Annotated in this window: 205 protein-coding genes, 16 pseudogenes, 2 CRISPR repeat arrays and 2 riboswitches (1 of these 225 running past the window's edge); of the genes and pseudogenes, 165 read left to right on the top strand and 56 right to left on the bottom strand. The window is 39.1% G+C overall.

Annotation, left to right across the window (positions count from 1 at the left end):
- Positions 1–40 precede the first annotated feature (40 nt).
- Positions 41–265 carry a hypothetical protein gene (locus NSQ61_RS08735; RefSeq protein ID WP_063389379.1) on the top strand — a complete coding sequence of 75 codons (225 nt, stop codon included), beginning with the start codon at positions 41–43 and terminating at the stop codon, positions 263–265.
- 45 nt (positions 266–310) lie between these two features.
- Here the strand turns inward: NSQ61_RS08735 and NSQ61_RS08730 are convergent, their stop codons facing one another.
- Positions 311–1,009 (bottom strand): DUF1836 domain-containing protein, encoded by a 699-nt coding sequence (locus NSQ61_RS08730; protein WP_340806757.1) that lies wholly within the window; start codon positions 1,007–1,009, stop codon positions 311–313.
- A gap of 234 nt (positions 1,010–1,243) precedes the next feature.
- On the opposite strand from NSQ61_RS08730, the gene NSQ61_RS08725 reads away from it, so the two are divergent.
- The 4 genes from NSQ61_RS08725 to NSQ61_RS08710 all read left to right on the top strand — a co-directional run bounded on the left by NSQ61_RS08725 (position 1,244) and on the right by NSQ61_RS08710 (position 5,319).
- Positions 1,244–2,599, top strand: coding sequence for a TrkH family potassium uptake protein (locus NSQ61_RS08725; protein ID WP_066250816.1), 1,356 nt, complete (start codon positions 1,244–1,246; stop codon positions 2,597–2,599).
- Positions 2,600–2,641: 42 nt separating this feature from the next.
- A complete protein-coding gene (locus tag NSQ61_RS08720; protein ID WP_445659449.1) occupies positions 2,642–4,633 on the top strand; it encodes a penicillin-binding transpeptidase domain-containing protein in 1,992 nt (663 codons plus the stop codon).
- 391 nt (positions 4,634–5,024) lie between these two features.
- The gene (locus NSQ61_RS08715) at positions 5,025–5,180 is read left to right on the top strand and encodes a hypothetical protein (RefSeq protein WP_162877044.1); all 156 of its coding nucleotides are present in this window, start codon (positions 5,025–5,027) and stop codon (positions 5,178–5,180) included.
- On the top strand, positions 5,170–5,319 hold the full coding sequence (locus NSQ61_RS08710) for a hypothetical protein (RefSeq protein ID WP_186439327.1): 150 nt from the start codon (positions 5,170–5,172) through the stop codon (positions 5,317–5,319). Before NSQ61_RS08715 ends, NSQ61_RS08710 begins: the two co-directional genes overlap by 11 nt.
- Here NSQ61_RS08710 and NSQ61_RS08705 read toward each other — a convergent pair.
- On the bottom strand, positions 5,316–7,085 hold the full coding sequence (locus tag NSQ61_RS08705; protein ID WP_340806753.1) for a B12-binding domain-containing radical SAM protein: 1,770 nt from the start codon (positions 7,083–7,085) through the stop codon (positions 5,316–5,318). The two genes, NSQ61_RS08710 and NSQ61_RS08705, sit on opposite strands and share 4 nt — an antisense overlap.
- A 489-nt stretch (positions 7,086–7,574) precedes the next feature.
- On the opposite strand from NSQ61_RS08705, the gene NSQ61_RS08700 reads away from it, so the two are divergent.
- The gene (locus NSQ61_RS08700; RefSeq protein WP_063389375.1) at positions 7,575–8,321 is read left to right on the top strand and encodes a FadR/GntR family transcriptional regulator; all 747 of its coding nucleotides are present in this window, start codon (positions 7,575–7,577) and stop codon (positions 8,319–8,321) included.
- A 109-nt stretch (positions 8,322–8,430) separates the two neighbouring features.
- A pseudogene (locus tag NSQ61_RS20270) lies at positions 8,431–9,080 on the top strand (hypothetical protein); the annotation flags it as partial.
- Between the two features lie 96 nt (positions 9,081–9,176).
- On the opposite strand, the gene NSQ61_RS08690 reads toward NSQ61_RS20270, so the two are convergent.
- The gene (locus NSQ61_RS08690) at positions 9,177–9,413 is read right to left on the bottom strand and encodes a hypothetical protein (protein ID WP_130157746.1); all 237 of its coding nucleotides are present in this window, start codon (positions 9,411–9,413) and stop codon (positions 9,177–9,179) included.
- 213 nt (positions 9,414–9,626) lie between these two features.
- Here NSQ61_RS08690 and NSQ61_RS20265 point away from each other — a divergent pair.
- From NSQ61_RS20265 to NSQ61_RS08675, 4 genes and pseudogenes are all read left to right on the top strand, one after another.
- A pseudogene (locus NSQ61_RS20265) lies at positions 9,627–10,063 on the top strand (IS1634 family transposase); the annotation flags it as partial.
- A 141-nt stretch (positions 10,064–10,204) separates the two neighbouring features.
- A complete protein-coding gene (locus NSQ61_RS08685; RefSeq protein WP_063389374.1) occupies positions 10,205–10,924 on the top strand; it encodes a (Fe-S)-binding protein in 720 nt (239 codons plus the stop codon).
- Between the two features lie 18 nt (positions 10,925–10,942).
- Complete coding sequence (locus NSQ61_RS08680) at positions 10,943–12,376, top strand: LutB/LldF family L-lactate oxidation iron-sulfur protein (protein ID WP_063389373.1); 1,434 nt, start codon at positions 10,943–10,945, stop codon at positions 12,374–12,376.
- On the top strand, positions 12,373–13,092 hold the full coding sequence (locus NSQ61_RS08675) for a LutC/YkgG family protein (RefSeq protein WP_066247924.1): 720 nt from the start codon (positions 12,373–12,375) through the stop codon (positions 13,090–13,092). Before NSQ61_RS08680 ends, NSQ61_RS08675 begins: the two co-directional genes overlap by 4 nt.
- A gap of 284 nt (positions 13,093–13,376) precedes the next feature.
- On the opposite strand, the gene NSQ61_RS08670 is transcribed toward NSQ61_RS08675, so the two are convergent.
- Entirely contained in the window at positions 13,377–14,378 is a 1,002-nt protein-coding gene (locus tag NSQ61_RS08670) for an acyltransferase family protein (protein WP_066247926.1), read from the bottom strand.
- Positions 14,379–14,552: 174 nt separating this feature from the next.
- Between NSQ61_RS08670 and NSQ61_RS08665 the strand changes: the two genes are divergently transcribed.
- Positions 14,553–16,709 (top strand): PAS domain-containing sensor histidine kinase, encoded by a 2,157-nt coding sequence (locus NSQ61_RS08665; RefSeq protein WP_340806750.1) that lies wholly within the window; start codon positions 14,553–14,555, stop codon positions 16,707–16,709.
- Position 16,710: 1 nt separating this feature from the next.
- Positions 16,711–17,205: a methylated-DNA--[protein]-cysteine S-methyltransferase gene (locus tag NSQ61_RS08660; protein ID WP_063389369.1), complete on the top strand. Its 495-nt coding sequence runs from the start codon at positions 16,711–16,713 to the stop codon at positions 17,203–17,205.
- A 181-nt stretch (positions 17,206–17,386) separates the two neighbouring features.
- Here NSQ61_RS08660 and NSQ61_RS08655 read toward each other — a convergent pair whose 3' ends face one another.
- Entirely contained in the window at positions 17,387–18,547 is a 1,161-nt protein-coding gene (locus NSQ61_RS08655) for a toxic anion resistance protein (RefSeq protein WP_340806748.1), read from the bottom strand.
- 5 nt (positions 18,548–18,552) lie between these two features.
- Entirely contained in the window at positions 18,553–19,179 is a 627-nt protein-coding gene (locus NSQ61_RS08650) for a 5-bromo-4-chloroindolyl phosphate hydrolysis family protein (RefSeq protein ID WP_063389368.1), read from the bottom strand.
- A gap of 179 nt (positions 19,180–19,358) precedes the next feature.
- On the opposite strand from NSQ61_RS08650, the gene NSQ61_RS08645 reads away from it, so the two are divergent.
- Both NSQ61_RS08645 and NSQ61_RS08640 read left to right on the top strand, forming a co-directional pair.
- Positions 19,359–19,673 carry a YbjQ family protein gene (locus tag NSQ61_RS08645; RefSeq protein WP_340806745.1) on the top strand — a complete coding sequence of 105 codons (315 nt, stop codon included), beginning with the start codon at positions 19,359–19,361 and terminating at the stop codon, positions 19,671–19,673.
- A gap of 419 nt (positions 19,674–20,092) precedes the next feature.
- A complete protein-coding gene (locus NSQ61_RS08640) occupies positions 20,093–20,341 on the top strand; it encodes an aspartyl-phosphate phosphatase Spo0E family protein (protein WP_066247934.1) in 249 nt (82 codons plus the stop codon).
- 22 nt (positions 20,342–20,363) lie between these two features.
- On the opposite strand, the gene NSQ61_RS08635 is transcribed toward NSQ61_RS08640, so the two are convergent.
- Positions 20,364–21,095: a ZIP family metal transporter gene (locus NSQ61_RS08635; protein WP_063389365.1), complete on the bottom strand. Its 732-nt coding sequence runs from the start codon at positions 21,093–21,095 to the stop codon at positions 20,364–20,366.
- Between the two features lie 88 nt (positions 21,096–21,183).
- Here NSQ61_RS08635 and NSQ61_RS08630 point away from each other — a divergent pair, with 88 nt between their 5' ends.
- Positions 21,184–21,636, top strand: a complete 453-nt coding sequence (locus NSQ61_RS08630; protein ID WP_340806743.1) for a hypothetical protein — start codon at positions 21,184–21,186, stop codon at positions 21,634–21,636.
- Between the two features lie 205 nt (positions 21,637–21,841).
- Here NSQ61_RS08630 and NSQ61_RS08625 read toward each other — a convergent pair whose 3' ends face one another.
- Complete coding sequence (locus NSQ61_RS08625) at positions 21,842–23,329, bottom strand: ATP-binding protein (protein WP_063389363.1); 1,488 nt, start codon at positions 23,327–23,329, stop codon at positions 21,842–21,844.
- A gap of 173 nt (positions 23,330–23,502) precedes the next feature.
- Between NSQ61_RS08625 and NSQ61_RS08620 the strand changes: the two genes are divergently transcribed.
- Positions 23,503–23,949 (top strand): MarR family winged helix-turn-helix transcriptional regulator, encoded by a 447-nt coding sequence (locus tag NSQ61_RS08620; RefSeq protein WP_063389362.1) that lies wholly within the window; start codon positions 23,503–23,505, stop codon positions 23,947–23,949.
- A gap of 13 nt (positions 23,950–23,962) precedes the next feature.
- Here the strand turns inward: NSQ61_RS08620 and motB are convergent, their stop codons facing one another.
- The 3 genes from motB to NSQ61_RS08605 form a co-directional block, all read right to left on the bottom strand.
- Positions 23,963–24,742: a flagellar motor protein MotB gene (gene motB, locus NSQ61_RS08615; protein ID WP_340806741.1), complete on the bottom strand. Its 780-nt coding sequence runs from the start codon at positions 24,740–24,742 to the stop codon at positions 23,963–23,965.
- Complete coding sequence (motA, locus tag NSQ61_RS08610; protein WP_063389457.1) at positions 24,735–25,529, bottom strand: flagellar motor stator protein MotA; 795 nt, start codon at positions 25,527–25,529, stop codon at positions 24,735–24,737. The genes motB and motA overlap by 8 nt, the downstream gene beginning before the upstream one ends.
- A 164-nt stretch (positions 25,530–25,693) precedes the next feature.
- On the bottom strand, positions 25,694–27,814 hold the full coding sequence (locus NSQ61_RS08605) for an ATP-dependent Clp protease ATP-binding subunit (protein ID WP_327847896.1): 2,121 nt from the start codon (positions 27,812–27,814) through the stop codon (positions 25,694–25,696).
- 243 nt (positions 27,815–28,057) lie between these two features.
- On the opposite strand from NSQ61_RS08605, the gene NSQ61_RS08600 reads away from it, so the two are divergent.
- The 7 genes and pseudogenes from NSQ61_RS08600 to queF all read left to right on the top strand — a co-directional run.
- Positions 28,058–29,092, top strand: a complete 1,035-nt coding sequence (locus NSQ61_RS08600) for a YkvI family membrane protein (protein WP_327848614.1) — start codon at positions 28,058–28,060, stop codon at positions 29,090–29,092.
- A gap of 32 nt (positions 29,093–29,124) precedes the next feature.
- Complete coding sequence (locus NSQ61_RS08595; RefSeq protein ID WP_063389358.1) at positions 29,125–29,862, top strand: metallophosphoesterase family protein; 738 nt, start codon at positions 29,125–29,127, stop codon at positions 29,860–29,862.
- A 376-nt stretch (positions 29,863–30,238) separates the two neighbouring features.
- Positions 30,239–30,282: riboswitch (PreQ1 riboswitch) on the top strand.
- Between the two features lie 146 nt (positions 30,283–30,428).
- Positions 30,429–31,127 (top strand): annotated as a pseudogene (gene queC, locus NSQ61_RS08590) (7-cyano-7-deazaguanine synthase QueC); the annotation flags it as partial.
- Positions 31,127–31,564, top strand: coding sequence for a 6-carboxytetrahydropterin synthase QueD (gene queD / locus NSQ61_RS08585; RefSeq protein WP_063389356.1), 438 nt, complete (start codon positions 31,127–31,129; stop codon positions 31,562–31,564). The pseudogene queC and the gene queD, both read left to right, overlap by 1 nt.
- Positions 31,564–32,292 carry a 7-carboxy-7-deazaguanine synthase QueE gene (gene queE, locus NSQ61_RS08580; RefSeq protein ID WP_066247946.1) on the top strand — a complete coding sequence of 243 codons (729 nt, stop codon included), beginning with the start codon at positions 31,564–31,566 and terminating at the stop codon, positions 32,290–32,292. The genes queD and queE overlap by 1 nt, the downstream gene beginning before the upstream one ends.
- 24 nt (positions 32,293–32,316) lie before the next feature.
- Positions 32,317–32,490, top strand: a complete 174-nt coding sequence (locus tag NSQ61_RS08575) for a hypothetical protein (protein WP_375338788.1) — start codon at positions 32,317–32,319, stop codon at positions 32,488–32,490.
- Between the two features lie 371 nt (positions 32,491–32,861).
- Positions 32,862–33,191 (top strand): annotated as a pseudogene (gene queF / locus NSQ61_RS08570) (preQ(1) synthase); the annotation flags it as partial.
- Positions 33,192–33,321: 130 nt separating this feature from the next.
- Here queF and NSQ61_RS08565 read toward each other — a convergent pair.
- A complete protein-coding gene (locus NSQ61_RS08565) occupies positions 33,322–33,501 on the bottom strand; it encodes a YkvS family protein (RefSeq protein WP_063389354.1) in 180 nt (59 codons plus the stop codon).
- Between the two features lie 144 nt (positions 33,502–33,645).
- Here NSQ61_RS08565 and NSQ61_RS08560 point away from each other — a divergent pair, with 144 nt between their 5' ends.
- Positions 33,646–33,840, top strand: coding sequence for a hypothetical protein (locus tag NSQ61_RS08560; protein ID WP_082829432.1), 195 nt, complete (start codon positions 33,646–33,648; stop codon positions 33,838–33,840).
- Positions 33,841–33,901: 61 nt separating this feature from the next.
- Here NSQ61_RS08560 and NSQ61_RS08555 read toward each other — a convergent pair whose 3' ends face one another.
- Positions 33,902–34,411 carry a sigma-70 family RNA polymerase sigma factor gene (locus NSQ61_RS08555; RefSeq protein ID WP_340806737.1) on the bottom strand — a complete coding sequence of 170 codons (510 nt, stop codon included), beginning with the start codon at positions 34,409–34,411 and terminating at the stop codon, positions 33,902–33,904.
- Positions 34,412–34,674: 263 nt separating this feature from the next.
- Between NSQ61_RS08555 and NSQ61_RS08550 the strand changes: the two genes are divergently transcribed.
- From NSQ61_RS08550 to NSQ61_RS08525, 6 genes are all read left to right on the top strand, one after another.
- A complete protein-coding gene (locus NSQ61_RS08550) occupies positions 34,675–36,159 on the top strand; it encodes a spore germination protein (protein WP_082829433.1) in 1,485 nt (494 codons plus the stop codon).
- A 23-nt stretch (positions 36,160–36,182) separates the two neighbouring features.
- The gene (locus NSQ61_RS08545; protein WP_158640195.1) at positions 36,183–37,277 is read left to right on the top strand and encodes a GerAB/ArcD/ProY family transporter; all 1,095 of its coding nucleotides are present in this window, start codon (positions 36,183–36,185) and stop codon (positions 37,275–37,277) included.
- 2 nt (positions 37,278–37,279) lie between these two features.
- A complete protein-coding gene (locus tag NSQ61_RS08540; RefSeq protein ID WP_066247951.1) occupies positions 37,280–38,347 on the top strand; it encodes a Ger(x)C family spore germination protein in 1,068 nt (355 codons plus the stop codon).
- A 147-nt stretch (positions 38,348–38,494) separates the two neighbouring features.
- Positions 38,495–39,820, top strand: coding sequence for an oligosaccharide flippase family protein (locus tag NSQ61_RS08535; RefSeq protein WP_066247952.1), 1,326 nt, complete (start codon positions 38,495–38,497; stop codon positions 39,818–39,820).
- A gap of 119 nt (positions 39,821–39,939) precedes the next feature.
- On the top strand, positions 39,940–40,488 hold the full coding sequence (locus tag NSQ61_RS08530; RefSeq protein ID WP_066247954.1) for a TlpA disulfide reductase family protein: 549 nt from the start codon (positions 39,940–39,942) through the stop codon (positions 40,486–40,488).
- Positions 40,489–40,801: 313 nt separating this feature from the next.
- Positions 40,802–42,700, top strand: a complete 1,899-nt coding sequence (locus NSQ61_RS08525) for a heavy metal translocating P-type ATPase (RefSeq protein WP_063389348.1) — start codon at positions 40,802–40,804, stop codon at positions 42,698–42,700.
- A 27-nt stretch (positions 42,701–42,727) separates the two neighbouring features.
- Here the strand turns inward: NSQ61_RS08525 and NSQ61_RS08520 are convergent, their stop codons facing one another.
- A complete protein-coding gene (locus NSQ61_RS08520; protein ID WP_082829436.1) occupies positions 42,728–42,949 on the bottom strand; it encodes a hypothetical protein in 222 nt (73 codons plus the stop codon).
- 208 nt (positions 42,950–43,157) lie between these two features.
- Here NSQ61_RS08520 and NSQ61_RS08515 point away from each other — a divergent pair, with 208 nt between their 5' ends.
- The 13 genes from NSQ61_RS08515 to NSQ61_RS08455 all read left to right on the top strand — a co-directional run bounded on the left by NSQ61_RS08515 (position 43,158) and on the right by NSQ61_RS08455 (position 57,276).
- Positions 43,158–43,853, top strand: a complete 696-nt coding sequence (locus NSQ61_RS08515) for a thermonuclease family protein (protein ID WP_063389346.1) — start codon at positions 43,158–43,160, stop codon at positions 43,851–43,853.
- A gap of 96 nt (positions 43,854–43,949) precedes the next feature.
- Entirely contained in the window at positions 43,950–44,909 is a 960-nt protein-coding gene (pfkA, locus tag NSQ61_RS08510) for a 6-phosphofructokinase (protein ID WP_066247956.1), read from the top strand.
- Between the two features lie 361 nt (positions 44,910–45,270).
- Positions 45,271–45,489 (top strand): DUF1659 domain-containing protein, encoded by a 219-nt coding sequence (locus tag NSQ61_RS08505; RefSeq protein ID WP_063389344.1) that lies wholly within the window; start codon positions 45,271–45,273, stop codon positions 45,487–45,489.
- 19 nt (positions 45,490–45,508) lie between these two features.
- Positions 45,509–45,727, top strand: a complete 219-nt coding sequence (locus NSQ61_RS08500; protein ID WP_063389343.1) for a DUF2922 domain-containing protein — start codon at positions 45,509–45,511, stop codon at positions 45,725–45,727.
- A gap of 66 nt (positions 45,728–45,793) precedes the next feature.
- A complete protein-coding gene (locus NSQ61_RS08495) occupies positions 45,794–45,940 on the top strand; it encodes a YvrJ family protein (RefSeq protein WP_063389342.1) in 147 nt (48 codons plus the stop codon).
- 252 nt (positions 45,941–46,192) lie between these two features.
- A complete protein-coding gene (locus NSQ61_RS08490) occupies positions 46,193–47,068 on the top strand; it encodes a cation diffusion facilitator family transporter (protein ID WP_063389341.1) in 876 nt (291 codons plus the stop codon).
- A 216-nt stretch (positions 47,069–47,284) separates the two neighbouring features.
- Positions 47,285–48,124: a glucose PTS transporter transcription antiterminator GlcT gene (gene glcT, locus NSQ61_RS08485; protein WP_063389340.1), complete on the top strand. Its 840-nt coding sequence runs from the start codon at positions 47,285–47,287 to the stop codon at positions 48,122–48,124.
- A gap of 171 nt (positions 48,125–48,295) precedes the next feature.
- Positions 48,296–50,365 carry a glucose-specific PTS transporter subunit IIBC gene (ptsG, locus tag NSQ61_RS08480; RefSeq protein ID WP_144598122.1) on the top strand — a complete coding sequence of 690 codons (2,070 nt, stop codon included), beginning with the start codon at positions 48,296–48,298 and terminating at the stop codon, positions 50,363–50,365.
- 127 nt (positions 50,366–50,492) lie between these two features.
- Positions 50,493–50,759: a phosphocarrier protein HPr gene (locus NSQ61_RS08475; protein ID WP_063389338.1), complete on the top strand. Its 267-nt coding sequence runs from the start codon at positions 50,493–50,495 to the stop codon at positions 50,757–50,759.
- Positions 50,759–52,474: a phosphoenolpyruvate--protein phosphotransferase gene (ptsP, locus tag NSQ61_RS08470; RefSeq protein ID WP_144598123.1), complete on the top strand. Its 1,716-nt coding sequence runs from the start codon at positions 50,759–50,761 to the stop codon at positions 52,472–52,474. Before NSQ61_RS08475 ends, ptsP begins: the two co-directional genes overlap by 1 nt.
- A 635-nt stretch (positions 52,475–53,109) precedes the next feature.
- Positions 53,110–55,092, top strand: a complete 1,983-nt coding sequence (locus NSQ61_RS08465) for a methyl-accepting chemotaxis protein (RefSeq protein WP_340806732.1) — start codon at positions 53,110–53,112, stop codon at positions 55,090–55,092.
- Positions 55,093–55,524: 432 nt separating this feature from the next.
- Positions 55,525–56,310: an SDR family oxidoreductase gene (locus tag NSQ61_RS08460; RefSeq protein WP_340806729.1), complete on the top strand. Its 786-nt coding sequence runs from the start codon at positions 55,525–55,527 to the stop codon at positions 56,308–56,310.
- A 96-nt stretch (positions 56,311–56,406) separates the two neighbouring features.
- Positions 56,407–57,276 carry an NAD(P)-dependent oxidoreductase gene (locus tag NSQ61_RS08455; protein ID WP_063389334.1) on the top strand — a complete coding sequence of 290 codons (870 nt, stop codon included), beginning with the start codon at positions 56,407–56,409 and terminating at the stop codon, positions 57,274–57,276.
- Between the two features lie 135 nt (positions 57,277–57,411).
- Here NSQ61_RS08455 and NSQ61_RS08450 read toward each other — a convergent pair whose 3' ends face one another.
- On the bottom strand, positions 57,412–58,197 hold the full coding sequence (locus tag NSQ61_RS08450) for a CAP domain-containing protein (RefSeq protein ID WP_066247968.1): 786 nt from the start codon (positions 58,195–58,197) through the stop codon (positions 57,412–57,414).
- Between the two features lie 345 nt (positions 58,198–58,542).
- Here NSQ61_RS08450 and NSQ61_RS08445 point away from each other — a divergent pair, with 345 nt between their 5' ends.
- The 4 genes from NSQ61_RS08445 to ltrA all read left to right on the top strand — a co-directional run bounded on the left by NSQ61_RS08445 (position 58,543) and on the right by ltrA (position 66,820).
- Positions 58,543–60,618 carry a peptidoglycan D,D-transpeptidase FtsI family protein gene (locus NSQ61_RS08445; protein ID WP_066247970.1) on the top strand — a complete coding sequence of 692 codons (2,076 nt, stop codon included), beginning with the start codon at positions 58,543–58,545 and terminating at the stop codon, positions 60,616–60,618.
- A 272-nt stretch (positions 60,619–60,890) separates the two neighbouring features.
- Positions 60,891–62,267, top strand: a complete 1,377-nt coding sequence (locus NSQ61_RS08440; RefSeq protein ID WP_340806573.1) for an ISLre2 family transposase — start codon at positions 60,891–60,893, stop codon at positions 62,265–62,267.
- Between the two features lie 644 nt (positions 62,268–62,911).
- Entirely contained in the window at positions 62,912–64,738 is a 1,827-nt protein-coding gene (locus NSQ61_RS08435; RefSeq protein ID WP_340806727.1) for a PAS domain S-box protein, read from the top strand.
- An 822-nt stretch (positions 64,739–65,560) separates the two neighbouring features.
- Positions 65,561–66,820 carry a group II intron reverse transcriptase/maturase gene (ltrA, locus tag NSQ61_RS08430; RefSeq protein WP_340808025.1) on the top strand — a complete coding sequence of 420 codons (1,260 nt, stop codon included), beginning with the start codon at positions 65,561–65,563 and terminating at the stop codon, positions 66,818–66,820.
- Positions 66,821–66,871: 51 nt separating this feature from the next.
- On the opposite strand, the gene NSQ61_RS08425 is transcribed toward ltrA, so the two are convergent.
- The 3 genes from NSQ61_RS08425 to NSQ61_RS08415 all read right to left on the bottom strand — a co-directional run bounded on the left by NSQ61_RS08425 (position 66,872) and on the right by NSQ61_RS08415 (position 71,397).
- Positions 66,872–68,551, bottom strand: coding sequence for an IS1182 family transposase (locus tag NSQ61_RS08425; RefSeq protein ID WP_340806725.1), 1,680 nt, complete (start codon positions 68,549–68,551; stop codon positions 66,872–66,874).
- A 222-nt stretch (positions 68,552–68,773) separates the two neighbouring features.
- Positions 68,774–69,994 (bottom strand): IS110 family transposase, encoded by a 1,221-nt coding sequence (locus NSQ61_RS08420; protein ID WP_063388609.1) that lies wholly within the window; start codon positions 69,992–69,994, stop codon positions 68,774–68,776.
- Positions 69,995–70,242: 248 nt separating this feature from the next.
- Complete coding sequence (locus NSQ61_RS08415; protein ID WP_144598127.1) at positions 70,243–71,397, bottom strand: aminotransferase A; 1,155 nt, start codon at positions 71,395–71,397, stop codon at positions 70,243–70,245.
- 109 nt (positions 71,398–71,506) lie between these two features.
- Between NSQ61_RS08415 and corA the strand changes: the two genes are divergently transcribed.
- Positions 71,507–72,475 (top strand): magnesium/cobalt transporter CorA, encoded by a 969-nt coding sequence (corA, locus tag NSQ61_RS08410; RefSeq protein WP_186439280.1) that lies wholly within the window; start codon positions 71,507–71,509, stop codon positions 72,473–72,475.
- A 351-nt stretch (positions 72,476–72,826) separates the two neighbouring features.
- Positions 72,827–73,381, top strand: a complete 555-nt coding sequence (locus NSQ61_RS08405) for a TIGR00725 family protein (protein ID WP_066247977.1) — start codon at positions 72,827–72,829, stop codon at positions 73,379–73,381.
- Between the two features lie 114 nt (positions 73,382–73,495).
- Here the strand turns inward: NSQ61_RS08405 and NSQ61_RS08400 are convergent, their stop codons facing one another.
- On the bottom strand, positions 73,496–73,867 hold the full coding sequence (locus NSQ61_RS08400; protein WP_063389454.1) for a hypothetical protein: 372 nt from the start codon (positions 73,865–73,867) through the stop codon (positions 73,496–73,498).
- A 342-nt stretch (positions 73,868–74,209) separates the two neighbouring features.
- On the opposite strand from NSQ61_RS08400, the gene NSQ61_RS08395 reads away from it, so the two are divergent.
- Entirely contained in the window at positions 74,210–75,151 is a 942-nt protein-coding gene (locus tag NSQ61_RS08395) for a chemotaxis protein (RefSeq protein ID WP_063389327.1), read from the top strand.
- Between the two features lie 14 nt (positions 75,152–75,165).
- Here the strand turns inward: NSQ61_RS08395 and NSQ61_RS08390 are convergent, their stop codons facing one another.
- Positions 75,166–75,642: a YkyB family protein gene (locus tag NSQ61_RS08390; protein WP_117016841.1), complete on the bottom strand. Its 477-nt coding sequence runs from the start codon at positions 75,640–75,642 to the stop codon at positions 75,166–75,168.
- 140 nt (positions 75,643–75,782) lie between these two features.
- On the opposite strand from NSQ61_RS08390, the gene NSQ61_RS08385 reads away from it, so the two are divergent.
- Positions 75,783–76,097 carry an ArsR/SmtB family transcription factor gene (locus tag NSQ61_RS08385; protein ID WP_063389325.1) on the top strand — a complete coding sequence of 105 codons (315 nt, stop codon included), beginning with the start codon at positions 75,783–75,785 and terminating at the stop codon, positions 76,095–76,097.
- A gap of 486 nt (positions 76,098–76,583) precedes the next feature.
- On the opposite strand, the gene NSQ61_RS08380 is transcribed toward NSQ61_RS08385, so the two are convergent.
- Together NSQ61_RS08380 and NSQ61_RS08375 are read right to left on the bottom strand one after the other, a co-directional pair.
- Positions 76,584–77,855, bottom strand: coding sequence for an MFS transporter (locus tag NSQ61_RS08380; RefSeq protein WP_117016840.1), 1,272 nt, complete (start codon positions 77,853–77,855; stop codon positions 76,584–76,586).
- 128 nt (positions 77,856–77,983) lie between these two features.
- Positions 77,984–78,841, bottom strand: a complete 858-nt coding sequence (locus tag NSQ61_RS08375) for a metallophosphoesterase (protein ID WP_066247982.1) — start codon at positions 78,839–78,841, stop codon at positions 77,984–77,986.
- A gap of 1,247 nt (positions 78,842–80,088) precedes the next feature.
- On the opposite strand from NSQ61_RS08375, the gene NSQ61_RS08370 reads away from it, so the two are divergent.
- Both NSQ61_RS08370 and NSQ61_RS08365 read left to right on the top strand, forming a co-directional pair.
- The gene (locus NSQ61_RS08370) at positions 80,089–81,306 is read left to right on the top strand and encodes an EAL domain-containing protein (RefSeq protein WP_094245556.1); all 1,218 of its coding nucleotides are present in this window, start codon (positions 80,089–80,091) and stop codon (positions 81,304–81,306) included.
- Between the two features lie 47 nt (positions 81,307–81,353).
- Entirely contained in the window at positions 81,354–81,593 is a 240-nt protein-coding gene (locus NSQ61_RS08365) for a hypothetical protein (RefSeq protein ID WP_063389320.1), read from the top strand.
- A 189-nt stretch (positions 81,594–81,782) separates the two neighbouring features.
- On the opposite strand, the gene NSQ61_RS20260 is transcribed toward NSQ61_RS08365, so the two are convergent.
- Positions 81,783–82,031 (bottom strand): transposase, encoded by a 249-nt coding sequence (locus NSQ61_RS20260; RefSeq protein ID WP_445206421.1) that lies wholly within the window; start codon positions 82,029–82,031, stop codon positions 81,783–81,785.
- 1,560 nt (positions 82,032–83,591) lie between these two features.
- Here NSQ61_RS20260 and NSQ61_RS08360 point away from each other — a divergent pair.
- The 3 genes and pseudogenes from NSQ61_RS08360 to NSQ61_RS08350 all read left to right on the top strand — a co-directional run.
- Complete coding sequence (locus tag NSQ61_RS08360) at positions 83,592–84,569, top strand: S8 family serine peptidase (protein ID WP_311067158.1); 978 nt, start codon at positions 83,592–83,594, stop codon at positions 84,567–84,569.
- 71 nt (positions 84,570–84,640) lie between these two features.
- A complete protein-coding gene (locus tag NSQ61_RS08355) occupies positions 84,641–85,450 on the top strand; it encodes a hypothetical protein (RefSeq protein WP_340806717.1) in 810 nt (269 codons plus the stop codon).
- A 125-nt stretch (positions 85,451–85,575) separates the two neighbouring features.
- A pseudogene (locus NSQ61_RS08350) lies at positions 85,576–86,307 on the top strand (IS110 family transposase); the annotation flags it as partial.
- A 536-nt stretch (positions 86,308–86,843) separates the two neighbouring features.
- Here the strand turns inward: NSQ61_RS08350 and NSQ61_RS08345 are convergent.
- Complete coding sequence (locus NSQ61_RS08345) at positions 86,844–87,272, bottom strand: hypothetical protein (protein ID WP_188392300.1); 429 nt, start codon at positions 87,270–87,272, stop codon at positions 86,844–86,846.
- Between the two features lie 180 nt (positions 87,273–87,452).
- Positions 87,453–87,563: pseudogene (locus NSQ61_RS20255) on the bottom strand (ISNCY family transposase); the annotation flags it as partial.
- Positions 87,564–87,980: 417 nt separating this feature from the next.
- Between NSQ61_RS20255 and NSQ61_RS08340 the strand changes: the two are divergent.
- The 12 genes and pseudogenes from NSQ61_RS08340 (at position 87,981) to NSQ61_RS08285 (ending at position 100,393) form a co-directional block, all read left to right on the top strand.
- On the top strand, positions 87,981–88,310 hold the full coding sequence (locus NSQ61_RS08340; RefSeq protein WP_340806713.1) for a hypothetical protein: 330 nt from the start codon (positions 87,981–87,983) through the stop codon (positions 88,308–88,310).
- A 197-nt stretch (positions 88,311–88,507) separates the two neighbouring features.
- A pseudogene (locus tag NSQ61_RS08335) lies at positions 88,508–89,552 on the top strand (IS30 family transposase).
- A gap of 515 nt (positions 89,553–90,067) precedes the next feature.
- Complete coding sequence (locus NSQ61_RS08330; protein ID WP_066247988.1) at positions 90,068–90,913, top strand: ABC transporter ATP-binding protein; 846 nt, start codon at positions 90,068–90,070, stop codon at positions 90,911–90,913.
- Positions 90,864–91,781, top strand: a complete 918-nt coding sequence (locus NSQ61_RS08325) for an iron-hydroxamate ABC transporter substrate-binding protein (RefSeq protein ID WP_066247990.1) — start codon at positions 90,864–90,866, stop codon at positions 91,779–91,781. The genes NSQ61_RS08330 and NSQ61_RS08325 overlap by 50 nt, the downstream gene beginning before the upstream one ends.
- A gap of 83 nt (positions 91,782–91,864) precedes the next feature.
- The gene (locus tag NSQ61_RS08320; RefSeq protein ID WP_066247992.1) at positions 91,865–92,869 is read left to right on the top strand and encodes a FecCD family ABC transporter permease; all 1,005 of its coding nucleotides are present in this window, start codon (positions 91,865–91,867) and stop codon (positions 92,867–92,869) included.
- Complete coding sequence (locus NSQ61_RS08315; protein ID WP_445659448.1) at positions 92,866–93,882, top strand: FecCD family ABC transporter permease; 1,017 nt, start codon at positions 92,866–92,868, stop codon at positions 93,880–93,882. Before NSQ61_RS08320 ends, NSQ61_RS08315 begins: the two co-directional genes overlap by 4 nt.
- 1,031 nt (positions 93,883–94,913) lie before the next feature.
- Positions 94,914–95,105, top strand: coding sequence for an antirepressor AbbA (abbA, locus tag NSQ61_RS08310; protein ID WP_066247994.1), 192 nt, complete (start codon positions 94,914–94,916; stop codon positions 95,103–95,105).
- A gap of 218 nt (positions 95,106–95,323) precedes the next feature.
- Positions 95,324–95,779, top strand: a complete 456-nt coding sequence (cbpB, locus tag NSQ61_RS08305) for a cyclic-di-AMP-binding protein CbpB (RefSeq protein ID WP_063386842.1) — start codon at positions 95,324–95,326, stop codon at positions 95,777–95,779.
- Between the two features lie 183 nt (positions 95,780–95,962).
- Positions 95,963–97,468 carry an MDR family MFS transporter gene (locus NSQ61_RS08300; protein ID WP_340806709.1) on the top strand — a complete coding sequence of 502 codons (1,506 nt, stop codon included), beginning with the start codon at positions 95,963–95,965 and terminating at the stop codon, positions 97,466–97,468.
- Between the two features lie 90 nt (positions 97,469–97,558).
- Positions 97,559–98,431, top strand: a complete 873-nt coding sequence (locus tag NSQ61_RS08295) for a LysR family transcriptional regulator (RefSeq protein WP_063386844.1) — start codon at positions 97,559–97,561, stop codon at positions 98,429–98,431.
- 74 nt (positions 98,432–98,505) lie between these two features.
- A complete protein-coding gene (gene dapD / locus NSQ61_RS08290; protein WP_063386845.1) occupies positions 98,506–99,216 on the top strand; it encodes a 2,3,4,5-tetrahydropyridine-2,6-dicarboxylate N-acetyltransferase in 711 nt (236 codons plus the stop codon).
- 49 nt (positions 99,217–99,265) lie between these two features.
- On the top strand, positions 99,266–100,393 hold the full coding sequence (locus NSQ61_RS08285) for an N-acetyldiaminopimelate deacetylase (RefSeq protein ID WP_117016835.1): 1,128 nt from the start codon (positions 99,266–99,268) through the stop codon (positions 100,391–100,393).
- 98 nt (positions 100,394–100,491) lie between these two features.
- On the opposite strand, the gene NSQ61_RS08280 is transcribed toward NSQ61_RS08285, so the two are convergent.
- Positions 100,492–101,349 carry a mechanosensitive ion channel family protein gene (locus tag NSQ61_RS08280; protein WP_066248002.1) on the bottom strand — a complete coding sequence of 286 codons (858 nt, stop codon included), beginning with the start codon at positions 101,347–101,349 and terminating at the stop codon, positions 100,492–100,494.
- Positions 101,350–101,699: 350 nt separating this feature from the next.
- Between NSQ61_RS08280 and NSQ61_RS08275 the strand changes: the two genes are divergently transcribed.
- Together NSQ61_RS08275 and NSQ61_RS08270 are read left to right on the top strand one after the other, a co-directional pair.
- A complete protein-coding gene (locus NSQ61_RS08275) occupies positions 101,700–102,248 on the top strand; it encodes a peroxiredoxin (protein ID WP_063386848.1) in 549 nt (182 codons plus the stop codon).
- A 92-nt stretch (positions 102,249–102,340) separates the two neighbouring features.
- Complete coding sequence (locus NSQ61_RS08270) at positions 102,341–102,796, top strand: TlpA family protein disulfide reductase (protein WP_063386849.1); 456 nt, start codon at positions 102,341–102,343, stop codon at positions 102,794–102,796.
- A gap of 305 nt (positions 102,797–103,101) precedes the next feature.
- Here the strand turns inward: NSQ61_RS08270 and NSQ61_RS08265 are convergent.
- The 9 genes and pseudogenes from NSQ61_RS08265 to NSQ61_RS08225 form a co-directional block, all read right to left on the bottom strand.
- Positions 103,102–103,233: pseudogene (locus tag NSQ61_RS08265) on the bottom strand (replication protein); the annotation flags it as partial.
- A 578-nt stretch (positions 103,234–103,811) separates the two neighbouring features.
- Entirely contained in the window at positions 103,812–103,988 is a 177-nt protein-coding gene (locus tag NSQ61_RS08260) for a hypothetical protein (protein ID WP_162877010.1), read from the bottom strand.
- A 702-nt stretch (positions 103,989–104,690) separates the two neighbouring features.
- Complete coding sequence (locus tag NSQ61_RS08255) at positions 104,691–104,843, bottom strand: aureocin A53 family class IId bacteriocin (RefSeq protein WP_340806707.1); 153 nt, start codon at positions 104,841–104,843, stop codon at positions 104,691–104,693.
- Positions 104,844–105,506: 663 nt separating this feature from the next.
- Positions 105,507–106,260: pseudogene (istB, locus tag NSQ61_RS08250) on the bottom strand (IS21-like element helper ATPase IstB).
- Positions 106,257–107,763 (bottom strand): annotated as a pseudogene (gene istA, locus NSQ61_RS08245) (IS21 family transposase). The pseudogenes istB and istA overlap by 4 nt, the downstream one beginning before the upstream one ends.
- Before the next feature lie 352 nt (positions 107,764–108,115).
- Positions 108,116–109,612, bottom strand: coding sequence for a PH domain-containing protein (locus tag NSQ61_RS08240; RefSeq protein WP_066251999.1), 1,497 nt, complete (start codon positions 109,610–109,612; stop codon positions 108,116–108,118).
- Positions 109,602–110,123: a PH domain-containing protein gene (locus NSQ61_RS08235; RefSeq protein WP_314736884.1), complete on the bottom strand. Its 522-nt coding sequence runs from the start codon at positions 110,121–110,123 to the stop codon at positions 109,602–109,604. The genes NSQ61_RS08240 and NSQ61_RS08235 overlap by 11 nt, the downstream gene beginning before the upstream one ends.
- A gap of 259 nt (positions 110,124–110,382) precedes the next feature.
- Complete coding sequence (locus tag NSQ61_RS08230) at positions 110,383–110,667, bottom strand: hypothetical protein (protein WP_066252005.1); 285 nt, start codon at positions 110,665–110,667, stop codon at positions 110,383–110,385.
- Positions 110,667–110,966 carry a DUF2089 family protein gene (locus tag NSQ61_RS08225; RefSeq protein WP_066252008.1) on the bottom strand — a complete coding sequence of 100 codons (300 nt, stop codon included), beginning with the start codon at positions 110,964–110,966 and terminating at the stop codon, positions 110,667–110,669. Before NSQ61_RS08225 ends, NSQ61_RS08230 begins: the two co-directional genes overlap by 1 nt.
- A gap of 204 nt (positions 110,967–111,170) precedes the next feature.
- On the opposite strand from NSQ61_RS08225, the gene NSQ61_RS08220 reads away from it, so the two are divergent.
- The 41 genes from NSQ61_RS08220 (at position 111,171) to NSQ61_RS08020 (ending at position 153,313) form a co-directional block, all read left to right on the top strand.
- Positions 111,171–111,860, top strand: coding sequence for an ABC transporter permease (locus NSQ61_RS08220; RefSeq protein ID WP_066252011.1), 690 nt, complete (start codon positions 111,171–111,173; stop codon positions 111,858–111,860).
- Positions 111,861–112,763 (top strand): ABC transporter ATP-binding protein, encoded by a 903-nt coding sequence (locus NSQ61_RS08215; RefSeq protein WP_066252014.1) that lies wholly within the window; start codon positions 111,861–111,863, stop codon positions 112,761–112,763.
- A 1,124-nt stretch (positions 112,764–113,887) separates the two neighbouring features.
- Positions 113,888–114,547, top strand: a complete 660-nt coding sequence (locus tag NSQ61_RS08210; RefSeq protein WP_066248760.1) for a hypothetical protein — start codon at positions 113,888–113,890, stop codon at positions 114,545–114,547.
- A 66-nt stretch (positions 114,548–114,613) separates the two neighbouring features.
- A riboswitch (TPP riboswitch) is annotated at positions 114,614–114,714 on the top strand.
- A gap of 124 nt (positions 114,715–114,838) precedes the next feature.
- Positions 114,839–116,104 carry an acetylornithine deacetylase gene (locus tag NSQ61_RS08205; protein WP_340806698.1) on the top strand — a complete coding sequence of 422 codons (1,266 nt, stop codon included), beginning with the start codon at positions 114,839–114,841 and terminating at the stop codon, positions 116,102–116,104.
- Positions 116,105–116,136: 32 nt separating this feature from the next.
- Entirely contained in the window at positions 116,137–116,814 is a 678-nt protein-coding gene (gene tenA / locus NSQ61_RS08200) for a thiaminase II (RefSeq protein WP_063386916.1), read from the top strand.
- Between the two features lie 17 nt (positions 116,815–116,831).
- A complete protein-coding gene (tenA, locus tag NSQ61_RS08195) occupies positions 116,832–117,512 on the top strand; it encodes a thiaminase II (RefSeq protein ID WP_117016834.1) in 681 nt (226 codons plus the stop codon).
- A gap of 15 nt (positions 117,513–117,527) precedes the next feature.
- Complete coding sequence (locus tag NSQ61_RS08190; RefSeq protein ID WP_063386853.1) at positions 117,528–118,103, top strand: ECF transporter S component; 576 nt, start codon at positions 117,528–117,530, stop codon at positions 118,101–118,103.
- Between the two features lie 11 nt (positions 118,104–118,114).
- Positions 118,115–119,572 (top strand): ABC transporter ATP-binding protein, encoded by a 1,458-nt coding sequence (locus NSQ61_RS08185; RefSeq protein WP_117016832.1) that lies wholly within the window; start codon positions 118,115–118,117, stop codon positions 119,570–119,572.
- A gap of 11 nt (positions 119,573–119,583) precedes the next feature.
- Entirely contained in the window at positions 119,584–120,381 is a 798-nt protein-coding gene (locus NSQ61_RS08180) for an energy-coupling factor transporter transmembrane component T family protein (protein WP_094245563.1), read from the top strand.
- Between the two features lie 336 nt (positions 120,382–120,717).
- Entirely contained in the window at positions 120,718–121,965 is a 1,248-nt protein-coding gene (gene urtA, locus NSQ61_RS08175) for an urea ABC transporter substrate-binding protein (RefSeq protein WP_117016831.1), read from the top strand.
- Positions 121,966–121,989: 24 nt separating this feature from the next.
- Positions 121,990–122,892 carry an urea ABC transporter permease subunit UrtB gene (gene urtB / locus NSQ61_RS08170; RefSeq protein ID WP_094245564.1) on the top strand — a complete coding sequence of 301 codons (903 nt, stop codon included), beginning with the start codon at positions 121,990–121,992 and terminating at the stop codon, positions 122,890–122,892.
- A gap of 11 nt (positions 122,893–122,903) precedes the next feature.
- On the top strand, positions 122,904–123,968 hold the full coding sequence (gene urtC / locus NSQ61_RS08165; protein ID WP_063386858.1) for an urea ABC transporter permease subunit UrtC: 1,065 nt from the start codon (positions 122,904–122,906) through the stop codon (positions 123,966–123,968).
- On the top strand, positions 123,943–124,692 hold the full coding sequence (urtD, locus tag NSQ61_RS08160; RefSeq protein WP_063386859.1) for an urea ABC transporter ATP-binding protein UrtD: 750 nt from the start codon (positions 123,943–123,945) through the stop codon (positions 124,690–124,692). Before urtC ends, urtD begins: the two co-directional genes overlap by 26 nt.
- Positions 124,686–125,387 carry an urea ABC transporter ATP-binding subunit UrtE gene (urtE, locus tag NSQ61_RS08155; protein WP_340806692.1) on the top strand — a complete coding sequence of 234 codons (702 nt, stop codon included), beginning with the start codon at positions 124,686–124,688 and terminating at the stop codon, positions 125,385–125,387. Before urtD ends, urtE begins: the two co-directional genes overlap by 7 nt.
- A 206-nt stretch (positions 125,388–125,593) precedes the next feature.
- Positions 125,594–125,896, top strand: a complete 303-nt coding sequence (locus NSQ61_RS08150) for an urease subunit gamma (RefSeq protein WP_063386861.1) — start codon at positions 125,594–125,596, stop codon at positions 125,894–125,896.
- A 13-nt stretch (positions 125,897–125,909) separates the two neighbouring features.
- Positions 125,910–126,233, top strand: a complete 324-nt coding sequence (locus tag NSQ61_RS08145) for an urease subunit beta (protein WP_340806690.1) — start codon at positions 125,910–125,912, stop codon at positions 126,231–126,233.
- A complete protein-coding gene (ureC, locus tag NSQ61_RS08140) occupies positions 126,230–127,939 on the top strand; it encodes an urease subunit alpha (protein WP_340806688.1) in 1,710 nt (569 codons plus the stop codon). The genes NSQ61_RS08145 and ureC overlap by 4 nt, the downstream gene beginning before the upstream one ends.
- An 11-nt stretch (positions 127,940–127,950) precedes the next feature.
- Entirely contained in the window at positions 127,951–128,400 is a 450-nt protein-coding gene (gene ureE / locus NSQ61_RS08135; RefSeq protein ID WP_340806685.1) for an urease accessory protein UreE, read from the top strand.
- Complete coding sequence (locus NSQ61_RS08130) at positions 128,393–129,076, top strand: urease accessory protein UreF (RefSeq protein WP_327848515.1); 684 nt, start codon at positions 128,393–128,395, stop codon at positions 129,074–129,076. The genes ureE and NSQ61_RS08130 overlap by 8 nt, the downstream gene beginning before the upstream one ends.
- A gap of 166 nt (positions 129,077–129,242) precedes the next feature.
- Positions 129,243–129,851: an urease accessory protein UreG gene (gene ureG / locus NSQ61_RS08125; protein ID WP_063386865.1), complete on the top strand. Its 609-nt coding sequence runs from the start codon at positions 129,243–129,245 to the stop codon at positions 129,849–129,851.
- 2 nt (positions 129,852–129,853) lie between these two features.
- Entirely contained in the window at positions 129,854–130,663 is an 810-nt protein-coding gene (locus NSQ61_RS08120) for an urease accessory protein UreD (protein WP_340806682.1), read from the top strand.
- Between the two features lie 26 nt (positions 130,664–130,689).
- Positions 130,690–131,322, top strand: coding sequence for a HoxN/HupN/NixA family nickel/cobalt transporter (locus tag NSQ61_RS08115; protein ID WP_340806680.1), 633 nt, complete (start codon positions 130,690–130,692; stop codon positions 131,320–131,322).
- 215 nt (positions 131,323–131,537) lie between these two features.
- A complete protein-coding gene (locus NSQ61_RS08110; RefSeq protein ID WP_063386867.1) occupies positions 131,538–133,214 on the top strand; it encodes a sigma-54 interaction domain-containing protein in 1,677 nt (558 codons plus the stop codon).
- A gap of 284 nt (positions 133,215–133,498) precedes the next feature.
- A complete protein-coding gene (locus NSQ61_RS08105; RefSeq protein ID WP_144598329.1) occupies positions 133,499–134,647 on the top strand; it encodes an acyl-CoA dehydrogenase family protein in 1,149 nt (382 codons plus the stop codon).
- 20 nt (positions 134,648–134,667) lie between these two features.
- Positions 134,668–135,438, top strand: a complete 771-nt coding sequence (locus tag NSQ61_RS08100) for an SDR family oxidoreductase (RefSeq protein WP_130158575.1) — start codon at positions 134,668–134,670, stop codon at positions 135,436–135,438.
- A 220-nt stretch (positions 135,439–135,658) separates the two neighbouring features.
- Positions 135,659–137,278: a long-chain-fatty-acid--CoA ligase gene (locus NSQ61_RS08095; protein ID WP_066248718.1), complete on the top strand. Its 1,620-nt coding sequence runs from the start codon at positions 135,659–135,661 to the stop codon at positions 137,276–137,278.
- A gap of 79 nt (positions 137,279–137,357) precedes the next feature.
- Complete coding sequence (locus NSQ61_RS08090) at positions 137,358–138,131, top strand: electron transfer flavoprotein subunit beta/FixA family protein (RefSeq protein WP_311067171.1); 774 nt, start codon at positions 137,358–137,360, stop codon at positions 138,129–138,131.
- A 22-nt stretch (positions 138,132–138,153) separates the two neighbouring features.
- Entirely contained in the window at positions 138,154–139,134 is a 981-nt protein-coding gene (locus NSQ61_RS08085; protein WP_327855959.1) for an electron transfer flavoprotein subunit alpha/FixB family protein, read from the top strand.
- Positions 139,135–139,531: 397 nt separating this feature from the next.
- Entirely contained in the window at positions 139,532–140,683 is a 1,152-nt protein-coding gene (locus NSQ61_RS08080) for an acyl-CoA dehydrogenase family protein (protein ID WP_340806676.1), read from the top strand.
- 108 nt (positions 140,684–140,791) lie between these two features.
- Positions 140,792–141,979, top strand: a complete 1,188-nt coding sequence (locus tag NSQ61_RS08075; RefSeq protein ID WP_066248708.1) for a thiolase family protein — start codon at positions 140,792–140,794, stop codon at positions 141,977–141,979.
- A 116-nt stretch (positions 141,980–142,095) separates the two neighbouring features.
- A complete protein-coding gene (locus NSQ61_RS08070; RefSeq protein ID WP_144598324.1) occupies positions 142,096–143,274 on the top strand; it encodes an acyl-CoA dehydrogenase family protein in 1,179 nt (392 codons plus the stop codon).
- 80 nt (positions 143,275–143,354) lie between these two features.
- The gene (locus tag NSQ61_RS08065) at positions 143,355–144,119 is read left to right on the top strand and encodes a beta-ketoacyl-ACP reductase (RefSeq protein WP_130158406.1); all 765 of its coding nucleotides are present in this window, start codon (positions 143,355–143,357) and stop codon (positions 144,117–144,119) included.
- A 22-nt stretch (positions 144,120–144,141) separates the two neighbouring features.
- A complete protein-coding gene (locus NSQ61_RS08060) occupies positions 144,142–144,591 on the top strand; it encodes a MaoC family dehydratase N-terminal domain-containing protein (RefSeq protein ID WP_066248701.1) in 450 nt (149 codons plus the stop codon).
- Entirely contained in the window at positions 144,588–144,989 is a 402-nt protein-coding gene (locus NSQ61_RS08055) for a MaoC/PaaZ C-terminal domain-containing protein (protein ID WP_130158402.1), read from the top strand. Before NSQ61_RS08060 ends, NSQ61_RS08055 begins: the two co-directional genes overlap by 4 nt.
- A gap of 244 nt (positions 144,990–145,233) precedes the next feature.
- The gene (locus NSQ61_RS08050; protein WP_063386879.1) at positions 145,234–146,403 is read left to right on the top strand and encodes a thiolase family protein; all 1,170 of its coding nucleotides are present in this window, start codon (positions 145,234–145,236) and stop codon (positions 146,401–146,403) included.
- 592 nt (positions 146,404–146,995) lie between these two features.
- Entirely contained in the window at positions 146,996–148,666 is a 1,671-nt protein-coding gene (locus NSQ61_RS08045) for a long-chain fatty acid--CoA ligase (protein WP_340806671.1), read from the top strand.
- Positions 148,667–148,719: 53 nt separating this feature from the next.
- Positions 148,720–149,586, top strand: a complete 867-nt coding sequence (locus tag NSQ61_RS08040; protein ID WP_340806670.1) for a branched-chain amino acid ABC transporter permease — start codon at positions 148,720–148,722, stop codon at positions 149,584–149,586.
- Positions 149,583–150,587, top strand: coding sequence for a branched-chain amino acid ABC transporter permease (locus NSQ61_RS08035; RefSeq protein WP_340806668.1), 1,005 nt, complete (start codon positions 149,583–149,585; stop codon positions 150,585–150,587). The genes NSQ61_RS08040 and NSQ61_RS08035 overlap by 4 nt, the downstream gene beginning before the upstream one ends.
- A 2-nt stretch (positions 150,588–150,589) precedes the next feature.
- Positions 150,590–151,354, top strand: a complete 765-nt coding sequence (locus NSQ61_RS08030) for an ABC transporter ATP-binding protein (RefSeq protein WP_063386883.1) — start codon at positions 150,590–150,592, stop codon at positions 151,352–151,354.
- Positions 151,347–152,054 (top strand): ABC transporter ATP-binding protein, encoded by a 708-nt coding sequence (locus NSQ61_RS08025; protein ID WP_066248684.1) that lies wholly within the window; start codon positions 151,347–151,349, stop codon positions 152,052–152,054. The genes NSQ61_RS08030 and NSQ61_RS08025 overlap by 8 nt, the downstream gene beginning before the upstream one ends.
- A 53-nt stretch (positions 152,055–152,107) precedes the next feature.
- A complete protein-coding gene (locus NSQ61_RS08020) occupies positions 152,108–153,313 on the top strand; it encodes an ABC transporter substrate-binding protein (RefSeq protein ID WP_340806663.1) in 1,206 nt (401 codons plus the stop codon).
- A 180-nt stretch (positions 153,314–153,493) separates the two neighbouring features.
- Here the strand turns inward: NSQ61_RS08020 and NSQ61_RS08015 are convergent, their stop codons facing one another.
- On the bottom strand, positions 153,494–154,237 hold the full coding sequence (locus tag NSQ61_RS08015; RefSeq protein WP_242009367.1) for a DUF3784 domain-containing protein: 744 nt from the start codon (positions 154,235–154,237) through the stop codon (positions 153,494–153,496).
- 220 nt (positions 154,238–154,457) lie between these two features.
- Here NSQ61_RS08015 and NSQ61_RS08010 point away from each other — a divergent pair, with 220 nt between their 5' ends.
- A complete protein-coding gene (locus NSQ61_RS08010) occupies positions 154,458–155,255 on the top strand; it encodes an ABC transporter ATP-binding protein (protein WP_144598553.1) in 798 nt (265 codons plus the stop codon).
- A 141-nt stretch (positions 155,256–155,396) separates the two neighbouring features.
- Here NSQ61_RS08010 and NSQ61_RS08005 read toward each other — a convergent pair whose 3' ends face one another.
- Positions 155,397–156,734 carry a 5'-deoxyadenosine deaminase gene (locus tag NSQ61_RS08005; RefSeq protein ID WP_327855952.1) on the bottom strand — a complete coding sequence of 446 codons (1,338 nt, stop codon included), beginning with the start codon at positions 156,732–156,734 and terminating at the stop codon, positions 155,397–155,399.
- A 176-nt stretch (positions 156,735–156,910) separates the two neighbouring features.
- Between NSQ61_RS08005 and NSQ61_RS08000 the strand changes: the two genes are divergently transcribed.
- The 13 genes and pseudogenes from NSQ61_RS08000 to NSQ61_RS20250 form a co-directional block, all read left to right on the top strand.
- Positions 156,911–157,279 (top strand): Na-translocating system protein MpsC family protein, encoded by a 369-nt coding sequence (locus NSQ61_RS08000; protein ID WP_063386888.1) that lies wholly within the window; start codon positions 156,911–156,913, stop codon positions 157,277–157,279.
- 164 nt (positions 157,280–157,443) lie between these two features.
- The gene (locus NSQ61_RS07995) at positions 157,444–158,283 is read left to right on the top strand and encodes a creatininase family protein (protein ID WP_063386889.1); all 840 of its coding nucleotides are present in this window, start codon (positions 157,444–157,446) and stop codon (positions 158,281–158,283) included.
- Between the two features lie 52 nt (positions 158,284–158,335).
- A complete protein-coding gene (locus NSQ61_RS07990) occupies positions 158,336–159,676 on the top strand; it encodes an FAD-binding oxidoreductase (RefSeq protein WP_340806658.1) in 1,341 nt (446 codons plus the stop codon).
- A 116-nt stretch (positions 159,677–159,792) separates the two neighbouring features.
- Entirely contained in the window at positions 159,793–160,803 is a 1,011-nt protein-coding gene (locus tag NSQ61_RS07985; protein ID WP_340806656.1) for an ABC transporter substrate-binding protein, read from the top strand.
- 42 nt (positions 160,804–160,845) lie between these two features.
- A complete protein-coding gene (locus NSQ61_RS07980; RefSeq protein ID WP_340806654.1) occupies positions 160,846–162,204 on the top strand; it encodes an amidohydrolase family protein in 1,359 nt (452 codons plus the stop codon).
- Positions 162,197–163,432: an amidohydrolase family protein gene (locus tag NSQ61_RS07975; protein ID WP_339195117.1), complete on the top strand. Its 1,236-nt coding sequence runs from the start codon at positions 162,197–162,199 to the stop codon at positions 163,430–163,432. The genes NSQ61_RS07980 and NSQ61_RS07975 overlap by 8 nt, the downstream gene beginning before the upstream one ends.
- Before the next feature lie 93 nt (positions 163,433–163,525).
- Positions 163,526–164,224, top strand: a complete 699-nt coding sequence (gene wrbA, locus NSQ61_RS07970; RefSeq protein ID WP_063386893.1) for an NAD(P)H:quinone oxidoreductase — start codon at positions 163,526–163,528, stop codon at positions 164,222–164,224.
- 62 nt (positions 164,225–164,286) lie between these two features.
- Positions 164,287–165,312, top strand: a complete 1,026-nt coding sequence (locus NSQ61_RS07965; RefSeq protein ID WP_340806651.1) for an XdhC family protein — start codon at positions 164,287–164,289, stop codon at positions 165,310–165,312.
- Between the two features lie 444 nt (positions 165,313–165,756).
- A complete protein-coding gene (locus tag NSQ61_RS07960) occupies positions 165,757–166,626 on the top strand; it encodes an FAD binding domain-containing protein (RefSeq protein WP_340808077.1) in 870 nt (289 codons plus the stop codon).
- Positions 166,627–166,676: 50 nt separating this feature from the next.
- On the top strand, positions 166,677–168,932 hold the full coding sequence (gene pucD / locus NSQ61_RS07955) for a xanthine dehydrogenase subunit D (RefSeq protein WP_340806649.1): 2,256 nt from the start codon (positions 166,677–166,679) through the stop codon (positions 168,930–168,932).
- On the top strand, positions 168,914–169,444 hold the full coding sequence (locus tag NSQ61_RS07950) for a (2Fe-2S)-binding protein (protein ID WP_082829479.1): 531 nt from the start codon (positions 168,914–168,916) through the stop codon (positions 169,442–169,444). Before pucD ends, NSQ61_RS07950 begins: the two co-directional genes overlap by 19 nt.
- Positions 169,445–169,615: 171 nt before the next feature.
- Entirely contained in the window at positions 169,616–169,984 is a 369-nt protein-coding gene (locus NSQ61_RS07945; RefSeq protein WP_340808175.1) for a hypothetical protein, read from the top strand.
- 198 nt (positions 169,985–170,182) lie between these two features.
- Positions 170,183–170,254: pseudogene (locus NSQ61_RS20250) on the top strand (IS3 family transposase); the annotation flags it as partial.
- Positions 170,255–170,599: 345 nt separating this feature from the next.
- Here the strand turns inward: NSQ61_RS20250 and NSQ61_RS07940 are convergent.
- From NSQ61_RS07940 to NSQ61_RS07920, 5 genes are all read right to left on the bottom strand, one after another.
- Positions 170,600–171,040 carry a hypothetical protein gene (locus NSQ61_RS07940; protein WP_339212491.1) on the bottom strand — a complete coding sequence of 147 codons (441 nt, stop codon included), beginning with the start codon at positions 171,038–171,040 and terminating at the stop codon, positions 170,600–170,602.
- 1,030 nt (positions 171,041–172,070) lie between these two features.
- A complete protein-coding gene (uraH, locus tag NSQ61_RS07935; RefSeq protein ID WP_327873173.1) occupies positions 172,071–172,433 on the bottom strand; it encodes a hydroxyisourate hydrolase in 363 nt (120 codons plus the stop codon).
- Positions 172,434–172,704: 271 nt separating this feature from the next.
- Complete coding sequence (gene uraD / locus NSQ61_RS07930) at positions 172,705–173,214, bottom strand: 2-oxo-4-hydroxy-4-carboxy-5-ureidoimidazoline decarboxylase (RefSeq protein WP_327873174.1); 510 nt, start codon at positions 173,212–173,214, stop codon at positions 172,705–172,707.
- Between the two features lie 20 nt (positions 173,215–173,234).
- Positions 173,235–174,557 (bottom strand): nucleobase:cation symporter-2 family protein, encoded by a 1,323-nt coding sequence (locus NSQ61_RS07925; protein WP_327873175.1) that lies wholly within the window; start codon positions 174,555–174,557, stop codon positions 173,235–173,237.
- Positions 174,558–174,743: 186 nt separating this feature from the next.
- Positions 174,744–176,360: a PucR family transcriptional regulator gene (locus NSQ61_RS07920; RefSeq protein ID WP_327873176.1), complete on the bottom strand. Its 1,617-nt coding sequence runs from the start codon at positions 176,358–176,360 to the stop codon at positions 174,744–174,746.
- A 178-nt stretch (positions 176,361–176,538) separates the two neighbouring features.
- Between NSQ61_RS07920 and allC the strand changes: the two genes are divergently transcribed.
- The 3 genes from allC (at position 176,539) to NSQ61_RS07905 (ending at position 180,586) form a co-directional block, all read left to right on the top strand.
- Positions 176,539–177,786, top strand: coding sequence for an allantoate deiminase (allC, locus tag NSQ61_RS07915; protein ID WP_340806644.1), 1,248 nt, complete (start codon positions 176,539–176,541; stop codon positions 177,784–177,786).
- Positions 177,787–177,806: 20 nt separating this feature from the next.
- Positions 177,807–179,072 carry a pyridoxal-phosphate-dependent aminotransferase family protein gene (locus NSQ61_RS07910; protein ID WP_130158017.1) on the top strand — a complete coding sequence of 422 codons (1,266 nt, stop codon included), beginning with the start codon at positions 177,807–177,809 and terminating at the stop codon, positions 179,070–179,072.
- Positions 179,073–179,236: 164 nt separating this feature from the next.
- Complete coding sequence (locus NSQ61_RS07905; RefSeq protein ID WP_130158015.1) at positions 179,237–180,586, top strand: allantoinase; 1,350 nt, start codon at positions 179,237–179,239, stop codon at positions 180,584–180,586.
- Between the two features lie 407 nt (positions 180,587–180,993).
- Here the strand turns inward: NSQ61_RS07905 and NSQ61_RS07900 are convergent.
- Positions 180,994–182,234 (bottom strand): annotated as a pseudogene (locus NSQ61_RS07900) (MFS transporter).
- A gap of 399 nt (positions 182,235–182,633) precedes the next feature.
- Between NSQ61_RS07900 and NSQ61_RS07895 the strand changes: the two are divergent.
- On the top strand, positions 182,634–182,810 hold the full coding sequence (locus NSQ61_RS07895) for a hypothetical protein (RefSeq protein WP_165381953.1): 177 nt from the start codon (positions 182,634–182,636) through the stop codon (positions 182,808–182,810).
- On the opposite strand, the gene NSQ61_RS20245 is transcribed toward NSQ61_RS07895, so the two are convergent.
- A complete protein-coding gene (locus tag NSQ61_RS20245) occupies positions 182,799–182,906 on the bottom strand; it encodes an HAD hydrolase family protein (RefSeq protein ID WP_431520665.1) in 108 nt (35 codons plus the stop codon). The two genes, NSQ61_RS07895 and NSQ61_RS20245, sit on opposite strands and share 12 nt — an antisense overlap.
- 46 nt (positions 182,907–182,952) lie before the next feature.
- Positions 182,953–183,894, bottom strand: coding sequence for a Gfo/Idh/MocA family protein (locus NSQ61_RS07890; RefSeq protein WP_063386903.1), 942 nt, complete (start codon positions 183,892–183,894; stop codon positions 182,953–182,955).
- 247 nt (positions 183,895–184,141) lie between these two features.
- Here NSQ61_RS07890 and NSQ61_RS07885 point away from each other — a divergent pair, with 247 nt between their 5' ends.
- From NSQ61_RS07885 to NSQ61_RS07855, 7 genes are all read left to right on the top strand, one after another.
- On the top strand, positions 184,142–184,270 hold the full coding sequence (locus NSQ61_RS07885; protein WP_277986838.1) for a hypothetical protein: 129 nt from the start codon (positions 184,142–184,144) through the stop codon (positions 184,268–184,270).
- Positions 184,271–185,245: 975 nt separating this feature from the next.
- Positions 185,246–185,965 (top strand): ABC transporter ATP-binding protein, encoded by a 720-nt coding sequence (locus NSQ61_RS07880; protein ID WP_130158203.1) that lies wholly within the window; start codon positions 185,246–185,248, stop codon positions 185,963–185,965.
- Positions 185,934–188,396, top strand: a complete 2,463-nt coding sequence (locus NSQ61_RS07875; protein WP_340806638.1) for an FtsX-like permease family protein — start codon at positions 185,934–185,936, stop codon at positions 188,394–188,396. Before NSQ61_RS07880 ends, NSQ61_RS07875 begins: the two co-directional genes overlap by 32 nt.
- 4 nt (positions 188,397–188,400) lie before the next feature.
- Positions 188,401–188,904 carry a PadR family transcriptional regulator gene (locus NSQ61_RS07870; RefSeq protein WP_063386906.1) on the top strand — a complete coding sequence of 168 codons (504 nt, stop codon included), beginning with the start codon at positions 188,401–188,403 and terminating at the stop codon, positions 188,902–188,904.
- Between the two features lie 54 nt (positions 188,905–188,958).
- On the top strand, positions 188,959–189,255 hold the full coding sequence (locus NSQ61_RS07865; RefSeq protein ID WP_130158199.1) for a hypothetical protein: 297 nt from the start codon (positions 188,959–188,961) through the stop codon (positions 189,253–189,255).
- Complete coding sequence (locus NSQ61_RS07860; RefSeq protein ID WP_130158197.1) at positions 189,242–189,451, top strand: hypothetical protein; 210 nt, start codon at positions 189,242–189,244, stop codon at positions 189,449–189,451. Before NSQ61_RS07865 ends, NSQ61_RS07860 begins: the two co-directional genes overlap by 14 nt.
- Before the next feature lie 6 nt (positions 189,452–189,457).
- Positions 189,458–189,793, top strand: coding sequence for a hypothetical protein (locus NSQ61_RS07855; RefSeq protein WP_130158195.1), 336 nt, complete (start codon positions 189,458–189,460; stop codon positions 189,791–189,793).
- A 480-nt stretch (positions 189,794–190,273) separates the two neighbouring features.
- Here the strand turns inward: NSQ61_RS07855 and NSQ61_RS07850 are convergent, their stop codons facing one another.
- Together NSQ61_RS07850 and NSQ61_RS07845 are read right to left on the bottom strand one after the other, a co-directional pair.
- Positions 190,274–190,738, bottom strand: a complete 465-nt coding sequence (locus NSQ61_RS07850; RefSeq protein ID WP_130158193.1) for a DUF2269 family protein — start codon at positions 190,736–190,738, stop codon at positions 190,274–190,276.
- Between the two features lie 10 nt (positions 190,739–190,748).
- Positions 190,749–191,348: a TetR/AcrR family transcriptional regulator gene (locus NSQ61_RS07845; protein ID WP_066249000.1), complete on the bottom strand. Its 600-nt coding sequence runs from the start codon at positions 191,346–191,348 to the stop codon at positions 190,749–190,751.
- A gap of 582 nt (positions 191,349–191,930) precedes the next feature.
- Between NSQ61_RS07845 and NSQ61_RS07840 the strand changes: the two genes are divergently transcribed.
- The 7 genes from NSQ61_RS07840 (at position 191,931) to cas6 (ending at position 198,855) form a co-directional block, all read left to right on the top strand.
- Positions 191,931–192,212 (top strand): hypothetical protein, encoded by a 282-nt coding sequence (locus tag NSQ61_RS07840; protein ID WP_130158191.1) that lies wholly within the window; start codon positions 191,931–191,933, stop codon positions 192,210–192,212.
- A gap of 162 nt (positions 192,213–192,374) precedes the next feature.
- Positions 192,375–194,609: a type III-A CRISPR-associated protein Cas10/Csm1 gene (gene cas10, locus NSQ61_RS07835; protein ID WP_130158189.1), complete on the top strand. Its 2,235-nt coding sequence runs from the start codon at positions 192,375–192,377 to the stop codon at positions 194,607–194,609.
- Complete coding sequence (csm2, locus tag NSQ61_RS07830; protein WP_130158187.1) at positions 194,587–195,000, top strand: type III-A CRISPR-associated protein Csm2; 414 nt, start codon at positions 194,587–194,589, stop codon at positions 194,998–195,000. Before cas10 ends, csm2 begins: the two co-directional genes overlap by 23 nt.
- Before the next feature lie 3 nt (positions 195,001–195,003).
- On the top strand, positions 195,004–195,705 hold the full coding sequence (gene csm3, locus NSQ61_RS07825; RefSeq protein ID WP_130158185.1) for a type III-A CRISPR-associated RAMP protein Csm3: 702 nt from the start codon (positions 195,004–195,006) through the stop codon (positions 195,703–195,705).
- Between the two features lie 13 nt (positions 195,706–195,718).
- A complete protein-coding gene (gene csm4 / locus NSQ61_RS07820; protein ID WP_130158183.1) occupies positions 195,719–196,687 on the top strand; it encodes a type III-A CRISPR-associated RAMP protein Csm4 in 969 nt (322 codons plus the stop codon).
- Positions 196,684–198,057, top strand: a complete 1,374-nt coding sequence (locus tag NSQ61_RS07815) for an RNA repair transcriptional activator RtcR family protein (protein WP_130158181.1) — start codon at positions 196,684–196,686, stop codon at positions 198,055–198,057. Before csm4 ends, NSQ61_RS07815 begins: the two co-directional genes overlap by 4 nt.
- Positions 198,058–198,111: 54 nt before the next feature.
- Positions 198,112–198,855, top strand: a complete 744-nt coding sequence (cas6, locus tag NSQ61_RS07810; protein ID WP_130158179.1) for a CRISPR-associated endoribonuclease Cas6 — start codon at positions 198,112–198,114, stop codon at positions 198,853–198,855.
- A gap of 575 nt (positions 198,856–199,430) precedes the next feature.
- Here the strand turns inward: cas6 and NSQ61_RS07805 are convergent.
- Both NSQ61_RS07805 and NSQ61_RS07800 read right to left on the bottom strand, forming a co-directional pair.
- Positions 199,431–199,991: an imm11 family protein gene (locus NSQ61_RS07805; RefSeq protein ID WP_130158177.1), complete on the bottom strand. Its 561-nt coding sequence runs from the start codon at positions 199,989–199,991 to the stop codon at positions 199,431–199,433.
- Positions 199,991–200,320 carry an AHH domain-containing protein gene (locus tag NSQ61_RS07800; RefSeq protein WP_207225800.1) on the bottom strand — a complete coding sequence of 110 codons (330 nt, stop codon included), beginning with the start codon at positions 200,318–200,320 and terminating at the stop codon, positions 199,991–199,993. The genes NSQ61_RS07805 and NSQ61_RS07800 overlap by 1 nt, the downstream gene beginning before the upstream one ends.
- Positions 200,321–201,197: 877 nt before the next feature.
- Positions 201,198–201,691: a CRISPR direct-repeat array (repeat unit 30 nt; unit sequence GTTTTTATCTTAACTATGAGGAATTGAAAC).
- A 301-nt stretch (positions 201,692–201,992) separates the two neighbouring features.
- Between NSQ61_RS07800 and NSQ61_RS07795 the strand changes: the two genes are divergently transcribed.
- The 4 genes and pseudogenes from NSQ61_RS07795 to NSQ61_RS07780 all read left to right on the top strand — a co-directional run.
- Positions 201,993–202,742: a DeoR/GlpR family DNA-binding transcription regulator gene (locus tag NSQ61_RS07795; RefSeq protein WP_066249044.1), complete on the top strand. Its 750-nt coding sequence runs from the start codon at positions 201,993–201,995 to the stop codon at positions 202,740–202,742.
- Between the two features lie 2 nt (positions 202,743–202,744).
- Positions 202,745–203,659 carry a 1-phosphofructokinase gene (gene pfkB / locus NSQ61_RS07790; RefSeq protein WP_130158789.1) on the top strand — a complete coding sequence of 305 codons (915 nt, stop codon included), beginning with the start codon at positions 202,745–202,747 and terminating at the stop codon, positions 203,657–203,659.
- A gap of 13 nt (positions 203,660–203,672) precedes the next feature.
- A complete protein-coding gene (locus tag NSQ61_RS07785) occupies positions 203,673–205,538 on the top strand; it encodes a PTS fructose transporter subunit IIABC (RefSeq protein ID WP_311067195.1) in 1,866 nt (621 codons plus the stop codon).
- A 618-nt stretch (positions 205,539–206,156) separates the two neighbouring features.
- Positions 206,157–206,720, top strand: a pseudogene (locus NSQ61_RS07780) (reverse transcriptase domain-containing protein); the annotation flags it as partial.
- A gap of 272 nt (positions 206,721–206,992) precedes the next feature.
- Here NSQ61_RS07780 and NSQ61_RS07775 read toward each other — a convergent pair.
- The 5 genes from NSQ61_RS07775 to NSQ61_RS07755 form a co-directional block, all read right to left on the bottom strand.
- Positions 206,993–207,460: an SMI1/KNR4 family protein gene (locus NSQ61_RS07775; protein ID WP_144597891.1), complete on the bottom strand. Its 468-nt coding sequence runs from the start codon at positions 207,458–207,460 to the stop codon at positions 206,993–206,995.
- 40 nt (positions 207,461–207,500) lie between these two features.
- Entirely contained in the window at positions 207,501–207,764 is a 264-nt protein-coding gene (locus NSQ61_RS07770) for an HNH/ENDO VII family nuclease (protein WP_199757337.1), read from the bottom strand.
- A 319-nt stretch (positions 207,765–208,083) separates the two neighbouring features.
- A complete protein-coding gene (locus NSQ61_RS07765; protein WP_340806632.1) occupies positions 208,084–208,752 on the bottom strand; it encodes an IS3 family transposase in 669 nt (222 codons plus the stop codon).
- A 116-nt stretch (positions 208,753–208,868) separates the two neighbouring features.
- The gene (locus tag NSQ61_RS07760) at positions 208,869–209,120 is read right to left on the bottom strand and encodes a hypothetical protein (protein ID WP_066249310.1); all 252 of its coding nucleotides are present in this window, start codon (positions 209,118–209,120) and stop codon (positions 208,869–208,871) included.
- 2 nt (positions 209,121–209,122) lie between these two features.
- Complete coding sequence (locus NSQ61_RS07755) at positions 209,123–209,782, bottom strand: hypothetical protein (RefSeq protein ID WP_340806631.1); 660 nt, start codon at positions 209,780–209,782, stop codon at positions 209,123–209,125.
- A gap of 880 nt (positions 209,783–210,662) precedes the next feature.
- Between NSQ61_RS07755 and NSQ61_RS07750 the strand changes: the two genes are divergently transcribed.
- The 3 genes and pseudogenes from NSQ61_RS07750 to NSQ61_RS20235 all read left to right on the top strand — a co-directional run.
- On the top strand, positions 210,663–211,088 hold the full coding sequence (locus NSQ61_RS07750; protein WP_340806630.1) for a helix-turn-helix domain-containing protein: 426 nt from the start codon (positions 210,663–210,665) through the stop codon (positions 211,086–211,088).
- A pseudogene (locus tag NSQ61_RS20240) lies at positions 211,055–211,132 on the top strand (helix-turn-helix domain-containing protein); the annotation flags it as partial. The gene NSQ61_RS07750 and the pseudogene NSQ61_RS20240, both read left to right, overlap by 34 nt.
- A gap of 24 nt (positions 211,133–211,156) precedes the next feature.
- Positions 211,157–211,580 (top strand): annotated as a pseudogene (locus tag NSQ61_RS20235) (transposase); the annotation flags it as partial.
- Between the two features lie 183 nt (positions 211,581–211,763).
- On the opposite strand, the gene NSQ61_RS07735 reads toward NSQ61_RS20235, so the two are convergent.
- Both NSQ61_RS07735 and NSQ61_RS07730 read right to left on the bottom strand, forming a co-directional pair.
- Positions 211,764–212,039, bottom strand: a complete 276-nt coding sequence (locus NSQ61_RS07735) for a hypothetical protein (protein WP_130158926.1) — start codon at positions 212,037–212,039, stop codon at positions 211,764–211,766.
- A gap of 543 nt (positions 212,040–212,582) precedes the next feature.
- A complete protein-coding gene (locus NSQ61_RS07730) occupies positions 212,583–212,900 on the bottom strand; it encodes a hypothetical protein (protein ID WP_066248435.1) in 318 nt (105 codons plus the stop codon).
- Positions 212,901–213,101: 201 nt separating this feature from the next.
- Here NSQ61_RS07730 and NSQ61_RS07720 point away from each other — a divergent pair.
- The 14 genes and pseudogenes from NSQ61_RS07720 to NSQ61_RS07655 all read left to right on the top strand — a co-directional run.
- Positions 213,102–214,249 (top strand): annotated as a pseudogene (locus tag NSQ61_RS07720) (IS3 family transposase).
- Between the two features lie 561 nt (positions 214,250–214,810).
- A CRISPR array of direct repeats spans positions 214,811–215,108; the repeat unit is 30 nt; unit sequence GTTCTTATCTTAACTATAAGGAATTGAAAC.
- 82 nt (positions 215,109–215,190) lie between these two features.
- Positions 215,191–215,391 (top strand): hypothetical protein, encoded by a 201-nt coding sequence (locus tag NSQ61_RS07715; protein WP_130157852.1) that lies wholly within the window; start codon positions 215,191–215,193, stop codon positions 215,389–215,391.
- A gap of 608 nt (positions 215,392–215,999) precedes the next feature.
- Complete coding sequence (locus NSQ61_RS07710) at positions 216,000–217,682, top strand: AraC family transcriptional regulator (RefSeq protein WP_340806623.1); 1,683 nt, start codon at positions 216,000–216,002, stop codon at positions 217,680–217,682.
- 63 nt (positions 217,683–217,745) lie between these two features.
- A complete protein-coding gene (locus NSQ61_RS07705) occupies positions 217,746–218,738 on the top strand; it encodes an ABC transporter substrate-binding protein (RefSeq protein ID WP_445659460.1) in 993 nt (330 codons plus the stop codon).
- 20 nt (positions 218,739–218,758) lie between these two features.
- Positions 218,759–219,766, top strand: coding sequence for a FecCD family ABC transporter permease (locus tag NSQ61_RS07700; RefSeq protein ID WP_063388262.1), 1,008 nt, complete (start codon positions 218,759–218,761; stop codon positions 219,764–219,766).
- On the top strand, positions 219,759–220,784 hold the full coding sequence (locus tag NSQ61_RS07695) for a FecCD family ABC transporter permease (protein ID WP_063388261.1): 1,026 nt from the start codon (positions 219,759–219,761) through the stop codon (positions 220,782–220,784). The genes NSQ61_RS07700 and NSQ61_RS07695 overlap by 8 nt, the downstream gene beginning before the upstream one ends.
- Positions 220,785–221,133: 349 nt before the next feature.
- Positions 221,134–222,000 (top strand): alpha/beta hydrolase, encoded by an 867-nt coding sequence (locus tag NSQ61_RS07690; protein ID WP_340806618.1) that lies wholly within the window; start codon positions 221,134–221,136, stop codon positions 221,998–222,000.
- 344 nt (positions 222,001–222,344) lie between these two features.
- On the top strand, positions 222,345–223,868 hold the full coding sequence (gene nikA, locus NSQ61_RS07685; protein ID WP_063388259.1) for a nickel ABC transporter substrate-binding protein: 1,524 nt from the start codon (positions 222,345–222,347) through the stop codon (positions 223,866–223,868).
- A complete protein-coding gene (gene nikB / locus NSQ61_RS07680) occupies positions 223,869–224,810 on the top strand; it encodes a nickel ABC transporter permease (protein ID WP_066248451.1) in 942 nt (313 codons plus the stop codon).
- Positions 224,811–224,812: 2 nt separating this feature from the next.
- Positions 224,813–225,625, top strand: a complete 813-nt coding sequence (gene nikC / locus NSQ61_RS07675) for a nickel transporter permease (protein ID WP_340808073.1) — start codon at positions 224,813–224,815, stop codon at positions 225,623–225,625.
- Between the two features lie 12 nt (positions 225,626–225,637).
- A complete protein-coding gene (locus tag NSQ61_RS07670; protein ID WP_340806617.1) occupies positions 225,638–226,432 on the top strand; it encodes an ABC transporter ATP-binding protein in 795 nt (264 codons plus the stop codon).
- A gap of 91 nt (positions 226,433–226,523) precedes the next feature.
- Positions 226,524–227,297 (top strand): ABC transporter ATP-binding protein, encoded by a 774-nt coding sequence (locus NSQ61_RS07665; protein ID WP_063388255.1) that lies wholly within the window; start codon positions 226,524–226,526, stop codon positions 227,295–227,297.
- Positions 227,298–227,308: 11 nt separating this feature from the next.
- Positions 227,309–228,613 (top strand): MATE family efflux transporter, encoded by a 1,305-nt coding sequence (locus NSQ61_RS07660; protein ID WP_340806613.1) that lies wholly within the window; start codon positions 227,309–227,311, stop codon positions 228,611–228,613.
- 606 nt (positions 228,614–229,219) lie between these two features.
- Positions 229,220–230,686: the 5' portion of a cobyric acid synthase gene (locus NSQ61_RS07655; RefSeq protein WP_340806611.1), read on the top strand. Its footprint extends 48 nt past the window's final position; the window shows 1,467 of its 1,515 coding nt (coding positions 1–1,467); it begins with the start codon at positions 229,220–229,222; its stop codon lies off the right edge, out of view.

Raw genomic sequence — 230,686 nt, 5'->3', positions numbered from 1 at the left:
TTATTATATAGGTATTGGCTGCTATAAGGAGGGGACTTATTTGAATCATCAAAAAAATGATGTTTATCTTAACATGATGGAAAATAGCTTACAAAGAATTTCAAACCATTTTCATGAAATGGTCAAGATGATGGAAGAAAAAATGGATTTTACATACGAACGTTATACAGCTTTTGAACGAATGAAAAAGGAATTGCTTGAAGACATGAGGGCTCTCGAATTTTACATAAAAGGTTCGGCTAAAAGTAGTCAAGCCCGAAAATAACTTCGGGAATTGCACAACCGCAATTCCCGATCTAAAAGTTAGTTATTATCTATTTTTTGTCGATTCGCTTTCTTTATCGATGAACGCTTTTGCCCTTGTTTGAAAATGATACGTTAAAACAGCCAATACCGCAGCAACCGTCACATGGCAAATGCTGTCGCTTTGAGCTTCCGATAAAGAAGTTTGTTTTTGAAGAAGCCTTTTTGTTTGTACGAAAAGTTTTTTTTCAAACTGCCGGTTGTTGTCGATCTCGACATTTTTTACTTGTTCCAACACATCTGTATATAATTTATAAAACATTAACGGACTGATTAAATCATCATTCCGGTCGGAAATCGTATTAAAAACTTTCATCAATAAGGAACGGACAGTTTCAAAGTCGAATATGGTTTTTAAATCTTTTACAATTAACAATAAAGCAGCTTGTTCGACCGAGTATTTTTTTCCAAGTTCAGGAGGACCGATGATTTCTTTTATATCACGCTTGACCCAATTTTGAACGGAAGTTGATTTCAAGGAAGTTAGTTCGCAAAAATTTCCTAAGATGACGATTTCATTCGTTGACAGTCCAAGCTCTCCTTTGTCTCTTTGTTTGCTCAATTTTTTGATGAAGCCAGGTATTTGGTTTGTTTGATCAGAGGGCAATTGTTGTTTCATCACTTCTTCAGGGGATAATTCGTGTATTCCTTTTAAAGATAGTAATAATTGAACCATAACGGAACGACGCAATTGAATTTTTCCCATAACATCCCCCTTTATTAAACAGCCTACCCTTATTTTTAATAAAAAGATATAAAAAAACAAGCATTTTATATGGAATTAATAAGTTCAGATAAATTTTTCTTGAGTATGAATTTGTAGAAATTGGCACAATAACAAATTTTTTAGTTTCGATGATCAAAATTGGAAAAACCTCTTTAAAAAAACTTGTACTTTCTTTATGATAGTATGAGCAGTAAAAAAAAGGATTGAACAAGGATGCTAGTAAATATTCGTAATCGATTAGTTTCACTATCACCAGCTCAGATGCTTGCTATTTTTTATTTTTTAGCTATCACAGTTGCGGTCATTTTGCTCAGTTTGCCGTTTGTTCACAAACCGGATGCCGAATGGACGTTTTTGGATGCATTGTTTACTGCTGTTAGTGCAGTAAGTGTAACAGGGCTGACAACTGTTTCAATCATTGATACGTTTACCGTTCCGGGGATTTTTATTTTAATGATTGTTCTCCAAATTGGCGGCATCGGCATCATGACGTTGGGCACATTGTTTTGGTTCGTTTTAGGCAAAAAAATAGGCTTAAGGGAACGTCAGTTGATCATGGTTGATCAAAATCAATTGAATTTGTCCGGCATTGTAAATTTAATGAGGCAAATTATGTTGATGATTTTGATTATTGAACTGATCGGCACCATCATATTAGGCACATATTATTTAAAATATTTTCCGGAATGGAAGGAAGCTTATTTGCATGGCATGTTTTCTGCCATCAGCGCCACAACGAATGCCGGCTTTGATATAAGCGGTTCGTCGCTTGTACCTTTTGCACATGATTATTTTGTCCAAATGGTTCATATTATTTTAATGACGCTGGGAGCTATCGGATTTCCAGTTTTGATTGAGACAAAAAACTTTATTTTGACAATTGGAACAAAAAGGACATACCGGTTTTCCTTGTACACAAAATTGACAACTGTGACATTTTTCGCATTGGTCGTTATTGGAACAATCCTGATCTATCTAATAGAATCAAGCAATTATTTATCTGATAAAAGTTTTCTTGAATCTTTCTTCTATGCTCTGTTTCAATCAGCTACCACAAGGAGCACAGGGCTTTATACAATGGATGTCAGCATGTTCAGCGAGACGACTTTGCTGATTATGTCCATATTTATGTTTATAGGTGCTTCGCCAAGCTCTGTGGGTGGCGGTGTTCGAACGACTACCGTTGCAGTCATTTTGCTAGTTGCCTTTCATTTTGCGAAAGGCTCCAGCACGGTGAAAGTATTTAAACGGGAAATACACCCAGATGATATAAAAAAATCAATTGCCGTTATGACAGTTTCTGTTATTTTGTGCTTAACTTCGATTGTCATATTATCTGCAACAGAACGGTTTACGTTAATGGAAATTATCTTTGAAGTTTGTTCAGCCTTTGGAACAACAGGGCTTTCGCTTGGCATTACATCTGAACTTAGTCCGATCGGAAAAATCATAATCATGATCATGATGTTTATTGGTCGGATCGGCATTTTATCGTTTATTTTTTTAATTGGAAAACAGAGGAAGGAAGCCAATTATCATTATCCGAAAGAACGGGTAATTATTGGATAAAAAAGAATTGTCATAAAATCATAGGGGAGAGGGGGAATTTTTGTGCGGATTCGAAAGCTTTTTTTTAGTGTTTTTGTCGTGCTGGTGCTTTTTTCGGGATGTTCTAAAGATCCAGAGCCGGAGGATCGTTTTGCAGACTTTGTTGCCAATTGGAGAGACCAAAATTTTTCGGAAATGTATGACCAATTGACTGCCAATGTGAAAAAAAATATCAAAAAAGACGAATTTGTTTCCCGCTATGAGAAAATTTATCAAGATTCAGGTGTGAAACAGCTGAAAATCGACTTTAAGAAACCGAAAGAAGAAATAAAGCCTGATAAAAACGGAAATATTACATTCCCATTTGCTGTTTCAATGGAAACATTAGCGGGGAAAATAAGCTTTGAAAACAAAGCCGTTTTAAAAAAAGAAGAAACAGATAATGGAAACGATTGGCGAATTGAATGGAATCCTTCCTTTATTTTTCCTCAGCTTGATGAGGGAGAAGAAATTTCCATCCAGCCTATCGCGCCGGAAAGAGGGGAGATTTTTGACCGAAATGGAAAAGGACTTGCCATCAATGGCCTGTTGTTTGAAATCGGTGTAGTACCGGGAGAAATGAAAGAGCAAAAAGAAACCATTTTGGAACAAACAGCGAAGCTTCTTGAAGTTTCCAAGGAGGAAATTGAGAGAAAATTATCCCAAGGCTGGGTGAAGGAGGACTCATTCGTCCCGCTGAAAATCGTAAATCCGGCTGATACAGAGCTTGTCAACAAACTTTTAGCCATTCCTTCCGTTAAGAAAAAAAATGTAACGGGAAGAATGTATCCTTTTGGCGAGAGCGCTGCCCACTTGACTGGCTATTTGCGGTCAATGTATAAAGAAGAGCTTGAGAAATATGAGGAAAAAGGGTACAGCTCTTCTGAGCAAATTGGCGCAGCTGGATTGGAGCAAGTTTTTGAAGAGGAGCTGCACGGAACGACAGGCTGGATCATCAAAGTAAAAGGAACAGATGAAGTGATCGCCAAAAAAGAAGCTGAGAACGGAAACGATATTTACCTTACAATTGATGCTGATCTTCAGCAAAATATTTACAAAGAATTATCAACTGATTCAGGTGCAAGTGTCGCAATCAATCCAAAAACCGGAGAAACTCTGGCTATGGTCAGTGCGCCGTCCTATGATCCGAACGATTTTCTGACGGAATACAAGAAGAAAAAAGATGATCCGAATAAACCGTTTATGGCTAAGTTCAAAAATTTGTATACACCTGGTTCTGTTTTAAAGCCGCTCACAGCAGCGATTGGGCTCAATACCGGAACGATTGATCCGAATAAAAAGATTTCCATTCCAAAAGATACTTGGCAAAAAGACGGGAGCTGGGGCAATTATTATATTAAGCGGGTTCCATCCCCTGCAACACAAGTTGATTTGCGCGCTGCTCTTGCCTATTCAGATAATATTTACTTCGCCCAGGCTGCTTTAAATATTGGAGCCGAAAAATTTATAAAAGGACTAGAGTCCTTTGCATTTCATGAAAAAATTGATTTTCCGTTTCCTGTTGAAACATCGAAAATTGCAAATAACGGTATGGATAATGAAGTGCTTTTAGCCGATTCTGGATATGGACAGGGACAAATTCAAATCACTCCTCTGCATTTAGCATACACCTTTACAGTATTTATTAATGGCGGAAACATGATTAAGCCCGTATTAATAAAAGAAGAAGAGAAGACACCATCCAATTGGAAAAGCCATGTTGTTTCAAAGGAACATGCGAATTTGATTTTTCAAGATTTGATTCAAGTGGTGGAGGATCCGAACGGAACGGCATATAAACCTCGAACTCCAGGATTGAAGCTGGCTGGAAAAACAGGAACGGCAGAGCTGAAAGCGGCAAAAGGAGAAAAAGGTCAGGAAAACGGTTGGTTTGTTGCTGTTGATGCGGATAAAAAAGATCTTTTAATAACGATGATGATTGAACGTGTTGAAGATCGCGGAGGAAGCCATTACGTGGTTTCAAAAGTAAAAAATATTTTCAAAGCTAGAAAGTAAAAAAGGTCAACCATCCATTGCGAAGATGAATAGAATAAACGAATTTCAGTGTTGTCATGAATCGCTTCTTTCATTGTTTGGCAGTTTTACGAAATTACGCCAAATAAGAGCGGTTCTTTTTTTATGCAAACAAAGTGCTAAATCATCACTTTTTTTAGCTGCAAAACAGAAAACGGTCCAAAATTGCCGAATAGCTTGAAGTATAAAGCATCAAAATTGCCGCTTAACCCGTTATAAAAGAAGCACAAAATACCCTTGCGGAGCAAGAAAAAACTTAAGCATTGACGATCGGGCATCCATATGGAAGCACATCCCTTTTTCCATCTTTTATAGAAACAGCTGAATAAATGGTTTGTTTCTGAAAAAGATAAAAAAGAAAGGAGGATGCAGATTGAAGAGGAAACAAGCATATAATCAAGCAGAAAAAACGAGCAAAACACCGACAGAAAGCCTTCCTGAAAAAGAATTTTCAGCATCCTATACAGATGAAGACCCGATGAAAGGGGCTAACCGAAATTCAAAAAAGGGGAAAGCACATGGAACATAATAAAAACGTAAAGAACAAAAAAGATGTGAAACAAGATTTGGAATTTGGCAATGAACTGGGAGATTTTAATGCTGCGAAAATTTACGATATTTTAGAAGAAAACAAAAGAAAAACAAAAACAAAAGGTGAGGGATGTTAAGCTTCCCTCACCTTTTTCAGCGCAGTATACGGAAAAGAAAACATATGCGGCTGGTGATCGCTATAGTTGTAATAAACTAACAAAATTGCCGGCTCTTTTACTAATATCTTTTTTTGCAAATACAGCTCAGGATTAAATGGAAGAATTTCTAAAACCGTATGCTTATATAAATCTTTTTCCGAAAGAGACAGATTTAAAAAGGTTTTTCCAAGCATTTCAGGGTTGGACAGGACAAATTGATAGATTGCTGATTGCTCCTGTTTTTTAAGCTTTTCATCCCACCATGGCTTTCGCGGCTTTTGCTTCTGATTGCGCAAATAATCGTATTTCAGAAACCCTTCAACAATTGGCAAATGTTCTCGTTTGCGTTCTTGAATAAACGAAAATAATCTTCGAAACAAATCTTCGAGCTGATGACCAATTCTTGCCCATCCGCGTTCATCCCAGTAGGCGCCAAATTCTTGAAAGAAATCAAAAGGCGTCTCAAACACTTCTTCTACTAAATATTCTACTGTCGCGTCCATTCGATGGTCGTTCCAAAATTTCTCAAGAACATCTTCCACCTGTTTAATTTTGAGAATATCTTCAAAAGAGAGAACGTTGTTGCTTAAAATTTCGTATGGCGGTTCATCCATATACACGTAGCCAAAATGTTTAGCTCCAATTCGAAGACCAGTCCCTCTGAGCATTTTTAAAAAACCAAGCTGCAGTTCTTCAGGTCTTAATGCAAACACATCGTTAAAAGTTTTTCGAAAAGAGTTGTAGTCTTCTTCAGGAAGTCCGGCAATTAAATCAAGGTGCTGATCTATTTTTCCGCCTTGTTTGATCATCGTCACCGTTCTGGACAGTTTTGCGAAGTTTTGCTTCCGTTTCACTAATTCGTTTGTGAAATCGTTTGTTGATTGAACGCCGATCTCGAATCGGAAAAGTCCTTTCGGTGCGTTGTCATTTAAAAACTGAATCACTTCCGGGCGCATAATGTCGCCAGTTATTTCGAACTGGAACACGACGCCCGGAACATGTTCATCAATTAAAAATTGAAACATGTCCATCGCATATTTCCGGCTGATGTTAAACGTTCGGTCGACAAATTTAATTGTTTTCGCACCGTTTTTCATTAAATAGCGAATATCTTCCTTGATTTTCTCCCGATCAAAATAACGAACCCCAACCTCAATGGAAGATAAGCAAAATTGGCAGTTGAAGGGACAGCCGCGGCTCGTTTCAATATAAACAATCCGTTTGCTAAGATGTGGCACATCTTCTTCAAATCGAAAAGGCGACGGCATCATTCGCAGATCAATTTTGTTTCTCTGCGGATTTACAATGACTGCTCCGTCTTTTCGAAAAGCTAAACCGCTCACGTTTTCCCATTCTTGGTTTCCATGTGCTTCCCGCAAAAACTGCTTAAACGTTTCTTCCCCTTCTCCTACGATAATAAAATCAATCTCTGGGATTTTTTCAAGCCATTCTTTCGTATCATAGGATACTTCAGGCCCACCAAAGACAATGATGGTTTCCGGCTTTATTTTTTTCAGTATTTTCGCCACTTTGATTGTTTCTGCAATGTTCCATATGTAACAGCTAAAACCGATTATGTCCGGTTTTTTTCGAAACAAATCTGTTACAATGTTCATCGCGGGATCTTTTATCGTATATTCTGCCATTTGAACTTGAAATTCTGGCTCGGCATATGCTTTTAAATAACGTATAGCCAAGTTCATATGAATGTATTTGGCATTTAATGAACTGACAATGATGTTCATATTTCCACACCTTTTTCATAATGGATATTGAGAAGTAGCGATTTTCTACATTATTGTAACATATTCTTTTCAAATAAGAAGAAGCAGGGATTCACCCATTTGATAAGTTTTTCGTTCGCGTTCTTTTCCGTTTCTATCAATCACCTTAACAAGTCTACGGCTATAAAGCATATTCGTCGATTGTTTTGTCATTTTAACTGGTACAGTAAAAGTGAGTTACGTATTAGACGTTCGTAACGATGAAGCATTGTTTAAGAGTTTAGACAAATTTCTCTTTTTTTATGATGAAGTTTCATTCAGTCATTTGCGCGATTTCGTAGACACAGGTCTATGATTCCTTCCAAAAAAGTTGTCAAAAAAGAAAAAGTTTATGGTGAGACGCTGTTATTTTTTCGCCAACACTTTGATTTTTATAAGTCTTTTCCAGTAAAATAAATGTACCGATATTTTGGACTTCATTTTGTTTAGTTGAACTTTGGGGTGAAGCAAATGGAATATAAACAAATCAAACCGAGAAAGCTTTATGAAGAAGTGGCGGAAGCCCTTTTAGATATGATTAAAAAAGGAGAAATAAAACCTGGAGAAAAATTGGAATCCGTTCATCAGCTTGCTGAAAATTTTCAAGTCGGCCGTGCAGCGATTCGTGAAGCATTAAGCGCATTACGAGCAATGGGGATTGTTGAAATGAAACAAGGGGAAGGAACGTTTGTAAAAGAGTTTGATCCCATGTCATTCACGTTTTCTCTTTCGACAGCGGCGTTAATGAATATGAAAGATATTGAACATTTATTAGAGGTTAGAAAAATATTAGAAGTCGGTGCTGCATTTACTGCTGCAGCAAAGCGGACGGAGCAAAATCTTCATGATATGAAAGCTGCGCTTGACGAAATGCTTATCCATATAAACGATGAAGAATTAGGAGAAAAAGCGGATTGGAAGTTTCATAAAGCGATCGCAGCCGCTACGCAAAACCCCATTTTATTAAGCTTAATGAACAATGTAGCCGACATGATTGTTGAAACGATGCGGGAAACACGAAAAATTTGGCTTTATTCAGAACAAGTAACCGCAGAACGAATTTTTCAAGAGCATAAAGCCATCTTTACAGCAATTGAACAACAAAACGCGGAAGAAGCACAGCATTTAATGCTCGCACACCTGACAAATGTTGAAAAAGTTTTGAAAAAACATCATAAAGCCCATATAAAAACAGGGGCTAAAACAGAGTCTTTTTAACTAGGAATTGACATATGATGCAAGCGTTTTTACACATGCCGTCTCTGACTTGAACTGACAAAAGAACTGTTGTTTTTTGCGGCAATAAAAAATTTTTCGGGAGAAACCCGTTTGGGCAGCACTGAAAACCAACCGCATCCTGTATCCACAAGGAATTCGTCAATCCGCCAAAGAATTTGCCCGTTACATCGATGTTTCCGATACCCACCTCGTGACCGTGGGAGGGGAAACGTATCGAGTGTATCGCTACGAAGGGGCATTGAACGACATTCCAAATGCGGTGGTATTGTTTTGTTGGAAAACCGATCAACCGATGACGAGCGAGCATTTGCGTTGTTTTTTAAGTACAGACACAAAAACTGAGTGATCAGGCTATTCTTGAATACTATGCGAAACGCTGGTCGATCGAAAGCTACTTTCGGCAAACGAAAGAAACATTAGGGGCTGTCCAGAAAGTCAAAATCCATTGAAAACGGAACATCATAAGCATTGATATATCAACATTTCTAAAACATTAAAGGGCGTCTATAAGCCGGAAAATCGATTATTAGACAGCCCCGACATGAGCGAGCCATTAAACGATATTGGGTCATCGTACAATTTACGTATATCTATTGCATGACAGAACATTCAAGTGATTTTTCAACCGGTCTTGCGAGTGTAAGATCGAGAAAAATTCACAATCTCACTGAGTTTATTTATTACGAAGCCCAACGAGGAGTGCCACTAGATTCCATTAAACACCAGTTACGAGTGGCATTAGGGTATTTTTGTTTTCTTTTTAAAGATGGTAATAAATGTAATGGAATTTACTCATCTACAGTTTAAGTTTAAAAGAAAAAATCTACATAAAGATTATGTAGATTTATTTTTTTGTTCTTCTCTTATTTGCAAAAGTTTAGGTATTTTCTCACTAAAAATTGTTTCAATGTCATTGATTATATTTTCTTTTGTAATGTCTTCTGTAGAATATTTAAAATTTCCAAGCTTCCCATAAATTATTTTTAGAAATGATTTTGCATCTTCTTCAGGAAGTTTTTCAATTATAGCTAAAATATCATCTAAATCCAATCTTTCATTAGGGTTCTCCATAATATTACCTCCTTTAATCATTACACTTATATTCTATCGAAAATAACACAATATATAATATGGGAAAATGGTATAATTTGTTATATAAAAATAGAGACTAGGAAATTTAATTACTAATTTCGGGTCTTTTGGGGGGAAGCGGAATTTGACAAGAGGATACTTTGGAGTTTTCAATGCCATTTTCAAAAAAATACATGCCAAATAAACCCACATATGTATATTCGAATTAATAAGCAAAAAATAAAAATGGTTCTGTTCGTCAATATCTACAAATATGTCGTACATTTCGTGTAGACAATAAAGTTCGGCAACAAACGCTTTATAATCTAGGGAGGTTAGAGCATTTATTAGAGAATGGCTCTGTCGATAAATAAATCGAGGGATTAATCAAATTTTCAGAGCGTTACTTTGACCGAATTCACGGGCAAGGCTCTTCCTCTTCTGTCTCCGTGCTTTGGACAAAAGAGTTTGGGCCGGTTTATCTGTTCCGAAAGGTATGGGAAAAGTTAGGGCTTGGTCGGCTATTATGTAAAATCATGGATGATTCCGAGGCTGCTTCTCAGTATGACGAAGCCGTTTTTGCCATGGTGTTAAACCGTCTCATGGATCCCAATAGTAAGCATGATATCTTCAAACAATGGATCGACACGGCGGCTTTTTTTATGAATAAAGCAAGCATATTCCTTTCTAGTCATCAGATGACCTGTTGACTAAAGATAAAAAAAGCGATAAAGTGAAAAGAAAAGGGTTACATCTTAGTTGAAACTGTTTCACAAGGCGGGGGGAGCAAATTGAAAGTTTCATTATTTGTCACATGTTTAGTGGATGTATTTAACGGTTCAGTAGGCAAAGCAACAGTTGAGCTTTTAGAAAGACTTGGATGCGAAGTAGAATTTCCGGAAAGCCAAATTTGCTGCGGACAGCCTGCCTATAACAGCGGATATGTTCAAGCGGCAAAAGAAGCGATGAAAAATATGATTCTCACCTTTGAACATGCCGATTATGTTGTCACACCTTCCGGATCATGTGCCACGATGTTTAAGGAATATCCGCACATTTTTGATGAAGATCCGGTTTGGAAAGAAAAGGCGCAAAAGCTTGCAAATAAGACGTATGAATTAACACAGTTTATTGTAGATGTTTTAAATTTGGAAGATGTGGGCGCAACATTAAAAGGAAAAGCAACCTATCATACATCATGTCATATGACCCGTCTTCTTGGAGTTCAGGAGGCACCATTTAAATTGCTGGCAAACGTGAAGGGGCTTGAATTGGTTCCGCTTCCAAATGCATATGATTGCTGCGGCTTTGGCGGAACGTTTTCCGTCAAAATGGAACAAATATCTGAACAAATGGTTGATGAAAAAGTTCGGCATATTGAGGAAACCGATGCCGACTATTTAATCGGGGCAGACTGCGGCTGCTTAATGAATATCGGGGGGAGAATAAGCAGGAAAAATAAACAAGTCAAGGTCATGCACATTGCTGAGGTGTTAAACAGTATCGAATAATGGAGGGGGGAAAGCAGGATGGCAATGAAAATTTCGGATCAGCCGTTTGATCAAAGGGTGCAAAAAAATATTGAAAACGATTTTATGAGAAATGCAGTCCAAGATGCTCAAGAAAGGCTGAGAAAAAGACGTCTGGAAGCTGCTGAAGAGCTTGGCAATTGGGAAGAATGGAGATCGCTCGGTGAACAAATCAGAAAGCATACATTGGAAAATTTGGACTATTATTTACACCAGTTAAGCGAAAATGTTGCAAAAAGGGGCGGACATGTTTTTTTTGCTCAAACAGCGGAGGAAGCGAACGATTACATCCAAAGCGTTATCAAGAAAAAAAAGGCTCGCAAAATTGTCAAATCGAAATCGATGGTGACGGAAGAAATTCATATGAATCAATGTTTGGAGGAAGCGGGCTGTGAAGTTATTGAAACGGATCTAGGCGAATATATATTGCAGATTGATGATCATGATCCGCCTTCGCACATTGTAGCCCCAGCCCTGCATAAAAATAAGGAACAAATTCGAGATGTGTTTCAGCGAAAACTTGGGTATGAGAAAACAGAAAAGCCTGAGGAGCTTGCACTCCATGCGAGAAAAATGCTTAGGGAGGAATTTTTAACAGCGGATGTCGGCATCACAGGATGCAATTTTGCCATTGCCGAGTCCGGATCGTTTTGTTTAGTGACAAATGAGGGAAATGCCCGCATGGTGACGACCATTCCGAAAACACAAATAACTGTCATGGGGATGGAAAGAATAGTTCCAACATTCGAAGAACTTGATGTGCTTGTCAGTCTTTTGACAAGGAGTGCAGTCGGTCAAAAATTAACGAGCTATATAACGGTTTTAACTGGTCCGAAACAAAAAGAGGATGTTGACGGACCGGAAGAATTCCATTTGGTGATTGTTGATAACGGACGTAGCAAAATTTTAGGAACTGAATTCCAGCCTGTTCTTCAATGCATTCGTTGTGCAGCGTGCATTAACGTCTGTCCTGTATATCGGCATATAGGCGGCCACTCGTACGGATCGATTTACCCAGGTCCGATTGGCGCTGTATTGACGCCGCTTTTTGGCGGTTATGATGATTTTAAGGAATTGCCTTATGCTTCCACACTATGTGCCGCTTGTACGGAAGCATGCCCCGTAAAAATTCCGCTTCATGAACTTCTCCATAAGCATCGGCAAGTAATTGTCGAGCGGGAAGGGCGAGCGCCAATAAGCGAGAAGCTGGCGATGAAGGCATTTGGAATAGGAGCATCGAATCAAAAACTGTATCAGTGGGGAACAAAACTGGCGCCAGCAGCCCTCAAACCGTTTTCGAAAGACGGGAAAATTTCCAATGGACCAGGTCCTTTGAAAAATTGGACGTCCATACGTGATTTCCCGGCACCGGAAAAAAACAGCTTTCGCGAATGGTTTCACAATCGTAAAAAAGAAAGTGGTGATCGTTCATGAACGGAACGATTCAAAATCGAGATTCGTTTTTGCAGATGATAGCTCAAAGGTTAGGACGAAATCCCCGGAAGGAAGGGGTGGAACGGCCCAGCTGGTCATTTCACCCTCAAGAAAAAACACTTGCTGGTTATTCTTCCGACGAACTGGTTGATGCATTTATAAAACAATGTAAAAATGTTCATGTCGATGTATACAGAACGACTTCCAAATCATTGAAAAATACGCTGAAAGAGGCGATTGCTTTTTATGGAGGCGGTCCGATTGTGACGTGGGACGATCATCGGTTTGAAGCATTCGGGCTGATGCCTTTTTTATTGGAGGAATTGCCAAACGAAGGAACAGACGTGCATATATGGGATCCTGAGCTTGGAAAAGAAAATATTCAAATTGCGGAAAGAGCAAATATCGGAATTACGTTCAGCGATTATACACTGGCTGAATCCGGAACGGTTGTCTTGTTGAATGGGGGAGGGAAAGGAAGGGCGGTCAGCCTTTTGCCGACAACGTATATTTCCATTATTCCGAAAAGCACGATCCTCCCTAGAATGACACAGGCCGCCAGAAAATTTCATCAAATGGTGGAAAAAGGCGAAACGATTTCTTCCTGCATTAATTTTATTACAGGACCGAGTAATTCAGCGGATATTGAAATGAACTTAGTGGTTGGCGTACATGGGCCAATTAAAACAGCCTATCTCATCATTGAAGATTGCTGAATGGATTGACTAAAAAATTGAACATCTGGCGAAGTCCATCGAGGGGCCTCGCCAGATTTTTTTGGCAAATGTTCGAATTTTCCATACCCCGCTAGGACCTCTGACTTATGACTTGTTTTTAAAGTTAGAAAGTTTAGGAACTGCGACGCCTTTGAAGTTATTTCTCTAACTACTCTAGATTGTTGTTTCAGCATCTCGGACTGTAGAAAAGACCTATTTCTGAAAAGCTATTAGAAGCCGTTCTATTTATGTGATGTGACTGTCTGTGTGCGTCAGCCCCGGTCTTATAAGCCTTTTACTATTTTTTTTAGCATTGTCGCTCGAAGTTCAATGATTGGCTGTGCGATCGTTTTGACAAAGCGGCTCGACAGCAAGAATGTAACGACAATTGAAACAATGGCGAATACCGTGATGCTTTCTATTTCTGTAAGCCAGCTTTCAAGTTCGCTGTCTCTGAACGATTGAATGATAAATCCGTGCAATAAATAAACGTAAAAAGTTCTTGTGCCCCATTCAGTGAAAAATTGACGCTTTTTCGGTATTAACGAGAAAAATCCGAACGTCGTAATCAAAGTAAGAAAATAAAATCCGAGCCGCACCAGCCCTGAAAAGATATCCGTTTCGCCAAAAGCTGAATAAGGCATGGAACCGAACAGCCACTCATACTCAAAAGGCAAATAGAAATACGTCACAAATGTAAGCAACAGAGCACTTGCCCCTAAAGATCTTGCAGGCAGCTTCGTCATCATGGCAAAATGTTCTTTCTTTAAATAAAAACCTATTAAAAAAATAGGAAAAAAGACTAGTGTACGTGACAAGCTCAAATAGTTGCTGATGAAATCAAAATATCCAGCTGCAATACCGATAAAGAACGAAAGTCCTAAAGCGACCAATTTATTCAATTTAGAAAACGGGATCAGCATGACGTTCCAGAAAAACAAACTTATTAAAAACCAGAGGGACCAGTGCGGATTCAAAGGATCAATTGAATGGAGCAGATTGTCGCCTTTAATCAAAACATAATAAACTGTATAGATGCCATGAAAAATGAAATATGGCAAAATGAGTTTTTTTGCTATTTTTTTAACGTATCCCTGTTTGTTAAACCCTTTGGCAAAAAAGCCGGAAATTAAAATGAACGCAGGCATATGAAACGTGTAAATAAATTTGTATATGTTCATCATAATGTAATTGTCTTCAATCATCGATCGAATAAAATGGCCGAACACGACAAGAAGAATTAATATAAACTTGGCGTTATCAAAGTAGCTGTTCCTCTCATTCATGTTATCACCTTCAAAAAAAGTTTCGATTTAAAATATAAGACAAATTCAACATTTTGTAAACAGTCGTACTGAAAGGTACATCGAATTGACTAAATTGACAGTGCATGAAGGATTCTAACGTAATTTGTAGAAAATGTAAATATATTGAGAGTGTTAAAATGAGAGGTGGGAAGTTTGAAGCAAAACATTGCAGCCATTGAAGAAGATTTGTTGACAAAGCGTTTAAAAAAAGCGCAACAAGAAAATGAAAAATTAAAAAAATATTACGAAATTTTCGATCGATCAATAGATGCTATGGTGCTTTTAGATCATCACGGCAAGTTTTTTCAAGTAAATCAGTCAGCATGCCGCCTTTTTGAAATGGAAAAAGAAGTCATACTAGAGAAGTCGATAGATGATTTTGTAGCAGCTCTGCCAGGAAACGAATTTATAAAAAATTTTTCTGATCATGAAAAACAGCAATATGCGGAACTCATGTTAAAACTGGAAAACGGCCGAATCAAATATGTTGAATACAGCATCATTGAGAACATTTACGGCACATACAATCTTGCTATTTTTCGGGATGTTTCTTCGAAAAAAATTCTTGAACAGGAACGATCGATCAATGAACAGCTGTTTCCGGATTTATTTGACCGTGCTGTTGACGGCATTGTTATTTTTGATTACGAAGGATTTATTATAGATGCCAATCAATCATTTTGTACAAGCTTTTGCATTCCGAGTGATGAACTCAAAAACTATAAATTTTCAGATTTTATCGAAGATGAGAAAATGAAAAAATATTTTTATGAAGTATTGTTTGAAAAAGGAAAAATGAAAGGAGAAATGCCTGTCCGATTAAAAGACGGAACGCGAAAAATTTTTGAATTTACGACCACGTCAAACATTTTACACGGATTTTACATGTCGATATTGCGCGATATTACAGAGAAGAGGCTTATGGAACAGCAAATTTTGAAGAGTGAAGAAAGGTTTAGAGAAATTTTTGAAAATGCTCTTGATGCCATCCTTATTTGGGATCATTTTGGAAATATTATACGCGCGAATCAATGGGCTTGCCGCATATTTGAACTCCCCTTTGATGAACTGTTGAAAAGCAATTTAATGCGATTTATCAATGCAAATGATCCAAAGTTTTTGCAGGTGAAAGATGAATATTTAAAATCCGGTGCCATCCGGGAAGAATTAATGTTTTACATGCCGAACGGACAAAAGAAGCAGCTCGAATTCACATCAAAATACAACCCGAAGGAAAAAACCCATATGACCATATTGCGAAATATCAGCGACCGGAAACGAATGGAAAAAGAATTGCGTGAAAGTGAACAAAAATTCCGGAATGTGTTTAACGGAGCGATGGACGGCATTCTTCTGTTTAATGATGATTGGTTGATTGTTGATGCCAATCCTGCTGCAATGCAAATTTTAGGATTAACACAAGACCAAATTGGACGTGATTGCATATTCCGATTTTTTCCCATTCATTTTAAAAGTGATTGGAAAATGGATGGGTTGACGAAAGAATTTGCGATTACGGTGAAAAATAAGCAGGAAAGAATTCTCGAATGTTCATTTAAACGCCACATTATTGAAAATATGAATTTAGTTATATTTCGCGATATCACTGAAAGAAAAGAAATCGAAGAGCGGCTGAGAAAATCGGACACTCTCAATATTGTTGGGGAATTGGCAGCCGGAATAGCCCATGAAATCCGCAATCCAATGACAGCGTTAAAAGGATTTATCCAGCTGCTGCAAGGAAGCATAAAAGAAGATTATTCCATGTATTTCAATGTCATTACTTCTGAGCTGAAGCGAATTGAATCAATCATTGATGAATTTCTTATTTTGGCGAAGCCTCAAGCTGTTCGATTTGAACAAAAAAATATTGTGAAAATCATGAAAGATACGATAGAATTATTAAATGCACAGGCTATTCTAGTAAATGTGCAAATTCATTTAGACTATGGGGAAGTGCCGGATATATTTTGCGAACCCAATCAATTAAAACAAGTTTTTATTAACATATTAAAAAATGCAATCGAAGTGATGCCAAATGGAGGCAATATTTATGTTTCGATCACAAAAGAAGATGATCACCGGGTTCAAATTTCCATTCAAGATGAAGGGCCAGGCATTCCAAAAAATAAACTGAAGCGGCTTGGGGAGCCGTTTTATACAACGAAAGAGCGGGGAACAGGTCTAGGTCTTATGGTAAGCTACAAAATTATTAAAGAGCACAATGGGAAAATTGATGTCAAAAGCAAAGTAGGGTATGGAACGACATTTTATATTTCGCTCCCTATCAATGGTCAAGAAGGTGTGTAGGATGTACTTTTTGCATACAATGAACAGCCCTATTGGAACGATCGGGATTATAGAGGAAAAGAATCGAATTGTCTCTTTGTTGATGGACGAGCAGGAGCTTACAGAGCTTCTGGCATCTTCAAAAGTTGTGGAACATAAAACGGATCTATTGGAAGAGGCAGCGAAACAGCTTAAGGAATATTTTCAAAGGAAACGAAAAATATTTTCCCTTCCCATTTTTCCAAAAGGCACTTCATTTCAGCAAAAAGTATGGAAAGAGTTGATGAACATTCCATACGGTGAAGCTAGAAGCTATCAATATGTTGCAGATGGGATCGGAAATCCGAAAGCTGTTCGGGCAGTTGGACAAGCCAATAAAGCGAATCCTATCCCGATCATAATTCCTTGCCATCGGGTGATTGGCAAAAACGGAGCGCTTGTAGGCTATGCAGGCAATCAAACGGATAAAAAAGCTTTTTTGCTGCAATTAGAGCAATGCAAAAATTGGGCATCATAGAACCTTTCAAAATGAAAAACTCTGCGATGCCTGCGCAGAGTTTTTAAAAAATTTGCTGTTTATATGATGTAAATGCCGTGCCGGTTCTGCATGAGCATTTAAAAAAGCTTGGACGAAATCACTCAACAGCTGTATATGTGTAAAATCTTTCCTCTATAAAAATCATCCCGGTTTGTCTTTTTTATTCTTGTTTAAATTGCAATAGTCTCGTTTTTAAGTCTTTCTCGAGCTGCATTAGTTCTTGCTCAGCCTGCTGCCTTTTTAGACGTCCTTCCTGTTGGATCCTGAGCGTTTCTTCGATTGTTGAAATTAGGTCGTCCTGTGTTTTTTTCAACGTTTCAATATCGACGATGCCTCGTTCATTTTCCCTGGCTGTTTCAATTGTGTTTGCTTTCAGCATTTCTGCATTTTTCAAAAGCAGCTCGTTCGTCGTTTTCGTCACTTGCTTTTGGGCCTCCAGTGCTCCTTTTTGCCGATATAAGGTGAGAGCGATCGCAATTTGGTTTTTCCATAAAGGAATAGACGTCAAAATGGAGGATTGGATTTTTTCCGCTAATGTTTGATTCATATTTTGAATCATCCGGATTTGCGGAGCCGTTTGGATTGTAATTTGCCTAGATAGCTTTAAATCATGGATCCGTTTTTCCAACCGATCAGCAAATTGAAGCATGTCGTTTACTTCTTGAACCGCCATTTGATCTCCAGTTGCTTCCGCTTTTTTTTGCAATTCCGGTATTACTTTTGTATGGAGTTCCTCCAATTTTAATTCACCAGCAGCGATGTAAATGTTTAGCGCGTGAAAGTATTCCTTATTATGCTCATATAAACGATCGAGCAATTGAATATCGGACATCAGCGCTTTTTTTGAATTTTCCAGCCGGACTGTAATGCGTTCGATTTGTGCCCCGATTTTTTGGTATTTGGATAAAATTTCATTGATCGAACTAGATATTTTCTTGAAAAGACGAGAGAAGAAGTTTCGTTTTTCCGGTTTTAATTCTTCCGGGTTTACTTGTTCGAGTTTGCTCATCAGCTCTTTTAAAATATCGCCTATAGGCCCGATATCCTTTTTTTGAACATAGTCCAGCATTTCGTGGGAAAAACTGGAGAGCTTTTGCTGAGCGGAAGCCCCAAATTGGACGATCGAATGCCGGTTTTTGTAATCAATTTGAGCTGCCAGCTGTGCAGCCTTTGCTTTATGCTCCTGTGAGAGCATGTCGATAAATTTTTTCGGCTGTTCTTCTTCGCCGACTGCTAAAGGTGATGCGGGCTTATCTTCTTTTTCTCCAAATGGGTCCTTTAATAGATCATCTAATAGATCCAACTCTTTCTTTTCTTCCAACGTAATCACCTATCTTTCCATTTCGTTGTTTGTTTTTTCGCAACATTTAATTCAAATTGAAGATGTTCGATATCATTCGATAAAACGGTGATTAAATCTTTCTCCAATGATTCGCAAATTTGATTCAACATCTGTTTCGTTTCTTCCAATGATGATTTAACGTTCTGATCGCGGATCGGCTGGGCGGAAAGAAACGTATACTTTTCTGCAAGCTCCACGCAAGAATCTAAATGATAGAAAAAGAATGATTCGCCTTGATAGAAGCGTTTCGGCTCCTTTTCAACGACATGATATATACGTTTGGAAAGCCTGATTGCTTCGACTAGCTGCTGAATCGTTCCGAGCGATCGGGCTCTAAATAAGGTGCGCTGCAGTCGGGCAATTTTTTGTCTTGCTTCTTTTAAATTTTCCTGTACATATTTGTATTCACTGGCTGTCAATCCGTTTTGCTTCAGCCAATTTCTTTTTTGCAGCCATTTGGTGATATAATAGACGATAATACCGCCTGCAACAGCATACAAAGACGATTGAATGAAAGCTTGGTCAAATCCTAAAAACAAGGCAAACCAAAGAACAGACATCGAACAAACAGCAATAAAACTTCTTATGAAAAACAAGAATATCGATTTCATGATCCTACCCCTGTCAGCATTGTTTAATAAATTTACGAACAAACGGAAAGCAAGGTTTCGCTTTTTACTACAATTTTACTACAATTTAGAGAAAAAGTAGAATGATTTGTGAATCGGAATGGAACGAAACGTTTTTTCAAACGTAATAAAGTAAAAAAATAAATAATGGAGGGAAATCCATGATTATTACAACAACCAATTCTTTGCAAGGAAAGGAAATTGAAGAATACTTGGGGATTGTCAGCGGTACAACTATTCTTGGTGCAAACATTGTCCGCGATTTTTTGGCAGGCATTACGGATATTGTCGGCGGCAGAAGCGGCGCATATGAAAGCAAGCTTTCAGAAGGAAGGGAAATAGCTATTGAAGAAATGACAGCGAAAGCTAAAAATCTGGGCGCCAATGCTGTGATTGGAGTGGATCTTGACTTTGAAACATTACGAGATGGGATGATGATGGTTGTAGCAACTGGAACAGCTGTAAAAATCCGATAAAATTGCGCTGTTTTTTAGGCTTGTCATTGTGATGATAGAAATAAGCGCAGCTTTTCTTAATGAAAGGAAAGAAATTTCCGACAATATTTTAAAATAGAAAACAAGCATCTTATCATTGCTCAAACATTGTCCTCCGACCTATAAAACGGCAGCGGTTATTGAGGCAATAAGCTTTGGTCTGCTGTCAGCGAGTAAAAAAGAAGTCGAATTTTTTCTTTTAAAAAGTCTTTTGGATAAGCTTTTTATGACTGTATGAATGTTTTGACAATCCTCCTTACGTAAATATTAAAGAGGATTGTCAAATACTTGTGTAAAAATATTGTCTAAATTTGCGAATCTATTTACAAAAATAGTAGAATCTGTAATAATAACCGAGTGCGTGTCTTTAGACCGCGAGATTTGGAAGGAGGATATGAGAAATGGCAACGGAAGAAGAGCTGCGCAAAGAAAAGCTGTTCATAGAAATCATAATAAAAAGGCAAAAAATGATTGAAATGGCTCAAATAAACGGGATGAACAGCAAAGAGACGATTGAGCTGAGCCAAGAACTGGACAAGCTTTTAAACAAATACCAGCAAATGGTAAGCAGCGATGAGAAAAATCAATCGATTTTCCACCCTATGAAATGGACATTAACAAATCCTTTTGTTGCAACGGTTGAAAAATAAAGAAAACTCATACTTGACAAGCTTAAAAAAGTTCAGTCAGCACAATCATAAATAAAATTCCGAAAATAAAAGAATATGTCGAAGTCAATTCATGACCATCGCCGTGGCTTTCCGGAATCAATTCTTTATAAATGATAAAAAGCATTGCTCCTGCAGCAAAAGCAAGACCGTAAGAAACTAAAGATTCAACAAATGTTGTTAAATAAAACCCTATTAGAGATGTGACAATCTCGATCGCTCCTGTCAACGTTGCAATGAAAAAGGCTTTGATGCGGGAAATGTTCTGATTGATTAAAAAAAGCGCAACTAATAAGCCTTCTGGTGCATTTTGCAGCCCGATTGCAAGAGCAATTAGATGACCTAAATCTTGTTTCTCTGAGGCATAACTTACTCCGACAGATAGACCCTCCGGGAGATTATGTAAGGTGATCGCCGAGATAATGAGCAATGCTTTTTCGTCAAATTGTATTCCTTCTTTCGTATGCTCCAGTTCAATGTGAGGAATATTTTTCTCTAAAATTGTTAATATAAGCACTCCAAGTATTAATCCGATGCACATTTTCATTATATTTCCGTTTGCTAATGCTTCAGGTATCAACCCCCTCATGGAAGCAGCCATCATAATTCCAGCGCTGAATGCTAATAATAAATCTCTTCCTCTATGTTTAATCGTTTTTTGCAAAAAAAGAATCGGGACAGCCCCTAAACCTGTAGACATTGCTGATAAAAAACTCCCAATATATACGTCGTACATAAAATCGTACCCCTTTTCAGAAAAAATAAATTTTGATAATAATGTTTTATAATAGATTTGTTATTTTATCAATAGAAGGAGATTTTATATGAAAGAAGCGCTCTTGTTTATTGTAGAACTGATTAATGATTTTCATGACAATATTATCCATTTAGTAGAAATGGCTGGTTTTCAATTAACAGATAAACAGCTGCATTTTTGGATCATCGGCATTTTCGGCATGGTTATCTTTTTCATTACACATGTGGTATTTAAATATATAGCAAAATTCGGCATTTTATGTATATCGTTTATTTATACAATGACCGTACTAGTTGTCATAGTGTTTGCCATTGAGATTCAACAAAAAATAACGAATAGAGGAAATATGGAATTTGAAGATATTGTGCAAGGTCTATGGGGATTTCTCGCTCTGTTCTTCGCTTTTTTGAGCATTTATATCGTTTATAAAGGTGCAGTAAAAATAATGGAAAAAACACGTTCTCAAAAAGTAAGAAAAGGAAAAAGCGGAAGCCGCATGTCAAGATATCATTCATCATAAGAAAATGATTGGGTACGACTCAGCATTTTTTAGCCCCGGTCCTCTAATCGGTTTTTGATTCAAAAATAGATAAAAGAAGGTAGAAACCGTCGCTTTCATCGGTTTCTACCAATCCTGCATCAAATGCATCATCAAGCATTTTTAGATGCGGCTTACATTAGAACAAGAAGGCTGTTTTTCGCCCAGTTCAGAATCACATCGAGCTTCAGCTTTTATTTGATAGCGGCAGCTTTATCGTCACGGTTGTGCCGACATTCAATTTGCTTTCAATCTCAATGGTGCCGTCATACATATCGACAATGCGTTTGCATATTGCCAGTCCAAGTCCGGTGCCGCTGTCTTTCATCGTAAAAAATGGATCAAAAATTTTTTCCATCATTTTTTCAGGAATCCCCTTCCCTGTATCGATCACTTTGATAACTGCAAGATTTGCTTCTTTTTTGACAATCAATTCTAATGATCCGTTCATGTCCATTGCTTCTAAAGCATTTTTCGTTAAATTTAACAAAACTTGTTTAATATGATTTTTTGTACAATAAATCCGAATAGGATTATGCCGATCCATATGAACTTGAAAATTTGTTCGATGGAGATTGATTTCCGATTTAATGATCGGCATGACTTCGTCGATAATCTGATTTAAGTCGTACAGTTTGTGTTTATGAGCGGTTGGTTTTCCGAGAACGAGAAATTCGCTCACAATTTCATTGATTCGGTCGATCTCTTTTTCTATGACGGAAAAATAATGCTGATCTTCTTCTGACTGATATTTTTTCTTTAACAGTTGAATAAAACCGCTAATTCCAGTTAAAGGATTTCGGATTTCATGCGCTGTGCTGGCAGCGAGAGTACCGACCAGTTCAAGCTTTTGCGCTTTAATTTTTTCTTCTTCCAATCTTGCTTTACGTTTCAGCAAATAATATTGGATCAACAAAAAAATAATATTAAAAAAAATGTATACAATGGCGGCATAAGTTAAAACAACTTGAGAGATTTCCAACGGCTTGACCGGAGCGACCGACGCTTTCAGCACCCATGGAAGCTGGGTAATATCAGTTTGAACAGATTTTTCGGAAGCGTCCTTTTCTTTTTCGCCTGCACTGAAAAGAAAGTTGTTCTTCGTGTCGCTCACCACGATATATAAATCTGGGCTCAGTACATTCATAATATTTTGTATATAGTTTATGCTTAATGTGGCGTATAAAACGCCATTTACATCTTTTTGCTGATTTACAATCGGGGTGCAGATCGTGATAAGCTTTTTATCGTGAACTTCTGAAATAGCAGTCTTTTTTGTTGCGAGCGCAGATTGAAAACATTTTTCCGAAGAGATGTCATGATGTAATGAAACGGGTTGAGTGCCGATTTTTATTGTTCCGTCTGCATTTGCGATATACAGGCCGGTAAAGCGGGGTTCTTGTTGTAGGGTTTCTTTTAGAGCTCTTTGAATTTGGTTTGGATTATTTTCTTGATCTATGAATAACGCCATTGTTTCCATTCTCGTTTTTGTTTCCGAGATTAAGCGGTCAATTTGACTTTGATGAATGTCTAGCATATATACGGCTTCTTTTTCATGTTTCGAAAAGAGAATATTTTTTTGTTTTTCCCATATGATAAACGAAATCAGAAAAGTGGGCAGGATTACGATCAAAATGTAAAGCAAAACCTTATGGCGATGTGTTAAGTCCAGCATTTCTTTAAACTCCTTCTTTTTCATCAACCTTTTTATTATAGCATGATCTTTTGAAAGAAGATCGGGTTAAAAAAAGTTTTTTTATTCTGAAATTTTCTATGCAGTGATTGACAATAATGAGAAGTTTCACTATTATAATTCAAGACATTGAAATACTAAAGGAATGATGAAAGTTGGCTAAGGAAAACAGCAGTATTGAAAAATCTCTAAAATTTTTTATCGTTCTTTCACGTGCTTATCGCGCAATGAATGATCAAGTTAGCAAGCACATTCAATCATATGGATTAAACTTAACGGAATTTGCCGTTTTAGAGCTTTTGTATCATAAAGGAGATCAGCCACTTCAACAAATCGGCGGAAAAATTCTTTTAGCTAGCGGCAGCATTACGTATGTTATTGATAAATTAGAGCAAAAAGGGCTGTTAGTTCGAAAAGCATGCCCAAAAGACCGCCGTGTCACATATGCAGCAATAACGGAAAAGGGGAGAAAATGGATTGAAGAAATCTTTCCTTCTCATCAAGAGATGATTGATTCGATCGTGAATATTTTGACAGAAGATGAGAAGGAAACAGCGATTAATCTATTAAAAAAAGTAGGGTACCATGCGAAAGAAAAATGAAAGCGGAACCGGCTTAATTCGGCTCCGCTTTTTTATTGTTTGGAAGAATTAGAATTTCCACCCGTCTGTTTTTTTGTCTTCCTTCTGCTGTATCATTGGAAGCAACGGGTTTGTATTCGCCGTATCCTTTCGCACTGAACTTGCTTGGGTCGAGATTTTTGTTTTCTAAAATAATTTTCATCACATTTACGGCTCTCATAACACTTAAATGCCAGTTTGAATCAAAGTTTGAATTATGAATCGGTACATTGTCTGTATGTCCGCTGATAACCACGTTGCGGGCACTGCCCATGGCGAGCATTTTGGCAATGTCAGTAGCCAAAATTTCATCTTTTTTTCTCACTTTGGCGCTGCCTGAATCAAACAATATATCGTCCCGAATCGTGATTAACAAACCCTCTTCGTTTAGTGATGTTTTAATATTGTTTTTCAAGTTGTTTTCTTCAATGTATTGATTAAACCGATTTTGAACTTCCGCTAATTCCTCTTGATCGCTGTTTCCCGATTCATCATTGTCATGAGGCTCATTTTGCACTTTTCCATTTTGTTTGTTTTCTTCGATGTTTTCCATTTCTTGTTGTGGTAGAGGGCTCGGATATTCTATAACGCTTATGCCTCCGTCAAAATTGGAATTGAAAGCTCTTGCCAAACGCTCAAATTTTTGGGCATCTATCGAACTGAGAGCAAATAGGACGATAAAGAGCGCAAGCAAAAGGGTTAAAATATCGGCATAGGGAATAAGCCAGCTTTCATCTGTATGATGGTCATTGCGGTTTTTTTTTCTACTACGCATCGGACGCAACACTTCCTTCATCAGAAATCTTTGCCCGCTCTTTTTCAGGAAGATAAAATGCCAATTTTTGCTGAATCGTCCGCGGTGCCTGTCCTTCTAAAATGGAAAGAATGCCTTCGATCATCACCTGGCGGACGAGCACCTCCTGCTGAGATTTCCGTTTCAGTTTGTTCGCAAATGGGTGCCATAAAACATATCCTGTAAAAATTCCGAGCAAAGTAGCAACGAACGCGGCGCTGATCGAATGTCCGAGCTCCTCAATATTTTCCAAATTGGCTAGTGCGGCAATCAAACCTAATACAGCTCCTAATACGCCAAGAGTCGGAGCATACGTGCCGGCCTGAGAAAAAATGGCGGCGCCTGCTTCATGCCGCTCTTCCATTGCATTGATTTCTTCTGTCATAACATCTCGGATGAACTCGGCAGACTGACCGTCCACAGCCATGCTTAAACCGGTCTTTAAAAATGGGTCATCTATTTCCTGAAGCTTAGCTTCCAGCGCCAACAATCCTTCTTTCCTTGCGATTTGCGCCCATTCAGAGAAAAGGACAATCAACTCTTGAATCGTATAAGTTTGTGTGTCTTTAAATAAGACGCGGAATAATTTCGGTACTCTTTTAATTTCATTTGTCGGAAAGGCAATAACGACCGCAGCAATCGTTCCGATGATAATAATGACGATAGCTGCCGGATTGATTAAGACGGAAAGACTGACACCTTTTAAAACCATGCCGACAATAATTGCCATAATTCCTAAAAAAATGCCGATAATTGATGTTTTGTCCATGTTCATCAAATCCTTCTTCTTTCTATATTCAATTATTATATCGACAAAGAAAGACGAAAATTTTATATTTGATAAAAAAAATAAACGACACATTCATCGGAATCGATTTTTGCGATGCTGCTCCCAAATAAAAAAACTGCCCTAATGGACTGTTAGGGCAGCTGTTATGAACGAATAACAATTTCTTCATTTTCTACGTCGGCGATTAAATGATTGTGCACTTCACCGTCTAACAGGATGTCTGCAATTTTGTCTTCAATATGTTCTTGAATGACGCGGCGAAGCGGACGAGCGCCGAACGATGGATGATAGCCGATTTCTACCAATTTTTCTTTTGCTTTTTCTGTTACGTCCAATGAAATGTTTTGTTCTTTCAACGTGTTCCGAACTTCTTCAAGCATCAAATCAACTATTTTCAAATAATCTTCTTTATCAAGCGGTTTAAATTCAATAATGGCATCGAAACGGTTTAAAAATTCAGGCTTAAAGAATGAACCGAGAGATTCAAGGATGCTTGATTCTTTTTCCACCGTGCTGTTAAAACCGACGTGAACTTGTTTTGCACCTGCTCCAGCGTTAGAGGTCATAATAATGACCGTATCTTTGAAGCTGACGGTGCGGCCTTGGCTGTCTGTCAAGCGTCCGTCTTCTAATATTTGCAAGAAAATGTGCTGTACATCTGGATGAGCTTTTTCAATTTCATCCAGCAGGATAATGCAGTAAGGGTTGCGACGAACCTTTTCCGTTAATTGTCCTGCTTCTTCATGTCCGACATAGCCTGGAGGCGAGCCGATTAATTTTGAAACAGAATGTTTTTCCATATATTCACTCATATCCAAGCGAATCATGGCATCTTTTGAACCGAACAGCTCCAAAGCTAATGTTTTCGACAATTCCGTTTTTCCAACGCCAGTCGGGCCGACGAACAGGAAGGATCCGATTGGTCGGTTTTTTGCTTTCAATCCAGCGCGGCTGCGGCGAATGGCTTTTGCCACTTTCCGGACAGCATCCTCTTGGCCGATAATTTTTTTCGCCAAGTTTTCTTCTAAATGTTTCATTTTTGCTTGCTCATCCTCTTGCAGCTTGCCGACTGGTATGCCGGTTTTTTCTTCGATGATTTTTTGAATGTCTTCTACTTGAACGATTGCTTGCTGTTTGTCCTTTCCTTGTTCAAGCTGCTTTTCAAGGGCAGCTTCTTCGTCGCGAAGCTTAGCTGCAAGTTCGTATCGTTCTTCCTTTAGCGCTTTTTCTTTTTCATGGGCAATTTGTTTAAGCCGCTCGTGGATGTCTGCTTCATTAGCCGGCTCGGCTTTTAAGTTTAATCTTGAACCAGCTTCATCCATTAAATCGATGGCTTTGTCAGGCAAAAAGCGGTCTTGAATATATCGATGAGATAGTGTGACGCAAGCTTTAATCGCATCTTCTGAATATTTGACTTGATGGTATTGTTCATATTTTTCTTGAATTCCTTTTAAAATGCTGATCGCTTCTTCAATGGAAGGTTCTTTCACAATAACCGGCTGGAAGCGTCGTTCAAGGGCTGCATCTTTTTCGATTTGCCGGTATTCTTTTAGAGTTGTTGCTCCGACAACTTGAAGCTCACCGCGGGCGAGCGCTGGCTTTAATATGTTGCCGGCATCCATAGAACCTTCCGCAGAACCGGCGCCGACTAATAGATGAATTTCATCGATAAACAGGATGATGTTTTTCCGGGCTTGCAATTCTTGAATTAGCTGCTTCATCCGCTGTTCAAATTGTCCGCGAATTCCCGTGTTGGCGACAAGTGATGAAACATCCAGCAAATAAACTTCTTTATTTTTTAGTTTTTGCGGAACGTCTCCTTGAGAAATTTTTAAGGCTAGTCCTTCCACAATAGCTGTTTTCCCTACGCCTGGTTCTCCGATTAAAACCGGGTTATTTTTATTGCGTCGATTTAAAATTTCAATCACTCGTCTTACCTCATCATCGCGGCCGATGACAGGATCAATCAACCCAGCTTTTGCAGCATCCGTTAAATTTCGGCCGAATTGATCGAGGAAGCCGTTCTGTTTTCCGCCCCCTGATTTCGGTTGTGCTTGAACAGCTTGGTCAAAGCTCTCAAAAGAGTTTGGCATAAATGATTGAAATAATTCATCGAAACCGCTGAATCCGTAAAAACCACTTGGGATTTTTTGTTTATATTGTTGATAGCATTCTTGACAGAGACGCATTTCTTGTTTGTTGTGATTGATTTGTACATTTAATAAAACATTGGCTTTTCTTGTTTGGCAATTTTCACACAACATATAGCATTCCTCCTTTTTGACTTTGATTAACTTTGACTAAAAGAAGAAACTTCTTTGACTTTCTTTGACCTTTTGGAATCAAAGAGACAATCTCAATCATTCAATAGTTAGATTCACTGTTTGACCTTTTCTGACTTTATTATACTTTGACCTTTTTTGACTTTCAAGTCTTTTTTATAAATTTTTTTCGTCTTTTTTTCCCTTCTTGTCCATATATTGTTGATAAAGTAAGGTGGGTGAAACATGAGCAATAAATGGGTATTGGCACTTCAAATAGCTTCTGTCTATATCGGCACTGTCATCGGTGCAGGGTTTGCAACGGGAAAAGAGATCGTTGAGTTTTTTTCAAAATACGGCGCTGGAGGAATTGTTGGAATTATTTGTTCTGCCGTTTTATTTGTTTGGCTGGGAACGAAAATGATGTTGATCGGAAGACGCATTAATGCATCTTCGTATTTGCAGTTGAACCAATTTTTGTTTGGGACGTTGTCAGCTTATGTAGTCAACGGCTTGATGTTTATGATGCTGATTGGCATCACATCGGTCATGCTGTCGGGGGCGGGGGCGATTTTTGAAGAGCAACTGTCGCTTTCAAAGCAATTTGGAATTTTTTTTACGATTGTGCTTTCCATTGCTGTGATTTCGTTTGGAGTCAAAGGGCTGTCTTCCGTCAATCTATTGGTTGTTCCGCTTTTTATTTTGTTTAGCCTGATCATCTCCATTGAAGCCATCATAAGGGGTGATTTTATCGATTTGTCGTTGGATGGAGTGTTTCAACCAGTCAAATCAAGCTTTTTATATGTTTCTTTTAATCTCTCTCTTGCTCAGGCTGTACTTGTTCCGCTCGCAAACGCAATAAAGGATGAAAGCGCCATTAAATTGGGCGGAGTTGTAGGCGGTCTCGGATTAAGCTTCATTTTATTTTCCAGCTATTTCTCCCTTCTGCATTTGCCGGACGCCGGGCTTTTTGAAATCCCAATGGCTGAAATTGTCAAGCAGCTGTTTTCAGGCTTTTATTACATATACATCCTTGTTATTTTTGGAGAAATATTTTCATCGTTGATCGGCAATCTGTATGGTTTGGAACGGCAATTATCATCGGAAAAGCCTTTGGCAAAAATCGCTGGTGTCATTTTCATCCTATTATTATGTTATTTAGTCAGCCTGATAGGATACGGAAAGCTCATTTCCACACTTTATCCGCTGTTCGGGTATATGAGCATTGCCTTTTTCATATTATTAATGTTCAAAAAAATTCCAGACGATAACAAATCATGATAAAATAGTAGGGAAATGAAGGAGGAGTTTATTTGGATAAAATCGCGGTCATTTCTGATATACATGGGAATATTCCAGCGTTGTCGTCTGTATTGAAAGATATAAGCTTGCGAAATGTAGATCGAATTTTTTGTTTAGGGGATCTTGTCGGAAAAGGACCTGAATCAAAAGAAGCGATCGATATCGTCCGCAGCTCCTGCGATTTTGTTTTAAAAGGAAACTGGGACGAGCTGATTACAAGGGAAGATGTAAACGATGTCGTTCGCTGGCATCAAAATCAGTTGTCGCAAGAAGACATAGAATATTTGCGTAGCCTCCCGTTTTCCATTGATTTTTATATGAGCGGCCGCCGGCTGCGGCTTTTTCATGCATCCCCTTTTAGCGTCTGGATAAGGGTACAGCCTTGGGATTCGATTGAAAAAAGATTGTCCATGTTTGAAAACAGCGTTGAAACCGGTTTGGGAACGAAGGAGCCGGATGTTGTCGGATACGGTGATGTTCATAATGCCTTTATACAGCATTTATCCGGCAAAACGCTTTTTAATGCAGGCAGTGTCGGTAATCCGCTGGACCTGCCCGAAGCATCCTACTGCATTTTGGAAGGCATGTTCAACTCGGAGAAAAGGGCTCCTTTTTCGATTCAGCACATACGTGTTCCATATGATATTGACCTTGCCATTCAATTAGCTAGAAAAAAAGAAATGCCGGAACTAAAAGAGTATATTCAGGAATTAACGACCTCGCGCTATAGAGGCTTGGAAAAGGCATGATGCGGAGGTATAAGTAAAATTATTGTAGGTAAAAATTAGCGCCTTCATTTAATGAGAACTCTGATTGCTCATTAAATGAAAGGGAAAGTGTGGCAGTAATATGAGAAAGTGCGGCTGCTCCTGGTAGAATGATCATGGACTACATTTAGAGGATAAAAAATTGCCCACAAACGCTCGGCTCAATCTTGTTTTTTGAAAAAGAAGATTTTTTTTACCAAGAGAGTACCCTGAAAAAAGTGATTTCGCTATCAAAAAATAGCGATTAAAAAAGTTGCCCACAAAGTCTTGAGTGACTCCAGTCGGAGCATGCCGTTTGCATAAACAATTCTGTATGATATAATAAGATACAACTTGAATAAAAATCCGTTTCGAAAAAACGGGAGAGGTTCTAGCACACCCTCTATAAAAAACTAAGGAAAACTATATCCTTGGGATATAGTTTTTTCAATGTTTGCGAAAGGTTTAGAAGTTGAATAGATTTATGATGATTTCGAAAGGCTTCTGAACAGCTTGCTTCCGCCACTGTAGCAGAAAAAGAAGCATCAGTTTCTGTTTAAGCTAGGCAGTGTGAATGGCTTTCTTTTTTCAGAAAGGAGCGTTTTCAAATGGATAATAAGAAAGCGGTCGTTGTGTTTAGCGGAGGACAAGACAGTACAACTTGTTTGTTTTGGGCGAAGAAACAATTTGATGAGGTGACCGCTGTCACGTTTCATTATAATCAGCGGCATGCACAGGAAATTGAAGCAGCGAAAAACATTGCGAACGAAGCCGGCATACCTCATTATGTGCTGGACATGTCCTTATTAAATCAAATGGCGCCGAATGCATTAACGCGTTCAAATATGGAAATTGAACAAAAGGAAGGAGAGCTTCCCAACACTTTTGTTCCGGGGAGGAATTTAGTTTTTTTGACATTTGCCGCCATTTTGGCGAAACAACTGGGAGCGAAACATATTGTGACAGGTGTATGTGAAACGGATTTCAGCGGCTATCCTGACTGCCGGGACGTGTTCGTAAAATCCTGCAATGTAACGATTAATTTAGCGATGGAAGAGGATTTTGTGATTCACACGCCGCTTATGTGGATCAATAAAGCGGAAACGTGGAAGTTTGCCGATGAGTTAGGGGTGTTCGATATCATTCGCGAAAAAACGTTGACGTGCTATAACGGCATTATTGGCGACGGATGCGGCGAATGTCCTGCTTGCTTATTGAGAAAAAGGGGATTGGAACAATATTTGGCTGAAAAAGGAGCTAATACGTGATGCTTCATCAATTTTATCCGCAAGTTTTTCATAGTTATAGTTATGAGCTGAATAAAGATATGCAAATATCTGCTGCACACTACATCCCGCATGAAAAAGCGGGGAAATGCGCCCGTGTACATGGCCACACGTATTTCGTCAATCTCACTATTTGCGGTGATCAGCTTGATGATTCAGGATTCCTTGTGAATTTTCAGCATTTAAAAAAATGGGTTCATGATCGATTTGACCATACGCTGCTCAATGACCATACGGATGTATTCAATGGTCAAAACAGCGAAGACTTTCCAACGACAGAAGTGGTTGCACGGAAAATTTGGGAAATTGTCCAGGATCATTTAAATGTACTCCCGAATAAACCGAAATGCTTGCAGGTGTTTGTCAGAGAAACGCCGACAAGCTATGTTGTGTACCGCCCGAAAAGGGAGATGAAATAATGAAAAAAATACCGGTCATCGAGATTTTTGGACCGACCATTCAAGGGGAAGGAATGGTGATCGGACAAAAAACAATGTTTGTCCGAACGGCCGGTTGCGACTATTCATGCAGCTGGTGTGATTCAGCTTTTACGTGGAACGGTTCAGCAAAAGATGAAATTAAACAAATGACAGCAGCGGAAATTTTGGACGATCTTATTGAGCTTGGCGGCGATCGCTTCAATCACGTCACCATTTCGGGCGGAAATCCGGCATTGATTAGAGGATTGGATGAATTGATTATCCTTTTAAGGGAGCAAGGATTTCGCACTGCACTGGAGACACAGGGAAGCCGTTATCAAGATTGGTTTTTACTAATCGATGATTTAACTCTTTCTCCCAAGCCTCCTAGTTCAGGGATGAAAACGAACTTTACTGTGCTTGATGACATTATGAAGCGGCTGATCGATGGCGGACGGAAAGACAATGTTAGTCTAAAAGTTGTTGTTTTTAATGAGGAAGATTTTGATTACGCGAAAAACGTCCACCTTCGCTATCCAAATATTTCATTTTATTTGCAGCCTGGAAATGATCAAGTAAACGAACAAAATGATCACCTCCTGAGAAATCAGCTTTTAGAAAAATTAGAATGGCTGATCGAATTGACTGTTCAATCAAAAGAAATGAACGATGCTCGAGTTTTGCCGCAGCTTCATGCACTTGTTTGGGGAAACAAGCGCGGAGTGTAAATTAATAGGAAAGGATGAAAAAAGATGGCTGGAAGAAAAGATGATGAATTGAAAGATCTGACGCTGTTAGGCAACAAAAATACAAAATATTTATTTGAATACAGCCCAGAAGTGTTGGAAGTATTCGATAATAAACATCCAGACCGCGATTATTTCGTGAAGTTCAATTGTCCGGAGTTTACCAGCTTGTGTCAATAAGGGCACACTTCAGTGGCGACACTGTCGGATAAACCTTGTGAATTCAGGGGAAGAGGATAATGGAGTAAAAAGCGGAAATGGCAATTGTAATCGAATAAAAGAAAAACATGTTCTTGTCTCTTATTCCCATTATCTTTCCAACCCTGAGCCAAGCCTCAAATTTAAGGGAATCTTCTTCTTAAATTTGAGGAAGGTGCAGAGACTATCGAAATCACTCCAGCATGAAGCGAGTAAGAGTAGTGTTGGAGGAAGAGAGTAGAGTACACCAAGATGACAGCATATATTATCTTGGTGGAAGCGCAAGGGTTCTTATTCAATATCGCAGTTGAATAAGAATATGATATAGTCCACCTGTTTGTGAAAAACAGAGGCCAATCACCGGACAACCGGACTTCGCGACCATTTATATCAGCTATATTCCAGACAAAAAATGTGTGGAAAGCAAGTCGCTGAAGCTTTATTTGTTCAGCTTCCGCAACCACGGCGATTTCCATGAGGACTGTGTTAATATTATCATGAATGATTTAATCAAGATCATGGAGCCCCGCTACATCGAAGTATGGGGAAAATTTACGCCGCGCGGCGGTATTTCTATTGATCCTTATGTCAATTGGGGACGTCCTGGAACAAAATACGAGAAAATGGCGGAGTATCGTATGATGAACCATGATTTGTACCCGGAAAAAGTGGACAACCGATAAAGCAAGTCGCTTGAGGCGTTTTTTTGATAAAAGAACCTGCCGAAACTTGCGTTAATTGTAAAAAATTCTTGAAATGGCACTAAACTCTTTGATATAAGAAAAAGTAAAACGGAGCATTCAATTCTCCGTTTTACTTTCCGACAATTTTATAGTTTTTATGATTAACTACTGTTTTTTGTTCCAGATCCATTTCCCGAAAGTTTTCCATGTACGTAAGATCGACGATGACGGAATTTTCATTTACTTTTTCGACAATTCCTTTGAGACCGTCTTTAAATTCAATAACATCTCCAACTTCAGCAATTTTCATTTGTTCTCTCCTTTTTTATGGATTTTCAAATATTTTGCATGATTTCTTTAGAATTGTAAAGTTTTTTTGGACAATCGCAAAAAAATAGGTAAAAAGTTTCCATTGCTCGGTAGACTGTTTTTCATAGAAAAGGAGATGGTCGAGTTGACAAATCAAGAGATACAAGACATTTTAAACAAGCTTCGTGATGGAGAACTGGAAGAATATTGTGTATCAAAGGAAGATTTTATGGCGTTTCGCAAAGTACTGATCGAAAGGGAAGATTTTAAACATTTTCATGGAACAGCAAAACGCGGTGGCAGCATTGTTTACCGATATACAAAAGATCCAAGAAGCTGACCGATGTCAGCTTCTTAATTTTTGGCACATCTTCCTCTTAAAAACTGCTATTAAAGACTGTTCACTGTTCTTCCCGTACCTTTACGGCATATTTCTTCAATTTTTTTAATGCTCCTTTTCTCCAATTTTTTACTTTGTTGACTGTGACATTTAGCTCCTCTGCAATTTCCTTCTGAGTTTTTCTTTCAAAAAAATACATGGTAAACCAAATTCGTTGAGCATCTGATAAAGCGGGGGCAATCCGTTCATATAAATCTCTTGCTTCAATGTCTGTATATGGAAAAAATTCCAATTTAGCAGCTATTATGTCATTCGCATGAAGAACATGCCTTTCTTTATATGTTTGTTTTTTCCTTAATTCTGTCATGAGCGAGCCTTTTATCGTTGCATAAGCATAAGTGGCAAACCGTCCTTTCTGTTCGTCATAATTGATGCTTGCTTTCCAGAGGGCGATCGCTGCTATTTGAAAAAACTCGTCTTGGTCTGTATAAATATTTAAAGTTTTCATAATGTGAAAAATTAAAGGGCGAAAAGCAGTTAGCATCTCCTCAAATGATTGATTCTTTTCCACGTGTGCGCATCCTTTCAAAGAGCGCGCTCTTTTTTTTCCGCGGTAATACAATCGTAAACGGTGTAAATCATTTGAGCGAATCATCATGATTAAGATGATACGCGTCCAATTGTCTGGGAAATTCAATTTTCTATATAGGAAAATGCAATTATTTCGTTTCAGCCTCCTCCGTTTTCACCATTTTCCTCATTATTTCTATAGAAGAAATTTAATTGAATAAATAAAAAGATGGCTTGAAAAAATAATGGAAAGAGGTGGGATGAATGAGCCGAATGTATAAGCAAAATTGGAAAAGAAAAGATTCAATTGAAAAATTGTTTGCTGTCTTCCGCAGTTCTACTGATTTTATTCAATATGACGTCAATACAAGCCATATCAAATATTGGATTTCATATTTTGAAACGTTAGTGGATGTAAATATATTAAATGAAAACATTTTAAAGCCGATTCACTCAAAATATTGGCAGTCATTAGAAGAACTAAAAAACATTTTACCGGTCAAAGATATTTTTTTAACCATTGATACGGATTTAATGAAGGAAAAGCTGTTGGAAGGCTTTGTTATGATTTCGCTAAGCGAATATGGATCTCCGTGCTTGCTCGTTAATGCAAAATTAAACAAAGCTAGAGAAGTTACACTCCCGGAAGTGGAATTTACGGTCATCGGTCCGAAAGAGGCGTTTGTTGAGTCCATTGAATCCAATATTAATTTAATTCGAAAACGATTGCCGATTGAAGAGCTGCGCATTCGGACTTTAAAAATTGGCAGGCTGACGCAAACGAGATTAGCGATCATCTATATAGAAGGCATAGCGGATGAGGAAAATGTATTTACGGTTTGGCAAAGAATTTCTAATATCCAAATTGATCAAGTGAATGATAGTTCGTACATTACGGAAATGATCTCTGACAATCATAATTCTCCCTTTCCTCAGCTGTTGGATACGGAAAGACCGGACCGTGTAGTTTCCATTTTGGCGGAAGGGAAAATAGCGGTCATTGTGGACGGCTCTCCCCATGTATTAATCGGTCCGACAACTCTTGTCGAATTTTTCGCATCGTTTGAAGATTATTTTTTAAATTGGATTTTGTCTTCCTTTTTCCGTATTATCCGCCTGTTTGCTGTCTCCTTTTCCATATTGGCAACACCGATTTATGTAGCTGTATTAAATTATCATTATGAATTAATTCCAACTGATTTACTAAACAATTTTGTCACATCCAGAAGGGAGGTCCCAGTTCCGCCTTTTTTAGAGGCGCTGTTTTTGGAAGGAACGATCGAATTGCTGCGTGAGGCGGGCGCCCGGCTGCCGACAAAGGTTGGACAAACGATCGGCATCGTCGGGGGGATTGTAATCGGAACAGCCAGTGTGGAAGCAGGTTTAACAAGCAATATTTTGCTCATCATTGTAGCGCTTGCTGCATTAGCATCATTTACAACACCTGTCTATAAAATGGGCAATACGATCAGGCTTTTGCGTTTTCCTTTTCTCATGTTTGCCGAAATGTACGGTCTTTTAGGAATCGTTTTATGCTTTTGTTTTTTAGCGACCCATCTTTTACGATTAACTTCTCTCGGACGTCCTTTTTTGGAGCCAATCTATCCTCCGAGAATTTCCGATTTAAAGGATGCATTCCTGCGTATGCCGTTTTCAATGATGAATGAACGTCCGAAACAGCTGCGGACGGAGCAGCCGAAGCGAATGGATGAAGAGAAATCGAGGGAAAATAAAGATATTGATGAATAACAGCGGAAGAGGAGGAATCCAACTTGGCGCAAATAGCAGAACGTCATAAAGTTTCCGCACCGCTCGTTTTTTATTTAGTGCACAGCACTCAATTCGGCATCGGTGTATTAGGTTTTCAAAAAAATGTCGTCAAGTATGCGGGACATGATTCATGGATTTCAGTTATTTTGATCGGTCTTATTGTTCATCTGTACATTTGGATGATCTATCAAATTTTGAAACGTTCAAGCGGAAGCTTAATGACACTGCAGCACGATTTGTTTGGAAAATGGGTCGGCAATGGATTGAACATTGTTTGGATCATCTATTTTTTTCTTGGAAGCTGCGCCATATTAATAGGATATATTGAAATTTTGAAGGTGTGGATGTTTGAAGATTTAAATATTTGGATTTATACCGCGATTTTTATGGGATTGCTTTATTACATTTTTAACGGTGGATTTCGGGTAGTAACCGGATTTGCTTTTTTTGGAGTGGTTCTGCCGCTTTGGATTTTTCTTACATTTTTAATTTTCCCGACTCGTTTTGCAGATCTTCAGCACCTCTTGCCAATTATGGATCATTCACCTCAGGAAATTTTCATGGGAACGATGCAGATGGTCATAACTGTTATTGGTTTTGAAACTCTTTTTTTGTATTACCCCTTTGTCAAAAATATTGACAAATCCCAAAAATGGGCTCATATTGGAAATTTATTTACAACCTGTTCATATATCATCATCATGATTGTTTCGATCGTTTATTATTCTGCGGAAGAAGAAATATTGCGCAATAAATGGGCGACGCTAGCGATGTGGAAAATTGTTGAACTTCCTTTTGTTGAAAGATTCGAATATATCGGCATTGCTTCTTGGTCTCTCGTCATCTTGCCGAATATTTGCGTCATGTTGTGGAGCGCCAAAAGAGGTATAACAGAAATTTTTGGAATAACAGAAAAGAAGGCAATCATTTCTGTTCTGGTCGTCATGTTTTTTATAGTCAATGTCATTGTTGATAAAGAAGATATTCAATTATTAAATAAGATCATCAATACGTATGCTCTTGGTATTGTATTTTGCTATATTCCGGTTTTATACCTCATTACGTTTGTACGGGATTTATGGAAAAGGAGAACATAAACATGTGGAAAATTCTCTCCTTCATTATGTTGTTCATGCTGATGCTTTATGGATGTCTGGATAAAGAAATTATTGATGATGTCAATTTAGTGATGGTTATTGGATACGATGTCGGCGAAGGCAATAAAATTAAAGGAACCATTGTTGCTCCTGAATATAAAAAGGAGCAGCCGGTCGACAGCAAGGTGATGACGGTCGAATCAGATTTAAGCAGGGATCTGATTTCCGATTTGCAAAAGGAGTCGCCAGCCCCTCTAGTTTATGGAAAATTGCAATTTGCTCTTTACAGTGAAGACGTAGCAAAACAGGGAATTGAAAAATATGTCGACTCGCTTGAACGAGATGCAAGCGTCGGTTCAAAGGTTATTTTAGCGGTCTGCAAAGGTGAAGCGAAAAATTTGCTGGAAGGAAAATATGGACAACAGGGGACTGCCACGTACTTTCGTAATTTAGTGGAGCATAATATGCACCGGGAAAATTTGCCGATTATCAATTTACACACATATTTGCGCAACTTTCGCATGAAAGGAAAAGACCCTTCTTTACCTTTGTTAGAAAAGAAAAACGACCATGTCAAAATAACTGGACTTGCCTTGTTTCAAAAGGACAAAATGGTTGGCGAAATCGAAAATGATCAGCTTTTTTATTTTAAGCTTCTTTCCGATCGATATGTTAAAGGAATTCATACGATCACAATGGATGATGGAAATAAAGCATCTATAGAAAGCATCCGTTCGAAAAGAAGAGCGAACATCGATGAAAAAAATCCGTTCCATTTAACGATAGAGCTGGAAATTGAAGGGTATCTACGCGAATATTCGGAAGGGACTGTTCGTCCGGAAATCTTAAAAAAAGCTGAAAAAGCGTTTGAAAAGGAAATTGTGAAGAACAGTATGGAGATGATCGATATGTTTAAAGAGAAAAACATTGATCCGGTTGGATTAGGAGAAGAAATTTTAAGCCATTCGAGAGGTTTAAGAAAAGTGAAAAATTGGAGGGATATTTATTCCAAGATGGAAGTCGATGTGCATGCGGATGTAAAAATTACTGAAACTGGTGTGGTGCAATAATTCTAAATATTTGATTGCTTCGTTTTGCCAATGAAACGAGAAACCGAAATAACAAAGGCTGACTAAAAATTTTCCTCCCTCTTCCGATCCTCTGTCATGTTTTTGAACTTGTCTCATATGCATGAAATAAGAAAAGAGGGAGGAAAAATGAAAACATTTTTTAAGGGAGCTCTGCTTTTAATCGTTGCTTCGTTTCTAGGGGAATGCTTTGATTTTATGATTAACATGGTATTGACGCGGGAACTTGGTGAAGAAGGCATCGGCCACTATATGTCGATCATGCCTATTATGTTTTTCATTATCGTGTTAGCAAGCTTTGAATTGCCGATATCTATTTCAAAATATGTGGCGGAAACTGAAAAGCCGTACCATTGGCCAATGTTGAAATATGCTTTTCGCCTAACTTTGTGGATCAGCATTTGCTTCAGCTTAATTGTTTTTTTGCTGTTTCCTGCTCTTCCGCCGCTAAAAAGCTATCATCCTTCCGTTACGGTTTTATTTGTACTGCTTGTTCCGATGATTTCTTTTTCCTCTATTGCTAGAGGCTATTTAATGGGCACGCAGCAAATGGGGAAAATTGCATTTGCAAATGGGTTTCGCAAGCTTGTTCAGCTTATTCTGCTCATTTTGCTGTTCAACCTGTTTGAATTTTCTCCTGAAATGTCTGTCATTGCAGGGTTAAGCTCATTTATTGCAAGCGAAGCCGTTATTGTTCTTTATTTGCTTACCGTTTATGTCTATCAGGCGCAAGAACTAAAAAAAAGCACGCTCGCTTCATCCAAAACAGCTTTGATCCGGCGGAGTTTATTTCGTGTCTCTGTTCCGACGACAATTTTGCGCATTTTTCATTCTATGACACATGCGATTCAGCCGTTTTTAATCAAATATGCATTAATGGCAGCAGGTGTTTCGGAGGTTGGAGCGACAGAACAGTTCGGTCTGCTTTCCGGAGTTGCGATGACGATCGGCTTTTTTCCCGCGTTTATCGCTCATGCACTGTTAACGATTTTGATCCCAACTGTATCAGAAGCGTTTGCTAAAGGAAACCAGGAACTTTTAAAGAAGCTTTTGCAGCAATCGCTCGGAATGACAATGCTTTACGGAATACCTGCGATTGTGATTATGTTTGCTTTTGCTGAGCCGCTTACAAGTTTGTTTGTCAACGGAACTACTGCAACACTTTTTTTAAAGCTTTTATGGCCGTACTTTTTTACCCACTTTTTGATCATTCCGCTGCAAGCGTATTTGATCGGTCTGAATTTAATAAAGGATGCTTTGTTTCATACGGTTTGGGCACATTTTATCTCGTTTGTCGTCATCTTTTTGCTTGGATCGCAGCCAGAATGGCAAATGTCAGGAGTTATTATCGGGCTCAATGCAGGAGGATTGCTGCAATTGTTAATGCATTATATGACAATATGCCAAAAAATCGGCATTGGCTATTGGTCGCTGAAGGAAAAACGTGTTCATTAAGATTTTCCAGGTTGTCTCTACTGTGATCTATCGCAGCAATAAAGTATGAAATAGCGAAAGTCATCATTTTTCCATCATTGAATGGAAAAAAATAGTGCTCTCATGAAGGGGGAAGCGTTTTGAAAAAAACAGCTGCCTTGCTTTTTCATTTTCTGCTTATATCATGTGTGTTTTTTGGATGTCAAGAGAGCGATTTGAAACAAGAAAATGCACCGAGCAAAACAACCATGAAAGAAATAATAACGAAAGAAAATTCGAAAGTGCCCGCTAACAATTTTGTTTTGCCAACAACTGACGGCAAGATGGTAAAACTTTCGGATTTTAAAGGGAAAAAGGTCGTGATCAATTTTTGGACGACGTGGTGCCCTCCATGTAAGGAAGAATTGCCTGAGCTTCAACGTTTTTATGAACAAGCGGATTCTGAGCACGTCGCGTTTTTAGGAATTAACATTACTTCAGAAGAAGGGGGAAAAGAAGAAGTAAAGTCTTTTTTATCAAAGAGCGGATTTGATTTTCCTGTGCTTTTTGATGAAAAAGGCGAAGTCATGAAATTATACAAGGTTATGGTCATTCCCACTACTTTTATAATCGATGAACAAGGACAGGTGTTTAAAAAAATCATTGGTCCCGTAACAACCGAACAATTAAAACGTTTAACCGATTTGTAAAGCACAGCGAAGCTTCTGTGCTTTTTCTTTTTTAAAAAATAGAATTTTAATGCTTAACATATGAATCGACCGATTTTCCAACCAACGTTTTTGATCTGTAAAAAACCGTGATTGAGAATGATAATAATTATTAATATTAATTATTAATTTAAAATTAATATAATTATTACTTGAAAAAAATAATTGTTGATATATAATATACATATAGATGTTGATATTTTAATAGTTTTTTTACTAGTCGCCAAGAATAGCATATGGAATTCAATAGAAGTGAAGCTGAATTTTATTCTCAGTTAGGAGGTTGTAAGTGAGAATGGAAGCAAAGATGTTTCATAATACGGAATTATTTCAAGGGTTGAAACAGCATGTTGAAATGATTGCGGCCATTGTGTCAGGTGTTCTCATTTTTTTCGCTTGGCTGCTTAGCATAGATGATTTCAACATCATATCAACGATTTTATTTATTTTCGCATTCGTTATTGGGGGATTTGCCAAAGCTAAAGAGGGAATTGAAGAAACGATCCGCGAAGGCAAGTTGAATGTAGAGCTGCTGATGGTTTTTGCTGCTATCGGTTCGGCAATAATCGGCCATTGGCTTGAAGGAGCGATTTTAATTTTTATTTTTGCCCTAAGCGGCGCATTAGAAACGTATACAATGAACAAAACAAACAAGGAGATCTCTTCATTGATGGAATTGCAGCCTGAAGAAGCGCTGCTTTTAGTAGATGGACGGGAAGAAAAAGTGCATGTTTCCACTTTATCGATTGGAGATTTGATCATTGTGAAGCCCGGGGACCGCATTCCGGTGGATGGCCAGCTCATAAATGGTCATACGACAGTGGATGAATCAGCTATAACGGGCGAATCCATCCCGGTTGAGAAAGAGCCTGGAAGTGAAGTGTATGCAGGGACTGTAAACGTAAATGGATCGATCACCGTTCGCGTAACGAAAAAAGCATCGGAAACGCTTTTTCAAAAAATTATTGAACTGGTGCAAAACGCCCAATCTGAAAAATCTCCGTCCCAGCAATTTATTGAAAAATTTGAAGGAACGTATGTAAAAGGTGTGCTTATTGCAGTGGCTGTTTTGATGTTTGCTCCTCCATTTTTATTAGGCTGGAGCTTTCAGGAAGCTTTTTACAGATCGATGGTGTTTATGGTAGTGGCTTCCCCGTGCGCGCTCGTCGCCTCGATCATGCCGGCGACGTTATCCGCTATTTCTAACGGGGCAAGAAACGGCATTTTGTTTAAAGGGGGCGTACATTTAGAGCGTCTTAATAAAATTCGGGCGGTCGCGTTTGATAAAACGGGAACTTTGACAAAAGGCGAGCCGATCGTCACGGACGTAATCGTACGCCCAGACATCGAAAAAACAGAGCTGTTACAAGCAGTTTATAATATTGAGCGGCAATCCTCCCATCCTCTTGCCAAAGCTATTACAGCTTATATTCAGGAAAATGTAAAAGGACTGAAAGATGAATGGGTATCAGTGGATGAACATTCAGGGTTTGGAGTTTCTGCTTCTTGGAACGGGCAGAAAATATTCGTTGGGAAAGCTGCGTTTGTCGGAAAAGAAGAGGCTGAACAATTTCAAAACTCTGTTTCCAAGAAATTATACAAACAAGGGAAAACGGTTGTTTATGTTAAAGACGAAAAAGGAATTGCCGCAAGCATCGCTTTAAAAGATGTACTTAGACCTGATATGAAAAATTTGATGGATGAATTGAAAAGCAAAGGCATCTATACGGTGATGCTGACGGGCGATACGAAAGCGTCAGCTGAAGCCATTGCTAAAGAGGCATCCGTTGATGAATTTCACGGTGAATGTCTGCCTGAAAGCAAAGTTGACCGAATAAAGCAGTTGAATAAACAATTCGGCGTAACGGCGATGATCGGCGACGGTATCAATGACGCACCAGCTTTAAAAACAGCATCTGTCGGTATAGCAATGGGGGAGGGAACGGATGTTGCTTTGGAAACAGCAGATGTTGTATTAATGAAAAACGATTTAACGAAATTGATCAAAGCGATCGAATTGTCGCAAAAAATGAACAAAATTGTGAAACAAAATATTGCCTTTTCTCTATCGGTCATCGCCCTTCTCATATGTGCTAATTTCCTTCAAGTCATTGACTTGCCGTTCGGAGTCATTGGCCACGAAGGAAGCACCATACTTGTCATTTTAAATGGATTGCGGCTATTAAGATCATAAATAAGAAGAATAACAAGGCGGATTAAGCTATATGATCCGCCTTTTATTTTCTTTTAAAAAGTCATTTGGTTCAGAGTCATCGGGTCGTTTCGTTACAATTATGTATGCAGCTACAATAAAAATGAATCCAACCACCCACCCGATTACCGAACTGTAATAATACACATCAATTAACATCATGCCGATTATGGGTGACGAAAATGCCGCCAAGCAGAGGATCGGGACGATATTTCTTTTGATAAATGTCACAAAAAATACACTCCTTAACTCCCCCGATTGCTTTACCATTATTATTATACTAGAATGGTTTTATTTATAAAATATTCCGAGAAAAATGTAAACAACATTTAAAATAACTTTGAAGGTGAAAAATCCTCCACATTTCTTATTGATATGAATGTTCTTTTCGCTTAAAATGATATTTCATTGAATGGACACAATAGAGAGGAAGAACATCATGTGGAGAAAATGGATTGTTTTATTTTTTGGTTTGCTTGCATTATTTTTCGGATGGGAGCTTTGGCAAAAAGATGATTCAGCCGTAAACAATCGGTTGGAAGCCAAAGTAATTGATGTCGTCGATGGTGATACGATGAAAGTCATCGTCAACAATAAAAAAGAAACAATCCGACTTCTTCTTGTCGATACTCCTGAATCTGTACACCCAACGAAGCCTGTGCAGCCATTTGCAATCGAAGCAAGCAATTTTGCAAAAGAAATGCTGTCAGACAAAAAAGTTGAATTAGAGCTTGGCGTTAGAGAACGTGACAAGTATGGAAGATTACTTGTTTATTTATATATAAACGGACAAATGTTTAATGAAATGCTGCTTGAAAACGGGCTAGCCCGCGTCGCATACGTTCATCAGCCAAATACAAAATATGTAGACCGTTTTTTGGATGTTCAAAAAAAAGCCCAGCACAAAGAAATCGGAATCTGGAGTATAGAAAACTATGTTACAAACGATGGATTTAATGATAAGATTGGACAAGACGACAAAAAAGAGGGCTGCGACATAAAAGGAAACATTAATTCAAAAGGTGAAAAAATATACCATATGCCTGGCAGCAGGCACTATTATATAACAAAACCAGAAATGATGTTTTGTACAGAGGAGGAAGCAAAAGAAGCCGGATTTCGAAAAGCTGAATAACGAGAAAATCATTTAAGCGGGAAAATTTTTTGATATAATACATTTTATAAAACATGAGATGGCAGCAATTATTGAACTGCATAATGAGGTGATGGAATGAAACGAATAGCTGTATTAACGTCTGGCGGAGATTCTCCGGGGATGAATGCTGGAATACGTGCAGTTGTAAGAAAAGGGATATTTCATGGGTTGGAAGTTTATGGAGTATACCATGGATATCAAGGATTAATTAACGGTGACATAAAAAAATTAGAGCTTGGCTCTGTAGGGGACATTATTCACCGCGGCGGCACGATTCTCCAATCGTCGCGCTCTGAACAATTTAAAACAGAAGAAGGACAGCTTCTTGCGATTCAACAATTAAAATCATTTGAAATTGAAGGTCTTGTTGTAATTGGCGGAGACGGATCATACCGAGGGGCTTTGAAGCTGACGGAAAAAGGCTTCCCTTGCATTGGATTGCCTGGAACGATCGATAACGATATTCCAGGAACAGATTTCACGATCGGATTTGATACAGCACTGAATACGGTTGTAAGGGCAATGGACCAAATTAGGGACACAGCGCAATCCCATGAGCGGATTTTTATAATCGAAGTGATGGGGCGGCATGCTGGTGATATAGCGCTTTGGGCAGGAGTAGCTGGAGGCGCTGAAACGATCTTAATCCCTGAAAGATCGTTTGACTTAGATGATATTGTCAAGCGGTTGGAGCATGGTGTTGAACGCGGGAAAAAACATTCCATTATTGCGTTAGCTGAAGGAGTTATGAGCGCATCAAAACTTGCCGATATTTTAAAGGAAAAATACGGCATTGAGACGCGAGTATCGGTATTAGGACATATTCAGCGCGGCGGCTCTCCAACTGGATTTGATAGAGTTCTTGCTTCCAGAATGGGAGCGAGAGCAGTTGAGCTTCTGTTAGAAGGAAAAGGCGGAAGAGCAGTCGGAATACAGAAAAACCAAATCGTTGATCATGATATTGAAGAGATATTGAAAGAAAAGAGCGAACCAATCGGAGAATTATATACGTTGTCAAAACAGCTTTCTATTTAAAAAGAGCGGACACCGCTCTTTTATTTTTTCATCCGTTCCGTTTTGTGATACACAATAGTTTTGCATTTACGAAGTCTCCTTTTTAATGGGGTTTGACCACTTTCATAATAAGAGAGCACTTCGTAAATGCTTTTTTAATTTTGATGAAATTCATTACCCTAACATTTAGTTTTATCCAAATAAAATATTGACGAAACCAAAGAGATTCCGTTTATTGGAAATGATCAAAACGGCATCAACAGCCGTTGTTGTCTGCAACGACAGGGCTCCGTTTTCATTTCTTTTTTTCACCTTTTTTACATATTTGCTGCCCCTCTTTTTTCATTTCTTTATATAAAGAAGGTGAAAGGAGGTGCGAGCAATGGCTGAGGTTCAACCGGTCAAATCACAATTGCGTCTTGTTTTTGAAGAAGGTTTTGATCATTCCGGCAAGCCGCTGTATCGCTATAAAAATTACAGCAATATTAAAACGTCAGCTAGTGCAGATGATTTGCTTAGAGCAGCCCAAGCAATTGCCAGTCTTCAAAAAATGCCGCTTGCCAAAGTGGAACGAAACGATACGCATCAAATTAATGCATAAGTAATCTGGGGGTGAAAAAATGTCTAAATCGCTCGATCTTCTTTTTGCCAATACGGAAGGAAAGACAGTCAGAATTAATGTTGATGAACCTAAGGATTCATTAACAGCAGAGCAAATTGGTCAAGCTATGGAAACAATCATTCAATCAAATGTTTTTACTTCTTCTGGGGGTTCGCTCGTTTCAAAAAAAGGAGCCAGAATTATTGAGCAAACGGTGACAGAATATACGATGAGCTGACGGAAGCGGCCTGTTTCCGGTTCGGGAACAGGCCGGATTTCAGATGCCATAAAGGGAGGGATTGGTTTGCACGATTGGCTGTCGTTTATCAGCGATGTCGGTTTTCCTATTGTTGTGACGCTCTATTTGCTTCACCGGATTGAAGGCAAGCTTGATGACCTAAACCATTCGATTCAAATGATCCCGGTTTATTTGACACAAAAAGAAAATTAATCTCTCTCGATTGATAGCAATCAAACTGTAAAAAGTTTGGTTGCTATATTTTTTTAATGTAATGTAAAAAAAATGAAATAATTTATATTTTTCCTTGTTTTACTAATCTCCATATTGGAATGATCGCTTTGATTTCAGAAAAACCTTTTGATATTAAACCTTTTGTAACAAGGAAATAATCTGTATGTATAGACCTTTACATGTTTTTTTGATAGTATAAATGGCAGACTAAACGAATGGAGTTAGTGGAAGGTGGAAGTTTATCAAAATTTAAAAAAGGGTGAACGGGGAGCATGGATTAGCATTGCAGCCTATATTTTGTTGACCGTTGTAAAGATAGCGGTCGGATATTTTTTTCATTCGGAAGCTTTAATGGCTGACGGACTGAACAACGGGACTGATGTAATTGCTTCGATCGCGGTTTTAGTCGGATTAAAAATATCGCAGCGTCCTCCTGACCAAGATCATCACTATGGACATTTTCGGGCAGAAACCATTGCGTCTTTAATTGCATCATTGATTATGGTCATGGTTGGTTTTGAAGTTCTTACTGAAGGAGCAAAATCAATCATAAACCCGAAAACAGAATCACCTGATTTGATCGCGGCATGGACGGCTATCGGCTCAGCAATCGTCATGTTTTCCGTTTATTTATTTAATGTAAGACTTGCGAAAAAAATAAAAAGTCAAGCGCTCATGGCAGCAGCTATGGACAATCGATCCGATGCATATGTCAGTGTCGGAACATTCCTAGGGATTTTGGCGGCGCAATTTCATATCGCATGGATGGACACAGTTGTTGCGATGATCATCGGAGTGCTTATTTGCAAAACTGCTTGGGATATCTTCAAAGAAGCGGTTCATTCCTTAACGGACGGATTTTCAGAGAAGGAGTTAGACAAATATAAAGAAACAATTAACAATATACCCGGGGTTCAATCGCTTGAAGATATTAAAGCCAGATATGTCGGAAGCACCGTATATGTTGATGTTGTCATTAAAGTTCATTCTAATTTAAATGTCGTTGAAAGCCATGCGATTTGTGATGAAGTGGAAAGAAGGCTGACGGAAGAATTTAATATTACGAACGTACATGTGCATATAGAACCTTTAAAAGGCGACAGTTGAAAAAACGGACTCTTCATTTTTGGAAAGGAAAGTATGAACTGCCGAGAAAGATGAAAAAACTAAATTTTCTATTTCCATTTTAGATGCCTCACCCCCAGTCTTAGGTGTTCGATTGTAAATTTTTTCTTGCTTTTGCTGAGTGCAAAATGCATTGACCTCCCCGTTCTTTTTTTGTACGATTATATAGATTTCTGGTAAAGGAGCGTCTTTTTAAACATGGGGTCCTTTAAAGTAAAAAAGGTGTTGAATAATAATGTATTAATAGCTGGCCACGACACCTTTCAGGAAGTCGTCTTGATTGGAAAAGGAATCGGTTTCGGAAAAAAAAGGGGGGAGCTGATTTCCAACGAAACAGTTGAAAAGATATTTGTGCTGAAAAACGAACAAGAACAGGAACAATATAAAAAACTTCTTCCTTATACAAACGAGAAGATGATAGAAGTTGTTTCAGACTGTATTGCCCACATTTCAAAGAAAGTCGGACTTCCTCTGAATGAACATATTCATATAGCTTTAACAGACCATATTACGTTCGCAATTAAGAGGATCGAGCAGGGGATGGACATCAAAAACCCTTTTTTATCAGAGACTGAAGTGCTTTATCCGAAAGAATATAATATTGCTAGTGAAGTGGTGTCCATTATTGAAGATAAGCTGAAAATCAAGCTGCCCAAAGGTGAGATCGGTTTCATCGCTCTCCACATTCACAGCGCCATAACGCATAAATCAATTTCTGAAGTGAACCGCCATTCTCAGCTTATTGCTCAGTTAATCGAAGTTGCAGAAGATTCCTTAAACATCCAGCTTGATAAAGAAAGCTTTAATTATTTGCGGCTTGTAAGGCATCTTCAGGCAACAATTGAAAGGGTTCTCAAAGAGGAAAAAACGGAAGAACCAGAAGAATTAGCTTTATTGTTGAAAAAAAAATATCCTCTATGCTATAATGTTGCATGGAAAATGATTAAAATGATGCAGCAAGTATTGAAAAAACAAATTGATGAAGCAGAAGCTGTTTATTTAACGATGCATTTATATCGAATAGCAAAAAAAGAATAAATTTTGCGCACGTGTTACTGATTCGATCAGGCATGAGTGAGCAAGGTGTACTGTATAGGGATTTGTTTTCGTACAGTTGACGCCTTGTTTCACCATGCCTTTTTTGTTTTTTCTAATACATCGATTATTCTTGCTGCATTTGTCAAATGATAATTATAAGGAGGTCATGTTATGTTTAAATCAATTTTCGGTGTTTTACAAAAAATAGGACGCGCGCTTATGCTGCCGGTAGCGCTTCTTCCTGCAGCAGGTATTTTGCTTGCATTTGGTAATGCTATGCAAAATCCGGATTTAACAGATAGAATTCCTGCTTTAACGAACGACTGGATCGTGCTTATCGCAAGCGTCATGGAGCAAGCTGGGCAAATTGTATTCTCCAACCTGCCGTTGTTATTTGCAGTCGGCGTTGCGATCGGTCTTGCAAACGGCGATGGAGTTGCAGGGATTGCAGCAGTCATCGGCTACTTAATTATGAATGTTACAATGAACGGTATTTTAACAGGTTTGGGTCAAATGCCTAAAGATATTAGTTCTGATCCAGCATTTGCAAACGTTCTCGGAATTGAGACTTTGCAAACAGGTGTGTTTGGCGGGATCATAGTAGGTATCATAGCTGCTTATATGTACAACAAATATTATAAAATTGAGCTTCCGCAATATTTAGGATTTTTTGCCGGAAAGCGGTTTGTTCCAATTGTGACAGCTGCGTCCGCTGTTCTATTAGGGATTGCGATGTACTTTATTTGGCCGCCGATCCAAGGGGCATTAAACCAGTTTTCTCAAGGAATACTTGAGACGAACAAAACGCTCGCCGCTTTTATTTTCGGTGTGATTGAACGTTCATTGATTCCGTTTGGATTACATCATATTTTCTATGCTCCTTTTTGGTATGAATTTGGTTCTTATGTAAACGAAGCAGGGCACGTTGTTCGCGGCGATCAGGCCATTTTCTTTGCCCAAATCAAGGACGGTGTGGAATTGACAGCTGGAACGTTTATGACAGGTAAATTTCCGTTTATGATGTTCGGTCTCCCTGCCGCAGCACTCGCTATTTATCACGAAGCCAAACCCGAGAATAAAAAAGTGGTCGCAGGGATTATGGGTTCTGCCGCGTTAACATCGTTTTTAACAGGAATTACAGAACCGATTGAATTCAGCTTTTTGTTTGTAGCACCGCTTTTGTTTGCGATTCATGCGATATTTGCAGGACTATCCTTTATGGTCATGCATATTTTACATGTTAAAATTGGAATGACTTTTTCAGGCGGAGTGATCGACTTTATATTATTTGGCGTCCTTCCGAATCGAACAGCTTGGTGGCTCGTTATCCCAGTTGGGCTTGTATTTGCGGTCATTTACTATTTCGGTTTCCGATTTGCCATCCGAAAATTCAACCTGAAAACTCCTGGACGGGAAGATGCAAGTGTTGAAACGTCTGATGATGAGCAGGAGAGCGAAAAAGCCGGAGATCTTCCATATAACATTTTAGAGGCGCTTGGCGGAAATGAAAATATTCAGCACCTTGATGCATGTATCACAAGGCTGCGCGTATCTGTTCATGATCAAAAGAAAGTTGATAAAGAACGCTTGAAAAAGCTCGGCGCTTCAGGTGTTTTAGAAGTGGGCAACAACATCCAGGCAATTTTTGGCCCTAAATCGGACAATTTAAAAACTCAAATACAAGACATCATGAATGGAAGAACTCCAAGAGCAGAAAAAGTTCATTCTCCAGAGCAGGAAGTTAAAGAACAAGTGGAAAATGTTATGCCGGAAGAATTACAAAGCGAAAGCTTAACATTTTCATCGCCTATGACAGGTACTCTTCATCCGATTACAGAAGTACCGGATCAAGTATTCTCTGGAAAAATGATGGGAGATGGGATTGCTATTGTACCTGAAGAAGGTATCGTCGTCTCTCCTGTTAACGGTAAAGTGTTAAATGTATTTCCAACGAAACATGCTATTAGCTTGCAGTCTGATTCTGGCCATGAAATATTGATCCATTTTGGTATTGATACAGTAAAATTGAAAGGAAAAGGATTTGACATTTTCGTTTCAGAAGGCGATACTGTAAAATTGGGTGACAAACTTCTTGAAGTGGATCTTGAATATGTTAAAAATCATTCTCCTTCTATTATGACGCCGATTGTCTTCACTAATTTAAAAGAAGGTGAAGCAATTGAATTGAAAAAAGTAGGCAAAGTAAACAAGGGCGAAGAAAACATTATTGCCATTCGGTAGCAGTTAGTAAACCGGCCTTGTTTAAATCGGACAAGGCTGGTTTCACAAATAATTGATTATCAGCTTGCACAACTCGACATGCACTGATAAAATTTTTAAAGAAAATAGCAGAAAGGATTTGATGCAAATGGCTGAAAAAACATTCAACATTACCGCTGACACAGGAATTCACGCAAGACCTGCGACTATATTAGTGCAAACGGCAAGCAAATTTGAAGCCGACATTAATTTGGAATACAATGGAAAAACAGTAAACTTAAAATCTATTATGGGAGTTATGTCATTAGGTATTCCAAAAGGAGCAACCATTAAAGTTACAGCATCAGGTGCTGATGAAAATGATGCACTTCAAGCGATTGAAGAGACAATCAAAAAAGAAGGGTTAGGCGAATAATGATACAGCTATCTGGGATTGCAGCATCAAACGGTATCGCTATTGCGAAGGCATACCGTCTAGAAGAGCCGGATTTAACCGTATCAAAAAAAGAAATACAAAATATTCGAGCAGAAATTGAGCGTTTTGAACAATCTGTCGAAAGCGCCAAAGCAGAGCTCGAGGTAATTAAAAACAGCACAGAAGAAAGGCTTGGTGCGGATAAAGCAGCGATTTTTGAAGCGCATTTGCTCGTTTTGAACGATCCTGAGCTGTTAAATCCAGTCAAAGAGAAAATCGAAAACGAAGCTGTAAACGCTGAATTTGCAATGAGGGAAACAGCTGATCAATTTATTGCGATGTTCGAAGCGATGGAAAATGAGTATATGCGCGAGCGAGCAGCGGATATTCGGGATGTCACGAAAAGGGTTATAGCCCATTTATTAGGCGTTCAAATCCCAAATCCAAGTTTAATTAATGAAGAAGTCATTATTGTTGCAGAAGATTTAACACCCTCTGATACTGCGCAATTAAACAAAAATTTTGTTAAAGCATTTACAACTGATATTGGAGGAAGAACATCCCATTCTGCGATCATGGCTCGTTCTATGGAAATCCCTGCTGTTGTCGGAACAAAGGAAGCTACCGCCAAAATTGAAAGCGGTGCTTTAGTCATTGTTGATGGGATTGAAGGACAAGTAATCATAAATCCAAGTGAAGATTGTATTGCCGAATATGAAAAGAAAAGAGAAAAATATGAAGAGCAAAAAGCGGAATGGGCTAAATTAAAAGACGAGCCGACGTTGTCGAAGGATGGACATCGTGTCGAGCTTGCCGCTAATATTGGCACGCCTAATGACGTACAAGGTGTTCTTGACAACGGCGGTGAAGGAATAGGTCTCTACCGTACGGAATTTTTATACATGGGACGAGACCAAATGCCTACAGAAGAAGAACAATTTGAAGCATATAAAACAGTTCTTGAGAGAATGGAAGGAAAACCTGTTGTTGTCCGTACATTGGATATCGGCGGGGACAAAGAGCTTCCTTACTTGAATCTTCCAAAGGAGCTGAATCCTTTTCTTGGATTCCGCGCCATCCGCCTTTGTTTAGAAAAGCAAGATATTTTTCGGACACAGCTTAAAGCGCTGCTTCGCGCAAGCAAATATGGAAACTTAAAAATCATGTTTCCAATGATTGCGACAATCGATGAATTCCATCAAGCGAAAGCTATTCTGCTCGAAGAAAAAGAAAAACTTGTTCAAGCAGGTATTGAAGTAGCTGATGATATCGAAGTTGGAATAATGGTTGAAATTCCATCAACTGCTGTTATGGCGGATCAATTTGCCAAAGTGGTTGATTTCTTCAGCATTGGAACAAATGATTTAATTCAATATACAATGGCAGCAGACCGGATGAATGAACGGGTTTCATATTTGTATCAACCGTATAATCCGGCCATCCTCCGATTAATTTCCATTGTGATCGATGCAGCTCATAAAGAAGGAAAATGGGTTGGAATGTGCGGAGAAATGGCAGGAGACCCGATTGCTATACCGCTTCTGCTTGGACTTGGATTAGATGAATTTTCCATGAGCGCAACATCTATTTTACCTGCGCGTTCACAAATTAAAAAGCTTTCAAAACAGGAAGCAGAAAGCTTTAAAGAAAAAGTTCTTTCTATGCAAACAACGGAAGAAGTCGTTTCTTTTGTTAAAAAAACGTTCCAAATATAAAAGGTACGGAGCCGATCAGTTTAATCTGAATCGGCTCCTTTTTTTGATGAGCCGATTTATTTACGGAAGGTGAATATAAAAGAATTTCGGCTCTAAGTAAAATGGAATATGAAAAACGCAGAGCATCAGCATTTTTTGATTTTTACATCCGCTTTATTATCCCGATAAAGTCCATCAAAATATAAAAATGATTTGCAGCGAGCGTATAGCTAATTTGATACAAACGATAGAAAGCAAAACACAGCAGCTGCAGTTCATAAAAAGCTTTTTGTAGTTTGAGCAACTAAAACGACGGGGTATCACGATATAAATTAGGATAAGTTTGCAAATGCAAAAATTTGAAGCCCTCGATATCCGAATCTCTTCTTGTTACTTTCCTCCAATTTGCTAAAACTTTTTTTCTTTTTCACAGCCGGCACCGCTACGGCTGTATCTTTTTTTAGAAGAAACACATGCAGCCTATGCTTTTTTTATGCAAGATCGCTCCCAAAAACAAAGCCAATTGGAAATATGAAAAAGATAATTAGTTTCATTTTGTAAAAAGATAAATCAGATTGCCGATATATACATTAGAAAACGTATAAGTTTTCTTAATTATTTTTATTAAATAAAGATTTATGTAGGAGATGGAACAAATGTTTAAAAAGCTTCAGTGGAAATTGACAGCGCTCATCACCATATTGTTAATTTTTTCACTTTTGGTTGTTTTTTTCACGTCTGATTATTTTGTTCAAAAGAACATTAAATCAGATGCGTTTCATACGGGGCAATCGATTGTTAAGCAAGCGAAAAAGAACCTGCTTTTACAGATGCAGGAATATGAAAGAATTTTGCTGCTTTTCAGCAATGAACCGGAAATCGCACAGCTGCTTGAAAAAAATGACGATCAATCTTTACAGTCCGTAAAGGAAACGTTTCAATCATTTTTAAGCGCTAATCAATTGGTCCGGTCTGTCTATGTAGCCAACACTAAGACTCTTGTTGCTGCAGAACCTGAGTTAAACTTAAAGGAAGATTTGATAATCAATTCACGACCTTGGTATAAAAGCGCTGTAACAAGTCCAAACTTTGTTTCGTGGTCAGAGCCTTATCGTGATGGGGAAAAAGGAGAATATGTTGTTACCGCCTCAAAGGCCATTACAAAGGATGGGGTGTTGCTTGGCGTTATTGGAATTGATATTAATTTAACAACGTTTAATGAATTTGTTAAGCAAGTGGAAGCTGGCTTTGGAGGGTATACATTCCTGCTTGATAGAAATGGAGTTGCCATCGCTCATCCGAAAATGACCGGAAAAAATTTATATAAAAACAACGGTCTTATGGCAGTGATTAAAAACCAAAAACGTGGTATAGCTTCTATAAAAGAAAATGGAAAAGATTCAACCATTATTTTTGAAACGATCACGGAACTAAATTGGAAAATCGGTGTAGTCTATTCGGATGCAAATCTGGAGCAAACAGCCCGCACAATCCGGAGCATTAACGTTTCCATTATTATTGCTGCATTGATTGTGGCATTTTTCATCACTAGTTTTGTTTCGAGAAGCATTTCAAAGCCGATTTTGCTTTTGGCTAAAAACGCCGACAAAATGGCTGAAGGGGATTTATCCGGAACATTAACAGTGAAAAATAAAGATGAAATCGGGAAATTGGCTAATAGCTTTACGAAGATGACCGATAACATCCGACAAATTCTCCTCGATCTGGACGGATCCGTGAAGGAGCTGCAGCAATCTGCTCAAACATTAAACGTGGTTTCGGAAGAAGCTACTGCGTCAAGTGAGGAAATTTCCGTTGCAATTGAGGAAATTGCAAAAGGCTCAGGTGAGCAGGCAAACAGTACGGAAATTATAAACGGACAAATCAAACAATTAGAAGATTGTATTCAAAAAGTAAACAATGATGTAAAAAATGTCGAAAATTTATCTTACGAATCACAAAATGCCAGCTATAATGGTTTAGAAAAGCTAAATGAGCTTCAAATAAAATCAAATGAGGCTGACAAAGAATCTGAGATGGTCCAATCCGTACTACAAAATCTTGTAGATCGAGTTGAAAAAATTTCTGATATCGTGTCGACCATTTCCAAAATTTCAGATCAGACGAACTTGCTCGCTTTAAATGCAAGTATTGAAGCAGCAAGAGCAGGTGAATCAGGTAAAGGATTTGCAGTTGTCGCTGAGGAAGTAAGAAACCTTGCTGAACAATCGGCAAAAGCGACAGAAAACATTAAAAATATGATTGAAGGAATCCAAATTGAAACGAAAAATGCCTACGATGCAATGAGTCGTTCGAAGAAAATTCATGAAGAACAAAACAAAGCTGTTCAAGTGACAGGCAATGCGTTTCATGAAATTGCAATTAAAATGGAAGATTTGCTTAATGCCATTAAATCAACATTAAATGCGATCAATCGGATGAATGAGCAAAAAGAAACAGTCGTCGAATCGATTGAAAATATTTCTGCAGTAACCCAGCAGCTAGCTGCCTCTGCGGAAGAAGTCAGTGCAACAACGAACGAGCAAGTCAAAGCATTCTCAAAGGTTGCGGAAAAAGCGGAATCGTTAAGCGAAGAAAGCAACCGCTTAAAAGGCTTAGTAGAACGCTTTAAGTTATAAAAAATATGCAGGGGGTGTCTAATAAGTCGTTTTTACGGCTTATTGACGCCCCCATTAATGTTTTAGAAACGTTGATATATCGGTGTTTATGATTTTTTGTTTTCAATAGGGATTTGACTTTCTGGACAGCTCCTTCTTCATTATTGATTTGATGCAATTCACCTAGATGAGCAGGCAGGTAAGAAAACCATAACAGTTGATGTCAAGAAAAAGCATGGGTTTGCAGCTCCCTTTGAGATTTGAATTTTGGACATACTACTGCGTGAAAGAAGACAAGCTTAAACGCACCTTCGCAAGCCGCCTTTGACAGTGTTGAGCAAACAAAAGAAGCTCTATGCCGTTTAAAAATTCAGAATGGGAGTAAAACGAAAGTTCCCACATTTTGATAAGATCATGATAAGATGAAAGAAAAGGTGAAAGGATGGAATGTCAATGGATTTCGGTTTCAAAGGTAAAACAGCACTTGTTTTGGCATCAAGTCAAGGATTAGGTAAAGCGATTGCAACAAGGCTTGTGGAAGAAGGAGCCGACGTGATGATCACAAGCCGAAATGAAGAAAAGCTAATAGACGTGGCAAATCAATTAAATGCGCTTGGAAAAGGAAAAGCAGCCTTTATTAAAACAGACATTACTTCAAAAGAGGAAATTAGCAGGCTAGTTAATCAGACAATAAAAGAGTTTGGCAAAATTGATTTACTCGTGAACAACGCTGGCGGTCCCCCTGCAGGAGGATTTGAGCAAATGACTGATGAAGATTGGCAAAATGCTTTTGAATTAAACTTGCTCAGCTATATCCGTACCATTCGCGAGGTTCTTCCGCATATGAAACAAAGAGGAGGGAAAATCGTAAATATTGCTTCTTCTTCCGTGAAGGAGCCGATCCCGGGTTTAATTTTATCCAACACGTTTCGCTTAGGAATTGTGGGGCTGACGAAAACGTTAGCAACAGAATTTGCAAAGTACAATATTTTAATTAACACGGCATCACCCGGCAGAATTGCAACAGAACGGATTGATCAATTGGAAGAATGGAATGCAGCGAAGCTCGGTATTCCTAAAGAAGAGATCAAGAACAAATATTTGGAAGCGATTCCTCTCAACCGCTACGGAGAACCGAATGAATTTGCGAACTATGTGCTGTTTCTTCTGTCTGACTTGAATACATATATGACTGGACAAACCTTTTTGATTGACGGCGGTTTAGTAAAGTCCATTTAATCGGGTGTGCACTGAAAGCTGAAAATGCAAGCGTTTCATAGCAGAACAGTTTCATTACTAAGCCGTATACACTGAAATGGGGAAAGGGTGAACAATATGTCAAAAAAAACAATCGGTTTTATTGGGCTTGGAGTAATGGGAAAAAGCATGGCACGTCATTTGCTTGAAGCGGGTTATCCGCTTACGGTTTATACCCGGACGAAAGAAAAGGCCGAAGATTTGATCAATCAAGGTGCTGTTTGGAAAGAATCGATCAAAGATCTCGCAAAAGATGCGAATGTTATTATCACGATGGTTGGTTTCCCGAAAGATGTTGAAGAAGTTTATTTTAGTGAAAATGGAATTTTAGCCAATGCCTATCCAGGAGCTATATGTATTGACATGACAACGACAAAACCATCGCTTGCCGAAAAAATATACGAAAAATCAAAGGAAAAAGGCATTTCCTTTTTAGATGCACCTGTTTCAGGAGGAGATGTCGGCGCAAAAAATGGAACGCTATCGATTATGGTCGGAGGAGATCAAGAGACGTTCGATGAATGTTTTGAAATTTTTGAGAAAATGGGAAAAAATATTGTTTATCAAGGAAAAGCCGGTGCGGGGCAGCATACAAAAATGTGCAACCAAATTGCGATTGCTGCCGGCATCATTAGTGTTTGTGAATCGCTTGCCTACGCTGTTCGGGCGGGGCTGGATCCAGATAAGGTGTTGAAAAGCATTTCCTCCGGAGCTGCTGGAAGCTGGTCTTTGTCGAACTATGCGCCGAGAATGCTTTCGAATCAATTTGAGCCTGGATTTTATGTCAAGCACTTTATAAAAGATATGGACATTGCTTTAGAGGAAGCAAGAAGAATGGAATTAGACGTACCAGGGCTTGAGCTTGCGAGAAGCTTGTATGAAAAACTGGCTGAAATGGGAGAAGAAAATAGCGGAATACATGCATTATATAAGCTGTGGAAAAAATAAAAACGCACATCATTCTTTTAAGTCACACAATTTTAGTCAGCTTCTTCTTTTTCTCAGCAATTAATTTTCAAAAAAAGTGTGGGGCATATCCCCCACACTTTTTGAACAGTTGAAATGAGTGAACTGTCCGATCTATTATTTTCCAATAAACATTTGTGTCCAGTAATTTCCATTTTCTACGTAACCAACGCCGATATGAGTAAAGTTAGGATTTAAAATGTTTTGTCTGTGGCCAGAGCTGTTCATCCAAGCATTAACAACTTCTTCAGGAGTACGCTGCCCCATTGCAATATTTTCCCCTGCTGTTCTGAAGGAAATGCCGAACTTTTTCATCATGTCAAACGGAGATCCGTAAGTCGGGCTTGTGTGGGAAAAATATTTGTTTCTTTGCATATCTAACGATTTTTCACGAGCTACCTTGCTTAAAGCTTCATCTAAAACAAGAGGCTTTAAACCTTGTTTTTGCCGCTCGGCATTTGTTAGTTCAACTACTTTTTTCTCAAATGCATTTACGGATGAAGCGGTTTGTGATTGTTTTGGTGTTTGGTTGTTGGTTGCTTTGTCATTGGCAGATGGTGCTGGCTGAGTTGTTTTTTGAGTAGTTTGGGCTGGTTTTTTCACAGCTTGCTTGTTCGCAGGCTGGTTTGTGTTTCTTTTAATTGCTTCTTTTATAGCATTATTTGCTTCTATGCTTGGATTTTGTAAACAGTTGTTTAATAGATTTTGCAATTCTTTTGAATCAGCTGATTGAATGAGCTGTTTCAATTGATCTTCGTTTATATGATAAGGTCCGAAAGTTTGTACGTAGCTTTTGATTTGAACTGGTTGGTTTTGAATTTCAGCTGCATTGGCATTTGTGCCGGCGCCTGCAGTGAAAATGGCGGCAGCTGCTGCAATAGAAGCAATAATAGATTTCTTCATGCGTTTTCTACCTCCTTGAAATTTGTTCATGTAATTTACGAAACTATCATAACATGCGTTTTTTGTCATATTTTTGTCTATTCCTTCCATTGACAAATAATAGATTTTAAGTTTATAAACATTATCATGTAATTGTTGAAATTATAGGGTTCCAACCGAGGGAATATATGATATACTTCCTTCAAGAAGTGACAAAATTAAGCAAAATGTCTATAAATTGATAAGAATTAGGGGTTGACAATCTGTATAGAAAACAAAACTTTGTAATGTATGTTACAATATATTTACAAGTTCATGAGTCGACTGAAACATGATTTATATTAGAAAAGAAAGGAAGATTCCTTCGTGAAAAAAGAAGCGGAAACAACTCCTTCTGAGACAAAACGGCAAAGGAAAGCGAGAATTTTTCGTATCAATTTTTTCTTTTTTATCGTTTTTCTTTTATTTGCCGCACTTGTCGTCCGCCTTGGCATCGTTCAAATTGTTCAGGGTGAAGAATATGCGAAAGAAGTCAGCCGGACAGAAGTGAATGTTGCGCAATATCCTGCACCAAGAGGAAAAATGTTTGACCGAAACGGGAGAATCGTTGTAGACAACAAAAATGTTCCTGCTGTGACCTATACGGTGGAGAAGACGACCAAAACGAAAGACAAGCTGGAAACAGCAAAAAAATTAGCACAGCTGATTGATCTCGACACATCTTTTCTAAGAGAAAGAGATTTGCGGGATTATTGGATAGCCAAAAATCCAAAAAAGGCAGAAAACTTATTGACGGAAAAAGAGAAAAAATTAGAACCTAAGGAAACATATCCACTTCAGGTTGAACGGGTTCCGGAAGAAGAAATTAAAAAAATCGAGAAGGATCCAAAAGAATTGGAGCTTGCCGCTCTATATACGAAATTTTCATCCGGATATGCGTATGAGCCGCAGATTGTCGCAACGAACTTAAGCCAAGAAGAAGTTTCAAGGGTTGCGGAACAGCTGGAAAATCTTCCGGGTGTCGATGTCATCACAGATTGGGAAAGGGTGTACCCTTATGATGACGTATTTAAAACGATTTTAGGGAAAATCTCATCTCCAAAAGAAGGGATACCAGAAGACAATAAATCATTTTTTGTAGCTCGAGGCTATGCCCGAAATGAACGAGTTGGAAAAAGCTATTTGGAGCAGCAATATGAGGATTATCTAAACCCAAGAAAAGCAAAAGTTCAATATATATCTGATAAAGATGGAAATACGATTTCCCAAAAGGAAATTGATGACGGCAGAAGAGGATTCGATTTAAAACTTTCCATCGATATCGAACTGCAAAAAAGAATTGAAAAAATTGTTGATCAGCAGATCAAAGCAGCAAGAGGACGTGGAAATTATTTAGTTGACCGCGCTTTCGTTGTCATGATGGATCCGTATAAAGGAGACGTTTTGGCGATGGTCGGACGAATGTACGATTCAGGAGAGATGTTGAACTTTGATTACGGTGCATTTGGGACGCAATATGAAATGGGTTCTACCGTTAAAGGTGCGACAGTTTTAGCAGGATATCAATTTGGTCTTAGACACGGAACCGTCTTTTATGACGCACCAATTCGTTTAAAAGGGACTCCGGAAAAATCTTCTTATCAAAATATGGGGGCTGTATCTGACCTAACAGCGTTGCAAAGAAGTTCAAACGTTTATATGTTCCATATCGCTATGAAAATTGCTGGTATACAATATTATCCGGGAAGAAGTTTTCCAGCTAAAGACGAAGATTTTCAAAAGATGCGGAATTACTATGCCCAATTTGGTTTAGGGGTTCCGACAGGGATTGATCTCCCGCAGGAGTCCGCAGGGCAGCAATCTGATCCTGGAACTGACAGAGGGAAATTGCTTGACCTTGCCATTGGTCAGTTTGATACGTACACACCGCTGCAAATGGCCCAATATGTTTCAACGATTGCAAATGGCGGGTACCGTGTCAAGCCGCGGCTTGTAACAGAAATTCTTGAACCGACTGACGATGGGCTCGGACCGATTGCTCAAGAAATGCCGGTAAAAGTGTTAAACCGAATAAACAATACGGAAGAGGATATTCAACGCGTCCAACAAGGCTTTTATCTAGTGACGAATACTCGACGCGGAACAGCTTACGCTCAGTTACATGGATTAAATGTTGCGGGCAAAACCGGAACAGCGGAAACGACTTATTATGGTACGAAGCGCCAATACTGGGGGACAGACGTTTATAATTTAACATTTATCGGCTATTATCCTGCCAAAGATCCGCAGGTTGCTTTCAGTGTTGTCGTCCCTTGGACAAAAAGAACCGGAAGCGAAGATGTGAATAAACGTATAGCGAGAGATATTGTAAAAGCATACATCGATTTACAGAAAGAATACGCCGGAAATTCCAATGCAAAATCAAATGATGACGAGCAATAAAAAAATAAATTATATAGAAGGGCCGTTGCTTTTTAACGAGCGATGGCTTTTCTATTAGTTATCGAAAACCATTCATATAGTGTGAGTAAAATGTTTGTGGGAGAAATTCTTAGAATTCCCCGATGAGGGGGTTGGGAACGTAGGTTCGCAATCCCCCTCATCGGGGCCACCAAGCAAAGCGCGGTAGGATCCCAAGCAGGAAACATGAAAAAAGGACTCTCTCCCTGGTAAGATGTTCATTGACCACACCACAAACAGGAGGAGAGAGTCCCATGAATATTCAACAACATCTTACCACAAATTCGTTGACATGGAAAGAGATCGAACTTGATTTGTTTCGAGCCCTGCAAAACGCCTTCGCTGAGCTGTTTACGGCTCTGTTGGAGGACATCGACCGACAATTGGCGGAAACCCGGGACAAGCGCCGGTACCACTTGAAAGACAAACGACGCACCACGATTCAAACCTTGTTTGGCGAAGTTACCTTTGAGCGAAACTACTATTTAGACCGAGAACAAAACCGTTACACGTTTTTGCTTGATTCCTTTTTAGCGTTTGATGGATCGCAGTCAATCAGCCCTTGTCTAGAAGAAACGGCGGTGGGATTGGCTGTGGAGTGCTCTTCCTATCGCAAAGCGGCTTGTACGCTTGCCCAGATGGTCGGGTATCCGGTGATGAGCCATGAGGCGATCCGCCAGTTGGTGCTCGAGGCTGAAGTTCCGCTGCACTGCCCGGTTGACCAGCGATATGGACGGGTGCTGTTTGTGGAGGCCGATGGACTGTTTGTCTCTCGCCAAGGGAAGGGAAAACGGGCCAAGGAAGACAAAATCCTGACCGTTCACGAAGGGTGGAAGCGCAACGGCTCACGGATCGAATTCGTGAATCAGCGCCATTACGTCCATGAGGGCAAGGGGGAGGTGTGGGAAGGCTTCGAGGAATTTTTGATGAACGAATATGCCTATGATCCGTGTCGGGATCTTCTTGTCATCAACGGGGACGGCGCTCCATGGATTACCGCGTGCCGGGAGTATTTCAAGGGACGGGTCTGCTTCCAATTGGATCGATTCCACGTGGCGCGTGAGTTGCGCCAATGCCTCTCGGGCCATCCACGGTGGCAGGCGATTCGGCAAAAGCTGGCGAAGCAGGATGAAGAGAAGCTGCTTGTGGAACTGAACAGCGCCCTCGGCACGCTGGGGGACGAAGCGAAAGAACAACAGCTGGCTGCCTTGATCCACCGGATCGAATCGATGCCGGGATGCATCCGTGATTACCGGGAATGGCTGAAGGAGCAAGGAGTGGACACAACGGGCATGTATCCGATGGGGAGGGCTGAAAGCGTGATGAGCCAGCTGGCGTATCGGGTGAAATACCGCCGCAGTTGGACAGACAAGGGACTCGGGGCGTTTTTCAAGGCAATGATTGCCCGGATGGATGGGATTCGTCTTTTCGGACGTCGTTTAGGAGAAGAATCGTCGCAGCCGGCAGAGGAAACGGCGTCGACGGCATCCACCAAACAGACGATCGTGAACAAGGCGAAACAACGCGTCCGCCGTCTTTGGCCGGAGATCACGCGGAATAACGTGCCATATTTACAGCAATCGTCCGGGACACCGATCTATCATGCCCTGTCTGAATTCAAGGGATGGTAAAAAAAGGTGTACATATTCGTCCGTCATGGCAAGGGATGAGAGTCCGAAAGCGCTTACGGATGAAATTCAAAAAAATGGTTCGCTAACCTATGACTTACATCTATTTTCAGCGAACCAAAAAAATTCCCACAAAGTCTTGACTGACTCATTCATATAAATTGAATGATGTCGCATTCGCATAAAGATTTTTCGATAAATTGTTCGAAATTCGCACACGCCGCAAAAACCGCAAACTTTTGTCCTATCTGCATATCTCCGAATGGTGTGAAACCAGAAGGGAGCGCAAAAACCGTACATGGCCGCAAAGTCGGTAAAGCTCATACCACCTCTTGCATACCTCCGGTGCGTTGTTAAATCCAAAGAAAGCGCAAAGTCCGCAAAGTAACCGAAAAATCCGCATAAGACAAAAAAAACTAGCCCTTTTTTGGCCAGTATTTTTTAAAATGTTGATACATACATATTTTTTATAGGGAAGGAAATGCAGTGGAAAAAGTCGAAAAAACATTTTAAATAGTAAGATTGACACATTTTTAGATGTTTAATTTGTAAAACTATATTAAAATTTTAGGTGGACAAAAAGTAGCAGGTCAATGAACAAGATAGATTTTTTCTTTCTGGAAAGGGTAGTAATAGGGGGGCCAGGGATGAGTCAACAAATACAAAAGGGTGTGCACAATCAAACAGAAATCATTTATTCGGTTATTTCTAATGAAGGCTATTTTGAATACATCTCCTCAAATTGTTTGAAAGTGCTCGGATATAAACAAAAAGAACTAATCGGTTCAAATCTTTCAGAATACTTGCATGTAGAAGATATAAATATATTTGAAAGCTTTTTATATCATGGAGATGTTATCTTTCCTTGTTCCTTCCGTTTTTTGCAGAAAAATGGATCCTATATTTGGATGAAAACGTCAGTTGATGTTATATACAATCATTTGAACAAGGATCAAAGAGAATTTGTCTTAAAGTTTGCTGTCACTTCGGCGGATGACAAGATAGATGAAGTTCCCAAAGAAGTAAATCCGATACGTGCTGACGGTGCTCTTGATTTTGTGCACGAGCTTCCGTGCCCGCTCATAATTTCAAAAAAAGGGAAAGTTCAATATGCTAATACGGCTGCTGTTAAGCTGCTTGTGGCGACTAGCAGTGAAGATATTGTTGGAAAAATGGTTTTCCAATTTATTGACAAAATGTTTCACGAATCTGTCCATGAAACGATTGAAAATCTTCACAAAGGAATTGATAGCGGAATTTTAGAACAAATTTGGACATCTTTGGACGGGAACAAGATCTATGTTGAGTTGAAGAGCGTGCTTATATCATATAAAGGCGAACAAGCAGAACTGCTTGTCATTACCGATATTTCATCCAAAAAAATATATCAAAGCATTTTGCAGCAAAGCAGGGAAAAGTATCAATGGCTGATTCAAAATTCCATCGATACAATCGCAGTGATTCATAATGATAAATGGGTTTTTATGAATGAGTCGGGGATCAAGCTTTTCGGTGCGCAAGATTATCCGGACGTATTGGGCAAAAGCATCTATCATTTTTTACACCCGGAATATCATCAGCATGTCAAAGATCAATTAGATGACATAACGAACGGAAGAACGGAAACAATCGTGACCAAGCAAAGCTGGTATACATATTCGAAAAAAATTGTCCATACCGAAATGGTTTGCATTCCGACAACATATTTTGGCGAACCGGCGGTACAAATCATTTTACGAGATTTGTCTGAACATAAACAAGCGGAGGAATTAATGATTCGCTCTGAAAAGCTTTCTGTTGCAGGGCAGCTGGCGGCAGGTATCGCCCACGAAATACGCAATCCGTTAACAGCAATAAAAGGTTTTTTACAGCTGATGCATGGTGAAATCGAAAAAGATAATCAATATTTTGAAATTATTTTTTCAGAGCTGAATCGAATTGAATTGATTTTGAGTGAATTGCTGATGCTTGCGAAACCGCAAGAAACGGTTTTTGAAAAAGCAAATGTCAAAACGATTTTACGCGAAGTTGTTACACTGCTGGAAACGGAAGCAATATTAAGAAATATTGTGATTGAGAAAAAATTTTCTGATGAGATTCAAGAAGTTGTTTGCGATAAAAACCAATTGAAGCAAGTTTTTATCAATCTCATTAAGAATGCAATTGAAGCAATGCCAAATGGAGGAACAGTGACAATTTCTACTAAATCCGAAAAATTTTCCATTGTGATTGAAATTAAAGATGAAGGAGAGGGGATACCGAAAGAGCTGCTAGAAAGATTAGGGGAGCCTTTTTTAACGACAAAAGAAAAAGGAACAGGTCTAGGATTAATGATCACATATAAAATTGTTGAAAATCATAAAGGCACGATCGATGTGTCGAGCAGCGAAAAAGGCACCGTTTTCACAATTAAGTTGCCAAAACAAAGGGGCTGTCCAGAAAGTCAAATCCCCATTGAAAACAAAAAATCATAAACACCGATATATCAACGTTTCTAAAACATTAATGGGGGCGCCAATAAGCCGTAAAAACGACTTATTAGACACCCCCTTCCTTACCTCTAGTCAAGTATTTTTTATTAAATAATTTGGTTAATATAGATTTTATTTTGGAAGGGGCTGTCCGATAAGTCCCTAAAATGAAGCAAGTGGAGAAAAACAATTCGTTTCTCTCCACTTGCTTTTATATTTTTTCGATTTTTATCTGAAAGTAGCTGGCGGATGCCGGCTACTTTCAGTATGTGTGCGCCCGGCATGGGTGTAATCTATAGGGTGAAAGTCCCGAGCTGCGAAGGCAGAAGTAGCAGTTAGCTTAACGCAAGGGTGTCCGTGGTGACGCGGAATCTGAAGGAAGCGAGCGGCAAACTTTAAGGTCTCTCGGAACACGAACTTCATATGAGGCTAGGTATCACTGGGTGAGTTTGCACAACAAAACAAAGCCCTTTCTGCCGAAGGTGATACAAAGTAAATGAAGCAGATGGATGGAAGGAAAGATTACACTCTTACCCGGGGAGGTCTGGCTGGCACGCCAAGTAACCTTGGTAACCTATCTAGTGATAGATAGCTGAACAGTCAGAAGTCAGCAGAAGTCATAGTACTCTTTCAAGCTCGAGATGGAAGAGGAAGGACTGAACAATTAAGGAGAACGAATCGCTAGGCGTTCATCTTCTGTGTGGAAGCAGACAATCCGATAGGACTTACTTGAAGGAGGAAGTGGTGAATCCCACGGGGGACTTCAAGAGGGTGGAGCAGAAGATGGCACAAATAGAAGAATTCGTTCACGTGGAGAGGATATCAATGTTGATGGAAATGATTTTGTCACGGGAAAATCTCCTGGCGGCACTGAAACGAGTCGAACAGAATAAAGGAGGTCACGGAGTAGATGGCATGTCCGTAAAAGACCTACGAAGACACCTCTACGAAAATTGGGACTCCATTCGACAGTCGTTGAGAGAAGGAACCTACAAGCCCTTACCCGTCCGTCGAGTCGAAATCCCGAAACCGAACGGTGGAGTAAGGCTTCTAGGGATCCCTACCGTGACGGATCGTTTCATCCAACAAGCGATTGCCCAAGTGTTGACGAAAATCTTTGATCCGACCTTCTCGAACCATAGCTATGGTTTCCGCCCAGGTAGAAGGGGACATGATGCGGTTAGGGAAGCAAAGGGTTATATCAAAGAAGGATATCGTTGGGTAGTCGATATAGACCTAGAGAAATTCTTTGACAAGGTGAATCACGACAAACTGATGGGGATCTTGGCGAAAACGATCAAAGATCGAATTCTACTGAAGGTAATTCGCCGGTATCTTCAATCAGGCGTGATGATCAATGGAGTGGTAATGGAAACGGACATGGGAACGCCTCAAGGCGGCCCGCTTAGTCCACTTTTATCAAACGTCATGCTTCATGAATTGGATAAGGAGCTTGAGAAACGTGGACATAAGTTTGTTCGGTATGCGGATGACTGTAACATCTATGTGAAAACAAAGAAAGCAGGAATTCGTGTCATGAACTCCATTACGAACTTTATAGAGAAGGAGTTAAAGCTCAAGGTAAATAGAGAGAAATCGGCGGTAGACCGTCCTTGGAAACGGAAGTTTCTCGGTTTCAGCTTCACACTCAATAAGACTCCAAAGGTACGGATTGCGAACGAAAGTGTGAAACGTTTGAAGAACAAGATCCGTGAAATTACATCAAGATCGAAACCGTATCCAATGGAGAAAAGGATTGAGAAACTGAACAAGTATTTAATGGGATGGTGCGGATATTTTGCCTTGGCAGAAACACCAAGTAAGTTCAAAGAATTTGATGAATGGATTAGACGAAGGCTTCGGATGTGTTTGTGGAAAGAATGGAAAACCCCGAAAACAAGAATTCGGAAACTCAGAGGATTAGGGGTTCCAAGCCATAAAGCATTCGAATGGGGCAATACACGCAAGAAATATTGGCGGATTGCCTGCAGTCCCATTCTACACAAAACCCTCGACAACTCCTATTGGAAGCGTCGAGGGTTAAGAAGTCTATTCGAAAGATATCAAGCACTACGTCATACTTAATTGAACCGCCGTATACCGAACGGTACGTACGGTGGTGTGAGAGGTCGGGGGTTAGTCACCCCCTCCTACTCGATTGTGGGCTAATGCCACAATCCCAAACTCAACATGTACCTTGTCGAGGCCCCGCAAAGAAAATCTGCGGAACGACCGATTGCCCTTGATGTGACCGAACACACTTTCTGCCTCGACTTTGCGTCGAGCGTAGATGGCGGCTTTCTCTTCACATTCAAGGGCTGTTTTGGCCTTTGCTTTCATTTCTTCGAAGATGGGATTCCAGTGAACTTGACGATTTCCCTTCGCTTTTGTGCATTTCGCTTTCAATGGGCAATCGGTACAATCTTCACATTCGTATATTTTGAAGCTTTGTTCATAGCCAGATGGATTCTTTTTGTTTTGGTATTTTTTAAACGTTACTCTCCTTCCATTCGGGCAAATAAAACAATCATCCTCTTCACAATAGGTCCAGTTTTTGGCATTTTTAATGTCTTTTTTGTATGTACGTGTTTGTTCTTTTACATAGCTCCCATAAGGAATTAGAAACTCAAAACGGGGCTCTTTCTCATCACCAACTGCATATACATAGTTTTCTTCACTACCATAGCCTGCATCCGCAATGACCGTTTTGGGCATCGGTAATGAACTGGAGGCTAGCTTCTCCATATGTGGGATAAAGCAACGTGTATCGGTCGGTCGTTGATGAATGGTATAAAACAAGATAAACTGATTCTCTGTCCCCATTTGCACGTTGTATCCGGGCTTGAGCTGACCGTTTTTCATATGGTCTTCTTTCATGCGCATGAAGGTTGCGTCTTTGTCTGTTTTCGAGTAGCTGTTACGGTCACCGAACATTTCCTTTTGTTCCTTGTATCTTGCCATTCGGGGCAGGAAATCTTCACGAATTTGTTTCACCGATTTCTTTAATTGACTGCGTTTTTTTCGCTTCTCTTTCCGAATGGATGTATCGGTCTCCTTTTCGATTTCTTCCGTTAGCGTTTCAACTTTTTCTTCTATTTCTTTTGCGATTTCCTCCATGTTTTGTTCGGTGATCTCTGTATGTTGATCGCTTTCCTTTTGCCCTGTTCCGGCTTCTAATTGGGTTAATTCATGAATGTGCTTTAGTGTTTCTTGGATTTTTTCTTTTAATTTCTCTTCGAATTTCAAAGTGGATTTTTTCCACACAAAAGAATACTTATTGGCATTGGCTTCGATCTTAGTGCCATCCAAAAAGTAGTTTTCCATCGTGATGTAATGTTCTTTTATCAATTTGAGAATCATGACTTCAAAGAGCTCATCCATGAAAGCTTTCATCCGTTCCCCTCGGAACTCATTAATGGTGCGAAAATCTGGTTGTTGCATCGCTGAAAGCCACATGGCAGGAATATTTTCTTTAACGAGTTTTTCGATTCCTCGGCAGGAATAAACCTTTTGAGAATAAGCATACAGAATGATTTTCAGCATCATTTTGGGATGATAGGAACTTCTGCCGCCGCCTTTATAATGAGAAAACAATTGTTTATCTGGTATCGCCTCCACCATTTCGTCCACGACACGTGCCACGTGATGTTCGGGTATAAGAGATTCAATATCATAAATCATTTGAACTTGACGGTTGTCATATGGTTTGAAAGTAGGGGCTAAATTTCTTTTGGCAGGAGTTTTTTCTTCTTTTCCATCTAGAGGAAGTGTCATTTGTGTGTTATAATTTTCACGAGTAATCATTTGATTGCTCATAAAAAATCGTCCTTTCTGTAATGTTGTGTGGTAACTTCATTTTACTAGAAAGGACGATTTTTTTGTGCATTTTTTTTAAAAAGTGAAAAAATGAGGGGCTCCAAAAAGTCAGTTACCCTGACTTTTTGGACAGCCCCTTCCAAAATAAATTTTCGCATGACAAATAGACCTCACGATTTCCATTTTTTTCGTCAGGTCTTTGTGATATAATCTTACTTACGATTACTGATGCATTGTTGCCTTTTCGTAATCGTATTTCAGATTATGTGTGATAAGGTGATAAGCCGATTTCAAGAACTTATTCACGCATGCTATGGACGCAACTTTATGAGGTTTCCTCTGGGGTTGCGTTTTTAATTTATCATAATAATCTACAATATGATTTTGTGTGTTTTTCCGTAGTTGGATCATGGTCTGGATCATGTAAAATAGAATCTTTCTAAGTTTGTTATTTCCTCTTTTATTAATCTTGTCTTTATAAAAGGTATTCCCAGATTGATATCTCATAATATCAATACCGACGTAAGCATTCAGTTGTTTATGGTTTTTGAATCGTCGAATATCTCCTAATTCTCCAATTAAACGAACTGCAGTCGTTTCTCCGATTCCTGGAAATGAAATTAAAATCTGATACTCTTGTTTATCTTTCGATAATTTAACCATCTTTTGGACAAGTTGATCTCTTTTCTCCTTCAAGTCTGCAATCCGTTTGGCATAATCCCGCACTTGTTCACAGCGAATATCATCTTTTGAAATTGCTGGATACGCTTCTTTTGCTGCTTCGATTAAAGCGATCCCTTTTTCTTCAGCACGTGCCAATGATAAGTTTTTTCTTGTGTTGGCTTTTAAACGATTACGAATCACTGTTTTTGAACAAACTAACACATGATCCGGATGAGGGTATAATTGAACGACATTCAAAAATAAAGCAGAACGTTTACTGAATAGCTTTTCTAACTCGGGAAAACTCAATTGTAGAATCGCATGTAAACGACTATATAAATGCGTCATTTCACTACTTAATTCATCATAATATCTCGTCATTGCACGCATTTGTTTATAATATTCCCCTTCTTGATAAGTTTGTTCACGTTCAACTCTAAAGTGAGTTTTCGCAAGTTCATGAGCGTCGCTTTTATCTGTTTTTTGTCTCCTCATTGAAGCCATTTGAATATTCGCTTCGAGTGGGTTAACTCGATAATACATATAACCTTGATCACCTAAGAATCGTTCTAGTGGTTTTGAATATACGCCTGTTGCTTCAAAGACAATATCAGGTGCCTGTGCATCTTTTTGTGTTAAAGATATAAGGGTTTCGTTTAATTTCTCGAAAGAGTAGCGGTTATGGGTTATTTCACCCTCATATTCGCATTGACGATAACGGTCATAAATGACCATTGTACTTTTCCCCATACTGACATCAAATGCCACTACGTGTTTCATATTTTCTGCCTCTCCTTTTTAGCCAAACATAGAAGTTCTTCACATTGCCTTATTGATTCCATTTTCTTATACACGGTCTCTTCGGACCCAACATACTAAACTGATTCAAATAAGGATGTGAAGTTGGTCTGTTTTTAATACGGACTCTATTTGGTCCCAGGGGATGTTCGACCTTCCTTCACTTCTACTATAAAAAAATAGTAGCACAAACCTTGGCCTAGGTCTGTACTACTAATGTTAGTATGTTTCTATTTTCTTTTCAGTTGCACAAAATGCTCAAGCCTGTCCAAAGCTTTTTCCAGCTCTTTTGTCGAGTAAGCGTAAGAGATGCGGATAAACCCTTCTCCAAATTTGGAAAAAGCGCTCCCCGGGACGACCGCAACACCAGCCTTCTCAACCAGCTCCAAAGCAAAATCAAAAGAGCTTTGTCCAAATGATTGAATCGAAGGAAATAAATAAAAGGCTCCGCTTGGTTTAACAACCTCAAATCCCATTTCAACGAGACGACCGTATACGTACTCCAATCGTTTTTCATATTCTTTTTTCATTATTTGACCATCATGAAACCCTTCCGTTAAAGCGTTGTAAGCAGCTTTTTGAGAGATCGACGAAGCGCATGAAACATTATATTGATGCACTTTTAACATATGTTTTGTGATATCTTTCGGCGCAAAAAGAAATCCGATCCGCCATCCAGTCATGCTATGCGATTTGGAAAGTCCATTGACGACGATCGTCTGCTCCCGCAAAAAAGAAGCGATCGAGGTATGAGGTGCATCATACGTTAATTCACTGTAAATTTCATCCGCTAAAATAAAAATATCCTTCCCGCGAACGGCATCGGCAATCTCTATCAGCTCCTCTGCAGTGAATGTAACGCCTGTCGGATTGGACGGGTAAGGCAAAATTATGCATCGGGTTTTTTCTGTTATATTTTGTTTAATCAAATCCGCAGTTAATTTAAATTTGTTTTTTGTCGTATCAACATAAACGGGTATTGCTCCGCACAATTGAATAATTGGCTCATACCCCGGATAAACAGGACCTGGCAGCATTACCTCCGTCCCGGGCTCCAAAATCGTTCGAAGCGCTATATCAATCGCCTGGCTGGCCCCGATTGTAACAATCACTTCCGAACCAGGATCATAGGAGAGATGATATTTTTTATGTACAAATTGGCATGCTGCTTCTCTTACATCGATCAATCCAGCATTATGCGTATACGTTGTATAGTTGTCATCAATTGCCTGTTTTGCCGCTTCTTTTATATGTGAAGGCGTTGGGAAGTCAGGCTGGCCAATCGTTAGCGAAACGACATCGTCATAGTTGGAAACGATGTTAAAAAAAGCTCGAATGCCGGAAATCGCAATGTTTTTTACATTTTGGTTAATCAAATGTTCCATACAAATCACCTGCTTTAATAAGTGTCGTCTTATATTTTATCATGTTTGTCCCAAGCTTTTATTGGTAAACTAAATTTATGTCCAAAAAAATTTAGAAAGTGTGATGTCTATGATACGAACATTAGTCATTACAACTGATTTGGAAGCTAAATATGATGTGGCATTAAAAGAGATTCGAAAAAAGGAAGTTCTTTGGTACTGGGTCGATTTTTACAAGGCGACGGAAAATGAAATTAGATTGCTAGGGAAATTTTTTCATTTTCATCCTTTGTCCATTGAGGATTGTGTCGAAAATGTTGAACGGCCGAAAATAGATTTTTATGACTCTTATATGTTTGTTGTGTTGCACGGAATTCATCAACAGACGCTGGAACCGGAAGAGCTTGACTTATTTGTAAACGAAAAAGGAATCGTCACATTTCACAAAAATGCCATTCGAGATCTAAACAACATTTGGCTGAGAATCAAAAAAGACGATTCTTTAAAAAAAGGGCCTATGAAAATCATGCATCAATTGACTGATAAGCTCGTTGATGATTTTTTTCCGCCCGTGTACCATTTGGAAGATTTATTAAATCAAATTGAGGAAAACAATAAAAACAAATCGATCAATGAGTTAATGAAAGAGCTTTTTTCCATCAGGTCTCAATTATCAAAAATAAGAAGAACAATCATTCCGATGCGGGATTTGATGTACCGGATCATCTCGTCCAACAGGCTGAACGAAATGAAGGAGGAAGATTTGTATTTTTATGATGTTTATGACCATTTACTCAAGCTTGTCGAGATGACGGAGGCAAATCGGGAGCTTGCGGCTGATATAAGGGACAGCTATTTATCTTACAACTCAAACCGGATGAATACGATTATGATGACATTGACGGTTATTTCGTCTATTTTTATGCCTCTTACGTTTATCGCAGGAATTTATGGAATGAATTTTGAATATATGCCCGAGCTGAAAATGAAGTATGGCTATTATATTGTATTAGGAGTCATGGCTCTCATCGGAACAGGAATGCTTTATATTTTTTATAAAATGGGTTGGTTCCGGTTTCATAAAGGTCCAAAATTGTAGCGGGCAAAAAATGCGGCCTGCTTCGTAAAAAATAGGATGGGTAAGTTTTTGCACATTATAAAAAAGAAACTTGAAGAGTGCAAAATTTAACAATGAAAGGCGGAAAATTGCTCTTTCAATTTATCGATAAAGCGTCTTTGAAAGACTTGACAAGCATACATAGAAGCTAAAAAAGAAAACAAAGGCGAGAGTAAGAAAAAATTCAGTATGCGCCCCCTCAAATTCTTTTGTAAGGTAAACAATCAAAAGGAACTCTTTTTATAAAAGGCTAAACAGTGACAGCAATACAAGCTGTTCACAAGCTTCGTTCTATAATATAAAACAGCAAAAAATTTGAAATGGAGGCTTATGATGGAGAGAATTGCAGTAATTGGTCAATCCGGCTTGATTCCGGAACATGTCCGCCTCCTGGCTGAAGAAATCGGTTCAGAAATTGCTAAAAGAGGAGCTGTTCTTTTGACAGGCGGCGGAAGCGGAGTGATGGAGGCAGTTTCACGAGGGGCCAAACAAGCAAACGGCCTTGTCGTAGGTATTTTGGCTGGAGACGACAAACAGGCAGCAAACGAATTTATTGATATTCCGATTAATACTGGATTAGGTTTTGATTACAGAAGCGTTTTGCTTGTTCATTCCGCAGATGCCATCATTATGATTGGAGGAGGAAATGGAACGCTTGGAGAATTGTCTGCCGCATATATGAACAAAAAACGTGTCATCATCGTTGAAAATTCAGGAGGATGGTCGAACACCGTGAAGCAAATCGCCTTTGAAGGCTGTTATTTAGATGAGCGGAGAACAGTCGAAATTCAGTTCGCTAAAACGGCTAAATCAGCTGTAGATCTTGCTTTTCAATCCATTTACAACCCTGTTGATCCCGATAAAAATACCGGTTTAATAGGTGACTAGCATGCGGATGTTTAAAAAGTCCAATCGGTTGAAAACAATATATCAACGTTTCTAAAATAGTAAAGGGGCGTCCATAAGCCAAAAACGACTTATTAGACTGCCCCGAGTGTCATCTTAAAAACATGAGAAGGAAGAGATTCTGTTTAAATCAATGCCGAAATATTCCCATCGATTTTGGCGAGGTCTCCAGCGCCACCCGGCAATGGACCTTTGTCCTACAAACACAGGGAAATACCAGAAGCTTCTGCCGTTTGTTAATCGGATAAATGTAAAACGATGTAAACATCTTCTAATGCCTCCGGGATCAACTGCAAATGTTCCGACTCCGGGTGATTCTTGAGGAATAAAACTTGGAGGCGGTCCTGAAGGCGGTCCTTGCTGCTGTCCAAAACCGTCACTCGGACTTCCGCCGATTCCAGGAGGGCCGAATGGAGGGAAACCGGGACCAGTCCCCGTAGGAGGAAACGAAGGAAATCCTCCACCCATCCCTGGAAAGCCCGGAAAAAATTCTGGCTGTTGAACTCCCGGGAGGATTTGTCGATAGAATGGATACACGTTCATGCTCCTTTCACTTTTCAGTTGTTCACCATAACATATGCAACTTCACTTTTAAGGTGTTTGACCAGCATAAAAGTTTTTTATAAAAAAAGGAAATCAAGTCGTCTTTGTCGAAATAAAATGTATCATTTACGTTTTTATGAGTAACGCTGTTCAGACTTACTTCCCATCGATTTGTAGCGAAAGAAGTATTAAATGAACAAAGAATAAAACCGATATAAAAAAGTGAAGAAGAAACGTTCGCAAATATTAGACGGAAGGAAGAAAGATATGAACGAAAAGGGAATTTTGCTTGAAAGCGGTACGAACGAGTTGGAATTTGTAGAGTTTCTCGTCGGCTCGAATAAATTCGGTATAAATGTGATGAAAGTAAAAGAAATCATTCAGCCTCTTCCTGTAACGAGCGTGCCTCACGTCCATCCATACGTTGAAGGAATTATTGAATTAAGAGGAGAAGTGCTCCCGGTAGTTAACGTACCGAAGGCGATCGGCGATCCGAATTGCGAGCCCAGCGAAAAAGATAAGCTGATAGTAACGGAATTTAACCAACAAAAAGTTGTGTTTCGCGTCCATCAAGTAACCCAAATTCATCGTGTGTCTTGGTCGCAAATTGAAAAGCCTTCTGAAATGTATCAAGGATTGGAAACTCAAATTACCGGCGTTGTCAAAATGGGAGACGAAATGATTTTAATGCTTGATTTTGAAAAAATCGTTGTTGAAATTAATCCTGAGTCCGGAATCCAGCAGGAAAAAGCGAAAAAACTGGAAAAGAGGGACAGATCTGATAAAAAAATTGTCGTTGCCGAAGATTCCCCGCTGTTGCGCAGATTGTTGAACGACACATTGACGGAGGCGGGATTTCAACAGATTGAGTTTTTTGAAAACGGCAAGGATGCACTGGACTATTTAGAGAATATTGTAAATGAAGGCGAACCGGTTAAGGAGCGTGTTGATTTAGTCATTACGGACATCGAAATGCCGCAGCTTGACGGATTGCATTTGACGAAGCGAATTAAGGAAAATCCAGAGCTGGATCATATTCCGGTTGTGATTTTTTCCTCATTGATTACGAATGATTTAAAACATAAAGGACAACAGGTAGGTGCAAATGCCCAAATTAGCAAACCTGAGGTCCATCACTTAATTGAACAAATCGATGAATTGTTATTTAAAAATGAAGAAGATGATGAATTAAAAGACGAGGCTGAATAAGCCTCTCTTTTTACTCAATCATACCGTTCGCCTAATCGTTTAAACACCGGTTTTTGATATGTATGACGATGGAACCGTTTGGGAGAAGAAAGCGGTCGATTCGCTTTATCCATACCGATATAATACTCCAATAAATTTTTTGCCTTTGACAATGATAGATTTGTTTTCGGGTTTCGGTATGAATTATTTAAGGAACCTAAGTGAGGAAGGTTTTGGAAGTCTTCTTTTGTAGGAGGCATATGAAAATAATAATTTCCTGTCGACACCAGAACATCTGACTGCTGTTTGCTTAATTTTGGATTTTTTGAATAATGCAGTCCTTTCTTTGTTGCTTTTCCTTCAGCGATCAGTTTTTGCAGCGCCTTCTTTTTTAAATAATATAAATATTTAGGATTTGGCGCTGTTTTTGCATGCCGATTGACAACATAGATGGCTCGTGCTATATTTTCCGGCGTCTCATCCCGTAGCTTATAATGACTGATATCGTCCATGATGTCTCTCCTTTTTCATTATTTTCCGTAATCTTTATTTACATTATACTTTCATGAATAGAAAATGCAACCAGTTTTTACAGTCTATTAAATATGCCTATAATAGTTATTATGAAATATTTTAGAAAGCAGGGTGGGTCATGAGCGGAAAAGAGGAATTTCTAGATATAGACGAAGAAACGCTTTTTATCGTGTCGCAAACGTTTAAAGCGTTATCGGATCCGACTAGAATTCGGATTTTACATTTACTTGCGGAAAAACAAGAATGTTCTGTGAATGAAATAGCTGCCGAGCTTGAGCTTTTGCAATCAACCGTGTCCCATCAATTGAGGTTTCTAAAAAATTTGCGTTTAGTCAAATTTAGAAGGGAAGGAACGACAGTTTACTATTCACATGATGATGAGCATGTAAAAAAAATACTAGAGCAAACCATTGACCATGCTCGGCATAATTAAAATGGGCGTCGAGTGGGCAGTTTGATCAGGGGACTAAACGGTTAAGAGATGATCTCGGTATGGAGCCGGGGTCATCTTTTATAATTTATTGGCAGCGGGGCTGATTTCATTCATTCATTTATTTATTTCACATTCTGTAAAAGATTCGAATTTCTTTCGAAGCATGATAGGGAGGGGGGGCCAGAAAGTCAAATCGCCATTGAAAACAAAAAATCATAAACACCGTAAAACATTAATGGGGCGTCAATAAGCCGTAAAAACGACTTATTAGAACCCCCTTTTTTGCTTGTTATACGTTTAGTAGAAGTTTTCTTGAGGGTAGAAGCAAAACTAATGATGAATTTTTTCAGTAGAGTTTATTATTATCACTTTCCTTCAAACGAATATCACAAAAAAACTCCCAATCAATGCGGTTGTAGGGTGAATTCTCATCCACTATGATCCACATGATTGGGAGTATAAGTCTGACTGTCAAACACATTTTTGTTATAAAACCGATTTGATTGTGTTTTTACCTAGCCGATGCTGTTTTTCGTTTAAATATTTCGGCATCAAGATCATATAAAAGAAAAAGACGAAAAGAATGATAAGAGCCATACCGTAATAAAGTAAATCGATGTTTCGAATGATGTTTGGAAACAATAGTGCAATACATAAAAGCGTAGCAGACTGCGCAAACATCATTAACGGGTCGATCCATCCGCTGACACGTCCCATTAGCTTTGGATGAACGATATTCGGAATCCAACCGCCAATTGCTACGTTCACAGGACCGATGCACATGCCGATCAAAAAAATAATCGACAAGTAAAATTCTACTTCATCCACAAAACCAAGGAGAAAAACAAAAATGCTTGTCAAAAATATCGGTGTAACAAACATTGGAAACGGTTTTATTTTTTTAGCAAAAAATGTTGAAACTGTGCTGCCGACTAAAAGACCCGCACCGAGAAAAATGGCAAATAAGGATGAATACATTTCATAAGAATTCGGTGCCAGCTCATATTTCATTGTAAATAACGGAAGAACGGCAAAACTTCCTTGAACAAAGCCGAAAATGAAAAAACCAAAAATAATGAGCGATAAAAGCCGATTATGTAAAATGTACCGAATACCTTCCAAAAAGTCGGAAACAGCGGATGATATATGTAAACCTTTCCATGACACTCGACCGTTTGGTAGCCTTGCTGATTTAGGGATTTTACACGAGCGAATGAGCAAGGCAGAAAGAACGAAGCTTATTAAATCAACTAATACGGCCCCATGAATTCCAACTGTTCGATAAGCCAATGCCCCTAATCCGACACCAAACACTAAAAAAATGCTGAAAAGTACTTGATTCAAACCTGAAGCTTGCGCATATTGATCTTTTCGCAAAATAGCTTGTACTAAACTGGATTCGGCTGGATAAAAAAATTTCGTGACAGCACTCCGCAAAAACAAGATGAAAAAAATGAGCGGAATCGAATTTGTAAATAAGGCGAAAAACAAACATGCAGTCATAATTGCACGAATCCAGTCGCAGTTCTCTGCCACCTTTTTTCGATCGAAGCGGTCTGCTACTACACCGACAATGACAAAAACAAATACAGTCGGCAAAGAATACATCAGCTCAGCAATAGTTGCGTAATAAGGTTTGCTGCTAAAATGCTCCAACAAATAAAAAGCAAACGCCATATTGCCAACTGTTGAACCCATTTGTGAAGCAAGCGCTGCAAAAAACAATTTGACAAAATTGCGGTTTTTAAAAATATCCATTGCGACTCCCCTTAACTGACACTTACAGTAGCTATTATAATTTACCTAATTCAATATGAACATCTTTTTTTCATATTTTGGTTAGAGAAATGAAAGCCAAGTACTTTTAAGCCGGTTAAAAGAGAGGATTATTTGGAATATAATGTAAACAAGGTGATTTCTGGAACTGCCAAAAAACGAAAGGGCAGTCTAGTTGTGCCCAACCCGCGATTGACATAAAGCTTCGTATGATCAACAGTATAAAAGCCCTCCGAAAAGGATTTTGCATAAGGAGGCGTGTAAAGCGGACCTATAAAAGGGATTTTTACTTGTCCTCCATGGCTGTGTCCAGATAATTGGAGATCAACATTGTAATTTTTAGCCTGAAGCACTGTATCAGGTTCATGGACTAAAAGAATAGTAAAATAGTTTTTGTCAATATTGCCCATTGTTTGATGAAAATCAGGTCTTCCAAGCATGACATCATCAAGGCCGGCGACAATCAATTTGCTTCCGTCAATCAGCTGTATCTCTTTTTTTTCATTTTGCAGTAAATGAAACTCTGCATTTTGTAATATATTGCGATAAACATCAGTGCCGTATCCGCCGTGATCATGATTTCCATAAATTGCAAATTTTCCGAAGTCGGCACGGAGGCGTTTTAAAATCGGGGCAATCTGATGCACAGCGGGATAACTGTTCGGCTCATCGATTAAATCACCAGTAAAAACAATTATATCCGGGTTTAGACGATTGATTTGATTGACGATCCGTTCCAGATTTGCAATTGTAAAGTCGTTATTTAGATGTGTGTCGCTGAATTGAACAATTTTCAAACCATCAAAACCTTTTGGTATTTTTGGATGAGAAACATTTATTTTTTTTATTTCTAGTCTTCCCGGTTCAATATATCTTGAGTAGATGTATAAACCGCTGCTCGCGAATAAACTGCACGCAGCCGTCCAGAAAAAATGCTTTAAAAATTGTCTTCTTGTCAACTTATTCATTCTTACCAACCATTTCAGTTTTTATAGCGATCGAAAAAATTATAACATAAAACTTTCAACATCTTGTTTAATGTTTTTTGACAAATCTTCACATGCACGTTTTTTCTGATTAACTATTTTGTTATCATCTATGGACAACATTAAAACAATCATTTGGAAAATATGATGAAAAAGGTTTAACTCTTCTGCAGGAGCGAGAAAGTCTTTAGGAATTGAGAAATGAATGGTGTAATTTTCATAAAACATAAAGGGCAGCTATGTAATGATTTAAATTTCTAGTAAAATTGCTATTAAGGAAGGAGGATTAAAATGGTGTCACTTTAAGGGAAAAACCTATTGTAAGAGGAAATGATGCAAGAAGATTTATTAATAACAGAAATTTGAAAGATAAGCAAAAAATAAAATAAAAAATTTGCAAAGAGAAGGTATTAGTAATGACAAATATCTTCATAAAACCTATTGAATGAAAAGATATGGAAAAAAATAATAATTAGTCAATGATTATTAATGAAATGATGATACTGATTCATTTAAAACCAATAAAAATCAACAGTCTAGTTTTGAAATTGATAAAAAGAAAAAGTAAATTCGTTTATGTTGAATAACTAATTCAAATAATTTTAGAGGACACCTCAAAATCCCCTATTCGAATCAGCAAGAGAAAAACTCCATCCTTTTGAATATATTTTCTGCTTAGACGATTTTCTCCGTGTAGAAAAAAGTCATTTTGATGAATATTTTTATCTGGACCCGTCATACTTATGGAAGCAATCACTTCATTTGCAAAGTCGTAGATCGGAGCAGCAGTGCTGAAGCCTTGATGAAACTCGTTCAAACAGATTGTAAATTGTTGAGATTAATGCCGTTAATTGTTTTTCGTTCATTCCTGTATATCTCTATCGGTATTTTAGCCAGAACACTCAAATTACTTTGTTTTCCTTCGGTCCGATGATTTTCGGCTATTTTTCATTTGCAAACGGAATGTTTCTGCTCTCTGTTCTTTTATTGCTCGGTTTTCTGCTTGTATGGTCATTGAAAAAACAAACTACTTTGTTGATTGTGGAAGCGGGCGCAAAACATAAAATCAATTGAGAGGCCAACCGTTGCATCCAGGATGGGCCTCATTCCAATTATGTAAAAATGGGAATGTAGCAAATGCGCAAAAACGGTTCTTCAACATTTTCTAATGTACCAAATAATGCTATAATCATGTATCATATGAGAGTACAAGAAGCGGGGAGATGCCCATGGACCCACTAGATGTCATAACCAATACCGAAAAAATTGTGCCTTATTATCAGGCGATTTTTAGCGCAGATGAGCAAAAGGTGATTGGCTACGAAATTTTAGGCAGAATTCATATGGAAGGGGAATACAAAAGCTTAGGCTTTTTTTTCCATGATGATTCGATCCCTGAAGAATACCGAATGGAAGTGGATGATACAGTCGTCAAAAAAGCATTGGAGGAAATGAAAGAACTGGATGATGATCTTCTCATTTTTATAAACAGGGATCCAAATCTGCTTATGATTGATCACGGCGAAAGCTTTTTAAATTTGCTGCTGGAAGAAAAAGAGAAAGGGCTTGATTTAAACCGGATTGTTCTGGAAATTACGGAACACAATTATTTAGGAGATATCGAACAGCTCCATCATTTGCTCACTTATTACCGGACTTACGGAATCAAAATTGCGATTGACAATATTGGGAAAGAATCGAGCAATTTGGACCGCATTGGGTTATTATCTCCTGATATTTTGAAAATCGATTTGCAGCCATTAAAATTAGCTTCACCCAGCCAATCGTATTTCGATGTTTTATTTTCGATTTCACTACTTGCGCGCAAAATCGGTGCGACGCTTTTATATGAAGACATCGAGGCAAACTTTCAATTGCAATATGCGTGGAAAAATGGCGGAAGATATTATCAAGGATATTATCTTCATTATCCGGAAAGAGAATTTATTGATCGATGTGTTCTAAAAGAAAGACTGCAGCAGGAATTCAACCATTTCATTCAATTTGAAAAGAAAAAGCTTGAAACACTTTATTCATATTCCGACCAGTTTCATCAGCGGGTGTCACAACTAGTGAACAAATATAAAAAAGCTGTCAGCCAATTTGACGAATTAATTACCCATTTAGCAGAAGAGCTTGGCGACATGAGCTTTCGTATTTATATTTGTGATGAAAACGGGTTTCAAAAGTCAGGAAATATTTTCCGAAAAGAAGACCGATGGATTTTTCAAAAAGAATATTATATGAAAAATTGGAGCTGGCGCCCGTACTTTTTAGAAAATATTATTCGCATGCGTGTCAACAAAAAAGGGTTTTTAAGTGATTTGTATAGTGATATCGAAACAGGGGAGACGATCCGCACGTTTTCCTATCCGCTTGATGACGATCATTATTTGTTTATCGATATTCCATATTCTTATTTATATGAACAAGACGGTCTCCTTTGAATAAACCCCCCTTTTTTCTCAAATAATAGAGAAAAAGGGGGGTTTTTATGCAATTTACGAATTTGATCATCGGCGGTGTTTTTTTGTTAGTTTTGCTTGTCGGCCTGTTTTATACGTTACAAGTGGGCAGACAGATGGAAAAAAGGCAAAGCGAGTATGATACAGAAGTAAGCGAAAAAGTTGAAAAGCGCCCGTATATTCGAAATCCGATTTTTATTGCTTATATCGTGCTGATTGCATTTGCGCTTTTTTATATTTTTTATATTAGCTTTTCAACTACTTGGTAGGGGGCTGTTCGATAAGTCCCTAAAATGAAGCAAGTGGAGAAAAACAATGCGTTTCTCTCCACTTGCTTTTATATTTTTTCGATTTTATCTGAAAGTAGCTGTCGGATTTTCAGTATGTTGTGGGCTAAAGCGCAATCCCAAACTCGACATGTACTTTGTCGAGCCCCCCAAAAAATATCTGTGGAAAGATCAATTGCCCTTGATGTGACCGAACGCACTTTCTGCTACGACTTTGCTCCGAGCGTAGATCGCTTTCTCTTCACATTCAAGGACTGCTTTGGCCTTTGCTTTCATTTCTTCGAAAATCATATTCCATTGAGCTTGTCGGTTGCCTTTTACTTTTGTGCACTTTGCTTTTAATGGGCAATCGGTACAATCTTCACATTCGTATTTTTTGAAGCTTTGTTCATAACCAGACGGATTCTTTTGTTTTGATATTTTTTAAATGTCACTTTTCTTCCATTTGGGTAGATAAAACAATCATCCTCTTCACAATAGGCCTCGTTTTTGGCATTTTTAATGTCTTTTTTGTATGTACGTGTTTGTTCTTTCATAAGGAATCAGAAATTCAAACCGGGGCTCTTTCTCATCACCAACTGCATATACATAGTTTTCTTCACTACCATATCCTGCATCCGCAATAACTGTTTGGGGCATCGGTAATGAAGTGGACGCTAGCTTCACCAAATGTGAGATAAAGCAACGCGTATCGGTTGGTAGTTGATGATGAATGGGATAAAACAAGATAAACTGATTCTCTGTCCCGATTTGCACATTACTGCATGTATTTTGAATTCTTTATCAAAACGTCTAGCCATTATAGACACTCCCTATGATTGATAGATTTACTGTACATTTCTCTATTCGTTGTGTCTATAATCTGGACTAACATCAATTGGAATACTGGACGGGTAGAAATTTTATCATCACTACCAATTTCCATTTTTGGATCGTAAGGGACTCCATACTCGGAAAGTACACGATCCATAAGAACCTTTTGCTCATGAAGGGGGTTCTCTCCTGTTTCGTTCTCTTTCTTTGATATGTTTATATTGACATTTTTTTCTACTCGTTATTAAAATAGAATTGGAAAATATGTAAATTTAAACATAATATATAAATAAATGACAATATTGTAATTTAATATAAATATCTTTATTTGTGAAAGATCAATCTCAAAAATAAAATAAATCACTAGCGTTACATAAATTTAATTCGAAAATTCCGAATTGAAAAAAATCATAAAAAATCCTTTATAATGGATGGTACAGGTGGCCCCTGTCCAAATCCAATATAAAGGATGAAGCCTATGGACATGGATACAATATTTTCTTCATTTGGTAAATGGGTCACTCCTCTCAATTCTGTCAAATTTACACAAATAATTGAAGAGACGAAAAAAATAACCATAAAATCGCATTTACTTTTGTTTTTACATGCTCAACTTTAACAACGAGAAGGACTGTGCGCCATCACCGATGATGCGTTACTGGATGATTTTCAGCGAGAATTAGGATTGACTTCTATTAATGCTTCACAACTTTCCCGAAAACATCGCCAAATAAAACCCGAATGACTGCAGAAATCTTTCTGGATTTAGTGAATCAAATCCGTCAGATGTCCACGAACTCCTCCAGTCAGGTGAATGGCTTGAAAATTGTGGATTCCACGACCATTTCACTGAATCTGAAAGAATATCAGATGTTAGGAAAATTTAGAGAAAACGTGAGAATTTAAAGAAAATTAAAATTTAAAATGGAAGGTTTGATTGTTATAGAAAAATTTTCTTTGTGGTGGAAAAATTACCATGGATATATGATCGTCCCTTTTTTTGGAATGGGATTAATAGTTTTATTTAGACATGAAGAATTACCAAGTTTTATTAATATATCTTTCATATTATTCACTGGTTATATTATTTTTTATATCGTCAGCTTTATAAAGAATGAATTGTTGAAAGATAAGTAGAATACTAAACAACTTGAAAGGAGGGTATATATGGCTAAAAAAAAATGTTTTTTAATTTTTTTATTAGCCTTTCTCTTGACCGGTTGTGTTTTAAATTCAAATAGCTCCAAAGAAGAAGTACATAATAATTCCACTGAAGTTTTGAGTTTACCCAATTCTACTGGTAATCCCTCTCAACATAATGAAAAAAGTTGTAATTGGGGATATGAATTAATCATGAATGGCCATTCTCCAGCAGAAAAGGATCAAAAAAAAGTATCAATAGCTATCCTCGATAGCGGCATTAATCAAACTCACATAGAATTACAAGGAAAAATTATAGATTCTTTCAACACGGTTGAAAGTGAAAATCATGAAGATTTTTTGAATCACGGAACAGCAGTAGCAGCCATTATTGCAGGTGAAAATAAAGAGAAAGGTATTTGTGGCATTTTTCCTACAGCTTTAATATATGATGTGAGAATTCTGGATAAAAACGGAAATGGGAATGTTGATAATCTTGTTGAAGGATTGGAATGGGCTATAGAACAAGATGTTGATATTATTAACATTAGTGTGGGAACGTCTGAGTCTAATCCGAAATTAGAAAAGGCTGTAAATGAAGCAAATAAAAAGGGAATTATTATTATTGCATCTAGCGGAAATAAATACGGTCTGAGTGCTGACTACCCTGCAAAATATGATTCCGTCATTTCTGTTGGTTCCATTGGTGAGGACTTAAAAAAATCTGTATTTGGGGCTTCTGGAAAAGTTGACTTTGTTGCACCTGGTGAGGATATTAAATCAATAGATAATAATGGAGAATACGTGTTATATAGCGGAACTTCATTTTCAACAGCATTTGTTACAGGGGTTGTAGCTAATCTACTTTCCCAAAATTCTTATCCTGATAATAAAACAAAGTTCACTCAAGTATATTCAGATTTGAAATCTATGTCTGTATTGCCTTCGCAAACTGAAAACGTTAGTAAATTTTATGGAAATGGAATTGTGAAATTTAAAAAATAAGTAAAGGGGTTAGGATTAATGATAAAGACTAGATATTTCTCCAAACTTTTAATATTATTATGATATTAAACTTGGTATTATCTTTTGCTATATCACCTGTGTCTGCAGAAGAGCCTAGACAAGTTACTGATAATTTAGAAAATATTGTGAAAAATATACCTGAAGACATTGAAGTTAACGGAGAATTATTTGAGAACGCAAAGATAAAAGTTATTCATGAAGAAGATACAACTACCTTTGAAACAATCGTTGAAGTGACGGAAGAAGTATCAACAGAGGTTAAATTGGAAGTTCAACAAGGTACTGATAACATTTTACTTCACGAAAAAACCGTTGAGGGAAATACAATCATTGAAGATACTACATACTCCGCAGAAATTTTAGTCGAAGATAATAATCTGCTGAAAGTTGAATTTACAGATTTAACAACAGGAGAGACTTATACCCTTGATAATTTTGGAGAAGTCAGTGCTTCATTTGCACCGGCCATTCCAATAGGTATCGGTATTGGCAGTTGGCTATTATCCCACTTGATTTCTATTGGTGCTGCTATAACAATATTAGGGACAACATTTATTTTATTTACTAAGGCAAAGAAGTCTAGAAAATTCGAGCACTTTAAAGCCACTATCTATAACGGTAAATTATATATAGGTAATGGGGTAGGATATGCTTCTGCCGTTAATTGGTCTAAAAAAGGCAAAGGTCATGATACTTGGTCTACATCTAAATCGGCTGCTAAAAAAGTTGCCAGAGGTGTGAGAAATGGTTTAAAACCTGTGGGGCCTGAAATAGATAGTAACCGAAAAGGAAAGTTTTATCATTATCACCCTTATGGTAGATCTCCAAGTGTGCATGCATTCTATGGGAATCCTCAATAAGTTAATCAAGGAGCATTCCTGTAATGAAGAAATTTGAGGTTTGAAACAAAAAGAGCCCTCTTGGTATAGTACAGGGTATCAATGCATTGACCCCGAATTAATAAGTTACCAAGGAGGACTCAACAATGAATTATACTCAAAATCGAAAAATCTCGCAAATCACACCATCAACATTAATAATCGGCATTGATATTGCCAAAGACAAACACGTGGCACGGGCACAAGACGATCGAGGAATTGAATTTGGAAAACGCTTGATCTTTGAAAATCGCATACATGGTTTCCAAATGCTTTTAGATTGGGTGAATCGACACCAACAAGAAAATGATAAGAACCATGTGATTTTTGGGGTTGAACCAACCGGACCTTACTGGTTAAATCTCGCTTATTTTCTTACCGCAAAGGGCTATGACTTTGTGCTAGTCAATCCGATGCATGTAAAGAAAAGCAAAGAGCTTGATGACAACTCTCCAACAAAAAACGATACAAAAGACGCCAGAGTGATTGCACAGCTGATAAAAGACGGCCGATACTCCGTACCAAATCTCTTAGACGGTATTTACGCGGAACTAAGAGAAGGCGTCAAAATAAGAGATCAGCTCACTCAACAGCTTGCCATCACAGAAGGACGTATTCAAAATTTGATTCAACTTCAAAATTTGATTCAACGTTATTTTCCGGAGTTTTTCGATGTTTTCGGAGATTGGAAAGGAAAAGCAGCTTTTTGCACGCTAAAACTGTTTCCATTTCCTTCTCAAACGAAAGAAATGACACCTGAAGAGGTTCTCTCAAAATGGAAGCCATTTGTACAACGAGCAGTTGGAATGAAGCGAGCAACGAAACTAGTAGAAACGGCCAATATCCGGAAAGTGACCATCAAATCATTAAGATGTGGAATGATATTGAAGAAGGAGAAAGAATCAACATCATAATTTACAAGAAAAAATTTTAAAAAGTCCATGAGTGGATGTACGCTTCAAAGAGAATGTCAGCGTTTGATTTTTGATTAAGGAACTTGTTATCCTTTTAGGTGTAGAAAGTTCAGCCCCAAACAGTCCAGAATTTCAAAAGTATTTAGAATTACTTCAAGAACTGAATAAAATTTAGATTGTACTGCTCCTAAGCTTGGTAACGGCCAAAGCTCAGGAGCAGTTTTTATAAGTAAGAACATTTCTCTTTCAAATTTGTATCCCAACTAGACACATATTAGGTCCCCTCTCAGGGTTTTAATTATACAAAGAATACTTGGGAGATCGATCCCTTGTCGTTAGCAACGGATAAGACATCCAAGTTTTTTGATGGAAGATCTACACACTAGGAATAAGTAAACTAAAATTCATTTTACCCATAATAACAAAATGCAACTGTTCGTAAATTCATCGGTCTAATCAACTTAGAACTCCGGAATCTTCTTGATCGTCAGCAATTCACCATGATGTAGAGCGAGTTGTTTAGGATTCGATAATTGATTCAATAAGAGTTTTCTCCGTTCTACAATTTTTAAAGGGTGTCGGTGTGTATTTAAAATGTGAGCAATTTGAATGGTACATGTCTTATAGTAACTGCATACGTCGAGAATATATTTATGAAGCAGTGGCAATCCAAAATCATCATATGCTTCTAAAGTTTCAGGATCACACAAACCATAAACAATTTCAATTTGCACGGGATAATCGAATCCATCTACTTTTTCATCACTTTCTGTTAAGTCAAGAGTTTGATCAAGAGCTATTTTACTCTCATTTAAATTAATAAAACCACTTTTAGAGTATATACCTGATGGTAGTTTAATATCTGAGGCAAGGTAATAATAATATGTCATAGAAAACCCCTCTCATTTAATGACTTTATCTGTATTTGCGCTAGATAAATTAATTCGGGTCGCAAAACGTCCACAACCTTAAACAGTAGAAGGTATTTTAGGAGCTGGCAAGCCTTTTTTTATGCCATTAAGCTCTGCACTTTTCGTTGCAGAACTCTGTATTTTTATTTTGCACTAAACAACATAAGGTGCTTCTGGTAAAGAAAGTTGGTCAATGTACTGAAATAAAGCCTGTAAAAGAGGATCGATTTCTCTAGACAGTGCATGTTTGATGACAATATTGGAAATCATGATAGTGTCCACCCCTTGGAAATGTGTTTTCTAGTCACTGTATATGATTTCCAAGTTGGTGGATTTTTTGCGTCATTTATGCATGGATTATGCGTTTTGCAACACCTTCAATAATTGAGTCCCTCTTGCTTTCCTTTTAATTTCTTGAGATATTCATTAAATTCTTACGAGATATTCTAGTTACCAGAAGTAAAATTACACATAAGAATAAACTAGTAAAAGTAACGACATTGTTTATAATTTCATTGTCTCCAAACGTATTGAAAATACCACTAATTGCTATTAATAATAGGGCAACAATAATTGAATATTTAGTCATAATAACCCTCTCATTATCTATTATAATACAAAATATAAATATTTACAAATTAGGTTAATTATGTTATTTTGATTAGATAAAAAAAGGGGGTTATTCAAATGAAGTTTTATACCAAGTTAGTAGTTTCACTTCTATGTTTAACATTATTTACATCTATGAGCCGATCAAGCTTTGCAGAAGCCAAAGCTAATGACACGCAGAGTGAATTGGGATTAACTTCTGAATTAGATCAAGAGTTTATTAACGATTCAGATATTGAGGAAGGTCTTGAAGACGCTTTAAAAGTTCTTTCTGCTATTGAAAGTCTGCCTTATAATGTTATATCAGAAGGACCAGAGGCCATTGTTGAATGGCTAAACAATTTGGCGAATCGCACTTTCGAGTTGATTGAGCCAGTCTACATTCGGTATACTTTTAGACATAGGTAGGGTTCTCCTTTCTCTGGAATGTGTTGTTGGTCAAATCAGAGAATACCCTACCTTTTTTCTTTAGGTCTAGCAAAATCTTTTACACAAACTTTTATACATCATCTTGTGCAAACAGCATATTACTACGATTTATGCAATTTCCCAAAAAATTAAGGATAAGTATGAAAAAATATTCAAAGTACACTAAAAATGAAATAATGCAAAGGAGAACAAAAGTTTCCATTCTATCACATTTTAAACATCTGACATCCTTTGACCGCGGAAAGATCGCTGCGCTGCGTGCAGAGGGAAAGTCCATGCAAGCCATTGCTGATGCAGTAGGCTGCCATAAAAGCACGATCTCCCGGGAATTGAAGCGAGGCACGGTTGCCCAAATGAAAACAGATGGTAAAAAGTTTGAAGCTTATTTTCCAGATACAGGCCAGTAATCTACGAGAAAAATAGGAAATCCTGTGGTGCCAAGTATAAATTAGATAACGCTATGGAATTCATCCAGTTTGTCGAGGCAAAGATCCTTCAAGAAGGATGGTCACCCGATGGCGTCTCTGGTTATGCCAAACGCCATGGACTATTTGAAGGAAACAGCGTTTGCACCAAAACCCTTGACAACTATATTGATATGAACCTTCTGGGCGTTAAAAATATTGACTTGCCCATGAAAGTCCGGCTAAACACCAAGAAGCAGCGTTCCCGTCAAAACCAAAAGGTTCTAGGCAAGAGTATTGAAGAACGTCCCCGGCTGAAGTGGCTGATCGCCAGGAATTCGGTCACTGGGAGATCGATACGGTCATTGGCAAAAAATCAAATGATCAAGCCCTATTGACTCTTACGGAGCGCAAAACACGCCATGAGATCATCATAAGAGTCAATGCCAAAGACGCTCCATCCATCCGTGGGGCCGTTTACGATTTGAAGAAGAAGTATGGTGAGCAGTTCACAAAGATATTCAAAACCATTACGGATGACAATGGCTCTGAATTCGCCGACCTTAGTAAAATCGTTGAAAAAGATGAGACTAAAAATCTATTTCACCCACCCCATACCTCCTGTGAAAGGGGTACGAATGAGCGCCACAATGGACTAATACGCCGTTTCATTCCAAAAGGGAAAGCCATTTCCGCTGTCTCCGATCAAACCATTTCCTATGCAGAAACATGGTGTAATCAACTTCCACGGTGGATTCTAGGATATAAAACACCTCAAGAATGCTTGGAGGAGGAGTTGGCTCTGTTGGCCTCTTGATATTTAAACAGGGGGATCCGATAGGAAAGTGGTTAGCAACTTGACATGGAGCCTCTGCGGGCATGATTCCTTAGCCGAGAAGCCAGATGTCACAACATCGGCATCGCCTAACAAGGCTATCATGCCCGCCACTCCAAGTGATGTTGCCCGAAGTTCCCCATTTTATTTAATCATAGGTTTTCTGGCTTTTTATTAAGTGTTGCATTTAATATTGCAATTTACGGAAATTTTGTTTTGAAAAATTTTTTATAAAAAGTGTTGACATCGATATTGATAATCATTATCATTATAAATGTAAGACGAAGTAGTTCACAGACGTCTTGAAGTGAAACATCGCGGCTAAACCCCCGCTCCCCCTTTGTTACACATTCGGACGAGAAACCCGGCTTTGGAGGCCGGGTTTCTTCTTTCTTTTAAAAAAAATGATAATTGACAAGGAGAAAGGGTGGTATTATATTATATTTGTATAAGAAAATGATAATCATTATCAATTTGGAATAAATTGGAGGTTTTCCATGATCCGCCTATACACAGATCGTTTACAAATTTCCTATGGCAATCGACTGATTGTGAAAGATATGAAAATTGAAATTCCAGATAAAAAAATTACAACGATAATCGGTTCCAACGGCTGTGGAAAATCCACTTTGTTGAAAGCGATAACTCGGATTATTCCGCACCAATCCGGTCGAATTATTCTTGATGGCGAGAGTATTTTAAAGCAGGATACGAAAGAACTGGCGAAAAAAATGGCCATACTTCCTCAATCACCAGAAAGTCCAGCCGGCCTTACCGTTGGAGAGCTTGTATCTTACGGCCGCTACCCATATCAAAAAGGCTTCGGCAGATTAACAAAAAAAGATCTTGAGGTCATAAACTGGGCTTTAGAAGTTACGAAAACGGCCGATTTTAAACACCAGCCAGTCAATGCGCTGTCAGGCGGTCAAAGACAGCGTGTCTGGATAGCGATGGCGCTCGCTCAAGAAACGGACATCATCTTTTTGGATGAACCGACCACTTATTTAGATATGGCGCATCAGCTTGAAGTACTAGAGCTTCTACAGCAGTTAAACAAAGAGCAGGGGCGGACAATCGTCATGGTGCTTCATGATATCAATCAAGCAGCTCGTTTTGCCGATTATATTATAGCGTTGAAAGACGGACAAATTATCAAAGCCGGGACGAGTGACGAAGTAATCGACTGCAACGTGCTGAAAGAAGTATTTCAAATTGATGCTGTAATAGGACGGGATCCCCGAACAGATAAACCAATATGCATCACGTACAATCTAATAAAAGGAGAAGAAAAACATGAAAAAACGTCTTATTCCAATTCTGTTCTTGTTGGTTCTCATAGTTAGCGCTTGTGGTAATAAAAAGGAAGACAGCGCTGAAAAGAAAGAAGAAAAACCTGAAACGATTACATATCAATCGGAAAACGGTCCTGTTGAAGTCCCGGCTAATCCTAAAAGAGTCGTTGTTCTCTCGTCATTTGCCGGAGATGTGATGTCTTTAGGAGTAAATCTCGTTGGTGTTGATTCATGGTCAAAAATGAATCCGCGCTGGAAAGACAAATTGAAAGATGTTGCAGAAGTATCTGATGAAGATTTAGAAAAAATCATTGAACTAAATCCGGATTTAATCATCGGATTATCGACGATTAAAAATGTAGATAAACTGAAAAAGATAGCGCCTACTGTTACGTTTACTTATGGAAAAGTCGATTATTTAACACAGCATATAGAAATCGGCAAGCTTTTAAATAAGGAAAAAGAAGCAAGAGAATGGGTCGAGGATTTCAAAAAAAGAGCTGAAGAAACAGGAGAAGAAATTCGCGCGAAAATTGGGGAAGATGCAACTGTTTCAGTCATTGAAAGTTTTGATAAGCAATTATATGTGTTTGGGAACAACTGGGGAAGAGGAACAGAAATTTTATACCAAGCCATGAAGCTAAAAATGCCTAAAAAAGTGGAAGAGAAAGCTTTAAAACAAGGTTATTATGCTTTATCGACTGAAGTGCTTCCGGATTTTGCAGGGGATTATTTGATCGTCAGTAAGTATTCGGATGCTGATAACTCTTTCCAAGAAACAGATACTTATAAAAACATACCGGCTGTCAAAAACAATCGCGTGTTTGAAGTAAATGCTAATGAATTTTATTTCAATGATCGACTGACATTGGAATATCAGCTTGAATTCTTTCGAGAAAAATTTCTTGGAAAAAAATAAATAATTAGAAGAAGAGAAATTCAGCAGGCATGAATTTCTCTTCTTTCCATCTATAAAATAGAAAAATAGAAGAGATGAGATGTATGCTAAAAAATGATTCCGCTTCATTTTTCTTTAAATTCATATTCGCAGTCATTTTGCTGATTGGTTCGTTTTTTTTAGCGATGGTGTTTGGAGCGGCAGACACTAGTGTAAAAGATGTTTGGCTGGCGCTAACGACAGATGCGGCTGGTAAGACGATTGATATGATTCGGGAAATTCGTCTTCCGCGCGAAGTCGGCGCTATTTTTGTCGGCGCTTCTTTATCAGTAGCCGGAGCAATCATGCAAGGATTGACTCGCAATCCATTAGCAGATCCAGGATTATTAGGGCTGACAGCCGGAGCAAATGCTGCACTCGCTTTGACAATTGCCCTTTTTCCAAACGCAAATTACTTTAGTATGACCATTGCGTGCTTTATTGGAGCAGCAGCTGGCGCCTTTTTAGTTTTTGGAATCGGTGCGGTAAAAAAAGGAAGGATTTCTCCTTTTCAAATCGTTTTAGCGGGGGCTGCTGTGTCTGCTTTTCTTTTTGCCGTCGCGGAAGGAATCAGCTTATATTTTAATATTTACAAAAATGTTTCGATGTGGACAGCTGGAGGACTTGTCGGTGCAACATGGAAACAGCTCAAGATCCTCATACCGATTGCTCTCGTTGGGATCACCATTTCTCTTTTTTTCTCAAGGCAGCTGACCATTGTAAGTTTAAATGAAGAAGTGGCAGTCGGGTTAGGACAAAAAACGGCACAAATAAAAATGGTGCTGTTTATCATCATTATATTGCTTACTGGTGCATCTGTAGCCCTTGTTGGGAATATGGCATTTATCGGTTTAATGGTTCCGCATATCGTCCGTTCGGTCGTAGGGGCCGATTATCGTTATATTCTCCCAATGTCTGCGATATTCGGCGCCTGCTTTTTATTAATCGCTGATACGCTTGCCAGAACGATTAATGCTCCTTACGAAACACCGGTGGCGGCCATTGTTTCCTTTTTAGGTTTGCCTTTCTTCCTGTTCATTGTGCAAAAAAGGGGGAAAGCTATCACATGATCATACATCCGGCAATTGTAAAAAAGCAGCGGCTGATCATACTTGTTCTGATTCTTTTAATTGCTGCAACGGCCATCATCGGAATGGGATTAGGCACCTCCTCCGTCTCGATGAATCGCTTGCTTCCAACTATTCTCGGCCACGGGACGTTTAAAGAGGAGTTCGTTTTATTTTCCGTCCGCTTGCCGCGGATCATTGTGACCTTATTGGCAGGAATGGCTTTGGCGGTTTCCGGGGCGATTTTTCAAGATATTACTAGAAACGATTTGGCTGAGCCGGGGATCATTGGGATTAATGCCGGAGCAGGAGTAGCTATTGCAGTGTTCTTTTTATTTTTTCCAATTGATGTCGGCTCATTTGTGTATTTACTGCCAGTCGCAGCTTTTATCGGCGCTCTTTTAACGGCAGGGGCTATTTACGTTTTTTCTTATGATCGAAATGCCGGTTTAAACCCCGTTCGATTAGTCCTTATCGGTGTCGGCTTCGCCATGGCTTTATCAGGAACCATGATCGTCATTATTTCTTCTGCAGAACGGCAAAAAGTTGATTTTATCGCCAAATGGCTGGCAGGGAACGTTTGGGGGGCAGATTGGCCGTTTATTTTGGCAATTTTACCTTGGATTGTCATTTTGATTTCGTTTATTGCTTTCAGAGCTCAACAATTAAATTTATTAAGTTTAAACGATCCTACTGCTGTCGGGGTTGGCTTGAAGATTGAGAGGGAGCGAATTACGCTTCTATTGGCTGCTGTCGGGCTTGCCGCAGCTGCGGTTTCTGTAACGGGAGGTGTAGCGTTTATCGGTCTTTTGGCACCCCATTTAGCACGGTTACTGATTGGTCCCCGCAATCAACTTTATCTTCCGATTGCGATTTTGTTGGGAGGGTGGCTTCTACTACTAGCCGATACAATCGGGCGAAACATCGCACTTCCCGACGGCATCCCAGCGGGCATTATGACAGCTTTAATCGGGGCGCCCTACTTTATCTATATTTTATTGAAAAAATCATCATGATCGAGGCACATTTCGTTTAGAAAAGAATGAGGAAAGGAATAAAATAGCTGATAGTAATTTAGAAATCTTCCATTACTCCTATGTGTCGGCTGGCTGTTCATCCTTTTTTAGCTAGACGGCATCTATTTGCTTACATGATACTCGTAATACATCTGGCTGGAAGTAAGACAAATTGATGCCTTATTTAATAAAAATTGGGCGGCAGGAGGGCTGAGATCTCCCTCCGCCGTTCCTGCCTTTGTCAGTGTGAAAAAGTTTGCCTCATAGACTCTCTTTAAATGCTCATTTTTTAGCAGAATTCAAGAAGTTTGGCAGTTGATCGAACATTTTACTGAAGGTAATGACAGCTTCTTTTTCTTCTTCGTTTTATGTGCAGCCTTTCATAAAGAGTATTTTTGTCTCCAAGAGCTTCAACCGTGATGATTTAAAATTGAACATTTTTCCCACCTAATGACGCATTGATTAGCATCTTTCAACTCTTTGTCCTAATTCGAGCTGTCTGACGTACAAAATGACCGGAAATACAGCTCTACATGATCTTTTGCTCTAGTTCAACTATTTTTGAGAAAGTTTGGCTGGCTTCATTGTTCGCTTCCGCCTCAAAGATTATTGAGCAATGGGTCCATGTTTCCCATTTCATTTCAATCAAATCTTTTCATATAACAGGAAGAGCATACGGTTTCAAAGGGGAGAAGCCCTCGCATCAGTTCCAACACTTTATTGGCGAAGAAACGTATCTATCATTTAGAATCAGTGTAAATAAACACAATTGCCGGAGCCAGAGGAACTGAATGCAGCGGTTCGAACGGTGATGTCATTTAATCGACTTGGTTAATTAAACAAAAAACAATCTGCACATGCTCCAGCTTCGGGCTTCTGATTCGATTTCCAGCTTCTTGTAATTGAAAGCTGCGAAAAAAGGAATATTATTTTTCATGATGTAAGCAAATTTCGACATAATTTTAAAGCTGCTCATTATATGTTATGGTTAGGATGTTTTTTAAAATGAAGGCACTGGAGGATGAATAACGATGCGAGCTGTTCAACCGGTATTGTCTCTAGAAGAAAAGCAATTGCTTGTCGCAATTTTGTTTCGCAACCATTTTGCGATTGAATTGGTTGTGAGCGAAATCAATGATATTGAATGCGGAAAAAAAGAGTTTGATTTATGTACATACAAAAAATTAGTGGAGCTTTATGACAAAATCCGTTCGCATACGTAACCTGTATCCTTGTGAGGACCAGTTTTTGAGTATGAGAGGCATCTGAACGATGCTCTTTGCAAGAGCATCGCTTTTCGCAGAAATGTAAGTTTATCGCGTGATAAAACGCTTACATAATGATATCATAAAATAGGAAGTTTCTTTTTGGTAAATGGAACACATTTTCCAGATCATATGTTATGATTAAAATGAAATGTCAAAGTGAGAGGAAGAAACGAATGACAAAAGTTTTTTCTGAAGAATTTACAAATATTTCGATTAAAGATTTGATGATACCTGCAGACAAAGTGGCTCATGTCCAAATGGGAAATAACTTAGAGCATGCATTATTAGTGTTGACGAAAACAGGCTATACAGCTGTTCCGGTTTTGGATGCTCAATATCGCTTGCACGGGCTGATTACGACGAATTTGATCATGGATTCAATTTTAGGATTGGAACGAATCGAATTTGAGCGTTTGCAAAATATGAAAGTAGAAGAAGTAATGAACAAAGATGTTTCCAGATTGAATGTATCGGATGATTGGATGAAGGCGCTGAAGCTCGTTATTAATCATACGTTTGTATGTATAACGAATGAGGACGGTGTTTTAGAGGGGATTTTTACAAGAAGGGTCATCTTAAAAAAGCTCCATAAACAACTAATGATATTAAATTCCAGGTTTCCCAAATAAAAACGCCCTTGCCGGCGTTTTTATTTCATATTGGCTCAATAGTTTCGAATCCATCCAACCTTCAAATAATGAAAATATAGATATTGTTTTTTGGGGAAAGCAATTGAACGAATGCGAATGCTATGGCAAAATGAATTCATGCTTACAAACGATTGAAAGTGATTTTCAAATGAGGTGATCGTGATGAAAGAGGCGCTTATTGAAAAAGATAGGGGAAAACTAGACCATAAAGAAACAAAGCGTCCGTTCGTTTTAGCTGCCGTCATGCTGGCGATGTTTATGGCTGCAGTTGAGGCAACGATCGTTTCCACAGCAATGCCTGCCATTGTCGCAGAAATTGGCGGTTTTTCAAAATATAGCTGGATTTTTTCTTCCTATTTATTAATGAATTCCGTAACGATTTTAATATATGGTAAATTGGCGGATTTGTTTGGAAGAAAACCGATTTTTGCTTTTGGCATCATTATTTTTTTAATTGGCTCTGTGCTTTGCGGTCTCGCCGATTCGATGGAAACTTTAATTATATACCGTTTTATACAAGGGATTGGAGCCGGAGCTGTGATGCCAGTCGCCACAACAATTGTCGGCGATATTTATACAGTAGAAGAAAGAGCCAAAATACAAGGATATTTGTCCAGTGTATGGGGAATTTCTGCAATAATCGGTCCCGTTTTAGGTGGCTTGTTCGTTGAGTACATAAGCTGGAAGTTTGTATTTTGGGTGAATGTTCCTTTAGGCATTTTATCAATGACAGGAATCGGTCTGTTTTTGAATGAACGCATTGATAAGAAAAAGTCGAGCATTGATTATGCAGGCGCCATGTTCATGCTTATTGCGATCAGCTTGTTGATGATCGTCCTTGTCGAAGGAGGAGTCCGCTGGTCTTGGACTTCCTGGGAGGTTGCGGCGTTATTAGCTGTTGCATGCTGCTTCTTTATATTGTTTATTTTTCAGGAAAATCGGGCCGATGATCCGATGATGCCGCTTTCGCTTTGGAAAAATCGCTCCATTTTGCTTGCGAATGTAACGTCCTTGACGACCGGGATGATGCTTATGGGCATTTCCACCTTTTTGCCGACATTTGTGCAAGGTGTTATGGGAAAATCGGCAATGGTGGCTGGATTCACGCTGACAACGATGTCAATCGGATGGCCGATTGCCTCAACAGTAGCGGGGAGGATTTATTTAAAAGCCGGCTTTCGTGCCACATCAATTTTAGGAGGCATTTTTTTATTGGCCGGCAGTCTTGTCTTTGTTATGCTTTCAGCAGATGACGGACCTGTTCATGCTATGATCGGCTCTTTTTTACTCGGCGTCGGAATGGGGCTGACATCGACCTCGTTCATTGTATCGATTCAATCGGCAGTTGATTGGAAAGAACGCGGAATTGCCACCGCCACCAATATGTTTATGCGAAATCTCGGCAACACCGTCGGCGCCGCTTTGCTCGGCGGGATTTTAAACAGCAAGCTGCAAACATATTTGGAGGAGCATAGTGCTGGAAAAAACTTAAACATTGATTCGGCCAACAACCTTTTGAATCCAGAATCAGATCTTTCCGGTCCTATAAAAGAGGTTCTTGAGTCTGGTTTGAGCATTGCTCTTCACCATGTTTATTTCGTCGTCTTTTTATTAGCAATTTTGAGCGTTCTTTTTATTTTCTTTCTTCCTAAGAGAGAATTAAAATGAATGTTTTTTGCTAAACTTGTTATGACGGAGAAGCAAAAATATTTTATAATGTTTTTGAACTATTGAATCCACTAAGGAAAGGGTTTAGCGATGCAAATTTCGGAATTGCAAATCCTTGTGACTTTGTCTGAAGAAAAAAATATGAGAAAAGCGGCTGACCGACTTTTTGTTTCCCAGCCTGCTTTGTCGCAGCGTCTTCAGTCGATCGAAAAAGCATGGGGATTTAAAATTTTTTTGCGCTCACAAAAGGGATTGACTCTTACACCGGCAGGAGAAAAAGTTGTCCAGTTTGCAAAAGAAATGATTGAAAAGGAAGAGAAGGTAAGAGAGGAAATCTCTGTTTTGGAAGGAGAAGTGTACGGGACGTTAAAGCTTGCAGTGGCATCCATAATCGGCCAGCACTGGCTTCCAAAAGTTTTGAAAAAATATGTACAAAAATACCCTCAGGCGGAAATTTCACTTATAACCGGGTGGTCAAGCGAAATATTAAAATGTTTATATGAAGATGATATTCATATCGGAATCATACGCGGAAACCCTGATTGGAAAGGTTTTAAACAGCATTTGCTGGAAGATACTTTGTATTTAGTTGACACAGAAATTCAAAGCATCGATGATTTAGTACACACAGAGCGGCCTTTTATTCAATTTAAAAGTGATTCTACATACTATCAAGAAATACAAGAATGGTGGCACAGGCAATTTAAAAACCCGCCAAAAAGGACAATTGTCGTTGATCAGATCGAGACGTGCAAGCAAATGGCGTATCATGGTATAGGCTTTGCGATTTTGCCTTCTGTCAGCATTGATGAAAAGGATGGTTCGATCTTTCGACTGCCGCTCATTGATCATGAAGGAAAGCCGATTAAAAGGGATACTTGGTTGATCGGGCATGAATCATCGTTAAAGCTTAAACAAGTGCAGGCGTTTATGGAAATCGTCCATCAATTTATTAATGAATGATAAATTTGCTTGTCAATTGATTCTTTTCTTTGATACAGTAATGGGGGTACAGAAAAACAGAGAGGAGTATTACGATGAAAATGATGGATGCAAACGAAATTATTTCATTTATACAAAACAGTAAAAAAACGACTCCTGTAAAAGTTTATGTAAAAGGTCAATTAGAAGGAATCAACTTTGGAGAACAGTCCAAAACATTTATTACTGGAAACACAGGCATCATCTTTGGAGAATGGTCTGAAATTGAACAAGCACTAGCAGAAAACAAAGATAAAATTGAAGACTATGTTGTTGAAAATGACCGCCGGAACTCAGCGATCCCGCTTCTTGATTTAAAAGGCGTAAAAGCGAGAATTGAACCAGGTGCAATCATCCGTGATCAAGTGGAAATCGGAGATAATGCGGTCATCATGATGGGGGCAGTGATCAATATCGGCGCCGTCATTGGTGAAGGAACGATGATTGACATGAATGCAACATTGGGCGGTCGTGCAACGGTTGGTAAAAACTGCCACATTGGTGCCGGAGCGGTTTTAGCTGGTGTAATTGAGCCGCCTTCTGCAAAACCTGTCGTAATCGAAGATGATGTTTTGATCGGAGCAAACGCCGTCATTTTAGAAGGTGTAAGGGTAGGAAAAGGCGCGGTTGTTGCAGCTGGTGCTGTTGTAGTGGAAGATGTTGAACCGTACACAGTTGTTGCAGGTGTTCCTGCGAAAAAAATTAAAGATATTGACGAAAAAACGAAAGCGAAAATTGAAATTAAGCAAGAATTGCGGCAGCTCTAAATTCGAAGCGTGGACAGCGTCCACGCTTATCCTTTAGGAGGGGACTCATATGAATAAGGATGCGCTTATTGCCATTCGCCGTGATTTGCATAAAATACCTGAACTCGGATTTCAAGAACATAAAACACAAAAATATTTATTAGATTATATTCATTCGCTGCCGAACGAAAGGCTTGAAGTGAAAACATGGAGAACAGGTATTTTCGTGAAGGTCCATGGAACAAATCCTCGAAAAATGATAGCCTACCGGACAGATATTGACGGATTGCCGATTGAAGAAAAAACGGGGCTTTCATTTCAATCAGAACATCCAGGCTTGATGCATGCTTGCGGTCACGACTTTCATATGACGATCGCTTTGGGGGTTTTAACTCATTTCGCCTATCATCCGATTCAAGATGATCTGCTATTCATCTTTCAGCCGGCAGAAGAAGGGCCCGGCGGTGCAGAGCCGATGCTAAACAGCGAGATTATGCAACAATGGATGCCGGATATGATCACTGCGCTTCACATTGCTCCAGAGCTTCCGGTTGGAACTATCGGAATGAAGCCTGGACTACTTTTTGCTAATACGTCCGAGTTGTTTATCGATTTAACCGGGAAGGGAGGCCATGCCGCTTTTCCGCACACGACACATGATATGGTCGTCGCTGCTTGCTCCCTTGTCACCCAGCTGCAATCCATCGTTAGCCGCAATATAGATCCTTTGGATAGTGCTGTAATTACCATTGGAAAAATTGCAAGCGGCACGATACAAAATATAATTGCGGATCACGCCAGATTGGAAGGAACGATTCGCACATTTTCTGTCGAATCGATGGAAAAAGTGAAAAAGCGGATTGAAGACATGGTCAAAGGTATAGAAATCGGCTACCAATGCAAAGCAGAAATTGACTGGGGTTCGATGTATTATCAAGTGTGGAATGATGAAGCGTTATCAAAAGAATTTATGGAGTTTGTCCAGAATGAAACAGAAGTTCAACTCCACGTATGCAAAGAAGCGATGACTGGGGAAGATTTCGGCTATATGCTGGCGAAAATTCCGGGATTTATGTTTTGGCTTGGAGTTGATTCTCCTTACGGCCTTCATCATGCGAAGCTTTCACCAAATGAACAAGCAATCTTTAAAGCGGTCGATCTTATTTGTCAATATTTTGAATGGAAAGGCAATAAATAGAAGATTCATAGCCTCCTGCATAAAGCAGGAGCAAAAAAATTAGAAATACGTTCTATACAAACACGAAGTCATAATTAAAAAGGAAAGGGGATGAGAGATCATCCTCTTTCCTTTTGCTGCTCGTTCTTATGAATCATCACTTGATGAGGGAACGGAATTTCGATGCCGTTTTCATCAAGCACTTCTTTCAGCCGTTTCCGGAGCTTTCTTTCAACAGCCCACTGCTCCATGTTTTTCGTTTTGGCGATGATGCGGATAATCACATCAGACGTGCCGAAATTTTGCACGCCTAAAACGTCCGGACCCTCCACAACCTCTTCAGTTTCTTTTGCAAATTGGTCGCAAGCTTCTTGAAGAATGGACATGACCCGATTTAAGTCTTCATTATACGATATGCTGATATCAACGAGGGCTTGCATATTTCCTCTAGAATGATTGGAAAGGCCGACAATCTGCCTGTTTGGAACATAATGCAATGTGCCGTCAAAGCCTCGGATTTGCGTCGTTCGTAAACCGACAGCTTCCACAATGCCTGAATAATTGCCTGTAGTGACATAATCTCCAACATCAAGTTGTTTTTCTAGGAGAAGGAAAAATCCTGTCACAACATCGCTGACGAGCCCTTGAGCTCCAAAGCCGATCGCAAGACCAACAACCCCAGCCCCGGCTAAAAGCGCTGTGACATTGTAGCCAAACACTTGAAAAACGGTAACAATAAAAATGAAAAACAGGGCATAATGAAAGAAATTCAAAACTAATGTTTGCAGCGTTTTAGCCCGCGTGGTGGAAATTTCCTTCCGATTCTCAAGCCCCTCAAACATTTTGTGAATAATTTTATTGCCGATTGATTTGACGATAATATATGCAATGTAAATTCCAATAAGCTTGGCCAAAACTTCTCCTGATTTTAAAGCCAGATCAGCCCAATCAATAGATTCAAAAAAGTTCAAAACCATTTCCCCTTTCTTTTCAAGCCAATCATTTGGTTATTTGACGGGATCGTGTTAAACTGAATGTACAGTTGAAAGTTTAGCATAGAAAAAGGAATTTTCAATGATTGTTACATTTTTTTAATGATAGCGGCGAAAATTGGAAATAGTATTATTGTTCTCTTCACCGCAATGAAAATGTAAAACAAATTATTTAAATTAATTATTACTTAAAATTGACTAAAATTTTGTTGTTATATATAATAGTAATCGGAGGAAGGATATTGAGAAAATACTCAATTCATTCTCATTTGTTTTTGAAGGAAACGATCAAAAAGTTTCCTTTAAAATAAAATTTTAAAATGGAGGGTTACATAATGGCAGAGCGTTTGGTTGGTAAACAAGCTCCACGTTTTGAAATGGATGCCGTTTTGCCAAACAAAGAGTTTGGTAAAGTAAGCTTGGAAGAAATCATGAAACAAGGAAAATGGACAGTTCTTTTCTTTTATCCAATGGACTTCACTTTCGTTTGTCCAACTGAAATCACAGCTATTTCTGACCGTTATGAAGAATTTGAAGATCTTGATGCAGAAGTGATTGGTGTATCAACTGACACAATTCACACACACTTAGCTTGGATTAAAACTCCTCGCGAAGAGAACGGTTTAGGCGATATTAAATATCCGCTTGCAGCAGATACAAATCATCAAGTATCAAGAGACTACGGCGTTTTAATCGAAGAAGAAGGAGTTGCTCTTCGCGGATTGTTCATCATCAATCCAGAAGGCGAACTTCAATATCAAACAGTATTCCATAACAACATTGGCCGCGATGTTGATGAAACATTGCGTGTACTTCAAGCGCTTCAAACTGGCGGACTTTGCCCAGCAAACTGGAAGCCTGGTCAAGAAACGCTTAAAGTATAATGAAGCTTTTCATTCAAAGGGCCTAGCAGTACGTTAGGCCTTTTTTCAAACGATTATTTTTTTGATATTCATTCTTCAAGGAGGAAACGGAAATGAAATTACGTGAGCCAATGCCTGAATTAGTCGGAGCAACAACTTGGCTGAATGGCGAAGTAACGAAAGAGCAATTAATCGGTGAAAAACCAACATTAATCCATTTTTGGTCAATCAGCTGCCATTTGTGTAAAGAAGCAATGCCGAAAGTAAATGAGTTCCGCGATCAATATAAAGATAAACTGAACGTAGTAGCTGTTCATATGCCTCGCTCCGAAAAGGATTTAGATATTGATGATATTAAAAAAGTAGCGGAAGAACACGGGATTACGCAACCGATCTTTGTAGACAACGAACATAAATTAACCGATGCTTTTGAAAATCAATATGTACCTGCATATTATGTTTTTGACAAAAACGGCATTCTTCGCCACTTCCAAGCAGGAGGAAGCGGAATGAAAATGCTGGAAAAACGTGTTAATCGGGTGTTAGCGGAAACAGAAAACGCTGAATGATTCAACCATCTGCAAAACATTGCAGGTGGTTTTTTTGGGAACAGAAGAGCAATAGAGCGATTGGGGGGCTTTCATTCGACCTCTAGAAAGCTTTGGAGTTCTGACCGGACGCTTAATTGTGCGCCCGGTTTTTTTATTGTTTGACAGCAGGAATAGAAATTGTTAAACTAAATTCAGATTAATTGACCAAAAAACTGTTTTGGTCATATAGTTAATTTTGTTGCTTGTTAGGTGGCGGACAAGGAAAAAGAGTAAATTGTAAGAACTGGCGAGCTTTTTCGGCTTTCTCCTTTTAGTCTCATTAGTCATTCATCTCTATATTTTTTCAACCGTTCCTCAAGTTCCTGTCGTGCTTGTTCAATGTCGAAATCATCATCCTCTGATTGGCTGTAGTCCATCTTCAACCAATCTGGCACTAATTCTTTTCGTACTGGCTTCTGAATGTCTTGCTCCTCACTAGAGTTAGAGTCTACCATTTTCTTTACGGTTTCAAATGTCTTCTCTATGTAGGCCATGTACTTGAATCGTTTTCCCTTAAGTCTCTTCAACAGTTTATTTTTCAGGTCACCATCATCGATCTTGTTGGCTTTTAGAAACTCATGAATCAGATCGGATTGTTGGTGATTGAATCCTTCGATCAGGGGATGATGATGATTGATATTAGTATTATTGATATTAGTATTATTAATATTAGTATTATTGATGGCTGGCCAATTTGGGCATTCTTGGTTGGTCATTTTGGGCAAGCTGATAACCATGCGGTTTTTCAGCATTTTTGTCGTCGGAAACGTTGATTTTATCAGGTTGACCATAAACCCAGCACCTCAAAAATTTTATCTGTTATACGATAATGAATTTTAGCCGGTAAACCTTTTAACTCTTTTTCGATAAGCCCTAACTTTACTAATTCCGTTACTTTTCGTCTTACTGTATTTTTTGGAATGGTAGTGTTTTCCGAAAGATTGTCATCCGTACAGAAAAACCATTCACCGTCTATTAGTTTTTCTCGACTAGCTCAATATTTATACATACTGACAAGTTCACTGTAAACGACAGCTTCCATCAATCCGATGGCTTTGGCTAAACGTTTATTTACTACAATTGAGCCATCCGAACGTAGTAAATCAATAATGATGTCTTTCATCGTGTTTCTGTTTTCTTTCCGTTTCTCCCGAATATTCGGAACAAACAAAAGAGCGTGCTGCCGTACGTTGTACGTCTAACGTAGGCAAACACGCTCTTATTGGAGAAAAAGATAGAATTTTCCAACTATTTTACTCTTACATTAAACACATTTACTCATTAGAATAGAAATATAGCATAAATATGTTAACACAAGAGCTTTCGAGCAGGTGTTTGCCGTAGGGTGGTACGGCAGACGGTTGTAGCGAACCCCCAATCCGACTACAACGCGCTTCGAAAGCTCCTTTGCTTTATCTCGTTCTATTATGCTGTATCCATTGTACTACTAATCTTCAAGTCGCGGCAAGATCTATTTTCCAAAAATTATCGATCTGCACTTCCTTCAAAAGAATACCTTTTGATAAAATAATACACTTAAATCATTGATAATCTAAGTTTTGAGATACTTAAAAAATAAACCTCTTGCATATAGTTTACATTTGGGTTATTCTTTTTGTATAAGAATTCCATTGATGAATTCTGCCCCTTCTATAAAAGGAGGGATTATAGCGATTGAAGCGCTATGAATGCAAATTGAATAATCGCATAAAAAAGTTACTTGAAGAAATAGCATTTGGTAATTCGCCCAACGATTTCTTTTGTAATCGAGTGATTTCTCAAGTAACAAAATGGAAAAAGCCACAGGGGTAGCGGCCCTGTGGCTTTTTACGTTTAAAGCGCTATGAACGCAAATTGTAGATCAATTTTGTTATTAATTGATGATTTGATCAATTTTGTCACTAATCCATTCGAAAGTCGCACCATTTTTAAGCCATTCAATGATTTTACTAATGTTATTTTTGGCCCATTCATAAGCCTTTCCAGATAATTTGCTAATTACTTGCCATGCTCTAGTTACCCACATAAATAATCTTCCTTTCTTTTTATTTTTTAATTACATAGATTATTTTATATAAATTTAGAGTAAAATTCAAGCAAAAATAGAAATTTTTAACTCATTTACATAAATAACAATAATTTTGTTTTTTTTAGACATGTTATTTTATATTGAAAAAAAGGATAATTCAAGAAAAAAAGTATGTCTTTTGGATAATATTGTACAAATTTAATAGTAATAATGTATAATCCAATCACCAACTTATATAGTTTACATTTTTGGGAGAATAGTGTAATTTATACACACTATTATAGACTATGCTTATTAAATTATGTGTAAAAAAGTATTAATTTTTATATGGATAAAAAAGAATTGTCTCCTATTTAGTCGGAGAACAGTTCTTTTTTATAGGGATTTTAATACGTAGTTTCATTGAACTCTAAATCTATTAATAACACAGGCGAGTTCAAAAAATGATGTTAAAACGAAGCTGTTAATAACAGCTATAACTAAGTAGAAATCCACCTTTTAATAGTGGAAGTCTGTATAAGTACTCTTATTATATCTGTTATGACGTTAGTTAAAAGAAACCTAGAGTACAAGGGAGTGGTGGTTCTTTCGGTGTTTTTTGCAAGCAAAAAGTGCAGAGAATTGCAAGAAAAAATACATAGGCTTGCCGGCTCAATGAATTTACCTTTCAACCGAGTGAGAAGGGAGCGACTGAACGGCAGAAGGCGCATGCCGCAAGCGGTAGCTCTCACCCGTAAACGCGAGAATGTGGGCGTGATGGACCAAACGATCCACCAGCGCTGCCGTCAGGCGGTTGTCCCCAAACACTCGATTCCACTGTCCAAACTCTAAATTCGATGTCACGATGACACTTTTTCGTTCATAACAATCGGCAATGATGTGAAACAGCAGTTCCGATCCCTGCTTTTGGAAAGGTACATAGCCGAGTTCGTCCAAAATCAACAGCTCGCATGTGTGTCGATTTGCCGTTTGAGCCGTCCGAGGATGCCGTCTTTTAACGCCTCTTCGAGCTGGGCGACAAGATCGGCGACACGGAAAAACCGAACTTCATGGCCCCGTTCACACGCTTTTAATCCTAATGCGGTGGCGAGATGGGTTTTTCCTGTTCCCGGCGAACCTAAAAGCAGGACGTTCTGTTTTTGCTCCAAAAAGCGAAGGTCGCAAAGTTCTTCCTTCGAGGTCGTGGTCGGCCAATGAATCTGATCCGACCATTCGTAATCTTTGAGCCATTTCAACTCCTGGAACTTCGCCTTCTTGATCAATCGAGCCTGTTTTGCTTTCTGACGGAACGACAGCTCCAACGCCAACACATCACGCAAAAACTGTTCCTTGGTCTCGTAGGCCACCTCCTCGAATCGATCCGCGATGTACGCCAAATGCAGGGCTTTACAAATCTCTTTAAATCCATCTTCATGCCCGGCTTCCCCCTTCCCTTGACGGACAAAGACGTTGATCATACACATGTAAATCGGTTTTATAGTCGACTAAAACGGAAGGGGTATAGGCTTCTTCCCATTTCGCGGGATACTCCGAACGCTTCGCCTCCATCAACACCCCGATCTCATGGGGCGCCAAATCCCACCGTTGATACTTGTCAAGCCACTGAGCGATCTCATAGACGGTGTACCGGTCCAGCAGCTTCTGCACCCCTCGAATGCGTGAAGCCGTCTGGTTTCGGTTGTTCCATGAAGTATTTCCTAATGGCCTCCGGTAAGTAAACTCGAAACCGCGAATACTCCACCACCCGGGGCTTTTGCGCCCATTCCGCCAAAATGTCCTTCCAAGGGAGCTCCCGTTGCTTTTTCGTGTACGACCTTGGCGCTTCCAGGTACACCTCCCCTTCTTGGGACAAAACCATGAAACGATCCCATTCCTTTTTGACAAGGACACGGTTGGGAACCGGGATCCCATGAACCACAAACGTCTCCCCATCCACCGTTACTTCCCCGTATTTATTGACATTGGCGTGGTGGAAGGAGAAGATCGGGAGATCTCTCTCCGGCAGGACAAGCAACTCCTTTTGTTCTTCCTGCCATAATTCCTCAATGGTTCTCCCTTTTTCATAGTGGGGGCGGGCTCGATCTTCGATCATCTTGCGATGCAGCCACTCCGCCAGTTCTTCATCCCCCTTGATCAACGGAGCAGGGACAAAGTAGTGTTGACGAGTATAGTAAACTTTCCGTTCGACATTCCCTTTTTCGTGTCCGCTATACGGATTGCACGCCTGTACGTCAAACCGGTAATGAAGCCGGAATCGCTCAAATGCTTCAGTATATTGACGTTCGCCTCCTTTTCGGATCGAAACCACCGCCGCCGCCAAATTGTCGATGCGGAGTTTTCTCGGGACGCCTCCGGCTTGGCGAAACAGCTGAGTGAGCCCGTAAAGAAAACATTCGCTGTTTTCCGCTGGCAATGGATACGCATACGCGGCGTTGCTGTACGGAAAGCTCAAAATCAGAATTGATCGGTCTTCCTCTTTTCCCTCCTTCGTCACAACGGACATGGTGCCGAAATCCACCTGCGCTTCCCCCGGAGGGTGTTCCAGCCTCTCGTAACGCTGTTCCTTCTCCAGCTTAAGCTGAGGTCTTCGTTTTTGAACGTAGGCGCAAACCGTTCGATAAGACCCTTTAAAGCCATGTTCCTGCTTTAATTGTTCGTACATCTTCTTGCTTGTCCGCCGTTGTTTTCTTGGCAGTTTGGCGTCCTCCTCCAGCCAGTTATCAATGATTTGACCGTATCCTTCTTCCTCCATCATTCCCCGTTTTCTCTTTATTTTTTGTCTGACCGAAATGTCTCCATCCGCATATTTCTTGACTGTTCTCCAGTTAAATCCCGTCCTGCGGACAATTTCGGAAAGCGATAACCCTTTCTTTTCACGCAAATGTTTGATATGATGAATTTCAGGCATTGCTAGCATCCTTTCATTACCTCCACTGTTTTGTGTTCTTCACAACCTTAAACAGTAGAGGGTATTTTAGGAGCTGGCAAGCCTTTTTTTATGCCATGAAGCTCTGCACTTTTTTGTTGCAGAACTCTGTACTTTCATTTTGCACTAAACATCTTTCGGATAGAAATACCCTTTCTCTAGAAGGGAGATGCTAACATGGTAAAGATCAAAAAGAAGATAAAGGAAAAATTATTGAGGGATTAAAAAAGAAAGGTGAAAAACATGACTTTCCATATATAAACAAAAAAGTCCTTGCTTATTAGCAAGGCTTAATTTAAACAGATTCTCTTTTATTTTGAAACCTATATATTGTTTTTTATTATCAAACAGAGTACTTATTGTTATAAACAGTATACTTTTTATAATTTGTATAGAAGGTTTTAGATGCTTCAGATGGGATATCTAGTATTCTAATTATTTTTGCAGGATTCTCTCGGGTTACAATAATTAAAGAAGATAATCTAAATATCCTTTGTAAGAAGTTCTCAGTTAATTTAACTTCCTCAATCTTAGCTCTAGAAGTAATAAATAATTTTATTGAAAACAATGAATATTTCTTTATCTGGATATTTTTACCTTTAAAAGAGTAACTGCTAAACATACCATTTAGTATCTGACTAATTAAAGTTAGAATTATAACAGTAATAGCTAAATACCAAAATGAAGGTGCAAAAAAATGTATTAACAATGATATTATTATCCAAATATAGCTAGTCCTTAGTATCTTTATTATTACGGAAGATTTGGGAATACGATTCATATTTTGGTTAATACGGAATTCAGGTAATATTCCGGCGATTAAATCCTTAGCCTTGTTTTCATTAATAAACGGAAAGAGTACGTTTGATGTTTTTACTTCTTCATCTTCATCATTTGTGATTATGATTCTTACCTTTACTATACCGAATATTTTTTTTAGAAAAGTAGTACTTATGTTTATCGCTTGTATTTTTTCTTTTGGTATGGAAAATTCTGTATAATTAACTTTCCCTTTTTTAATATATATTCTATTAGAATCTGAGAATACTTTATATTCTCCATATTGGATATAAGTTTTTAGTATTCCATATCCTGTTGAAAGGATAAATAAAATGAACAACCCAGAAAGTATCATCCACCAAGAAGATAAAAAAAATGATAAAATTTGGTCAATTTGTTCTTCTATTGAAAAAAACTGTTTTACATCGGAGTATATAGAATATATAAACGTAAAAAATAAAAGGGCCTTTAAAGAAGTAACTGATCCAATAATAATTTCTTTCTTTGATATTTCATAATGCAATCTTCTTAAAGTTTCTTCTACATCATTCTCAGTATCAGAACCTTTCTTTAAATTTTCCAATTTTAAATTCCCGTATGTAATCAAATAATTCTTTATACGTTCTGCTTCTTTCGATGATAACATCTCTAATTTAATAGAACTGTCTTTTTTGTCGCCACCAGTTCCAGTATCTAACAACAAAATAGTAAATCCAAATAATCTATAAAACAGTGGGGTAAACTCATTTATCCCTTGTATTCGTTCAAGGGGAATATGACGATGGACTTTAATAAAACGTCCCTTCTCTACAAATAATTCTTTCCCAGTTAAAAGATATCCAAAGTGTTTCCATTCCAGTAAAATTGAAACAAATTGATACATTAAATAAGGTATCATTAGCCATTTAACATAATCAAAGTGGACAGGGATATAGTTTATAAAGAATTTAAGAAAAATTGAAAGGAAAATTGTATCTCTTATTGCTTTAACAGTCTTTAAAAACACCCACAAAGGGGGCAACCTTTTTAATTGACTACTTTGGCTATCTCTATACTCCACTGATTTCCTCCTCTCCTTGTTTGTTATTATTTTTAGATTCAGACAATGTAACAACAAGTTCACAAACACGTTTTGCTTCCTCTTCTGGTAGGGCAGGGATTTCATGTATATACGCAACCGTTCCAATTTTCACTGAGGCTAATTTGTATTTTTTTAAAAAGGGATTTTGGTAGGTATGAACATAGTATACTTTGTTCATAGGAATAACTTTGTAAGTTTTTTGTATAATTCCTCCATATTTTAATTGAATACTTTTTTCATCTATCCCGTAACGCCAAGTTTTTTGTTTATATATTGGCTCAATAAATAACTCAACAATACATGAGAATATTAGAAGTAATCCTAAACCATAAAAAATCTTATTCCACCATTCTGCCCATTGAAAATAAAAACTGAAAACCAATAATATGCCTAAAATAAGAAACAAAATACCGTGTGTTATGGAACTAGTTAACCGCCATAATTTTATAGCATTTGGAGAAATTGTTTGGGACGGCTCTTTTAAAACCATCATTTTATCACCCTATTACATTTATATAACATAATACTAAAAAAACCGTTATAAGGGTAATTTAACAAATAATGTTTTTTAGTATTTTGTTAAATTACCCTTATTCTTAAATAAATTGTGTCATGGGTAGCTAAAGCATGGAATATAATTAATAAATTATCTGGAAAGGCTTATATAAATATTTATGGCTATGAGCTGTTTGGTTTTTAGAAAGAAAATAGAGGGATAGATAATATATTTTACATATGAATATATGAAATTACTTTAAATCCTTTGTTTTCATTTTATTTATTTCCCTTTTTCTACGTTTATGAAAAGATTTACGACCTCTCCACCACTCTTCAATAAGCAACAATAACCCAACTATAATCAGGATAATAAAAGTGATTGTATTATTGATACGATTTGTAAAAAATAACCACGTCATTAATATCACAAAAAATATTGGTACTATAATCCCCCATAGTGCATTATTTCTAGTTGACATAAAATATTGTAACGCTGACATTACAAATAGTATTAAAAATAAAGAGAAATCAGGCATTATTCACCCTTCCTTTCCGATTTATACGTTTCAATAATAAGTCTTGCATCTTCTAATGTAATTCGCTCCTCAATAGCAAGTTGTTTTATTAAATCAATAAAGTGATTTTTTTCTTTTTCATCACTCAATTTTATTTTTTGAATTATTCTATCCAGTCTTAAGCGGACAGTCGGATATGAGACTTTATAAATTTCAGTCAATTTTTTTAAAGAACCTGAATTTATAACAAATTTTCTTATGAATTCAATATCTTCTGATTCTAAGGATAAAATCCACGATGGAATACTTTTATCTTCCATATTTATCCCTCCTGCATATCCCTCCTACATATACCACATATTATCAAAAAAATTAATAAATGAAAAGTTTTTTTTGTTTTTAACTTTAATTTTATTTATCTCGTTTTAAATAAATTAAAAAAATGTGGATTCTGCTTTGAATATTTGATATGATAATGGATGTGTAAAATAATACATAAATTAAAGAAAAAGGAAGGGGTTTATATGATTACAATTGCTCTTAGGGAATTTAAAAAATTGTTCCGGAGCATACGTTCGATCATTATTATATTTTTAATTTTCTTAGTGACTTTAGAAACAGCAAAACTAATAAATAAATTCCCATTAGTACTTCAAGTGTTAAATTTAGGTGACCATGCCTATTCAGTTGGATTAATGGTTCTTATTGTATTAGCATCTCCTCTGTTTGTATCTATCCTATCTCATAATGTCATTAATGAAGAGTTAAAATCTAGAACGATCAGGTTTATTGCTACAAAAACTTCACGAGATAATATTATTCTTGGTAAATTCTTGGGAACACTATTATTTTGGGGTATATGTGTATTTGTTGCTTTAATATTAATTATACCGTTTGCCAAAGAATTCTATTTTCGTTTATTTTTACATTCCATAATATATATATCCTATTTTTTGGGATTAACTATACTACTTTCTACTACTATTCCTAATCCAATGCTAACCACCTTTATAAATTTAATACTATCCATAGTTATGCCTATTCTAGGCTTGTGGAGTATGGGATCAGATAATATTTTTCTGAAACTATATAGTTATATCACTCCTTATTTTTTCTATAGTCAAGATAAGGAGCCTTACTATTACTTCGTACTACTATTCACGATTATCTTTTTGGGATTAAGTTTAACTATAATGAGAAAGAGGGACTTATAAATGTATGTTATCGAAACATATAATTTGACGAAAAAATATGGTAATAAAAATGTAGTGAATAATGTGAGTTTAAAAGTTAAAAAGGGAATTATTTTTGGATTTCTCGGTAAAAACGGAGCTGGTAAGTCAACATTTATTAACATGATAACAGGATTAACGATTCCCTCTAGTGGTTCATTCACATTGTTATCTAATAAGAATATAAAAGAACAACGCAAAAGATTTGGAGTTATGCCAGATTACTCTGAGTTTTACGGGGACATGACAGCATTTGATCACTTGAAATTTTTTAGCAAATTACTTGGTATTAAGCTGACAAGAGAAGATATCATTCAGATATTAAAACGAGTGGGATTAGAAGATGCAATCAATTTAAAGACGAAAAAATTCTCTTTTGGAATGAAAAAAAAGCTAGGCATTGCTCAAGCCATATTAAACAAACCAGATTTGTTGTTTTTAGATGAACCAACATCAGGTGTTGATGCCAATTCCATTTTAAGTATTCATAGTTTAATAAAAGATATTTCAAAACAAGGCACGACTATTTTTCTAACATCTCATAATCTGGATGAAGTAGAGAAATTATGCGATGAAATTGCCATAATAGATAAAGGAATTATAAAACTCCAAGGTCCGATTGAAAAAATAAAAAGTGATTATCGCGATAATCTTACAATCATAATTAAACATGGTAAAATACCTGAAAACGTGTTTAGTGAACTAGAATATCAATTAAAAATGTACAGTTCAAATATTACATGGGGTATGAACCATGTTCATTTAATGGTGAAGGACGAATATACAATATCTGAGATTAATAGACTCTTTTTAAAAATGAATATTAATGTATTTAGAATTGAAGTAGAAGAGCCTACACTAGAAGAAATATTCTTAGGTACTTAAGCAATAATTATAAACAAAAGTGGGCAGTTACTGCCCACTTTAAAATAAAGTAAAGATTAGTTATGCAGCTTATGTTTAAAATGTGAACTGCTATACCCTTTTGAAAGTAATTCATTTACAAGAAAGACACGAAGGCAACCATCATGAAATGTATATGCCTTCATTAATTACATAATTTACAGATTTGTTCCCTAGCTGTTCACTATCTTCATATATGGCAAGATCAATCAAGCCATAGTTCCATAAAGGCCAGATGATCTCATTGTAGAGTTTTTTCTTTCCACCCCCTAAACGTTTCATGACTTAGGAAAGGCTTGAAGGAATCCCATCATTGTCTTTTCACTGATCTGAACGATCACACCAACTATAGAATTTTATCCAAGCTGCGAAGGCTTCAGGGCCGAGTTTCTCCTTTGCATCACTACGACGAACGTCGTTCATGGTTTAGTTGTTCTTTTTATAGCTTTATTCCATAAACAAATTGCGCAACATAACGATTCCACAGTTTCCGGGGCTTTCCGGTAAGTTCATAAAACGAAACCAGTGGAGAAAAACAACTCGTTTTTGTCCACTGGCTTTTGTATTTTTTGATTTTTTCTGAAAATATAGGAGCTTCAAAAAGTCAGTTATCTTTTGGACAGCCCCAATTAAAAAAGGATTAGAGCAGTTACCTTTTTCTGTAAATTACAGCAGATATTGCAGTTAAAAAAAACAATTATAAATCCAATAACATACTAAATTTTTTATAGTGTCGTCTTTAATCGTGAAGCAGCTAAACAGATGATTACACTTAAAACCCAAGAATGCTGTTATATCAACATTCTCTTTTTTTTATTTGCGAACAATAAACATCTAAAATGGACTTTGAACTGCCCCTGTTTTGTTTTTTGATCGTTCCGAGGAAGAGGCCAAAATCACTGTTTTCGATGCCCTAAGAAATGTTTCCCGGAAAAATGAAGCGCTGTTTCTTTCAGCGAAGACTTTTCATTTTTGATTTTCGCAAAAATGGCTTACAGATTTTCAATTTTTGCTAATATAAAAACATGTTTTTCTTCTCGAATTTTTGAGCCATATTCGCTATAATTAAATTTGCTTTATTTTGAAAGAGAAGGAGATTGGGAAGGTTGACAAAGCAGCCGACAAATCTTGTGATAACCTTATTGAAAGTGCTCATTGCAGTGGTTGTTGTATTGGTTCTTTTTTATTTCATCGCCTTTAATGATGTCCTAGTCCGTTTTTTAACCTTGCTAATGAACGGATGTTTAGTCGTTCTCGTATTTCTTTTGTATCGAAAAATGGATCGGATTGGACCGGTCAATAAAGAGGGGAAAAAGGAGTTTGTTCAAAGCGATTGGATCAACGAGACGGAAATGATGAAAAAAGAACAGCAGTTAAATAAATTGGAGCTAGATAAAACACAATTATTGGAGGAGCTTTTGACGAGAGCGAATATCGGTGAAGAAGAAAAACAAATGTACCGACTTCGAATTCGCGAAAAGGAGAATGAAGCTTCCAAGTTGAAACAAGAGCTTGTGCTTATGAAAGACAGAGTTGCTCACTTGTTGTTGAAAAGAGATCCGGAGATGGAACGAATTGTTCAGATCCTCGGGGCAGAATTTATTTTAAACAGTTCGTTTGACGAACTCAACCAGAAGTTTCAACAGGTGCACATACAACTGTCTGATGAGGCGATCCGCCATTTGCAAAGAGAGAATTATATTGATGAACATCTCCAGTTTACGAGGATCGGCTATCGAGAACTGCTCAAGACGGCTAAAAGATGACGCAACCAGCTTGTCATTTTGCAAACGATATGATTTAATGTAATAAAATCAAAATTTCATAGAATTATCAACCACTAGGGGAGCCGAAAGGCTGAGAAAGGCGTGTGCCTTGACCCTTTGAACCTGATCTAGATCATACTAGCGTAGGGAAGTGGTGCAGTAATATCGAAACCTGTCTATGGGTTTTGTATATACTTGCCCGTTCCCTTATATTGGGAACGGGCTTTTTGCATTACAAGGCTGGTTGGCAAACCATTTTTCAAAACAAAATGTTAAGAAAGGGGAGACAACGTGTTACAAACGCTATTTCAGCAAATTGATGAAAGGGAAGAAGAACTTCTGAATCTTCTAAAAACACTCGTATCGTTTGAAACGCCAAGCCCTCCGGCAAGAAATGCAAAAGAGGCTCAAAAGTATGTCGCCTCATATTTGGAAGACATCGGCTTTTCCATTGATCAATGGGATTTATATGAACAAGATCCAGTCGTAGTAGGAACGAAAAAAGGAAAAGATCCAGAAAATTACCACAGTTTAATTATTAACGGGCATATTGATGTCGCTTCAATCGAAGAGGGAGAAGAATGGCTAACGCCTCCTTTTGAGGCAACGGTTAAAGGGGATTACATATATGGACGCGGTGTAGCGGATATGAAAGGGGGAATGGCTGCCAGTCTGTTTGCATTAAAGCTGCTGCAAGAAAACGGCATTGAGCCGGGAGGGGATATCATTTTTCAGTCCGTCGTCGGTGAAGAAGTAGGCGAAGCAGGAACAAAATCGTGCTGCGACCGGGGATATCGAGCTGATTTTGCCATCGTTGTCGATTCAAGCAACTGTGAAATACAAGGGCAGGGCGGGGTGATCACGGGCTGGATTACAATTGAAAGCCCCGAGACATTTCACGATGGCACGAGAAGACAAATGATTCATGCCGGCGGGAAGCTTTTTGGGGCAAGCGCGATTGAAAAAATGATGAAAATTATTGAAGGACTGCGAGAGCTTGAACAGCATTGGGCAGTGATGAAAACGAGCAAAGGCTTTCCGCCTGGTTCTGCCACAATTAATCCTGCAGTGATTGAAGGTGGAAGGCACGCCGCTTTTGTGGCCGATAAATGTTCCCTTTGGATTACCGTTCACTATTACCCGGAAGAGCATTATGTAGAGGTGATCCGGGAAATTGAAGAACATATCCATCATGTTGCAATGGCTGATCTATGGCTTCGGAAATATCCTCCGAAATTTAAATGGGGCGGCACATCGATGATTGAAGATCGAGGAGAAATTTTCCCAGCTTTTTCATATGACGAACATTCACTCGGAGTGAAAACATTACAAAAAGCACATAAACTGGCATTTAATGAGGAAGCAAAGCTGACGATGTCCCCTACTGTGACAGACGGCGGCTGGCTGAGTGAAGCGGGAATTCCCGTCGTTTTATATGGACCGGGCACGCTTGAAGATGCACACTCGGTGAATGAAAAGCTGTCCATCCCCCAATTAAAAACATTTACAAAATCGCTGATCGCGTTTTTATTTGATTGGTATCAGAAAAAACGATGACAATTACAAAAGCTGTGAAAGGGGTAATTCAAATGTTTACAGACCGATTGTATAAAACTGCAAAACCGATTTGGGAAGCGAGTTACCATCATCCGTTTGTTCAAGGAATCGGCAATGGGACGCTGGATATCGACAAATTTCGCTTTTTTATGGAGCAGGATTATCTTTATTTAATCGAATACTGCCGCCTGTTTGCCCTTGGAAGCTTAAAGGCTCACAATCTTCAAACAATGACAGTTTTTGCTGATCTTCTACATTCGACGTTAAAAGTGGAAATGGATTTGCATCGTCAATACGCTGAAAGAATAGGAATAGAGAAGGAAAAATTAGAACAAGTTCAGCCTGCTGCTACAACCGTTGCATATACGAGCTATATGTTAAATGTGTCGCAGCGAGGATCATTGGCAGAACTGGTTGCCGCAGTCCTTCCATGTACATGGAGCTATTATGAAATCGGCACACGCTTACATGAGATTCCTGGTGCTAGTGAACATGAGTTTTACGGCGAGTGGGTAAAAATGTACGCATCAACAGAATTCGGTGAATTGGCAAAATGGCTGAAAGATTTAATGAATGAGCTTGCAGAAGGAAAACGGGAAGAAGAATTGAAATGGCTGGAAGATATTTTTGTCACAACGAGCAAATACGAATATATGTTTTGGGAAATGTCTGAACGAAAAGAAATGTGGCCAATCGAAATCAATTCTTAATATAGGAGAGAATGAACATGAAATTTACTGAAAAAATTCGAACAAAAGCAGATCCGATATGGCAGGCCAGCTTCGATCATCCATTTGTAAAAGGTATTGCCGATGGGAGTTTGCCGCTTGAATGTTTTCGTTATTACGTTTTGCAAGATTCGTATTATTTAAGCCATTTTGCAAAAGTGCAATCGTATGGAGCGGCAAAAGCAAACGATTTATATACGACATCGCGAATGGCTCAGCATGCACAAGGAACATTTGAAGCGGAATTATCTCTTCATGAAACATTTGCCAAACAGCTGGGAATCACAGAGGAGGAGAAGGCGAATTTTAAGCCGGCCCCAACGGCGTACGCCTATACTTCCCATTTATATCGAGCGGCGATCAACGGTCACTTAGGCGATATTATTGCTGCAATACTTCCGTGCTATTGGCTATATTACGAAATTGGCGAAAAATTAAAAGATGCGAAGCCAAAAGAACCGATTTATCAACAATGGATTGCGGCTTATGGGGGCGATTGGTTTAAGCAGCTTGTCGAAGAACAAATTGACAGGCTGGATGAAATCGCACAACAAACGATAGAAGCCGATCTAAAAAGAATGGAAGAGCATTTTATCATCAGCAGTCAATATGAATTAGCGTTTTGGGAAATGGCTTATCGTTTAGAAAAATGGGAAGTGGAACTAAAAATCAGTCAATAAAGGAGTTTGATCATAATGAAAGGATTAAAACTGACAGACATTCTAGTAACAATTGTTATTTCGATCGTTTTTGGAATTGTTTATAAACTATGGGGACCGCTTTACTATGCGGTCAAGCCGATCGGGCTGCATGTCGACCAGCTCATATACGGTATGTGGTTTATTGCTGCGACGGTCGCCTTTCTTATTATTCGCAAGCCCGGAGTAGCGCTGATAGCGGAAACAGCAGCGGCATCTGCAGAATTTATAACCGGCTCTGAATTCGGCATAGAGGTTCTTCTATACGGAATCGTCCAAGGACTATTTGCAGAGATCATTTTTGCGATATTTCGATATAAAAAGTTTAATATCGGTGTTGTCATGCTGGCTGCAGCCGCTTCAGCAGCTGGTTCGCTAATTATGGATCTTTATAAAGGCTATATAGATGACTTAGTATTTTGGAACTTGCTATTATTCATTGGAGCTCGATTGATTGGCTCAATCATTATTGCCGGCGCGTTTGCCTATTATCTAGTGAAATCTTTGGAAGCAACAGGAGTGACTAATTTAGTAAGACCTGCGTCGCATGAAGATTATGACGCACTGAACTAGAGGTGGCAAACATGGATCTAGTATGCGAAGTGAAAAATTTACGATTAAAATATCCTGGAGAGGAATCCTTGCTTTTTAAGGATGTATCCTCTTCTTTCTATAAGGGAGAAAAAGTCTTGCTTCTTGGTCCTTCCGGCTGTGGGAAATCGACGTTTTTGCAAGTGTTAAGCGGTTTAATTCCAAAATCTATTGAAGTGCCGATGAAAGCAGAAAAAATCTTGACCCCGTCATCTTGGGGATATGTGTTTCAAGATCCTGACACGCAATTTTGCATGCCGTATGTAGATGAAGAAATGGCTTTTGTTTTGGAAAATTTGCAAGTGAAAAGAGAACAAATGCATGAAAAAATGCGAGTTTACCTGGAAATGGTCGGCCTTCATTTTGATGATCTTCATATCAGCATTCAATCATTGTCAGGCGGGATGAAGCAACGGCTGGCGATCGCCACTGTTTTAGCATTGCATCCAGACGTGTTATTTTTGGACGAGCCGACTGCAATGCTGGATCCGGAAGGGACAAAAGCGGTATGGGACACGATGAAACAAGCAGCTCAAGATAAAACAGTTATCATCGTTGAACATAAAATTGATCATGTTCTTGACTTTGTCGACCGCATACTTTTATTTAATCAAAAAGGACAAATCGTCGCAGACGGTCCGAAAGAACAAATTTTTTCTCGGTATCGGAAAGAAATTCGCGAAGACGGCATTTGGTATCCCGGTGTATGGGAGGATTATCTTCGTGATAAGCAGGGGTATTACAAAAAAACCTCTTTAAAAGAACAGGTCGTGATTGAGCTCGAGCAATTTAAAGGATATCGAAAGAAGGAAGTCAAAATCGATGTACCGTATGGAAAGGTTCATGCAGGTGAATGGATTGCGATAGTGGGGAAAAACGGCGCCGGAAAGAGCACTTTGTTACATTCATTGATGCAGTTTATACAAACGACCGGCACTTATTTGCTGTTAGAAAAAGAAGCAAAGAAAATAAAAAAGCTTTCCAACATGCTGTCGTTCGTTTTTCAAAATCCGGAATTTCAATTTGTCACCAATTCAGTTTACGATGAAATTGCTTATTCGTTGAGGATTGAACGGATGAAAGAAGAAGAGATACGAACAAAAGTAGAAGAAATGCTCGAATTATTTCATTTACAGAAGCACCGGCATCAACACCCGTATCAGCTTTCAATGGGACAAAAAAGAAGATTGAGTGTTGCCGCTTCAATTGTCAAAAAACAGCCGATCATGCTTTTAGATGAACCGACTTTTGGGCAAGACTCATCCAATACATTTCAGCTTCTGGAGCTTTTAGAACATTATCGCAAACAAGGGTCTACCATTTTGATGGTGACACATGATGAGCAAATAGCAAAACATATGGCGACAAGAATTTGGCGGATCGAAGGCGGGAAGCTCGTAGAGGATGAAATTCATTCTTGTGAGGATGAGCAGATGTATGTTCAGATATAGGGGGATCTACAATGGATTTTGACATAAAAGAAACATGGCTGCATAAAATCAACCCGAGCTTAAAGCTATTGTTTCTGATCGTTTTATTTATTAGTGTTCTGTTTATTCACAACATTAATTTTTTAATCAACTACACAGTTGCCGCCTTTCTTTTATTTGCTTTTTTTACCGGTCATCCGATGAAGCGCATACTTTTATTGCTGATTCCATTCGTGCTTATTTTTGTGTCGACTGCTACCTCCATGATCTTTTTTGGAAAAGGTGAGACAACATGGTGGAAATGGGGGCTGATCCATATTACAGAAGAAAGCTTTTATCGCGGTCTTCATTTAGGATTTCGTGCCCTTATCTTCGCTCTGCTTGGGTTAATGTTTTCGTTAACGACAAGACCGGTTTTTTTATTTTATTCGTTAATGCAGCAATTAAAGTTGAAGCCTAAATATGCTTACAGCTTTATGGCAGGCATTCGTTTAATCCCTATTATGATCGAAGAGTTTCAAACAATACGGCAAGCGATGATTGTAAGAGGTGTTGAACAAAGAAAAGGCTTAGCGAATTTTTTTCATAAATTGAAAGCATACTCGATTCCGCTGCTATCGCAAAGCATTCGCAGAGCGCACAGAATTGCTGTAGCGATGGAGGCGAAAAGATTTTCGAATGACACAAAAAGAACGTTTTACTACGAAATCGGGTTTTCCAAATACGATCTTTGCTTTGTCCTTTATTTTATAATCGCTATTTTGTTAAGCTACTATGCAGCTAAGATGCTTCCGTTTTTCCCGGTTACAGATGTAAGGTATATTGAATAAATGGCAGCCGGCTGCAAAATGCTTTTTCATAATCGCTGCATGGTAGATTTAAATGATTGAATAGTCCCGAAAGCATCCAAGTAAAGTGATTGTCCCAACTTACGAAACGATGGACAGTGTCAAACAATTTTTTCTGAAAAGGAACAAGAAGTAAACCATTTTGAAGCAAAAAGTGAATGAGTTTGTTTGATTAAAAAGAGCCTCTAGGGGAAACACCTAGAGGTATTTTTTTTGAAAAATCATGTTAACATTTTTTCCGTACTTGTTGTATGAAGGAAAGAGAATCGGTATTTTTGTTATATAAAATTACATAAAGTGTTAAAAAGGGGGACAATAATGAAAAAAATTTTTTTATTTCTAACGGTTTTCTCTGTAATTTTCGCAAGTGGATGTGCCATGTCTTCTGCTTTAGAGGAAAAGGAATCAAGCGATGGACAGAATAGCGAACAAAATGAAACGGATGTTGTGAAAGTCGGTATTCTCCATTCATTAAGCGGCACGATGGCGATCAGTGAAGTTTCTTTAAAGGACGCAGAATTAATGGCGATTGAAGAAATTAACAACTCAGGCGGGCTTTTAGGAAAGAAAATTGAACCGGTTATTGAAGACGGCGCATCTGACTGGCCGACTTTTGCTGAGAAAGCAAAGAAATTACTGCAACAGGATAAGGTAGCGACGATTTTTGGCGGCTGGACTTCCGCAAGCAGAAAGGCCATGCTGCCGGTAGTCGAACAAAATAAAGGCTTGCTTTGGTACCCCGTTCAATATGAAGGAATGGAATCTTCTCCGAACATTTTTTATACGGGGGCGACCACCAATCAACAAATTGTGCCTGCTGTCAGCTGGCTGTTAAACAATAAAGGGAAGAAGTTTTTTTTAATTGGCTCGGATTATGTGTTTCCGCGCACGGCAAACAGTATTATTAAAGCACAATTAAAAGCTGAAGGCGGAGAGGTAGTTGTCGAAGAATATACACCTTTAGGACATACTGATTACAGCACGGTCATCAATAAAATGAAAAAAGTGAAACCTGACGTAGTCTTTAATACATTAAATGGAGACAGCAATGTCGCCTTTTTCAAACAATTGAAGGATGCCGGAATCACATCGAAGGATGTTACTGTGATGTCGGTCAGCATTGCTGAAGAAGAAATTCGAGGAATCGGCGGTGAAGTATTAGCCGGCCACTTAGCGGTATGGAATTATTTCCAGACAACGGATACACCAGAAAACAAAGCGTTTGTTGAAAAATATAAAGAAGCTTATGGTGAAGAGCGTGTAACGGATGATCCGATTGAGGCGGCTTACATAGCTGTTCATTTATGGGCAGAAGCAGTAAAAAAAGCGGGATCTTTTGAGGTTGAAAAGGTCAAGGAAGCTGCGAAGGGAATCGAGTACAAAGCTCCGGGCGGCACGGTAAAAATAGAAGGGGAGAATCAGCATCTGTGGAAAACAGTAAGAATCGGCGAAATTCAACCGGACGGCCAATTTAAAGAAATTTGGAATTCTGGTGAGCCGGTGAAGCCGGATCCGTATTTAAAAAGCTATTCTTGGGCGGAAAAATTATCTAAAAATAATGAATAATCTAAATTGATAGGAGTGAACAGCTTGTCAATTTTCATCAGTCAACTGTTTAACGGGCTGAGCCTTGGATCGATCATGTTATTGATCGCCCTTGGCTTAGCTATAACGTTTGGCTTAATGAATGTCATCAACATGGCCCACGGTGAATTAATTATGGTCGGTGCGTATGCAACCTATGTAATGCAGCTCATTTTTTCTAAATATTTGCCGGAAAACTTGTTTAATTATTACTACTTTATTGCTATACCGATTTCATTTCTCGTTGCTTCGTTTATCGGTTATCTGCTTGAAAAAGGAATCATTCGTTTTCTATATAATCGACCAACAGACAGTCTTTTGGCCACTTGGGGAATTAGTTTGATTTTGCAGCAGATTGCCAGATCCATATTTGGCGCTCCGAATGTTGCGGTTGTTGCACCTGCTTGGATGGATGGAGGCTGGCAAATATTTGGTATTACATTGCCTTATAAAAGGTTGTTGATTTTATCTCTGTCAATCGTTTGTATCGCTTTGCTTTATTATTATTTAAACAAAACGTCTACCGGTTTGAGAATAAGAGCGGTCACGATGAATAGAAATATGGCCTCTTGTTTAGGAATTTTTACAAGAAAAATAGATTCTCTAGGCTTTGCTCTCGGAGCTGGATTAGCCGGAATCGCTGGCTGTAGCTTAACTTTATTAGGACCGATCGGCCCTACAATTGGAACGTACTATATTGTCGATGCGTTTATGGTTGTCATTTTAGGAGGAATTGGCGGATTGAAAGGGACGATTATCGGCGCATTTGGCATTGGAATGCTTAGCACTGTTGTTGAATATTCCTTCGGCGCCACGATGGCAAAAGTCATTGTATTTGCAGTGATCATTTTATTTTTGCAGTGGAAACCGTTAGGTATTTTCTCTTATCGCACAAGGGCATTGGATTAGGAGGACGGATTATGCGCAGAAAACAAATGATTTATCTGTTATTTTTCCTGATTTTACTTCTGGCCCCGTTTTATTTAACCGAATTCCGCTTAGCGTTGCTCGGAAAATTTCTTTGCTATGCGATCATTGCAGTAGGAATCTGTCTTATTTGGGGGTACACCGGGATATTAAGCTTAGGTCACGGCGTGTATTTTGGGATTGGAGCTTATTGCATGGCGATGTATTTAAAATTGGAGGCTTCAAAAGGAGCGTTGCCGGATTTTATGGAATGGAACGGAGTGCAGGAGCTCCCGTGGTTTTGGAAGCCCTTCTTTAATCCTTTCTTTTCCATAATGGCAGCAATTTTCATACCAGCTATGCTGGCAGCGGTTTTGGGCATGCTTACGTTTAAAAACCGGATCAAAGGCGTCTATTTTTCTCTTTTGTCACAGGCAGTCGTTGTTGTCGTCGTCACACTTTTAATTGCCAAACAGGATTTGACAGGCGGTACAAACGGATTAACCAATTTTAGCACCGTTTTTGGGTTTTCTTTATCCTCACCAATGGTACAAATTGTTTTATATGCTATTACCGTTTTCGCTTTGTTTGCCATTTTTATGTTATCTGTTTGGATTACCAAAAGCAGACTTGGCCATGTATTAATTGCCATTCGGGACGGCGAAAACCGCCTTCGGTTTTTAGGATTTGATCCGGCTGTTTTTAAAGTGTTTATTTACAGTTTATCGGCTTCGTTTGCCGGAATAGCTGGCGCGTTGTTTGTTTTGCAGGTCGGTCTCATTTCTCCTTCGATGATGGATATTATCCCTTCAATTGAAATGGTTTTATGGGTAGCCATCGGCGGTCGTCATTCGTTATTCGGCGCCATAATCGGAGCAATTTTAACAAACGGAGCCAAAAGCTTTTTCAGTGAAACATATCCGGATGTTTGGCTTTTCTGCTTAGGCATTCTATTCATTTTGATCGTTGTTTTTTTCCCGAAAGGAATTGCCGGGTTGTTCGAAGCTTTTCCAAAGCGTATTGCGAAATTTTTTGAAAAAGGTGTGAAAAAAGGTGAATCCGATTCTGTCGTGTCATGATATTATTGTTGATTTTGACGGCTTTAAAGCGCTTCAAGGTGTCAATTTAGATGTTCATCACGGAGAAATTCGTTTTTTAATTGGTCCGAATGGTGCGGGCAAAACGACTCTTCTTGATGTCATCTGCGGCAAAACAAAAGCAGCAGATGGAAAAGTGATGTTTCAAGGAGTAGATTTGACAAAGCGGAGAGAGCACGAAATCGTTCGGCATGGAATCGCTAGAAAATTTCAAAATCCGTCCGTTTTTACTGAATTAACCGTATTTGAAAACATGGAGTTATCGATCAAACAAAATAGAAATCTTTTTTCCGTTATGAAGGCGAAATTAACCGCGGATGAAAAAGACGAAATTACGGCAATGCTTGAGAGAACCGATCTTTTAGATCGAGCTTATGACCCAGCAGGCTTGCTGTCCCACGGCCAGAAACAATGGCTTGAAATCGGCATGCAGCTGCTGCAAAAACCGGAAGTTTTACTTCTTGATGAACCGATTGCCGGCATGACTGGGGCGGAAAGGGAAAAAACCGGCTTGTTTATTCAAGAAATAGCTGAGAAATGCGCAGTGCTGATTGTTGAACATGATATGGATTTTGTTCGGAATTTTGCTGAACAGGTAACAGTTATGCATGAAGGGAAAATTTTGTGTGAAGGTTCCATGGAGGAAGTGCAGCAAAATGAGCTTGTTGCAGAGGTTTATTTAGGAAGGGAGGCAAAGGTGTGCTAAAAATATCTAGTTTGAAAGCAGGATATGATGAAACGATGGTGTTGAATAATGTTCATCTTGAAGTTGAAAAAGGAAAGGTCGTTTCCATTCTGGGAAGAAACGGGGCGGGAAAAACAACATTGATCAAAACGATTGTTGGATTGTTAAAGCCGATGGACGGGACTATTTATTGGAATGATCAGGAAATTACACATGAGCTTCCGGAAAGGAGGGCAAAAAAAGGAATCGGATATGTTCCCCAAGGCAGGGAGATTTTCTCTTCGCTGACTGTGGAAGAAAATCTCATTTTAGGCTTTGAAGCTGTTTCGAAAAAGATAGAAAAAACGCTTGTTTTAGAGGAAATTTTCGAGCTTTTTCCTGTTTTAAAGGAAATGTTGAAGAGAAAAGGAGGAGATTTAAGCGGCGGGCAGCAGCAGCAATTGGCCATAGCGAGGGCTCTTGCCGGGCAGCCCGAGCTATTATTGCTGGACGAACCGATGGAAGGGATTCAACCATCTATAGTAGAGCAAATACAGGAGGTCATTGTAAAAATTGCGTCCAAAAAAGGAATTGGCGTCGTTTTAGTTGAGCACAGCATAGATTCAGCATTTGCCTGTTCTGATGAATACTTTATTTTGGACAAAAGAACTGTTGTATCAAAGGGTGTAGTAAAAAACACAAATATTGAAGACATTCAACAATATTTAGTAGTTTAATTTAAAACTTCCTCCTCCCCCTAGAAAAATTTTTTTAAATTTTCCATGTTAAAAAATATAACATAACACTTGGTGTTTCACATAGTGTGAATTATATTTGTAATAAAAAATAACATAAAAACACCTTTTATCTTCAACCCATTGAGGGAAATGGAATGTAAGAAAATCGTGTTATTTTTGATTGTCTGTTAGAAAGGAAGGGTGTTATGAAGCTGACAGCCCGAGAGCAGGAAAAATTGATGGTCGTTGTTGCTGCAGATTTAGCGCGCAGAAGGCAGAGAAAAGGCTTGAAGCTGAACTATGCGGAAGCAGTGGCCATCATCACATATGAGATTATGGAGGGCGCAAGGGAAGGACGGACGGTTTCGGAGTTGATGCAATATGGCACAAAAATTTTAACTAGAGATGATGTGATGGAAGGCGTTCCGGAAATGATCGAAAATATCCAGGTGGAGGCAACATTTCCAGACGGAACGAAGCTTGTAACCGTCCATGATCCGATCCGGTAAAAGAGGTGAAAAAATGATTCCAGGGGAATATCGATTAAAATCAGCTCCGATTGTTTGCAATAAAGGGAAAGAGGCGATCAAGCTCAATGTTGTCAATAGAGGGGACCGTCCAGTACAAGTCGGTTCGCATTTTCATTTTTTTGAAGTAAACAGGGCGCTCGAATTTGACCGGCAGCTGGCGTTCGGCAGGCATTTAAACATTCCGTCCGGAACGGCGGTAAGGTTTGAGCCGGGCGATGCGAAAATCGTAGAGCTCGTTGAATTTTCGGGAAAAAAAGAAGTGTACGGTCTAAATAATTTGACGAACGGACTGTTGACAAAGGAGGCGGACAAATGAGTTTTCAAATGCCGCGCAAACAATATGCCGATATGTTCGGCCCGACAACTGGAGACAGCATTAGATTGGCTGATACGGAACTCTTCATTCAAATCGAAAAAGATTTTACCGTATACGGAGATGAAGTAAAATTCGGCGGTGGGAAAGTGATTCGCGACGGAATGGGACAGCATCCATTTGCCGAAAGGAAAGACGTGATGGATCTTGTTCTCACAAACGCCATTATTATTGATTATACAGGTATTTATAAAGCGGATATCGGCATAAAGGATGGGAAAATTGCCGCGATCGGAAAGGCGGGAAATCCATTATTAATGGATGGCGTCACAATGGTAATCGGAGCTTCAACCGAAATCGTTGCGGCAGAAGGAATGATTGTTACGGCAGGCGGAATCGATACCCATATTCATTTTATATGCCCTCAGCAAATTGAAACAGCTTTGACATCTGGAATTACAACAATGATAGGAGGAGGAACGGGGCCTGCAACAGGGACAAATGCAACGACTTGTACACCGGGTGAATGGAATATTTATAGAATGCTGGAGTCAGTTGAACATTTTCCTATGAATTTCGGCTTTTTAGGGAAAGGAAATTCATCCGGAAAAAAAGCGTTAGAGGAGCAAATCAAAGCAGGTGCAGTTGGTTTAAAACTGCATGAGGACTGGGGTTCAACACCGGCGGCGATCGATCAGTGTTTATCCGTAGCTGACGAGTATGATGTGCAAGTTGCCATCCATACAGATACGTTAAATGAAGCCGGTTTTGTAGAAGACACCATTGCAGCGATTAAAGACCGGGTCATTCATACATACCATACAGAAGGCGCAGGCGGGGGACACGCCCCGGACATTATGAAAATGGCCAGCCTGCCAAACGTTTTGCCTTCTTCGACAAATCCGACAAGACCGTTTACAGTCAACACGCTCGAGGAACATTTAGATATGCTGATGGTTTGCCATCATTTGGATCCGGCTATTCCTGAAGATATCGCCTTCGCCGATTCCCGCATTCGCAAAGAAACGATTGCGGCGGAAGATATTCTTCATGACCTTGGCGTATTCAGCATGATCAGTTCCGACTCGCAAGCGATGGGAAGGGTCGGCGAAGTGATTATGCGGACATGGCAAACCGCAGATAAAATGAAAAAGCAGCGGGGCTCCTTAAAGGGAGACGGCCAAGATCATGACAATTTCAGAGTGAAAAGATATGTGGCAAAATATACGATCAATCCTGCGATTGCCCACGGAATATCTGAATATGTCGGCTCTGTAGAAGTCGGCAAATTGGCGGATTTAGTTGTTTGGAATCCGGCCTTTTTTGGGGTGAAGCCGGAAATGATCATCAAGGGCGGAATGATTGCCTATAGTTTGATGGGAGACCCAAATGCATCCATTCCAACTCCGCAGCCTGTTTATTACCGTCCGATGTTCGGATCATTTGGCAAAGCTGTTTCACAAACATCGATCACATTTTTGTCAAAAGCAGCAATAAAAGCCGGCATTCCCGAAAAGTTAAAGTTGCAAAAAATCGTGAAATCCGTCAAAGGAGTTCGTACATTGACGAAAAAGGACATGGTTTTTAATGGTGAAACTCCTTCTATCGAAGTCGATCCACAAACGTATGAGGTAAAGGTGGACGGTGAATTGATCAATTGTGAGCCGGTTGAAGTTGTTCCGATGGCGCAAAGATATTTTCTGTTTTGAGGTGAAGACGGATGATTATTAAAGAAACACTTGGAAATATTTATGCAAAAGCAGTAAAGGGAAAACATGTGGAGCGCGTCTATTTAAGAAGCGATGATCTGCTCAAAAGAATTCAACGAGTGAAAACAGACCACGGGAACGAAATAGGGATTCGTTTAAAGGAGGAAAAGAAGTTGGCAGATGGTGACATTTTATATGAAGATGAAAACAATATGATCATTATTTCTGTCCTGCCTGAAGATGTCCTTGTCATTTGTCCGGCTACGCTGAAAGAGATGGGAGAAATTGCACATCAAATCGGCAACAGACATTTGCCGGCTCAGTTTGAAGGAAATGAAATGATCGTGCAATACGATCATCTTGTAGAACAACTTGCAAACGAGCTGAACATTCCATGCAAACGGGAGAAACGAAAAATAAAACAACCTTTTCGATATGTCGGACATCATCACCATGATTGATTGGCTGCCTTTATTGCAGATATGCGATTCAAACTTTCCTTCCGGAGCCTTCTCCCACTCGTTCGGATTCGAAACATATATTGTTGAGCAGAAAATAAAAGATGCAAGTACATTTAAAAGTTTTTTAAAAACGTACATTGACAAGCAGCTCGTCTATACGGACGGACTGGCTTGCCGGCTTGCATATCAATTTGAAAAAGAAGGGAAACAAGAGGAGCTTTGGAAGCTGGATGAGATTCTTTACGCCAGCTCAATGGCTAAAGAAACGAAAGAAGGAAACCGAAGAATTGGCGAGCAAATGCTGAAGCTTTGTTTAAATATTTACCCTCATCCAACACTGCAACAATATGCTCAAAAAATAAAAGCGAAGAAGCTTTACGGACATGCGGCTCTCGTTTTTGCCATTGTCGGGATAAAAATAGGAGCGGATGAAAAAACAACGCTTGTAACGTATTTGTATTCCACTATTCAAACGCTTGTACAAAACGGAGTCCGCGGCATTCCGATCGGTCAAAAAGAAGGGCAGCTGCTATTAAAAGATTTGCAGGAGGATGTGAGGAGAGCTGTTTTAAAAATTGGCAAACTATCGATCGACGATTTAGGTGCGCAATTACCTGGCCTTGAAATTGCACAAATGAGGCATGAGCAATTGCATGTAAGACTTTTTATGTCTTAACAGACTGTTTTCAGAGTTTCATTATTTTTACAAACTCTCTGCATGCTTGGCTGAAGCGAAAAGGTTGGAAAGTGTAAGAAGCGATCTGCTTCTTTTCAAAAAAACTGCAAAGCTTGATCAAAAGTTAAGGGGGGAAAGATTTGGGGCTAATCCCGAATCAGTCGAAATGGAACCTATACGAATCGGAATTGGAGGGCCAGTAGGAGCCGGCAAAACGCTGCTAGTGGAAAAATTGACTCGCTATTTGTCAAAGGAATTCAGTGTTGCTGTTGTCACTAATGATATTTATACAAAAGAGGATGCCTTATTTTTAATAAAAAACAGCGTTCTTCCGGAGGATCGGATTATCGGCGTCGAAACAGGCGGCTGTCCCCATACGGCCATTCGTGAGGATGCATCGATGAATTTTGCGGCAATTGATGAGTTAAAAGAAAGACACGAGGATTTAGATATGATTTTTGTTGAAAGCGGCGGAGATAACTTAGCGGCAACCTTCAGCCCGGAATTAGTCGATTTCTCCATTTATATTATTGATGTTGCCCAAGGGGAAAAAATCCCAAGAAAAGGGGGACAAGGGATGATTAAGTCTGATTTGTTTATCATCAATAAAATCGACCTCGCTCCTTATGTCGGTGCAAGTCTTGAAATCATGGAACAAGATACGAAAATGATGCGGGGGGAGCGACCGTTCTTTTTTACTAATTTAAAGGAAGAAATTGGTTTAGATAATGTGATCAATTGGATTAAACGAAATGCGCTGCTGGCAGGGTTGTAGAAATGGAAGGAATTTTGCAGATTCGCGCGGAGCAAAAAGGGGAGCGGACCGTAATTACGGATCACTTTTTTCAAGGAGCTTTGAAAATGACAAAGCCGGTCTATACGGAATCGTCGATACCGATCGTTTATGTGATTCATGTCGGCGGCGGATGTGTAGACGGGGATGAATACGCACAAGAAATTTCCTTAGGTGAAAAGGCAAGGCTTGCGGTGACGTCACAATCTTCAACGAAAATTTATAAAACACCGAAAAAACCTGTCAAGCAGAAATTCTTGTTTACATTGCAAAAAGACAGCGTGCTGGAATGTTTGTCAGATCCGTTGATCGTTTATGAACAGGCTCGCTTTGAGCAGGAAACCATCGTCCATATGGAAAAGGGTGCAGCCTTTTTGTACAAAGAAATTATTACGCCGGGCTGGTCTGAAACCGGGCAGCCGTTCTGTTTCGATGCAATTCGGCTAAAATTAAAAGTTTATAAGGAAAATCGATTGATTTTGTTCGATCATTTTTATCAACAAGGGGATCGGGGAATTGATCAATTATTGAATATGGAAGGCTATACACATTACGGTTCGTTCCTCGTTATTTCTGACGAAGTGGATGATAAATTAATGGAAAAGATTTCATGCCATTTGCAGGGAGGACCGTTTGATGGACGGATCGGCTTTTCAAGATTTTTGCCATCTGCCTTTATGATTAGAATTTTAGGAAACCATACCGATCACATTGAGGGGCTGTTTTTGGAAGTTCACCGATTGGCGAGAGCTTATCTATTAAAAGAACCTCCAATCCTATTACGAAAATATTAAAGAGATAAATAGAAGAGGTGAAAAATGTGTCAGACAATTTTTTATCCGTGCTTTTTTTCGGATTGATTCTCGGGATGAAACATGCAACTGAACCGGATCATGTGATTGCTGTGTCCACAATTGCCAGCAGGACAAAAACTTTAAAGAAATCCAGTTTAACAGGAGTATATTGGGGAATTGGACACACCGCTACCCTTTTGTTGATCGGGATGATCGTGATCGGATTAAAAACAGCTATTCCGGAGAAGGTTTCATTGACATTGGAATTATTCGTCGGGATTATGTTAGTGATTTTAGGAATTTTAAGTCTTCGCGATGGCAGGCACAAACTGGCGCGAAACGATGAAACGGAATATACAAATATTAAATCATTGATCATCGGTTTTATTCACGGTTTGGCAGGAAGCGCGGCAATGGTACTGTTAACGATGACAACTGTTGAAAGCTATTTTCAAGCGTTTTTATACATCTGCATTTTCGGAGTCGGGACGATCATCGGCATGTTTTGTTTTACAACCATTCTCGGTCTGCCGTTTATTCTCGGAAGCAAAGTGAAAGAATATGTTCCGTTCATTTGCTCGCTTGCCGGAGCAATTAGTATATTATACGGCACCTTTTATATTTATGAAATCGGCTTTAAAGACGGATTGTTTATATAAATCGATTAATTGCTTAAAACCTCGTTTGGATCACTCCATCCAAATGGGGTTTTTTCATGTGTATTGGGATTATTTACTAAATCATTAAAGTATTGTATTCTTTTAATAATCATCCACATTTTTTGTAGAAACTGGTTCGTAAATCAAATATATGTAAAGAGGCGAAAAATCGCCAACCTAAAAAATCCGCGAAACTGTGAGATAGAGGTGGTTAGATGAGCTCAGCCGTTCAATTTCAAATCCCCTTTCCCTATTTTGTCATGTCCCCTAACGAAGAAATCCTCTTTGGCAACGAAGTATTCAATGAATACGTCCGTACTTCTACTAAACATAAAAAAATACACGACATATTTCATATATGGGAAGAATTCAAACATGGAAAAGTTGTGCGAACGGAGGTGGAAGGGAAAAGCTGCATGTTTCTGAAAACGAAAATAGAAGAATCTCAACATTTCTTTTATATAGGGACTTTTTCCTTAGATTTAATTTCATTGCTTGATGAGTTAAAAGAGACCCATCGCCTTAACCGTGAATTAGACGCCATTATCGAAAACTCTTACGACGGCATTTATATTACGGATAAAGAAGGTGTTACGATTAAAACGAATTCGGCAATCGAACGAATTACTGGAATTCCAAAAGAATACTATATTGGGAAAAAGGTAGATTATCTTCAAAAGAGAGGGATTTTAAAAGACTCTGTAACTCATAAAGTTTTGAAAACAAAAAGAACGGTGTCAGTTGTCCAACTAAACTATTCAGGAAGAGAAACATTGTTAACAGGCAATCCGATTTTTAACGAAAACGGCGAAATTGAGGGAGTTGTCACAAATATTCGCGACTTGTCCGAATTAAATGAGCTCCAGAAAGCCTTAAAAAAAGCAAATGAATTAAATGAGACATATAAAAAAGAGATTGACCGATTAAAAAGAAACAAGGAAGATGAGCATGATGTCGTTGTCAATAGCCAGCAGATGAAATTCATTTACGACACTGCCAATCGAATTATCAATGTAGATGCAACCGTATTGATTTTAGGCGAAACGGGCGTTGGGAAGGATGTGTTGGCTCGGCATATTTATGACAATAGCGAAAGAAGGTTTAAAGGGGAATTTGTTAAGGTCAATTGCGGAGCCATTCCCCCTGAATTATTGGAATCTGAGCTTTTTGGATATGAAGGCGGCGCTTTTACCGGAGCGAATGCAAAGGGAAAACAAGGTTTGTTTGAGGCGGCTGACAAGGGCGTGCTTTTTTTAGACGAAGTGGGAGAATTGCCATTAAACTTGCAAGTCAAATTATTGCGCGTGATTCAAGAAAGAGAAGTACAAAGGTTGGGTGGTACGAAAACAAAAAAGGTAGACGTGAGAATTATTGCAGCAACAAATCGTGATTTGAAAGAAATGGTCAAAAAAGGGGAGTTTCGAGAAGATTTATTTTATCGTTTAAATGTCGTCCCGATTCACATCCCTCCTCTAAGAGAAAGAAAAGAGGACATTTTGCCATTAGTAGAAGTGTTTTTGCGAAATGTAAACAAAAAATATCGGAAGCAAAAGAAAATAGACCCTGAATTAAAAGACTTTTTTTACCATTACCATTGGCCGGGAAACATTCGCGAGCTGTCCAATTTGATTGAAAGAATTGTGCTCGTAAATCGGGATCAATTGTTAAAGGTTCATCATTTGCCGCCGGAATATCAAAATGAAAATACGTTCCATTCGAATATTCCATCTTTAAAGGAAGCGATGGAGCAAGCTGAAAAGAATATTTTAAGAATGGCTTGTAAAAAATATAAAACGACGTATGAAATAGCGGAAGCACTGCAAACGAGTCAGCCAACAGTGGTTCGAAAGCTGAGAAAATACAACTTAAATATAAATGGTCATGAAAACTAGCATGCAAAGATCATTTATACTCCTCTTAAACAATGCTGATAAAAATAAATTTACTCCAATCTTTTTCAAGAAAGGATTGGAGTTTTTTTGTGAATCAAAACTGATTTGATCGATTCATATTTGAATCAAATATTTTTCCGAGAAATAAAGACTTTTCTACAAAGTGATTTATTTATGAATTATTTTCCCTCGCTGCATTTCGGAAAAAAGCAATAAAACGATCATGTGTCATTGGCACGCTTATTGCTTATAAAAAAATGAAAACTTGTTGAGGAGGAAACTGCATGCTTGAAACAACGATACAGGAAATCGACCAGATGAAGCAAATGGTGAAGCAGTTTGTGGACAATGAAGTGGAACCATATGCTCAACAAATAGAAGAAGAGGATCAAATTCCCCAACATATCATCGATCAAGCGAAAGAACTGGGCCTGTTCGGAATCAGTATTCCTGAGGAGTACGGCGGGATCGGTTTAAATACGCTTGGTAAAGCGATCGTTCTTGAGCAGCTTGGTCGTACGCATAACGGCTTTGTCAGCATGATAAGTGCACATACAGGAATCGGTAGCACAGGATTAGTGAAGCTCGGTTCTGATGAATTAAAAAGAAAATATTTACCAGCAATGGCGGCCGGAGAAAAAATAGCCTGTTTTGCCTTGTCCGAGCCTGGGGCTGGTTCGGATGCTACAAATATTTCAACAAGGGCGGAAAAGAAGGGAGATTACTGGGTTTTAAACGGAATCAAACATTTTATAACAAATGCCCCGATAGCTGATATTTTTACCATTTTTGCGGTAACGGATAAGGAGAAAGGAGCGAAAGGAGGGATTACAGCCTTTGTCGTTGAAAGGGATTTTCCTGGATTAATCATAGGGAAAAAAGATAAAAAAATGGGATTAAGAGGATCTCATACAGCACAAGTCATTTTGGAAAATTGCATAGTTCCAGAAGAAAACGTTATTGGCGAGGTTGGCAAAGGGTATATATCAGCCTTAAAAATTTTGGCAGAAGGACGGATTGGGCTGGCGGCCAGGTCGGTCGGCTCGTGTGATAAGCTTATTGAGCTGTCAGCTGCCTATGCAAAAGAAAGAATCCAGTTTGGGAAGCCGATTGCTCATTTTCAAGCGGTTCAATGGATGCTTGCGGATATGGCGACAGAAACAGAAGCGGCTCGAACGTTAACGTTAAAGGCCGCACAGATGGTGGACGAAGGGAAAAACGTGATGAAAGAAGCAGCAATGGCCAAACTATTTGCTTCTGAAGTCTTTAACCGTGTTGCAGATCGCGCTGTCCAAATTCATGGCGGGATGGGGTATGTATCGGAATATCCAGTTGAACGGTACTACCGGGATGCCAGAATTACAAAAATATATGAAGGAACCAACGAGATTCAAAGAATCATTATCGCAAGAAAAATTCTCGAAGAAGTTTAAGGAAAGGCAGTGAATGGCTTGTGCTAAATAAACTTTTTCATATTCGCGATCAAGTGGCCGTCGTTACCGGCGGCGGGACCGGGCTAGGAAAACATATGGCAGAGGCTTTAGCAGCATCAGGCTGTCATGTGGCGATTTGTTCCCGAAAGGTTGAAAATTGCAGGCAAACAGCTGAAAACATTCAAAAACAATACAATATTCACGCGAAAGGGTATCAATGCTTCGTTCAAAATGAAGAAAGCGTCCTGCAATTTATAACCGAGGTGATCAATGATTTTGGCAAAATCGATATTTTAATCAACAATAGCGGCACAACTTGGGGAGCCGATGTTGAAGACATGCCGCTTGAGGCTTGGCAAAAAGTGATCGATGTGAATATAACAGGTACTTTCCTCATGTCGAAAGAAGCAGGCAAGCATATGATTAAACAACAATATGGAAAAATTATCAATATTGGTTCTGTTGCCGGATTAAAAGCTGAATCTCCTGAAATTTTAAATGCGACCGGTTACAGCGTAAGCAAAGCAGCCATTCATCATTTTACAAAAGAGCTAGCCCGTAAGTGGGCAAAGCACAACATTCATGTTAATGCGATTGCTCCGGGATTTTTCCATACAAAAATGACAGATTATACCCTTCGCCAAAAAGGAGACGAAATAAAAAAACGTAACCCGTTAGGAAAAATCGGTGATACGGATTCATTAAAGGCTTTGGTGCTCTTTTTTGCAAGCCCTGCCAGCAATTATGTGACAGGCCAAATTGTCGCAATTGATGGAGGCAGTTCTCTGTAAGAACGGGGAACTGTTAGATGCTTTGGTTGAATCGGATTCAGGTGGGAAGCTTTTGGCAATTTTGTTTCGAGATAAGAGGAAAAGAAGTGCCTTCTAACGAATTAATTTTATGAAAATTCAGAAAAAATAACAGCATAGATGTGAACAGTTTTGAACGTTAAGGGTCATAAACTGAAAAGAAGCTATTTGTCTTCAATAAAAAGCGCAGGAGGTTGCAATTTTGGAATTGCTAGAAGGACGCCCGTGGAGCAAATGGTATAAAGATCAACCGTCAACATTCAATTTTCCAGAAGTATCTTTATACAATTTTTTGGAGCAAACTTCAAAGCGATTTGGCAAAAACATTGCCGTCATTTTTGAAAATGAAGAAATCACTTATAACGAGTTAAAATGCCGAGTCGATCAACTAGCTGCAGCATGGAACGAAATGGGGCTTCAAAAAGGGGAAAGAATCGGGTTAATGCTTGCCAACCATCCTCATTATATTATCTCATATTACGCAGCACTTGCATTAGGTTTAACCGTTGTGCAAATTAATCCATTTTACACGGTTAGGGAGCTTTTGCAAATTATCGTTGATTCACAAATCTCATATATAGTGGCTGATGAAAACGCTTTAATAAAAATAAAAGAAGCAAAACACATATATCCTTTTAAAAAGATCTTCGTTTCTCAAAAAAACACGGAAGAAAAAGATCGGCAATTTATCGATTTGAAAGCCTTAATAGATTATTCTAAACAGCTTGAAAAATGTACGGATGTCCAAGCAAAAGAGGATGTGGCAGTGATTCAGTATACTGGCGGGACTACAGGGAAAATGAAAGGTGCGATGCTGACACATTATAATTTAACCTCCAATGTCATTCAAAGTTATTTGATGTATGGCGATAAAATGATTTTCGGAGAAGAAATCATTTTGACGGCAATCCCTTTGTATCATGTTTATGCGATGACATGTGCGATGAATTTAGGGATTTACATTGGTGCCAAAATACTGTTGTTCCAAAAGTTTGACGTTCAAGATATTCTTGAAAAAATACAGAAATATCGGCCAAGTCAATTTCCAGGCGTTCCGAAGATGTATAACGCATTTGTCAATCACCCTGACATCGATCAATATGATTTAAAAAAACTAAAAGTTTGCACTTCAGGTTCAGCACCTTTGCCGGTGGAGGTGTTAAGACGTTTTGAAAAGCTGACAGGAGCGGCAATTGGTGAAGGGTACGGCTTGTCCGAAGCTTCGCCGACCACCCACCGCAATCCGCCATTTGGAAAACGGGTAGTTGGAAGCATCGGCATTCCGTTGCCGGCTACAGATTGCAAAATTGTCGATGAAAATGATCATGAGCTAGGTCCGAAAATGATCGGGGAGCTCTTAATTAAAGGGCCGCAAGTGATGAAAGGGTACTGGAACAATGAGGCGGAAACCAAACAGGCTATTCAAAACGGATGGCTTTATACAGGGGATTTGGCCATGATGGATGATGAAGGATATTTCTATATTGTCGGCAGAAAGAAAGAAATGATCATCGTTGGCGGATTTAATGTATATCCGCAAGAAGTCGAAAGCGTTTTATATGAGCATCCAAATGTAAAAGAAGCAGCAGTTGTCGGGATTCCTCATCAAAACGAAGGGGAAATCGTGAAGGCGTATATTGTTCCGAAACATAATAGCGAAATGGACATTGAAGAATTAAAAGGATTTTGTTATGCCAAATTAGCAAGATATAAAGTGCCAAAAGAATTCGAGATTCGTGACAGCCTTCCGAGAAATTCGGTTGGAAAACTATTAAAAAGAATATTAGTAGAAGAGGAAAAATCACAGAAAAGAAATGTTTGAAGCTTTTTAAAAAACGATCAGCTGAAAAATTGGCAGCGGTCAGCACACTAAGTTCTAAAAAAAGACTGGAGTGATAAATATGAACATATGCGTTTTGATCAAACGAACGTTTGATACGGAAGAGAAAATTATATTGACTGATGGAATCATTCAGGAGGAAGGAGCAGAATTTATCATCAATCCATATGACGAGTACGCCATTGAAGAAGCCATTCAAATTCGCGATGAACAAGGCGGAGAAGTAACAGCTGTTATGGCTGGAAATGAAGACGGTGAAAAGGAATTGCGTACAGCTCTTGCAATGGGGGCAGATAAAGCAGTTCTCATTAAACTTGAGGAGGATGTTGAGGATGGAGACCAATGGACGACAGCAAAAGTTCTTTCAACCTATTTAGAAGGAAAGAACTATGACCTTATTTTAGCCGGTAATGTAGCGATTGACGGCGGAAGCGGCCAAGTAGGACCTCGCGTTGCCGAACTGCTTGGAATACCTTATGTAACAGCGATCACAAAGCTAGAAATTGACGGAAGAAAAGTAAAAATTGAGCGTGATGTCGAAGGGGATGTAGAAGTGATTGAAGCGTCGCTTCCTTTGCTGGTCACCGCTCAACAAGGATTGAATGAGCCCCGTTATCCATCTTTGCCAGGCATTATGAAAGCAAAGAGAAAGCCGCTGGAGCAATTAGAATTAGATGACTTGGATTTGGAAGAAGATGATGTCGAGCCAAAAACGAAAGTATTAGAAATCTTCTTACCTCCTAAAAAAGAGGCGGGCAAGATATTAAAAGGTGAATTAGAAGATCAGGCAAAAGAACTTGTTTCATTATTAAGAAGCGAAGCAAATATCATTTAATCACGACAAAGGGGAGATGAGGATGGCAAGAAAAGTAATCGTTTTAGGAGAGATCCGCGATAAAGCGCTGCGCAATGTTTCGTTTGAAGCAATTGCAGCTGCAAAAGTGTTAGCAAACGGAGGAGAGGTTGTTGGAATTTTAATAGGTGAAAAAGCAGCAAATCTTGCTTCAGACATGATAGCCTATGGAGCGGATCGGGTGGTAGTGGCGGAAAATGAAAAATTTAAGCATTATACTCCTGATGGGTATGCTCAAGCGCTTATGGCAGTGATTGAGGAGGAAAAACCAGAAGGAATTGTCTTCGGTCATACGTCACTAGGAAAAGATCTTTCACCGAAAATTGCCGCAAAATTAAACGCAGGGCTCGTCTCTGATGTAACAGCTATTGAGGCAGACGGTGACAATATCACCTTTATACGACCCATCTATTCGGGAAAAGCATTCGAAAAGAGAGTGGTAACAGAGGGGATTATGTTGGTTACTGTTCGACCAAACAATATAGCGCCATTGGAGAAAAATGAGGAAAGAACAGGTAAAGTTGCTTCCATATCGGTTGAAATAAAAGACTTGCGCACGATCGTAAAGGACGTCGTTCGAAAAGCTGCTGAAGGTGTTGATCTTTCAGAAGCAAAAGTAATTATCGCCGGAGGTCGTGGAGTGAAAAGTGCAGAAGGTTTTAAACCGCTCCAAGAGCTTGCGGAAGTATTGGGAGGAGCTGTCGGGGCATCCCGCGGAGCTTGTGACGCTGGATATTGCGATTATTCGATGCAGATCGGCCAAACTGGCAAAGTAGTTACACCTGATTTATATATTGCCTGCGGAATATCTGGAGCGATTCAACATTTAGCCGGCATGTCCAATTCAAAAGTGATTGTCGCCATTAATAAAGATCCGGAAGCAAACATATTTAAAGTGGCGGATTACGGAATTGTCGGTGACTTGTTTGACGTGGTCCCAATGTTGACAGAGGAATTTAAAAAGTTAAAGGTCCTCAGTTTCTAAACCGCATTAAAAATTTGGTTTTCCTGAAGATCGGAATTTCCATTCAAAAGTCTTGTGCTGTTTTTAGCAAAGCTGCCATGAAGAGAGAGAGGATTAGGGAAAATCTCTATATGCTAGATAGTTATTCGGAAAACGGGTGCGATTCGCAGCATGAAGCATGAAAGGAAAGCGTTTTTAAAACGTTGAAAGGTTTCCCTCATGGAATGAATTTGTCTTGTTGGCACTTTTGATCAAACGGCTAACTTGTTTGCATGTATTGCAAGCATCTTGGGTGAACCGTTTCTATGACAGAGTGAAGCTGACAGAGATGGACGATTCGGCTTCATCCAACCGGTTTGCTCGAATAAACCATCAGTGAAGAAAGCTTTAAATTGGGGACAAAAGAGGTGGTGAAAAAATGGATTTTCAGCTGGATGAAGAAATCGAATTGTTAAAAAGAAATGTGCGAGATTTTGTTCAAGCAGAAGTCGAAGCAGTTGCGAAACAAATTGAAGAAGAAGATAAAATCCCCGAACATATTGTGGAAATGTCCAAGGGACTGGGCTTGTTTGGATTAAGCATCCCCGAAGAATACGGCGGGCTTGGAATCGGGATGGTGGGGAAATGTGCTTTATATGAAGAAATTGGCGCCACCCATAACGGTTTTACAACATTAATCGGAGCACACACTGGCATCGGCACAGTCGGAATTGTCGAAATGGGCAATGAAGAGCAAAAGAAAAAATACTTGCCAGCCATGGCGCGGGGGGAGAAAATAGGAGCATTTGCTTTGACGGAGCCAAGCGCTGGTTCCAATGCAACCAACTTAAAAACGACCGCGATCAAAAAAGGAGAAAAATATATTTTGAATGGCACAAAGCATTATATAACAAACGCTACGGTAGCGGATGTTTTCACCGTCATGGCCGTAACAGACGCATCTAAAGGATCAAAGGGAATCACTTCCTTTATCGTAGAAAAGGACTTCCCCGGCTTTCGTGTTGGAGCAGTTGAAAAGAAAATGGGGTTGAAAGGCTCTCATTCTGCTGAAATTATTTTAGAAGATTGCGAGGTTCCAGCTGAAAATATTTTAGGGGAAGAAGGCCAAGGATATGTGAATGCATTAAAAATTTTAGCGAATGGGCGAGCCGGATTAGCAGCCAGAAATTTAGGATCTTGTCAAAAGCTTTTAGACTTATCCGTTCAATATGCAAAAGAACGCATTCAATTTGATGTTCCGATTATTGAACACCAGGCTGTTGCTCACATGCTTGCAGAAATGGCAATGGAAATTGAAGCATTGCGTTCATTTACCTACCGTGTTGCGTGGATGGTAGATCAAGGAATGAAAGTGGTAAAAGAGGCAGCAATGTTAAAGCTATACGGGTCGGAAGTGTATAACCGTGTCGCAGATAAAGCTGTTCAAATTCATGGCGGTATTGGCTATATTTCAGATTATCCAATTGAAAGATTTTATCGAGATGCCCGGATTACGAGAATTTATGAAGGAACATCGGAAATTCAAAAAAACATCATTGCCCGCCAATTACAAAAGGAATACGGCCAATAACCATTATGGTCATGCTGTAAATGCAAGTGTTTCGAAACGGATAACAAAAGATTGCTGGAAAAATAATATAAAAAAATTTTAAAGCTGCTCTCCGGGGGAGGAACGTACATGGAGAACATAGTCATTGCCAGCGCTGTTCGAACAGCGATCGGCCGGTATGGCGGAGCATTAAAGGATATCAATTCCGGATTTTTGGCTAGTCATGTTATCAAAGAGGCAATAAAAAGAGCAAAAATCGGGCCAACCCAAGTAGATGAAGTGATTTTAGGCGAGGTAAGGCAAACGACGGAATCTTCAAATGTTGCCAGAGTCGCCGCATTGCGGGCAGGAATCCCTGAAACGGCAACCGCCTTTACTGTGAATCGTTTATGCGCCTCAGGAATGCAGGCAATCGCTTCAGCTGTACAGCAAATTTTAACAGGCCATGCGGAAATTGTCGTTGCCGGCGGCACGGAAAATATGTCAAGGGCGCCTTTCTATTTAAGAGGTGTTCGCTTTGGCGCGGGACAGCCGTATTTGGTAGATTCCAATACTGAGGCAGGTCAGCAGCCGAATGAAATCTATGGAGATCAGCTGGGAATGGGCATAACCGCAGAAAATGTTGCGGAAAAATATAATATTTCACGGAAAGAACAAGATTTATTTGCATTAGAAAGCCAAAAGCGCGCAGAGAGAGCCATCCAAGAAGGGAATTTTCAAGCTGAAATTGTTCCGATTGAAATCAACAGCAAGAAAAATTCGTTCATTTTTCATACAGATGAACATCCGCGCCCGAATACAACCTTGGAAAAATTGCAGCAATTAAAACCGGCCTTTCGTCATAACGGAACGGTGACAGCAGGTAATGCGTGCGGCAGAAATGACGGCGCGAGCGCCTTGGTCATCATGAGCGAAGAAAAGGCAAAAAGGTTGAACATTCAGCCATTAGCCCGGATTGTAAATTGGGCGCAATCAGGAGTATCCCCGGAAATTATGGGGATCGGACCCGTTCCAGCGGTGCAAAAATTGCTGGAGCGAACAGGAAAAAAGATGGAAGATATCGATTTAATCGAACTGAATGAAGCGTTTGCTTCTCAGGCGCTTGCAGTCATTCGCGAACTAAACCTTGACTATGAAAAAGTAAATGTGAATGGAGGGGCGATCGCTCTCGGCCACCCTTTAGGTGCGACCGGAGCACGGATTGTCACAACATTGCTTTATGAAATGATGCGAAGAAATAACCGATATGGTATAGCAACTCTTTGTGTAGGCGGAGGACAGGGAATGGCCATGCTGATTGAAAATTTGATCGTTTAAAAATCAACCGCTTCAAAGCTCCTGATTAAAATCCGCTGCAAAGGGATATGCATTCTGACCGGTAGTATAGGAGAATCAATAGTTCATCTTAATTGGAAAAGGATGGAGAGATTAACATGAACTTACGTCTATCTGAAGAGCAAAAAATGGTTCAAAAAACGATAAAAAAATTTGTTGAAAAAGAGTTAATGCCTTTGGAAAATGAAGTGCTCAGAAATGAAAGGGAAGGAAAGCCCAGCCTTCCGCCTGGCAAGCTTGAAGAGCTTCAGCTGAAAGCGAAAGAAGCTGGTTTTTGGGGAATTAACACACCAGCCGAATACGGAGGAGCAGATTTAGGAAATGTTATGCTGGCGATCGTCTATATGGAGGTTGCGAAAACGTTTGTACCATTTAAATTTGGCGGTTCAGCAGATAATATTCTTTACTATGCAAATGAAGAGCAAAAGAAAAAATATTTAATACCGACGATCAATGGGGAGAAGAAGTCATGCTTTGCCATGACTGAGCCAAGTGCAGGGTCAGATACACGAAACATAAAGATGACTGCCGTAAAAGACGGCGATGAGTGGGTGCTGAACGGTGAAAAAACGTTCATCACTGGCGGAAACGAAGCAGACTTTGTCATGGTCATTGCCATTACAGATAAAGAAAAGCATAAAGAATCCAATGGCCGTGAAGGGGTTACATGCTTCATTGTTGATCGAGAAATGGGGTGGAGATCAGAGTATATTCATACGATGGGAGAATGGGGACCGGCCGGGCTGGTGTTTGAAAATGTTCGCGTCCCGGAAGAAAATATTTTAGGTGGATTGCATAAAGGCTATAGCCTTGGACTGGAATGGATCGGCTTTGCTAGATGGGTCGTCGGAGCAAGAGCAGTCGGAGCAGCTGAACGTCTTTTGCAAATGGCGATCGACTACGCAAAAGAGCGCATTACTTTTGGAAAACCGATTGCTGAAAGACAGGCCATTCAATGGCAAATTGCTGATTCAGCTGTTGAAATCGAAGCGGCAAAATGGCTGGTATTAAATGCTGCCTATACTCTTGATCAAGGAGAGGATAATCGGCATTTAGCTTCCATGGCGAAGCTGTTTGGCGCAAATATGGGGAATCGAGTAGTGGATCGAGTTTTACAAATTCACGGCGGAATGGGATATACAAGAGAATTGCCAATTGAAAGATGGTACCGGGAAGCAAGGCTTTGGAGAATTTATGACGGTACAGATGAAATTCAACGTATGATCATTGCAAGAAACCTTTTAAAAGGACATGTAAAAATCGGTCAATTTATTTAACCATTCATGAAACGTCACTTTAATACAAATTTAACCGGAAATGACGAAATTTTTCGAAAATATGGTTAGGAGGAGCAGAAATGGCTGGTCGATTTGATGGGAGAGTTGCTTTTATAACAGGAGGAAGCCGTGGGATCGGCAAAAGCATTGTCGAGCTTTTCGCTGAGGAAGGAGCAAAAGTGGCATTTATTGATCTAAATGAGGAAGCGTTAAAGGCCACAGCAAATGAACTGAAAGAAAAGGGATTTGAGGTTTTTGCAAAAGCGGCGGATGTGACTGATCGAGAACAAGTGGAAGGTACGATGGAAGAGGTCGTGAATACATTCGGTTCGATAGATATTCTTGTCAACAATGCCGGTGTCATTCGAGATAATTTATTGTTCAAGATGACAGATTCTGATTGGGACACCGTGATGAATGTTCATTTAAAAGGTTCTTTTTACTGCGCACGGGCTGCTCAAAAATATATGGTTGAAAAAAAATACGGACGGATTGTTAATATTTCATCGACTTCCGCTCTCGGCAACCGCGGCCAAGCAAATTATGCAACAGCAAAAGCAGGGATCCAAGGATTTACCAAAACGCTTGCCATTGAGCTTGGCAAGTTTGGGATTACGGTAAATGCGGTTGCGCCTGGATTTATTGAAACTGATATGACGAAGGAAACAGCTAGAAGAATCGGCGTGCCGTTTGAGCAGTTTGTAAGCGCTAGAGCTGCCAATATACCTGTAGGCAGAAGCGGAAAGCCGTTTGATATTGCAAACGCGGTAGCATTTTTTGCAGATGAAAGATCGTCTTTTGTGAACGGGCAAGTGTTATATGTAACCGGGGGCCCGAAAAACTAGAAATCGACGGGGGTGGTTCCAAATGTTTGAACAGCATATCGGAAAGTGTTCTAACAAGGTAAAAAATATCGTTGAAAGAGGTGCTGTAAAGAAATTTGCCGAAGCTATCGGAGATCCTCACCCGATTTTCATCGATGAAGAAACAGGAAAAAAATCACGCTATCAACGCAATATTGCACCGCCGACATTTCCGAGAGTATTTGATTTTGGGGTAATTGCCGGATTGAATCTGCCGAAAAAAGGGCTAATTCATGGTGAGCAGGTGTTTCATTATGTACGGCCGTTAATAGTAGGAGAAGAAATTTTTTGTTGGTTAAAAGTGGAGGATTATGTAGAGAAAACGGGAAAGAGCGGTAAAATGGGATTTTTAGTCCTCAAAGGCTTTGGAGAAGATCCAACCGGTGAAATAATTTTTACTTCTAAACAAACGATTATTATTACGGAAGCGGTTCGAAAGGAGATGATCGTTTGAACAGCCTGTCTGATTTACAAGAGGGGAAGTCATTACAAGTCATTCAGCTCAAACCTGTTTCAAGATTAGATTTAATTAAATACGCTGGAGCTTCAGGCGATTATAACCCGATTCATACAATAGATGAAGAAGCAAGAAAAGCTGGTTTGCCGGGCATTATAGCACATGGCATGTGGACAATGGGGAATCTGGCAAAACTTTTTACCCCTTATTATCATGAAGGGTTTGTGAAGGATTATTCTGTAAGATTTATAGGGAAAGTGTTTCTAAATGATGTGATCACGTTGAAAGCGACATTAAAAGAAAAATTCGACCAACAATACCGTTTTGATGTGGCGGCCGTAAATCAACATGACAGCGAAGTCGTAAAAGGAGAGGTCATCTTTTCGAAATATTAAAGAGAAAGTTTGAGGGGGCCCTACATTACTGTCAAAAAGTTCACTATTGTTGGGATCAGCAGACCAAAACGCATTAATGTAAGTTTTCGCTTGTTCTAAAGTGCAGTACGTAAACTTCTAATGTATGAGGAAAAAGCTGCCGTAATACGTTTTTACAATCTAAGCTGGCTGACATAGATTCAAGTTTTTTCAAAAGCTTTAAACTGCAAGGTGAAAGAAAGCTTATAAAGGAGGCGTGAGATTAGTGAAGAGAGATGCCGTGATTGTTTCGGCGGTACGTACAGCAATAGGAAAACAAGGCAGTGCACTAGCTTCTGTTCCGGCACACGTGCTTGGAGCTGAAGTGATAAAAGAAGCGGTAAGACGGGCTAATATTCGACCAGATATGATTGATGATGTGATTTTTGGAAATGTATTAAGCGGCGGCGGGAATATTGCCAGGCTGACTGCACTGCAAACAGGTTTATCGATTAAAATTCCCGGCGTAACCGTTGATCGGCAATGCGGTTCTGGCATTAATGCGGTAAACCTTGCCTCGCAGGCAATCCGGGCTGGAGACGGGGATGTGTATATTGCCGGCGGAACCGAAAGCATGAGTCGAGCGCCATATTTAATGGACCGGCCGGAAAAACCATATAGTCCGAAGCCTCCAAGCTTTCGGAAGTCCCAATTGTCACCAAAGGAAATTGGTGATCCGCCAATGGGAATTACTGCAGAAAATCTTGCGAAAAAGTATGGGATCAGTCGTGAAGAACAGGATGCATTCGCTTTTAAGAGCCAGCAAAAAATGGCCGCCGCCATGAAGGAGGGGCGGTTTGACGAGCAAATTGTTCCGATAGCCATCCCTGTCAAAAAAGGAGAGCCGATCGTTTTTCAAACGGATGAGCATCCTCGTCCTCAAACGACGATGGAGGCTTTGTCAAAGCTGCCGCCGGCTTTTTTAGAAGGCGGAACAGTTACGGCTGGAAACAGCTCTGGTTTAAATGATGCCGCTTCAGCATTAGTTGTTATGTCAAGGGAAAAGGCAGAGGAATTAAGTTTAACCCCGTTGGCAGCCATTCGCGAGTATGCTGTAGCTGGAGTAGATCCAAATATTATGGGGATTGGACCCGTTCCAGCAACAAAAAAGGTGCTGAAAAAAGCAGGACTGACTTTGGACGATATCGATCTCATTGAAATAAATGAGGCGTTTGCCGCTCAAGTCATCGCATGCGACAGGGAGTTAAATATAAACCCTGAAAAATTAAATGTAAACGGCGGAGCGATTGCTCACGGCCATCCGCTTGGTGCAACGGGCGCGATCTTAATCACAAAAGCTGTCTATGAACTGCAGCGAACAGGAGGAAGGTATGCTTTAATAACAGCTTGCATCGGCGGGGGACAGGGAATTGCAACGATTATCGAACGGGAATAACAAAAGTAAAAACTGCCTCTCTTCGCCTCTTAATAGAAAAATGAAAAAATTTTCAAGGCAATAATCAAAACAAGTATTCAAGAAACGGTTCATTTGATAGGTGTGGCAATGAGATTATTTTGTTAACAAAGAAGAATTGTTAAAAATATTTGCATCAGTTCCATTGAAAATCTATTGAAACTAAAGAAGAAATTGAGGTGCACCGTAAATTTGCCTGAAATCGCCTATAGGCATATTACAACAATTTCCTAAAAAACATGCGTCGTTTAGCTTCCACAGCATTGAAAGAAAGGGGAAACGAGGTCAAACATTGATTGAAATCGGAATGCAAAGAGGATTAAAAAGCATTTTCCGCAGTGGGAATTTGCAATTTCACGGGTGACAATTGATTTTATTCTGAAGGGGAAAGCTTCGGAGGAAAACTTGCAAAATTTTATTTTAAAAGTGTTAAATGGGCAGATGTTAGATATTTAAAAAGATTTCCCCTTTCTTTTTGCCAATAATCAATAGAGTTTTTTTTAGATAAAATATTAATCATTGTTTTTTAAATTCTTATGCTTTCTTGAATATATTTCATGAAGGAGTGGTCCGTTTGCTGACACTTCATCACAAATTTTGGCCTAAACTTCCGAAATCGTTAACGGTTCCGGAAACTTCTATTTACGAAAATTTAGAAATAACAGCAAGACGCTATCCTGATCATGAAGCTATCTATTATTACGGCCGTTCGATCACGTATCGCCAACTGGATGAAGAAGTAAATCGAATAGCTGGTTTTTTACAGCAAAAATTCAATGTATTAAAAGGAGAACGAGTTTTATTGTTTATGCAAAACTCCCCGCAATTTATCATTGCCTACTATGCAATCATAAGAGCAAATGCAGTTGTAGTTCCCATTAACCCTATGCTGACAACAAAGGAGCTGGAGTTTTATATTCGAGATGCTGAAATAAAAACTGCCATTATCGGTCAGGAATTAAATGAAAAGGTTGAACCGCTGCTCCACAACACATCTCTTACGAAGCTTCTCATCGCAGCATACTCGGATTATGTTGGAGTTGGGTTTGATGGCAAGCTGCCAAAAGAAGTGAAAATGCCTCCAATTCGTTTTAACAGTTATAACCAGTTTCTATGGATGGATGCCATTCAGGCGAATGATATTCCAGGTGAACATTTTGCCTTGCCTGAAGATTTAGCAGTTATTCCATATACATCCGGTACTACTGGTGTGCCAAAAGGTTGTATGCATACGAACAAGACCGTCCAAGCCAACATTGTTGGAGGATATTATTGGGCTCGGGCAACAGCAAATACGGTTCATCTTGCAACTTTGCCAATGTTTCATGTCACAGGCATGATCATGGGCATGCATTTACCAATTTTTTCAGGAAGCCGGATCGTGATCATGACGAGATGGGATCGAGAAGCAGCAGTTGAGCTGATCAAAAGCCAAAAATGCACTCATTGGGTTACGATCAGCACGATGCTTGTTGATTTCCTTTCCAATCCTAGCCTAAAAGCGGAAGATTTGATTTCCTTAACTTCTATTTCAGGAGGAGGAGCGGCTTTTCCTGAAGCGCTGGGAGAGAAGCTGTATAAAATGACGGGACTGCATTTTATCGAAGGATACGGTCTTTCTGAAACCATTGCGCAAACGCACTTGAATCCTTCTGACAGGCCAAAATGGCAATGTCTCGGCATCCCGACTTTTGATGTGGATGCTCGCATTATTGATCCGGAAACACTGCAAGAACTAGGAGTTGGCGAAGTAGGAGAAATTATCGTTCATGGTCCGCAAGTGATGGTCGGCTATTATAACAGAGAAGAAGAAAATCGCAAAGCCTTTATCGAATTGGATGGAAAAACATTTTTTCGAACAGGGGATTTAGGACGTTATGATGATGATGGATATTTCTTCATTGTCGATCGAGTCAAACGAATGATTAATACATCTGGATTTAAAGTATGGCCGTCTGAAATTGAGTCGTACCTTTATAAACATCCAGCTGTTAAGCAAGCATGTGTAATCGGAATTCCCGATCCGAAAAGAGGAGAAACTGTTAAAGCCTTTATCGTTTTAGAGGAAGGTTATGAAGGAAAAATAAGTGTTGACGATATGATTGAATGGTCAAAAAAGCATATGGCTGCTTACAAGTATCCTCGCTATGTTGAATTTAGAAAAGAGTTGCCTGTCACAGGCAGCGGCAAAATTTTATGGCGCCAGCTTCAAGAGGAAGAAAAGAAAAAAACGGCGGGTAACTAATTTGTCGCAATTTGTTGTAAGCAATGTTTTCATTCTGCGAAAGGGGGAGAATGATGGAGATTTTAGCGCAGCAGATCTTTAATGGACTAACGGTTGGAAGCGTTTACAGTTTGGTTGCTTTAGGATTAACGTTTGTATACGGCATTTTGCATATCCCTAACTTTGCCCACGGAGCCCTTTATATGATGGGGGGATATATAACATTAACCATGATGACAAAATTTGGGCTGTATTATTGGATTGCCATCATGATTTCCATGGTAATAGTCGGGCTGATGGGAGTGCTGATGGAGCGGTTTATTTTTTATCCGTTAAGAGATGCTCCGCCGATACAGGATAAAATAGCCGCAATCGGAATTCTCCTGTTTCTTGAGGCGTTTGCCCAATTTGTTTGGGGGGCTGACTATCAAACAATGCCGACCCCATATGGTCAGGTGGTCTCCGTAATGGGGTTAACGTTCACCATGCAAAGGCTTCTTATTATTATCTCTACCGTTGTCGTGATGATATTACTGTTTTTATTCCTGAAAAAAACGTTCATTGGATCTGCTATTATTGCGATGTCCCAAAACCGAGAGGGTGCTCATTTAGTCGGCATCAATACAAACAAAATGGCAATGCTTACTTTTATGATTTCCGGAGCGCTTGCTGCGATTGCAGCTTCTTTGTCATCCCCTATCAATCTTGTCTTTCCGGGGATGGGCCATCTTGTGATCTTAAAAGCGTTCGTCATTATTATTATTGGAGGGATGGGGAGCATCCCGGGAGCGATTATTGGCGGATACATTTTAGGGTTTGCTGAAAGCTTAGGGGCAACATATATATCGAACGATTATAAAGATATTTTTGCTTTTATTCTCCTCGTTCTCATCTTAACATTTAAGCCGACCGGATTATTCGCAAAGGGGGGACATTCATGACAGCTCGTTTCAAACAAAAAGCTGTTGTATTGAGCATTGTCCTCCTTGCCCTTTTGCTTCCGTTCATCATTCAAAATGATTATTTTTTCCATATCATGACGCTGTCATTTATTTGGATGATCGGAGTGTACGGCTTAAATTTAATAGCTGGCTATACGGGATATTTGTCTTTGGCGCACGCAGGCTTTTTTGCTATCGGAGCTTACTCGCTGGGGATATTAACGGTAAAATTCGAGATTCATTATTGGCTGGCCTTTTTTCTTGCATGTGCGATCACATGCATCATCGGGTTGGTCATCGGCCTTGTTGCCTTACAAACAAAAGAACACTTTTTTGCCATTTATACGCTATGTGTTGGCTATATAATTTATCTCGTGATTGATAAATGGGAAAGTTTAACAGGCGGAGTGAGAGGTCTGATTGGGATTCCTGTTCCGCCTGATCTTGGCCCTATCTCGTTCCGTTCACCCGTCAGTCAATATTATTTTAACTTATTTTTCCTGCTTGCTGCTATTTTCATGATGTACCGGATTGTTCATTCGCTGACAGGAAGAACGTTGATCGCCATTCGAAACAGTGAAGAGCTGGCCCGAACGATCGGAATATCCACAATGAAAAATAAATTGGTTTCCTTTGTCCTTTCAACTTTTTTTGCTGCATTGTCGGGAATTTTGTATGCATCCTTTATTCGTTTTCTCGGTCCAGATATAAGTTATATAACGATGACATTTGATTTTTTAATCTTTCTTCTTGTCGGCGGAATTGGAACTCTTTCCGGTCCGATTGTTGGAACGCTGTTAATTGTTTGGATTTCTCAGCAGCTCCAATTTCTTCAAGATTATAGAATGCTAATTTTTGGCCCTTTATTAACCTTGTTAATTATTTTCTATCCGAAAGGCATTGTCGGTGGAATTTTCAGTTGGAAAATGAAAATGCAAGAAAAAAAGAAGCGTCTTTCAATGTCTGCTAAGTCAGCCACACAAAGAGCGGAGGAGGGATAACATTGTTTTTGGAAACCCGCCAGCTAACGAAACAATTTGGTGGTCTTGTAGCTGTAGATCATGTGAATTTTTCGGTTGAAAAAGGAAAAATCAATGCGATCATTGGTCCCAACGGCGCAGGCAAATCGACTTTCTTCAACTTGATCAGCGGTTTTTATCCGCCGAGCTCAGGACAAGTGATGTTTAAAGGGCAGGACATTACTCGTCTTCCTCCCAACAAAATTGCCAAGCTTGGAATTGCCCGTACGTTTCAAACAACCCATCTTTTTGAACAGGCAAATGTATTGGATAACGTTTTGATCGGGTTTCGTTTGCGAACAAAATCCAATCTGATTGATGCGTTATTTCTTACAAAGCGGTTAAAGAGGGAGGAGGAACAATCGAAGGAAAAAGCGTTCGAAGTTTTAAAGTTTGTCGGATTAACCAATATGGAAAATAAGATCGTCGCCAACATTTCGCAGGAAGAGAAAAAAAGAGTGGCGATCGCGCTTGCACTTGCAACAGAGCCGGAAATCATTTTTCTAGATGAGCCTGCTGCCGGCATCAATCCGGAAGAAACGGAGGGGCTGGCAAACTTAATCGAAAAAATCGTTCAACATAACATTACCGTTTGTTTGATCGAACACAAAATGAAAATGGTGATGAATTTGGCTCATAAAATAATGGTTCTGAATCATGGGAAAAAAATTGCAGAAGGAACACCTGAAGAAATACAAAATAATGAAACAGTCATTAAGGCTTATCTTGGAGGGAGTGCCATTGCTTAAACTAAAGGGTGTTTCCGTTCAGTACGGAGCATATAAGGCTGTTAGAAATGTCGACATCGAAGTGGGCAAAGGTGAGATTGTAGTTTTATTGGGTTCTAATGGTGCCGGCAAAAGCACAGTTTTCAAAACGATCGGGGGCTTACACAAGTGTACAGAAGGAGAAATTATGTTTGAAGGAAAGAGAATTGATCAAAGCTCCCCGGCTCAGATTGTCAAAACAGGCATTGTTCAATGTGCGGAAGGCCGCAAATTATTTCCAAGAATGACCGTATACGAAAATCTTATGATGGGCGCGTTTATTCACCGCAAACAAAAAAAAGAGATTGAAAACACATTACACGAAGTTTATGAGTTGTTTCCGATTTTAAAAGAAAAACGAAACGATTTGGCAGGTTCTTTAAGCGGCGGACAGCAGCAAATGTTAGCGATTGGGAGAGCGTTAATGTCAAAACCGAAGCTTATGCTCCTTGATGAACCGTCAATCGGGCTCGCACCGATCATCGTTGCCCAAATGTTTGAAGTGATCAAACAGATTAACAAGACCGAAACGACGATTTTACTTGCTGAGCAAAATGCTAATGCAGCGCTTCATATTGCACATAAAGGCTATGTACTTGAAAATGGCTCCATTGTCGTCGAAGGTTCATCAGAGGAATTGTTTGCTGATGACAACGTAAGGAAGGCATATCTCGGTGCATAAATCATTTTTTAATTTATTGAAAATTAAGAAAATAAAACCGGAGGGAAAAAAATATGAAAAAAATGAAACGTCTTTTTGCTGCGGGGCTTCTGCTCATAATGATGGTTAGTTTAGCAGCTTGTGCGGGCTCTCAAACAAGCCAATCTACTGGCGGCCAGAAGGAATCATCAAGCAAAAGCGAAGAAGGAACGGTAAATATCGGCTTTAGCGGTCCTTTAAGCGGACCGGCTGCTTTATATGGAGAACGGACACTGAACGGCATAAAAATGGCCGCAGAAGAAATTAATAACAACGGAGGATTTGAAATAAATGGAAAAACCTATAAATTAAACATCGTCCCTCTTGACGACAAATATTTGCCGAATGAAACAGCCTCTAATGCCAAACGGCTTCTTCAAGAATATAAAACACCTATTATTTTTACGCCGCACAGCGGTGGAGTGATGGCGCTTCAAGTATTTAATGAGACTGAAAAGTTTTTGATTGGTGCCTATACGAGTGAACCGGATGTAACTGATGCCGGGAACTCCCTTACGATCGGCATACCGCCGCGTTATGACGGCTACGTGGAACCTTTTACAGATTATGCTATGAAACGGTTTGGCAAAAAATTAGCCGCTCTTCCGCCGTCTACACAATATGGGAAAGACTGGGCAAAAACTTTGCTTCCACAATGGGAAAAGAAGGGCGGAAAGGTTGTATATCATTCATCCATTGATTTTTCAAAGGAAACCGACTTTTTCACCATTGTCACAAATGCTCTTAAAGAAAAACCGGATGTTCTATTTATAGGCGGAGCTTCAGAACCTACCGCAAAAGTGGCAAAGCAAGCTAGAGAGCTAGGATTTAAAGGCGGATTCATTATCATGGATCAGGCAAAACTGGATTTTATGGAAAAAATAACAGGTTCCTATGACGTATTAGAAGGTTCTGTTGGAGTGCTGCCGCTCGTAAAATCTAATGATCCGGGAGCGCCGGCATTTGCCGAAAACTATCGAGCAAAGTTTAAAGATGAACCTAGCTCTGAATCAGGGCTCAACTATATCGCTACGTATATTTTCGTTGAAGCGATGAAAGCGGCAAAAACTGTTGACGATGCGGAAGCTATTCGCAAACATATGCAAGATGGACTGGATAATCTGCCAAAAGACAAACGCGTATACGAGATTCCATCAATCGGTGATGACGGAAGATTGGAAGTGAAACGAAAAATCGCGGTAGTAGAGGATGGTCAAATTGTTTTAAAAGTAGTAGATTAATAGGTTTTCCGATAGGATTGAGCAATGATTGAAAATTTAAGAGGCTTCCTGAATGGGGAGCCTCTAAATACATGTTCCAATGCACTGTTAATGAATATTCGGATATCGGGCATGAAAAAGAGAATTGCTGTAAAGTTTCCAGTTATATATTTATAGATCAGGGTTCCATGTGCACTATTATCATTCGCTTATCTTTTCCAGTAATTGGTCATACAGCTTTTGCGTTTCGTCCCTGTCTTTTTGATTCAAAATGATATAATCATCATCTTTTTCGATATATACATACGGTGCACGCCCTTTGTAAACAAACAATTTTCCTCCTCCACCGTATGGCTCTTTTAGCCGAAAAGATCCTTTCAAACGATCAAAAGCCGCAAAGCCATTACTTTTGGCAACGACCTCGGGAAGTTCATCCAACAGCTTCACACGGTCAATCTCATCAATCGGCCATTCCACCCCATATAAACCCGTTACCTTCAACTGTCGGTCATTTATGATCACATCATGCTCCTTAAGTCCCAAATAGCCTAAAACGATAACGAATGTGATCACAATAGCCGCAACAATTCCGGTAATCCAATAATATTTTTTCCGTTTATGCTTTAGTTCATATTTTTGTACATAGATCGAACCGCCGAGCAGTACGATGAGAAACAGCAGCATGCCTATTTCAAATCCATATGGGATTTGAAAAAGTGCTAAAATGACCGAAATGAACAAAATGATGAACGTATAAAACAGCAATCTACCAATTGCCTGCGGATAACCATTTTCAATTAATTGCTGCTGTTCTTCTTCTGGTCTGTTGTAGAAGCCCGATATTAAGCTGTAATCTTGCTTCTTTACGACTAAATACGTCAGGCCCCCGTGTATGATAAGTGTGAACCCCATAGTGATTAAAAAAACGATCGTATCTGTTGACACAATGGTTCCCCCTTACGCTTTACAAAACATTTTGATTATTTCTACGGTTTTATCTTACAAATGTTTCACTCGCATAAATACCTAATGGAACTAAACCAATCTGAAGAAAGAAGAAAACACTTTTGATGGAAAAATCAGATTTTTCAATGATCCTCTCTTCCCTTCAACAGAAATTTTTGGAATAATAATTATAATGTAACGTATGGAGAGGAGCAAGCGTATGGTGATTGCACTTGAAAATGTTTCGCTCATTCGCAACAAAAAATATATTTTGGAGAATATAAATTGGAATGTTGATGAAGGCGAGCATTGGTGTATTTTAGGAAGAAATGGAGCGGGGAAAACAGCATTGCTCAATTTGTTAAACGGCTATTTGTTTCCTTCAAAAGGAACGGTTTCCGTCATTGGATTTACTTTTGGAAAGGCAGATTTTCGCGAGGTTCGAAAAAAAATCGGCCTTGTCAGCTCATCGCTCCAAGAAAAAATTTACGGACATGATCTTGTTGAAGAAGTTATTTTGAGCGGAAAATTCGCGTCAATCGGCTTATATGAAACACCGGATGAACACGATTTAGAAGAGATGGGGTCATTGATGACGCTATTCGGGGTGGAAAAACTAAGCGGGCGTACATATGACAGCCTTTCCCAAGGTGAAAAGCAAAAAGTGCTGATTTTGCGGGCGCTTATGCCTCAGCCGAAGCTCCTTATTTTAGATGAGCCGTGCAATGGTCTTGATATATTGGCGAGAGAAGAACTTTTAGGGCTGATTGAAACAATTGCCAAAAGGCCAAATGCGCCAACGATCCTGTACGTGACGCATCATGTTGAAGAAATTTTGCCTTGCTTCACCAATTCCCTGTTATTAAAGGAAGGAAAGGTTTTTGCTGAGGGAAGAACAGAAGAGCTGCTTTCAAGTGAACGATTGTCAGACTTTTTTGAAGCAGGCATCGTGGTGGAAAATTTTCATGGCCGATATTATGCGAAGCTTTTGCAAAACAATCATAATAGATTGTCATAGGGAGAGTGGGGCTGTCCAGAAAGTCAAATCCCCATTGAAAACAAAAAATCATAAACACCGATATATCAACGTTTCTAAAACATTAATGGGGGCGTCAATAAGCCGTAAAAACGACTTATTAGACACCCCCTTTTTCGGATTTCAGTGGAAAACTGCTTTTTCTTTTTTGAGCATTCTTTTGATCGAGCGGTCTGCTTCTCTTAAAACAATTTCTTTGTCGAGTGTTTTTATTTTTTTGTTTTCCATTATAATCTCCCCATTTATAATGGTTGTTTCTACATTATCCCTTGAAGCAGAATAAACGATCCGCGAAATCGGATCTGCCTCAAAGGAAGGGAAAGTATGAAAATGATGTAAATTTAGAATCACTAAATCTGCCTTTTTGCCGATTTCAATACTGCCAATCTCTTTTTCCAATCCGACCGCTTTTGCCCCGCCGATGGTCGCCATTTTAAATACCTCTTTTGCTTTCATTGCGGAAGGGCCGTGTTTCGGCTTTTGGATGAGGGCAGCAAGCTTCATTTCCTGAAACATATTTAAATTATTGTTGCAAGGTGCTCCGTCTGCGCCTAAGCTTAACGAAACTCCCATTTCCATCAGCCCGGGAATATCCGCAATTCCTGAAGCTAATTTTAAATTAGACCCGGGGCAATGGCTAACATTTACTCCTCTGTCTTTAATGATTTTCTTTTCTTTTTCATCCAGCCAGATGCAGTGCGCCAAAATCAATCGTTTATTGGCAAGTCCAAGATAGTCAAGATATTCGATATTTCGCATCCCTGTCTGCTGTTCAACCAGTATGATTTCTTCCTGATTTTCCGCTGCATGAGTATGAACTTTTACTTGATATATTTCAGAAAGCCGTTGAACTTCTTTTAACAGTTCTTCTGTACATGAAAGGACAAATCGGGGAGAAAAGGCATATTGAATTCTTCCGTTTGCAAACATATGCCATTTTTCAAGCAAATCAACGCTTTCTTGGAGAGAATCAGCTGTTTTTTCGCGAAGCTCCATTGGCACATCGTCGCCACGATCCATCATCACCTTGCCTGATAAAGCTCTGATTCCGCTTCCTGCAATCGCTTGAAACGCTGCTTCTGTATGGTGAACGGTTTCCATATCGACAATCGTTGTGGTCCCGCTTTCAATCAATTCTCCAATGCCGAGCAATGCAGAATAATAGATCGATTCCTCATCATGTGCTGCTTCCAATGGCCAAATTCGTTTTTTCAGCCAATCTAACAATTCTAAGTCATCCGCCCGTGAGCGGAAAAGTGTCTGACATAGGTGAACATGGGTTTGAATGAAGCCCGGAATGACGGTCTGATTTTCTGCATTGATGATTTGATCGGCGTCACATGCAAGATTTTTCCCTATGTTGCTTATGATGCCATTTTCGATGAAAATATCTCCCGTGAAAATTTCATCCGCATGATTCATCGTAATAATTTGTGCGTTTTTGATCAACAGGCTCTTCATATTCCTTTCTCCTTGCTATAAGTATTGAAATTCATTCTAAGAATGTATGCAGGTAAATTCAATAAAAGTGTAAGAATTTATGACAAAAATAAAAAAATGTGGAAAAAAACTTAACAAAGAAATAATCAAACATTTTGAAAAATTGTAAAATCATTTTTAAGAAAAGAGGTGGTTTTTTGAAAGACAAAAGCCTTTTGACAGAACAGAGGCAATCATTAAAAAAAGATATTGCGAGAATTTACAACGAAGTAAATAAAGAAATTTTTCAAACAGGTGTGATTCAACTGCGAGTTGAAGTAACGGATGAAAAAATTTTAATTTTCGGGTTGCATAAACGGGATCCTGCTTTGCAAATTCTTGAAAAAGTAGATGGAGCTTTGACAATGTGGGCAGATTCGTTATTAATTGATGAATTTAAAAAGCGATTTAAATATAAAATGGAAACAATTGTCGGACTAAACGTTTTTTCGGTTTTAAAAGATTATGATCCTTCCACTGGCTCAGCATGCATGACAATTATTCTTAAAAAAAATGAGTTAGCTTGAAGGACGTTTTCCGTCCTTTAGGCTATCCATAGATTATTCGGTATTGTTTTGATCCTGTTTACGGGATGGAAACAAGCCGTAGGAAAGAAAAAACTTATTGTTTTTCTTTTCCTGCGGCTTTTCTTTTTTCACAAAAGTAATCATTTGTTCGGAGGGGAAACGGCATGGAATTTCGCTACCAGGGAGAAGCATTTGAACAGAAATTTTTTGCAAGATTAACGAGTAAGGAAATTGCTGAATTGCCAAAGCAAAATGCTTTAATCATTTTGCCGGTTGGCACAGTTGAACAACATGGGCCTCATTTACCGGTATTTACTGATTCTTTAATAGCGGAGGGGATTTTGCATTCAGCTTGCAAACATTTAAAAGAAGATAATATTTGGATTTTGCCTCCAATTGCATACAGCAAAAGCATCGAACATCTCGGATATGCAGGAACCATCTCATTATCTGGGAGCACTTTAGAGGCAATGATCAAGGATATTGCCGCAAGTCTGAAAAAAAGCGGATTTAGAAAATTCGTCTTATTTAACTCACATGGAGGAAACCATGATTTACTCAATTCCGTTGCCCGCGATATCCGCATTGAAACAGGTTTGATGACTTTCCGGTTGAACAGCTATGACTTCAATGTCTCAGAGGATCTCATTGAGGAAAAAGAGGCTGCATACGGAATCCACGGGGGAGAAATCGAAACATCCTTCATTCTTTCCTTCAAAACCGATTGGGTGAAAAAAGAGCTTTGTCCCGATGAGTTCATCCAGTTTCCGGAAAGCGCAAAGCATCTTCAATTAAAAGGCAGCCATTATGTTGCTTGGAGGATGGAAGATATTTCGAAATCCGGGGTTTTAGGAAATGCAAAAAAAGCTTCAAAAGAAACGGGAGAAATCATCGCCAACCGTTTGGGTGAAAAGCTGGCGGTTGTTTTGCGGGAAATGGCGGAATTCGAAATGGATGATCTCATCAACATTTCTACCGAAAAGCAGTACAGTCCTTTGACATAGAAAGGATGATCAATTGTTTCAAACATAAAGAAAACTTTGGAGGTGTGGAAGTATGGCTTGGAAAAAAGAAATACAGCAGCTTTTAGGGAAGGAAAAAGTTCTGTTCGATGCAGCTTCAAGAGGAAAATTTTCTAAAGATTATTATTGGTATTCACCCATTCTCACACAAAAGCTAAAGGATAAACTGGCCGATTGCATCGCCTTTCCGGAGTCAGAAGAGGAATTAGTTTCGTTAATATCATTCGCCGTAAAAAGAAAAATTCCGATTACGGTCAGAGGTGCTGGAACAGGAAATTATGGTCAGGCCGTACCTCTTCAAGGCGGTATTGTGATCAACATGACGAGGTTTCATCAAGTACTTGAAATCGGCGAAAACGCTGTAACGGTACAAGCGGGAATAAGAATCGGCAAGCTTGAACGGATATTAGAGCGAAACGGAAAAGAGCTGCGAATTATGCCGAGCACATATATTCAAGCAACGATTGGCGGTTTTGTGGCGGGAGGATCGGGAGGAATCGGCTCCATTACATGGGGCAATTTGTGGGATGGCAATGTGCACAGCGCTTCGGTTTACACAATTGAGGAAAAGCCGAGAAAAATTGTTGTTTCAGGCGATAAACTCGAGCAATATATTCACAATTACGGAACTTTAGGTGTCATGACAGAGCTGCAATTGCCGATCGAGGAGAAAACAGATTGGATGCAAGCAATGGTTTTTCATGACCATTTAGATGAAGCGATAAATTTCGCCCATCAATTTTCGGGCATAGAAACTATGAAAAAAAGGCTCTTATCAGTATGTGAAGGAGCTTTGACAAAGCATTTCGCTCCTTTAAAACAATATATTTTGCCTGAAAAAACGTTAACGATGATTGAGGTCGATGAAAAAGCAAAAAGTGAATTTGTCGAACTCGTTGCCGAACATAAAGGAATATTGGCACATACCATTCCTGCCAAGCAGTATCGAAAAGGGGTCCGCCTTTCGGATTTTACTTGGAACCACTCCACGCTGTGGGCCTGCAAAAATGAAGACAATATTACTTACTTGCAAGTTGAGTTTGATATTCAACACCTTTATCATCAAGTCCATTTGTTAAAAAAGGAATTTGGCGGAGAAGTTCTTCTTCATTTTGAATTTATAAAAAGAAACGGAGCAATTATTCCAACGGCCTTGCCGGTCGTTCGCTTTACAAGCGAGAAACGGCTGTATGAAATCATACAATTTTTCCTGAATATAGGAGCTAAAGTGCATGATCCGCATACTTATTTGTTGGGATTCGGCGGTTGGAGTTTACGAATGGATGAAATCATAAAAATCAAGCAAAAAAATGATCCGTTTCATTTGCTGAATCCAGGAAAAATAGCGGACGTCACCTCTTATGCACAAGTGTAACGATGGGAAAATGAATTGAAACGGCTGAAATATACCGAAAAAAGTTCTTATTATCGGTTCTTGGCATGAAGCAGAAATGTAACTAGAAAAATATCAAAAATAGTAGGAGGATTCGTATGCAGGCAAAAGGGAAGGGATATACAAAAATCTTCATTTTATTTCTACTCGTTCTTTTAGCTGGATGCGGCAGCCAATCAGCTTCAACTAATAACGAAGAAGTCAAAGAGGACTCAGAAAAATTGGAAAAAGTGAAGCAAGTCACGAACTGGTTTGCCGAACCGGAACATGGAGGCAACTATGCAGCTTTGATGAAAGGCTTTTATAAAGAAGCAGGCATTGATATGACAATAGAGCCAGGCGGGCCGCAAGTTTCCCCCATTCAAATAGTGGCATCTGGGGAAGCCGATTTTGGAATCACTCAAGCTGACGATATTTTATTAGCTCGCGATAAAGGAATACCCATTGTGGCGATCGGAGCCATTTTTCAAGTGAATCCGCAGGCGTTGTTGTACCATGCTGATCAAAATATTAAAGATTTTTCCGATTTGAATGGGCGAACGGTGTACACGGCACCTGGAACGGGGTACTGGGCATATATAAAAAAGGCTTATCAGCTCGACAATGCGAAAGAAATGGCATATAGCGGACAGCTGACTCCATTTATAGAGAATAAAGAGGCAGTTACCCAATGCTACATTACGGCGGAGCCTTTCGCTTTAAAGCAGCAAGGAATCGAAACGAAATATTTACTGATTCACGATTCCGGCTACCAGCCTTATGGCAATGTAATATTTACAACCGAAAAAATGGTCAAAGAAAAACCTGAACTCGTCAAACGGTTTATGGAAGCGACAACGAAAGGGTGGGAGTATTATAAAGATCATTCGGATGAAGTAAATCCATTTATTCATGAATATAATCCTGATTTATCAATGGAGGCGCTCGAATATGGGGCTGAACAGCAACTGAACTTAATTTTCGGGCACGATGCGAAAGACCACGGCTTCGGCTATATGTCTCAAGAACGGTGGAACACCTTGCAAAATCAACTCTATGAACTAGGTTTAATTAAAAAGAAAGAAGATATCGCCAATGCCTACACAAACGAGTTTTTGGCGAAAAATTAAAAATGCGCCTCGGAGCAAGTTGGACAAAAAGGGGAGAAAGCTATGAGTCAACTGCATTTGCTGAATGTTTGTCTGCCGCTTGAAGATCCTGGTTCTCTCTTTGAAATCATCATTAACGATGATCGATATGAAAAAATCACAAAGCAGCCTTCTTATCTTCAGCGCGAAGACTTTAAAACTTTAGAGGCCCTTAACTCATCTTCCGATTCATTCATTGATTGTCAAGGATATGTGTTGCTGCCCGGCTTTGTTGATGCTCATATGCATTTAGATAAAGCCTATTCTCTCAGTAAAGTTCCGAACGCAAGCGGGACGCTTCAAGAAGCAGTAATAAATTACCGGAAGCAATCTCCCCATTTCACGGTGGAAGAAATTGAGTATCGGGCGATGAAAACTGCACTGAATGCACTAAGCCATGGTACAACAGCCATTCGCACACATGTCAATTTTGAATTGCCTTTAGGGGAAGACGTCGTGTTCCGGGCGTTGACAGCTGTTTTAAACGTAAAAGAAAAATTAAAACAATACATTACGATTCAAGTCATTCCAATGTTTTTACTGCCTGACGACGATTCGAAACGAGAGCTGGAATGGATTGAACAAGCGATCAAAATGGGGGCTGATGGAATTGGCGGAGCTCCTCATTTAGCTGAAAACCATGAGAAGCAAATTGACGGTTTGTTTTCGTTGGCGGAAAAGTACGACAAACCGATTGATTTGCATGTAGATGAAAGTGATGATCCGAACGTGTGCACACTGGATTATATTATCCAAAAAACAATGGAGCGGCAATTTCACAATCGAGTTGTAGCCGGCCACCTTTGCTCTTTGGCGCCAATGGAACAAGAAAAAGCTCTTTCTTTAATTGAACGGATGGCGGCGGCACAAATTGGAGCGGTGACGCTGCCGGGTGCCAATATGTACTTGCAAGGTCGATTTGATCAAGGGATTGTCCGCCGCGGCGTCACAAGAATTCATGAAATTTTGCAAAGCGGGGCGACGCTTGCGGCTGCTTCCGATAATGTTCATGATCCATTTCATCCATTCGGGAAGGCGGATTTGCTGCAAATCGGTTTGCTAACTGCATATGTTGCCCATTTAGGAAGCGGTGAAGGCCTAAAACAAATTATTCGGATGATTACCGAATATCCGGCAAAATTATTAAATTTAAAAAATTACGGTGTAAGATGCGGAGCGAAGGCAAGCTTCGTTCTATTAAAAGCTAGATCAGTAGAAGACATCTTTACGAATCTGCCTGTTGAAAGATATGTGTTTCGAAACGGAAAACTGCTCTATCAATCTAAAAAAGCTGAACATTGGAACGATCGCCAGTTGTTGATGTATCAGCACGAGACGGAAAGCCAATATGCAAAATTTGAAAGGAATTTACAATATGTATGACCTTGTATTAGAAAATATCAGACTGCCCAATCAAGAAAGGCATCATTTTATCGGGATTCAAAACGGGATCATTGCTGAAATTTCCCCTTATCCCCTGCAAGGAAAAGCAGTGATAGACGGCTGTGGAGATTTAGCCATGCCGCCATTTGTCGAACCACATATTCATCTTGATACGGCATTTACTGCCGGAGAGCCGAGCTGGAATCAAAGCGGCTCGATATTAGAAGGAATTTTATTATGGAACGAACGGAAGCAAACTTTGACGATGGAAGATGTCTACGAGCGAGCCAGGAAGGCGCTGAATCAGTTAATGAAATTCGGTGTTTTATATGTAAGAGCGATCGCAGATATTTCCGATGAACGTCTCGTTGCTTTAAAAACATTGCTGAAGCTGAAATCAGACTTGCAGGATATCATCCATTTGCAAATCATTGCTTTTCCTCAAAATGGTTTATTCTCATGTCCGGAAAATCAGGAACGGATGCTTGAAGCAATCAAGCTGGGCGCTGACGGGGTCAGTGCTGTTCCTCACTTGGAGCGAACGAGGGAGGAAGGGATCGAATCCATTCGATTCTGCTTTTCTTTGGCTGAAAAATACGGCCTATTTCTTCATTTCTTTTGTGACGAAATCGATGATCCGCAATCGAGGTTTATTGAAACAGTTGCATCATTGGCGATTTCATCAGGACTGGAGGACAAAGTGACTGCAAGTCATGCGTGTGCAATGGCCTATTATCCGGATAATTATGCTGCCAAATTATTAGATTTGATTGCGAGTTCCAAAATTCATATTGTAGCTTGTCCTCTGATCAACACGGCAATGCAAGGAAGATATGATTCCTATCCTAAAGGGCGAGGGATTACGAGAATAAAAGAGATGCTGCAAAAAAATATCAATGTTTGCATCGCCCATGACGATATCATGACCCCGTTTTATCCGTTAGGTAACGGGAATATATTGCAGGCTGCACATATGGCTGCTCATGCAGGTCATTTAACGGGAATGAAGGAATTGGAGGAATTGATTAGCATGATATCGATAAACGGAGCTAAAGCTCTGCAAATCAACGATTACGGAATAAAGGTAGGAAATGAAGCAAATATCATTACGTTCCCGGTTGATCATGCTATAGATTTGATTCGCCTTCAGCCCCATTGCCGCTATGTGATAAAGAAGGGCAGAGTTTTGCTTCACACCAATCCGATGGAAACCGTTTTTTATATGTAATTTAAAAGGCTTTGATTCTGTCCCAATACTGATATAGAAATATTCAAATCGGTTTTTATTTGTAATTTTAAAAGGTTAGGAGCAGAAAGCTTTATGGCAAATATTTTAGTTGTTTTTTATAGTGCTTTCGGACATATAAGACAAATGGCGCAATCTGTTTGCGAAGGAGCAAAGGCGATTGAGAAAACAGATGTACGATGTGTAAAAATTCCCGAATTTACTGATCGTTTAATTCCGGCTATTAGAGAAAATCCGTTGATGATTGATAAAAAAGGAATTTCCGCAACATTTCAAATTGGAAAAAGAAAAGAAAATTATGAGCGTGAAAGCGAAAAGCAGAAAATATTTAAAACAGCGGAAATAGAAGATTTCCACTGGGCAGATGGAGTGATATGGGGATTTCCGACGTATTTTGGATCGATGCCGTCCCAAGTTAAATATTTTTTAGAAACTATCGGCGACCTTTGTGTGGAAGGCGTACTGGAGGGAAAGCCCGCGGGCATCTTTACAAGCGCTGGTTCCATTCATTCCGGGCATGAAGCGGCCATCTTAACATCCATCGTACCGCTTCTCCATTTCGGAATGATCATTATCGGATTACCTTATACTCAAAATCCGGAATATTTAACAGACGCCCCCATTGGCGGAACTCCGTATGGACCAACAGTTTTAGCCGGCCCTGATGGTTCGCGAAAGCCGTCTGATGAAGAATTAAAAATGGCTGGTCGCCTGGGGAGAAACGTGGCGTATATTGCCAACGCATTGTGTATGCAAAGAGAAAGAAACAGTTGATGATTGCGTTTGAACAAAACAATCATTCTCATTACTTTTCTTTCAGTAAGAGGGGAATTGTTATGGACGATATCCATGAAATTTTAAAGATTGCAACAACTGAGCCAAAAAAGGCTGTGCTTGCCACTATTATTGATGTGGAAGGCTCCGCTTACCGAAAAGAAGGAGCAGCAATGCTGATTCAGGAGGATGGGGAAACAATCGGCGTAATAAGCGGCGGTTGCCTTGAAAATGACCTGCAAGAAAGGGCGAAGCTTTTGCTTGAGGGCGAGTCGCAATGTATCGTATATGACTTGAAAAGCGAAGATGACTTGTCGTGGGGAAAAGGCGCCGGCTGCAACGGCGTCATACGCATCCTGTTGGAGTGCATCGATGACCGTTTGCGAAAGCATTTATCCCGGCTGCATGATTTGCTTCAAAACGGCAAGGACGTTTTCATCCTAAAACAACTCGGCAAAAATTTTTCCGTAAGCAATTATTTATTTTTTACAGAAGACACGGAAACGTTCGGGGAATGGGCTGGTGCGGTGCCGAAACAAATCGATGCCATAGCTGCGCAAGAGAAAAGCGGATTAGTTTGGGGCAATGAACTGTCCTCATATGTATATGTTCAGCGATTTGAGCCTAAACCGAGATTGATTATTTTCGGTGCCGGTTCGGATGCTGTACCACTGTCGCATTTCGCTTCGCGGACCGGTTTTTCGGTTATCGTTAGTGATTGGAGAGAAGCGTTGTGCAATAGATGGCGTTTTCCTGATGCCGATCAGCTTATCATCGCTTTCCCGCGGGAAGCGGCAACGAAAATATCTTTTTCCCCCCGCGATTTTGTTGTGCTGCTGACACACCAATTTCAACAGGATCAAGAGCTTTTAAAGCTGTTGTTGCAGCAAAACCTGCGATATATCGGGGTCATCGGTTCAAAAGAACGGACAAAACGCTTGCTGGGAGATCAGGAAATTCCCCGAAACGTTCATTCACCTGTCGGCTTGTCTATTGGGGCAGAAGGCCCTGAAGAAATTGCGATCAGCATTTTAGCAGAATTAATTCAATTGAAAAAGCTTCGATCTCCTCAGAAGGTGCGTGCATAATGAAGCCGCAATCACATTTCACAAAAAGCCAGGCACTAATCGGAATGCCAAAGCTCACTTGACCAATAGACGAACCGATGGTTATGTACCGACGCGGTATCTAAACTTGTCAAGCCCCTTTTTAGAGTTCTTTTACAGTCGGCTTGGAAAAGTCGATAGCAGAGCAAGCGGTGCAATTGCACAAAACAGCCGTTTATTCAACTGGAAATCATCAACGATCTCATTTTTCAATACGAAACTTGATACGCAGCAATAAGTTGTTTGATGAGGATGCTGCCAAGCTGGATCGCTTGCCGAGTCCGCCGATTTTGTTATCCCCATTTAAGGAAGCGGACAGGCGATAATGGTGCACAATCGGTCAAATGCGGACGTCCACAAGGCATTTCCGTTTCTTATCGCAATATGGTTGCAAAAGCACGTTATTTTACTATCAAAGGAAGGGGGATGAAGTTGAAAACATTGTCCTCAAAAATATGGATGCCAACAGATTTAAGAGAAGCATGGCGATTGCGGCAGCTATTGCAATTAGAATCACACTTTATAGCCGGCGGAACATTATGGCAAACAAAATGGGAAAAAGGAGCACCGCAGCCATCTCATTTAATCAGCCTTGAGAACATAAAAATTTTAGAAGCGATATATGAAAAAGAAGATGGCGGCCAAAACTTTCTTCACTTGGGGGCGCTTATCCGATTGGCTGACTGCCTCCGCTATCCCATTATAAAAGCGAAATGGCCTTTATTGACCAAAGCTGTCAAGACCATTGCTGCACCAGCCGTGCGCAATGTTGGAACGATCGGCGGAAACGTCGCCTCAACAATTGGTGATGCCATCCCCGCCCTGTTAGTGATGGAAGCGAAAATCGGTTGTTTTGATGGGGACGACATAAAAAAAATCGATTTAGATCATTGGTTGAATGAAGAATTCAAGGATGATCTTATAACGGAAATAGTGGTGCCGGAAATTTCAGCTCCGCCATCATATGTCCATTTTTATCAAAAAATTGGGAGGAGAGAGGCGTTTTCAGGTTCTGTCGTCACCATTGCAGGGATAATCGGCCAAAATGACAACGGAACAATTGACTTTGCGCGGTTGGCAGCAGGCGGAGGCGAGAATCGTCCAAGGCGGTTAAGAATAACGGAGCAATTGCTGGCCGGACGCAAGGTTGAGTCCGCTATGCTAAAAAAGGTGCATGAGGCGGTCTTTTCTGAATTTCAACCTGTCGGCGATGCTTTTTTTTCAGCGGATTACCGCAGGCGGGTCGCCGCCAACATAGTCATAGCAGAGCTAAAAAAATTAGAGGAGAAAGATTAATATATTCAGATACGAGCTTTTTCAATTTGGATTATGAAGAAGGGAAGGGATTGAGATTGAAACAAGTGTGCATCAGACCGGACGGAGTAGAAAAAGTAACTGGACATTTAAAGTTTTTAACAGATCTTTCGTTTCCGAATATGCTGTTTGCAAAAATTTTGCGAAGCGAATATCCGCATGCCAATATCGTTTCGATCTCAACGGAAAAAGCGGAGGAATTGCCGGGAGTTCGGGCTGTCATTACTAGCAAGGATGTTCCAGGTTTAAACGGGTTTGGCTTAATCTTTCCTGATCAGCCTGTTTTATGCAAAGATAAAGTTCGTTTTGTCGGCGATGCTGTCGCGGCTGTTGCTGCGGAAACAGAGGAAATCGCTGAAGCGGCGCTTCAGCTGATCGAAGTGGAATATGAGCCGCTGCCGGTTGTTGATGATCCGGAACAGGCTATGCTCCCTTCTTCTCCGCAGCTCCATCCGAACGGGAATATCCTACACCAAGCATCTTATCAAAGCGGCAATGTGGAAGAAGCATTTCAATCATGCGACTGTATTGTAGAGGAAACGTATCAACTTCCAAGGCAAATGCATGCGTACATGGAAACAGAGGGCGGGGTGTTTGTTCCGGAAAAAGACGGCACTTTGACGGTGTATGCCGGCACTCAGCATGGATATAAAGACCGATATCAATTAGCCCGCATTTTAAATATGCCGGAAGAAGACATCCGCGTCGTCTCAAGCCCGCTTGGCGGCTCTTTTGGCGGAAAAGACGAATTAAACATCCAGCCGTACGGAGCCTTATTGGCGCTGAAAACGGGATTTCCTGTAAAAATTCATCAAACGAGAAGGGAATCGGTGCGGTCAGGTATCAAAAGGCATCCGATGAAAATTAAAATGAAAACAGGTGCGAAAAAAAACGGCAAAATCATCGCCCATCAAGTGCGAATTATAGCGGATACCGGCGCATATGCAACGTTAGGCCCCGCAGTATTGGATTTTGCGGTTGAACATGCGATAGGCCCATACATGATCCCGAATATTCAAGTTGAAGGCTATTCGGTTTTTACGAATAACGGCGTTGCCGGTGAATTTAGAGGCTTTGGTGGAAACCAAGTAACCTTCGCATTGGAAGGGCAAATCGATCGCTTGGCGGTCACGCTTGGAATGAGTCCGCTTGAACTCAGACAAAAAAATCTGCGCCAGGCACATGATCCCGGGCCTGTCGGGCAAAAAATCGCCCCAACTGACGGCGCTCAACAAGTTTTAAAACAGATCAGCCAATCGAAACTATTAAACAGCTGCCGAAAACAAGATCATAACGGCTTGATTAAGACAGGCGTCGGGGTGGCAATCACCATGCACGGCGGAGGGCTGGGCTATGGACGTTTAGATCCGGCTGGCGGGAGAATTTCATTGAACGAGGAAGGAAAAATCGAAATTGCTTTTGGGTTTGAAGAATTTGGCCAAGGCTTGCTCGCAGTGATTGAACAAATTGCCATTCAAGCAATAGGCTGCTCCCGAGAGGATTTACACATTGTCATCGGCGATACGGACAAAGTCCCGCGTTCAGGATCATCAACTGCTTCAAGGGGTACGAGCATGGTTTGGCAAGCCATTCAACGGATGAAAGCTCCGTTTCAAAACAGCCTGTTGGAAAGAGCCTCGCAATGTACGGATGTGCCCGTCAGCCAATTAAAAATAGGCGAAAAAGGTGTTTGGCACCAAGATGAGCTGCTGATTTCATACAAAGAACTGGCAAAACAAACGATAGACAAGCCGCTGATCATTGAAACTCGATTTGACTTTCCGGCAACCCCTTGCTCCATACCAGGCGGACATTTTTTATATTCGTTTGCAGCTTGTGCCGTTAAGGTGGAAGTGGATCTGGCAACTGGATTTGTTCGTGTAAAACAATTAGAGCAAGCCGTTGCCGCTGGTCCTGTTATTTTTCCGCAAGGATATTTGGGGCAAATTGAAGGCGGATCCGTGATGGCGTTAGGCTATACATTAACGGAAGAAGCGCTGATAGAAAAAGGATCATATGTAACGGAAAACTTTGATTCGTATTTAATTCCGACGATAAAAGATGTCCCCCTTTCAATTGACATCACCGCAATCGAGGAGTTGTGCGAAGAGGATGAATATGGACCAAGAGGCGTCGGGGAAATTGGCACGGTTGCTGTTGCCCCTGCCATTGCAATGGCCATTTATGATGCGACTGGCATCTGGGTGAATAAGCTGCCGGTATCAAGGGAAGAAATCGTCAATAAGATGATGGAAACGGAGATGAGCAAATGGCTGACAAGCAAATGAGCGCAAGTATAAAATTACCGTCTGAAGAACGAATGCGCATGTCGATTTTTGTGAATGGCAAAAAGAAAGAGCTTGAGATTCATCCGGCCGCTCGGCTAGTTGACATTTTAAGAGAGCAGCTGCATCTGACTGGCACAAAGATTTCCTGCGGAATTGGCCGCTGCGGCGCCTGTTCTGTCATCATGAACGGCAGGCTAGTGAATGCCTGCTTAGTCAGAGCTTATCAAGCAAATGAAAAAGAAATTGTTACAATTGAAGGACTTGCGGAAAAAGGGCTTCATCCGATTCAGCAGGCGTTTTTGGAAGAGGGAGGTTTCCAATGCGGATATTGCACCCCAGGAATGATTATGGCTGTCAAAGCGATTTTGGATCAATATCCGAATCCAACTAGTCAGCAAATAGTTGACGGTTTATCAGGAAATCTTTGCCGATGCACAGGCTACTCCGGTATTATTAGAGCAGTTCAAAAGCTTGCTGAAAAAGAAACTTCTCGCTTAGACAGCAAATGTTAAGAAGGCGGAGCAGTTCGGCGATTTTTTTTAACATGATCAGTTGAAAGAAATTATAGATTTTAGCGTTTTTCGGCTTGTTTCCTTGTCTGCAGCGTTAAAAATTTATGGCTATCGCCGAATGAAATTCGTCATACATCGAAAATAAGTGACCCATAAACAAATATATGCCTGATGAAAACAACCGGTATTCAATCTGTGATTCGTTGTAAAAAGAACCGTTACGTTTCATCATCAGCGGTGCATGTGGCTGAGAATGTATTAAATCGCAAATTTACAGCAAGTAAGCCAAATGAAAAATGGCTGACGGATGTCACGGAATTCAAGATAGGAAACGGTAAAAAAGCGTATTTGAGTGCAATTCTAGATCTGTATAGTTATGTATTAGGGCATTCGAACAATCATCAATTTGTGTTTCAAACAGTTGATCACGCTATCGCAAGGGTCAAGTCCAACCCTGCCCTAGATTCCTGGCAAATCAAACCGCTGCTTTTTTTACACAACATTCAGGACTTAATCTATCACAAGTTTAAAAGAACATAAACAACTTTTGATTTATAGTACATCTCATGGGCTTAAGAAGCGAATAATCGAAGCAAAGCGAACACATAGTATGTCAAGAGTGGGACGCTGCATGGAAAACGACCCAATGGAATCTTTTTGGGCAACCTGAACGTGTGAAAGGTATGATCTGAAACGATATGAAACGTTTAAAGCGTTACAACAAGCGATTAAGAGTTTTATAATAACAAACGCTATCAAGAAAAATTAAACGGCTTAAGCCCATTAGAATTTAGAGCTCAAGCCGTTTAAAGCAATTTTATGATTTCCATTGTCTGCTTGACAGGGGACAGTTCAACTTTTGGACAATCCCTTTAAGAAAGTTATTTTCTTTTTAATAAAATAGCTAATATCAATGATGTTTGTAGAGAAATGATAATTAAAAGAGATAGTATTAATTCACTATCTAAAGAAGTATCATAATTAAGTATATAAAATAAAATTACCGATACAACTAGAATAAGAATAAAGTTGGCAATCGTTTGTATCATAGACTTACCACTCCAACTAGATTAATAAGATAAAGTTAATGCGTATGATTTTGTATCTGTTTTTGGAGTTGACGTGATTGATAAACCTGCTGGATAAATTGATATACTAGGTGTTCCAGCAATTCTTTGATGACCATATTCCATTTTTAGCATTTTTTGATTTAGGAAAATATACATATTGACCAATGTACCCTTTGTGTTTTGTATGACTAGTAGAAGGTTTTAAATCATATGAGCCAGCCACACCAGCACTTGGCTCCCAATTACTCGGAGAATACTTAATTGAATAATCAATCGAACGTCCATTTCCTTGAGGATCTTGAGAATATCTATGTTGGTGCTGTTTTACTGTTCCTCCGCTAGTTGGTAGATATAATCCTGAATTTGAAGGGAAACCAATAGTCATTTTATCAACTAAATGAAAAGAAGGTGTTTTTAACCATTGAAAGTTACCATATATATAAAATTTATCTTCTTTTGAACGATCACTAGTTACTTTATATACTGTTCCACCTAATTTTAAAGTTGAAGAAGCAATAGTTCCCATAGTACTAATTTGTCCTGGTTTAACATCTTTTGGTTCATATATAGTAATAATTTTTGATCTAGAATCTATAACTTTAGCTCCCTCTTCAATTAATTGTCTAGCAACTTCAATGGAGCATCAGCTTTTTCTTGAGTGTTGCCAACTTCATTTACAGATAGTTTAATTCTTCTTGTGTAAGACTTTCTTCATTAACATTTGCATCGTTTTCTGCAGCAAATTCTACTCTAGTAAAATTTAGGGAAAATAAAAATGCAATTACAATAAACCTATTTTCTTAAGCATTTTAAAATCCTCCTTATTTCTAATTTTTCAAAATATTAACATATTTACTAGTATTATATTCCTTTTTTCCATTTTTACAATATTGAAAAATTTATCCTCATATCCAAAGTGTTTGTTGAATGTAAAATAAAAGTAGCGAATCGCATTATTATGGGCGTAAGCCTGTTTGCTGATAGCCTGATGTATTTGATAGAGGAGATGAACGTAAATAGTAAATTTGAAATATATATTGATGAGTTCCGTTTTTTCACATTTTTCATATGGTCTTCTTTCATGCGCATGAAGGTTGCGTCTTTATCCGTTTTAGAATAGCTGTTACGGTTGCCAAAGATTTCTTTTTGTTCCTTGTATTTAACCTGCCGTAGGATAAAATCTTCTCGAATTTGCTTCACAGATTTCTTTCATTGACTGCGCTGTTGTTGTTTGTCCTTATGTATGTTTGTATCTGTTTCCTTTTCGATTTCTTCTGATAACTTTTCCACTTTTTCTTCTAATTTCATAGCGGCTTCCTCTAGGTTTGGTTCTCATCTTTATCTGTTTTGATTGTTTTTCTTTTGTTTCGCTCCAGCTTCCAATTGTTGCTCATAAAATCGTCCTTTCTGAAATGTTGTGAGGCAACTTTATTTTACTAGAAGGGACGATTTTTTTTGCTTTTTTAAATAAAGGGGGTCTCCCAAAAGTCAGTAACGCTGACTTTTGGAAGGCCCCGTTTTTTCATGACGTTGTTGAAGAAAGTATTTGTATCCGATTAACTTCCCCGATACACTTGATACCCCCACGGTGAAATAAGCAATGGAACATGATAATGGGTATTTGCATCAGAAATGCCGAAGCGGACGACGACGTGATTAAGAAACAGCGGTTCCTTCAAGGATAAACCTTTGTTTTTAAAATAATCTCCAATGTAAAACAGAAGTTCATAAGTTCCCGGTGTTAATTGCTGCTCAGTGATGAGCGGTTCGTCAACCCGACCGTTTTCGTTTGTGAATGCGGTTTTGAGCAGCTGTTTTTCCGTTTCGTTTTGATCTGTAGCAGAAAACAGCTCGATTTTGACGTTTTGTGCAGGCGTACCGTGAGTTAAATCTAAAATATGTGTTGTTAATCCTTTCATATTCCATCTCCTTATTGACCTTTTTATTTGCCTCGTTTTTCATTTTGGAAGCCCGTTTTGTTACTTTGGAAGCGCTTGTCTGACGGGGCATGGCATTTGAATCACGGCTTTCTTTCACTATTTAACCAGCGTGTAGTTTCTTTGGTTATTATTTCTCAGCAGATTCAGTTGTACCGCCATTTATGGCGCTTAAAAAGAATATGGCTTCGTACTGTGCAAAAGATCAAAAATTACGAAAGTCAATTTGTTCTATCAAAATGGAATGTACGTGTCAGCATAGATTTCTCTCTTCTTTCACTATATCCTTCAGTCGATAATAGGCAATTTTTTTAATTTCTGCTATTGCTTGCTCTATCTCTGCTTCCGCATTGTTTTTGATTCGCTGTTCAATCGATGCAAATATTTCCTGCTTTGTTTTGCCGCGCACAGCCAAAATAAACGGGAATTGAAATTTTTCCATATACGTTTCGTTTAATTTTAACATTCGATCGAATTCTTCATCTGTCAGTTTTTGCAGCCCCGCTTTTTGTTGTTCTGTTTGCGAAAATCGGGTCATTTTTGTTTTTGCGCCTAAAGCAGGGTGATTGCGAATAAGCGCCAATTTTTCGTGTTCGTCAGCTTGATCCACGATCTCAGCCATTTTGGAAAAAAGCGATTGCACGGAAGAAAACGGGCGGAATTTTTCTGCTTTTTCTGCCACCCATGTTGAATCTTCAAATATCCCGCCTAGCTTCTCAATAAATTCAGCCGCACTGAGTTGGTTAACTTGTTCTATGTCCATTCGGCTTTCTCCTTTCGTTTTTAAAATTTGATCGTTGTCGGTGTTAACTGTTCGTCAGCAGAAGATTTTTTCAGTGAGAAATGGTGAAAAAATAAGTTTAAAAAGATGGCTGTAAGACTGCCTGTTATAATCCCATCACTAAAAAGAATTCGCAGCATAGGCGGCAGCTGTGCAAACAAATCAGGAACAACTGTGGAACCCAATCCGAGGGAAATGGAGCAGGCAATTACTAACAAATTGCTTTGCTGTTGAAAATCAACAGTGCTTAACATTTTAATGCCTGAAGCAACGACCATGCCAAACATGATCACCATTGCTCCCCCTAATACAGATGTTGGGATCATCGTGGCAAAAGCAGCAATTTTCGGAATAAATCCAAGGGTGACAAGTATAAAGCCGGCAACGATCGCAACGCTTCTCGTTTTTATATTTGTCAGCTGCACAAGTCCGACGTTTTGAGCGAACGTGTTGTACGGGAAAGCGTTCAAACAACCGCCGATGATGAAAGCCAATCCTTCGGCACGATATCCACGCGCAAGATCTTGGTCGCTAAGATCTTTTCCGCAAATTTTGCTTAGGGCTAAAAAGGCGCCAGTCGATTCAATCATGATGACAATGCCAACTAATGTCATTGTTAAGATCGGCACAAGCTCAAAAGTAGGTGGACCGAAATACAAAAATTTCGGAGAATGAATCCATGAAGCTTGCATTACTTCTTTCACATCAACCTCTCCCATAAAAGCCGCGGCGACCGTACCCGCGATAATCCCGATAAGCACAGAGATTGCCCGAAAAAAGCCTGTGAAAAATCGATTCATAAACAAAATCAAAAGAAAAACCCCAAATGAAAGGAGCAAATTTTCCGGATCACCAAATTTCGGACTTCCTGCACCGCCCGCCATGTTTTTAATCCCGACCGGTATTAAGGACAGTCCTATAAGGGTGACAACTGTACCTGTCACGACCGGCGGGAACAATAATCTTGTTATTTTGCCAAAGAGCGGAGCAAAAAGAATAATGAATATTCCTGCGGCAATGATCGATCCATAGATTGCATTGATGCCGTACTCTTTTCCTATCCCGATCATCGGTGTAACAGCAACAAATGAAGCACCTAATATGACAGGTAAACCAATGCCGAAATATTTTGTTTTGAACGCCTGCAGCAGGGTGGCGATTCCGCATGTCAATAAATCAATCGCAACTAGATATGACAGCTCCTGCGTCGAAAGGTTTAACGCTCCTCCGACAACAAGAGGAACAACAATGGCGCCTGCATACATCGCCAGTACATGCTGCAAACCAAGTGAAAAAAGATGAGTTCCTCCATTTTGATTTGTCAAGTGACCTCTCCTCCTCTTATGTAAAAAAATCTAACACTAGATGTTATTTGTTTTTCATAATAAAAGAACGATGTAGTGAAGTCATTGGTTGAATTACATAATCGTTTTTGCAAAATTTAGTTAATGTATCTAAAGCTTTATAGACAAATTACATTTTCATTTACTAAAGCTCTTGCCTCAATTTTTTTATAATTGAAGCAAATTTTTTATGCGGAATGCCAAGCGGAGGCTAATAGTGGCTTCCGGATCCTTTAAGCTTTTTCCGATGAGCTCCTCGCATTTTTCTAATCGATAGATCACCGTATTGCGATGAACGAAAAGCTTTTTGGCTGTTTCAGAAATTTGACAATGATTTTCCAAAAATAAAAACAGCGTTTGCAGCAGAGCCTGTTTTTCAGTGTCTGCCGGGTCTGAAAGGTTTGTCAAAATCTGTTCGTAAAAATCAATCAGCTCTTCTTTTGGAATCATTTTCAATAGCGTATAAATATCTTTTTTCTTATGAATTTGAATGAATTCTTGATTTCCGGAATACTGTTCTTCTTCCAGCACTTCCAACGCTTCTTTATAGCCTTTTTTTACATCTAAAAATTGTTGGCAAAGACTGCCGATGCCGAATGAGACAGTCCGTTGGAACCTGCTTCTAATTTTCGCTTGCAATTCCTTTAAAAACGGCATGATGGAAGAATGAAGCTCCAGCCATGATTTTTGAATCGGGAAGAGCAAAATGCCTACGTTCCCCTTCACAAAAAAATGAACAGGATTTGGGAACGCATCAGCTTCTTTTTCCATAAATTCAAAAATCCGTTCATTTTCTTTATGGAATTGTGTAAACGTTAAAGATTTTTTTCTTTCATCCAATTTTCCTGCTGCACAAAAATACGATTGATCATTGCGAATTTTAAATTCTTTTGCTTTAATGACAATCTCTTCTTTTGATTGAAAGGCGCCATCTGTAAAATTGATAAAAAATTCATTTTGAACTTTTCGTTTATGTTGTTTAAGAGCATTTTTTTTCATCAATTCAAATGAAATGACATTTGTCGCTTGTTCAATCGTCAACACATGCGAAGGACTGTGAAAAGGAATGGCATCAAAAACAATTAAACATCCGCTGTTGCTTTCATGAGTGTAAATGGGAAAAACGGAAACAGTTCGTTTACTAGAAATAATGGAAAAACAAGTGTAAGAGCTTGGCTGTAAGAAAAAACGAAATCCGTCTGTGTACATTTCCTCGATTTCCGGCAGACTCGATGTAACGGAAGATGAAGAAGCAATCATTTGAAAGTGCTGATCCAACAGTAAAATTGGACAGCCGATCAAGTTTGCCAAATTTTCCAGTAATGAGACGAGCCCTTTTCCTCTTAAAATATGGTTTGTAAATTGCTGATGGATTTCAATCGCATTGAGCAATTCGTTTGTCCGTTTGTCCAATATATAGCTTAATGTCTGGTTCACAACCTCTCCTAACGTAACCTCAATCGGCAATTCAATAATTGGGAAATTTTTTTCATTTGCATACTTCAGGCAAGCCTCCGGAATTTCTTCCAAAAATCGCTTCATTTTAATTGCCAACCCTGCACATTGCTGATCCGCCATATTTTTGATGAGTGCGAGCAGATCATTCGGATTGTCTTTTAAATGAAAGGCAGTTGTTACAAGCAGTTCATTCGGTTTCAGGAAATCGATGATATCCGGTGCATCCATCATATTGACGCTGAAAACTTCTCGATCTTTTCCGTTATGGCCGGCGATGAGCTTGGCATTTTTCATAACGGGAATTTTTAATATTTCGGAAATTTTCATTTTTTCAGCCCCTTTGTCTTCAAATTTTAGTGAACATGCACAAAAGATGGTGAAATTTATATCAAAATTGCCAATGTATATGAAAAAGAATAACGATAAAATAAAGTAAATTCACATTTTATGGAACAAAATGTAACAAGGATATTTGCTTATTTTGAATAGAAAAGAGGGAAGAGACATGACAGTTCATTTACTTGGGCCCATTCAGCTTGAAGAGGAAGTTGAAAGGCTGATCGAATGGCTTGCAACATTCGGTAAAACGGAAAAAGGGGGAGTTACCCGGCTGTTATATAGCGAACAATGGCTGTCAGCGCAGGAAGCGTTGAAGGAGAAAATGGAGGAATGCGGATTAGCTCCATATTTTGATGACGTCGGCAACTTGTTCGGCCGAGCAGAAGGATCATCTCCATCCTCCAAAACAATCTTAACTGGTTCGCATATCGATACGGTTATTGAAGGAGGAAAATATGACGGCGCATACGGCATTATTGCCGGCTTGTTGGCGACTCATTATTTATTAAAGCGTTTTGGAACACCAAAAAAAACGATTGAGGTCGTATCCTTATGTGAAGAGGAAGGCAGCCGGTTTCCGCTTACATTTTGGGGGTCAGGCTCTGTAACGGGGAGGCGCTCTTTTAAACATATACAAAAAATTGTTGATTCTAAAGGGATTTCGTTTGTGCAAGCAATGAATGAATGCGGTTTTGGACAGGAAAGATTTCGCCAGCCATTTCGAAACGATATTCAATGCTTTATTGAGCTGCACATCGAACAGGGCTCTGTGTTAGAAAAAAAGAAAAAATCGTTGGGCATTGTCAGCGATATTGTTGGTCAGCGCCGCTATCAAGTAAAGGTTGTCGGTGAAAGCAACCATGCAGGAACAACCCCGATGTCCTGCCGGAAAGATGCGGTGGCCATTGCCTCTGAACTGATTACCTATTTAATGAAACAAGCCAAACAGGTGTGCGACCAACTAAGAGTGACCGTCGGCAAAATAAAGGTTGAACCTAACATTCCGAATGTGATTGCAGGTGAAGTCGTTTTTACGATCGATATCCGTCATCACGAGGAAGAAATGCTGGAGCAATTTTGTTCAACATTTTCACGTCATTTTAAAAATGTGAGCGCACAATACAATGTCGATATTTTGTTAAATGAATGGCTGAACGTCAAGCCGGTCAAAATGGATCAACAATTGCTGAGGCTGTCAAAAGAAATTGCAGAAGAGCAAAATCTGTCTCATGAAATATTGGTTAGCGGAGCGGGACATGATTCGCAAATGTTCGGAACCTATTGTCCGACTGCGCTTTTTTTTGTCCCGAGTCATAACGGAATCAGCCACTCGCCGAAGGAATATACCGCAGCGGCTCATTTAGAAAGCGGCGTTAAGTTTTTAATCCATTATTTATATAGATTGGCATATTAAAAGAAAGGATTGTGGACGAAATGAAATTTCTGCCTCTACAGACACCTAATAGAACGATCATGACACCGGGGCCTGTTGAAGTCGATCCGAGAGTTTTGCAGGCGATGAGTACGCCGATTTTAGGCCAATTTGATCCTGCATTTACTTCGATCATGAATGAAGTAATGGAAATGCTTCGTTATTTATTTCGTACGGACAACAAATGGGCGTTCCCTATCGATGGAACCTCCAGATCGGGCATTGAAGCGATGCTGGCGAGCATTATCGAACAGGGCGACAAAGTGCTGATCCCAATATATGGCCGGTTCGGCTATTTATTAACCGAAATATGCGAACGTTACGGGGCTGATGTCACTACAATTGAGCGTGAATGGGGAACGGTGTTTGACCCGGAGGATGTAATTAGAGAAATAAAGAAGGTTCAGCCGAAAATAGTCGCGATCGTCCATGGGGAAACCTCAACGGGGTGCATGCAGCCGCTTGAGGAGATCGGGAAAGCTTGCCGGGAGATGGATGTAATTCTTGTAGTCGATGCGGTTGCGACAATTGGAGGAACGGACGTGAATGTCGACGAATGGCAGCTTGACGGCGTGATCGGCGGGACGCAAAAATGCTTATCGGTTCCATCAGGGATGGCTCCCATCACATATAATGACAGAATTGAAAAAATTGTTTTGTCGCGTAAAAAGGTAGAAAGAGGAATTCGGACGGAATTGGATCAGCAAATGGCCACAGGTCAAACAATTATTAGCAACTATTTTGATTTAAGCCAGCTTCAAGATTATTGGAGCCCGCGGCGATTAAATCATCATACGGAAGCTACATCAATGCTTTACGCATTGCGTGAAGGCTTGAGGCTTATTATGGAGGAAGGATTGGATAATCGATTTGCACGCCACCGCCTCCATGAACGGGCATTAATGGCCGGGCTGGAAGCAATGGGACTCACATTGTTCGGCGATAAACGCTTTAAAATGCCGACCGTCACATGCGTCAACATTCCGCAGGGCGTCGATGGAGAATCCGTGCGCCGCATGCTGCTGGATGAATTCGGGATTGAAATTGCCAGCTCGTTTGGCCCGCTCCACGGAAAAATCTGGAGGATCGGTACAATGGGCTACAGCTGCCGCAAAGAAAATATTCTCAAGCTGCTGACAGCATTGGAGGCAGTTCTCATCTATCACGGTGTTCGCATAAACAGAGGTGAAGGAGCACAAGCAGCGCTGAGTATGTATGGAAAACAAAGAAAGGAGTCAGCAGTTTCTTCTAGTGTAGTTCATCGATAAATTGTGTCAATGGCGCAAAATTTTGATTATCATCGCGTTCATTTTTGCAATCGGTTGAGAAATTGATAAATTCATTCAGATGGAAGAGAAAGCGTTCAGTCCATTGATCTATATAAAATTCAGCTGATGCCATTTTTTTAATGATAAGAATGGAGATGGTTCGAGTGAAATATGATGCTCTTGTCAAAAACGGCAGCGTTGTGTTTCATGACGAAGTGAAAAAAACAAATTTAGCTGTTAAAGACGGCATTGTTGTTGAAATTGGCGATGACATTGACGGGGAAGCCGATGTCGTTTGGGATGCGGAAGGCCATTACGTTTTTCCCGGATTGATTGATGTCCATGTTCATTTCAATGAACCGGGCAGAGAGGATTGGGAAGGCTTTTCAACAGGTTCATCTATGCTTGCAGCGGGCGGCTGTACAACGTTTTTTGATATGCCGCTCAACGGTGTCCCTTCTACAACTGATCTTGAAGCTCTTCAACAAAAAGGAAAAATAGGCGAGGAAAAGTCATTCGTTGACTTTGGATTGTGGGGCGGGCTTGTTCCGGGCAATGAAAATGATTTAGCGCCTCTTGCCGAAAAAGGAGTTGTCGGATTTAAAGCTTTCATGTCTCCGAGCGGCAATAAAGAGTTCGCAGCGGTTGATGATAATACGCTCTTGAATGGAATGAAAACGATCGCCGGCTTGCGTAAAATTTTGGCTCTTCATGCAGAAGACGGCGCAATGGTGCAATTTTTGCAGAGAGAAAAAGAGCGGCAAGAAAAATTCGGTCCGGACGATTATTTACAATCAAGACCGATTGCTGCGGAATGGCTAGCTGTCAGAAAAGCCATTACATTTGCGGAACAGACCGGCTGTTCTTTGCATTTCGTTCATATCAGCAGTGCAGAAGCCGTTGAAGAAATCCAGCAAGCGAAGAAAAGAGGACTTGATGTCACATTGGAAACGTGCCCGCATTATCTTTTGTTTGACCATGAACATACGAAAAAGCTTGGAGCGGTTGCAAAATGCGCTCCCCCATTGCGCGAATTAAACGACCAAAAAAAATTGGTTGATTTGTTTTTAAAAGATCAGATTGACTTTGTCGCATCCGACCATTCCCCGTCGCCATGGAGCTTGAAAGAAGATGAAACGAATTTTTTCAATGTTTGGGGAGGAATCAGCGGGGGACAATTTACATTGATGGCGATGATCGAACTAGCGGTTCGCTATCGCATTCCTTTTCCGAAGCTGATTCATTGGACAGCTGCTAGACCCGCCAAACGATTTGGATTGGACGGGAAAAAAGGGGAAATTGCAAAAGGAAAAGACGCAGATTTTGTGATTATAAGTTTAAAAGATTCTTTCACAGTCGAGAAAAACAGTTTGCTTCAAAAACACAAGCATAGTTTATATGTCAATCATACATTTCCTTGCAAAATCTTTGCGACATTTCAACGGGGGAAATTGGTATTTGACAACGGGCGCATACGGGCTTCCAAGCCTCTTGGCCAATGGCTGAAGTTATGATGGAAAGGGTAAGGGGGCTGTCTAATAAGTCGATTTTCCGGCTTATAGACGCCCCTTTAATGTTTTAGAAACGTTGATATATCAATGTTTATAATGTTTCGTTTTCAATGGATTTTGACTTTCTGGACAGCTTTTTTTGAACGTTTTCCGTATCCTCCATTTTGCAATCATGTTCCGTGAAAAGTTTTCAAAATTTTTTTAGCACGTTATCTGCAGCCTTAAAGGACTTGTCGGAAAACCGAAACAGGAAGTTTGGTTAGGCAAATAAAAATGTGAACAGGGGATCTGCGAATATTGAGGTTGGCCCAATAAATAAATGAATAGGTCAGTCTTACGAATTTGTTCAGCTTTTTTGCCGAGTGACAACAGGTTTCGAGGTCTCCAAAAAATCGCATAGATGCCTTCTCCTAAATCGTTACCTTTTCTTTAGAAAATTCAGGAAGAAAGAAGGTGAGGATTGCTGAAATGACTAATATGATTATTGAAAAATAAAAAGCTACTTATAATTCCCGTGGTAACTGTATAGTAAACCCGGCACATAGGCTCCTAGTGCTGATCCAATTTGGTGGCTGAAAGATAGCCAACCAATGATAAAACCAACAGAGTGTTGTTTAAAGTATTGCGTGACCAACAATTGTGTAGGAGCAACAGTGGAAAAATCAACCAATCCAAAAACGATAGCGAAAATAATTAATAGCAGAGGGTTATAGCTATAGAATAGAATAAACAACGATAATGCCCGTATAACATATAGACAGATGAGCATTTTTCGACTGCTCCAGCGATCTGCTAACACACCAGAAAATAGTATTCCTACAATATTAAAAGCAGCCAATATAGTTACTGCTGCACTAGTCGCACTTGTTGGAACTCCACACAACTGGGCATAAGGGATAAGATGTGTATCCATTAAACCTGTAGTGGTAAAACCGCAAACGCTAAATGGTAAAATCAAGAACCAAAATTGTTTTTTACGAAAAGCATCCCAAATTGAAAAATCATTGAATTTACTTGGCTGTTCAGTTGTGCTTTCTTCTTGATCCATTCCGCCAATTGGCAACATACCTTTTTCATTAGGATGGTTTCGTAAAATTAACAGGACAATTGGAAACACAACAATCATTAAAAAACATCCCAAGATGATGACCGTTGCTTTCCAATTCAACCATTGAATTAATAATAGAGATCCTGGTACCAACAGCATTTGTCCGGCTCCAAACCCTGCTTCGACAATCCCTAAAGCAAATCCTCGTCTTTCATTAAACCAGTTTGTAACGACTACTGTTGCAGCCACGTTTGACGCTCCGCCAACCCCAAGTGATACAAATATGGCATATAGAATAAACAATTGCCATGGATGATGGACAAAAGCTGTTAATAGAATACTAACTGCCACCAAAAAAGTACTGACAGAAAGGATTATACGAGGCCCAAATTTATCAACTAACCTTCCTATAAATGGTTGGGAAAGTCCATAAACGATAAAGCTTAATGTCGAAATTAGCGATACCGTCCCTCTGTCTATTGAAAATTCCCTTTCCCAAGGTTCGACAAAAGCCCCGAAAGAAAGACGAACACCTTGAACGGCTAAAAGAGATAAAAACGTGACAAATAAAATAACCCAAGCATAGTGAAATCGTAACATCATTTTAGTTTAGTCTCCTAACTTCAAGATTTTAAAGATTCAATATTTTTTCTATTCTACCGAATTGGATGTTTAAGTCAAGCCATTTTTTCCAATATTTTTCTCCGTCAATCGCGACAAAAATCAGTTCATATTCCGAGATGGTGGTTATTTTACAGAAGACGGTCTCAATGATTTGAATATGCCAACTGTCGTCTCACCCAATCGTGCAAAAATCTCTGTTGAACCGATGCAAATCAAAGGATTGGCAAAGTTTCCCTGGAAATAATCAATCAAGCATTAAAAATGAAATGCGTATATAACACTTTTTTGGGGTTTTTATCTTCACTATGAGGAATTGCAAGTCTCCATGACCAATAATGACGTGATGCCCGTATCCGTTTTTATCTTCACTATGAGGAATTGCAAGCAATACGAAAGAGAGAAGTTTGTTTGACGTCTGGAGGCCATTATTTATCATACAGCCAAATTGCCAATTATTTATGTTTCAAAAGAGCCGTGCCAACAATGATTGAACGTGCGGAAAAAGAAAATAGCGGAAAGAAAAACAGAAAGCCTCTTCTGCCTTTAAATGGGTAAAAGAGGCTTTGTCTTTGTTTGTGCATTTACAATTGCTTCACGGTTTTTTTCGCTAATCATATGATCATTTGTTAAAAGTGTGCCGTCTGAGTCGATTGCGATTCATTTCATTAGCATTTTTCCACTGGCGTTAGGAATTTCACTACATCGTCAACAGCTTCACAACTTGTTTTGTCCGTTCATGACTATTTATATCGGATTCAATTTTGCCGTTTTTCACGCAGTTTATAAATTCTTCTACTTCATAATACATCGTTTCAAATTTATGTTCCACGGTTAAATCTTTTATTTCACCGTTTCGATATTTGATGACAACTTTCTTCGGATCACTGATTTTGTCAATTTCAATAACACCTTTTTCTCCTTGGATCTCACTAGGGAAAAAGGAGTCTGTTATTTTGGAATACATTACGACTGCTTCAAAATTATCATAATTTAAAATCATACTTCCTTGACCGTCTGCACCGGTGGATAAGTAATAGTGATTTTTTACTATGGATTTTGGTTCGCCGACTAGATGAACAATTGGTGCTAAGCAGTATACACCCAAATCCATTTTCGAACCGTTTCCTAATTCCGGTTTAAAGGCGTTTTCAATAATTCCTTCTTTATATTTATCATATCGTGAAGAATATTGATTGTAATGGAAAACAAATCGTCTGATCGGAGCGATTTCGTCAAGATGTTTTTTTAAATTTAAAAAGGTCGGCGTAACGGTTGATTTCATCGCTTCCATAAACATGGCATTGTAAGTTTTGGCTGTTTGAATGACCTCATCCATTTCTTGCACGGACGTTACTGCCGGCTTTTCGCAAAGAACGTGAATTCTATTTTTCATGGCCAAAATACTTTGTTCGGCATGGAATTTGTTGGGGGATGCAATATAAACGGCGTCAATATTGCCGCTTTGAAACATTTCTTCAAGGTTGGTGTACACGTGTTTTATTTGATATTTTTCGGCAAACATTTTTGCTTTTTCCATTGTTCTCGAATAAACAGCGCCGAGGGAAAATTCCGGGTGTGCGCTTGCAGCTTTTATAAAATGGTCGGTAATCCAGTTTGTTCCTATAATACCAAATCTCATAACGAATCCCACCTTTATTGTTCATATTTGTACATGAATATCATATTATAACATGTTCTGCAGCAGCTTTTTATTCGATTATCTTTTTTTTGAACTAACTTAAAACTCCATGTCAATAAAAACCAAAACATATTAACATGGTAAGAGCTGTCTGAAAAGTCCCGAAAAAAAGAGTAAACGACAGTTTCTTTTTCATCTGCTTTTCTGTTTTGATCGAATTTCTGAAAAGGATAAACAGGCATTCAGAGTGGGAGCAACCGAACTCGCTTGGTCAATCGGACCGACCATTACATTTATGCTGGCCGTATTATTGGTGCCCTTAGGATTGTTCGGTTCGGGATTGCCTTGGCACCGAACACTCAGGGCGGGAAATTGAAAAAGAACGGTATGGAATTTTGGAAACGGAAGAAAAAGTTACGAATATTTAGAGAAGTTGCTTCACGACTTGCTCCAGCAGCTTGGTAATCCTTTGTCTCGCATCAATAACCCGTGCAAAAGTTCATTATTTGCGGTAATATGATATTGAGTCATGTTTGCATATCTCTTAGTTGGTGTTTTTATCTGTCAAAGGGGAAGCAGCATGACTCTTTTTCTTTTTTTACACAATGATATGGACTTTACTCTTCAGCTACACATGTGTTTTTATTTTTAGTCACGATATTTTGATTATCCTCTATGACTATACTTCTGATTTTGTCTCTTCACCATTTTCTGTGATTGACACACAATCCCAGTAATGAACCTGTAGAATGTCAACTTGATTTTTTGACCGAAAATGAATTTTCACATTCGTTTGAACTTAATCATATATTGAAATTATATATACTAGATATATATTATTTTAGCCTTTAAAATAACTTTCAATAATGATTTTACCAATAAATTCGCTTGTTTATAATATATACTTAGTATATAATGAGTGTATAAAAGCAGATGAAATAATTGAGGTAGTGTCAAAAGTCCTTGAGAACTCAGTAGATGTTCATAGTTATTTCCATTAATTAGATGGAAATGCCATGCAATTACTATTGGCAAAAGCGCCAATAGTTTTGACATTGACGTCAAGGGCAAAGGGAACAAAAAAGCATGCCAAAAAAGTTTTAAAACCATTGTCGAATTCGGAGTTCACTTCTTCTGTGGAGGGTTTTAAGGGCTAACCTAAACCAAAAGGTAGGTCATTTGTTCTATCAGCAATTGAGACGATTACACTATTTTCGGTGCTGGTGGCATACAGAAAATCGAAGGGAGCGTCGCGCTGTGGACAATTGATAGAGCGAGGCACTGACGATAATGAAATATAGTGATTTTATATGAAAATTTTTACAATACGAATAATAGAGGAGCGAACGCTATGATTAAAGTTAGCAATCTCACTAAAGAATTTTTGCAGGGGCAAGAGAGAACACGGGTGTTGAAAGGCGTCGATTTGAATATTAAAAAAGGCGAATTCGTAGCGATAATGGGACCCAGTGGCTCCGGAAAAAGCACTTTGCTGCAGCTGATGGGAGGCCTTGACGTACCGACCGCTGGAGATATACAAATTGACGGGAAATATTTAAATAAGATGAGCGAAAAAGAAAGAACGATATTCAGAAGACAAAAACTGGGGTTCGTTTTTCAAAATTATCAACTGCTTCCGACTTTAACTGTAGAAGAAAATATTGCGTTTCCACTTCATGCCGACGGCAAACTGACAAAGGAGAAGAATCGGGTGATCCAAGAATTGATTCAGGCGGTAGGATTGGAAGGACTTCATCGCAAACGCGCCAACTTGCTCAGTGGCGGTCAGCAGCAGCGTGTTGCTATCGCCAGGGCACTCGTAAATAGCCCGACTGTTTTATTAGCGGATGAACCGACAGGGAATTTGGACAGAGCGAATGCAGAAGAAATTCTCCGGCTATTGACAGTCTTCCATCGTGAAAACAGACAAACGATCGTGATGGTTACTCATGATATTTTTGCAGCCGGATTTGCGGACCGGATTATTCTTTTCAGGGACGGAGGCATCGATCAGGTGGTATCGAGGGAGGAGGGCGACTATGCTAAATATTTGGCGAATTTCATGGCGTAATATCACTCATAACAAAAAGCGTTTTTTCTTTACCTTGTTTGCAATTATACTGGGAACATCTTTTATCACCGCTATGCTGGTAGCCGATAGAACAACTAGAGACGTTTTTAATTACTACACAGATATGTATGTAGCCAATGCAGATTATTGGGTTTTAAGCGATAAGCATACTTATCCGGAAAAAATGATTGAGCCTGTTCAAGATGATCCCGATGTTACGAATATGCTGCTTGTTCTCCAAAAGCAAGCGTTCTTTGAACTTGAAGACGATCACTCTTTAAGTCAAAGATCTGTACGAATTATCGGAGTCAGTGACCAAAACAGCCCGTTACTGGTGCTTCCTGTGATTGAAGGCAGTTTGGATAATAAAGGGGTCATATTGCCGAAAACTGTTGCAACCCTTTTAGGAAAAAAGGTTGGGGATACGGTTCGGTTTGAAGGTTTGGGAGAGGCAAAAGTTTCTGCTATTGTTGAGTATACGCAGCTGCTTGCAAGTCCTAGTGATTGGGACAGTGCTGAATCAACTAGTTTTCGGGTTTTAGTTCCACTCGATATGTTAAGAGAATGGACAGGCAAACATGATGAGATTTCTTATATGCGGTTTCAGGTCAACGGCGATGGCAAGGACCTCTTTCATTCCTTACAGCAGCAGTTCCGTGGGTCAGGTGTGTTCATACAGCCTGTTGTAGCAGATGACCTTCAGAACAACGATATTAGCGGCCTCTATACCTTCTTTTATATTGTTGCCGGTTTATCGATGTTAGTCAGCGGTTTTATTGTCTTTAACACAATTTATACAAGCGTGATCGAAAGAAAAAAAGAATTTGCTATAATGAAAAGCTTCGGCTACACACAACGTTCTGTGTCTAAGCTTGTGCTCATTGAAATCGTACTTTTGTCATTGATCGGTACAGCCATCGGTGTTCCTCTTGGTATATGGCTCGGTGATCTGTTTATGCAGGAACTGCTCAGCATGCTCCAATTTGATATAGTTTATACTTTAAATTGGAGATTGCCGGCGATTATGGCGGTGACTGTTGGAGTGCTGTTCCCTGTTCTGTTTTCGCTTTTCCCTATTTATCATGCAGGCAGAACATCGATTTTATTGACGTTAAAAATGGCCAGCCAATCGAAGGGATCATCAAGACCTCTGCTGATTAGAGCTGTAGTTGGCTTGGTGCTTCTATGCTTTGTGTTTATCGACCACTCTGTAACTTATGCAGCCGTTTTGGCAGGTGTCATTCTTTTGTTTCCTTTGTTGTTGGCCGGTTTAAGCAGAATCATAAAACCTGTTTTAAATTTTCTTTTTCATTATGCGGGGAGTTTGGCTGCCAAAAGCCTCTTTCAACAAATCAATCGAAATGCAAATACGGCAGCGATACTCGGCATCGGAATTTCGGTTATTTTATTGCTTGGTGCGGTGGTGGAATCAGCTCCGGAAGGATATGAACAAGAAATCAGGAATACGTACGGGGGAGATATGAGACTTACGTCTGAAGCGCCTTGGTCTGCAGAAGATATAACGAAACTGCGTTCTTATGATGGAGTTCTAGGCGTTGAGCCATTAATGGAAGCGACCCCGATTACGTGGGAAACGGTTGACGGAGTAAGTAGACAATTTTCTGTTTTTGCCGTAAGTGAAGATGGTCCGGCGTTATTTGCCGATCAACATGAGGAAAAACTGTATAACCGGTTAAAACAGCAAAATGCTGTGCTTCTTGGTGAACGCGCATTTGATGAATGGGGCGGGGAGATCGGGCAGAGCATTCGGATGAATACGCCAAATGGTGAACAATCTTATGTGGTGGTTGGAGTTGTCAAAACATCGCATTATTCCGGTTATGTCGCGTTTATGGATGAGGAACGTCTCAAGGAGGAATTTGGATGGACAAAAAGCTTTGATTTGCTGCTTACTGTTGACAACGAAGCGGCCAGTTCCATCCGAGATCGGGTATGGTCTGATTTCCGCGATCATCTGTCAAAGGTTCAGACGGTTGAAGATGAAATTGAGTCCACTACTTCAACAATTTCCGGTATGAATGAACTGATCTTGATGTTGCTGTTTATGATCATCGGGTTAGCCAGTATCGGCACAGCCAACACCCTTTTGATGAACACGCTGGAACGCGTTTTCGAGATCGGAACGATGCGTGCTCTTGGGTTTACTAAACAACAGGTTAGAAATATGATTATCGCCGAAGGCTTGCTCGTTGGGTTATCCGGAGTTATCGGAGGAATAGCAGCTGGGTTGATCTTAATCTATGTAACAAGTCAGTCTGAACTCATGGACGGATTTATGTCTTTCAAGCTGCCATACAGTAATTTGATAATGGCAGTGATATCCGGTGTTGCGTTGAGTCTATGCGCCGCTTGGATGGCAAGCCAAAGTGCCAGCAAAATAGATATCCAATCATCACTGAAAGAAGGTTGACAACTTGTCAGTTAAATATGGAATTTTGACATTGTTATACCAAAAAAAACATCATGGATACGAATTGAAATTAGAATTGGATTCCCTTTTTGGCATTAAAGGCAAAATTAATCCCGGTCAGATCTATACTACGCTTGATCGCCTGATTCGTGATCAACTTGTCTCGTCCGCAGGAATGGACGATCAGGAAAGAAAATTATACGAGTTAACACCAAAAGGTAAAGATGAGTTGGAAAAATGGTTGCTGGAACCGGTGCCATACACCACGACAAAAGAAGATTTTTTCTTTAAATGGAGCTGTGCCCGCAAAATTAATTTTGCTCAGGAAAAGAAAATGCTTGAACAGCAAAAAGCGGTGGTGATTAAAGAAGTGATGGAATTGACCAAATTAAAAACAGAGCTGCTCCTTCAGGGTGACGAAAGCAAATATTTATTGATCACCGGTATTTTATTGCATTTAGAGGCGGATTTAAACTGGATAAATCAAGTTGAAAATCGAATCCATTAAAAGCTGCCAAGTTCAAAGAAAAGTGCGGGCCAGCATAAATAGAATGAAAGGAGAATGGGCTTAGGATTGCGATCTGGCATATCATTGGGAACTGTTTATCGTAGCGGAAGTGTTGTCAGTCATCTTTCGATATTTTTTAGAAAACCAAAACTCAGTATTTTGCTGAAAGCTGAAGCTCGACTCGGGTTGTATGTATGTCAGCAAACAGGTGAGATTTCAACGTTTCTCATTGTTATTACTATATTTGTCATTTATGCTTGTACTTTTGGAATATCCGATTTTATCAGGTCTAGATCAATAAAAATCGGTCAGCTGCGCGGTGTTGAGCTGTTAACAGATGAAGAAATATGAAAAGATAAGACAAAACCGTGATGCGAAATATATCGAAAAAAATCGTATATCCTCGCTCATTCACCTGGTGTTATTCGTTGTGGTTCCAGCAATATTTTGGTCTATGGGGACGGACGAAACACTTAATAATGAAAATATGAAAGAAGAAAGTAAAAAGACCCCGGCTGTGGCTGCTCCTGTCAAAGAAGATTTCTAGGAGTATATGGATGTACAAATTCATTACTTAAATTTGGCGAAAAATCCTGGTGCTTACAAAAATAAAAAGGTTGTATTCACTGGAAAAGTTATTCAAATTATTGAACATGGGAACAACATTACTTTTAAAGTGAACGTCGATAAAAGTATAGACGGCGTTTGGAATAATGCGATAGTCGTGAATTACCGAAATGCAAACAAAAAAAGCCATCTGCTTGAAAATGAAATGATTACTTTTTGGGGAACCGTCAAGGGATTAAAAACTTATCAGTCTTCGGGAAAACAAGTAACAATCCCTGAAGTGTACGCAAAGTATATAACGATAATGTGGAATGAAAAATAAGTAACTGAAGCGAACTCGCTATCGAACGGTTTCATGTACGAGGATGTGGAATTAAAAGAACCTTACCGGAGCTATCTAAGCAGGTGATAGGTAATGAAAGCCAAGTGTTATGGTCATCAATTTTATAATTCATCGTAACGCTTTCTATTAATTCTAAGTCACTTATGATCGTGTACAATTTTAAACGGTTGACTCGGAACAGTATATCCGTCCCAAGTTTTTTTCTTTATATTCTAAAAAACTTAAACTCTGTTTTTTGTACTGTGAAAGCTAATTCTTTAGATTCAAATCGCTCTTCTTCACACTGCCATATGGATGGTGATCTTGACGTATAGTGGAAATTTCATTGAACATGGCACGATTGATGTCAGAAGTTAACAAGCCAGACCTTGATTGTTTTTCAGAAAGCATTTTCCGTACTCCTTTTTAGAAAAGCTCTCCACTTGATCATTTTCCATCGCTTTCGGCGGAAAAGTGTGTTCAGAAGAATCCCTTGCCAATCATAAGATATAAGATCAAAACAGGAAGAAGTGTTGCAATAGTTCCGAATATCATCCAGAGCCATGACACTCGACGGTACGCTTCCGTGTTGAACTCATTTTCCTCAGTTTGAGCGCTGAGCCGTATCATCTTTCGCTGTAAGGGGAGAAGCACCCCTGCCCAAAGTACTCCTGTCAATACAAACAATATTAATGACAAGGTCAGCCAATTAAATCCCGAAATAAGATACCCCGTTCGAACGGCCATCCAAACTCCGGATGTGATGATGAGCAGCAGTCCCGGAATTGTGAAAACGAAATCGGCAAGCATGACGTTTTTGGCGGCACTATGAATTAATTCACGATTCCCTGTTTGATCTGCCCGCATTTTCCAAAAAGCCGTAATGATAATATTGCCTAAAAAAAGGACAACTCCGACAATATGCATAAATAACAGAAATTCCATATGCCTCCTCCTACCTTTCTTCCTTTGGCTGAAGCATGCCAGACATCAGCTCAGCAAAATCTTTATGATGAAAGAAATGTTTCTTTGAATCAATGGCGCCGCGCATTCGCAGACCAAATGAAATGAGCATAAACAACTCTGCTGTTTTATCGGCATCAACGGACTGAGGGATTACCCCTGCCTCTTGCCCAGCAGCTATCCATAATTTGGACATATGAATGGCTTGTTCATAATACTGTTGGAGTATGTTCTTGACATCAAGCTGATCGCTTTTTCCGAGAAGATACATTAGTACTTGATTGCCGGGATCTTGAGGATTTTCCAGATCCGACAATCGGGCGGTAATTTCATGCATCGGTTCTTCAAATGATTTCTTTTGCGAAGCCTTATTAAAAAAGCGCCCGTTAATTTCGTCCAGCCTATCTTCCAACACCCAGCTGAAAAGCTCGTCTTTGCTTTTTACATAATGGAAAATGGCTCCTTTAGACAAACCGGAACGCTCCATAATGTCATTGAGCGTTGTATTGGTGCACCCTTTTTCACAAATTAATTCTTTCACAGCGTCCAGCAGCAATCGTTTCGTTTGTTCTCGTTTCTGTTCCCGCTTCAATCAAGTTTCCTCCCGATGTTATGTAACTATTTATAATCAATTATAAAAACCGACCGTCGGTTTGTAAATAAATTGTTTTATTTGGTCAAATGCCTCTTATTGATAAATGATCATAGTTTTATCACTTTACTTTGTGTTGACATGATTGTCACTTGTTAGTTACTTGATCGAAAAGACACATGACAATGTTCACAAAAAGTTCATTGAACAAAAAAAGGAATTTTTCTTTGTGTGCAGAATTTGGAGATTATAAGTGAAAAATGAAGAATTTTGTCTCGCGAATGTTTTTTGCTGTTAGATATGTTTAAATTTTTCGGAATTTATTTGCTGGGACGCGACGATGTATAGAAATATTTCGCAATATTTAATAAATATTTTTAGAATAAAGTCGATATTTTTAGTGACTCCAAAAATTAGACTGAAAAGGGATTTTCTGTAGATGTAGTAATCTTTACTGACAGTTCTAATCAGTTGTCCATATCTGTAAATTATAAAAATGCTTTTCAATAGCAAGATGATATGATTAGAAAAACCAAGAGTAGTGCATTTGTTTTATCCATGATAATTTAGGAGGTGTTTTTTATGACCGTTTTTATTGAAAAAAATGGTAAGTTTTTTATTCATGCTAGTCAATTAAAAGGTCATTTAAGGAAATGTGTATCGGAATTAATAATTAGAGAGTATGGATCACTCTTCCGATCAATCTATTTTGGACAGATTGTTATTTTTAAAAGATCTAATGCTGAGTATGAAAGAATTGTTCAAAAACTTGGGGAGGTCGTTCAAGGGGAAAGATGCAAATCGTATTTAAATACTGCTTTATTTTATGATTTACAAATATTGAAGTATAGAAGTAATCGCTAAAAAGTCTGATTGAAAAATGACAGCTTGGAATCCAACTGTATTCCATACTAAAAGAAAGAGATGTTTTTCTCTTTTTAGAAAATTTTTGTTATGTGAATTATTTTAAATGAAATATTAGTGTGTCAAGGAGCATTCAAAATTATTGTTTAAGATGGTGAAACTATGAATAAAAACCCTAATTTTCAATACGTCGAAAAAGCCTTAATCAAAATATTAATGAATCGTTTTTCAGCGTTTCTTCCTCAAGATGATTTACGTAAAATTAAAGAGTGTTTAAGTATGTTGAACTTCTCATATGACTTAATAGAGGATACATGCTTATTTGAATTAATTGAAGAGGGAACTGGTCGATTCCCTTCACCATTACGCTCTATTTTTAGTCAATTATCTCTTTCCCATGAGAAACCTATCCCGTCTTATTATGCTCCAATGCCATTACACGAACCTTTTATGACACCGAGTGAAGTTCCACCAAGTCTGAACACCCTAGAGAATTACTGGAAAACAATTACGAAAGAGTTTTGTCGATTTTGGTCTAATTGCCCTGATGATGCTCAAGTTCGTATTAGTTACTTTCTTTATTGGGCAGATCAATGGCTCTCAAATATACCAGTAGGGAGTAAAAAGGAATCAGTCCCATTATCTGTATATATTCGTTTAGTTGCATCCATAGCATCTGTTATTCAAAAAGGTGAACATTTGACTTTATTAATGGGTGATATCTCAGGCATCCAGCGTTATTTATTTGATATTTCCAGAATAGGTGGTGGAAGTGTCGCAAAACTTCTTCGTGCTAGAAGCTTCTCATTAGGACTTATTGCAGACGCTGCCGCTTACGATTTACTTGAACGTTTAGGTTTACCAGTATGGAACTTAGTTTTATCAGCAGGTGGTGTTTTTTATCTACTTGCACCAAAAGGCATTGATACATTTATAGAGCAATGGAAAAAAGAAATCAATCAACATCTTTATGAAAAATATCACGGTACCATTGTTCTTCACACAAGTAAAACTGAGGTCTCTCTTCATCAGCTCGAAAATGACTTTCCTTCTTGCTTAACGAATCTTTTTCAACAAATAAGAAAATCGAAGAGTCGTAGCTTTGAAGAAATATTGATTCGAGATGGGAAATGGAATGAAGATGCTTTTATCCATAATGTTAGTATAACTGAGGAATTTTGCAAAAGTTGTCGTCGTTACCCGGCTGATGCTGAGAACGAAGAAAAACTATGTAGGTATTGTCAAGAAGATGAAAAAATAGGAAAGTTAATTCCTAAAACAAAGTATATTGTTTTTCATCAAAAAAATGGAGATATATCCATATTTCCAAATGTATCTGTTTCTCTAATACAGGCAGAAGAGCACATTCCAACCGACTCAAAGTTGATAGTTATCATAAATCAACATCCGATTCCCAAAAAAGAAGTTCCTATTCAACAACGCTGGATGACTAACTATATTCCTACAGCTCCAAAAGGAGGTTGTAACCATTGCAAAGAACAAGGCTTGTTCACAGAAGAGGGAATACCTTTAAGTTTTAATTGTCTAGCTTCACTAGCAAAAGGAAAAGAAAGAATAGCGTATTTAAAGGCGGATGTTGATCGACTCGGAATGCTCTTTTCATTCGGATTAAGAAACAAAGATGAACGTGGTCTTTATACATTGGATGAAATAATGACTCTAAGTCGTTACTTAGAACGATTTTTTGCCGGTCATGTGAACGAGATGATTGAAAAAAAATACCGCAACATCTATACCGTTTTTTCAGGTGGGGACGATTTGTTCCTAATTGGTTCATGGAACGAAGTTATTGAGTTTGCGAAAGAAATTCATCAACAGTTCGTTACGTATGTAGGTGGAAATACAGATGTGACGCTTTCAGCAGGAATAGAAATCGTCCGCTCGAGAATACCGTTACCACATGCAACAAAAATGGTAGAAGAACAGCTCGAGTTAGCTAAAGAAAAACCGAGTTATAATCGAAAACTTGAAGGAAGAAATCAAATAGCCATCCGACATAAACCTGTTGAATGGGGAGATTTTGAAAAGATTCTTAGCGAAGCGGAAAGATTAGGAAAATGGTGTCTTAAAGGGTGTATTTCATCATCGTTTTTACACAAGCTGTATTACTTTGCTAATATGTACCAATCGTTACAAAAAGGGCAAGGGAGTGCTTTTAAACTAGTCCCATTATTAAATGACCAAATCCAAAGGAATATTACAGGAACATTCGAAAATGAGCGACAAGAGATCGGAAATTGGTTTTCCCAATTACTACAAATAGATGTAGCCGAAGTCCGATGGAAATGGGCACATATGAAGCTCATTTTAGAGGTAGCACAACTTTATCGAGAAAGAGAGGAGAAAGACTCATATGGAAATCAAAACATATCTTAATACAGGTTATTTCGATGAGTCGGGAAATTATAAAAGAGAAATATATATTGACTGGGCAAAAGCGATCGCATCTAAACTTAAACGAGATAAAATGACAAGTGCTTCCATCCGCCGCTTTTACGGTCGTGTACGCGCCTTATCGACAATGTTCAGAGATGAAGAAACATTTCAAAGAAATAAACACGAACTACAAAAATTAATTCCACTTGTTTACTATTCATTGCAACGCGATCAAGCAAATGTTCCAGAATCATTTAAAGACTTTCTGGAAGTAAATGTGCGGCTTGCGGAACAAAGTTTGAAAGATTTTAAAGCGTTTGTCGATCATTTTCAATCGGTAGTTGCTTTTTTTCCAAAAGAAGATCAAAAAGGAAACAGAAAGGGGAAATGATACATGAAATTAAATAAATTCATTCAAGTACAAGCTATTATGAAATGTGAAACGGGGTTACGTATCGGCGGATCTAATGAGTCGATTGAAATTGGCGGAGTAGACAACCCAATTATTCGAGATCCAATCAGTGGATTACCATACGTTCCAGGTTCTTCACTAAAGGGAAAAATGCGTTCTCTTTTAGAATCGATATACGGTCGGTTTGAAACAAAAGAAGGAAAAAGAGTAGAGAGGAGAAATGGACAACCGTGTGGATGTGCTGCACGCTTTTGCACTGTATGTAAAGTATTTGGCCCACACAAAAATCCATCTCATCATCTAGGACCTTCTCGTTTAATTGTTCGTGATGCTCACCTTACAAAAGAATGGGAAGAAAAGTTGTCACAACTTCAACTAGAAAAAGGGCTGAATCTTGCTGATTATAAATGGGAAAATACAATTGATCGCATTAAAATGAGCGCTACACCAAGAGGACTTGAGCGAGTACCTGCTGGGACTGAATTTGCAGTAGAGTTTGTTTTAAAAGTATATGATGGTGACAACGAACAAGAAATGATTGAATTTTTTACTCACGGATTAAAGCTACTAGAACATGATTATTTAGGGGGATCTGGCAGCAGAGGATATGGAAAAGTTTCTTTCAATTTTATTAAAAAAATTCAAAAAGATGCAAAAAAATTGAAAGAATTAGAGCTTGTTTAAGGATGTGAGTGTTTTGCAAATTTATGAAATAACCGTTCGCTTGCAAAGCCCGTTCCTTACACCATGGCATGCTGATACCATCTTTGGGCATTTAGCGTGGGCTTACAAAGAGTTAAATGGAGAACAATCATTTGAGGATTGGCTCCTTCTTTTTAAGGAAGGAAGACCACCGTTTATACTTTCGGATGCATGGATAAAAGGACTGTATCCTAAACCAATGATTCCGCCATTAGAAAGAGAAGCGCATACATTTGAGGAACAACTTGAACAAGCAAAAAAAGGTAAAATATTCAAAAAAGTTACGTATTTTACGGAAAATATGTTTTTAAAAGTCATTACCGGTAATTACGAAACTATACTTCATGAAGAACACGAAAGAGACTTATTAGTAGATTATAAGCGTAGTGTATCTCTGCATAACACCATTGACCGCGAACTAGGACATTCCCTTCAAGAAAACGGGGTTTATGAACTGGAGTCAATGTATCTTCCAGACTTTCAATTACTTTCAATATTTGTAAGAGCAGAAAGAGAAAGTGTTATTAAGGAGCTCTTACATCTTTTTGAAATAGTATCAGTAGAGGGATTTGGAAAGAAAAAAAGCATTGGGTTCGGTCGTTTCTCGATACTTGGAATGAAACAACGTTCAGACTTAGATACGGCGCAATCTGGCGGGGATGCGGTTTTGTGGCTTAGCCATGGAGTTCCTAAAAAATTAGATCCCGTCAGCGGATGGTACCAAATCGAAACAAAATACGGGAAGGTTGGAAATACATATTCTTTAGGAAACAACCCATTTAAAAAACCGTTTACCCGAATTAAACCAGGTGCCGTTTTTCGTGTAGACAAGCCACTTCCTTTTTATGGACGGATGGTCGAAAATATACATCCATATTTACACGAAGTTGTTCAATATGGATACGCATTTGCCATTCCTATTAAACTGCCAAAATATATAGAAAAGGAGAAAAGATCGATATGAAAATACTGCTTAGTTTCGTTGGAAATAGAGATCCTTTGGCGAACGATGGCACAGAGGGAGCGATAGTTGCTGCTTTTAAGGCATTACAACCGGATTGGATGTATTTATTTCCAACGGTGAAAAGTCCAACAAGCAAAAGTGATACAGAAGAAAATGCGGAGGAAACAAAAGAGTATATTCTTGGTTTAGCAAAAGAAATGGGAAAAGAGGTTCATATCTCCATAATCCCTATTCAAGTAATGAATCCAACAGATGTGCAAGAAATCATTGAAGAAATGCGTCAAATCATTCGTAAAATTGTTCAAGAAACGAGTCATGAACATGTAGAGTACCTTGTTTCAATTTCTTCTGGTACTCCTCAAATGCAAATGTGTTGGGCGTTACTCGTTTTTTCACGCATCATTCAAGGGAAATTGTATCAAGTTGTCGCTCCCCAATTTGCTGAGGAGAAAGAGCGAGTAAAGGAAGTAAATATAGCTTATTTAGAAGAAGAAAATATCCTCAGACAGATTCAGGACTTACTAAGCAAATATCAATTTTCTACAGCTGCAGATCGCCTTTCTTATTTAGCGAAAGAAGTAACACAATATGGAAGTCGGCAAAAGCTTGCGGAAACTTTAACACATCTAGTACAGGGATATATGTATTGGGACATGCTTCGGTATGAAGACGCTTTAAAAAAATTAAAGGAAGTAAAGGCATCGATTAAAAGAGAGTTTATTGAATTGGAACCGATAGTAGATGAACAGCTCAAAGTGTTGGATTCTTTACGTGAGATTTATGAAGTTGTGACTGAGGATGGTCAATATAGTAGTAAGTTAGACATTGGGTTAATTTTAGTAGATTTATATCATAATATGATCCGTCGCTATGAAGAAGGAAATTATGCAGATTCACTTGCACGCTTCTGGAGAATTTATGAAGAAGGATTATTTTATGTTTTAAGAAGAATCGGTGTAGATCCGAGAAATCTAAATAAAAGTTCAAAAGAAGACTTTAAAGCAGCAGCCATGAAATACTCATCGAATGGAAATTTAACATTAAGTTCAGCTGCAAAAGTTTTAAAAGAAATCAACCTACAATATGTGAGAGAGATGGATCAAATTGTAGTTGAAGTAGCAGGCAAAAAGAAACAATCGTTATCCAACAATTTAGAATATCTTCGTAAGTTACGAAATAGTTCTTATGCGGCTCATGGATTATTACCAGTCAAGGCAGATGATGCAGAATTGGCAGTGAAAACCGCTGAACATTTTTTACACTTCATTTTTCAAAAGCATAATATGCAATCAGAAAAATACTTAAATCTCTATCCTTTCGATCGGTCTTTTTATGGCAGTAGGTTAAATAAAGTGTTAAGTTCTTCATAAGAAATTCATAGTAAATTATGCGATTTATAAGCCAGAAAGAAGGTAGATTTTTATATGAGAATTACATTGAAGTTGAGACCTTCAACTTCAGAAATATCCTTACCGCTCCATTATCAATCAGCAGTTCAAGGTATGTTATATAACTCAATGCGGTCAAAATATTTGTCCGATTTCATCCATAACAAAGGGTATCAAAAAGAAAAACGAACATTCAAATTGTTTACGTTTAGCCGATTGCTTGGAAAACATGAATTGCAAATAGATAAAAAGCAAATTATATTTTACGATGAAGTCACTTGTCACATCGGGACCGCTTTTACCGAAATGGGAAAAGAGTTAATCGATCACTTTACAAATCAAACCGAACTCGTATTGGGGAACAATAAGTGTTTAATTCAAAGTATTGAAGTTGAAAACAAAAAAATTGAACGAGAAGAAGTTATTATTGAAATGCTTTCGCCAATAACTGTTTATTCTACTTATTCCTCTTTAGATGGCAAAAGAAAAACACACTATTTTCAACCGTTGGATCCTATGTTCTCCCAATTGGTTGAAAGAAATTTTGAGAATAAATATGAAGCTATTTATCAGCAAAGACCGCTATCACGATTAATCCTCGAGCCCATAGAAGTAGCTCGTAAAGATAAAGTGGTTACTAAATTTAAAGATTTTTATGTTACGGCTTGGTTGGGAAGATATCGTTTGAAATCATCTCCAGAGTATTTGACGTTTTTGTATAATACTGGTTTAGGTGGACGAAACTCTCAAGGATTTGGCATGTTTCATATCATTGATTAAAATGTTTAAATAGAATGCATCAACTGTCGTCGACCCCCAATCATGCAGAAATCCCAGAGGATCGACGACTCTTTTAAATCTTCATTGAGCCCAAGCAAATCAAAGGTTTGATAAAAATTCCCCTTTTCGTTAAAATAAAAATAACCAGTCAAGCATTAAAAATGAAATGCTTATTTAACAACATTTTTTGAGGTTTTTATCTTAACTATAAGGGATTGAAACTAAGAAAAACAGTCAAGGTCTTCCCCTGACTGTTTAGTTTTTATCTTAACTATAAGGGATTGAAACTGATTTGCTGCCCCGCTAATGAGTACATGTCCCCAATGGAGTATGAGAAGATTCATCAGCAAGGCAAAAAGCAGCAACGTTTCTCACCATAAGTTACGATATAAGGGACATCTTTCCTCTTGAGAAGAGGAATGGTTTACCAAACCGTTCTCCTTCTCAAGAGGCCACCAAACGAAGTGCGGTAGTAGGATTTTAAATTTTTCTCGATTTTACGTGTCTATTTTCTTGACATAATACCATTAGACCCTTATGAGTCAGAGCCTTATTCCCGTATAAAATACCTATATTTAGATTACTTTAACTTCTAAAAAGTCACATCCTGTTATATTATTTTTCTCTATTAGTTCTCTAAGTTCTTCTGATATGAATATTGGAATTTCATCACCCTTGAGTTTAATAATATGCTTTGATTGTATCGCCTCCTTACATAAAGCATATTTTTTTATACTATATATACTTTCACCATCAAGTTCAAACACACTATAATCTGAATTTTCTAAGTTTAATGCATCGACAACATTCAAAATGTTAGCTACCGAAAAACCTTTTAAAATTTTGTTTTCACCTTTAATCACTACATTTATAGGCAGATATTGTATACCATCATCTACTTTCTCTAAAATCGCTTTAAATCTTTCAGAAACTATAAACCACCCTAAATTGTTTGCTAAGTAATCTGTTAATCTTTCTCCTTCTTTAGGGTCAAAGTAAAAGGTGATTTCGCTATTCCAATTATGAATATACTTACCTTCCGATAATTCATATTGTTCAAATCCCTTTGTATCTATACAGTATGCTACTACATCTCTATCATCACTATCATCCATTAGCAACTTATAAAATCTCATTATTTCTTCCTCCAATAATCTTTATAAAGCATCTCCGGGTTCTTTCTAATTTCCTGTTTTACTTGTTCGAATAATCTTAAAAATTTCCTTTTATCCCCCTTAGCTATTTTATCAAAAGTTCTAATATTGCTTAACACATACTCGTGATAAGCATTTGGATGTCTTCCATGATGAGGTAGTAATTCTATATTCCAAACGTCATCCAAATCTAGTCCATATTTTTTTGTTATAGCCTCTATTTGTGGAGTATATTTTTTACTTATTATTAGTAGCATAATGATGTTTTTGTAAAGGTTTACCTGCACCCTTAGTGCTAAGTTCAACGCCATCGTTGCCTGCTTTACCTTCGCCTAGATTTAACCCCGTCTTCTCACTCAGATAAGCTCGAACTTTATTCTCCAATCCATTGGTGTTTTCGGGTGGAACTTTAACGTTCTCAATCCCTTCCATGGCCAATCCCATTTGCCGGCCAGGGATTGAATTTTTCAGATTGGTCAGGGCGTTGTCTAAGAACCGGCCGGCTTTCAGTGCACTATTTGCGCTTTTGTTTTTCAAATGGTGCGGGATTTCTTATCAATCATGCCTTTGCCTCATACACTGAGACCGACCAGGTCGCCAATACCTTTCTTCGTCTTTTCCCATTCAGAAGGGATAACTTGACATCCACTGCCTTCATGCCTCCGATTGAAACGAAATGGATTCCAACATGTGGAACAGCTTTCTGTTTCATTATAAGAGAAAATATGAAACTTTTGGTAAACAGAAAGAAAAAAAGGAATTTTAAGTAAAAACTACCAATCATTTTTCAGATTATGTTCTTATTTCAGATCGTAGGAACCGATCGAATAGACCTAAACCAATTTTTCCAGAATGAAATGTTAAAAATATGGTCTCACTCTTCCTTCAATTGAATGAGAAGGGAATGAGCCGGATGTTTACTTTATTAAAACAGATGGGTCAGGTAAAATGGTTGATACAACATGGATTTCATTGTCGGCAAGCAAACTTTGAAATCTGTTTTAAACGGAAATAAAAAAGAGTCGTCGACCCCCAATCATGCAAAAATCCCCGGGGATCGACGACTCTTTCAAATCTTCATTGAGCCCAAGAAAATCAAAGATTTGATAAAAATTCCCCTTTTCGTTAAAATAAAAATAACCAGTCAAGCATTAAAAATGAAATGCTTATTTAACAACATTTTTTGGGGTTTTTATCTTAACTATGAGGAATTGAAGCATCTCTTCAAGTTCTAGTTCCTCATCAAGGCTTGGTTTTTATCTTAACTATGAGGAATTGAAGCAAACCTTCAATCAAAACATTTAAAACGTCTGACATGTTTTTATCTTAACTATGAGGAATTGAAGCGTTTGAAAGCCTGCTATTTTTTCATCTGATGGATGTCGTTTTTATCTTAACTATGAGGAATTGAAACTAATAAGGTGGGATACCTACACTTTCCTCAAGCAGTTTTTATCTTAACTATGAGGAATTGAAACCATCATTGACTTTGTACCAAATTCTTTCAGAAGCATTTCGTTTTTATCTTAACTATGAGGAATTGAAACATGAAATTTTAAGTTTTGTAACATTGTTGTAACATAAGTTTTTATCTTAACTATAAGGAATTGAAACTTTTGTTTTCTATCGTCGAGGTAAATCTTGATGGCTAGGTTTTTATCTTAACTATAAGAACTTAAATCTCATTCATTCGGACTGGTTCACAACACGTAGGGCAACGTTTTTCATAATTTATTTACTACCCTTTCTCCTTGACAGATGTCTGTAGGAGAAAGGGTTATTTTATTGGCGAACATGATGTAGAAGATTCCTTTTTTTCTCGTTTTGGATTAAATGGACTTGTCATATGATCGTTTGTGACTGATTTTTGTCATAAAACGATCATTTTTGAATGTTTTTGATAAAAAATGATAGATTTTCGAAAGTGCTTACACTATAATGAAATTAGAGAAAGAGAAAACATCCAGATGGGAGTTGATAAGGCTGCTAACACCAGAGAGACACCGGATCATTTTAGAGCTGTTGGAACAAAAGGGAGTCGTCAAAATTCAAGAATTGGTGGAGGCAACCTCTTCGTCAGAATCTACGATTCGAAGAGATTTAAGCCAATTAGAAAAAGAAAAAAAGTTAAAGAGAGTTCATGGCGGAGCTTCCTTATTTCAACAAAGAAGTGAAGAGCTGAGCATCTCCGAAAAATCGACAAAGAATTTAGAAGAAAAGCGGATGATCGCTCAATATGCAGCGAGTCTCATTCAAGATGGTGATTGTATATATTTGGATGCGGGTACAACCACCTTTCAAATGATCCCGTACATTTCTGCTCAAAAAATAAAAGTAGTAACAAATGGATTAACCCATTTGGAAGCACTGCTTGAACAAAATATCGAAACCTATTTAACGGGTGGTTATGTGAAAAAGACCACAAGAGCTCTCATCGGTAAGGGGGCTCAAGAGGGGCTGCAATCGTATCGTTTTGATAAGGCCTTTATGGGTGTTAACGGAATCCACCTTGAGTTTGGTTATACAACTCCTGATCCAGAAGAAGCGGCTGTGAAAAGCCTCGCAATGAATCTCTCACAAAAGTCATTTGTTCTGGCTGATCATACAAAATTTAATGAATTTACCTTTTCAAAAATTACAGATTTAAATGATGCCATCATTATTACAGATGAAATTGATCAAGAAATCTTAGAAGAATTTTCAGCCAAAACCGCAGTAAAGGTTGTGAAATAATCATGATTTATACGGTTACCTTAAATCCATCGATTGATTATCACGTCCGTATTAATCACTTAAAAATAGGAGAATTGAACCGAGCGGAAGAAACACTTTACTTCCCGGGAGGAAAAGGGATCAATGTGTCCCGCGTATTGAAACGCCTTGGTATCGATAGTGTTGTATTAGGGTATGCAGGCGGTTTTACAGGAGATTTTCTTAAGAATGCATTAATTAGTGAAAATATTGCCATTGATTTCACTGAGGTGGAAGAGCCTACCCGGATCAATATAAAGCTGAAAGGAGATCAAGAAACGGAAATTAACGGGAATGGACCTGCCATCTCAAAAGAAAAGCAGGAAAAGCTATTATCAAAAATTTCTTCTTTGAATAAAGATGATGTTTTAGTGCTTGCTGGCAGTTTGCCTCCAACAGTTCCTGAAAATTTTTACGAGACGATAGCATCGATTTGTCAGGAAAGGGAAATACCGTTTGTCGTTGATACATCAGGACCGAGTCTAAAACGGTTGATACCTATGAGACCTTTTTTAATAAAACCGAACCATCACGAATTAGGAGAGTTGTTTCATGTAAACATTGAGACGGTAGAAGATGCAATAAAGTACGGAAAGAAGCTGCAAAATGAAGGAGCAAGGAATGTAATCGTTACCATGGGAGGAAACGGAGCAGTATTGATTAATGCTGATCATACCGTATTGGCCAAAGTCCCAAAAGGTAACGTGAAAAATACAGTAGGAGCTGGGGATTCAACTGTTGCCGGTTTCTTAGCCTCCTATATTCAAAACCATGACGCGATCAAAGCATTCCAACACGGCGTCAGTGCCGGAAGTGCAACAGCATTTTCAGAAGATTTATGTACAAAGGAAAGTGTGGAACAGCTTCTTCCAAATATTCGCTTGGAAATTTATCGGTAAGGAGGATTGTATAATGAAAATCACGGATTTATTAACGAAAGAGACGATTATATTAGATTTACAGTCTGCTACCAAAATGGAAGTACTTAATGAATTAATAGAAACGCTTGCGAGGGCAGGGAAGCTTCACGATAAAGAAGCGTTTAAGGAGGCCATCCTTGCTCGTGAATCTCAAAGTACGACTGGAATTGGCGAAGGGATAGCGATTCCGCATGCTAAAACGAATGCAGTTAAACAGTCTGCGATCGCATTCGGTCGTTCAAAAGCAGGCATTGACTTTGAGTCTTTAGATGGTAAGCCCAGCCATTTATTTTTCATGATTGCAGCTAGTGAAGGCGTCCACAATGCTCATCTAGAAACACTTTCCCGTTTATCGACATTGTTAATGGATCAAGAGTTTCGTAAAAAAATTGAATCAGCCAATTCTGCTGAGGAAATCATTGAAATTATCAATGAAAAAGAAAAGGAAAATGAAGAAGAGAGCGAGCAGATCGATTCTAAAAAAGGAAAAATTTTAGCCGTTACCGCTTGTCCGACTGGTATTGCTCATACGTATATGGCAGCGGATGCTTTGAAGACAAAAGCGAAAGAGTTAGGCGTTGACATTAAGGTTGAAACGAATGGTTCAAGCGGTGTCAAAAATAAGCTGACGCCAGAAGAGATCGAAGAGGCAGACGCAATCATTGTGGCTGCAGATAAGCAAGTGGAAATGGACCGTTTCGATGGCAAACATGTCATTGAAGTCCCTGTTGCACAAGCCATTCGCCAACCAAAAGAGTTGATTGAACGAGCATTAAAGAAAGACGCACCTATTTACAAAGCTTCGGGAAAAGAAACAAATTCAGCGTTTCAACGGGGAGAACGAAAAGGATTTTATAAGCACCTCATGAATGGGGTTTCAAACATGCTGCCATTTGTCGTTGGCGGCGGTATCTTGATTGCCATTTCATTTATTTTTGGGATTAAAGCGTTCGATCCGAACGATCCATCTTACCATCCGATTGCTGAAGCATTGATGACTATTGGCAAGGAAAATGCCTTTAAATTAATGATTCCTGTTTTAGCCGGATTTATTGCCATGAGTATTGCGGATCGTCCGGGATTTGCTCCGGGAATGGTCGGAGGATTTTTGGCAGCAAATGGGGAGGCCGGTTTTCTTGGCGGATTAATTGCCGGTTTCTTAGCCGGATATTTAGTCGTTCTTTTAAAACGAATCTTTCAGGTTCTGCCGCAATCATTAGAAGGGATTAAGCCAGTTTTACTATATCCTTTATTCGGTATTTTAATTACAGGTTTTATTATGATGTATGTGGTGAATGATCCTGTTAAAGCGATTAACGATGGATTGAAAGCTTGGCTGGAAGGCTTAGGAACTGGGAACTTAGTTCTTTTAGGTTTGATTTTAGGGGGAATGATGGCTGTAGATATGGGAGGTCCGATCAACAAAGCAGCCTTTACATTCGGTTTAGCGATGATTGATGCAGGAAACTACGCCCCGCATGCTGCGATTATGGCTGGCGGTATGGTTCCTCCATTAGGACTAGCCATTGCAACAACTTTGTTTAAAAAGAAGTTTACAAAAGCAGAACGAGAAGCAGGAAAAACGTGCTATATTATGGGGGCAACCTTTATAACAGAAGGAGCCATTCCTTTTGCCTCAGCTGATCCAGGACGTGTAATTCCATCGATTATCGTAGGTTCCGCAATTGCCGGTGCGTTAACGATGGTATTTGGAATTGGTTTGTCAGCACCGCACGGAGGCATATTTGTCATCCCGTTTATAAGCGGCAGTCCATGGTTATATGTACTTGCTATTTTAATTGGTTCATTTGTAACAGCTCTTATGGTCGGTTTCTTAAAGAAAGAAGTAAAAGAATAAAAGACTAATACGAGCAGCAAATTTCTTTTAAGGGTTCGGATCTAGTGTCTGAACCCTTTTATGTGTGCGCCCGGCATGGGTGTAATCTATAGGGTGAAAGTCCCGAGCTGCGAAGGCAGAAGTAGCAGTTGGCTTAACGCAAGGGTGTCCGTGGCGACGCGGAATCTGAAGGAAGCGAGCGGCAAACTTTAAGGTCTCTCGGAACACGAACTTCATATGAGGCTAGGTATCACTGGGTGAGTTTGCACAACAAAACAAAGCCCTTTCTGCCGAAGGTGATACAAAGTAAATGAAGCAGATGGATGGAAGGAAAGATTACACTCTTACCCGGGGAGGTCTGGCTGGCACGCCAAGTAACCTTGGTAACCTATCTAGTGATAGATAGCTGAACAGTCAGAAGTCAGCAGAAGTCATAGTACTCTTTCAAGCTCGAGATGGAAGAGGAAGGACTGAACAATTAAGGAGAACGAATCGCTAGGCGTTCATCTTCTGTGTGGAAGCAGACAATCCGATAGGACTTACTTGAAGGAGGAAGTGGTGAATCCCACGGGGGACTTCAAGAGGGTGGAGCAGAAGATGGCACAAATAGAAGAATTCGTTCACGTGGAGAGGATATCAATGTTGATGGAAATGATTTTGTCACGGGAAAATCTCCTGGCGGCACTGAAACGAGTCGAACAGAATAAAGGAGGTCACGGAGTAGATGGCATGTCCGTAAAAGACCTACGAAGACACCTCTACGAAAATTGGGACTCCATTCGACAGTCGTTGAGAGAAGGAACCTACAAGCCCTTACCCGTCCGTCGAGTCGAAATCCCGAAACCGAACGGTGGAGTAAGGCTTCTAGGGATCCCTACCGTGACGGATCGTTTCATCCAACAAGCGATTGCCCAAGTGTTGACGAAAATCTTTGATCCGACCTTCTCGAACCATAGCTATGGTTTCCGCCCAGGTAGAAGGGGACATGATGCGGTTAGGGAAGCAAAGGGTTATATCAAAGAAGGATATCGTTGGGTAGTCGATATAGACCTAGAGAAATTCTTTGACAAGGTGAATCACGACAAACTGATGGGGATCTTAGCGAAAACGATCAAAGATCGAATTCTACTGAAGGTAATCCGCCGGTATCTTCAATCAGGCGTGATGATCAATGGAGTGGTAATGGAAACGGACATGGGAACGACCGTCTCTAGTGAAAATACAATACAATAATAATTTGACAGTTTATTATTGTCACAACCAGTTAAAAGCTTACCCCCACTTTCTCGCCACGAGAATGCGTTCTCACGTGTTTTAAAGTGTACTCGAAGGGTATTAATGGTTTAGTCGCTTTACCATGCATATCTGCCAAACTCCATGTAGGTAGAACCATCATGGGCTCTGAAGTTAATATTGGGTTAACTATAACTAATAAAAAAACTTGAAAGGCTTATAGCCAATCGAGGTAATATAGGTTATAGCTCACGTTTAACTAAATCTAATAAGAAATCCCCGAAATCATTTGCAATTATTTCATACTTTTGTTTGTCTAAGTCAACTCCTGGAAAAAATGAGACAACCTTAGGTTCATTATTATCAATCTTGTTAAAGTCTAAGCAAAAAACTTCATCACTTCCTGTATCGTGAATTATTAATAAATTATTTGGCAAATTACTCTCTCTTCTCTCTGTTAAAGTATACCATATTGCATCTGGAACTGAAGAATTTTCAAAATCGCTACTAATTATCCCGAAAATCTCTTGAGAACCAAAGTTACCCGCACCAAAAGACAACAGAAAATCCAAATATGAACCTGTGAACTTTAACCCAAGTTTTTCTTCTGCTTGAATAATTAATTCTCTTGAGCGGGGACCCACAAAATCACTTAGTTCTGCATTAGACAAAATAATTTTTTTAGCTTGATTATATGCTTCCATACTCATATTTTTCCCTCCCTCTATATACTTTAATTTTCTCCTCGAACTATTTAAAATCACTAACTCTATGTTTCCAATAATCTTTGCGCCATTTATCAAATTCATTCCTGTTAATCCCACTAGGGATAGTATTAGGATTAATGTGGATTATCTTACTATTTTCATTGTGAAATGTTTGTGTAACCTCAGCAATAGAACTTTCATTTCTTTGTGTCATGTGATGGAGATTTATAGGCTTTCGATCTGAACCTAACGGTGCTAACCCCTTTTCCATTCTTTCAAGGTTAGTTCTACCACGCGCATCTTTCATAGTAGTGGATCATCCAAAAAATACCACACCGTCAAAAAAGGGGATACCGTTTCCGAATTGGCTGTTAAATACGGTAGCACGGTTGCACAATAAATCTTGGAACAAACTAAAAGACGTAAACAAAATTTACGTTGGGCAAAAATTGGGGCTGAAATAGACAGGTTTGTTCATAATAAAGTAACATAAGCAAAAAGCCATTTTCAGCAGTGAGAATGGCTTTTAAGCTTTTCTTTATGAGCAAATTATTTAACTCAAATAATAAAGAAAAACCTTGAAAGGATCTGGACTGACCCACCTATTTGAGGCACAGAAAAAACACCTATGCTGCCTGTTTCCTGAACTCAATAGGTGACAGGTAGTTTAATTTGGCCTGAATTCGAATTTGATTATAATAATAGATGTCATTCTGAACCATTTGTTTTACACTAGAGTTAGTGAGATGTTGTTTTTCTTGTGAATAGAATGTTTCAGCCTTTAATGAAGAATGAAACGATTCTATTACGGCATGATCATGGCAGTTTCCTTTGCGGGACATGCTCGTGGTAATGCCTTTTTCTTTGGCTAAATGTTGAAAAGCATAAGACGTATAGACCGCCCCTTGATCGCTATGGAATAACACTTGTTTTGGTTGTCGCTCTTTTACGGCCATTTCTAGTGTCTTTAACACTAGCTGAACATCCTGTCGGTCGCTGATTTGATAGGCAATAATCTCATGATTGTATAAATCCATAATGGTTGACAAGTAAAGCATCGAAGTACCAAACGGCAAATAAGTGATATCCGTTACCCACTTTTCATTTGGTTGAGAAGCCGTAAAATCACGGTTTAAACGATTCGGTACGATGATTTTACTTTCTCCATTGATCCAATTTTGACGTTTATTTTTAATCCCTAACGTCTCCATAATTTCTCGGTTGGTATACCCTGCTTGTTTCATCTCGATAGCTTTCCACTTGATCTCCTTTGGATAATGAACTCTTGTCCCCATAAGTAAAACACCTCCACAAATCGAAGTAAGTTATACATTCGATTCAGGAGGTATTTTTTCCTTGTCCCATTTTACTGGGTCACTTCAATCCTACCCATCAAGGTTTTTTGTAGCTACTATGACTCAAAAGCTGTTCTTTCTGGAAATATGCCACCTTCTCTTACAAGGCAAACTGCCAATCTTTGAGCAGCTCGATCAAAATAAAACTTAGAGGGAATATTTTGATCTGGTAAACTTTCTAACTCTGAAAACTTCCTAGTTATTTTATTTAACTCAATTTTACCCATAATCTCTTCATTAGGTCCGAATTTGTAAACCACAGTTTCATCATCTTCATATTCTTTTAATAATAAAACATACGAAGCCAATTTTACTCCTCCTCTGGTGGATACCACGGACGCCCAGATTCAATTGTTTTATCATGTGCGATCCTGTAATCCGTTTTGAATATTCCTTCAAATTTTGATTCAAAAAGTTCATGATTTAACAAATCAATATCATTCTTGATATAAGTACCTTTTTGAAGTCTATCCCAAGCTTGCGCAATTTGATAATCTGGATCAAAGCGTCCAATTCCATGTTCTTTTATGTGCTCTTTGATAAATAAATGCTCCTTAATTCTTTGTATTCTCTGTTCGGTCATTCCTGTGTTTTTAGCGATAGACTGGACATCAGTTTTGGATTTTCTAAAAGATTCATACATCTCTTCTGCTTTATCAAGTTGCTTTAGATATTCATCAATTGAAAGTTCCCTGCCACCAGTTTGTACATTACCCGTACCCTTAGTGCCAAGTTCAACGCCATCGTTGCCTGCTTTACCTTCACCTAGATTTAACCCCGTCTTCTCACTCAGATAAGCTCGAACTTTATTCTCCAATCCATTGGTGTTTTCGGGTGGAACTTTAACGTTCTCAATCCCTTCCATGGCAAATCCCATTTGCCGGTCAGGGATTGAATTTTTCAGATTGGTCAGGGCGTTGTCTAAGAACCGACCGGCTTTCAGTGCACTATTTGCGCTTTTGTTTTTCAAATGGTGCAGGATTTCTTATCAATCATGCCTTTGCCCCATATACCGAGACAGATCAGGTCGCCAATACCTTTCTTCGTCTTTTCCCATTCAGAAGGGATATACTTGACATCCACTGCCTTCATGCTTCCGATTGAAACGAAATGGATTCCAACATGTGGAACAGCTTTTGTTTCATTATAAGAGAAAATATGAAACTTTTTGCAAACAGGAAGAAAAAAAGGGAATTTTAAGTAAAAAATACCAATCATTTATCAGATCATGTTCTTATTTTAGATCGTAGGAACCGATCGAATAGACCTAAACCAATTTTTCCAGAATGAAACGTTAAATATGGTTTCACTCTTCCTTCAATTGAATGAGAAGGGAATGAGCCCGGATGTTTACTTTATTAAACAGATGGATCAGGTAAAATGATTGATAAAACATGAATTTCAATGTCGGAAGGAAAACTTTGAAATCTGTTTTAAAGAAATAAAAAAGAGTCGTCGACCCCCAATCGTGCAAAAATCCCCGGGGATCGACGACTCTTTTAAATCTTCATTGAGCCCAAGCAAATCAAAGGTTTGATAAAAATTCCCCTTTTCGTTAAAATAAAAATAACCAGTCAAGCATTAAAAATGAAATGCTTATTTAACAACATTTTTTGGGGTTTTTATCTTAACTATGAGGAATTGAAACTACTTTGCTAGGTTCACGACGAAAATTTTAATCATTGTTTTTATCTTAACTATGAGGAATTGAAACTAAGATGGGCAGTCAGATAGTGATATGCCCCTTAAGGTAGACAGATTAAAATATAAAAAATCTGTTTTACCTTAGGGGAGTTTTTCTATGTATAAGCAATATACTACAGAGTTCAAACTTGAAGTTTTACTTGCATATGAAAACCGAGAATGTACTATATCAAGAGCTTTGTAAAAGGCATCAAATTACTAAATATTCTTTAAGGCAATGGATAAATGAATTTGAGGAATTTGGAATAGAGGGTCTAGAACGTTCAAATTCTTGGAAAGGTTTTAAGGAAGCAGCTGTAAAAGATTATTTATCTAGTGAGTTCTCACAGTACGAGATTGTCAGGACATATGGTATTAGTAGATCGGTACTTCAACGATGGATTAAGAAGTATAATAGCCATAGAGATTTACAGGATACGTCGAAAGGAAAGACAAGCTCTATGACTAAAGGAAGAAAAACGACTTGGAATGAACGGATACAAATTGTGCTTAATTGTTTAGGGAACGGAAAAGATTATAAAAAAAAGCAGAGACTTATGAAGTTTCTTATCAACAAGTATATCAATGGGTGAAGAAGTATGAAAATGGTGGAGAAGAAGCGCTTAAAGACAAACGAGGAAGAAAAAAAGATGTCGCAGTAAAATATGGTTCATCAAAGAAAGCCTATTTAAGTGCTATATGATGGATCGATTGTGAGCTATGTTTTAGGACATTCCAATCATCATCATCTTGTATTCAAAACGTTGGATCAAGCCACCGCACTTTTAAATGGAGAGCATCCACTTATTCATAGTGACCGTGGGTTCCAATATACCTCTCATGGTTAACGTACCAAGCAGGGATGACACAAAGTATGTCAAGAGTAGGCAGATGTATTGATAATGGGCCAATGGTATCTTTTTGGGGAACGCTTTAAATGCGAGAAGTATTATTTACATAAGTATCAGACATTTGAAGAATTAGCTCTTGCGATGGATGAGTACATCCGCTTTTATCATTATGAAAGGTATCAAAAAAGATTAAACGGCCTTAGCCCCATGGAATATAGAGCTAAAGCCGCTTAGGTATATTTTTATTATTTCTACTGTCTACTTGACAGGGGGCAGTTCATTTTTGGACAGCCTCTTTTAAGCTTTTCTTTATGAGCTCTTTGATCAAATTATTTTTAACCCAAATAATAAAGAAAAACCTTGAAATACCGGTTGCCAATCAAGGTTTAAAGTTTTGAAACTTACTCTTGTTAACATCTACTTTTTTAATAATTCTTTATATAATTTTTCAGATTTATGCAATTCTTCTAATAACGGATTTTCATAGTCACTATAACTATCCAAATAAGCCCGTATGCTGCCAATAATATTTATTGCTTTAATATCTTTATCTTTCTCTAATATTTCCAATGCACTCTTATATCTTTTATATATAAGTTGAAGAACACCACTTTTTATTTTATTACAATAATCTTGTTCAAGATTATTTAACACAATTTTTATTTGTTGGATTAACTGCTTTTTATTATCCATTATACCCTCCTCCTATCTACTTGGAACCTCTCTTATTTCCTTTATCCATTCTGATGGCCATCCTTGTGGTAGTAGTATTTGATCCCCATCACCTTTTAATGATGCTCCTGTTTTTGTATATTGCTTTTCACCCCTACCAATATTTAAAACTTGATCTTTCGGTACTTCTATAACAGCTTCATATTGTCTAGAATTTTTCCAATCCGGTACTAAAGCGGTATTAATTTTAGCATTTATTCTATTCCAGCTGGGCTAGTAGTTACAAATGAACCATTAACCTTTGCACCACCACCAAAAGTTCTATATAACGTAATATTTTCTTCTGTAATTACAGTTCTATAAATACCATCAGTAAATGATTCTCTTATCCAATCTAAGGGTATTAATGGTATCCGTCTCTTTAGCATGCATATCAGCCAAACTCCATGTAGGTATAACCATCATAAACTCTGAAATTAATGTTCAGTTATTTTAAGAGCGAAACCATTAAATAAAAAGAACCTTGAAAGGCATATAGCCAATCAAGGTGCATAACTATTTTATTCAAATATTGTTTATTTTTCTTACCCACAATTCTATAATTTTTTTTAGTTCAATCGTTTCAATTATGCATTCTTCTTCGTCCTCACTGTAATTATCTATTATTTTGGTGATGTCCTTTTTAATTTCTAACGTACAGTTATTACCCGTACACTCCTCATAGCTAGATTCACCTTTTAAAACCTTGTGTATTAAATTTATCCATGGGTCACCATTGCTTTGAATATCCCCCATAAGAAGAATTGCTACAGATGAAATACAACTCGGAACGTTTACTTCCAATCCTTTATCATTCTTCTTAAAACTAATTTCATATTTCATAATACCCCCCCTAATACATCGGATATGCCGTCTTAACTTTACCCTCGGAATCTAATCTCATTTGTATTCTTATACCATTAGGTAATGTACCCTCATACAAGTTATCCTTAATTAATCTCTTTGATGTTAGTCTAAAAATTGGACACGGAGAACAGGGAGATTATAATAAACTTAATTACAATAGGTTCGAGGTGTCCAATCATGAAAAAGAGAACATTTGATCAAGAATACAAGATTCAAGCTGTTGAGTTATGCTTGGAGGGGGACAAGTCCATCGCCCAAGTGGCAAAAGAACTAGGTTTGGCTTACAACACTCTTCATCGTTGGGTCAAAGAATACAAAGAAAGCAATGGAACAAGCTTTGTAGGTTCAGGCAACATCAAGCCACAAAATCAAGAAATCATCGAGTTACGCCGTCGCAATCAAGAGTTGGAGGAGGAATTAGCGATCCTAAAAAAGGCGTTAGGCATCTTCACCAGAAACCAGAAGTAATTTACGCCTTCATTTTTCAACATCATAATGAATTTCTTGTTGTGAAGATGTGCCAAGTTTTCGGTGTTTCAAGAAGTGGGTATTACGACTGGCTCAAGCGCGCGAAAAGTAAACAGAAAGAACGAAAAGAACAACTCACTCAACAAATTCGAAATGAGTATCTAAAGTCCCGTAAGATTTACGGAAGCCCAAAAATTACGCAAGAACTACGCAAACAAGGGATTCGTGTTTCTCAAAAGACGGTCGCTCGCATCATGAGCGAAGAAGGCTTGAGATCCATTACCGTCCGTAAATTCAAAGCCACTACGAACAGTAACCATCCTTACAACGTATATGCCAATCTATTGAAACAGAACTTCCAAGCAACGGCTCCGAATGAAATATGGATGGCAGATATTACGTACATTCCTACCGACGAAGGCTGGTTGTATTTAGCGAGTATCATGGATTTATATACTCGTAAGATTGTAGGATGGTATATCGATACACGAATGACGAAAGAGTTAGTCATCAAAGCGTTACAACGGGCTCTAAACAGCGAAAAACCAACGGGACGAGTGATTCATCATTCGGATCGTGGGAGCCAATATGCTTCGAATGACTATCAGCAACTTTTACAGGAACATCATTTTCAAGTGAGCATGTCGAGACGTGGGAACTGTTACGACAATGCTTGTATGGAGTCGTTTCATAGCCTCATCAAGAAAGAGTGTATTTATCTGAATCGATTCCGCACGCGAAAAGAAGCGAAACAAGCCATTTTTGAGTATCAATCATACCTTTGCCCCATACACCGAGACCGACCAGATCGCCAATACCTTTCTTCGTCTTTTCCCATTCAGAAGGGATATACTTGACATACACTGCCTTCATGCCTCCGATTGAAACGAAATGGATTCCAACATGTGGAACAGCTTTTTGTTTCATTATAAGAGAAAATATGAAACTTTTGGTAAACAGAAAGAAAAAAAGGGAATTTTAAGTAAAAAATACCAATCATTTATCAGATCATGTTCTTATTTTAGATCGTAGGAACCGATCGAATAGACCTAAACCAATTTTTCCTGAATGAAATATTAAATATGGTCTCACTCTTCCTTCAATTGAATGAGAAGGATAAACCTAGAATATAAAATGAGCCGGATGTTTACTTTATTAAAACAGATGGGTCAGGTAAAATAGTTGATAAAACATGGATTTCATTGTCGGCAGGCAAACTTTGAAATCTGTTTTAAACGGAAATAAAAAAGAGTCGTCGACCCCCAATCGTGCAAAAATCCCAGGGGATCGACGACTCTTTTAAATCTCCATTGAGCCCACGCAAATCAAAGATTTGATAAAAATTCCCCTTTTCGTTAAAATAAAAATAACCAGTCAAGCATTAAAAATGAAATGCTTATTTAACAACGTTTTTTGGGGTTCTTATCTTAACTATAAGGAATTGAAACTAAATAATTTCGTCACCTTCGTCAGAAGTTCCTGCTAAAGTTCTTATCTTAACTATAAGGAATTGAAACACACAACATAAATTGTGTCCGGTTGCGGATCTGGTAAGCGTTCTTATCTTAACTATAAGGAATTGAAACGCCAAAACCACCACCGCTTGAATATTGACTTCTTCAGTTCTTATCTTAACTATAAGGAATTGAAACATTGATTCCGTAATACCTGATGTAAACTTTTCTGGTTTTTATCTTAACTATGAGGAATTAAGCCCCTGTATCTAAGAAAATATGCTAGTCTACTAATAAGTGAAGCTATGAAAGAGCGCTAGACGAATACCAAAGGAGCGCATGAAATGACGTGTAAAGAACCTAAATTTACAAAAAGTCCTTTCTTCGTTGATGAACCGGGTAACTGGCACCTAAAGCCTGGAGCGCCGGAAGACATAGTAAAAGAGTTTAATGAATATATGGAAGCCCAAAAAATGTGTGTAGAAGCTCCGAAGTTAGACGAAGCAGAGTTAGAAAAAATCCTTTCAGAGCTAAAAAAACTTTGAACGACTCTTTTTTCTACTGGCTGCTTCCCGTACAAGTATCAATAGGTCTTGGGGCAGTTGTGATGGAAAACGCGCAGAATTTCACATTCAGCGCTGTAAAGCAGCTGGTTTAATCTTAACGAAGCTTTGGCATTGTCAGGGAAACACATCATTTAAATTGGTGTGTATTCTTTCATAATACATTAACAAATCCTTCGGGTAAGAAATGTTAAAGTGGAGCGAATGATTGCGAAAATATGAGTGATGAAAACCGTAATGATTGCAAGGACCAATCAGTAACAAATTGGCAAAAGAACCTAATCTGTGAATCAACGCCACAACGCGTTGATTCTTTTTTTCGCGCTTTTCGATATGAAACAAATTTGTTTTTAGCGTTTCCTAAATCGAATTCTTGAGTCCAAAGTGATAAACATTAAGACTAAAGAACTGTCTCGTCATTTAACTTTTAAAAAAGAGAAGAATTTGGTATGATTATAAACAATAATGATAATCATTATCATTTATAATCTTTGTGTTAAAATATTTTCCTTGCTGTTCCTTCAATATTTGAAAAGAAATGAACATGCTAGTTGACATAAAGATACAACTAATTAGGAAGGTGGAAGCTGATGAGTGGCCATAGTTTTGTTGTGAAAGAGGCTTCGAATAATTTATCTTTAGATGACTTGTCTTTTAGACTTCGACATATTGAGTTATTAAAACGGAATGGAAATTTGCAAATTGAGCAACAGCTAACCTTCTCACATGTTCTTATCATTGTGGTGAACGGACATGGACAATTGACGCTGGGCACAACCGAGTATCGGATTCAACAAAATCATGTGTATGCGTGTATACCTGGAGAGACTTATGGAGGTGAAATACAGGCTCTCGATGAAACAGAAATCTACCTGTTGAAGTTTGAGGTGTTCCGATCAACCGATCAAAGGTATGAATGCATGGTAAATGAGAAAGATGGACGTTTATTTTCTCTGCAAGGTGAAATTCAAGTGTTCCCTTTTGATCAACTCACTTCATTGTGCAAATCGATCTTTCAATATTGGGATAGTGATGACGAGCTGGAACGCTTCCGCAGTCAGTTTACTTTCCAAAAATTGCTCTATATTATTTTGAAAAGCCGATCTTTTTTACATAACGGATCGTGTGCAGCGCTTGAACTGGCAAAGGACTATATGGACCATTATTATTATGAAAATTTGTCCATCGAGCAATTGGCAGCAATCGCAAAAATCAGTCCGAAATATTTTGTCGATTTATTTAAAAAAACGTACGGAATTAGTGCTATCGACTATTTGACAGAGCTGCGGATCAATAAAGCAAAACAGCTTATGGCACAGTCTCATGCCAAGCTAAAAGATATTGCCCATCAAATCGGCTACAACGATGAATTTTATTTTAGCCGCAAATTCAAGAAGCAGGTTGGAGTTACACCAACACATTATATGAAAAGACGACGCCGTAAAATAGCTGCTTATCGTTCTCCCATTACCGGTCAATTGCTGGCTCTTAAAATCATCCCGTATGCTGCGCCGCTTCATCCGAAATGGACCGCTTATTATTATAAGGAGTATCGTACAGATATTTCTGTCCATCTCAATGCTTATCGGAATGGGCAAAAATGGGAGTCCAACATCGAAAAGCTGCTTCAAGCAAAACCTGAAGTAGTCATAAGTACGGATGATCTAGATGAAATGGAGAAAGAAAAATTATCTCGGGTTGCTCCAATTTATTATATTCCGTGGCAGGAGAAAAATTGGCGGGAACAGCTGCTGCTGACAGCTGAATTTTTAGGTGAAACGCAAGAAGCTGAGGACTGGCTTAAAAACTATGACAGAAAAGTAAAGCATGCACGAGAATGGGTGAAAAATAAAGTGAAGGACGATACTTTCCTCATTTTACGAATTTCCAAGCAGAATTTGTATGTTCATTGCAATCGGAGTATTACTGATATTTTATTTCACGATTTGCAGCTGGCATCTGCGTATGATTGCAATCAATTAGCCCGCGATGAACGAATGACAATAGATCAGTTAATTGAATTAGATCCTGCTCGGCTTCTCTTGCTAATTCGCCAAGAAGAAGAAACGTTAGCTTATTGGAAAACTTTGCAATATTCGTTGCCATGGCAAGAATTGAGCGCAGTTCGTAATAATCGCGTTTATTTCATTTCCTCAGATCCATGGCTGGAGTATTCTGCCAGCGCGCACGAACGAATAATTGACGAAATGGTAAGTCTTTTTTCTGGAAATCGTCCAAAAAGAATTCTGGATACTGTCCATGGTCATATATAAGAAAGACTTTTTATAATTAAAAATGATAATTATTATCAATTAGATGATAGGAGGACATTCTATATTATGAAAAGAAAACTGCTTTACTATGGACTTATCACGCTAATTATACTTTTATTGGCGGCTTGCGGCGGTAATAAGGAACAAACCAGCAGCGCAGGGGGAGATTCAAGCAGTAAAACGGAGCAGAAGAAGGAAGCTGAGTCAAGTGAAACGAGAACGATCAATTACCTCGGCAAAGAATATACAGTTCCTAAAAACGTAGAAAAAATTGTAATCACCGGCAGTATGGAAACGATGGAGGATGCGCTCGTATTGGGCGTTGAGCCTGCTGGAGGCATCACGGTTGGGGGAAAGTTCCCGGAAATGTTCAAGGATATTACAGCTTCAACCGTTTCGATTGGAGAGAAGGCACAGCCAAACATTGAATCGATCCTGAAGCTGAAACCGGATGTCATTTTCGCAACGACAAAGTTTAAACCAGACGTTATTGAAAAATTAGAGAAAATTGCTGTCACGATCCCGGTTTCCCATATATCAACAAATTGGGAAGATAACCTGCGATTATTGGCTGAACTTACGGGAAAACAGGATCTAGCAGAAAAAGTTTTAAAGGAATATCAAGATGACCTCGAAAAGGCGAAAGCACAAATAGGCGAGAAGTTCAAAGATAAAAAAGTAGCTATCGTTCGTATTAGAAGCGGTAATATTATGATCTATTCGAAAGATATATTTTTCAACCCTTCGTTATACGAAGATTTAGGATTTACCGTACCGGAAGAAATTCAAAATGCCAAAGCGCAGGAAGTGATTTCGTTAGAAAAATTTAGCGAAATGAATCCAGATTATCTCTTTGTCCAATTTTCAGAGGATGAGAACCAAGAGAATCCAAAAGCACTAGAGGAATTGCAAAAGAATCCGATCTGGAAAAGCATTAATGCAGTTAAAAACGACAAAGTATTCGTAAACGTTGTGGATCCGTTGGCACAAGGCGGTACAGCATGGAGTAAAATTCAATTCTTAAAAGCAGCGACTGAAAAATTGGCAAATGAATGATGCAGGGCGGGAATCATAATATGCGCTTAAAGATTCCTATATCCATTCTCATTTTATGTTCTTCGCCTATTGCGTTTGTGCTCATAGTTCTATTATCTATACTTTATGGAGCGAAAGATATAAATTTCGAAACGGTTTGGGAGGCGTTCTTTCATTTTGATCCGGAAAATGTAAATCACCAAATTGTAATACATTCCCGTTTGCCAAGAGCGATTGGAGCACTTTTAATCGGAATTTTCTTGGCCATATCTGGATCGATCATGCAGGGAATGACGAGGAACTATCTTGCCTCCCCTTCGATTTTGGGAGTTTCTGACGGATCGGTTTTCGCTATTACACTCTGCATGATTTTCATGCCGGACGCATCATCTTTGAGCATGATAATATTTTCACTACTCGGTTCAGCCATTGCTGTTGGCTTCGTCTTCGGCGTGGCGTCGCTTATGCCAAACGGAATGTCACCCGTTCGAATGGCGATCATCGGAACTATTATTGGAACGTTTCTCAGCAGTATTTCCGCTGCCTTGTCAACGTATTTTCAAGTATCGCAAAACATCAGTTTTTGGTATAATGCCCGGCTGCATCAGATGGATCCCTTTCTAATAAAACTTGCGATTCCTTTTGCAATTGTCGGGATCATAATGGCTCTTTATATTTCCAAATCGCTCACAATTCTTTCTTTAGGTGAAGAAGTTTCTGTGAGTTTAGGACAGAAAACGGTGTTGGTCAAAGCGTTAGCAATGGCCAGCACCGTCATTTTGACTGGTATTTCTGTTGCCTTGGCAGGAAATATTGGATTTGTTGGTTTAATCATTCCGCACATAACCCGATTTTTAATTGGAATCGATTATAGGTGGGTTATTCCTTGTGCCGGAGTACTTGGAGGTATTTTTTTAGCACTGTCCGATATTTTAAGCAGATTTTTGAATTACCCGTTTGAGACTCCTATTGGAGTTGTCACTTCCCTAATCGGAGTTCCTTTCTTCCTCTATTTAATTTACAAGAGAGGAGGAGGAACATATGCATAAACAAATGGCGAGACGATTTTGGACAGTGATGCTGATCAGTATAGTCTTTATTTTTGCTGCAATATATGTCAGCTTAACAAACGGTGAATTTGATATTAAAGTTATCGATATAGTAAAGACTTTGCTGCGGGTTGATCCCAATTCTGAGCATGATTTGGTCATATTTGAATTTCGCTTGCCCCGTATTTTAATAGCTTCATTGATTGGATTTGGTTTCGCAGTGGCGGGTGCAACCTTACAGGGGATCAGCAGAAATGGACTTGCAGACCCTGGCGTTTTAGGAATCAATTCAGGGGCAGGAGCCGCTATCGTTATTTTTATGCTCTTTTTTGAAGGGCAAATAACGGGAAGCGGATGGCTGTCAACTTTGGCAATGCCGCTGTTTGGTTGGATAGGCGGACTGGCTTCAGCACTATTGATTTATTTATTCTCATGGCGAAATGGAAAACTAGATTCCGAACGAGCGATTTTGGTTGGAATTGCAATAGGATTTGGGTTTGGGGCCTTGTCTATGTTTTTATCCTTGAAAATGAACCCTCAGGATTTTGAAATGGCGACAGTTTGGTTGAATGGAAGTATATGGAATGCTAATTGGAAATACATTGTCTCTATTTTGCCTTGGCTCGTCATATTAGTTCCTATTATTATAAAAAAATCGTATATACTCGACTTGCTTCAATTAGGAGAAGATAGAGCAATAGGACTGGGAATTCGTACGGAAAAAGAAAAAAATGTGTTCCTTTTATGCAGTATCGGAATTGTGAGCGCTTGTGTCTCTGTGGCTGGAAACATTGTATTTGTCGGTTTGATAGCACCGCACATCGCCAAGCGTTTGGTCGGAATCCATCATTTTTGGCTAATTCCCGTCAGCGGAACGGTCGGCATGCTTATGGTCATTGTCTCCGATTATATTGCCAGAACTGTTTTTTCTCCAGCTGAATTGCCAGTCGGGATTGTCATTTCCATCATCGGTGTTCCTTATTTCATTTATTTATTATTTAAAGATAGTAAAAAATGAAACGTGGAATTGTGTAAATGATTCATAAGTTCAAAGGTCATCCCGCATCATCTGACCTAATTATTTTCATATAGATGAGAATCATCGTTCAGCACCATTTTGGCATTACTAAGCGATGTCTTAAATACTAGGTAAAGTCTTATGAACCATAGAAGGTGATCCATTCAAAATATCGGCTACCCATCAGGTTGTTTTAATGAAGGAAGAGCCCGTTTTGCCCGTCAGAGAATAGAGTACCAGTTGCGAATACATATGTTTGTCGGCTTTGGAAAAGAGGTTGAAATGTTCATTTGGAGGGTTGTAATTTTTGCCCCGATGATATCAATCAATGATATGGAGGCGTTTAACCATGCATAGGAAAAAAGATAAACAAGCTGATGTGATGGACAAAGATACTGCTGGCCGAGAAGTTAACATTCCGAGTACTGAACAATTTTTAATACGTTCAAAAGAAAATCGGCAATACAAAATTTTGCTTGGTATACCTGATGTGCCTCCTCCTCCTTCAGGCTTTCCAGTTATTTATTTCTTGGATGCTAATGCTATATTCGGAACAATGTTTGAGGCAGTCCGTATCCAATCAAGGCGGCCCGAAAGGACAGGAATCGTTCCAGCACTAGTAGTCGGCATCGGTTACCATATCGAAAAACCGTTTTCTCCTGAACGCTATTATGATTTTACACTGACTCCGCCAGCTTCGGAATTGTATTCGAGACGAGAGGGGACAGACAGACCAGAATATGGCGGAGCGGAACAGTTTTTGCAATTTATTGATGGGGAGCTTAAACCGCTGATCGAAAGCAGGTTCAAAATTGATAAAGACAGACAAGCGATTTTTGGTCATTCACTCGGCGGCCTCTTCGTATTACAAACATTGTTTACAAAGCCGTACGCCTTCAATACGTATATCGCAGGCAGCCCGTCCATTCATTGGAATAAATCGCTTCTACTTGATGCAGAGCAAAAATTTATCTCTAGTTTAGAAAATGATAAGCATCATATACGATTATTAATCACTGTAGGAGAATTGGAAAAATTCCATAAAAGCGGCATGAATGCGAACGCTAAAGAGCTTGCAGAACGACTATTACGACTCGATCAAAACAATTTTCACGTGGAATTTAAAGAATTTGAGGATGAAGGCCATGTGTCCGTGCTGCCGGCGTTGATTAACCGTGCTGTGAGGTTTGCACTAAGCGAAAAGCAGGGCACATAATCTGTCAAGGCTCTTATCATGCTTAATAAAGAGAGCGAACTTTTTTCAAAAATTTGAACTGAACCCAAAAAGTTAGACACGGAAATTTAGGCAACTGTTTGGGCATGAATTCGGTATTACACCGGACTCATGCCTTTTAATTTTGCCTTATATGTGATTCAGCATGGAATTTTTGGAAGAAACTCATCAATTTTTTGAAGTGGGAATGTCGAGAAATAAATGGACATTTCAAAAATATGTGATTTTGAATTATTTTTGTTCGAAATAATATTTACAAAAATAGCGAATATATGTATGATAGGAAAATAAAAATAGTAATCATTACGATTTAGGAAGGTGAGAAAATGTTTCGATATTTTAAAAGCATATTAATACTTTTAACAACAATTTTTTTGCTTGTCGGATGCTCACAGTCTTCCTCAAAAGAAAAGGAGAAGAGCAGCAAAGAATTAACATTGCTTTTTAACTTTCCAACCAACACGCTCGATCCGCATTTAGACACGAACTATACGATAGTTCGTGCGGGAGTAGGAGAGACGCTTGTCAAAATTAGTGAACAGCAAAAAATTGAACCTTGGCTTGCAGAAGAATGGAAAAGTAAAGATGGGAAAAACTGGACGTTTAAAATTAGAGAAGGTGTTACATTCCATAATGGGAAAAAAGTTGATGCTCAAGCGGTGAAGGCCTCGTTAGAAAGAGCAATCAACGATAGTCCATCTGTTCAAGCGGCATTAAAAATCAGCAAAATGAAAGCCGATGGTCAATTGTTAACGATTCAAACGGAAGAAGTATTCCCGCAATTTCCTTCAGAACTCGTACATCCAAATACAGCGATCGTCGATGTTGATGAAAAAGATATTGATAAAAGGCCAATCGGTACGGGGCCATTTAAAATTTCTTCTTTTGAGCCTGGGGTAGAGCTGAAGGTCGAACGATTTGAAAAGTATTGGGATGGCAAAGCAAAGCTTGAAAAAGCAACATTTGCTTTCAATGAGGATGCCAATGCACGGAAAATGGCGCTTCAATCAGGAGATGCGGACATTATTTTTAGACCGCCGGTAGAAAATCTTGAAAAATTAAAAGAAGAAAATGTAAAAATAGAATCAGTTCCAAGTTTGCGTACACATCAGCTGTTTTATAATATGAAGAGCTCCTATATGAAAGATGAAAATGTGCGCAAGGCGATGGATGCTTTAATAGATCGGAAGGAAATTGTTGAACATATTTTAAATGGACATGCCGTTGAAGCGAAAGGTCCTTTTTTGGCTGGTTCTCCGTTTGCGCCATCCTATGAAGAAAAGGAAAGCGGAATAGAGGCGGCGAAACAGTATTTTAGTAACGCAGGCTTTCAAGTAGAAGACGGAAAAGTTACGAAAGACGGAAAGGCCGTTCGGCTTAAAGTGCTAACATACGCATCGCGTCCTGAACTTCCTTTAATTGTACAAATTCTCCAATCAAAGGCGAAGGAACTTGGCATAGAGATGTCGATTCAGCAAGTGGAAAATATTGATGAGTATTTAGCGGCCAATGATGATTGGGATTTTGCTACATACAGCAGTGTGACGGCTCCGCGCGGAGATGCGGCATACTTTTTGAATGCGACATACATGCCGAACGGTGCGCTGAACTACGCGAGTATTAACCATCCAGAATTAACAGCTAGCATTCAACAATTGAACCAAACGGTAGACGTGAACGAACGGAACAATTTGGCGAAGAAAGCATTAAAAATCATTGATCAGAAGACTCTCCATTCCTTTATCGTACATCCAAATATTATTGTTGCCTATCGTGACGGAGTAAAAAATTGGGTAACTAGTAAAAGCGAGTATTATATGTTAACAAAAGATTTGGATGTGGAAGGGTAAATGATTCAAGTAGCGAAACGATTCATAGAGTTCATCATATTTTTACTTCTGCTGTCTTTCATTAGTTTTATATTTATAAAACTAGCACCTGGCGATCCTGTCAAACAGATGCTTCAAGTAGATGAAGTGTCCGTTACGAAAGAACAAATTGAAGCGCTAAGAGAAGAACTGAAGTTACATGAACCTATATACGTTCAATATTGGTATTGGTTGAAACGATTTTTCGAGTTTGATTTAGGCCATTCCTATATAACAAAGCAGCCGGTAGTTTCTGAGTTGTTATCAAGGTTTCCTGCGACCATTACGCTCACATGCACTTCTTTAATCGTAATGATTCTGATTTCTATTCCTTTAGGCACTCTATCTGCACTCTATAAAAATAAATGGGTGGACCATATATGCCGTTTGTTTGCACTAGTCGGTTCATCCATCCCCAGCTTTTGGCTGGGGCTCCTTTTCATTGAATTATTTGCCGTTCAATTAGGGATATTGCCAAGCATGGGAAAGGGAACGATTCAACACGTCATCCTGCCATCCCTTACGTTAGGAATCGCGATGTCAGCTGTTTATGTCAGATTGCTGCGTTCCAGTTTACTAGAAAGCTTGAATGAGGACTATGTGAAAGCGGCAAGGGCAAGAGGGATTAGCGAAAAACGGATATTTTTATTCCACGTTTTCCGCCGTTCTTTAATTCCTGTCATAACGATTTTTGGTATGAGTCTTGGGAGTTTAATAAGCGGCACAGTTGTCATTGAAGTACTGTTTGCATACCCGGGAATTGGAAAAATGGTGGTAGATGCGATTATTCGCCGGGATTACCCGGTCATTCAAGGGTATGTATTGTTTATTACGATTTTGATTGTCTTGATTAATATCTTCGTTGATATTTGCTGCCGTTATTTAAACCCTGAGATACGTTTAAAAGGAGTAGAGAGACGTTGAAAATGTTTAGACAAATGTATTGGACGCACTCACGAACGCTTCTTTTTATACTATTTGCCTTTTTTCTTGTCATCTTGACAGCTCCGCTGCTTGCTCCATATGATCCGTTGCAAATCAATATGAATGAACGTCTGCTGAAACCAAATGCGGAGCATTTTTTCGGAACGGATTATTTGGGGCGAGACTTATTTTCTCGCATCCTAGCGGGAGGGCAAGTAACGGTCGGAACGAGTATTCTCGTATTGGGCATTGTTTTGTTGATCGGCGTTCCGTTAGGCATGTTTTCAGGATTTGTCGGAGGCCGTTTCGATCGTTATTTGATGAGAATCATAGACGCTTTTCTAGCTTTCCCTGATTTTATTGTCGCAATTGTACTGAGCGGTATTTTAGGCCCCGGTATGTTAAATTTAATTTTTGCAATCGTTGTAGCGAAATGGGGAAGCTATGTGCGGCTTGTCCGCAGCACGGTGTTATCTGAGAAAGAAAAAGATTACATTTTAATGGCGGTTGTCAATGGTTTAAGCACATTTCAAATTATCCGTAAGCATTTGCTGCCCCATGTCGTGGGAAATGTGTTCGTTTTAGCGACGTTGGATCTTGGAAAAATTATTTTGTTGATCGCTTCCTTATCTTACATCGGCTTAGGAGCGCAGCCGCCAACTCCTGAATGGGGGGCGATGTTGAACGAAAGTACACCATATTTTCACACCTCGCCATATTTAATGTTTATTCCTGGAATTGCCATTATGTTTACTGTTCTAGTTTCTAATTTAGCTGGTGATGTATTGCGAGACCGTTTTGATGTAAAAGGATAAAGGGGAGATGGTATGTCATTATTAACTATTGATCAAATGCAAATTAATTTTCGAAATAAGCCGATTGTTGAAAATGTGAATATAACTGCCAGAAAAGGAGAATGGTTTACATTAATTGGCGAAAGCGGCAGCGGCAAAAGCATCACAGCTTCTGCGATTGGAGGGCTTCTGCCGAAAGAAATGTGGATAGCCACCGGGCATATTCAGTTTGACAACAAGGATATGACTCATTTATCGAAAAAAGAATTTCAGAATTTACGGGGAAAAGAAATATCTTATGTCTTCCAAGACTATCAAGGCTCGTTTACTCCTTTTATAAAAATCGGTAAGCAAATGGATGAAATGATCCAAACTCATTGTTCTTTAACTAAAAACGAAAGAAAAGAAATCGCTTTTCAAGCATTGGAAGACGTACAACTCCCTGCAAAACGCGTCTACAATAGTTACCCTTTTCAATTAAGTGGCGGACAGCTGCAGCGTGCATCCATTGCTATGGCCATTATGCTGAATCCGAAATTGCTTATTGCTGATGAGCCTACCACTGCGCTTGACAGTATGACAGCAGCACATGTGTTAGAGGTCATCGCGAATATCAAAGAGAAAATCAATTGTGCAATATTATTTATTACACATGATTTGAGGCTTGCTAGGAAATATTCCGATACTGTTGCAGTAATGAAGAAAGGGGAGATTGTCGAAACAGGGACGAAAACAAATGTTATTCACCATCCTCGTCATCCTTATACCAAGCAATTATTGAGTGCCGCTCCAACCTTGCCGAATAAAATGCATGAAGTGATCACGTGAAGGCCGAGCGGTCATTCAGCGTTGTACCAGCGATTAGGCGTATTGCCTCGCCTGTTAAACTGGATTTTGCAATGGAAAGGAATATGTCATAATGGCAGATCTATTATTGGCCAAAAATATCAAAAAAATTTATGCTTCAGGTCATCAAGCAGTCAACGGGGTGTCGATATCGATACAAAAAGGCGAATGCGTCGGGCTTGTCGGTGAAAGCGGCAGCGGGAAAAGTACATTGGCGCGCTGCTTGCTTATGTTAGAAAAAATAAGCGAAGGCGAAATTTTTTTACATGACCAACCATTGCATAAAATGACTAAAAGAGAAATTCGAAAAATTCGCCATTGTATGCAAGCGGTGTTTCAAAATCCGGCAGCGGCTTTAAATCCAAAACGAAAGATCATCGATTCTGTCATGGAGGCATTAGATACACATCGTAATATCTGCCCCATTTATTTGCAGGATGTAAGAGAGCACCGTGAATTATGCGCAAAGCGGCTATTAGAGATGGTTGGGATGGCGGACCGCTATCTTTATCGCTATCCCCACGAGTTAAGCGGAGGGCAAAAACAACGTGTTGCCATTGCTCGTGCGATTAGCATCCAGCCGTCTTTGATCATTTTAGATGAACCGACAGCAAGCTTAGATGTCTATACACAAGGGCAAATATTAACTCTTTTAAAGGAGCTGCAAAAACAATTGGAATTATCCTATCTATTTATTTCCCATGATCTCCCGTCGGTTCATTTTTTAAGCGAGCGCATTTTGGTAATGAAAGATGGGGCTTTTATTGACTGCTTTCAAAAGAATGATATATTCTCTCAAGCCCGCCACCCATATACAAAAATGCTCATTCACTTGTTTGAAGGTTAAGGGGGATAATAATGACTCACCGAACTTATCTATCTTTGGCGATTCCGCTTATCATTTCAACGATCACCACCCCGTTATTAGGAGCTGTCGATACGGCAGTAGTGGGACAGCTTCCTGATCCAGCGTATATTGGCGGCGTAGCTGTAGGGACGATGATTTTTAATACGATGTATTGGTTGTTTGGCTTTTTGCGGGTCAGTACGTCCGGCTTTGCCGCACAAGCTTATGGTGCGCAAGATGCCAAGCAATGTTTTTTATATTTCGTAAGACCGTTCCTCATTGCGTTAGCCGTCGGCATTCTATTTATCCTCGTTCAATGGCCGATGAAGCATATCGCATTAACGCTTATTCATCCGGATGAGAAAGTCATGACTTTCACGGACGAATATTTTTCGATCCGCATTTGGGGAGCCCCGTTTACGCTGGCGAATTACGTCATTCTAGGATGGCTCATGGGAATGTCTCGTGTTAAAATTTCGCTATTTTTACAAGTATTTATGAATCTATTAAATGTTGTACTTGATTTGTTGTTTGTGAACGTTTTTCATCAAGATGTGAATGGTGTAGCTGCCGCTACATTGATTTCAGAAGTGGCTGCATTTCTCATTGGAATGTATATCGTGTTAAAGTCTTCCGATCTTCGCCTTTTCTCCATTCCTAGCAGCGAGCTGTGGAATGCAGGAGAATTTAAGAAGATGATGGCGGTCAATCGGGATTTGCTTATTCGCACGATTTGTTTGTTAACCGTGTTTAATCTTTTTACAGCGAGAGGTGCCTCTTTTGGTACCGAAATACTGGCAGCCAATGCCGTTCTCATTCAAATTCATTACATCATGGCGTACTTTTTAGACGGATTTGCCAATGCCAACAGTATTCTCGTCGGAAAAGCTGTCGGTGCAAAGGATGAAGCTTTGTATAAACGCACTTTATCGTTGACAGGGCAATGGGCGATAATTTCCCCCTTGTTTATGATGCTTATTTATATACTGTTTAAAGATTCGATCATTCCTGTTTTTACGAAAAATCAGAATGTGATCGAACTGGCCAGCTCCTACAGTATTTGGGTCACGATATTTCCACTTGCGGCAAGCTTCGGTTTAATTCTCTACGGTGTTTTTACAGGAGCGACCATGACCAATCCGATTCGCAATTCCATGCTGATTTCTCTTGCAGTATATATTGTTTGTCTTTTCATTTTGATTCCGATGTATTATAACCACGGTTTGTGGCTTGCTTTTATTGTTTTCAGCCTCGGTCGGTCTGTGTTTTTAGCTATGTATGTTCCAGCATTAAACAGAACTTTATTCAAAAAATGAGGTGCCGGTGATCTTAAGTGCTGAGTCTATCAAACGATTGGACACATAAAGATATGCCTTAACTTACAGATCACGATCACTGTATATGCTGGATTTTTCATTTAGCAAAGAAACATAGCAATTATTTTTGATCATCTCGTGCATCATGATACTAGCGGAAAATGAAGGATGTTATAATACTTCAGTCATCATCAATTTTTGAAAAGGGAGCATGAATGAGTTGGAAATAAATCATCGTTGTTGAAACAGTAGAATCCAACCAAAAAGTTACCGTGTAAAAATGTTGGAAAAGAATCATCATTGTTGGAACGGCAAGCAATGTCGGGAAATTGGCATCATGTGGGCGAGTTAAAAATGTGCGACAAAAAAGCAAGCAAGAGACCGACTTTCCCGTGGAATGTACGTGATGATTCGTCAAAGATTTGCTGCCAAAAATTTGCCTGAATTGATCGGCGTGATCAATGAAAAAAATAGCCACCGTGTTTTTTTTCGAAGATAAAGGATTTACATGCAGTCCTGATTTATTGGCCCGCCTTTTCATACGGCGGTGCTTCATACTCGGAATTTGCGAAACATTTGTGAATGATTGTGAGAGGAGAAAAACAGATGAATAAAGCATTGCCCATCATGATTCAAGGTACGCATTCCGATGCGGGAAAAAGCGTGATTGCGACAGGTTTTTGCCGAATTTTTGCGCAGGACGGATATCGAACGGCGCCGTTTAAATCACAAAATATGTCACTCAATTCGTATATTACCGTTGACGGCAAGGAAATCGGCCGCGCCCAAGGAGTGCAGGCGGAGGCGGCAAGAACGGTCGCAACGGCGGATATGAACCCGATTTTGATCAAGCCTGTGAGCGATCACACTTCACAAATTGTTGTGAACGGTAAGCCGTATCAAAATTATAAGGCAGCAGCGTATCGGCAGGAATTTTTTGAACTTGGTTTGCAGGTGATTAAAGAAGCGTATCATCATTTGGCAAGTACATATGAGCGAATCGTTATAGAAGGAGCGGGGAGCCCTGCGGAAATTAACTTAAATGATCGCGAGCTTGTCAATATGCGCATTGCCCGGTTAACAAACGCTCCTGTCATTCTTGTCGGCGACATTGATAGAGGCGGTGTATTTGCGAGTTTAGTAGGAACATTGCAGCTGCTTGAGCCTGAAGATCGCGATCGCGTAATTGGGGTAGTGATTAACAAGTTTCGCGGGGATATTTCCTTGCTGGAGCCGGGACTTCGCTGGTTTGAAGAGTATACAGGCAAACCGGTTTTAGGGGTCGTACCATATATTTCTAATTTAAACATTGAGGCGGAAGACGCCGTCATATTAGATACGTTTCCACGTACAAATGAGAAAACTAGCGAGATTGATATTGCTGTTATTCATGTTCCTCACATTTCGAACTTTACCGATGTTGACCCGTTTCTATATGAAAAGGATTGCCATGTTCGCTATGTAAAGGAGGCAAATGAACTCAGAGAACCGGATGTTGTCATTTTGCCGGGAACAAAAAATACAATTGAGGACTTATTGCTTTTGCGAAAATCCGGCTTTGCGGATGCGATAGAAAAGCTTTATCGAGCGAAAAAATCAGTCATTGTCGGCATATGCGGCGGTTATCAAATGCTCGGAAGGGAGATTTCAGACCCTTATCACGTAGAAACATCGATAGGGAGCGCAAACGGATTCGGTTTTTTCCCGATTCGCACCGCCATGATGAAAGAGAAAAGGACGACTCTTACAACAGGGATGGCCCACTTTGCTGATTGTAATGTGCCGGTGGAAGGCTATGAAATTCATATGGGAACAACTTCTTATGAAGGGGACGTATCGCCATTTATTACGACGGAAGAAGGAGTTGACGGCTGCATAAGCCAAGACAGCCTCCTAATTGGAACGTATTTTCATGGCATATTTCATAACGATGAGTTTCGGACGGCATTTTTGAATTTGATAAGAAAAAGAAAAGGTCTTCCGGCGATTTATGAGCGGCCATCAATGAAAAACATTCGTGAAGAAGCATTTGACCGGCTTGCCGATTGTCTCCGGAAGCATGTGGACATCGAG

The sequence above is a fragment of the Aeribacillus sp. FSL K6-1121 genome (assembly GCF_038003725.1).
Taxonomy (GTDB): Bacteria; Bacillota; Bacilli; order Bacillales; family Aeribacillaceae; genus Aeribacillus; species Aeribacillus composti.
This window is presented reverse-complemented; position numbering and strand designations above follow the sequence as displayed.

What these genes read in the sequence shown, in the direction of transcription:
- NSQ61_RS08730 (WP_340806757.1), bottom strand. Translation starts at nt 1,009, where the DNA reads ATGGGAAAAATTCAATTGCGTCGTTCCGTTATGGTTCAATTATTACTA.
- NSQ61_RS08725 (WP_066250816.1), top strand. Translation starts at nt 1,244, where the DNA reads ATGCTAGTAAATATTCGTAATCGATTAGTTTCACTATCACCAGCTCAG.
- NSQ61_RS08710 (WP_186439327.1), top strand. Translation starts at nt 5,170, where the DNA reads ATGGAACATAATAAAAACGTAAAGAACAAAAAAGATGTGAAACAAGAT.
- NSQ61_RS08705 (WP_340806753.1), bottom strand. Translation starts at nt 7,085, where the DNA reads ATGAACATCATTGTCAGTTCATTAAATGCCAAATACATTCATATGAAC.
- NSQ61_RS08700 (WP_063389375.1), top strand. Translation starts at nt 7,575, where the DNA reads ATGGAATATAAACAAATCAAACCGAGAAAGCTTTATGAAGAAGTGGCG.
- NSQ61_RS08690 (WP_130157746.1), bottom strand. Translation starts at nt 9,413, where the DNA reads ATGGAGAACCCTAATGAAAGATTGGATTTAGATGATATTTTAGCTATA.
- NSQ61_RS08680 (WP_063389373.1), top strand. Translation starts at nt 10,943, where the DNA reads ATGGCAATGAAAATTTCGGATCAGCCGTTTGATCAAAGGGTGCAAAAA.
- NSQ61_RS08675 (WP_066247924.1), top strand. Translation starts at nt 12,373, where the DNA reads ATGAACGGAACGATTCAAAATCGAGATTCGTTTTTGCAGATGATAGCT.
- NSQ61_RS08670 (WP_066247926.1), bottom strand. Translation starts at nt 14,378, where the DNA reads ATGAATGAGAGGAACAGCTACTTTGATAACGCCAAGTTTATATTAATT.
- NSQ61_RS08660 (WP_063389369.1), top strand. Translation starts at nt 16,711, where the DNA reads ATGTACTTTTTGCATACAATGAACAGCCCTATTGGAACGATCGGGATT.
- NSQ61_RS08650 (WP_063389368.1), bottom strand. Translation starts at nt 19,179, where the DNA reads ATGAAATCGATATTCTTGTTTTTCATAAGAAGTTTTATTGCTGTTTGT.
- NSQ61_RS08645 (WP_340806745.1), top strand. Translation starts at nt 19,359, where the DNA reads ATGATTATTACAACAACCAATTCTTTGCAAGGAAAGGAAATTGAAGAA.
- NSQ61_RS08640 (WP_066247934.1), top strand. Translation starts at nt 20,093, where the DNA reads ATGGCAACGGAAGAAGAGCTGCGCAAAGAAAAGCTGTTCATAGAAATC.
- NSQ61_RS08635 (WP_063389365.1), bottom strand. Translation starts at nt 21,095, where the DNA reads ATGTACGACGTATATATTGGGAGTTTTTTATCAGCAATGTCTACAGGT.
- NSQ61_RS08630 (WP_340806743.1), top strand. Translation starts at nt 21,184, where the DNA reads ATGAAAGAAGCGCTCTTGTTTATTGTAGAACTGATTAATGATTTTCAT.
- NSQ61_RS08625 (WP_063389363.1), bottom strand. Translation starts at nt 23,329, where the DNA reads ATGCTGGACTTAACACATCGCCATAAGGTTTTGCTTTACATTTTGATC.
- motB (WP_340806741.1), bottom strand. Translation starts at nt 24,742, where the DNA reads ATGCGTAGTAGAAAAAAAAACCGCAATGACCATCATACAGATGAAAGC.
- motA (WP_063389457.1), bottom strand. Translation starts at nt 25,529, where the DNA reads ATGGACAAAACATCAATTATCGGCATTTTTTTAGGAATTATGGCAATT.
- NSQ61_RS08605 (WP_327847896.1), bottom strand. Translation starts at nt 27,814, where the DNA reads ATGTTGTGTGAAAATTGCCAAACAAGAAAAGCCAATGTTTTATTAAAT.
- NSQ61_RS08600 (WP_327848614.1), top strand. Translation starts at nt 28,058, where the DNA reads ATGAGCAATAAATGGGTATTGGCACTTCAAATAGCTTCTGTCTATATC.
- queD (WP_063389356.1), top strand. Translation starts at nt 31,127, where the DNA reads ATGCTTCATCAATTTTATCCGCAAGTTTTTCATAGTTATAGTTATGAG.
- queE (WP_066247946.1), top strand. Translation starts at nt 31,564, where the DNA reads ATGAAAAAAATACCGGTCATCGAGATTTTTGGACCGACCATTCAAGGG.
- NSQ61_RS08575 (WP_375338788.1), top strand. Translation starts at nt 32,317, where the DNA reads ATGGCTGGAAGAAAAGATGATGAATTGAAAGATCTGACGCTGTTAGGC.
- NSQ61_RS08565 (WP_063389354.1), bottom strand. Translation starts at nt 33,501, where the DNA reads ATGAAAATTGCTGAAGTTGGAGATGTTATTGAATTTAAAGACGGTCTC.
- NSQ61_RS08550 (WP_082829433.1), top strand. Translation starts at nt 34,675, where the DNA reads ATGAGCCGAATGTATAAGCAAAATTGGAAAAGAAAAGATTCAATTGAA.
- NSQ61_RS08540 (WP_066247951.1), top strand. Translation starts at nt 37,280, where the DNA reads ATGTGGAAAATTCTCTCCTTCATTATGTTGTTCATGCTGATGCTTTAT.
- NSQ61_RS08535 (WP_066247952.1), top strand. Translation starts at nt 38,495, where the DNA reads ATGAAAACATTTTTTAAGGGAGCTCTGCTTTTAATCGTTGCTTCGTTT.
- NSQ61_RS08525 (WP_063389348.1), top strand. Translation starts at nt 40,802, where the DNA reads ATGGAAGCAAAGATGTTTCATAATACGGAATTATTTCAAGGGTTGAAA.
- NSQ61_RS08515 (WP_063389346.1), top strand. Translation starts at nt 43,158, where the DNA reads ATGTGGAGAAAATGGATTGTTTTATTTTTTGGTTTGCTTGCATTATTT.
- pfkA (WP_066247956.1), top strand. Translation starts at nt 43,950, where the DNA reads ATGAAACGAATAGCTGTATTAACGTCTGGCGGAGATTCTCCGGGGATG.
- NSQ61_RS08505 (WP_063389344.1), top strand. Translation starts at nt 45,271, where the DNA reads ATGGCTGAGGTTCAACCGGTCAAATCACAATTGCGTCTTGTTTTTGAA.
- NSQ61_RS08500 (WP_063389343.1), top strand. Translation starts at nt 45,509, where the DNA reads ATGTCTAAATCGCTCGATCTTCTTTTTGCCAATACGGAAGGAAAGACA.
- glcT (WP_063389340.1), top strand. Translation starts at nt 47,285, where the DNA reads ATGGGGTCCTTTAAAGTAAAAAAGGTGTTGAATAATAATGTATTAATA.
- ptsG (WP_144598122.1), top strand. Translation starts at nt 48,296, where the DNA reads ATGTTTAAATCAATTTTCGGTGTTTTACAAAAAATAGGACGCGCGCTT.
- NSQ61_RS08475 (WP_063389338.1), top strand. Translation starts at nt 50,493, where the DNA reads ATGGCTGAAAAAACATTCAACATTACCGCTGACACAGGAATTCACGCA.
- ptsP (WP_144598123.1), top strand. Translation starts at nt 50,759, where the DNA reads ATGATACAGCTATCTGGGATTGCAGCATCAAACGGTATCGCTATTGCG.
- NSQ61_RS08465 (WP_340806732.1), top strand. Translation starts at nt 53,110, where the DNA reads ATGTTTAAAAAGCTTCAGTGGAAATTGACAGCGCTCATCACCATATTG.
- NSQ61_RS08460 (WP_340806729.1), top strand. Translation starts at nt 55,525, where the DNA reads ATGGATTTCGGTTTCAAAGGTAAAACAGCACTTGTTTTGGCATCAAGT.
- NSQ61_RS08455 (WP_063389334.1), top strand. Translation starts at nt 56,407, where the DNA reads ATGTCAAAAAAAACAATCGGTTTTATTGGGCTTGGAGTAATGGGAAAA.
- NSQ61_RS08450 (WP_066247968.1), bottom strand. Translation starts at nt 58,197, where the DNA reads ATGAAGAAATCTATTATTGCTTCTATTGCAGCAGCTGCCGCCATTTTC.
- NSQ61_RS08440 (WP_340806573.1), top strand. Translation starts at nt 60,891, where the DNA reads ATGAATATTCAACAACATCTTACCACAAATTCGTTGACATGGAAAGAG.
- NSQ61_RS08435 (WP_340806727.1), top strand. Translation starts at nt 62,912, where the DNA reads ATGAGTCAACAAATACAAAAGGGTGTGCACAATCAAACAGAAATCATT.
- ltrA (WP_340808025.1), top strand. Translation starts at nt 65,561, where the DNA reads ATGTTGATGGAAATGATTTTGTCACGGGAAAATCTCCTGGCGGCACTG.
- NSQ61_RS08425 (WP_340806725.1), bottom strand. Translation starts at nt 68,551, where the DNA reads ATGAGCAATCAAATGATTACTCGTGAAAATTATAACACACAAATGACA.
- NSQ61_RS08420 (WP_063388609.1), bottom strand. Translation starts at nt 69,994, where the DNA reads ATGAAACACGTAGTGGCATTTGATGTCAGTATGGGGAAAAGTACAATG.
- NSQ61_RS08415 (WP_144598127.1), bottom strand. Translation starts at nt 71,397, where the DNA reads ATGGAACATTTGATTAACCAAAATGTAAAAAACATTGCGATTTCCGGC.
- corA (WP_186439280.1), top strand. Translation starts at nt 71,507, where the DNA reads ATGATACGAACATTAGTCATTACAACTGATTTGGAAGCTAAATATGAT.
- NSQ61_RS08405 (WP_066247977.1), top strand. Translation starts at nt 72,827, where the DNA reads ATGGAGAGAATTGCAGTAATTGGTCAATCCGGCTTGATTCCGGAACAT.
- NSQ61_RS08400 (WP_063389454.1), bottom strand. Translation starts at nt 73,867, where the DNA reads ATGGGTGGAGGATTTCCTTCGTTTCCTCCTACGGGGACTGGTCCCGGT.
- NSQ61_RS08395 (WP_063389327.1), top strand. Translation starts at nt 74,210, where the DNA reads ATGAACGAAAAGGGAATTTTGCTTGAAAGCGGTACGAACGAGTTGGAA.
- NSQ61_RS08390 (WP_117016841.1), bottom strand. Translation starts at nt 75,642, where the DNA reads ATGGACGATATCAGTCATTATAAGCTACGGGATGAGACGCCGGAAAAT.
- NSQ61_RS08385 (WP_063389325.1), top strand. Translation starts at nt 75,783, where the DNA reads ATGAGCGGAAAAGAGGAATTTCTAGATATAGACGAAGAAACGCTTTTT.
- NSQ61_RS08380 (WP_117016840.1), bottom strand. Translation starts at nt 77,855, where the DNA reads ATGGATATTTTTAAAAACCGCAATTTTGTCAAATTGTTTTTTGCAGCG.
- NSQ61_RS08375 (WP_066247982.1), bottom strand. Translation starts at nt 78,841, where the DNA reads ATGAATAAGTTGACAAGAAGACAATTTTTAAAGCATTTTTTCTGGACG.
- NSQ61_RS08370 (WP_094245556.1), top strand. Translation starts at nt 80,089, where the DNA reads ATGGACCCACTAGATGTCATAACCAATACCGAAAAAATTGTGCCTTAT.
- NSQ61_RS08365 (WP_063389320.1), top strand. Translation starts at nt 81,354, where the DNA reads ATGCAATTTACGAATTTGATCATCGGCGGTGTTTTTTTGTTAGTTTTG.
- NSQ61_RS08360 (WP_311067158.1), top strand. Translation starts at nt 83,592, where the DNA reads ATGGCTAAAAAAAAATGTTTTTTAATTTTTTTATTAGCCTTTCTCTTG.
- NSQ61_RS08345 (WP_188392300.1), bottom strand. Translation starts at nt 87,272, where the DNA reads ATGACATATTATTATTACCTTGCCTCAGATATTAAACTACCATCAGGT.
- NSQ61_RS08340 (WP_340806713.1), top strand. Translation starts at nt 87,981, where the DNA reads ATGAAGTTTTATACCAAGTTAGTAGTTTCACTTCTATGTTTAACATTA.
- NSQ61_RS08330 (WP_066247988.1), top strand. Translation starts at nt 90,068, where the DNA reads ATGATCCGCCTATACACAGATCGTTTACAAATTTCCTATGGCAATCGA.
- NSQ61_RS08325 (WP_066247990.1), top strand. Translation starts at nt 90,864, where the DNA reads ATGAAAAAACGTCTTATTCCAATTCTGTTCTTGTTGGTTCTCATAGTT.
- NSQ61_RS08320 (WP_066247992.1), top strand. Translation starts at nt 91,865, where the DNA reads ATGCTAAAAAATGATTCCGCTTCATTTTTCTTTAAATTCATATTCGCA.
- NSQ61_RS08315 (WP_445659448.1), top strand. Translation starts at nt 92,866, where the DNA reads ATGATCATACATCCGGCAATTGTAAAAAAGCAGCGGCTGATCATACTT.
- abbA (WP_066247994.1), top strand. Translation starts at nt 94,914, where the DNA reads ATGCGAGCTGTTCAACCGGTATTGTCTCTAGAAGAAAAGCAATTGCTT.
- cbpB (WP_063386842.1), top strand. Translation starts at nt 95,324, where the DNA reads ATGACAAAAGTTTTTTCTGAAGAATTTACAAATATTTCGATTAAAGAT.
- NSQ61_RS08300 (WP_340806709.1), top strand. Translation starts at nt 95,963, where the DNA reads ATGAAAGAGGCGCTTATTGAAAAAGATAGGGGAAAACTAGACCATAAA.
- NSQ61_RS08295 (WP_063386844.1), top strand. Translation starts at nt 97,559, where the DNA reads ATGCAAATTTCGGAATTGCAAATCCTTGTGACTTTGTCTGAAGAAAAA.
- dapD (WP_063386845.1), top strand. Translation starts at nt 98,506, where the DNA reads ATGAAAATGATGGATGCAAACGAAATTATTTCATTTATACAAAACAGT.
- NSQ61_RS08285 (WP_117016835.1), top strand. Translation starts at nt 99,266, where the DNA reads ATGAATAAGGATGCGCTTATTGCCATTCGCCGTGATTTGCATAAAATA.
- NSQ61_RS08280 (WP_066248002.1), bottom strand. Translation starts at nt 101,349, where the DNA reads ATGGTTTTGAACTTTTTTGAATCTATTGATTGGGCTGATCTGGCTTTA.
- NSQ61_RS08275 (WP_063386848.1), top strand. Translation starts at nt 101,700, where the DNA reads ATGGCAGAGCGTTTGGTTGGTAAACAAGCTCCACGTTTTGAAATGGAT.
- NSQ61_RS08270 (WP_063386849.1), top strand. Translation starts at nt 102,341, where the DNA reads ATGAAATTACGTGAGCCAATGCCTGAATTAGTCGGAGCAACAACTTGG.
- NSQ61_RS08255 (WP_340806707.1), bottom strand. Translation starts at nt 104,843, where the DNA reads ATGTGGGTAACTAGAGCATGGCAAGTAATTAGCAAATTATCTGGAAAG.
- NSQ61_RS08235 (WP_314736884.1), bottom strand. Translation starts at nt 110,123, where the DNA reads ATGGTTTTAAAAGAGCCGTCCCAAACAATTTCTCCAAATGCTATAAAA.
- NSQ61_RS08230 (WP_066252005.1), bottom strand. Translation starts at nt 110,667, where the DNA reads ATGCCTGATTTCTCTTTATTTTTAATACTATTTGTAATGTCAGCGTTA.
- NSQ61_RS08225 (WP_066252008.1), bottom strand. Translation starts at nt 110,966, where the DNA reads ATGGAAGATAAAAGTATTCCATCGTGGATTTTATCCTTAGAATCAGAA.
- NSQ61_RS08220 (WP_066252011.1), top strand. Translation starts at nt 111,171, where the DNA reads ATGATTACAATTGCTCTTAGGGAATTTAAAAAATTGTTCCGGAGCATA.
- NSQ61_RS08215 (WP_066252014.1), top strand. Translation starts at nt 111,861, where the DNA reads ATGTATGTTATCGAAACATATAATTTGACGAAAAAATATGGTAATAAA.
- tenA (WP_063386916.1), top strand. Translation starts at nt 116,137, where the DNA reads ATGTTTACAGACCGATTGTATAAAACTGCAAAACCGATTTGGGAAGCG.
- tenA (WP_117016834.1), top strand. Translation starts at nt 116,832, where the DNA reads ATGAAATTTACTGAAAAAATTCGAACAAAAGCAGATCCGATATGGCAG.
- NSQ61_RS08190 (WP_063386853.1), top strand. Translation starts at nt 117,528, where the DNA reads ATGAAAGGATTAAAACTGACAGACATTCTAGTAACAATTGTTATTTCG.
- NSQ61_RS08185 (WP_117016832.1), top strand. Translation starts at nt 118,115, where the DNA reads ATGGATCTAGTATGCGAAGTGAAAAATTTACGATTAAAATATCCTGGA.
- NSQ61_RS08180 (WP_094245563.1), top strand. Translation starts at nt 119,584, where the DNA reads ATGGATTTTGACATAAAAGAAACATGGCTGCATAAAATCAACCCGAGC.
- urtA (WP_117016831.1), top strand. Translation starts at nt 120,718, where the DNA reads ATGAAAAAAATTTTTTTATTTCTAACGGTTTTCTCTGTAATTTTCGCA.
- urtC (WP_063386858.1), top strand. Translation starts at nt 122,904, where the DNA reads ATGCGCAGAAAACAAATGATTTATCTGTTATTTTTCCTGATTTTACTT.
- NSQ61_RS08150 (WP_063386861.1), top strand. Translation starts at nt 125,594, where the DNA reads ATGAAGCTGACAGCCCGAGAGCAGGAAAAATTGATGGTCGTTGTTGCT.
- NSQ61_RS08145 (WP_340806690.1), top strand. Translation starts at nt 125,910, where the DNA reads ATGATTCCAGGGGAATATCGATTAAAATCAGCTCCGATTGTTTGCAAT.
- ureC (WP_340806688.1), top strand. Translation starts at nt 126,230, where the DNA reads ATGAGTTTTCAAATGCCGCGCAAACAATATGCCGATATGTTCGGCCCG.
- ureE (WP_340806685.1), top strand. Translation starts at nt 127,951, where the DNA reads ATGATTATTAAAGAAACACTTGGAAATATTTATGCAAAAGCAGTAAAG.
- NSQ61_RS08130 (WP_327848515.1), top strand. Translation starts at nt 128,393, where the DNA reads ATGATTGATTGGCTGCCTTTATTGCAGATATGCGATTCAAACTTTCCT.
- ureG (WP_063386865.1), top strand. Translation starts at nt 129,243, where the DNA reads ATGGAACCTATACGAATCGGAATTGGAGGGCCAGTAGGAGCCGGCAAA.
- NSQ61_RS08120 (WP_340806682.1), top strand. Translation starts at nt 129,854, where the DNA reads ATGGAAGGAATTTTGCAGATTCGCGCGGAGCAAAAAGGGGAGCGGACC.
- NSQ61_RS08110 (WP_063386867.1), top strand. Translation starts at nt 131,538, where the DNA reads ATGAGCTCAGCCGTTCAATTTCAAATCCCCTTTCCCTATTTTGTCATG.
- NSQ61_RS08105 (WP_144598329.1), top strand. Translation starts at nt 133,499, where the DNA reads ATGCTTGAAACAACGATACAGGAAATCGACCAGATGAAGCAAATGGTG.
- NSQ61_RS08090 (WP_311067171.1), top strand. Translation starts at nt 137,358, where the DNA reads ATGAACATATGCGTTTTGATCAAACGAACGTTTGATACGGAAGAGAAA.
- NSQ61_RS08085 (WP_327855959.1), top strand. Translation starts at nt 138,154, where the DNA reads ATGGCAAGAAAAGTAATCGTTTTAGGAGAGATCCGCGATAAAGCGCTG.
- NSQ61_RS08080 (WP_340806676.1), top strand. Translation starts at nt 139,532, where the DNA reads ATGGATTTTCAGCTGGATGAAGAAATCGAATTGTTAAAAAGAAATGTG.
- NSQ61_RS08075 (WP_066248708.1), top strand. Translation starts at nt 140,792, where the DNA reads ATGGAGAACATAGTCATTGCCAGCGCTGTTCGAACAGCGATCGGCCGG.
- NSQ61_RS08070 (WP_144598324.1), top strand. Translation starts at nt 142,096, where the DNA reads ATGAACTTACGTCTATCTGAAGAGCAAAAAATGGTTCAAAAAACGATA.
- NSQ61_RS08065 (WP_130158406.1), top strand. Translation starts at nt 143,355, where the DNA reads ATGGCTGGTCGATTTGATGGGAGAGTTGCTTTTATAACAGGAGGAAGC.
- NSQ61_RS08060 (WP_066248701.1), top strand. Translation starts at nt 144,142, where the DNA reads ATGTTTGAACAGCATATCGGAAAGTGTTCTAACAAGGTAAAAAATATC.
- NSQ61_RS08040 (WP_340806670.1), top strand. Translation starts at nt 148,720, where the DNA reads ATGGAGATTTTAGCGCAGCAGATCTTTAATGGACTAACGGTTGGAAGC.
- NSQ61_RS08035 (WP_340806668.1), top strand. Translation starts at nt 149,583, where the DNA reads ATGACAGCTCGTTTCAAACAAAAAGCTGTTGTATTGAGCATTGTCCTC.
- NSQ61_RS08020 (WP_340806663.1), top strand. Translation starts at nt 152,108, where the DNA reads ATGAAAAAAATGAAACGTCTTTTTGCTGCGGGGCTTCTGCTCATAATG.
- NSQ61_RS08010 (WP_144598553.1), top strand. Translation starts at nt 154,458, where the DNA reads ATGGTGATTGCACTTGAAAATGTTTCGCTCATTCGCAACAAAAAATAT.
- NSQ61_RS08005 (WP_327855952.1), bottom strand. Translation starts at nt 156,734, where the DNA reads ATGAAGAGCCTGTTGATCAAAAACGCACAAATTATTACGATGAATCAT.
- NSQ61_RS07995 (WP_063386889.1), top strand. Translation starts at nt 157,444, where the DNA reads ATGGAATTTCGCTACCAGGGAGAAGCATTTGAACAGAAATTTTTTGCA.
- NSQ61_RS07990 (WP_340806658.1), top strand. Translation starts at nt 158,336, where the DNA reads ATGGCTTGGAAAAAAGAAATACAGCAGCTTTTAGGGAAGGAAAAAGTT.
- NSQ61_RS07985 (WP_340806656.1), top strand. Translation starts at nt 159,793, where the DNA reads ATGCAGGCAAAAGGGAAGGGATATACAAAAATCTTCATTTTATTTCTA.
- NSQ61_RS07980 (WP_340806654.1), top strand. Translation starts at nt 160,846, where the DNA reads ATGAGTCAACTGCATTTGCTGAATGTTTGTCTGCCGCTTGAAGATCCT.
- NSQ61_RS07975 (WP_339195117.1), top strand. Translation starts at nt 162,197, where the DNA reads ATGTATGACCTTGTATTAGAAAATATCAGACTGCCCAATCAAGAAAGG.
- wrbA (WP_063386893.1), top strand. Translation starts at nt 163,526, where the DNA reads ATGGCAAATATTTTAGTTGTTTTTTATAGTGCTTTCGGACATATAAGA.
- NSQ61_RS07965 (WP_340806651.1), top strand. Translation starts at nt 164,287, where the DNA reads ATGGACGATATCCATGAAATTTTAAAGATTGCAACAACTGAGCCAAAA.
- NSQ61_RS07960 (WP_340808077.1), top strand. Translation starts at nt 165,757, where the DNA reads ATGAAGTTGAAAACATTGTCCTCAAAAATATGGATGCCAACAGATTTA.
- NSQ61_RS07950 (WP_082829479.1), top strand. Translation starts at nt 168,914, where the DNA reads ATGGCTGACAAGCAAATGAGCGCAAGTATAAAATTACCGTCTGAAGAA.
- NSQ61_RS07945 (WP_340808175.1), top strand. Translation starts at nt 169,616, where the DNA reads ATGAAAACAACCGGTATTCAATCTGTGATTCGTTGTAAAAAGAACCGT.
- NSQ61_RS07940 (WP_339212491.1), bottom strand. Translation starts at nt 171,040, where the DNA reads ATGGGAACTATTGCTTCTTCAACTTTAAAATTAGGTGGAACAGTATAT.
- uraH (WP_327873173.1), bottom strand. Translation starts at nt 172,433, where the DNA reads ATGAAAGGATTAACAACACATATTTTAGATTTAACTCACGGTACGCCT.
- uraD (WP_327873174.1), bottom strand. Translation starts at nt 173,214, where the DNA reads ATGGACATAGAACAAGTTAACCAACTCAGTGCGGCTGAATTTATTGAG.
- NSQ61_RS07920 (WP_327873176.1), bottom strand. Translation starts at nt 176,360, where the DNA reads ATGAAAATTTCCGAAATATTAAAAATTCCCGTTATGAAAAATGCCAAG.
- allC (WP_340806644.1), top strand. Translation starts at nt 176,539, where the DNA reads ATGACAGTTCATTTACTTGGGCCCATTCAGCTTGAAGAGGAAGTTGAA.
- NSQ61_RS07910 (WP_130158017.1), top strand. Translation starts at nt 177,807, where the DNA reads ATGAAATTTCTGCCTCTACAGACACCTAATAGAACGATCATGACACCG.
- NSQ61_RS07890 (WP_063386903.1), bottom strand. Translation starts at nt 183,894, where the DNA reads ATGAGATTTGGTATTATAGGAACAAACTGGATTACCGACCATTTTATA.
- NSQ61_RS07880 (WP_130158203.1), top strand. Translation starts at nt 185,246, where the DNA reads ATGATTAAAGTTAGCAATCTCACTAAAGAATTTTTGCAGGGGCAAGAG.
- NSQ61_RS07875 (WP_340806638.1), top strand. Translation starts at nt 185,934, where the DNA reads ATGCTAAATATTTGGCGAATTTCATGGCGTAATATCACTCATAACAAA.
- NSQ61_RS07865 (WP_130158199.1), top strand. Translation starts at nt 188,959, where the DNA reads ATGGGCTTAGGATTGCGATCTGGCATATCATTGGGAACTGTTTATCGT.
- NSQ61_RS07860 (WP_130158197.1), top strand. Translation starts at nt 189,242, where the DNA reads ATGAAGAAATATGAAAAGATAAGACAAAACCGTGATGCGAAATATATC.
- NSQ61_RS07855 (WP_130158195.1), top strand. Translation starts at nt 189,458, where the DNA reads ATGGATGTACAAATTCATTACTTAAATTTGGCGAAAAATCCTGGTGCT.
- NSQ61_RS07850 (WP_130158193.1), bottom strand. Translation starts at nt 190,738, where the DNA reads ATGGAATTTCTGTTATTTATGCATATTGTCGGAGTTGTCCTTTTTTTA.
- NSQ61_RS07840 (WP_130158191.1), top strand. Translation starts at nt 191,931, where the DNA reads ATGACCGTTTTTATTGAAAAAAATGGTAAGTTTTTTATTCATGCTAGT.
- cas10 (WP_130158189.1), top strand. Translation starts at nt 192,375, where the DNA reads ATGAATAAAAACCCTAATTTTCAATACGTCGAAAAAGCCTTAATCAAA.
- csm2 (WP_130158187.1), top strand. Translation starts at nt 194,587, where the DNA reads ATGGAAATCAAAACATATCTTAATACAGGTTATTTCGATGAGTCGGGA.
- csm3 (WP_130158185.1), top strand. Translation starts at nt 195,004, where the DNA reads ATGAAATTAAATAAATTCATTCAAGTACAAGCTATTATGAAATGTGAA.
- NSQ61_RS07815 (WP_130158181.1), top strand. Translation starts at nt 196,684, where the DNA reads ATGAAAATACTGCTTAGTTTCGTTGGAAATAGAGATCCTTTGGCGAAC.
- cas6 (WP_130158179.1), top strand. Translation starts at nt 198,112, where the DNA reads ATGAGAATTACATTGAAGTTGAGACCTTCAACTTCAGAAATATCCTTA.
- NSQ61_RS07805 (WP_130158177.1), bottom strand. Translation starts at nt 199,991, where the DNA reads ATGAGATTTTATAAGTTGCTAATGGATGATAGTGATGATAGAGATGTA.
- NSQ61_RS07800 (WP_207225800.1), bottom strand. Translation starts at nt 200,320, where the DNA reads ATGGCGTTGAACTTAGCACTAAGGGTGCAGGTAAACCTTTACAAAAAC.
- pfkB (WP_130158789.1), top strand. Translation starts at nt 202,745, where the DNA reads ATGATTTATACGGTTACCTTAAATCCATCGATTGATTATCACGTCCGT.
- NSQ61_RS07785 (WP_311067195.1), top strand. Translation starts at nt 203,673, where the DNA reads ATGAAAATCACGGATTTATTAACGAAAGAGACGATTATATTAGATTTA.
- NSQ61_RS07775 (WP_144597891.1), bottom strand. Translation starts at nt 207,460, where the DNA reads ATGAGTATGGAAGCATATAATCAAGCTAAAAAAATTATTTTGTCTAAT.
- NSQ61_RS07770 (WP_199757337.1), bottom strand. Translation starts at nt 207,764, where the DNA reads ATGAAAGATGCGCGTGGTAGAACTAACCTTGAAAGAATGGAAAAGGGG.
- NSQ61_RS07765 (WP_340806632.1), bottom strand. Translation starts at nt 208,752, where the DNA reads ATGGGGACAAGAGTTCATTATCCAAAGGAGATCAAGTGGAAAGCTATC.
- NSQ61_RS07750 (WP_340806630.1), top strand. Translation starts at nt 210,663, where the DNA reads ATGAAAACCGAGAATGTACTATATCAAGAGCTTTGTAAAAGGCATCAA.
- NSQ61_RS07735 (WP_130158926.1), bottom strand. Translation starts at nt 212,039, where the DNA reads ATGGATAATAAAAAGCAGTTAATCCAACAAATAAAAATTGTGTTAAAT.
- NSQ61_RS07730 (WP_066248435.1), bottom strand. Translation starts at nt 212,900, where the DNA reads ATGAAATATGAAATTAGTTTTAAGAAGAATGATAAAGGATTGGAAGTA.
- NSQ61_RS07715 (WP_130157852.1), top strand. Translation starts at nt 215,191, where the DNA reads ATGACGTGTAAAGAACCTAAATTTACAAAAAGTCCTTTCTTCGTTGAT.
- NSQ61_RS07710 (WP_340806623.1), top strand. Translation starts at nt 216,000, where the DNA reads ATGAGTGGCCATAGTTTTGTTGTGAAAGAGGCTTCGAATAATTTATCT.
- NSQ61_RS07700 (WP_063388262.1), top strand. Translation starts at nt 218,759, where the DNA reads ATGCGCTTAAAGATTCCTATATCCATTCTCATTTTATGTTCTTCGCCT.
- NSQ61_RS07695 (WP_063388261.1), top strand. Translation starts at nt 219,759, where the DNA reads ATGCATAAACAAATGGCGAGACGATTTTGGACAGTGATGCTGATCAGT.
- NSQ61_RS07690 (WP_340806618.1), top strand. Translation starts at nt 221,134, where the DNA reads ATGCATAGGAAAAAAGATAAACAAGCTGATGTGATGGACAAAGATACT.
- nikA (WP_063388259.1), top strand. Translation starts at nt 222,345, where the DNA reads ATGTTTCGATATTTTAAAAGCATATTAATACTTTTAACAACAATTTTT.
- nikB (WP_066248451.1), top strand. Translation starts at nt 223,869, where the DNA reads ATGATTCAAGTAGCGAAACGATTCATAGAGTTCATCATATTTTTACTT.
- nikC (WP_340808073.1), top strand. Translation starts at nt 224,813, where the DNA reads ATGTTTAGACAAATGTATTGGACGCACTCACGAACGCTTCTTTTTATA.
- NSQ61_RS07670 (WP_340806617.1), top strand. Translation starts at nt 225,638, where the DNA reads ATGTCATTATTAACTATTGATCAAATGCAAATTAATTTTCGAAATAAG.
- NSQ61_RS07665 (WP_063388255.1), top strand. Translation starts at nt 226,524, where the DNA reads ATGGCAGATCTATTATTGGCCAAAAATATCAAAAAAATTTATGCTTCA.
- NSQ61_RS07660 (WP_340806613.1), top strand. Translation starts at nt 227,309, where the DNA reads ATGACTCACCGAACTTATCTATCTTTGGCGATTCCGCTTATCATTTCA.